The following is a 230,686-nucleotide window of genomic DNA, read 5'->3' on the forward strand; positions in this document are numbered from 1 at the left end:
GGTTCTGGTGGTTGTGAAAACACTTTATGTTCATAGTAATCTGTCAAAATACAAACACCCCAACTTTTCTTATGTACATCTATGCCCACGTAAATACTCTCATTAGAATAATCTACTTTTTTTGTAATTTGTATATCTTTCATATCAGATGGTATTATTTAAGTTAATTTTGCACTAACAAATTAATAATACCTCCTGGTTTTAGAATGACACTTTAAACATACAAACTCGATTTAATTCTTTTTAGAAAAATAATATTAAAGAAATGATTTTCAAGTGTTTGTCATTTCGACAGAGCGAAGTATGAGCGACGAGAAATCTCATAAGGATGGGATTCCCCCTCAATAGCTACGCTATATACGTTCAAGTAAAATATATTTTACCCTCCGTAGCATTCGGAATGACATAGTTTCTTTATTAAAATAATTAAAAAGCTGATTATCAGGTTTTAATATATCGAGCTCACGTTAATTTATACAGTTTTTCAAGGCTACTTATCGCCTTGATCGTCTAGGTTTAAATGCGCCAGAATCATCAGAACGTCTTGGTTTTGAGGCACCTTCAGAGCGACGTCTTTCACTTCTGTTTCCAGAATTAGATTTTCTGTCGTCACGTCTTCCGCCACCACCTTTTCTATCATCACGTCTTCTGCCTCGATTTCTGTCGTTACGTCTTCCACCACCACGGTTTTCAGATACTTCAACATTTACAAAACGACCTTCGTGTTTAAAATCGGTAAAGAAAGCTAATACTTTTTCTTTTAATTCATTTTCAGTATTAAAAAAGGAGAAGCTGTCTTTTACTTCAACTTTAAAAACATCATCTCTACCTAGCTGTAACTGCTCTTTTAAGAAGTCTTTTAACTTCATCCAGTCAAAACCGTCTTTACTACCAACATTAATGAAGTAACGTGTGGAATTTGATTTGCCTCCAAAATCACGTCCGCTGTCTCTATCACGACCACCATCATCAGAAACATTTAAGTTTTTAGATTTTTGATAATAATTATAGAAACGTGTGAATTCAACTGAAAAGAATTTTTTAATCAATTCATCTTTGGTTGAATCTTCAAATAATTCGTTAATATTTGATAAATGCTTATCAATTTCATGATTGACCTCTGTGTTATGTATTTTATTTGCAAGAGACATTAATTGTACTTCACAAATTTCCGCTCCATCTGGAATATCCTTTTTCTCGAATTGACGTTTAATAATACGTTCAATGCTTTTTATTTTACGTACCTCACTTTTAGAAACAATCACCATAGAAACCCCTGTTTTCCCCGCACGACCAGTACGTCCAGAACGGTGGGTATACGTTTCGATTTCGTCAGGTAATTGGTAGTTTATGACATGGGTTATATCGTCAACATCAATACCTCGTGCAGCTACATCTGTAGCTACTAGTGTTTGTATTTGTTTATTTCTAAACGATTTCATTACCAAATCACGTTGGTTTTGACTTAAATCGCCATGTAAAGCGCCAGCACTATATCCATCTTCAATAAGTTGTTCTGCTACTTTTTGGGTATCACGTTTCGTTCTACAAAATACTACCGAGAAAATATCTGGGTTGGCATCCGATAATCGTTTTAAAGCTTGGTAACGATCTCTGGCATTTACTAAATAATATTCGTGTGATACATTGCTTGTACTTTCATTTTTATTTCCAACAGTAATTTCCCGTGGAGCATTCATGAATTTTTTAGCAATAGTCGCTACTTCTCTTGGCATCGTTGCAGAAAATAACCACGTGTTTTTTTCTTCAGGAGTATGTGAAAGTATATCAGTAATATCTTCCTTAAAACCCATATTCAGCATCTCATCGGCTTCATCTAAAACAGAATATTGTATTTTAGAAATGTCAACCATACGTCTGCTAATCATATCCTTCATACGTCCAGGAGTTGCCACAATAATTTGCGCGCCTCTTTTTACGTCTCTAGCTTGATCTGTAATACTAGACCCACCATAAATAGCAACCACGTTAAGACCTTTACAGTACTTACCGTATTGTTTCATTTCGTTGGCAATCTGTAAACAAAGTTCTCTAGTAGGTGATAAAATTAAACCTTGAGTTGTTCTACTATTTACATCAATTTTTTCAAGCATCGGAAACCCAAAAGCAGCTGTTTTACCAGTCCCTGTTTGGGCTAATGCTACTAAATCTGTTTCAGATTCTAATAAAATTGGGATTGCTTTTTCTTGTACCTCACTTGGTTTGATAAAACCTAAATCTGTAATTGCGTGTAATAGGTCGTCATTAAGACCTAATTCTTGGAATGTGCTCATTCTTGTATAAGTATTCGATTATGTTATGTAGTGTTACATAAAGAAGCGAATCGACATACTTAACCTTAAACTTCTAATAACACACCCTCTCTCTGAGGAATTTAACTCACTTTCTGAGTTTCAAGCGGCAAAGATACATTATTTTTATTTGTTATTCTCGCGAAAGGTGGAATCTTATTAATTGAAGTGTTTAAGCTTTTGTTTTGGGCGTTTTAACACGCTTTTAAAATGTCATTGCGAAGGAGGTACGACTGTGGCAATCTGTTTAATTCTAGTTATAGGTGCTATCAAGTTTTAAAAAGGATTTCAAACACGCCGTTCAATCGTTAACGCGGATTTTGGCTAATGTCATTGCTAGGAGATACGACGTGGCAATCTGTAAATTATATATAAATAAGTTATGTCAAAATACGACACGATTCATATATCACATAATCTAGAAAACTTTCATTATTTATGATGTGATTTCTCCTATCGTCGAAATGATTTTAGGATTTAATCTATTTCCTCAAATTACTAATACGCTCCAGTAATGTAGGATGCGAATAATGCATAAAAACATAGGCGGGATGTGGTGTTAAATTACTCAAGCTGTTTTTAGAAAGTTTCTTTAGCGATGTAATTAAAGGTTCTCCTTTATACGTGTTTTTTGCATAGTCATCTGCCTGGTATTCAAATTTTCTGGAAAATACATTCATAATTAAACCTGTAATTTCAGAAATAGGGGAGTATAGTAACCCGAAAGCAATAAGCCCAATATGAAAACTTGGTGTTTCAACTCCTAAAGCGTTCGATAATAACGGATTTGAAATAAAGAGCGACAAAATAAATAATGTTAAACCAGTCAATAAAATAGAGGCAACCAGATTAAAAATAATATGCTTCTTTTTATAATGCCCAACTTCGTGTGCTAATACAGCAACAATTTCATCATCATCTAAATCATTAATTAAAGTATCATATAGCGTTACCCGTTTTTCACTACCAAATCCAGAGAAATAGGCATTTGCTTTTGTGCTACGTTTAGAGCCATCAATTACAAATATTTTATCCAATTTAAAACCAACAGTTTGTGCATATTCAGAGATTTTCTCTCGCAAGCTTCCAGCTTCTAAAGGAGTTTGTTTATTAAACAAGGGCACAATAAGTTTTGAGTAAAACATATTCATAAACAAAGTAAATACGGCCACTAATCCCCAGGCGTAAAGCCAAAAATGATTACCAGTAACTTGATAAAACCAAATAATAAGTGCTAAAATACCGCCACCAACAATAGCCATCATCAACCAGCCTTTTATTTTATCAAGAATAAATGTTTTAACAGTTGTTTTATTAAATCCGAATTTTTCTTCAATAACAAAGGTGCTGTAATAAGAGAAAGGTGTAGACACAATATCACTACCAATCATAATAATTCCAAAGAAAATGAGTGCAATAATAATGGGGTTTTCGCTATAGTCCCTTGCGATATTATCAACAAATTCAAAACCATCAAAAAGTAAAAAACCTAAAGTTAAAAGAATAGAAAATGTTGACGTTAAAATTCCAAATTTATAATTAGTGGCTTTATAATTTTGAGATTTCTTATACTCATCAGCATCATAAACATCCTGTAAATCTTTTGGAAGTGTATCATTATAATGTTTTGCATTTAAAGCATCTAAGATTTTATCAACTAAAAAGTTAATTATAAGTATAGCAATGATGATGTAAAATAAAGTTGTAGATGTCATATATAATTTAAATTTCAATATGTTAAGCTCCAAAACCCAAAAGTATTTAATTGAGTTTTGTTATTCATATTTTGGGGTGTTGTGAGATTTTCAAAGAAAATTCCTCTGTCTTTTCGCTTCAAAAATAAGGATTCCCGCAGCAACAGACACATTCATAGAGTCTATTTCACCTTGCATGGGGATAATAATGTTTTGAGTCGAACTTTCTAGCCATTCATTACTTAATCCAGTTGCTTCTGTTCCAACAACCATAGCAGTTGGTTTGGTGAAATCTTGAGTATGATAATTTACCGATGCTTGTAAAGCTGCACAGTAAATATTAATTTTGTTTTCTTTTAAAAAGTCAATAATTTCAGAAGTGCTACCAGTTGCAATTTGATTTGTAAACACACAGCCCACGCTAGATCGGATAATATTTGGGTTGTATAAATCTGTTTTTGGATTAGCGATTATAACAGCATCAGCATTGGCAGCATCAGCAGTTCTTAAAATAGCGCCAATATTTCCAGGTTTTTCAGGAGCTTCAGCAACTAGAATTAAAGGGTTTTTGGTGTTGAATTTTAAATTAGTTATGCTATGACTTTTACTTTTAGCAACAGCTAGAACACCTTCAGTTGTATCTCGATAGGCTAATTTTTGATACACCTCTTTTGAGATTTCAATAACACTTATTTGTTTGGTAGATAATTCGCTTAGTTTTTCTTCCGAAAATAATTCTGGAAAAAACAAGATAGTTACAATCTCATAATGGCCTTTTATGGCGAGTGAAATTTCACGTTCTCCTTCTATTAAAAACAATTCTGTTTTTCTACGTTCTCGTGACTTATCCTTTAATTGAGTAAGTTGTCGAATAAATTGATTTTGAGTACTAGTTATTAACGTGGTAGGCAATTTATTTAATAGTTTTGTTTTAGCAAATTTACTACAATTATGAAACAAGTATTACTATTCTTTCTTTTCATTTGTTTTTCTTTTTTTGTTAATGCTCAAGTACAAGGGCCACCGCCACCATGTGGAATTACTCCAGTTTATGTGTGTGATGATAACAATGATGGTTTTGAGGAACTTAATTTGAGGGAATTATTTCCATTTTCTTCATTTTGTGCGGCAAATCAAGGAGAAGTTGAAAGTGATTATCATGCCATTTCTTATTATGAGACTCAGGATGATATGATCAATCAAATAAATGCTATTGCAAACCCCGAATCATATACTAATATTTCTAATCCACAAATTATTTATTTTAGAGCAAATGCTATAAACCCTGGAGGTACTTTCGAATTCCTTTCATCATCAGACGATTTTGTAGAAATTAAAAGGGTATTGACTAATAGCCCCGAATTAGTAGTCTACGATGCTGGTTCTGGAGGTTTGTCTACTTTTGATTTAACATCTGCAAATATATTTTGTGGGTCAAATGATAAAAATGATTATACTTTAACTTATCATGTATCAGAAAGTGATGCAGATGCTGGAACTAATTCTATAGTAAATCCTTCAGCCTTTTCAAATACTGGAAATCCGCAAATAATTTATGTAAGAGCAGTGCATAATACATCTGCCTATGTAGTGACTACTTCTTTTAAAATAAGGGTTTGGTTTACTCAGGCTAACAATCCAGGTGATATTTATATTTGTGATGAAGATTATGATGGTTTAATTGAGTATAATTTGACTAGTTTGAATGCTGCTATTTTAGGAAATCAAAGTTCAGATAATTTTTCAGTTTCTTATTATTTATCACAAGCTGATGCGGAAGCCAGTGAAAATCAATTGCCTGAGTTTTATATTATTTCAAACTCTGAAATAATATATGCAAGGGTAGATGAAAGTATTGGAGGGACATATTCAATAACTTCATTTAGTTTTCTCATTTTTATTCCGCCATTAGTAAGCCCTTTAGAGCCTTATGAAATTTGTGACGATGAAAGTGGAGATGGCGTGGAAGTATTTGATTTAAATACGATTATAAATCAAATTAATAGTGGAGGAACTGTGTATGATATCTCTTTTTATACAGAAGAGGGTGATGAATATGGTAGTGGTATAGAAGGGAATTATACTAATATTACTAATCCTCAAACTATATATGTCGATGTTGAAGATATGGAAGGGTTTGGGTGTTTTACTATTTTAGAATTACAATTAACCGTTCAGGATTGTTCAACTAAAGGCGTTATAAAAGTTAATGCATTTTATGATGCTAATGGTGATACCGTTTTTGATAACGAAGAAATAAACTTTTTAAACGGAGCTCTAACCTACGAGAAAAATAATAATGGCGTTCAACATGTTCTATATTCGTCTAATGGTATATTCAATATTATAAGTGATGATGAAAATAATACGTATGATATTAGTTATAATATATTTACAGAATATGATGCTTGCTATGATATTACTACGGTATCGTACGATGATATAAGTGTTTTAAATGGAAGTACAGCTAATTACGACTTTCCTATTACTAAAGTACAAGAATGTGGAGATATAGCTGTTTATTTAGCCTCTTATGCACCTCCAAGACCTGGGTTTGATTATTATAATCGTTTAATAATCAAAAATAAAGGTTTGGAAACAGTGTCTTCGGGTACAATTGAATTTGTACATGATCCATTAGTAACATTTAATGGGGTTACTAATTTTAATTCAGGGTATAGTGTAAACAATACAGCGAGTGGTTTTACTTTAGATTTTGTCGATTTAAAGCCTAATGAACAACAAGCAGTTACAGTCAGTATGAATGTTCCTATACCTACGAGTTTAGGAACTTTATTGACAAACACAGCGACATTTTCAGTTACAGATTTGTCAACTGAAAATAACACGTCTATATTATCAGAAACGGTAATAGGATCGTACGATCCAAACGATATTGCAGAGTCCCATGGCCCAGAGATTCTTTATGACGAGTTTGGGAATAATGATTATTTATATTACACCGTTAGATTTCAAAACGTTGGAACTGCTGATGCTATAAATGTATCTATTGATAATGCATTGAATGCGAAATTAGATAAGTCGACCATTCAAATGCTGAGCGCAAGTCATAATTATGTTTTTACAAGAATAGATAGCCAATTAAATTGGAAATTTGATAATATTCATTTGCCAAGTGAGGATATGGACGAGCCTAATAGTCATGGTTATGTCTATTATAAAATAAAACCCTTAGCTGGTTATCGTGTTGGAGATATTATATCGAATACAGCTGAAATTTATTTTGATTTTAATCCAGCCGTTATAACCAATACATTTAATACAGAATTCACCACTACATTAAGCAATAAAAAGTTTAGCAAGTTTAATGTGTCAATTTCACCTAACCCTGCAACAGATATTGTTGAATTAAAGTTTGATAAAAATATTAGTGATAAAATAAATGTAAGTATTTATAATATTCAGGGAAAATTGATATTAAATTCAATAAAGGCATTACAAGGTAATATTGCACAAATAAATGTATCATCCTTAAAAAGAGGTATGTACTTTTTAAAGATAAATAATAATATTAATGATGTTACACAAAAATTGATTGTTAAATAATATATAGTTTTAACCTTTAGTTATTAAATGAGGCTTCAGATTTAGTCTGAAGCTTTTTTTGTTGTAAAGAAGTACTTTTGTAATCGACAAAAAGAATCAACCAATTCAAAATATAAAAATGAAAAATATACTTTTTTTAGCGATCATAGTTTTATTTGTATCCTGTAAAAAGAATTCAGGTACTAAAGAGACTATAAACTATTCTGAAGAGAATCTGGATGTAACCACAAGTATTTATCCAAAAAATATATCAAAAGTGTTTAAAGCCCACGGTGGATTGGATACATGGAATAAAATGCAGGGTCTGGTATTTGAAATAGAACACCCAGAAGGTAATGAAAAGACAACAACAGCTTTAAAAAGTAGGGAGTCGTTAATTGAAACAGAAACCTTTAAAATTGGTTTTGATGGTGATAATGTATGGCTAAAACAAGAAGACTCATTAGCATATAAAGGGAATGCCAGATTTTATTATAATTTGATGTTTTATTTTTATGCCATGCCTTTTATATTGGCTGATGATGGAATAATTTATGATGAAGTAGAAGCTTTAGTATTTGAAGGTAAATCATATCCAGGAATTAAGGTTTCTTATGAAAGTGGAATAGGGGAGTCTTCAGAAGATGAATATGTTTTGTACTATGATCCTGAGACTAATAAAATGACATGGTTAAGCTATACGGTTACTTATTTTTCAAAAGAAAAAAGTAAGGATTTTAGATATATAAATTATAGTGATTGGCAAACTATTGACGGGTTATTATTACCAAAGACTTTAACCTGGTATAATTATGAAAATAATGTGCCCACAACGAAGAAAAATGATATGAAGTTTACAAACATTAAACTTTCTACCGACAAACCAAATAAAGATCTTTTTAAAGTTCCGGAAGGTGCAACGCTTGTAGAATAATCTACAGGCTTTCAGTTTCAAAATAATTAACTAATAGAGCAACTACATAGCTGTAGCTTTTCATACCCTTATTTTGATTATTTGCTTTTAAAAAATTGCCATAAAATAATTTAAATAAAGGCTCGGTAGGGTTTTCATGGGCATCCCAAAACTCACGAATTTCTCTATAGTTTTTCAAAATACCTTTATTAACATCTGCAACCATGTCTTCATATATGCATGGGTCGCGTCTGTAAATTTCATTCAAGCAAAAGCGTAAACCAAAGGTGTAGCCTGTGTATCTAAAATACACATCATCATGGCTTATAGCAGCCATACACCCTATAAAATTAGCTTCATTTTCGGCAGCATATCCTAACTGATGTGCAATTTCATGAGATGCTGTAGTAGGTACTTTATAGACTGGAATTAACCCATTAACCTGAGCTTCATTGGTAAAAGGGTTTAAGTAGCCACTAAACCCCATATAGGTTAAGGGGTAACTGTATAATGACTTTTTTACACTTTTTGGGACATATTCCAAATAAGGAAATACCTGTTTTAAATTTTCATAACCCACAGGAGTCATCTTTAATACTTCACTTTTGCTATAAGGCAGGTCAACTTTAATCGTATCATTTTTAGCAATTTTTAAATGAAGTACATTTGATTTTTTGATCAATTTTTCAGTCACAAAAATTAATTGCTCAGTAGTATAGTCATTAGCAATATCCAAACTCTTATGTAGTGGTAATCGGTAATAGTTAAACCCCCAAAATAAGTGGAATACAAAGTACATAATTGCTATGGCCGAAAACACGTCAACAAACCATTGTTTCGTGTTTTTTATTAATTGTTTTCTGTTTTTATAAAACCAACGAACGATGTAAATAATGGAAAGCGTATAAATAAAATCTCCAAATGAAAAAGGTAACCAACCTAAAGTATATCTGAAGATTTTCGAAATAAAAGGATAAAATCCATTACTGTAAAATTGCTCTACAAGTTCGGGATACTTAGATACCCATTTTATTAATACATATTGCGGAATTAACGACAACGCTAATAAGGTCTTTTTCTTCTTCAGCATCTACCAAAAGTAATAAAAATTAGTACCCAATAACAGTTGTTTTTTCAATTAAGAGTTTTAGTTAATGTCGAAGCAATTTTGCTACCTTTGCAAAACTTTATAAATAATACTATGAGCACTGAGATAAGACAACTTCAACCACAACAACTTTGGAATAGGTTTGCAGATTTAAACGCTGTACCAAGAGGATCAAAAAAAGAAGAACGCGTTATAGCTTTCATGAAAAATTTTGGTGAAAATCTTGGTTTAGAAACCATTGAGGATGAAGTAGGTAATGTTATTATCAAAAAGCCAGCAACTCCAGGAATGGAAAATAGGATGACTGTAGTCATGCAATCGCATTTAGATATGGTTCACCAGAAAAATGGAGATACTAATTTTGATTTTGACACTCAGGGCATAGACATGTATATTGATGGTGATTGGGTTCGTGCAAAAGGAACAACTTTAGGGGCCGATAATGGTTTAGGAGTTGCTACCATTATGGCTGTTTTAGAAAGTAAAGATATTCCGCATCCAGCTATTGAGGCGTTGTTTACTATTGATGAAGAAACTGGTATGACAGGAGCTATGGGCTTAAAAGGCGGATTACTTTCTGGTGGTATCCTTTTAAATTTAGATACGGAAGAAGACGATGAAATAGGTGTTGGTTGTGCTGGAGGTATTGATGTTACAGCAAAGAGAACCTATAACGAAGAAGAAACACCAGAATTTAAAATAGGATATAAAATTACAGTTAAAGGATTACAAGGAGGACATTCGGGGATGCAAATTCACGAAGGTTTAGGGAATGCCAATAAACTTATGAATCGTGTCTTGTTTGATGGTTTTGAAAACTACGGATTACGAATTTCTGAAATTGATGGAGGTAGTTTGCGTAACGCAATTCCTAGAGAAAGTAATGCCATAGTTGCTATTGATGCAGTGCATGAAGATGCTTTTTTATTAGAAATAGCTTTGATTTCTAATACTATTAAGAAAGAGTTAAAAACGATGGAGCCGGATTTAGAAATTACAATTTCTAAAGCGGAAACACCAGCAAAAATTATGGATTTAGGAGTTCAAGAAGGCTTGACCAGAGCTTTATATGCTGCTTATAATGGTGTTTACAGAATGAGTGCTGATATTCCGGAATTGGTAGAAACATCAAATAATATCGCTAGAGTCGTGGTTAAAGATGGAACTATTCATATAGGTTGTTTAACACGTTCATCTGTTGAAAGTTCTAAAATGGATCTGGCAAATACGTTACGTGCAACTTTTGAACTAACTGGATGTGAAGTTGAATTTTCTGGAGATTATCCTGGATGGACACCAAATATGGATTCTGCCATCTTAAAAGTAATGACGAAATTATATGAAGATTTAAATGGAGAAAAACCACATGTAGCTGCATGCCATGCAGGATTAGAATGTGGTATTCTGGGAACAAACTATCCAGATATGGATATGATTAGTTTTGGTCCGAATATAAAAGGTGCGCACTCACCAGATGAACGTGTCCAAATTTCTTCAGTACAAAAGTATTGGAACTTTGTTTTGGAGATTTTGAAAGAGATACCGGTTAAATAGTATTATCGTATACGTCATTACGAGGAAAGAGGCACGAATGACGAAGTAACCTTTTGAATAACGGTTAATAAATAGACCTGCCACATTGTTCCTCCTCGCAGTGACGAAGCCTATCATGTTTTTTGTATGAAAAAATCATTTGTCTATTTTATGACTAATAAAAATAACACAGTTATTTATGTTGGTGTGACAAGTGATTTGTTAAAAAGAGTATATCAACATAAAACAAAAGCATATAAAGGATTTACTTATAAGTATAATTGTGATAAATTAATATACTTCGAAGAGTTTAACGATATTAATCAAGCCATTGTAAGGGAAAAGCAAATAAAGGGAGGAAATAGAAAAAGAAAGGAATACTTAATACATTCCATAAACCCAGAATGGAATGATTTGTCTGATGGGTGGTTGTTTTATTTTGACTAATGCTGCGTCATTACGAGGAAGAGGTACGAATGACGAAGTGATCTTTTGAATAACAGTTAATAAATAATAAATAGACTGCCACGTCGTTCCTCCTCGCAGTGACTACAAATTGTTTAGTCTTCTTTATCAGGAACAGGGTCGTATCCGCTTCCTCCCCAAGGGTGGCAACTGAAAATACGTTTTATAGCTAACCAGCCACCTTTAAACAAACCATGTTTTTGTAAAGCTTCTTTAGTATAGTGTGAGCAGGTGGGGTGAAATCTACAGGTAGCAGGTGTTAATGGAGATATAAGCGTTTGATACACTTTTATCAATAATAAAAACGGTGCAATGAGTAGTTTTTTTAGCATATTCTATTCCCGCTAAGGCGGGAATCTTATTAATTGAATTTCAAAGCATGAGATTCCTGCTTGCTCAGGAATTTAATTAGTCGAAAAAGTCGTGCCGTCTTTACCATCTTTAAGTTGAATACCAACTTCTGCCAGTTCGTCACGGATTTTATCAGACAAAGCAAAGTCTTTATTTGCTCTAGCTTCTTGTCTTAGTTTTATTAAAATATCTACGGCTCCAGATAGTTTATCAGTTCCAGAATCACTCTTAGCAGCATTTTCAAGACCTAGCACATCGAAAACAAAGCTGTTAATAGTAGCCTTAAACGTGTTTAAATCTTCTGCAGATAAGGTTTCGGAACCTTCTTTTATTTGATTGATATATTTTGCAGCCTCAAATAAATGAGCAATTAAAATAGGTGAATTAAAATCATCATTCATGGCATCATAACATGTCTGTTTCCATGAATTAACATCAATAGATGATGTTTTAGAAGGTTTTAATTCATCTAAAAGGTTAACGGCATCCATCAATCTGTAGAATCCTTTTTCACTAGCTAATAAACCATCATCAGTTAAATCTAAAACACTTCTGTAAGATGATTGTGCATTAAAAAATCTAATAACACTAGGGCTATAAGCCTTACTAAAAAATTTGTTGTTTCCAGATAATAGCTCGTCAGGATTCACTGTATTTCCTGTAGTTTTAGACATTCGTTGTCCGTTAAGCTCTAGCATATTGGCATGCATCCAATAATTAACTGGAGACTTTCCTTTGGCCGCTTCATTTTGAGCAATTTCACATTCATGATGTGGAAATTTTAAATCCATTCCACCACCGTGAATATCAAATTGTTCACCTAAATATTTGGTACTCATGGCTGTACATTCTAAATGCCATCCTGGGAAACCGTCACTCCAGGGAGACGGCCAACGCATGATATGTTGTGGTTCTGCTTTTTTCCAAAGTGCAAAGTCTTGTGGATTCTTTTTATCACTTTGACCATCCAATTCGCGGGTATTATGAATTAAATCTTCAAGTTTACGCTTACTTAATTTCCCGTAATCATTAGTTTCGTTGAATTTGTGAACATCAAAATAAACAGAACCATTTACCTCATATGCAAAACCGTTATCAATAATATTTGATATTAATTCGATTTGTTCAATAATATGACCTGTAGCAGTAGGTTCTATACTGGGCGGTAAAAAATTAAGTGTATTAAGAATGTTATGAAAATCAACGGTATAGCGTTGCACAACTTCCATAGGTTCAATTTGTTCTAAACGTGCTTTTTTGGTGATTTTATCTTCACCTGCATCAGCATCATTTTCTAAATGACCAGCATCGGTAATGTTTCTAACATAACGCACTTTGTAGCCTAAATGTTTTAGATATCTAAAAACCATGTCAAAAGACATAAAAGTTCTAACATTACCTAAATGTACATTGCTGTAAACGGTTGGACCACAGACATACATGCCTACATAACCTTCGTTAATGGGTTTGAATATTTCTTTTTTACCTGTAAGTGAATTGTATAATTTTATTTGTTGATGATTGTAAAGCTGCATTGATTTTTAATGTTAAGATGTTTGTTGTTGAGTTGTTAAGCGTTTAGAAAATGATTTCTTAGTGCGTTAATTTTATTTGTAATTGATTCAACTTCTAATCTAATGCTTTTATAATTTTCTTCAGAAATAAATTGTAATTCTTTTGAAATGATAGCTTGATTTAATAGTTCTAGAGTAGAGCTATATGCTATGGTCATAAAATGTGCTTTATCCTTATTTGTTAATCTTGCAGTTCCTTCTGCTATGTTAGAAGAAACGGATACAGAACTTCTTCTCATCTGGGAAATTAGACCAAATTCCTCTTCTTTAGGAAACGATTTAGTATAGTTATAAGTATTTACAGCAAGCTTAATCGCTTCTTTCCAAACTTCTAATTTTTCAAATGAATAAATATGCATAATTTTTTTTGGTAAAACTTTAACAACTTAACGTCTTAACAACAAACATTAAAACTTTGTATCTAATTTTATGTAATCTAAAAATTCTCTACGAGTTGCTTCTTCTTTAAATTTCCCCCCAAACTCTGAAGTTACTGTACTGCTCTCAATGTCTCTGATACCTCGCGAATTAACGCATAAATGTTTGGCATCTATAACACAGGCAACATCTTGTGTTTTTAAAACTTCCTGAAGTTCTTTAACGACTTGAATAGTAAGACGTTCTTGTACTTGCGGACGTTTGGCAAAATAATCTACAATACGATTCATTTTAGATAAGCCAACAACAGTTCCGTTAGAAATGTAAGCTATATGAGCTTTTCCAACGATAGGTAGTAAGTGGTGTTCACAGGTTGAATAAACAGTGATATTTTTTTCAACCAGCATCTCTCCGTATTTGTATTTGTTTTCAAATGTGGAAGCATTTGGCTTTTTCTTTGGGTTTAGTCCTCCAAAAATTTCTTTAACGAACATTTTAGCGACACGGTTAGGTGTGCCATTTAAGCTGTCGTCTGTTAAGTCAAGACCTAAAGTTTCCATTATATGGCGCACATCATCTTTAATAATGTCTATTTTTTCTTCATTAGAAAGCTTAAAGGCATCATTTCGCAGTGGTGTGTTTGAAGAAGTTCCTATATGATCATCTCCTAAAGATTCAAATTCTTCTATGTTATTTTCAATTTTCATTAGCTAAAAAGTGATGTTTTTAGTCTGCAAATATAAGTAAAACACTTTTGTTATGTTTTGTATTAACAAACAATTATACAAGAGGGTTTGTCTGTAATTTAGGTTATAAATTACATTTAAATTAAAAAAGCCTGAACTTTTTACAGGTCAGACTTTTTAATAATAAATCTTGTTTTATTTTAAATATTGAAACTTAAGGATAACGTTATGTTAGAATTTGTTCGATCTACTTCTGCTGATGCAGGTCTGTCAAATCTTAAATTATAAAAACTGTTTACAGATGAACGTTCAGATTGATCATAAGTAATATCTAATTTTGTGTTACCAAAATTGTAACCAATTCCTAAAGAATATCCTGTTAAATCACCAATAGTAATGCCATCTGCATAAGGACTCTCTTCAAAACGATATCCGCCTCTGAAACTGAATTGTTTATATTTATACTCACCACCAAGTCTATAGGTTGAAGCATCTGTAAGTATGTTACTTATATTATTGTTCAGATCTATATAATCAGATGTTGGTCTAAATTTTGTCTGACTATAATCTTTACGGGAATAATCAAAACTAATTAACCCTTGTTTACCAAAAACATAAGCTAAGCTTCCTGTTAATTTTGAAGGTGTTTGTAGTTTGTATTGCGGATGAACATTTATTACATTGGGGTTTATAACTTGCACCTCTGGACCGCTTCCTTCGTCTCTTACAGTAGACAGATATTGTGTCGATTCTTCTTCAATGGTATACCAGGTAGGTGAATCATAAGTAACACCAACTCTAAATTCATTCGACAACTTTAATATACCCCCTAATTGGAAAGAAAAACCGCTACCAGTCGTTGATAAACCATTTTCAAATTCTACACTGTTTACAATAGATCCAGTATTTGAATTGTCCTCAAATAATAAGGTAGAGCGTTCATAATCAATAAAATGAGAATTTAAATTCAACCCTAAATACAAATTGTCTTCATATTGAGTGGCCATATTAAATGTTACTTTGCCATTATATCCTGTTGATGTATAGATATAATCATGATTAAAATTTCCAGGAGCTATATTGGATATGTAACTTGTATTGTCATCATTGTTATTATCATCAGGCTCTAAAATAAAAGACCAATAACCTAAAAAGGCTTGTTGATGACTAAACCCTAATTGCGGGGCATTACCAATATCGATATATGCGTCTGTGAAGGACTCACCATCTCGAAGTAGAATATCACCTAATCTTACAGCGTTATCAGGGTTGTTTGCATGGTCATAAAAATAACTTGCAATGGAGTTGTTAAAATTAGGGTCATTATCAGTATTTACACCGCTTGCTCTCCAATTATTATCATGATCATTCGTCCTTTCGTAAGCAATCGCAATTGTGAATTTTCGCCAAGGAGAATTAGTATTAGAAGCAAATACAAAAGCGGCACCGCCTTGATTAATATCAAAATTAGATTCGCTAGAATTGTTTACACCATTAAAATATTGAGTGTTGTTTTCTATTTCTTTACTTGATAAGGAAAAAGAAGCATGACTTCTACTAAAAACAGCAGAGCCAGCAGGGTTCAAACTAACAGCACTCATATCGCCACCTAAAGCACCAAAAGCACCACTCAATGCTCTAAAACGAGCAGACCCTTGTATTTCATCTTGAGAAAATCTTATAGCATCACTGATATCTTGAGCATAAATTGTAGACATAGATAGAATACCTATGAATAGTAAATGTAACTTTTTCATATAGTTGTATTTTTTCTTTTTAAAATTTTAACGACGTCTTCCTCCTCCTGAAGATCTAGAGCTTCCACTACCTGAGCTACGACTACTAGATGATGATCTAGATACCGAACCAGAACTGGATCTAGAGCTTCTACTAGGTGAGTATCCCGAATTATTTCTTGAAGGGGAATAAGATCTTCTGGAAACACTATTATCAGATGATCTACTGGTAGTATTAGAAGGTCTATAAACAGTGCTTGAATTTCTTCTTACTGTTGAAGATGATGATCTTCTTACAGAATTTGATGAAGGTGTTCTGGAAGTTACTGTTCTTCTTTGAGAATCACTCGTATATCTGCGGGTTCCGTTAGGATTGTAGTTCCTTGTATTGTTTGATCTAGCTATAGCACTTGTACTGCTTCTTCTTGAAGTATTGTATTTGGAAGTTCTTGAAGTCGTTGCATTTCTATTTAGACTACTAACAGAGCTACGTCTAGATGTAATATTATTTCTACTTAAACCTCTGGAGTTATTGGCATAGTAACTACCTCTTCTACTAGGGTTGTATGAATAATTTCTTCCTCTGTAATATCTGTTATTTCCGTAGTAACCGTAATTTCTATAAGGTCTGTTAAAAGCCCAATAGTTACCGTAAAAGCCACCTCCATAAAAAGGAGGGCACCAGAAAGGATCATAATATCCCCAGTTATTCCATCCGTTCCATCCCCAATTATTCCATCTATTCCAACCCCAGTTGTTCCATCCCCAACCAAATCCTGCATTCCAACCCCAGTTATTCCATCCGTTGTCTACATAATTTATAGTAACATTATTACTGTCTTGTCCCCATCCTGCATACCCTTGATAATTATTAGCTATGGTATCATTCTCAACATAGTTATTTCCTTCATAAGAATCTATATCAGTGAAAATGGCATCATCAGAGAAAATATTTTCTGATTCTAACGATTTGTCTCTAAAATAATTCTTATAGTAATTGTTGTTGGAAGTATTAGGAACTTGGGCAACTGTTTGATTGTTCTGAGAAGGCTTTTCAACAATTACTTGTCTTTGTACGTTACCGTAAATACCATCGTCATCAACACCAACATATTGATAAGAACCGCATGAAACTAAAACGAGTAGCAAACCAAAAATGGCTGTAAATGTCACTTTCCCTTTTAAGTAGTTGTTAAATTGCATATCTCTAGAATTTTATTGTTGAACATAACAAAAATAGTTAGTTTTGCTTAACTATTTTTTTATTTAACAGAGTCACAATATTTGTGCCAAAAAATTGATATGAGTAAAAAACTTACTAGTAGAGCAGAAGATTATTCGAAATGGTATAACGAATTGGTTGTAAAGGCTGATCTAGCTGAGAATTCGGCAGTTAGGGGATGTATGGTTATTAAACCTTATGGGTATGCTATTTGGGAAAAAATGCAGGCAGAATTAGATAAAATGTTTAAAGAAACGGGACATCAAAATGCATATTTTCCATTATTTGTGCCTAAAAGTTTATTTGAAGCTGAAGAAAAAAATGCAGAAGGATTTGCTAAAGAATGTGCAATTGTAACCCATTACAGATTACAAAATGACCCTGATAAGAAAGGGAAATTGCGTGTTGATCCAGAAGCCAAATTAGAAGAAGAATTAATTGTGAGACCTACAAGTGAGGCCATTATTTGGAATACATATAGAGGATGGATTCAATCTTATAGAGATTTACCGCTTTTAATAAATCAATGGGCCAATGTAGTGCGTTGGGAAATGCGAACACGTTTGTTTTTACGTACCGCTGAATTTTTATGGCAGGAAGGGCATACAGCACATGAAACAAAAGCTGAAGCTTTAACAGAAGCTAAATTAATGAATAATGTTTATGCAACGTTTGTCGAAAACTTTATGGCTATCCCTGTAATACAAGGTGTGAAAACTGAGAGTGAACGTTTTGCTGGAGCTGAAGAAACTTACTGTATTGAAGCATTAATGCAAGATGGAAAAGCATTACAAGCAGGTACTTCTCATTTTCTTGGTCAGAATTTCGCAAAAGCTTTTGATGTTAAATATGCTAATAAAGAAGGTAAACAAGATTATGTTTGGGCGACCTCTTGGGGTGTTTCTACTCGATTAATGGGAGCCTTAATTATGACACATAGTGATGATAACGGATTGGTTTTGCCACCTAGCTTAGCGCCAAATCAAGTTGTTGTTGTTCCTATTTATAAGAGTGAAGAAGATTTAAACGCTATTACTGAAGTTGCAAATGGTATTTTGAGTAATTTAAGAGGTAAAAATATATCTGTAAAGTTTGATAATAGAACAACTCACAGACCAGGAGCAAAATTTGCGCAACATGAATTGCAAGGCGTTCCATTACGTATAGCTATCGGACCTAAAGATTTAGCAAATGGTACTGTGGAAATCGCCCGTAGAGATACATTGACCAAGCAAATAGTTAATTTAGAAGATTTAGCAGAAGCAGTTGAAAGCTTATTAAAAGAAATTCAAGAAGCACTATTTAATAAAGCTCTAGATTTTAGAAATGCTCACATTACAGAGGTAGACACTTTTGAAGAGTTTAAAGAAGTTTTAGAGACAAAAACTGGGTTTATTTCTGCACACTGGGATGGTACTAATGAAACAGAAGAAAAAATTAAAGAGATAACAAAGGCGACTATTCGTTGTATTCCACTAGATATGAAAGCTGTAAATGGGGTTTGTGTGTATTCTGGAAATCCTTCTAAAGGTAGAGTATTGTTTGCAAAAGCATATTAGTTTAATTTTTTTTTAAAAAAAATCATCTAGCTATTGCGACATTTAAAAATAGTTGTATTTTTGCATCCGCAATGGAGGCATTGTTTGTTAATTGAAAGGCTTGCAAGTTTAAATTTTATGTTTATATTTGCGCACTCAAAAAACAAATGGCCCGTTCGTCTATCGGCTAGGACGCCAGGTTTTCATCCTGGTAAGAGGGGTTCGATTCCCCTACGGGCTACAATATTTTAATAATAAGAAAGAACAAATGGCAAATCATAAGTCAGCGTTAAAAAGAATTAGAAGTAACGAATCTAAGCGTTTATTAAACAAGTATCAGCACAAGACGACTCGTAATGCTATCAAGAAATTACGTGAGTTAACTGATAAGAAAGAAGCCGAAGCTTTATTTCCTTCAATAGTATCTATGTTAGATAAATTGGCTAAGAAAAATGTTATTCATGCTAATAAAGCTGCAAACCTTAAATCGGGTTTAGCTAAACATGTTGCTGCACTTTAATTACGGTTTAAAGTTTAAAATATTTGAAGCTTCTCAGAAATGAGAGGCTTTTTTTATGATTTTCTTGTGCAGTTTTTATATATGAAATAAATCTTTAAAACTGTTTCAATTTAAAGAAGTAAAATCTAAGAAAAAAAATCGTATTTGATTTCTAAAAATATAAATTTGCAATTGTAACTAGTTAATTAATCAAATAATTAAACCTTTGGAAAATAAAAAAGCAATAGAATTAATCGACAAGATTCTAGGGAACCTAGATAAAACAGGTATCGATACAGAGACGTTAATCGAAGACATAAAAGAATTAAGAACGTATGCTTTAGAAGAGCAAATTCCTTTAGTGGTAAAGGTGCTTAGGCTTACCTATGAACACATAGAAAGCAACAATTCGTTTCTTATACCTATTCTTGACGACGAACCTACAGACGAAGAAGGGGCTATTGAAGAGAAGGAAGAAGCTTCTCCTGTTGAAAGCCTTAAATATTTAATATCTCTTATGAAGAACCTTAATAACAAAATAAATATATCTGACTTAAAGGAATATAGAGATCTTTTAACGAATTATTAATAATAAGATACTTTTCGAAATAATATAAACAAGCCTTGACATATAACTGTTAAGGCTTGTTTATAAATATGTTTCATTAAAGTGATCGCTTAGTAGGGGAAGAACGCTTTTTAAAGTTGTATTTAATTTTCTTCAATAGTTCTAAAGGTTAAATTTATTCTGGGCGTATGTATTAACTTGGTTGGAGGCAATCGATGTAACCAATGGGTCTGGGTGGTATCTTTCATTATCAGCAGACTGCCGTGTTCTAATAATATGCTAATTTTTTCTTTGGTCTCTTTATGTTTAAAAGCAAATTTTCTTTCTGCTCCCAGAGTCAATGATGCGATAGCTCCATTTTTCTTTAAATCTTTTTCACCATCGCTATGCCAAGCCATACCTTCGTTACCATTGTGGTATAGGTTTAACAAACAAGAATTAAACGTTTCACCAGTTTTGTACTCTACTTTCGTTTTTAATTCTAATAGTTCCTTAGTCCAGTTTAATGCTAGTTTAGTGGTTTTGGAATAAGTATACTCAAAAGGTTTTTCTCCATACCAAGCTACTTTTCGTTTGGTAATTATTTTTTTTCCAAAGATGATGGCTTCATCATTTCTCCATTCAATAGTATCTAACAATGTTTTAAAAAAATAATCTGCTTCTTTGTCATTTAGCAACTTTCCAAAATAATTTACAGTCCCATCCTTTGGAAGCAAGTTTTTTGTTGCATCTATTTTTGCTTCAAACAATTTCATTTTTCCACTTTTTATAGTCTTCCTTCATACAATGTCCACAAGGGCGAAAGTTATTTTTTAATGCTTCTTTTACAGTTGAGAAAAATACGCGGTTTTCTTGTTTCATTCTTTTACCAGATTTACAATTTAATTTACCATAAATTTTTAAATTATTATTACCAGCAAAGCGGATTTGTTTCGTTTTTATTTTTGTTTTCAAATCGGTTTTTGAAATGTTGTTATGCATTATCATTAATTAACTAATTGCATCATGAAAAATAATTCCTAAGGTATGCCTTTCTCCACTATGTAATTCGCTTACGCCGTGTTTCATATTTACTCTGTAATAACCTTTTGTACCTTTTACTGGTCTAATACCAATTCTCATTAGAAATAGCCTTAATAAAACACCCTTTTTCGCCTTCTACTTCAATAGAAAAAAAACCGTTATTTCTTTATTTTGGCAGCTTCCCATCCAATTATTGCAGATTTTCGTGTATGCCCCCACATATAGCCTCCAATGTCTCCAGTGGATTTTATGACACGATGACAAGGAATAATAAATGCTACAGGGTTATTCCCAATAGCTGTTCCTATAGCTCTAGAGGCTTTAGGGCTGCCTATTTCTTTTGCAATAGAACCATATGTAGATAAATTACCCATTGGTATTTTTAAAAGAGTTTCCCATACTTTTAATTGAAAAGGTGTGCCATTTAGGTGTAGTTTTATCTGGTTGAGTTTGCTCCAATCATTTTGAAAAATAAACAAAGCATTTTGTTGTGTAATATCAACAACTTGATTGTAACTGGCCTTTGGGAAATCATTCTTTAGTTTTAATAATGCGTCTCTTTTATCTTCAAAAAAAGCCATATAACAAATTCCTTTTTTAGTAGATGCCACAATAATATTTCCAAATGGACTTTCGGCAAAGCTATAGTTTATGGAAAGGTTTTCGCCTCCATTTTTAAATTCACCAGGTGTCATCCCCTCAATATTAATAAACAAATCGTGTAAACGACTAGTTCCTGAAAAACCAGTTTGGTATGCAACATCAAATAATGAGGCTTGCTTGTCTTTTAATAATTGTTTGGCATACTTAATACTAATGAATTGCATAAACTTTTTAGGGCTTACGCCTGCCCAATCCGTAAATAAGCGTTGGAAATGATATGGACTTAAATGTACATTTTCCGCAATATCGTTTAAAGAGGGCTGCTTTTTAAAATTTGATCTGATATAATCAATTGCTTTTGCAATTCGATTATAGTTAATTTGTTCTTGCTCAGTCATTTTTTTGAGTTTTATGATATAAAAGTATCACACCTCTCATACTTGTAAAACCTGATTCTTGCTAACTGTTATCTCTGTAAACAAGCTTATAAATAGTATGTGTGATACATAAAGTTTATAAAAAACCTTTAGGCATAAAAAAAGCCTTAACTAGTAATACGTTAAGGCTTTTTAAATTTAGTTTATTTATAAGTGGGTTTACCCATTCATAGATATTAAAAATTCTTCGTTGTTTCGTGTTTGTTTGAAACGATCATTAATGAATTCCATAGCCTCAACAGGGTTCATGTCTGCTAGGTATTTACGCATTACCCACATACGCTGAATTGTGTTTTCGTCAAGTAATATGTCATCACGACGTGTACTTGATGACGTAAGGTCGATAGCTGGGAAAATTCTACGGTTAGAAATTTTTCTATCTAACTGTAATTCCATGTTACCAGTTCCTTTAAATTCTTCGAAGATTACTTCGTCCATTTTAGAACCGGTTTCAGTTAATGCGGTAGCAATAATAGTTAACGAACCTCCATTTTCGATATTTCTGGCAGCACCAAAGAAACGTTTTGGTTTGTGAAGTGCATTTGCGTCTACACCACCACTTAATATTTTACCAGATGCTGGTTGCACTGTATTGTAAGCTCTTGCTAAACGTGTTATAGAATCTAAAAGAATTACAACATCATGGCCACATTCAACCAATCTTTTAGCTTTTTCTAATACGATGTTCGCAATTTTCACATGCTCGTGAGCTTCTTTATCGAAGGTTGAAGCAATAACTTCACCACGTACATTACGCTGCATATCTGTTACTTCCTCTGGGCGTTCATCAATTAGTAAAATCATTTGATATACTTCAGGATGGTTTGCTGCTATAGCATTTGCAACGTCCTTTAATAACATGGTTTTACCAGTTTTCGGTTGTGATACAATCATACCACGTTGTCCTTTTCCTATTGGAGAGAACAAATCCATTATTCTGGTAGAAATAGTGCTTTGTTTTTCAGCGATATCGAATTTCTCTTGTGGAAATAATGGTGTTAAATGCTCAAAAGAAACTCTATCTCTAACAACATTAGGGTTTTGACCATTAATTTTACTTACCTTAATTAATGGAAAATATTTTTCGCCTTCTTTTGGAGGTCTTACATGACCAAGTACTGTATCTCCGGTTTTTAGACCAAATAATCTAATTTGCGATTGAGAAACATAAATATCGTCAGGTGATGATAGATAATTATAGTCTGAAGAGCGTAAGAAGCCATATCCATCCTGCATAATATCTAAAACACCTTCACTTTCTATAATAGCATCAAATTCAAAATCTGGTTCTCTATAACGATTTCTACCATCTTTATTACCAGAGTCAACATTACCATTCTTTTGGTTTCTATGTTGATTTTTTTGTTGATTGTTATCGCGTCTCTGATGAGGCTTTTGTTGGTTGTCGTTTTGATTTTTTTGTTTAGGCTTGTTGTCCTGTCTTTGCTCTTCCTTATTCTGTTTATTGACAGGGGGGGTAGGAGGAGTGTTAACTTTTTCAGCAGCTTTAGGAGCTTCCTCTTTTTTGTCAACTGGAGCTTTTTCTTCATTCTTGGCAGGTGTACTTTTAGTAGGCTTTTGAACACGCTGTCTAGGTTTTCTTGCTGGTTTGACTGGCTTGCTTTCTGTTTTATTATCTGTTGTTTCGGTTGGAGCAACAACAGCTTTAACTGCTTTTGGATCGGCAGCTTGTTGATCTAATATTTGATAAACCAGATCTAATTTTTTTAAAGAACGATATTTGGGGACGCTCAATTTTTTTGCAATCTCTTGTAAATCAGAGAGTTTTTTTTCTTTTAATTGTGAAATTTCAAACATTTATGCTTAATTGAATATGATATGTGATATTTTTTATTTGAATATAAACTTTGAGTAATTCTGAAAAATGATTTCTTAACCTGAAGAATTAACCACTTGTAATAGCGGTTGTTGAGAATTATTACTGCAATTATACAACTTTATTTTAAGATTTAAAGGGATTTTTATAAAAGAAACTATTATTTTTGCTTTCTAGTTTTGTAAAACAATATGTTACAGCGTATTCAAACCATCTATCTTTTAATAGCAGCAGGCGTTTCTGCGGGTTTAATTTTTGTATTTCATTTATGGATTACAAATGAGAATATTAGTGTGTTTGCTAAAGACGAAACCTTATATTTAGGACTGTTTTTAGGCTCTGCGATATTGTCTTTAATTACTATTTTTATGTACAAAAATAGGAAGTCTCAATTTGTTTTGGGACGACTTAACATCATATTAAACTTTATTTTACTAGGATTTTTTGTATATCAATCTCTAAATATATCTGGAGAGACGGCGGTTTCTGAGAAAGGTATTGGGATGCTTCTTCCTATTGTTTCTATCGTGTTTTTGGCATTAGCCAATAAGGCCATCAAAAAAGATGAAGATCTTGTAAAATCTGTAGATCGATTACGATAAACCTAACATCTTAGTAGTATTAGTGCGTTAAAACCCAAAGTGAAAGCTTTGGGTTTTTTTAATAAGCCTCCCTTAATCCCTCCAAAGGAAGGAAACACTCAACTCTATATAAAAATATGTAAAATATAAGTGAAACATTATATGTCGGAACAGTGGGGTAGTCCTTCCCTTTGGGAAAGATTTAGGAAGGTTTTAACGTTTATTAAACTCGATGACTTCTAAGTTGTCAATTTTGCTACCGTCAATAGTAAAGCGCAGCATGGTACGCGTTTTATGAAACCCATGTTTACCAACAGCACCAGGATTCATGTGTAACAAATGTAGTTTTTTGTCAGGCATCACTTTTAAAATATGTGAATGTCCACAAATAAAAAGTTTAGGAGGATTTTGTTTTATTTCCTCTCGAACTCTCATATTATAGGCATTTGGATATCCACCAATATGGGTTATCCAAACATCAACATCTTCACACATAAAACGATTGTTTTCTGGAAATTCCACTCTCACTTTATTATCATCAATATTACCAAAAACAGCACGTAAGGGTTTTAGTTTTTTAATAGCATCCGTTACTTTTAAATCTCCAATATCGCCTGCATGCCATACTTCATCCGCTTGTTTTACATATTTTAAAATATCGTTATCAATGTAACTGTGTGTATCAGAGAGTAATAGTATTTTTGTCATGGTATTTTGGAGAAAATAATTTGTTTTTCAGTTGTAAAGCTTTTGCAAATATAGTTATAGCTTGGCTTCTAACTTAAATTTAATAATCTTTAACCGAACGACAATCTTTATTAAAAATAAATGGAACAAATCTATTCTCTTATAGTGTAGCATTCTTGCTTCTTCTATTTTTAATATATAATTTAGGTTCCTGTCTTCTCAGGAATAACAAAACTATCTATCTTTGCACAGCATAAATTATTTAACAAAAGTATTAAATCAGATTGAGGTATTTTATAGAACTTTCTTATAATGGTGCTGCGTATCATGGCTGGCAAAATCAGCCTAACGATATATCAGTACAAGAAGCTGTTGAAAAAGCGCTATCCGTTCTTTTAAAAGAAACTATCTCAATTATGGGAGCCGGGCGTACAGATACTGGTGTACACGCATCTCAAATGTTTGCTCATTTTGATACTCATGTTATTTTTAACAAAGTGAATGTAGTTTATAAATTGAATTCCTATTTACCAAAAGATATTGCGATTCGTAATATTTTTAAAGTAAAAAGAGAGGCGCATGCTCGTTTTGATGCAAAAAGCAGAACTTATTTATATAGAATAGCACTAAAAAAGGATGTGTTTTCGTTTGATAATAGTTTTTATGTGAAGCAGGATCTGAATGTTGAAAAAATGAATGAAGCTTCAGAGCTTTTATTTAGGTATAAAGATTTTCAATGCTTTTCAAAAAGTAATACCGATGTAAAAACGTATTATTGCGATATCATGAAAGCAAAATGGACTATAGAAAATAATGAACTTCATTTTGTGATAAAAGCTGATAGATTTTTACGTAACATGGTACGTGCCATTGTCGGAACTATGATTAATATTGGTTTGGGAAAAATTGATATTGAAGATTTACATACCATTATAAAGTCTAAAAATAGAAGTGAAGCTGGATTTTCTGTTCCTGCACACGGATTATATTTAACAGAAGTAGAATATCCTAACGATATAAAGATACATGAGTAAAAAACAAGAGAAAATATTTGACGTTACCTTGTTTAAACGTCTTTTCCAATATATAAAGCCTTATAAATTTGTGTTTTTAGGATTGGTGCTTTTGGTTATTCTATTGGCTGTTTTTAGTGCTGCTACACCTCGCGTTACTCAGTATGCCATTGATGATAGTATTACTGGAAAGAATGATAAAGATTTTCTCTTTTACATTACAATCATGTTTGTCATTTTAATTTTGCAAACCGTATTTCAATTAACCTTTATTTATTTTGCGGCTTGGTTGGGGCAAAGTCTGGTAGTAGATGTACGTATCAAATTATTTGATCACTTACTACGTTTTAAAATGAAGTATTATGATAATTCTTCAGTAGGTGTCCTTATTACGAGAGCTGTAACCGATATGGAACGCATCGCCGATATTTTTGGTCAGGGGTTATTTATGATCTTTAGAGATTTACTTACCATGGTTGCCGTTTTTGGTATTATGGTTTACACCAATTGGCGACTGAGTTTAATTGTGTTTATTATGTTGCCTATATTATTATATGCAACACGTATTTTTCAAAAGTATATGAAAAAAGCTTTTGAAGAAGTGAGAACTGAGGTTTCTAATTTAAATTCTTTTGTACAAGAACGGCTAACAGGAATGAAAATTCTGCAGTTGTTTACCCGTGAAGCTGTTGAATATAGGAATTTTAAAAAAATAAATGAACGACACAAAAAAGGTTGGCTTAAAACCGTTTGGTATAACTCAATTTTCTTTCCTTTAGCAGATTTATCGTCATCAATAACTATTGGTTTGGTAGCTTGGTATGGTGGGCTAAATGTTGTGCTAGAAGGCAAAGTTACCGAAGGCATTTTGGTTGCATTTATCATGTATATTCCTATGCTATTTAGACCGTTGCGTCAAATAGCAGATAAGTTTAATACATTACAAATGGGCATGGTAGCTGCAACCAGAGTGTTTAAAGTTTTAGATACAACTTCTCAAATTGATGATACAGGAACACATATTGCAGAGCATTTTCAAGGTCATATAAAATTTGACAATGTATTTTTTAGTTATGTGGAAGATGAAACCGTTTTAAAGGGAATTTCTTTTGATGTGAATGCAGGTGAAACCGTTGCAATTGTTGGTGCAACTGGAGCAGGGAAATCCACTATTATTAATTTGTTAAATCGTTTTTATGAAATTAATGACGGTGTTATTTATGTTGATGATATAGATATTAAACAAGTTACTTTAGAATCTTTACGTACTCAGATTGCTGTGGTATTACAAGATGTGTTTCTATTTGCCGATACCATTTTAAGTAATATTACATTAAATCATCCCGAAATTACTGAAGCTCAAGTTCAGCAAGCAGCAAAAGATATCGGGATTCACGATTTTATAATGAGTTTACCAAATGGTTATCATTATAATGTAAAAGAGAGAGGTGTTATGCTATCCTCTGGTCAGAGGCAACTTATATCGTTTTTAAGAGCTTATGTAACGAATCCAAGTATTTTGGTGTTGGATGAGGCAACATCATCCGTTGATTCATATTCAGAACAACTTATCCAGAATGCTACAGATAAGATTACCAAGGGTAGAACGTCAATAGTTATTGCTCATCGATTAGCAACCGTTAAAAAAGCTGATAAGATTATAGTAATGGATGCGGGTAATATTGTAGAACAAGGTACCCACGATGAGTTGCTTAAAAAAGAAGGTGGCTATTATAAAAATTTATATGAAGTGCAGTTTTTACAGGAAGAAGTTATTTAGTTTTTGTACTTGTTTGGTTGCTTCTATGGCGGCTTTTTATAGCTTCTATAATCTCATCTTACATGGCATTAAGAGAGGTCATTTTTAATCATTGAGTTAAGTTGGTTTGAGTCTTTGTAAACGACAAACTCACCATCTTTAAAATAAGAAATATGTCCTGTTTCCTCACTTACAACAAGGGCTAAAGCATCCGTTTTTTCAGTAACTCCAATGGCAGCTCTATGACGAAGACCAAAACGTTGTGGAATATTTTTTTCATTATTCAAAGGAAGAATAACTCGTGTTGCTTTTACTATATTGTTACTAACTATAATAGCTCCATCATGTAACGGGCTATTTTTAAAAAAGATACTTTCAATAATAGGTTGGGTCACTTTTATATTCATTTCATCTCCCGAAGAAGATAAAAAATCCAGATTATTGTTTCTCTCAAAAACAATTAAAGCCCCAGTTTTGGTCATAGCCATTTTATTGCAAGCTGAAATGATAGCGTCTATATCAGTTTCATCACTGGTTTCAGTCTTTAAAAACTTAAGTTGTTTTAAAAATTTGCGCCGTCTATTAAAATTGGTAGAACCAACCATCAATAAAAATTTCCGAATTTCTGGTTGGAATACAACTATTAAAGCAATAATACCTACTTTCATAAAACCACCAAAAATACCAGTTAACAGTTGCATATCAAGAAATTCGGTGAGTTTCCAAACCAAATAAATAATAATAATACCTATAAAGATATTAATGGCAACAGTGCCTTTTACAAGTTTATAAACATAATAAAGTAAAAGGGCTACAAGAACAACATCGACATAATCGATGAGGCGTAAGTCTAAAATGTCTTTAAAAATATCCAACGGTAGTGGGTTTTGGTAAATTTAAGAAAATATGGTTAATTAGAAATACCTTCATGATTTGATATTTTGATATACTCATTTTTTATTTCAGATAAAATAGATTTGATTGAAATATAATCCTGAAAAGTTAAATCTTTTTCAAACCTTAGAAAGATTTCGTATGCTTTCGAATTTGAGTTTAATGAATCCTTAATAATATTTAATAAAGAAGATGTATCGGTTTTAAATATACCATGATCCATAGTAATGATATTTATGTCATTTACATCAAAAACTATCAAGTCAACACTATTGGCTTCGGATTTAAGTTTATCATTTTCTTCAATACTATAAACACTAGTGCTATTATGGTAAACTACATCAGTAAACTCAATAAACCCTAAATTCTTTTTGCTAGTATCATTACAAGTAAAATAGTTTTTAACGCCCTTTTTTTTATGACTTGAATTCTGCTTTTTATCTTGAAGGAATTTTATATGAGGAATCACTTGTTTCAGAGTTAAGCGTTTATCAACATTAACCAGCCAGTTTGTCGTACTAATTAAGTTCTTTCTATTTAACTCAACACTATCTTTTTGGGTGGTATCATAAAATAAATATGCAGGGGAGACATCATGTATTTCTGTAATATTTGCATGATTAATTTCTGGCAAAAGAACGACTTTTTCGTTTCCACAAGAAAACATCAAACTAATAACAAATAAGAGAATAATCTTTTTCATAACTTTCAACTAGCTTACAACCGATTCAACTAATTTAATGCACTCCATGGCTTCTTTAACATCATGAACTCTTAAAATTGAAGCTTGTTTTTGTAAAGCTATCGTATTTAAAACACTTGTACCATTAAGAGCCTCTTTAGCCGATGTTTCTAAGGTTTTATAAATCATAGATTTTCTGGAAACACCAACTAATACAGGCTTTTCAATCATTTTAAAAAGCTCAAGTTTATTTAGCAATTTATAATTTTGTTCCAACGTTTTGGCGAATCCAAATCCAGGATCCACAATAATATCAACGATTCCTAATTGTTTAGCCACAGCAATACGTTCGGAAAAATAAAAGAGCATATCCTTGATAATATCGTTGTAATGAGTGTGTTGTTGCATGGTTTGTGGCGTCCCTTTCATATGCATCATAATGTATGGTACACGTAAATCGGCAATAGTTTGCAGCATATTATCATCTAATTTTCCTGCAGAAATATCATTAATCAAAACAGCTCCAGCTTCTATGCATTGCTTTGCAACGTTACTTCTAAAGGTATCTATGGACAGTAGAACCTCGGGAAATTCTTTTAAAACTAAATTAACAATTGGTAAAATTCGTTTTAATTCATTAGCTTCACTAACATGGTCTGCATTTGGTCGCGAACTGTATGCGCCAACATCAATAAAAGTAGCACCTTCACTAAGCATTAATTCTACATGCTTTAAAATATCATGATCATTTTTGTGTTGACCACCATCGTAAAATGAATCGGGTGTTATATTTAAAATTCCCATCACTTTTGGTGATGTTAAATCAATGAGTTTTCCTTTACAGTTTATTGTCATTTATACCGTTTTGTATGGTGTTTGTACTAAGTTTAAAACTTTAATACTGAAACCTTGATGGTTAAACTTTTTTATGCGAAATTTACGCAAAATACATTTTAATTCATGCAAGATACTTCAAAACAATATGATGCCGTAGTTGATACGTGTAAAAGTTTATTTATTAAAAAAATGTCGGATTATGGCAGTGCATGGCGCATTTTGCGTTTACCATCACTTACCGATCAAATTTTTATTAAAGCACAGCGTATTAGAGGGCTTCAACAAAATGATGTTAGAAAAGTAAATGAAGGTGAAGTGAGTGAATTTATTGGTATTATAAATTACTGTATTATGGCATTGATTCAGTTAGAAAAAGGGGTAGTAGAGCAACCAGATTTATCTACAGAAGATGCTACTGAATTATATGAAAAACAAGTAGCCATTACAAAACAACTTATGCAAGATAAAAATCATGATTATGGTGAGGCATGGCGAGATATGCGAGTGAGTAGTTTAACCGATTTAATTTTACAAAAACTATTACGAGTTAAACAAATTGAGGATAATGCAGGAAAAACTTTGGTGAGTGAAGGTATTGATGCTAATTATCAGGACATGATTAATTATGCGATTTTTGCGTTAATTCATTTAAATGAAAAATAATTGTTATTCCTGCGCATGTGCTGAATTTGTTTTAGTAAGCAGGAGTTCATAAATAAGGTTCAATTAAAAAGATTCCCCCGTCTTCGCGGGAATGACAAAAAATTATGAAATATTTAGTAGGCATATCAAGAGTATTTGTTGGTGTTTTATTTATCATTTCTGGATTGATAAAACTAAACGACCCACTGGGGTTTTCATATAAATTAGAGGAATATTTTAGTGCAGATGTTTTAAATATTGCGTTTTTAGAACCATATGCATTAATGGTGTCCGTTTTGGTAGTGGTTTTTGAGGTTGTTTTGGGTGTGTTTTTGCTTATAGGGTATAAACCAAAATTTACTATTTGGAGTCTGTTAGGAATGATTATATTTTTTACATTTTTAACATTCTATTCTGCATATTTCGATAAAGTAAAAGATTGTGGTTGCTTTGGTGATGTTTTAAAGTTAACACCGTGGGAAAGCTTTATAAAAGATTTGATTTTACTGTTTTTTATATTGATTTTATTTTTTGGAATGAAACACATAAAACCATTGTTTAGTAAATTATTAACAACAGTGATTGCTTTATTAGGTTTTGTATTTAGTCTTTGGTTTGGGTATCATGTTTTAGAGCATTTACCAGCTAAAGATTTTAGAGCATATAAAATTGGAGCCAATATTCAAGAAGGTATGAGTATTCCTGAAGATGCAGCTAAGCCTATTGTAGAATACAGTTGGAAGTTTAATGTAGGAGGAGAGGAGAAGATTGTTAAGACTAACGGATCTTATCCTTCAGTTGAAGGTGATTTTGTTGGTGTTGATACAAAAGTGATTCAAGAAGGCTATCAACCACCTATTTACGATTTCTCAATAGAAAGCGAAGATGGAGACTTAACAGAGCAGTTTTTAGAAGAAGAGAACCTTATAGTCATAGTGTCTTATAGTTTGGAGAAAATAGAAAGAGCAGGAGCGATGAAATTAAAGAGTTTATCTGAAGAAGCTATTAAAAATGGTTATAAAGTTATTGGTTTAACAGCGTCTGGAGAAGAAGCTAAACAACGTATTAAAGAAGCTTATAATATTGATTTTGAATTTTATTTATGTGATGAAAAAGCCTTAAAGACTGTAGTTCGTTCTAATCCTGGTGTTTTGGAAATGGATAAAGGCACTATCAAGCAAAAAGTACATTGGAATGATATTGATGATTTAGAGTTGCCAAAAGTTGAAAGAAACCCAGAACCAAAAATAATTGAAGATGTTATTGCTTATTTTATTGAGGGAGAATCATCAACAAAAGAAGAGATAGAGGCTTTAGACTCTACAAAAATTAAAAGTATCAATGTTGTAAAAGATTCTTTACAGCTAATAGAATTAAATGCTAAGGATAGCACCAGTACGTTTTATACAGGTATTATTGAAGTTGAACTTAAAGACGAATAATTTTTATATATTCTTTTTTGTTTAAACAAATAAACACATCAACTAATAAACTTATTTGATAAGCTACTTACTAAATAAAATTACATACGCTTTACTCACATTATTTGGAGTAGTTACTGTTATTTTCTTTTTATTTAATGTACTTCCTGGCGATCCGGCGCAAATGATGCTTGGGCAAAATGAAGATAGTGAGCAACTAGCAATCGTCAAACAAAAATACGGATTCGATAAGCCTATAAGTACTCAGTATTTCTATTATTTAAATGACTTGTCACCAATCTCATTTCATTCAAAGAAACAAAAGGATTATACTTTTTTAAGCGCAGAAAAATACAGTGCAACCAAGTTATTTTCAATAGGGAATACGACCACTGTTTTTAAATTTCCTTATTTGCGAGAATCTTTTACAAAACAAGGAAAAAAAGTAAGTAATGTGTTAGCAGAAACATTACCTAATACCTTTGTCTTAGCTGTTACAGCGATTATTATTGCTATGATTTTAGGTGTTTTATTTGGAATCGTTTCTGCGTTATATAAAGATAAATGGTTAGATAAAACCATTCAAATCTTTAGTACTTTAGGGATGAGTATTCCATCGTTTTTCAGCGCTATTTTGTTTGCCTGGTTTTTTGGATATATACTGCATGAATATACCAATTTGGAAATGACAGGAAGTCTGTATGAATTAGACGATTTTGGAGAAGCCATGCATATTAAATGGAAGAATTTAATACTTCCTGCAGTTGTATTAGGAATTAGACCATTAGCCGTAGTCATACAACTTATGCGAAATTCGTTATTGGAAGTTTTTAATCAGGATTATATCCGTACAGCAAGAGCTAAAGGGTTAAGTGAATTTCAAATTATAAAAAAGCATGCTGTGAAAAATGCTCTAAATCCTGTTGTTACAGCTATATCAGGTTGGTTCGCCTCAATGTTGGCAGGAGCCGTTTTTGTAGAGTATATTTTTGGGTGGAACGGTCTCGGAAAAGAGATCGTAAATGCGTTAAATACATTAGATTTACCAGTCATTATGGGTTCGGTATTAATTATAGCTTTACTCTTTATAATTATTAATATTTTTGTAGACTTAATTTATGTATGGTTAGATCCGAAAGTGAAGCTGCAATAATTGATATATGAAAAAAATAAGCTATATACTTATACTATTAATCACCATTTTTAGTTGTAAAAAGTCTCCAACACAATTTTCTGAAGCAGCTTTAAACGATATATTTATTACTCTGGAAGGTAATCCTATAGCTTTTAGAGAGATTTTAGAGACTCATAAAGGAAAAACATTAGTGATTGATGTATGGGCATCGTGGTGTAGCGATTGTATAAAAGGAATGCCGAAGGTTAAAGACCTACAAGCCAAATATAAAGATGTTACCTATATCTTTTTGTCTTTAGATAAAACCCAAAAAGCATGGAAAAAAGGCATTGAAAAATATGATGTAGAAGGCATACATTATTTTATAAAGTCCGGTTGGGATGGAGTGTTTAGCGATTTTATAGACCTCGATTGGATACCGCGTTATATGGTTGTAGATGTAAAAGGAAATATTAAATTATTTGAAGCTGTTAAAGCAGACGATATAAGAATTAAAGAAAATTTATAATAATTAACAAAGCCCTTTATTTTTAAAGGTTTACATTAAAATGAGAAAACAAATTGTAGCAGGTAATTGGAAAATGAATAATGATTTATCGCAAACAGAATCATTAATCAATGAGTTGAAAAGTAAAACTAAAACCTCAAATGCAGAGGTTATGGTAGCACCGACATTTACTAATTTATATCATGCATACGGCGTATTAAAAAACACTAATATAGAAGTTATTGCTCAAAATATGCATTTTGCAGAAAATGGTGCCTATACAGGTGAAATAAGCGCCAGTATGCTTAAAAGTATTGGAATAGAAACAGTTATTTTAGGTCATAGCGAACGTCGTGAGTATTTTAATGAAACAGATGAATTACTAGCTAAAAAAGTAGATGCAGCGTTAGCAAAAGGCATGCGTGTAATTTTCTGTTTTGGAGAAGAGCTAGCCGATAGAAAATCCGGAAACGAAGAAGCTGTTGTTGGAAATCAAATTAAAAACGCCTTATTTCATTTAGATACAGCTTCTTACCAAAATATAGTACTAGCTTATGAGCCTGTTTGGGCAATTGGTACAGGTGAAACAGCTAGTCCAGAGCAAGCACAAGATATGCATGCTTTTATAAGAAAGACATTAGCTGATAAATACGGAAATGATGTAGCTGATGAAGTTTCAATTCTTTACGGTGGAAGTGTTAAGCCTGCAAATGCAGAAGAAATTTTTTCTAAACCAGATGTAGACGGTGGTTTAATTGGAGGTGCTGCACTTAAGGCAGACGACTTTTTTGATATTGTAAACGCCTTTTAATCTAAAGAACTCCTCGACGCTCTGCGTCGGGGTTTCCTGTTTACCTCTCCTTTGGAGAGGTCAGAACTGTCTTTTTTTGACAGTTCTGGGTGAGGTAAAACACAAAATTTCGGTTTTTGACTCAAAGGTCAAAGCCTGTGCTCAACTTGATTGGGTATGAAACGAGCAAAATATCTCTATGGCTCTGCCTTGAGGATAGTTCGTTTCAAGAAATTCTTTATTTGTTAAGAGGCGTGATGCAAAATGAGTATCCATTAGAGGGTTTCGTTTCTTTCAATCGATTATAAAAAATAACCTGATGGATTTATAGAGTTCATCAGGTTTTAAATAAAAACGATGTCAAACATTATTTATATAGGTTACGAGTTTAAAGTAAACCCATTACAGCCTGGAATAGAAATACTTATTGCAGAATTAGGGTATTCTGGTTTTGAAAGCTTTGTTGAAAATGAAACAGGGGTTACAGCATATATTCAAAAAGAAGAATGGAATGAATCTATACTTGAAGATGTTCAAATTTTAAATTCAGATGAATTTGAAATCAGTTTTACATTTAAAGAGATTGAGCAAACCAATTGGAATCAAGAATGGGAAAAGAATTTTAACCCTATAGTAGTTGATGATATGTGTTCAGTTCGGGCACCATTTCATGATAAGCCAAATACAAAGTTTAATATTATTATTGAACCAAAAATGAGTTTTGGTACTGGACATCATGAAACTACCCATATGATGATTCAGCATATTTTAAAAAATGATATGGCTGATAAGTCTGTTTTAGATATGGGATGTGGTACCGGTGTATTAGCTATTTTGGCAGAAATGAAAGGCGCAAAACCCATTGATGCAGTAGATTACGATAATTGGTGTTATTTAAACAGTATGGAGAATGTTGCTCGTAATAACTGCCAGTATATTACCGTTATAGAAGGAGATGCCACAGTTTTAAAAAACAAAAAGTATGATATTATTATTGCGAATATTAACCGTAATATTTTGCTGAATGATATGGAAACTTATGTGTCTTGTTTAAATGAAAATGGAAGCTTGCTTTTAAGCGGATTTTATAATGATGATATTCCTATGATTACCGATGAATGTGAAAAGCATTTGTTAAAATTTGAAGAAAAATTAGAAAGAAACAATTGGGTTTCCTTAAAATTTATAAATTGAACAAAATTTCTAAAGCTTGCTTTAGAGTATCAAAATAAAAATGTCATTCTTACGAAAGTGGGAATCTAATAAAAATTGAGAAATGAGTACCAGAGAAAAAACATCAGAAGAATTACTACTTGAAGAAGAAGTATTAACTCAAAACGAAATTGTTTTGTTTAATGACGATGTTAATACATTCGATCATGTTATAGAAACACTTATTTATGCATGCGATCATACTGCAGAACAAGCAGAGCAATGCTCGCTTATAGTACATTATAAAGGAAAGTGTACAGTTAAAACAGGAGTGTACGACGATTTAAAACCACGCTGCTCAATGCTACTTGAAGCAGGGTTAAACGCAGAAATAGTCTAATTTTTTAGCTATTCATTCTACCAATAGCACAACTAACAAAAGATTTTGCTTTTGTAGTTAACGCATTTTTTTCTCCAACAATAGGGTAGCCAATTTTATGTAATAATTGTTTAGCTTTCAATAATGCTTTTTCGTTTTCATAGGAAAAAGAAACGGTATGATCTTCATTACTAGTGGTTACATCACCAATATTTTCTATATTAGATAACTTATTGGTAATTGTATTCGAGCAACCACCACATTTAAGGTTTTGTATTTCTAAAGTTATATTCATTTTTATAAAGTTGATGGGCAAATAAAAGCAGTAGTTGGTAAATCCGAGTTTTTAATCGCTCCAAAACCACCAGCAATGTCTATAACGTCAAATCCTCTGGCTTTTAAAATAGATGCTGCAATAACCGAACGATATCCACCTGCACAATGTAGATGGTAGGTTTTAGATTTATCAATAACATTCATATTATCATTTATATAATCTAATGCAAAATGTTGCACAGAATCACTATCTAGATGCTCCGATTTATATTCGCCATCTTTTCTAACGTCAAGTATATTAATTGGACCGTTTTTAAAACGATTAGAAAATTCATCAACAGAAATAGACTCAATAGTTTCAATATCTTTACCAGCATCTTTCCATGCATTAATACCACCTTTTAGGTATCCTAAGGTATTATCATAGCCCACTCGAGATAATCGAGTTACAGTTTCTTTTTCTTTGCCTTTTGGAGCAACAAGTAGAATAGGTTGTTTTAAATCTGTAATTAAAGCACCAACCCATGGTGCAAATCCACCATGTATTCCAATAAAAATGGAATTTGGGATATGAGCTTCTACAAATTCTTTTTCGGTTCTAACATCAAGGACTAAAGCATCCTCTTGGTTTGCCATAGCTTCAAATGCTTCCGGAGTTAGTTCTGTATCTCCTTTTTGCAGAACAGTTTCAAAATTATCATAGCCAGATTTATTCATCATCGCATTTTTAGCAAAATACTGTGGAGGCGGAGCTATACCGTCTAAAACTTCTTCAACAAACTCTTCTTTTGTCATATCTGTTCTTAAAGCATAGTTGGTTTTTTTCTGATCTCCTAAAATTCCAACGGTTTCTTTACTTAAATTTTTTCCGCAAGCAGAACCAGCACCATGAGCAGGATACACAATAATGTTATCTGCTAGTGGCATGATTTTATTTCGTAGAGATTCATATAACATGCCTGCTAAATCTTCTTTTGTCAAGTCCGATTTTATTGCTAAATCTGGGCGTCCTACATCTCCTAAAAACAAGGTGTCTCCACTAAAAATAGCATGATCGTTTCCTTTTTCATCAATTAAAAGAAATGTTGAAGACTCCAGAGTATGCCCAGGAGTGTGTAATACCTTAATAGTAATATTTCCAATTTTAAACTCTTCGTTATCTGTCGCAACATAAGCAACATAAGCAGTTTCGGCTCCAGGACCAAAAACAATAGTAGCTCCTGTTTTTTTTGCTAAATCGACATGTCCAGAAACAAAATCAGCATGAAAATGAGTCTCGAAAATATATTTAATTTCTGCATTTTCTTTCTTAGCTTTATCAACATACTGTTGTGTTTCACGTAATGGATCAATAATAGCAACTTCACCATTAGATTCTATATAATAAGCTCCCTGAGCTAAACATCCTGTATAAATTTGTTCTATTTTCATAATCTATTTTTAATTATAGAGTGAGCAGAAATTCTTTTAATTTAAACATTTCAAAATTACGAATCTTTAACGATTCACTTTGTGACTAAAGTCACATTACAACTATTTAAGCTCTTTATAAATAATATAAACAGCCATTATTAAAACAAAAAAACCAAAGCTTTTTTTGAGTTTCTTCCCACTTATAAATTTTGATATAAATACGCCCAAAATAATCCCTATTACAGAAATTAAAGTAAAAGAAAGAAGAAATACCCATTCAATCTCTAAAGTTTGAACATCTCCTATAAAACCAATAAGAGAATTGATAGTTACAATAATTAATGAAGTGCCTACTGCTTTTTTCATTGGGATATTAGCCCAAACAACCAAAGCAGGGACGTATAGAAAACCACCACCAGCACCAATAAACCCGGTTACAGTTCCAATAATTAAACCTTGTACGAATGTTTTGTAATACGGTTGGGCATATGAAACTGTATTATTGTTTTTTCTTTTTTTTATCATAGAATATGAAGCAAGTAACATGATAATAGCAAAAAATATCATAATACTCATTTCTTTAGTGAGAGCATAATTACCGAAACTAAAAAGCGTATCGGGAATACCTGGAACTAAATAACGTCTGGATAAATAAACAGCAATAAACGATGGGAATGAAAAAGCTAATCCGGTTTTGATGTCGACTAATCCTTCTTTATATTTTTGATACGTACCTACCATAGAAGAAGTACCTACCACAAAAAGGGAATAGGCAGTGGCAATAACAGGGTTATAGCCTAAGAGGTATACTAGTAATGGTACGGTAAGTATAGAACCACCACCACCAATTAAACCTAAAACCAATCCAACAATTAAAGCGCCAATATATCCTAATAGTTGTGTGGAGTCCATTTAATGAGGGAGTTTGTCTTTTAAGGCTCCGTATATATATGTGCCTAAAATAGCTGCGGCAATTACAATGATCATACTATATACACCTGTACCTAATAGGATATACATAGGCCCTGGACATGCACCTATAAGAGCCCATCCAAGTCCAAAGATAATACCGCCAACTATATATTTTGTGATTCCTTTTTCTTTTTTTGGAACAAAAATATCGGCTCCTTTAATACTCTTTATAATCCCTCTTTTCGAAATTTGAAGAAATAAGATTCCAGAAGCAATCGCGGTACCTATAATGCCATACATATGAAATGATTGAAATCTAAACATCTCATATATTCTATACCATGAAACAGCTTCAGATTTCACTAAAACAATTCCGAAGAAAATACCAACTAATAAAAATTTTAAATATTTCATGTTTTTAAAAAATTAGGGGTAAAATAAAATTGGTCATTATTAAGCCACCAATAAAAAAACCTATAACAGCTATTAAAGACGGTTTTTGTAAACTGCTAAGTCCTGTTATAGCATGCCCTGAAGTACAACCACCAGCATAGCGAGTACCAAAACCAACCAATAAACCACCTAAAACTAGAAGAAGTAATCCTTTAGGGGTTATTAAGGCTTCAATGCTGTACACCTCGTTAGGAACTAATGTGGCTCCTGAATTTTCAAACCCCATATTTTGAAGTTCAACAACAGTTGCTGGATTTAGGTCAGTTAGACTATCGTTGGATAAATATTGAGTTGCAATAAAACCACCAATAACGGCACCAAGTACAACAATTAAGTTCCATATTTGCTCTTTCCAATTAAACTTAAAAAAAGATGCTGCTTTTCCAGCTCCCATGATCGAACACATGGTTCTAAGATTAGAAGACATACCAAATGTCTTACCAAAATAGAGTAATAATGCCATGACTACGGCAATTAATGGACCAGATACATACCATGGCCAAGGATTTAAAATGTATTCCATTTTACTGAGATTTATTACAAATGTAGAGTTAAACTAAAGGAAGTTTTGTAATAAATGTTACTTATTTATGGTATGCTTAATAATGTTTTTGAGTTTGTGATAGTAGTTTTTTGACTCTGTTTAAGGTAACCTGGAGAAACCTTATAATTATGAGGCTCTCCTTGTAGCTGTTCATGATGACATGTATATTCTTAATATTAACAAATTTATATACAAGTGCTAAATAGCTGAGTTGTGTAGAACACACGTTTATTATAAAACTTCAATTTTATTTCTGCTAAGCTTTATCTTATTTTCGTTTTCAAATTGTTTTAAAAGTCTGGAAATAACAACACGCGATGTATGTAAATCCTCGGCGATATCTTGATGTTTTGCAATGATGGTTTTAGATGTGTGAAGTTTAACTTTATTAATTAGGTACTTATAAAGGCGCTCATCCATTTTCATGAAAGCCAGATTATCTATTGCCTCTAGCATTTCATCAAAACGTGTTTGATAGCTTTCTAATATAAAATTTCGCCAACTTTCGTTATTATGAAACCATGCTTGCATATTTTGAACGGGGATCATAATGAGGCTTGAGTCTTTTTCAGCAACGGCTCTAATTTTACTTTTAGAAGTTCCCATACAACAAGTAAGTGACATGGTACAAGTTTCGCCCGCTTCTAAAAAATAAATGAGTAATTCGTTTCCATCATTATCTTCTCGAAGTATTTTAATATTTCCACTTAATAAAAGCGGTATATACTGTAATGGTTGATTAATATCTATAATAATATCATCTTTTAAAAACGTACTTATTGTACCCACTTTTTCAATTTCATTTATAAGTGTGTCATCTAAAATATGATTAAACTTTTGATATAATAATTCCTTTCCCATATTCAAAAGTAATGAATTACAAATTTGGAATAAAAATTTGGTGATGTTTTAATAAAAATACTATATTTGCACCCACAAAAATGGCCATGTGGCGCAACTGAATAGCGCACTTGATTACGGCTCAAGAGGTTGCAGGTTTGAATCCTGCCATGGTCACGCCACTAAAACCCCGCTAATACTGGGGTTTTTTTATTCTCTAAATCTTTTATTTCCAATTCAAAAACATAAAAATAACCTCGTTTTATACCTTCTTTTGTTTATTTTTATTGCAAATCCATTGCAAATTTATGTTTGGGATTATATTGGAAATTTTCCAGCGAATTTATTTGTTTGGACAAGTATATTGGCATCTGTCGGTTTTATTTTTATAGGCTTGTTAAAAACCTATGTTACACAAACCAGTAAAATAAAGGGCATATTTGAAACGCTTAGTTTAGGAATTCTTGCGGCATTAGTTTCATATTTTGTTGGGGATATTCTTGAAAGTATTATTACAGGATAAAACTGAATTACTTTTTGGGTATAATTTTTTCTTTTTCTAAAGTTTTAATAAGTTTTTTAATATGTGAATCAATAGCTTCAGAACTGTTTGTTGGATCAATCAAATCAAAAGAACCTCTCCAAACTAATGATTTATCTGATTCTTTTTTTAAATTATAAATAGATGTTTCAATATTAAAAACTTTATATCTGTTATAATAATCTTGATTAAAATAGGCATCTTGATATAATAAATAATAACCGATAAATTTTCTTAAGTGATAATCGGTTTTTGGAGAATCACTTGCATAAGATTGATTGTCATCAATACCTTTAACTAAAGAGACTAAAACAGTATCATAACCATTTAAAAGTAATTTGTCTATTTCAACTTCAATATCCTTTTCAGTTTGTTTGGAATCTTGAAATGATTTCTCAAAAACCACAGCACTTTGTAAAGCATTTATTTTTCTGGCATTTAATTCAGTGATAAGCTGAAACTCGTATGCCTTACGTGCTTCATAATTTGGGGTAGCACCAACAACCAATATTTTTTTAGGATTGAATCTATAGTAATCTGGGTTTTTCCAGCTTTTAATTAGTTTTGTTGACGAGCAACTAAGCATCATTAAAATCAAAACCAGGCTAATAATCTTGTTTATTTTTAAATTAATATTATTTAATGGCTTCTTCATCTACATTGTCTTCCAAAAGTATAGGGCTTATAAGTTGCTGTTCTTCCAAAACAACAATTACCAGTCTTACATAATCGTTTACAGTCTCATGGATTGATTGTGGATCCATGACATCTATGTAACCTTTCCAAATAAGTTCTCTGTCCTTCGTTGGACAAATGCAATACATGGATGTTTCGGTGTGGTAAACAGTATATTCCTCATAATAATCCGGGTTATAAAAAGCATCTTGATATTTTAAATAATCGTCACTAAATTTCCTGTAAGTACTATCGTAATCATCATAATTTTTCTTGTATGCAATTTTATCTTCAACACCAATTACTTTTGTGAACAATACTGTATCAAAACCATCATTGATGAGTTTGATTTCTAGCGTTTTTAATTCTTCTTCAGTCTTTTTTTCGGTGGTAAATGATGGTTCAAAAAGTTCTAAACTCATCACAGACTCGATACCTCTATATGCATATTCATCCTGTAATTGTTTTTCAAATTGTTGTCTTGCTTCAATATTAGAAGTCATGCCAACCAATAAAACTTTATTGGGACTGTATGAGTCTATATCTGGGTTTTTCCAGTTTTCAATCAATTCTGTCGTAGAACAGCAAATAACGAGTAAACAAAGTAATATGGTGTTTATAAATTTCATCTTAATTTTCTTATTGTAGCAATCGTTTTTGCTTTTTATCCTTTAAAATACCTTTAACAAGGGCAAATAATTGTGTTTTTAGTTTTCTATAGATATCTAAAAAATCGGCTATTGTAATAATAAGTTTTCCGTGTTCATCTTTATAAGCATTTTCTAACTCTATTTGGTCTATACCATCAACCATAATTTTAAGTTCTCTTTCGTGCTTTTTAATAGTTTCAATCAACTTATCTGTTTCCTTTTGAAGTTTACTCAATTGGGTAACTATGCTTTTGCTCTCGTTAAAATGTTTTGAGTCAATAAGTTGAAGTGTATATGATTTTACTAAATCGTCAAAAAACAATTGCTCGTCTTTAGCAAATTCTAATTCAGATAACCATTTTTTAGACGCATTATGCATTGTTTCAGTACTTAACCATGCTACATACTTTGGTTTATTGCTTTTTGTTTTCATGATTTTGAAATTTTAGAATTTAAAAAGCAGAAAGTAACACGCTTAAAACATAGATCCTTTCTGCTTGATAGAAATTAATTAACCTCAATAACTTTTTTAGCAGGTTCTTGTTGAGCTGCCTCTTCTTTTTTTAGTAGTTTCACTTTTAAAATGCCATTTTTGTACGCTGCTTTTACATCTTGGTCTAAATCTACCGAAGGTGGAAGCATCATAGATCTTTTAAAAGATTTATAACTAAATTCTTTGCGAGAGTACTCATCTTCTTTCTCTTCTTCTTCTAATTCTTTTTCACCACATACATAAAGTACATCTTCCTCAATGGTTACTTCAAAATCTTTTTTGTTAAATCCTGGAGCTGCTAATTCAATTTCAAAATCTTCTTCATGTTCTTTTACATTTACAGCAGGCATTAAACTATCATCTTCAAAGAAATCATTGTTGAAAAGATCATCAAATCTTACAATGTTGTTTAAATTAGAAGGGAATAATCTACTCCCCCAAGGTCTTAAAAGACTATTACTCCAAGGGGTTAATAATTGGCTTTCAAATGGAGATAATCCATTTCTCTTTCTTCTACGTTTCATTAATGTTGTCATAATAAATATATTTAGGTTAAACTTATTTTTCAACACTAATATATTTACAGAAACAGGCTTTCACAATGATATATATCAGTCAGTTAAGGAAGTATAAAGTGTTTTAATAAAACTTTTTAGTTGATAATAATACTTTCTAAATATTGGAATAACCTAAATTTGAAGTTGAAAATTTTAGTCTTTAAATTGAAAACTTTAAGCTCTATGTCATCATGTTTTTTTACGAAGAAATTATCGCAAGTCATATCATCACATTCAATTTTGTTTCTAATTTGATGTGCAAGTGAGTTTAGTTCATTTAAAAGGCTAATACTATTTTTATTTAAGGCATTTATCTCATTTTTTAACTTGGTAAGCTTTTCATATAAATTCATTACATGAGGTTTGAAAATAGGTTTGCTTAATAAAGATTTATAAAATTGAAGTTCGAATTTTAAATTTTCCAAGCTATTTTCATCTCGCAATATGTTGTATTGTAACTCTCCAATAGATTTATCGCTATTGAAGCTTTGATATGTATGTAGTGCTTCCATTTTTTTATAGATTATATAAATACTTTTTCAATATCAGCAAGTTTTGGTATGGTTACATGCCAATTATAGGTGTCTTTTATTTTTACGCGGAAAGCATCTAAGGCCATAGGCTCGCCGTGAATTAAAAATACTTTTTCTGGAATATTTTTAATGTTGCTCATCCAATCCAATAAATCGTTTTGATCTGCATGTGCCGATAAACTTTCTATATGCTTAATGGTAGCTTTTACAGGATAATATTTGCCAAAAAAACGTATTTCGTGAGCGCCGTCTTGTAACTGTCTCCCTCTAGTACCTTCGGCTTGATAGCCTACTAATAAAACTGTAGTCGATGCTTCATCTATAAGTTGTTGCAAATATGTAAGTACGCGCCCTCCCGTTACCATACCACTACCTGCAATAATTATTTTAGACCGTTTATCGTCAATGGTTTCCCAGGTTTCTTTATAAGATTGAATAATGTTTATGTGGTTGCACATAGTATTATATTCTGATATAGATAGCTTATGCCATTTTGGAAAACGCTGAAATACCTCTAAAACGTTATTTCCCATTGGACTATCTATAAAAATGGGAATGTTGGGTATTTTATTTTTTTTGTAAAGTTTCCAAAGTAAATACATGAGCGTTTGTAAGCGTTCTACGGCAAAACTTGGGATGATTAAATTTCCTTTTTTATGAATGGTTTCATTGACAAGTTGAGAGAGAATATCTTCAATATTTTCTTTTGGATGTAGTTTATTGCCATAGGTGCTTTCAATGAATAAATAATCTGCCCACTCTGGTTTTTTAGGGTCTTCTAATAAATAATCATTCGGTCTACCAATGTCTCCAGAAAACACAAATCGTTTTCCGTTTATATTTAATTCAATAAATGTGGCACCGATGATATGACCGTTATACTGAAAGCGATATGATATATTTTCTGAAAACGCTATCCATTTATCTGGCAGTTCTACTTGAAACTGTGCTATGGTTTTTTCTGCTTCAAACTTGGTATAAAATGGCAATGCAGGATTATGTTTGGTGTATTTTTCCTTGTTTGCCTTTTTCGCTTCTTCTTCGTGAATTTTGGCACTATCTTTTAAAATGATTTTTGCAATGGCCAAAGTAGGTGCTGTACCTATAATTTTACCCTTAAACCCTTGTTTTAATAATCTGGGTAAATAGCCAACATGGTCTAAATGACCGTGTGTTAGCAAAACAACATCAATGGTTTTAACATCTACTGGTAAATTACTCCAGTTGAGTTCCCTTAACGCTTTTAAACCTTGAAACATTCCGCAGTCTATCAATATTTTTTTTTCTGAAGTTTCAATAAGAAATTTAGAGCCTGTAACGACACCTGAGGCTCCCAAAAAATTGATTCTCGCAAAATTTTCCATTTATGCTATTTTTAAGCGTTACACAACATTTTTATTTCATTCAATATTTTTTCCTTTCTGGTTTCCGAAATTCCTAAATGATCTAAATAAAAAGTATCGCCAATTAATGTCCTGCATAGCACTAGATCTCTACTTAATAAAAATTGTTTTTCTCTATTAGTTAATAGCGTAGATACTGTAATTGGATACAATCCTAAACGGTCTATACGGTCTTTTAATCCATCGTTTTTAGGATAATCCCAACTTAGCAAATAAAGATTTATACATTTACCATATTGAAGTGCATCTTCTGTAAAGCGGGTATTTGTTACCACCCAACCTTTTGTTAGCTTAGATTTTATTTTTGTATTTGTATTCCAATGGGCTTTCACATCATTATAACGGGCATTTATATAGAGTGGGATTTTTACATTGCAATTAAGCCCTTGTTCGTTATGAAATTTACATTCTATTATGGTAGTTTCATTATTTTTATGTGCTATGACATCAATTTCGTGAGTAACACATTGTCCTTGTACAATTTTACCGATTTCGATTTCAAATCCTGAATACTGTAATATATTGCCAATAAAGCGTTCAAAAGGAAAACCTGTTGGTCCTAACTCATAAATAGCTTTTTTTAGTTTGTATTTTGACGCTAAATAACTTTTCCTCTTTTTAAGTAAGGCAAATGCCCTGTTATAGATTTCTTTTGTTGAAATACCTTGATACAGTTCGTCTCTAACCTTATCTATAATCCCCTTTACTGTTTGTTGGTCTGCACCAGTACGTTTTAAAGATGTCTTTAATTTATCTAGTGAAAACTTTACTTTTTTTCCTGAAGATTTGATGATTTCGATTGTGCCTGTTTCCATCTTTTGTGTTATAAAATTTAAGTTTATAAATAAGAATTACAATCTATTTTCTTTAAAAAAAGCTATTACCCAGGCTTTTACTTGTCGTTTGGTCATACTATCCATTTTTACAACATCTTTAACCTTTTTGCTTAAATCTAGGTAATGACTTTTTAAATGTTTATCCAATTTAACACAGGTTTCTGCTGGACCAAAAAGTACTATGGCATTAACTTCTTCAATTTCTGAAATAATATCATCAAAGTATTTTTTAAATTGATGTTTTTCACGTTCTAAATATTTGCTGTCTTGAACAACATCTTGAGGACCGCCTTTTAATCGTGTTCCAGAGCCACCATGAACATGAAAATGTTCTATGTTGGACAATATGGTATTTACACCAACTTCACCGTTGTATAGCGTAACTACAATTGCCTTTGTTTTATCTAACCATATACCTACTTTCATTTGTAATAAGTTGTTAAGTTTTTACATTAATTTTTAGTTTCTTAAATCATGCATTACCAAAAGCGGTACTTTAGAATCGTAACCAATTTCTTTTACCAAAGGATGTGTTAACATACTTCCAAAAAATAGATGCTTTTTATTAATAAAAGCAACCATATCACTTTCTCTACTTTCAACAAAACAATTAATAGCCGTAGGTATATCCATATGGCTAAGGGTATGGAAAGAATAACTTATAGCTTCAAAATACTCTTCAAGCAATTTTTTGTTATTGAGTTGTTTTTCGCTTAGTTTTTTCTCAGTAGATATGTGCAAAACTCTAATCGAGGCATCACACTTTTTAGCCAAACCTACTAAGTAAGTTAACTCTCTTCTTTTAAAATGGGTTTTATAGCTTGTGGGAAAAACGATCTCTTTAGGCAACTCTAGTTTTGCTATTTCTGGAACTACAATTATTGGACAATTTCTTATCTTTTCCATAACATCTATGGCTACAGTACCAAACATCTTTTTTCTAGAGCCTGTTTTGCCTTTTGTCCCCATGACAATCATTTCAATATCCTTATCTTCAACTATATTTTTGATGGCTTCGACAACACTATTAAATGTAGAAATGGTTTTAAATTGATGTTTTGGATTGTTATGGTCTTTAAAAGCAAGCATATCTAAAACTTTGGCTAGCCCATTTTCAGAATCTAATTTTGCTGATTCATACATATCACTCCCAGGTTCCATGTTTATTAATGAGTCTACAATATTGCTGGTAGCCGAAAACACGTTGAGAATATAAAAATCGCATTGGTCTTTTTTATATAATTCCAAGGCAAAGGTTATGGCATGCCGTGCATTTTTAGAAAAATCTATTGGCAATAATATTTTGCGTTTCATGAGGTTTATGCTTTAATTTATTACCTAAATTTAATCCTGCAGAGTATGGGTAGCAATGATATATATCAGCTCATTCTGGTACAACTAAAAATGGAACAATAGGTTGAAATCCTATTTTTTTTATGATGGGTTCGTGTATTATTTTTTCAATAAAACTGTGTTTGTAATTTACCATAGCGAGTATATCTATCTCTAATTCTTCAATAAAATCATTAATTTCAACTGCTTTTTTATCATATTTGGGCATCCAATGGAGACTGTGCTCATAATCGCTTAAGTAGTTTTGTAACATTGTTATGTTATACTCTTGTATATCATTAAGTTCTTCCTCTTCATTAATATGTACGATTCTAATTTTAGAATTATATAAATCTGCCAATTGTTTTATAGGGTGCAATTCTTTATTATCATAAAACCGATTGAAATCTGTTGGAAAAGCTATTTGTGTTGGGGTCACAAAATTGTAGTCTTCTGGCACAATTAACACGGGACAATCTCTAATGCCTTTTATAACATGCACCGTGTTGCTACCAAAGAAAATTTCTTTTGCGCCTGTGGCACCTTTTGTACCCATAATTATTAAATCTATATTCCATTCTTTAATGGCTGTTTTAATAGCTTTTTTTAAATCTTTAGTACTTAGAATTATTTGAAAGTCATGGTTTGCATTGGCGTTATTGTGTTCCACTATATTTTTCATTTCTAACAACTCTTTTAGGGCATTATCTTTCATTGTTTCTAATAGTTTGTTTGAAAGATTAGATAAAGTAGATGTTTTTATTATTGTAGAGTTCAAAAAATAAAATGAACACTCTATATCTTTAAAGAGTTTTAAAGCGTATCCTATGGATCCCCATGAATTGGCAGAAAAATCGGTAGGAATCAAAATATTTCGTTTCATGGTTTAAGTTTTATAGGTTGTAGATGGAATTACCAAGAAAGGGACATTTAAATGAAATCCTATCTGATTTATTGTTGATTTAAAAAACAAGTTTTCAAAAAATGAATGTTTGTTATTAATCATAATCAACAAGTTGATTTTAGCCTTAATCTGAAAATTTGTAATTGCTTCCGGAACATTTTGGTTACTTACACTATGAAATAAATGTGTTGTGTTTTTAAAATACGTCTCTAATATGCTTTTGTGTGCTTTTTGAGATTCAGACAAATCATACCCGTAGGACACATTTAATATATTTACTCTGGTATTGTAAAGCGAAACAATATCAATTATAGGTTTTAAGTGGTGGTCTTTATAGTCAATCTCATAGTCTGTTGGAAACAAAACCTCATGTGGTTTTTCAAAACTAAAATCATCAGGTATCGCTATTACAGGGCATTTTACATTTTTAAAAATATGCACGGTATTCGATCCAAATAACACCTCTTTTACGCCAGTAGCCCCTTTTGTTCCCGTTACTACATAATCAATCGCTTTTTTGTCAACAACTTCCTTTATTTCTGAAACCAAAGTATTAAATACTGCCATGGTTTTTAAGGTATGTTTTGGATTGCTAAATTCCTTTTCTATTCTGGTTTTAAAGTCTTCCAACTGTTTTAGGGCATTTTCCCTAACAGCATCGCCCAAACCATATTGTGCTGGACTTACCAAAACATATTCTACATGGTAAATTACTGGCGTGTATGCATTTAACAAATAAAACTTACAGGTTTCATTTTTAAATAGTTGTAATGCATAAGATATCGCGTTCCATGAATTATTGGAAAAATCGGTAGGAAGAAGTATTTTTTTCATGATATTAAATTTTACTTAACTGCGTTTCATATTCTGTAATGACAAAAGAGGAATATCGAGATTTAAACTCAACTCATCCAAAGGAGATTGAAACAGGATGTTTTCAAAAAATGAATGTTTTGTGTTTACCATTACAAGCATATCAATATGTTTCTCTTTAATGTGTTTATATATTGAATTAATAAGATGATTACTGCTTTCTATTTTGAAGTTGATTGTATTTTTACACAACTCATTTTTGATGAAATCTTTGTTTTCTTGCTGTCTACGCGATAGCTTTATACTTTTAGAAATGTAGAGCATATCTATTTTAGCTCTATAAGGTGCTGCTATTTCACAGAGTAATTTTAGCTCCCGTCTTTTGTAGGGTATCATGTAATTTGTTGGGAAAAGAATATGTTTGGGTTGTGTGTATTTATAGTTTTCTGGTATTGCCAATACTGGGCATTGTACATATTTTAGAACCTGTAATGTGTTGCTTCCAAAGGTTAATTTTTTGTCATTGGTTTTTCCTTTAGTTCCCATCACTATAATATCAATATTTTGTTCGTTCACAATTATATCGGCTTCATCCAAAAGCAAATTATTGGCAGAAATTGTATTAAAAGTATGTCTGGGGTTTGGTGAGGTATTGATAATGGCTTTTTTTATATTTTGTAGTTGCTTATCAGATTTTTTACTGATTATTGAGGTAACCTTATCCAATGTTTCTCTGGTTAATAAAACTTCATCAGAATAAATATCATCTTGGTAGGCATGCATGATATGAAATTCGCTAAGGTCATACTTAAATAAGTCTGTAGCATATCTTAAAGCATTTATGGCATTCTCAGAAAAATCGGTAGGAATCAGTATTTTTCTCATGGTTACAGTATTTCTCTAAAATTAAATACTAAACCATTAGGATACAATGATATATATCAGAATTAGAGATTGAGAACCTTAAGTATACTTTATAAGTGTTATTGCCTAGCCTAAATAATCTGTATCGACTATTTAGGGCTAGAAAATTAGCATGTGAATTGATTAATAGCCGCTCTATAAATAAGAAACAGGAAGTGTATACTTCCTGTTTCCTTTTCAAAAATATTTAATTTTATTAATTAACCTTTTCTAATCATTAATATCCCTAATGAAAGCTATATTAAATCTTCAGTTAACTAATAGCTTCAAATATTTTTAAAACAGTGTTAACATTTTGCAATGAAAAACGCTGTATTTTTTAGAAACAGGAAGCCGAAACTTCCTGTTTCTCCAAAGTACCTAATGTCATCATCCAACTTTCGGTTTTCTACAACATATTCTTTGTTTCCAAAGACAGCATTGCGGTTTTCCTGCCAAATAATAGCTTTAAACACTTTGTTTCGGTATTGTTATTTTGCAACAACAGTACCTATATTTTTATAACTATGTAAAAGAACTTTATATAATGGTGCTAATATAAATGACTATTTTTCAATAGGAAATGATATCCATCAGTTTTGAAAAAGATATCTTTTTAACACGCAAATTTCTTTAATAAAACAGGAAGCCTGAGCTCCCTGTTTCGTTTAGGAATTCAATTTTATTATTTAATTTTTAACCTTAAACCAACCTATTGCCAAAACAATAAATAAAAATTAATTAACTAAATAATACCTTTAAACTCCAAGATTTTTAAACTGCTAATATGCAAAGATCATATTAATTATGATGCTAATGTACAGAGCTAAATGCTATAAGGAAATGATATCCATCAGTTTTAAAATTATATTGGTATAATTCCATAAACTATATTAAGTAAAAATAATCCCGTAAGAAACAACAAGGTATATATAAGTTGTACCAATTTTATATTAACAAATTTTAGTACAGCAACCGTGCGTTTTGGAAAAATAAACAAGGACAAACCTATATATAAGGACATCCAACCAATGAGTGTTATAAGGAGCTTCCAGTTAGATTCCCAGATATTATGAAATAAAATATTTAGCAAGCCTATAATAATAGCCATAAAGGATGAAATAATTAGAAATTTCTCATCATTTAGATCATTAAAAATTTGCTTGATCCGCTTGGGGTTAAAAGTTAATATCACGAAGAATATGATAAGGTACCAACCCCAAAACTTTGCCAAAAATATTGAATTGTCCATAATGCATTAATTTTTTTCATGTAACACTAAAAAAGGTATTTCAGTATGATAGCTTATTTCTTCAACTTTTGAATGAAATAAAATATGCTGAAAATAATTTAAGTTTTTCGCAACCATACATATCATATTTATATTTCTACTCTCTACAAAACACTGTATGGCATCTTCCACTTTTTTATTTGTTAAATAATAAAAGCTATGATCTAAATCACTAAAATAGTCATCCAGTAATTCTCTATTTTTAGTTTGGTCACCGTTTAAATGCATTTTCTTTTTACTAATATGAAGAATTCTCAATGCTGATTTACTGGTTTCTAAAATTTCTAAAAGCGGTTGTAGAATCTGTATGTCATAGGTTAATGAAAAATCTGTTGGAAACGCCATTTCTTCCAATTTAACAAATTGTGCACTTTCTGGGACTGCTAAAGTGGTGCATTTTACTTTGGTTATAACATCTCCTGTATTGCTTCCTATTATTATTTTTTTTAAACCAGAAGCACCTTTGGTACCCATTACTATGCAATCTATATTTTTGTCTTCAACATGCTTCCTAATAGATTCTATAAAAAACCCAAAATCAGAAACGGTATAAAACTTATGTTTTTTATTCGGTGAAAACTGTTGAGTGATGCGCTTTAAAATTTTACGCAGTTGTAATTTGGCTGGTTTGGTATAAACGTCTTCTATGGTCTCTTCTGGAGCTATATATGGAGCGTCATTAATCATGACGTTATCAAATCTATTTACATGTAGCAAATAAAAATTACAGATCTCTTTTTCAAAAAAATTAATTGCGTATTGAATGGCATTCCATGAATTCTCTGAAAAATCGCTGGGTAGTAATATATTTTTCATCTATCAGCATATTTACAACCACTAATTTAAGCTGTAGTTACTTTATATAAAATGATATTGGTCATTTAACGATGATAGAAATTCTAGCTAATTCATACTTTTTAATTTTTCAATATCAATCACTTTTATATTTCTTCCATCGGCTTTTATAATGCCTTGTTTTTTAAACTCTGTTAAAGTTCTAATTAGAGTTTCTGTCGCTATACCGGCAACACTAGCCAAATCGTTTCTTGAAATCTTTATGGGGTCTTCTGGTCTACGGTTCATCTTTTCGGCAAATTTTAAAATAGTAGATGCAGTTTTTTGGGTAACGGTACCATAAGCCATTTGTAAAAGTTGTTTCTTAACATCAGATAAATCATCGGTTAAAAGCTCAATGAGTTCCATCACAACTTTATGGTTTTTATTAAGAATATCATTAAAATCAATAATCGAGACTCCTACAAGCTTAGTGTTGTCAATAGCAGTCGCTGTTTCTTGGTGGGGTATATTTTGTGTAAACGATGTATAGCCAAATAAATCATCTTCTTTATACAGTGCTGTTACCAATTCTTTTCCTTGTTCATCTATTCTATAACATTTTACTGCACCTTGGCTAATTAAGTAAATGTAGTTGGAATGATCTTCTTCACGGTAAATAACCTCTTCATTTTTAAATGAAAATTCTTCACCATAATCATCAAAAAAGTTTTTTAAATCGTTTAAGTTTTTTAGCTCGTCATTAGGCTCAATAATTTCGACGTTTTGATTACGATTTAATTCTTGTAAGATAGATACTTTTGCTAAACGGCTTTCAATAGCGCTTATAAGATCGTCTTCTGTAAAAGGTTTGGTAATATAATCATCGGCACCTAAATTCATACCTTTTCTAACATCACTACGCTCTGTTTTTGCAGATAAAAATATAAAAGGAATATACTTTGTTAATTTATTTTTAGAAAGGGTTTTAAGTGCGCTATACCCATCAAGTTCGGGCATCATAATATCACATATAATAATATCTGGATGTTGTTTTTTAGCTTTTGATACACCAGTTTTTCCATTTGAAGCTGTTAAAACCTTATAGCCTGATAGTTCTAAAAGTTCAGCTATATTCTCTCTTAAAACAGCATCGTCTTCTATGAGTAATACAGTTGTCATTGTTCTGCTATATTTGGAAATGTTATTGTAAAAGTACTGCCTACATGTTCTTCACTTTCAAAGTAAATAGTACCTCCCAAGTTTTCTAAATGGTTTTTAGCAATATTTAAACCAATACCCGTGCCTTGAGTGTTGATGACGTTTTCTGCTCTAAAATACCGCTCAAAAATACTTTTTTGGTTTTTTTCAGGTATGCCTATACCTTTATCTTTTACCTTGAGTGTTGTAAAAGTGCTGTCTTGTTTAATATGTAAATCTATAACCGTTCTTTCTGGAGAATATTTGATGGCGTTGTGCAATAAATTTGAGAATATAAGTTGAATAATTTTTTCATCTTGATAAAGTGACATTTCATCAATGTTTTTGGGATACTTTATTTGTTGCCCTTCTTTTAAAAGCATGTTGGCATTATAGACCACCTCGTTAACCACTTTGCTTAGTTTAAAATGGCTAAACTTATAGTTTACTTTTCCTGTTTCCAGTTTTTCAACTGATAAAAAGTCGTTTAGTATGTTGTTTAAAAAGTGAACCTTATCGGTTATCGTTTTTATATGTTTATCGCGCTTTTCTTGGTGTTTGGTTAATTGATATTTACTCAGTAATTGACTGGAGGTTAAAATACCACTTAAAGGGGTTTTAAATTCGTGAGAAACCAGAGATAAAAAATTTGTTTTTAACTCATTAAGTTCTTTTTCTTTACTAAGGGCAATTTTAAGCCGTTGGGTTCTTTCTTCTACTTTATTTTCGAGTTTGGTAGTGTAGTTTTTTCGCTCGGTAATATCTAATATTATTGCAACAAAAACTTCTTTTTCGCCTAAATTAGATAATTGCAAATGTACTTCTACAGGGTATTCTGTTCCATCTTTACGTTGGTGTACTGTTTCAAACTCTACTTTTTCAACATTTTTGTTTAATAAAACATCAATAGTTTTTCTAAATTTAGCTCTATTATCATTAGGTTTTATGTCCAAAGGCGTCATGTTTTTTAATTCCTCAAGACTGTAACCAATATTCTTTTGCGCGCCGTAGTTTACGTTGATAAATTTTAATGTGTCAACATCAAAAACATAGATTTCATTTAACGATTCATTAAAAATGGTTGCAAGGTGGTTGCGTTCTTCCTCTGAGTTTTTTCTTAATGTAACATCATTTTGTATACCAATAAAATTGGTAACCATCCCACTGGTATTAGTTATTGGAAAAACGTATAAATCGTTCCAAAACATAGTGCCGTCTTTTTTATAATTGCGTAGCGTGGCTTGACAGCTCTCACCATTTTTTATAGCCTCCCTTAGTTTTTTAAGAGGGGCTTGGTCTCTGTCTTTTCCTTGTAAAAACCGGCAGTTATGGTCTAGTATTTCGGCCTCAGAATATCCTGTAAGGTTTTGAAATGCTGAATTGAAATAGATAATAGGGTTGTCGTGTTTTTGTGCATCTGTAATAATAACACCATTCTTAGCAGATTGTAATGCTTGTGTTCTAAGCATCAAGTTTTTTTCAATCGCTTTTTTTTCTGAAACATCCCTGACCAAAGCCATAACATAAACCTTATGATAAATGGTAAATGGGTTTAATTCAACTTCCATTGGGAAAATGGTACCATTCTTTTTTAAACCATAGAGATCTTTTGCTTCTCCCATTTTTCGGCGTTTTCCTTTTTTGATAAATTTTTCAAAATGTGCAGAATGGCTTGTATGATAATTGGAAGGGAGAAGTAAATTCAATTCTCTGTTAACAAGCTCACTTTTAGGGTATCCAAAAATATATTCAGCAGATGTATTGATTTCCATTATTTTTTGATGATTATCAACAATAATCACGCCTTCCGAAACGGTTTCTAAAAGAATATTGAATATTTCTTGGTCTTGTCGAAACATAAAAACATTATGCTTTTGGATAGTACATTAAAAGTACGAAATATTTGTCTTTATTATGACTGATTTATATCATAAATAATTAATAAATAAGTGTTTACATTTAGATATAAATTTTAGTCAAATGAAAACTAAAAGGGAAATAACACCCAAATTTTACCAAAACCTTGGTAAATTGTTTTATGCCGTTGCAGCATCAGATAAACAAGTGCGTGATGAAGAATTTAATAAACTTAAAGCATTGGTAAAAAAACAATGGTTAAATGCTGATATAGTTAAAGATGATTTTAATTCTAATGCCGTTCGCCAAATAGAGTATGTTTTTGAATGGTTACATAAAAATGAAAAATTAAACGCTCAAATGTACTTTGATGATTTTATAAATTATAAAAATGAACACCCACATTTATTTACAAAAAATATCAGAAAGCTTATTATGAAAACTGCAGGAGCGATAGCTTCTTCTTTCTCTGGGTTAAACAAATCAGAATTGATAATGCTTGCCAAATTAGATATGGAATTAAAAAAGTAGTCCAACATAAAATATACCGTAATAATTAGGTATATATCATTCAAAATATGAGACGATTTATAAGATTAACCCTTAGCGGACAATAAATATTAGCAGATGAAAAATAATTTTAATGCCATTATAAATTCCGATACACCAGTTTTAATAGATTTTTATGCCAATTGGTGCGGTCCATGTAAAATGCTTGCTCCAATTTTAAAAGAGGTAAAAAAAGACCTTAAAGATTCTATAAAAATTGTAAAAATTGATGTCGATAAAAATCAATCCATAGCTGCCAAATATCAAGTTCGTGGTGTGCCAACCATGATACTTTTTAAAAATGGAAAACAACTTTGGAGACAATCTGGTGTACTTGAAAAAAACGATATAGTTGCTATTATAAATCAGCATTTTTAAATGAGTTCATAATAATGTATCATGATGAATATCATTTTGTAATAGGGTTAAACGGGCTATTTTAGAATACTTATTATAAAATAGCTTGTCATGAAAAAAATACTAATTATACTGATACTAATTCCTGTTTTTGCTTTTGCGCAAACAACTGAAGAACTAGATTTTGTTGCACCATTAAATGATGGTATAGCGGCCGTTAAAAAAGATAATAAATGGGGTTTTATAAATAATAAAGGAACTATTATTATACCTTTTAGAGGTGATTTGGTTTTAACAGAAACAGATAGTTATAACTACCCCATTTTTAAAAATAACAGATGTTTAATTTCTGAAAACAGAAAAGGCATAGAATACTTTGGGTATATAGATAAAACAGGCAAAACAATTATAGAAACCAAATTCTTAAATGCCTCAAATTTTAATAATAATCATGCTTTAGTTTTAGAATTAACAACAAAAATTGTTGGTGAAAATGAGATCCTAAAAAAGAGAATGGTTTACTATAAATATTTTGAAGTGGTTATTAATACTCAAGGCGATATAAAAGACTACCTATCAGACCCCATTAATGTTGTTTTAGATAAAAAATTTCTTAAAAAACCTCCAAGAATAACCTCCAAATTTGTTTCAAATACCTTGGTTGCTACTTTAAATAAAAATAAAAAATGGATTATTAAATCTATAAACCTTTAATATGAAATGAGCCTTAACAATTTTTAATACCAACCGATATACTTAATGGTGAAATCGAAGATTCATGAACTCTTTTGAAAAACAATTATTAGTGATGTGAATAATTACATATGACAGACAAAAAACAATAAATATAAACAGATGAAAGCAAATCTAAACTTAGGCAGTGTTTCAGGTATTAAAATTATAGTACACTGGACATTCTTTTTTTTAATTGCGTGGATCGTTTTTAGCGAATTAAAACATGGCGGCACAACCCATAGTATTTTATTTAATATTGCATTGGTTTTAGCTGCTTTTACATGTGTGGTATTGCATGAGTTAGGGCATGCATTAACCGCTAAGCGTTTTGGCATAGAGACTAAAAAAATAACCTTACTTCCAATAGGAGGTATGGCAAGTTTAGAACGTATTCCAGAATCGCCTAAACAAGAACTTTTAGTAACAATAGCAGGTCCTTTAGTAAATATTATTATAGCCATATTCCTCTATTTTATAGTTCCTGTTAATGAATTTATGCATTTAAATTTCACCGAAACATTTGAAACTTTGAGCAGTTTTACATTACAAAACTTTCTGTTTTTTTTATTTATAGTAAATGTTGGACTGGTAGTTTTTAACATTATACCAGCTTTTCCTATGGATGGAGGGCGTATTTTAAGGGCTTTACTAGCAATGAAAATGGATCGTGTAAAAGCTACTCAAATAGCATCAAGCATTGGGCAGGTTATTGCAGTTTTCTTTTTATTAATAGGCTTACTATACAACCCTTTTCTTGTATTTATTGCACTATTTATTTTTTTAGGCGCTTATGGCGAAAATAAAATGGTACAGCATTTAGTATTGCTTAAAGGGCACAATGTTGAAGATGCTATGCTACTAAACATTACAACGTTTAAACCTGATGATACTTTAGATATAGTAGTAAATAAACTAATATCTAGCACCGAAAACAGTTTTGTTGTAGTTGAAAATAGTATTGTAAAAGGGGTGCTGTATCATCAGGATATTATAGATAATTCCAATAAAAACATATTTGTTAAAGATGTTATGAGTACTGACTTTAAAACAGTTAATAGTAATGATAACCTTGAAGAAATATATAAATTAACACATAGTGAAAAATATCCGTTTTTTCCTGTTTTAGAAAATCAAAAACTTGTTGGCGTTATTGACAATATTAATTTGAATGAATATATACTGCTACAAATAAAACTAGCATATTAAATATGAAATTAATTAGATTGATTTGCATACTATTAACTATCGTGTCTTGTTCTGAAAATAAAGACAAAATACTTCCTACGGAAAGAAATTTAACTGAATCTGTGTATTCTTCAGTTACCATTCAACCAGATAGCCTGTATCAAGTTTACGCTATTGTTGCAGGTATATTAGATGAAAATTTAGTAGAAGAAGGCGATGTGGTTTCGAAGGATACTATTTTAATGCAAATAATAAATAATACGCCTAAACTAAATACTCAAAATGCAAAGTTAGCTTTAGATTTAGCTAAGGAAAACTATAGTGGAAGTGCGGCTGTTTTAGATGGTATTAAAGATGAAATCGTTGCGGCAAGACTAAAACATATCAATGACTCTATCAACTATTACAGACAAAAAAAACTTTGGAAACAACAAATTGGCTCAAAACTACAGTATGACACTAAAAAGCTTAATTACGAATTGGCTTCAAACAATCTAAAGCTTATACAAAGTAGATACAACAGAACAAAAAACGAACTTCAAACCCAAGTTAGGCAAGCCGAAAACAACTATAAAAAATCATTAATTACTACTAAAGATTTTGCTGTAAAAAGTAAGATTAATGGAAAGGTTTATGCGCTTTACAAAGAACCTGGAGAAATTATAACAACTACAGAGCCATTAGCATCTATTGGAAGTGCTACACGTTTTATTATTGAAATGTTGATTGATGAAGTTGATATTGTTCGTATATCTGAAAACCAAGAAGTTATTATTCATTTAGATGCCTATAATGGCGATGTTTTTACTGGAAAAGTGTCGAAGATTTATCCTAAAAAAGATGAGCGCAATCAAACCTTTAAGGTAGAAGCTGTTTTTAAAAATCTACCAAATGTATTATACCCTGGGCTTTCTGGAGAAGCTAATATTATAATAGCAAAAAAGGATAGCGTATTAACCATACCGAAAGCTTATTTAGTAGATGATGATAAAGTAAAAACTGATGACGGATTAATACCAATAAAAACCGGTTTACAAAACTTGGAATACATTGAAGTTTTATCTGGAATAACTAAAGATACACCTATTTACAAACCAGAATAATGACAAATTGGAACGTTATATTAAACATTGCCAAAACACATTTGCTCACTAAAATAAAGCAAACAGCAACGGCTTCACTTGGTGTAACGTTCGGAATCGGGTCTTATATCACATTGGTTTGCTTCATGACTGGATTAAATGCCATGTTAGATAATTTAATATTAAACCAAACACCTCATATTCATATTTATAATGAAATTGAACCATCAAAAAAGCAACCTATTTCTTTATATGATAATGTGGGTGAAAGTTTTAACGTAGTACATTCCATCAAACCAAAAATAAGTCAGAAAAAAATTCACAATGCCTTACCTATTATTGATCATTTAGAGAAAAATAAGGATGTACGCGGTGCACTTCCGCAGGTAAAAACACAAATATTTTATATCGCGGGGTCTATTGAGTTAGGTGGTAATCTTACGGGTATCAATCCCATTGATGAAGCACGATTATTCAATATGGGCGATTATATTGTTGAAGGTTCTACCGAAGCTTTACAAAATACAGATAATGGTATTTTGTTGGGTATTGGTATTGCTAAAAAAATGTCTTTAAAAGTGGGCGATCGTGTACAGGTTAGTCCTATTAATGGAGGGGTTTTTCCTCTAAAAATAGTTGGCTTCTATCAAAGTGGTATTGCAGATTTAGATGCCATTCAAAGTTTTACAAATATAAAAACCATACAGCGTATTTTAGGTAAAGCCAACAATTATATCACAGATATTAATGTAAAACTTTATGACATTGAGCAGGCTTTTCCTTTATCAAAAAAGATAGAACAACAATTCAAGCTTACTGCCATTGATATTAAAACTGCCAATGCACAATTTGAGACGGGAACTACTATTAGAAACCTTATTACCTATGCCGTTTCAATAACACTTCTTATTGTAGCGGGGTTTGGTATTTATAACATATTGAACATGCTTATTTATGAAAAAATGAATGATATAGCCATACTAAAAGCTACAGGGTTTTCTGGTAAAGACGTACAACTTATTTTTATGAGTCAAGCCATGATTATTGGATTTGTAGGCGGTGTATTGGGCTTGCTTATCGGTTTTGGATTAACAAGTTTAATTGATACCATACCGTTTAAAACAGAAGCTTTACCAACGGTTGAAACCTATCCTATAAATTTAAATCCAATGTTTTTTGTTATCGGTTTTTCCTTTGCGATGCTTTCCACTTTTTTGGCAGGTTATTTACCATCAAAAAAAGCAAAAAAAATAGACCCAGTTCGAATTATAAGAGGTCAATAAAATGAGTATTGTATTAGAGGCAAAACATATCAATAAATATTTTAAAAAACCTGTGTTATTCCATGTTTTAAAGGATATTAATTTCCAAGTTAAAAAAGGAGAATTTGCTTCAATCATGGGGAAATCAGGTTGTGGGAAATCGACATTGCTCTATATTTTATCAACTATGGATACCGATTATGAAGGTGAACTTCTTTTAAATAATAAACTCATTACAAATCAAAGTAGAGACCATTTTTCATATATAAGAAATAAACATATCGGGTTTGTCTTTCAATTTCATTACTTATTATCTGAATTTTCAGTTTTAGAAAACGTCATGCTTCCCGCTAAAAAACTGGCCGAAAAATCACATGAGGAAATTGAACACGATGCTTTTGAAAAATTAAAAATGCTAAACATAGCCCATTTGGCTAAAAAACGAGCGTCAAGAGTTTCTGGAGGTGAAAAACAACGTATTGCTATTGCCAGGGCTTTAATAAATAATCCATCAATTATAATGGGCGATGAACCTACTGGAAATTTAGACAGTCATAATGCTGAAAATGTCTTCAATATTTTCAAAAAATTGAGTGATGAACAAAGGCTATCTCTTTTAATTGTAACCCATGATGAGGATTTTGCCAATAAAACCGATCGTATTATTCAAATGGCAGATGGCAAGATTATCTCTTAATCCATAAACAATCTACTTAATATTTAACAGTTTCTCGCGGTGCGGAACTGATATATATCATTTCTATTGAGGGTTTTAAAAATTATTTTTAACCTAAAATATATTCATAAATAATTTAAGAAACTAAACTAGAAGGGATTACATAAAAGAAACTAATTGGTAGGTACTTTTCTTTTAATTAAAAACTGGAAAAGTACTTGGAATTTTATTTGCTTGTTAGCATACGTTTGCACAAAACATCCATAAAAGTATAGAATATGAAACACATTTTTATAATAGTTTGTGGCATAATTACAATTATAAGTTGCAACCAACCAACGAAACACGATATAAAAATCAATAAATATGTTGATTTTTTAGAAAATAACAATAATACAGCAAAAGACTATATTCTTGATTTATTCGTAAACAATGACTTGGTAATTCTTTGTGAAAGAGACCATAGAGAAAATACTCAATATGATTTTTTAAAAGAATTAATATCAGATTCAAGATTTATTAAAAATGTTGGAAATATTTTCTTTGAAACCGGTATGAGAAATCTTAATCCCGAGCTTAATGATTTTGTTCATTCAGAAAATTTATCTGAAAAAGAAGTGGAGGAAAAATTAATTGAACTTCAAAGAAAATCGGATTGTTTTCCTCTTTGGGAAATGTACAATTTCTATTACCAGAATAAAGAAATCTACACTATAAATCAATCCTTACCAAATCACGAAAAGATTAATATTTATCCAGTAGATGTAGCTGTGAACCTAGATTCCTTAAGTGTTGACTATTTAGAAGATTTTTGGAACGGCGATAGTGATAATAGGGACAAATTGATGGCCGAATATATTATCGAAAAATTTGAAAAAATTAAAAATTCCAATGCTAAAAGAAAAAAAGCCCTGGTGATAATGAATTATCGACATGCGTACAACAAAAATTTTCAAATGTCAAATAAAGAAATGATCTATAATGTTGGAGCTTTTCTTTTTGAAAAGTACCCCAATAAAACAGCCAACGTTCTAATAAATTCCGTGATTATTCAAGGTGGTAAATGGGATGCTTCATTTAAAGTGGCAAATAATGAAGATTCCGGATTTGACTTCAAAAACTCGCCTTTTGGAGAAGATCATTTTGATATGTGGTCGTTCACAAAGCATGACGACAAGTATCAAGATATGTTTACAGGGTTTATTTATTACAAAAAACCGGAAGATTTTAAATTGATTACAGGAGTAGAAGGCCTCATTGATACAACCTTTATCCAAACTTATAAGAATAGGGTTAAGCTATGGCAACAAGTTAGTGAAAGAGAGCACCTATTAGATGATGATGAAATTTATAAAGAGTATGGTACAAAAAACATACGACCACTCGAAAATATTGATTCTATATCATCTTTGATTAATAGGTGGATAATAAAATAAAAAAAACATTTTAAATATACTCATGAATAATTTAAAAAATAGACCCAAAGGGAATTATATACAGGAAGCCAGTTGGGAGGCACTTTATCTTTTAATTGAAAACTGGAAAAAGGACTTAGAATTTTATTTTTTTGATATAAAGTTTTTAGAAAATCTAATTGAAAGTCATTTTTCAGAACTTTTAGTTTGTCAAAATTTAGATGAATTAAGAGAGTTGAAAATTGAGGTTTTTGAATTGCAAAACCAATGCGAGTATATCCTAAAATGTGTTCAAAATAACTTAGATAGTATTGTAGATATTGTCAATAACAAGTTTATTCATGATACCGCTCAATTTAGAATAGAAAGCAAACATCTTGAAGATAATATTCAAGTATTCATTACCAATGAACGAGAACTTAGAAGAACCATTTTTAGTATGATTAAAGATGTATTTGAAGGCAAAAAATCAAAAAATGTTTGGATGTTTAATTAAACTATTATTTAGGTTCAATTAAGTTGCTTTACAGTTAAATAACTTTAAAATTCAGTATATGTCGTTTATAGATTACTATAAAATACTTGGCATTACAAAAACGGCATCCGAAGCGGATATCAAAAAAGCGTATAGAAAATTAGCGCGTAAATATCATCCAGATTTAAATCCGAATGATAAAGTAGCCGAAAAGAAATTCAAAGAAATAAACGAAGCCAATGAGGTATTAAGCAATCCCGAAAATCGTAAAAAATACGACCAATATGGAGCGCATTGGCAACATGCTGAAGAATACGAAAAAGCTAAACAGCAGGAACAATATCAGAGACGCTATCAAGGAACATCAGGTCCTTATGCAGAAGAAGACTTTTCAGATTTTTTTGAGAGTATGTTTGGTGGTAGATCTTCTTCAGGAGCTAGAGGCAGACAAGTAAAATTTAGAGGACAGGATTTTAATGCCGAACTTCAACTTGATTTAAAGGACGTTTACACAACCCACAAACGCGCCTTAACCGTAAATAATAAAAATATTAGAATTACCATTCCGGCAGGGGTAGAGAATGGACAAATTATTAAAATAAAAGGGCATGGTGGTAAAGGTGTTAATGGTGGTCCTAATGGGGATTTGTACATTCAGTTTTCAATTATAAACCATTCAAAATTTAAAAGAGACAAAGATAACCTTCATGTAACCGTAGATTTAGATTTGTATAAGGCTTTACTAGGTGGAGAAATCACGATTGACACCTTTAACGGAAAAGTAAAACTTAATATAAAACCAGAAACTCAAAACAGAGCTAAGGTAAAACTCAAAAGCAAAGGGTTTCCTGTGTATAAAAAGGAAGGTGTTTTTGGGGATTTATATATTACATACCAAATAAAAATGCCTGTAAACCTTACTAATAAGGAAAAGGAACTATTTTCAGAATTAGCCAAATTAAGATGATTATGAAAACTGAAAACTTTATTTCGATACAGCATATTTGCACCTATTATAATGTTCCAGAGTCATTTATAATCACTTTACATGATTATGAATTAATAGAAATATTTTCTGTTCAAAACGCACCATGTGTTGATAAAACTCAAATTAGAAACATTGAAAAAATGATCCGCTTGCATTATGAACTAGATATAAATTTTGAAGGGATGGATGTTATTTTTAATCTTCTTAAAAAAGTGGAATTAATGAATGAGGATATTATAGAATTACATAATAGATTAAGGCGGTTTGAACTTGATTAATACATTCTAAAAAAACAAGAAGAGTTCTTTGTTTAAGCTTTAAAATCTGTCTTTTAACTAGGTTTAAAATTAACTTTTTAAAAACAAGAATATTATGAGTACAGTACAAACACAAAAAAATGAGGAATGTTGCCCTGAATTTCATCCAGAAAAATGGGATAACAAGACATTAAATTGGAATCAGAAGCCATTTATTAAAGAAACTATCCCAACATTTTTTCATATGCCTTTGCCAAAAATGATTGGAAAGAAAGTAACAAAAATGATGAAGTTGGCGGAAAACACCAATAATATATCAACAGATAAGTTAGATGTACTATTGTTGTTTAATGACCCTAGTGCCTTTAAATCCAACATGTATTTATCTGTAATTGGTAATGTGCCAAATGCTAACAACACCACAATTACAGGAACATTTATTGGAAAAGTATTTGATGGTACATACAATCAAATCCCAAAGTTTATAAAACAAATGAATTCATATTTAAAAGATCATGATAAAAAAACAAAGGATTATTATACCCACTATGCTTACTGTCCGAAATGTGCAAGGAAATTTGGACATAATTATATGATTCTCTTTGCAGAAATCACACAATAATGTATTTAAGCTTGCCAACAGAATTCTAATAGTCTAAAAAAATGGACATAACAAAAATAATAGAAGTAACCCTTGAGAATGTTCAAGAAGGAACACTCTTTTGTTTTAAAGACTTATAAAAATTCCTCTTAATAGAATAATGGTTTGTTTAATGGTACCTGAAAAAAATCATATGTGAAGACTGATTATAATTTCCCTTATGCTAATATTTAGAAATATCTTTAATAAACAACTTTGATTCATTATTGACTAAAATATGTCTGATGGATATCATTGTGGCAGTAATTCTCTGAGATTATCTTTATTCTTATTAATCAAAAAGAAAAAAATGAAATGTTTAACACTTAAAACGCTATTGATATCAATATTAATAGTGTTTACTGCAAATACAGATGTTTTTGCACAACAACGAAACTCAGGTTGGGGTAGAAACTCTAACTATGGAAGATTGTTCAACCCAAAAACGGTTGAAACTTTTACTGGTACAGTTCTTTCAGTAGAGCGTACTTTATTGGAGAAAAACATGTCTTATGGTGTTCATTTAAAAGTAAAAACAAAATCTGAAACCATTTCTGTACACCTAGGGCCAGCGTGGTTTATAGATAATCAAGAAATTCAGTTTGCGAAAAACGATAAAGTTACCGTAACAGGCTCAAGAATTACCTATAAAAATGCCCCTGCAATTATTGTAATGCATGCTTTAAAAGGCAATTTAGAACTCAAATTAAGAGATAAAAACGGATATCCTGTATGGAGTGGTTGGAGAAGAAAAGGCATGGTAAATAAAAGAAATATTTAATAAAAAGGGGGAGTTATTCTATTTAAAGGGTGATACATGTTAACATTCAAAAATTTTAATATTGCTGATTGATTTTCTTTCTATCGTATAATGGCTGCCCCTGTTTTATTAGTTTTAATTTGGCAGGATATTTAGATTGGTATTTGCGGCTTCTATTGATCAATTATTCTACGGATGCTATTGATGGTTATTTACAAGAGGTATTCTAAGGCTAAAACGTTGGAAAAAATAAAATTATGAAAATAATAAATGTAACACCGGAAAATGTTCAAGAAGAAACCTTTTTCTGCATTAAGGATATAAAAAATCTAGGTTTTGATAGTAAAAGAAAGTGGTTTGAAAAGAGGTATAAAGAAGGAATAAATTTGAGAATCCTGAAAAATGAGGATAATAAAATGATTGGCTTTATAGAGTTTATTCCTGCATCAAAAGCTTGGAGGCCCATAAATGCTGGTAATTTTATGTTTATTCATTGTATGTATATATACTCGAAAAAAGATAGAAGTAGAGGTTATGGTAAAATGTTAATTAATGAAGCAGAGAAAGAAGCCAAAAAACATAAAATGGCTGGTTTATGTATAATGACCAGTAAAGGTTCTTGGATGGCTAACAAAACTATTTTTGAAAAACATGGCTTTACAGAGATAGGCAAAAAAGGCAGATTTGAATTATTATCAAAAAAATGGGATAAGAATGTTTCTAATCCAAAACTGATTGATTGGACAAAACAACAATATAAGTATAAAGGATGGCATTTATTATATGCAGATCAATGCCCTTGGCATGAAAAATCAGTATTCAATCTTTTAAATACAGCGATGGATTATGATGTTGATATAAAAGTGACCAAAATAAATACAGCACAAGAAGCAAAAAATGGACCCTCAGGCTTTGGTGTATTTGGTCTTTTACATAATGGTAAACTTTTAGAAGATCATTATATAAGTGCAACACGTTTTAGAAACATTCTTAAAAAAGAACTTCAAAACTAATACCTTAGTTGTCTTAAATTAATAGCGAAACAAATCATGAATTGATTGTAAGAATTTGGTATAGTCACAAACCACCAAACAATTTATATACTTAAAAAACATTAACATTCTTCAAAATCGAATCTGATATATATCATTGTTAGAGTCTTTAAAATGAGATAGTTTTAGCAATACTCAATTTAAAAACAGCATCGTTTTTTAATTGAATTATGGTTCAATAATTCAGAATAAGATAAAACTATAGCAAATGAAAGGGTTAGAGAAATATGGTATTCTTTTAAGTCCATCAGAAAATGAGTTTGAAAATGATGGAACTTTCAATCCAGGAATTTATCAAGAAGGTGATACAGTACATATATTATATAGGGCAGTGCAGCACGGTAATTTTTCTACCATAGGGTATGCTAAAACCAATGGCCCATGTAATATAAAAGAGCGATATAACTATCCTATTATAACTCGTGAACTAGAGTGTGAAAAGCATGGTGTTGAAGATGCCAGAGTTGTAAAGATAGGTGACACTTATTATTTAGTATATACCGCTTATGATGGTATTAATACATTAGGAGCGTTAGCTACATCTAAAGATTTAATTCATTTTGAAAAGCATGGTATTATAACCCCTCAGCTCAATTATCAAGAATATGAAAAATTGGTAAAGTGTTGTGATAAAAAAGGACTTAACCCTAAATACCATCATTATTTCAGATTATTTGCTGAAATAGGCTTGGTAAATGAGGAGTTTAGGCTTTTACGAGATAAGGATATTGTTCTTTTTCCTAGAAAGTTCAATGGTAAATTTGCCATGCTACACCGAATTTGGCCAGGTATTCAAATTGTCTATTTTGATGATTGGAAAGATCTAACCAAATCTTTTTGGGAAGATTATATACGGAATCTTACTGATTATATAGTTCTTGACCCCAAAGGTATTTTTGAAGTGAATTATATTGGAGCTGGTGGCTCACCAATTGAAACTGAAGATGGCTGGTTATTAATCTATCATGGAGTACAAGAAACTGCAAGAGGTAGAACGTATCATGCTAAAGCGGCACTATTGCATAGAGATAAGCCTGAAATTGAGATTTCAAGACTTCCTTATCCTTTATTTTCCCCTACAAAAAAATGGGAAAAACATGGCATTGTAGATAATGTCGTTTTCCCTACAGGGCATGCTTTATTTGGAGATGATCTTTATGTTTATTACGGTGCTGCCGATATGTATACAGGTGTAGTTAAAATGAGTTTGAAAAGACTTTTGATGGAATTAAGAAAACAACCTTAAAAAAGCGCTGTTATGAAATTTTTAGAAAGAGGTATGAAGATGCTAATTGTTGGATCGTATCCACCAAGAAAATGTGGAATAGCGACTTTTTCTAATGATACGTTTAATGCAATTCGTAGTATGTTTGGAAGCACATTACCTATAGAAGTATGTGCATTACAAAATGAAAAAACACCACTATCCTATAATCAAGAAGTATCCTACGTGTTGGTTACTTCAGTTTTAGAAAATTATCGTTTAATTGCTGAAAAAATAAATGAAAGAAACGATATTGGTTTAGTATGTATTCAGCATGAATTTGGGCTATTTGGTGGGGTACTAGGAGATTATTTATTGGCGTTTTTATTGGCATTAAATAAGCCGGTTATAACGATTTTTCATACGGTATTACCAAATCCTGGTAAAGAGAGGAAAAAAGTTATTCAAACCATCGATTCTCTTTCAGATAAACTTATTGCGCTTACCAAAAAATCTAAAGACATTCTTGTTAACGATTATAATTGCTCAAAATATAAAGTTAGAGTAATACCACATGGCACTCATGTTGTTCTTTGGGAAGATAAAAGTTTATTAAAACATAAATATAGATATGATGATAAAATTGTATTATCAACATTTGGTCTGCTTAGTAAAAATAAGCATATAGAAACAGCTTTGTTTGCTTTAAAAGATATCGTAAAAAAACACCCTAATGTGGTTTATTTAGTTATTGGCAAAACACATCCTGAAATCATAAAAAGAGAAGGAGAAGCTTACCGTAATGGACTTATGGAAATAACTAAAAACCTTAAGTTAGAAGATAATGTCATATTCATTAATAAATATTTGAAATTAAAACAATTGCTTGAATATTTAACATTATCCGATATCTATTTATTTACGTCTAAAGACCCCAACCAAGCAGTTAGTGGTACACTTGTATATGCGTTAAGTTGTGGTTGTGCTGTAATTTCAAACCCAATACCTCATGCATTAGAAATTTTAAGGGGTGGTAATGGCATATTATTAGAAAACTTTGGTGATAATGAAGAACTCAAACAGCATATATTGGATCTGGTAGAAAATGAAAGTAAACGGGCTAATATGGCTAAAAATGCCTTTGCAAATATTCGATTTTCAACTTGGGAAAATGTAGCTATAAAATATGGATTGCTTTTTGGAGAACTCACAGAACGTATTGAGGATTTAAGGTTTAATTTACCTCCAATTAAATTAGATCATATTAAAAAATTAACCACTAATTATGGCATACTGCAATTTTCCAATTTTAGTCAACCAGACATAAACTCAGGTTATACTTTAGATGACAATGCCAGAGCCTTAATTAATATAATAATGCATTACAATTTATATGGAGGTAAAAGTGTGCTAAACTATGCAAATATCTATTTAGGATTTATAGAAAATATACAAAGAGAAAGTGGTTGGTTTGATAATTATTTAAATTATGAACTCGAGTTAACAAAACAAAATTCAGAAACTAATCTTGAAGATGCTAATGGTAGGGCAATTTGGAGTTTAGGCTATGTTATTGGCCATAAGGAAATATTGCCTTCTGGTTTTGTTAAACGTGCTAAAAATTGTTGGCACAAAATTATGCATAGAATTGATGATATTAATTCCCCTAGGGCAATAGCATATAGCATTAAGGGGTTGAGTCATTATTATGCACAATGCCCAGATGAATTTATAAAGAATAAAGTAGAAAGGTTTGCCAACAAGCTTTTACAGCATTACAAAGTAAACTATGAGGAAGGATGGCATTGGTATGAAGACTATATGACTTACGCCAATAATATATTACCAGAAGCCATGATGTACAGCTATTTAATTACGAAAAATGAAGATCATAAGAATATAGCAGAAATTACTTTTGATTTCTTATTGTCACAATATTTTATGAAACGTCAAATTAAAGTAATATCAAACAGAGGATGGTTTAAGAAAAAAAATGAACGTGTATTTTATGGAGAGCAACCTATAGAAATAGTTACTACAATTATTGCATTGGATTTATTTTACAGGATAACAAGTAAAGCTAGATATAAAAATCAACTGGAAATTGCATATAGCTGGTTTTTGGGTAATAATCACCTTAATCAAGTGATGTATAATTCAAAAAATGGAGCCTCTTATGATGGTTTAGAAGATACACACGTAAATATTAATCAAGGAGCAGAATCTACCTTGTGTTTTCTTAAGGCTCAAATGATAATTGATAAATATAGCAGAAAAATCAAAACATTTAGGCATTATAAAATTGGAAAAAAAAGGAACCTCAATATTATCTTTTCTAATGAATCATAACCAATGATGTCAAATAAAAAGCGGTTTAGAAAACGAAAATAGTTAACCAGTTAGTTGTATTATATAAGTTATTTATAGACTGATGGTAATCATTTTGGAGTTTGATTAATATATATAGATTTATTTCATATTAATTATAAAAGCTCGAATCATGAAAAAATTAATGTTCAATTTATTTCTATTGGGATTAACCACCCAAGTTTATGCTCAAAATCCTGAAACGTTTTCTGCAGTTTATATTGTCCATAACTACAAATATTTGAGCGATGTAAACTCTAAAGAAGTAGCTATGCCTGTAGAAGAACTACACTTAAAAGTAAGTGATTTTAATGTAAAAGAATTAGATATCTATGCCGATGAATATGATTTATATGATGTTTATTTCGTAATTCCTGAAGGAAAAATATTGGCTTCTTATGATAAGGATAGTAATTTACTAAGAACAATAGAAAGATATAAAAACATCAATTTACCATCATCTGTTTTTGAATCTGTGGCTAAAAAATTTCCAAATTGGTCGATATCGAAAAATGCATATCTGGTTAATTATCACAATTCTGGCAAAATAAAAAAGCTTTATAAGCTCACTCTAGAGAACGGCAACAAACGTATTAAGATTAAAGTTAATGACAATGGAGATTTTCAATAAGAAAATGATTTTAATGAATAATAGTGATGAAAGATTTAAAAAAATATGAAGTAGTTTACATTTTAAAAAACAATTACGTTGGCAATTTGTCCTATTTATGGAAAAGCAAACCTTATGTCGTACCAATAACTTATTATTATGATGAAGCAGAACATTGTATTTTAAGTTATACAGGAGAAGGTCATAAAATAGAGGCTATGCGATTAAATAATTTGGTTTCAATAGGAGTAGCTCAAATAAAATCCGTTAATAATTGGCAATCAATTTTAATACATGGCAAGTTCGAAGAACTTAGTGGTACGCATGCAAAGCAAGAATTGCATAAGTTTGCCAATGGTGTGAAAAAAGTAATGTTTATTAAGGATAATAAATATCCAGATTTAATAAGTGATTTTTCTAGTAAAACAACTTCTGGCAGGGCACCAATTGTTTATCGAATAAAAGTATCTGAAATGATGGGGAAATGTAGAACTTGCTAGTTTAATGTTAGTACTTATGAGGTTAGCTTTTTTGATCTTATTATTAATACATGGTACAATTCATCTAGTAGGTTTTGTAATAGCTTTTTATTCAACCAAAATACCAATGCAGGCATTGGGTATTTCAAAACCTATCGGAACACTTTGGCTCATTGCTTTTGTAATGTTTGTGGTTACAGCCTCTCAATTCTTCACTAATAAAAAGTGGTTTTACATAGCGTTTATTGCTGTTTGTATTTCTCAAATTCTAATTATAATGGTTTGGAAAGATGCCAAATATGGCACTATTGCCAATACTATTATTTTACTAGTAAATATTTCTGCTTTTGAAAATTTTCGATTTAATAAAATGGTACAAAAAGAATCTGCTACATTATTTGATAAAATTGAAATAAATACTGCATCTGTAATTTTAGAAAAAGATATTCAACACTTACCCGAAATTGTTCAAAAATGGATGAAAAATTCTGGCGTAATTGATAAGAATAATATAGCTTCGGTTAGATTAAAACAAAAAGGGCTGCTAAAAATAAAACCCAATGGTAAGTGGATGCCTTTTAGGGCAAAACAATATTTTAATTTAAATACACCTGCTTTTATTTGGTCGGCTAAAATTAATAATAACTCTACGGTTTATGCCCTTGGTCGTGATAAATTCAACAATGGAAAGGCTGAGATGCTTATTAAATTTTTAGGTGTCATTCCTGTAGTTGATGAAGTTGAAAATTATAAGATTGATTCTGGAACTATGCAACGTTTTTTAAGTGAAATGTGCTGGTTTCCATCTGCTGCTATAAATAATTATTTACAGTGGGAACATGTGAACAACACTTCAGCAAAAGCAACATTTATGTATAAGGCACAATCGGTTTCTGCAATTTTTAAATTTAATAATGAAGGGGAAATTATCTGCTTTGAAACCAGCCGCTTTTTTGGAGGAGAACCAGATTCTAAAAAAGAAAAATGGGTTGTTGATATAGTAGATTACAAAACCTTCAATAATTACAAAATCCCTTATAAATGCAAAGTAACTTGGCAATTAAAAGATGGCAATTTTAATTGGCTAAATCTTGAAATTACAGACATTGAGTATAATATTTCAGAGCCTTACAAATGATTATTCAACTAATATACAGCCAGTATTAAAATTCGATATCCTGATAAATATCATTTCAAAAAACGTAGTAGCACATTAAATTTATTAAGTTAAAAATTTTCATTATGGAAACAATACTATATGCCACAGATTGTACTAATAATGATGCTTCTTCACTAAAGTATGCCTATCGTTTTAGTTGTATTATGAATGCTGATTTACATATTTTACATGTATATGATTTTCCACCTATTGCATTTTCAACCATTCAACCCTTAGAATCACTTAAAAAACGAATGCATGGAGAACAAATAGAACTTGTAGATAAGTATTGTAAAACACACCTTAAGAATGAATTTAATCAAAAGCCTGTCATTACCCATGTTATTGATAATAATTCTGTTTCTGAGAGTATTCTGCGTTTGTCCAAAATTCTAACTCCGGATTTAATTATTATAGGTATGAAAGATAGCTATAGTGCTAGAGGTTATTTTTCTGGTAATATTGTAAATACACTATTGGATACTATAGAAATACCTTTGTTGATTATCCCCAATAACTTGATTTATAATACAATCTCTACGATAGTATATGCTACAGATTTTGAGGAAGCTGATATTTTATCCATTCAAAAACTTATAGAAATTGTAAATGTTTATAAAACAGATGAATACCCAGCGAAAAAGTATATGGGCCAATTTAAAGATACACTTTTTCAAGAGGTGTCTTATCCAGAAATAGTATTTAAAACTATTGCTTCAACCAATATTAAATCAGGATTATTAAGTGTTTTAAATAATGAAAAAGCAAGTATGTTGGCCATGTTAGAGCGTAAACATGATTGGAGTTTTTCTAATATTTTTCACAAAGATTTAGTGAAAGACATGGAAGTATCGTTAAAAATTCCTTTACTCGCCTTTAATAAAGACAGTACAAAACTTCAAAACGCAAATGCTGAGTGCAATAATGATAAAGAAATATTAAGTTTTGGTTAAGTAAATCTTTAAATTAAAGATTAGGCTGATTAAAATCACTTTTTTAATCAGCCTTATTTTTTTTGTTTAAAAACCTGTTTTTTTTAGATGCTTAACACTAAAATTTAAGATTCCTAACAGTTATACGCTCATAATACCAAAACATACTTTAGCAGTGACGCGATACTCTGAAATTTCATTGTTATTCACAGTGACTTGCATATCTTGAACATACACAGATTTAATATCTTTTATAGTTTTAGAGGCTTCAGAAACTACGTTTTTAATAGCGTCTTCAAAACTAACGGGAGAGTTTCCCAGAATTTCCACAACTTTTAATACAGACATAATATTTATTTTTTTACGATTAATAATGGAACGAAACTAAGCGTAATCTGTTGATTATGAAATGATATAAATCAATAGTAGTGAAATAATTAAGTTTACTTTATAGTATCTGGTGCTTCATTTTTTTTCTGTCGCTTCAATTTTCTAAAATAGCGTCGGGTTAAAAAATTATGTTTTAAAGCTTCCATGTTTAAGTTAAATTTTTCTGTACCTTCATTAATATTTTTAATGGATTGCTCAAGGTTTTTTACAAACTCTTCATCATTAGACAAATAATTAAGAGCACCTTTGCCATCTTTTATATTTAATAATACTTCATCTAAATTTTTGATAACCTTTTTTATGTCTTTACTACTTTCGTCCAAGCTTGTAATAATACTTTTTACTTTTTGTGCCTCAATAGAATCGTTTAATAATACACCTGCTACACTTTTATTTAAATCAATAGATTTAACAAGATTGTGAATTTCGCTCATGGTTTTATTGGTTTCAATGCTAGCTGATTTTAAATTGAAAATAGTTTGCTTTACATTTTTCGCAGTAGTCGAATCATTAATAAGCATACTCACAGTACCATCTCCATTGGTTATAGTATTTGCAATATCCAACAGTTTTGCGGTTAATAGTGCTGCATTTTCATTGGTTACGTTTAAGGTGTTTAACATATCGTCAGTTCCTATTTTCGTATAAGATTTGATGATATCACCTTGAGAGATTATAGCTGTATTACCATTTCCTGGTATGATATTTACAATCATATTTCCTACTAAACCATCAGTACCAATAGTAGCAATAGCATCCTTTTTAATATGCTGTACCATTTTTTCTTCAATAACCATCTTAACGTTAATAGTAGAATCGTTTAACATAGAAATTGTTTTTACAGTACCTACATTTATACCTGAGTACCTCACATTATTTCCTTGTAAAAGGCCATTAACATTGTTAAAGTTAGCACTAATTGTAAATGTGTTGGTAAACATATTTTGGCGTTCGCCTATTAAATAAATGGCTACAACAAAAAGTAGCAATCCTGTAATAATAAAAACACCTAGTTTTAATTTTTCGTTGGTTGTTTTTTGCATGATTACTAAATTTTAAATTATTTAAAAAACGCTTTTACTTTTTCATCTTTTGAAGCTTTTAATTCTTCAAAGGTCCCTTCGGCATAATTAATGCCATCAACTAATAAAATCATCCGTTCAGATACAACACGTGCACAATCTACATCATGTGTAATAATCAACGATGATGTTTTATATTGCTTTTGTATGTTGCGCATAAGCTCTATAATTTCTTTAGAGGTTATGGGGTCTAAACCACTTGTGGGTTCATCGTATAAAATTATTTTAGGTTTTAATATGAGTGTTCTGGCTAAAGCTATACGACGTTTCATACCTCCAGAAAGTTCGGCAGGCATTAAATCTATAGCATGAACCAATCCAACACTTTCAAGCGCTTCCTCTACTAGTTGAGTAGTATCAGTAATATTCCCAAATTTGTGTGTGTGTCTACGTAAAGGGAACTCTAAATTCTCTCTCACAGTCATAGAATCGTATAAGGCACTCCCTTGAAATAGGAAGCCTATTTCTGTTCGTAATTCATCAAGTTCTACTTGATTAAGCGCTAAAAGATTTCTATCCATAATTTTTATACTCCCAGAATCTGGTTCCATCAACCCCACTAAACATTTTATCATCACTGACTTTCCAGACCCTGATTTACCCATTATAACAAGGTTTTCGCCTTCATAAAGTATTAAGTTAAACCCGTTCAACACATGATTATCGCCAAAAGCTTTTTTCAAATCCTTAATTTCTAGCATGCGTTTTTTTGAAATTAAAGTTTCTAATGTGTTCTGTATGTGTTTTGCTTCATGCATCGTTTAGGTTTCAAAAAATATATCTGTCACAAAAACAGCTATAAAGTCAATTACAAAAAGTAGCATTGATGAAAAAACTACAGCTGAATTTGCAGCTAAACCAACACCAACAGTTCCTTTTTTACAATAATAACCTTTAAAACAGCCAACTAATCCAATCGCAAATCCAAAGAAATACGTCTTAATAGTTGCTGGAATAATATCTCCAAATGTTAGTGAATTAAACACTTTGTTGAAGTAAAGCAGAAATGATACATCGCCTTTGGAATTTTCAATTAAATAAGACCCGTAAAGCGCAATGGTGTCTCCCAAAATAACTAGAATGGGTAGCATAAGTGTTGCTGCTAGCACTCTTGTAACCACTAAATATTTAAAAGGATTTGTGCCAGAGACTTCCATAGCATCAATTTGCTCTGTAACCCTCATAGAACCCAATTCTGCACCAATACCAGAAGCAATTCGCCCTGCAAAAGTTAAGGCGATAATTACAGGACCAATTTCTCGGATTATAGATATACTAACCATAGAAGGCATCCACGATTCTGCACCAAATTCTTCCAATGTTGGTCTGGTTTGCAGAGTTATAACTAAACCAATAATAAACCCTGTTACACCAACTAATAAAAGCGATTTATTGCCTATATAATAACATTGCCTTAAAAGTTCTTTAAACTCAAAAGGTTTAGAAAAAAGTTCCTTTAAGAACCGACGTGTAAAATAGGTAAGTTCGCCAATTTCTATAAAGAATGCCCTTATTTTAATTAATCTTATCATAAAGTATCAATACTTCTTTAAAGTTATACCATTGGCTATATATATGAAATGATTAAAATCATTTTGCTTGTTGATATATATCATTGCAAAACCAACAGATTACTGCTATTTTCAATATTATTTATAAGCAAATGAATTTAGGTTTGGTTTTATCTGGTGGCGGTATGCGCGGAGCCGCACATATTGGAGCTATAAAGGCTTTAGAAGAGTACAATCTATACCCAACACATATAGCAGGAACTAGTGCTGGAGCTATTGTTGGTGCCCTGTATGCATACGGTTATAGTTGGAAAGATATTTTCAAATTTTTTAAAAATATTCAAATATTAGATATTAAAAAATATGCACTCAACAAACCTGGTTTTATAGATACTGAAAAGTTTTATCCAGATTTTAAAAATTATATTAAAAATGATAATTTTTCTTTTCTTAAAAAGGAATTGAGTTTAACCGCAACTAATATTTTAAACGGAGATTTAGAGATTTTTAATAAAGGAGAATTGATTAAACCCATTTTAGCTTCGGCAGCGATTCCTGGAATATTTGCTCCCATAAAAATTGGAGATTCATATTATATTGATGGTGGTTCGCTTAATAATTTTCCAGTAGAATTATTAAAAACAACATGTGATAAAATTATTGGTATTTATGTGAATGGTTTTGATGTGATACAGATTAACGATTTAAAACATTCTCATAACGTTGTTGAACGCGCATTTAGATTAAAATCGGTTAAAGAGGACCAACAAAAATTTAATGATTGCAATTTGGTTATTTCTCCAAAAGAATTAAATAAATATGGAATTTTTGATAAAAAGCACCTAAATGAGATTTTTAAGATAGGCTATGATGCTACTTTAAAAGCATTAGCGGAATACAAGGAGCAGCCTGCAATGGTTCTTTAAAACTGATGCATATCATTTCTACTTTTACTCTGCAAGTGTATCTTTATTAGTATAGAAAGGCTTTACTATGAAAACCACATTATACATACAAAATTTAAAGTGTGCTGGCTGTGAATCAACAATTATAAATAAGCTTTCTGAACTAAAAAATATTTATAACATAACAATTAAGCTTCAATATGCGACGGTAACCTTTGAACATGAAACAAAAGAAGATATTACAACAGTAAAAAACACACTTTCTAAAATAGGTTATCCTCCATTTGGAGAAAAAAACACTTTAGCTAAGAAAGCAAAATCTTTTGCCAGTTGCGCTTCAGGTAAAATTAAAAAATAAAAAAATGGAAACAATACAAGAGCAAGTAATTACACTTCCTAGAATTGGAGATAAAGCCCCCATATTTAAAGCTGTAACAACACAAGGAGACATTAATTTTCCAGAAGATTATAAAGGTGAATGGGTAATTCTATTTAGTCATCCAGCAGATTTTACACCAGTTTGCACATCAGAATTTATAACTTTTGCACATCTAGAAAGCAAATTTGAAAAAGCTAATTGTAAATTGATTGGCTTGTCTATAGATGGACTCTACAGTCATATAGCTTGGTTAAGAACCATTAAGGAGAAAATAGAATTTAAGGGCATGAAAAATGAAGAGATAAAATTCCCTTTAATTGAGGATATTACCATGAGTATTGCTAAGAAATATGGTATGATTCAACCAGGAGAAAGTAAAACACAAGCGGTTCGAGCCGTATTTTTTATTGACCCTAAAGGCATTATTAGAGCACTAATTTACTACCCTTTAAGTTTAGGTAGAAATTTTGATGAAATATACAGGGCTTTAATAGCTATGCAAACTTCAGATAAGTTTTCGGTGGCCACTCCTGCCGATTGGAACCCTGGAGATGATGTTATTTTCCCACCTGCAGGTTCGTGTGGAGTTGCTGAAGAGCGTATGACAAATAATGATGAATTGACTTGTGAAGATTGGTTTTTCTGCACTAAAAAATTAGATAAAGACACTATTCTAAGAGATATTCTAAAAAACTAACAAAATTACAACCAGTGAGATGAAGCCTAAATTATATTTCTCAATCTTTTTGGTAATCATCTTATTGGTTGTTCTTAAATTTTGTTGCCCTAAAGATGATGACCATCTTATGGTCTCTTTTACTCTCAATAATAAATCCTTAATTCAAGAAAATAAAAAGATTGTAATTAAAAAGCCGATTACAATTGAAAACTATTTTCAGTTTTTAGATTCTATTGTTCAAAAATATGATTCTTTAACATCGTACAAATTAAACGAACATCTATTAGTAAGAGCTAATTCGTGGATTATTGATACGCTTAAAAATACAGATCATTATATTATGAAGGAGCGAGACTCCTTTGTGTATAATCAAAAGGAAATGATTGTAATTCCCAAAGGAACTCAAATTGTTTTGCCTGATTCAGTGGCAATAAAAAAACTATTTCAATCATTTCAAAATACAATTATAGATATTAATATTCCAGAGTTTAAGCTATGTATTTATGGAGATTCTTTAAAGCTTTTCGAATTTCCCATTCGTGTAGGACGCAATGAACAAAAGTATCTTAAAATGGCAGATAGAGTTGTAGATTTGAAAACGAAAATAGGTAGTGGTTTTATTGTAAAACATGTTCGCAATCCGGATTATTACAATCCAGTAAATGGTCATAAATACTTTGTTACCAAAAGGGATGATGGAAAAGAGTAATATAATCATTTAGCAAGGAGTATGAAGAGCAGTGAACTTTCTTCTCATTTCTTAATCAAGTTTTTATATCAAAAGAATTGGCTACAATATAAAACCCATTTTCTTCGTTCAGAAAGTATTATTAACCAACTCCACTGAAAGAAAATGAATAAGCCACTTTTAGCAATACTTTTTTTATTGACCATATCATGTCAGGAGAAAAGCAGCAAAATTGAACCTGTAAACACCACTGAAATAATAAATCCTTTAGCCGATTCAGATGAATTTATCGGACAGCATAGTTCAAAGGTTGTGATATTGGGGGTTTATCATTTTAACAACCCTGGATTAGATGACTATAAACAAAAGTACAGAGTAGATATTCTCTCAGATGAAAGACAACAGGAATTAAATGAGTTATTAGAAAAACTTGAAAAATATAAGCCTACCAAAATTTTGATAGAAGCTTCCAGAGTTAAATGGGATAGCATTTTCAATATTGATTACTCCAATTATATAAATGATAATTTTGATATTAAGAATAAAAGAAATGAGTTTTATCAAATTGGGTTTAAGCTTGCCAAAAAACTTGACCATGAAAAAATTTACTGTGTAGACGAAAAGTCAAAATGGTTTGGCGCTGACATTGATTGGGAAAATTATAATAGTGATGAATATCAGAAATCACTTGGACAATTTGAAAAAGCAAACAGATATAATTACGAAAACATTTATTCAACGGCAGATTCTTTAAAAGTAAAACAGTCCTTAATTGAACACTTTTTAATGATAAATAACCCCAAGAACCGTTTAAAAGACCATCAGGCTTATTTAACCAATACAGTTCTGACAGGAGCGGGAGATTTATATATTGGAGCCGATAATTTAACAAGATGGTACCAAAGAAATATCAAAATTTTTGCTAATGCATATGACATAGTCGATTTTTCCAAAGAAGACAGGCTGTTATTAATTTATGGTGCTGGACATGTATGGCAACTAAGACAATTTTTTAAAGACTCCCCAGACTTTGAATATGTAGAGGTTAATGATTATCTAGCTGATTAATAGTCTAACGTCAGATAGAGTTATCTACCTACATAAATGCTATAACCTTACGGTAGAGGTTTTTAATTTTCGTTTTTTAATAATTTTTGTACCTTTATCATATCGAAGAAGAGCAAATTATATCTTCGAAGTTCTTTTTATGGTTTAAGTGTGCAAATAGGTGTACATATTTTAAACAAAACGTGATAAAAAACTGATTAACAGTTCGGTATAAAGTGGGTAGGTAAGTCTGCCACACCGACTAAAAAAAGCTTAGCATACACAAGGCTTTTTTATTATTATAACTTTTCTGAGTTTAAAATATACTCAATAAACTCCCTTTCTGGTTTACTTTTCCATTTATTGGGAATCCAAAGGTTTTCATAAGCTTTATTGTAGTTTTTATTGGTATTGGGTAATTGTGCATTTACCTGTTTTCTCCAATTTATAAGGTCTTTATGAAGTTCCTTTGCTTTATCAGGGTGCGAATGTAAAAGGTTTTTACTTTCAGAAATATCATCTTTTAAATTATAAAGTTCTAGTGTGTCTTGTTCAAAAATTTCAATAAGTTTCCAATCGCCCTTTCTAATTGCACTGTAGGGTTTAGCGCCTTGCCTGTGATAATGCGGATAATGCCAATAAAGTGCTTCGCGTTTTATAAGTTTATCTTTCAACAAAAGAGGACTTAAATCTATACCATCAGTATCGTTTTTAATTAACTTGTTTTCTTTTACTAAACCAAGTAAAGTGGGTAATATATCGTTTGAAATAATGGGCATTTCAATAATTTTTTCTTTCGCTATTTTATGAGGCCATTTTATAATAAAAGGTACTCTAACGCCTCCTTCGTACATGCCACCTTTGCCTTCTCTTAAAGGTTTGTTTGAAGTAATTTGTCTTTCACTTACTAAGCCACCATTATCACTAGTGAAAATTATTATTGTGTTTTTGTCTATATCTAATTCTTTTAAAATTGTTGTTATTTTTCCAACAGCATCATCCATATGTTCTATCATAGCAGCGTATGTTGCATTTTTATGATTTCCATCTTGAACTACTAAATTTTTGTATTTATCTATTTTTTCTTGTTTTGCTTGAAGCGGTACATGTACATTGTAAAACCATAGATTTATAAAAAAAGGACTGTCACTGTCTTTATTATTTTTAATATACTTAACAGCTTCATCAGATAGTCTTTCTGTTAAGTATTCATCTTTAATACCATCACTTAATCTTGGGTTTGCATAAGGTGAAAAATACCCATTGCTATTGTTTCCTTTTTGTGGCATGCCAACAGACCAACCCCCAATATTTTTGTCAAATCCTTGGTGTTCTGGCCAATATTTTTGGTCTTCACCTAAATGCCATTTGCCAATGTGAATTGTATTGTAGCCAGCCGATTTTAGATGTTCTGGGAGTGTAATTTCGTTAGGATCCAAAAACTCTGTCCAGTTAGGAATATTCATTTTAGCAAAAGGTTTCTTGTGTCCACTTATCCAGTCTGTGCAATGTAATGTTGCAGGATATTTACCGGTCATAATAGAAGCACGAGTAGGAGAGCATACTGTACAGCTTGCATAGGCGTTTGTGAAGTATGTGCCTTCTTTTGCTAACTTGTCTACACTTGGTGTTTGGTATAAATTACTTCCTGTGAAGCTTAAATCAGTCCAACCTAAATCGTCAACTACAATTAAAATAATATTTGGTTTTTGGAGTGAGCTACAATTAAAAAGAATAAAAAAAAGACTGTATAACAAAAAGTGTTGTTTCATTTAAGTATTTGGTTGTAAAGTTATTATTCCATGTATATAAATTTATACCATCTACAATATATGAAAAAAGAAAAGAGGCTGTCTAAAAAGCAATTAATTATTGTCAAACTGAGCGCAGTCGAAGTTATAATGTTTTGAAAACTAAAGCATTTCGACTGCGCTCAATGTGACATTTAAACTAAAAACTTACTTTTTAGACAGCCTCTTTATTATGTGTTATTTAGATAAAATTATTTTTATATATTAGTTAACCGCGAACTTTTTATTTAAACCCTGTCTAATTTGGTGTGTGGCATGTCAGGCATAATTACTTGAATTGTGTCTCCTATCTCAATAATTCCATTTTCAAGAACAATTCCCATGATTCCAGCTTTTCTTATTAAAGCTCCATTTTCATCTTTATCCAAAACAGCATTCATTAGTCCTTTTTTGAAAAGGTTTAATTGATTACAAGGATTTCTCAGCCCCGTTATTTTTATTCGGGCAGTTTTTCCAATGTTTAAAATGGTATCTTTTGGTAAGGATAAAAGGTCTATTCCTTTAGTCGTTATATTTTCTCCCATTTCTCCCGCTTTAATTTTAAATCCCAGGGATTCGAGTTCGTCATGTAACTCAGAATGTATTAGGTGTACTTGACGTAAATTTGGCTGAGAAGGGTCTTTGGCTACTCTAGACCTGTGTTTAACTGTCTTCCCCATATGCGCATCGCCTTCTACCCCTAATCCCTTAATTAGATTTATACTTCTTTGATTAACTTTTTTAAAAGTGTGTGTGTCACTTTTACTTAAGGATAAGACTATTCCTTTTTCCATATTAGTCAATTTAAAGAATAATTTATTTTAGGTTATATGTTTTTTGCTTGCTAATAATACAAAGATAAAATTCCGTTTCAATAAATTCTATTGGTTGTTATACGAAGGGAAGGTAGCTGAAAATTTTCAAAAAAGTAGGGAGGAAGGTATACTTTTAGTAAAATAGCCCTTAAGTAATAGAGGTGTTTATTGTTTTATATACTGACCTCAAAAGACACCCATAGAATATTTAATATTCTATGGGTGTCTAAAAAATTTAAAAGATACTCTTCTTGAAAGAAAAGAGTAATACTGATTTATTTTACAATCAATTTAGATGTAGCATTTCCTATTTTAATGATATACATTCCTGAAGATTTGAAAACACTATAATCAATAGAATTAGAGCTTGTCTCATGTACAAGATTTCCTAGTAATGAATAAACCTGAATTTTGTTGTTTTCTAAATTCTTAATAGTTAAGGCTTCTCCTGGTTGTATAGGGTTAGGGCTAATTGCTAATTTTTTAGCATTCACTTCTACGGTTGATAAAGTTGCATCCCGACCAGCTAAACGTAGTTCATAAAATTCTGTAAAATCTGCATCATTTTTATCAAATTTAAGATCCGTTGCATTATGTAACATTACTTCTGAAAAACCTAAAGCCACGAGATCAATTCTGAGAAGAGTTCCAGCAGCGGAGTCATCCCAAACGTCATCTGGAATACCACCTACCCAAGTTTGAGTTTCGGATTGCAATGTACCATTATCATATGATAAAGTAATATCAAAGTCACCTTGTGCTCTTGCAACAGGAGCATCAGTTGCTCTTGCATAAGGGTCAAAATATTTTAATGCTTTTCCTGTAGGAATTGTAAAGTTGATAGTATAATAGTTTTGAGCATTGTCTTTTTGAGGAAAATAATAGTCTGTATTTGAAGCAGAATTGGCTGAAGGGTAGGCACTTGTAGGGGCATTAGGGTCATAAATAAAGGTGTCATTAATGCTATACTCTGGAAGATGTCTTATGTCAAGTGGACTTGGTCTATTTGGATAATGAGGGAGCCCTCCACCTGCACTATTAATAGTTATCTCAACTAATTGTGCAAAAGATATTTCTGTAGCTAACAAAGCAAGAGCTACTAAAGTTAATTTAAGTAATTTTTTCTTCATGATTATAAAGTGTTAAGATTAATTTATTTTCATCTGTAAATTTATTTGAATTAATATGTCTTTAGGGAGGTAAATTGTTCTTTTGATTCTTTTTTTTGTTCATAACTAAGTATATGCTATTGAGAGTAGGTAGTTACTTACAAATGAATCAATAATATTTTCCTCGGTAGGCTGGAATTGGTAGTCGTCTTAATTCTTTTGGTAGCTAATTTATTGGTCTCAAATGTATTTAAAACTATGTACTTTAGTGCATTTTGCTTTCAGCTTCTAAAAACTATTGACACGAATTACAAGGATTCACACTAATTCAGTTTTTCAATGTTCATTATTTTATATTTTGGTATTTTTACGAAGCAGACTTTTAGTCCATAGTGGTTTAGTTATCTACAAAGAATTACTTAATAAAAAAACCACCTTGCTTTAGCAAAGTGGTTTTGGTATCTATATTAATATTTAAGATAGCTTCATGAGATTCCCTCCTTCGAGGGAATTTACTTAATCATCTCGTAACTACGCTTAATGAAGTTTGTTAACTCTTCACCTTTTAACAAACCTTGAGAAAGCCTTGCTAAATCCAGACTTTGTGTAATTAGGCGCTCTTGTTTCTTTTTAGTTTTAGTACCAAGAATTTCTCCAACTAATTCGGAATTTGTGTTAACTATTAGGTTATACATTTCTGGCATGTTACCCATACCAAACATACCACCGCCACCTCCGGTAGCTTGCATTTCTTTCATTCTACGCATAAATTCTGGTTGCGTTATAATAAATGGTGATGCATCGCTATCCATAGCTTCAAGTTGTACCATGAATTTCTCAGAAGGAATCACTTCTTTTAATAATTCGTCCAACGTTTTTTTCTGATCGTCATCTAATTTAGAAATGGTTGTGTCCTCTTTCTTAATTAAATTATCAATATGATCACCGTCAACACGTGCAAATGTTACATTTTCTTTAGTAGATTCCAGTTTTTGTATTAAATGCGATACAATAGGAGAATCTAATAACAACACTTCATAACCTTTTGCTTTAGCAGATTCAATATAGCTATGTTGTGCATCTTTATCTGAAGCATAAAGAATAACTAACTTATCGTTTTTATCGGTTTGTTTTGCTTTAATTTTGTTGAATAACTCTTCGTAAGTGTAATACGTACCATCTACGGTTGGATATAATGCAAAAGCATCTGCTTTTTCGAAGAATTTCTCTTCAGAAAGCATCCCGTATTCAATCACGATTTTAATATCGTTCCATTTCGCTTCAAAATCTTCGCGACTGTTGTTAAATAACGATTTTAATTTATCTGCTACTTTTCTGGTAATGTAAGATGAAATCTTTTTTACAGCACCGTCTGCTTGTAAATAAGAACGAGATACATTTAAAGGAATATCTGGAGAATCAATAACACCACGAAGCATGGTTAAAAATTCTGGAACGATACCCTCAACATTATCAGTTACGAAAACTTGATTTTGATACAGTTGAATTTTATCCTTCTGAATTTGCATGTCGTTAGACATTTTCGGGAAGTATAATATCCCCGTTAGATTAAAAGGATAATCAACATTTAAGTGAATATTAAATAAAGGCTCTTCAAATTGCATTGGGTACAATTCGCGATAAAAGTCTTTATAATTTTGATCTTCTAATTCTGATGGTTGTTTAGTCCACGCAGGGTTAGAGTTGTTAATAATATTATCGACAGTAATTTGTTTGTGAGGTTCTGTTGTTTCTTTACCGTCTTTATCTTTTGTTGTTTTTGGTGTAAAATCTGGATCGTTTATTTCTTTAGTTCCAAATTTAATTGGAATGGGCATAAACTTATTATATTTCTCAAGTAAGCTGGTGATACGTCCTTCTTCTAAAAATTCTGTAGAATCCTCGGCAATATGAAGAATAATTTCTGTGCCTCTTTCTGTTTTATCTGAAGCTTCTAATGTAAATTCCGGGCTTCCATCGCAAGTCCAATGTGCTGCAGGCTCGTCTTTATAAGATTTTGTGATAATCTCAACTTTTTCAGCCACCATAAAGGCAGAATAAAAACCAAGACCAAAATGACCTATAATCCCAGAATCTTTTGCAGAATCTTTGTATTTATCTAAAAACTCTTCAGCTCCAGAAAAAGCAACTTGGTTAATGTATTTTTCAACTTCATTAGCCGTCATACCTAATCCCTGATCTATAATATGAAGTTTTTTTCCATCCTTATCAATCTTAACTTCAATTTGCGGATTACCATATTCAACTTTAGCATCACCAACATTTGTTAAATGCTTTAGTTTTAAAGTCGCATCTGTAGCATTACTAATTAACTCACGTAAAAATATTTCGTGGTCACTGTATAAGAATTTTTTAATGAGAGGAAAGATATTCTCTACCGAAACATTAATATTTCCTTTTGTCATAATAAATAGTTTATTTGTCATTCCTACGACTTGTAGGAACCAGGTTAATTTTGTTTTACTTTACTTTGAAGAGTTAGTCAAAAAAAGTACCAAGAGTAAAAATGTGACAAACTGGCACAATTTTTTTTCGGAATAAAAAGTAATTTTAGTTCTAAAAATCAAACGTTTATTGGGTTAGCTTTTTAGAATTTGATTTTTTAGAATTGGAATTTAATAACGCTTGTTGTACTTTGTATTACTTTAAGAAAAGATATTATGTATAATTCGAAAATAATAGGTTTAGGAAAATACCTTCCAGATAATGTTGTGACGAATGATGACTTGTCTAAATTGATGGATACTAATGATGAATGGATTCAAGAGCGCACGGGAATAAAAGAGCGTAGATGGATTAAGGAAGGCACTGATGATACTTCTGCAATAATGGGAGCCAAGGCAGCAAGAATAGCCATTGATCGTTCTGGATTAACAAAGGATGATATTGATTTTATTGTATTTGCTACTTTAAGCCCCGATTACTATTTTCCAGGTTGTGGTGTGCAAATACAAGACATGTTGGAGATGCCCACCATTGGAGCTTTAGATGTTAGAAATCAATGTTCTGGATTTGTATACGCTATATCTGTAGCCGATCAATTTATTAAAACAGGTATGTATAAAAACATTCTTGTTATTGGGGCTGAATACCATAGTAACGGATTAGATAAAACAACGAGAGGGCGCGGAGTGTCGGTTATTTTTGGTGATGGGGCAGGGGCTTGTGTGTTATCGAGAGAAGAAGATAATACTAAAGGTATTTTGTCTACGCATTTGCATAGCGAGGGGAAATATGCCGATAAATTAACGGTAACATCTCCAAGCATTGCACATTGGGTGCCTGAAATTTTAGCATCTGAAGAAGAAGACACATCATATTTTCCTTATATGGATGGCACTTTTGTTTTTAAACATGCTGTAGTACGATTTAGTGAAGTGATTATGGAAGGTTTATTGAAGAATGGTTTACAAAAAGAAGACATAGATATGTTGATTCCGCATCAAGCCAATTTACGAATAGCTCAATTTATTCAGAAGAAGTTTGCTTTAAGAGATGATCAAGTATTCAATAATATAATGACATATGGCAATACCACTGCTGCATCTGTTATTATTGCCTTAACAGAAGCTTGGGAAGAGGGTAAAATAAAAGAAGGTGATCATGTTGTATTAGCTGCTTTTGGAAGTGGATTTACTTGGGGTAGCGCTATTATTAAATGGTAGATGAATAGGCTGTAATGTTATCAAGGACAACGACTAAAAGTCGTTAAGTATATTTTTATTTTAGCAGCCAATAACTATACTTTTTAAGGGTTTTCGGGGACATAACTACTAACTTCTAAATTTTTTTTCCTTCCTTCGTTAGATAACATTTGCTAGTTATTAATAGTTAATTAAATATCATTTTCCAGTTTTAATCTAGTTGCAATAGTATCTAAACTATTTGCATTTTCTTACTTTTGAGCATTATAATTTTTTATCATTAAAAGAAAATCAATGAAATCAATACTACAACTATTTGTTATACTATTATTTATTTCTTCATGCCAAAGTAATCAAGAAAATCAACCTAAAAATGATTTTTCCACGGACTCTGCAGAAAAATATTCGGAAGCCGATTACGATTTTTTAGCAATTACAAATCCTGAAAAACTAAGCGAAGCCTCTAAAAGAGCACTTGAAAGGGGGTATCATAAAAATGCTGAATGGTTTGGGACTTTTGAAAAATATGATTTAAAAGGAAACATTGGTTACGAAAAAGGCGTAACTAGACGAGACCCTACAATGGTTATTAGAGTTGATAGTATTTATTATACGTATTACACTAAGGCAACAGGGAAGACTTACGGGTTTGGTACAGGAGATCCAGAAAAAAAAGTTTTTCCTTGGGATAAATCTGAAATATGGTATGCGACCTCTAAAGATGGTTGGGAGTGGATAGAACAGGGTGTAGCTATTACTTATGGACCTAAAGGAACTTATGACGATCGTTCCGTTTTTACACCAGAAGTACTTGCTCATAATGGTAAATACTATTTGGTATATCAATGTATAAAGTATCCTTATTTAAACCGTTCAAAAAACACGGTTGGAATGTCTGTTGCTGACAATCCAAGGGGCCCATGGAAAAGATTAGAAGCTCCTATTCTTGAACCTTCTAATGATGGTATATGGCTGGGAGATGAAGATAATAGATTTAAAACAAAAAAGCAAGGTAGTTTCGATAGTCAAAAAGTGCATGACCCTACCCTTTTATTTTATAAAAATAAATTTTATTTATATTATAAAGGAGAACGCATGGGAGAACGCTTAACAGCAGGAGGTAGAGAAATAAGATGGGGCGTTGCTATTTCAGAGCATCCTGAAGGACCTTATATAAAATCTGAATACAACCCAATAACTCAAAGTGGACATGAGATTTGTATTTGGCCATATAAAGGAGGCATGGCCATTGTACATTCTGATGATGGTCCCGAGCAAAGAACCTTACAATACGCTCCAGATGGTATCAATTTTAAAATTAAGGCGTACATTAAAGAAGCTCCTTCCGCAATGGGTTTGGTAACAACTCTTGACAATGAAAAAAGCCCAACTGAAGCACTAAAATGGGGCTTATGTCTTTCTACTAAATTTTACGAAGGAAGGCCTTGGCAAGAAGGAGATGATTACATCCAAAGGTTTAGCTATATTACAAAACACAATACGGCTGGTGAGTTTGTTGAAAAATAATAGAAGTGGATTATATTTTGAACCAAATATAATTCTTTATTGGCAATACAAATAGACGTAACACTGACCACCTGATAATCATTTTCTGATGAGAATATTATAAATGGAAATAATACAAAAGTGTTATTTAATGGAAAAGATAAGTACGGAACTGGCTTGTGATTCTCTCTTTCTATTTTACAATGAACCAATATAATCCTCAAGATTTACTTTTCTTGATAAATTCATTTTTTTTCGCAATATATATCTATTTGAGTGAACAGATTCGACAGTGATTCCTAGAAGTTTTGATATATCTTTACTGGAAAAATTTAATTTTATTAATGCACATAGTTTTAATTCATTTTGACTTAAATTGGAATATTTATCTGTTAATTGTTTATAAAAACTTTCATTAATAGAAGTAAATCTAAGTTTGAAGTCTTCCCAATTATTATTATTATTAATAGACATTGATCGAAGAGTCTTTTTTATTTCTAAAACTTGAGCATTACCACTAATATTTTTCATTTTCATTTTTAAATCTTTTAAAAAGATATCTTTTTCAATCAATTGCAATGCAGATGTGGCTAATTCTTTATTTTTTACATCTAAGAGCTCTTTAGCCATTTTTATTTCTAATTCTTTATTTCGCTTTATAAGCTCTTTTTCAGCTAGATGTCTAGTACGAAGTTGTTTAAAGTAAATTATGCCAATAACTATTAGAAAAAGAATTGTTATTGATAAGATAACACGTTGTAATAATAAAATTTTGTCTTCCTGTTCTAATTGTTCTAAACGTTGTTTTTGAATCAAATTTTTGTGCTGTTCTTTTTGTAATAAAAACTCATCCTTTATCTCTAGTAAAGGCCTATTGTTTTCACTTCTACTATCAAAATATTTGATATCTAGGTTATTTGCAGTTTCTTGATATTGAAAAGCTTTTGCATAATGACCTAGTTTTAAGTGGATTTTTGATAATTTGTAGTAAAGAATAGGTTCAAAATCTATATGGCTAAAATAGGTTTTTGAAATTTTTAAAGCTTTCAAATAGTAATTTAGACTTTCATCAATATTACCTTGTTTGTGATAAATATCTCCCCAATAGTCATAAACAGGCACCAAAAATGATGGAGACTCTTGGAGGTATTTTGGCTCAATCTCTTTCAATAATTCTAAAGCTTCTTTATTTTGATTGTTTTCTCCTAAAACATATGCCTTTACAAAGGAAAGAGCTATTTCATCTATTTGATTTGGTATTTTTGCATAATGGGAATAACAACTGTCTAGATATTTTTCAACTATTTTTGGTCTATTAAATTCTCTGTAAGTACAACATAAGGCATAATAATTATGGACAAGGTTTGCCTTGTCCATAATTCTTTCTTTTACTAATTTTTTATTTATTTCTAAAGAATTTTTAAGATGCTTTATTGCTTCACTTTTTCTTCTGTAAAAGCCATATAAACGTCCAATTTTTAAATAGATAACAGCATCAACAGCGTCATCATTAATATCATCTGCTAAAAATAGAGACTGCCATAAAATTTCATATGATTTAGCATATTTTGCCTGATGACTATAAATATCAGCTATGTCCAACAATACTTTTATTGCTTGAGTAGTATCTTTTATTTTAATAAATTCGCCATGGACTTCTTCCAATAAAACTATTGAGCTATCTGGATTTTGATATCTAATTTTCTTTGCAATATCAAAACGTTTCATAAGAGATAATCTTATGGAGTCCTGCTTGATTTCTGAAGCAAATAAGGCAAAAGAATAAAACAATAAAATGATACTCAAATTCAATTTATAAGCATGAAGTTTATTACTAATCATAATTAAATATGCATTTTTTAACTTAAAACAGTATATATAAAAAACACCTTAAATAGAATATTAAGAAAGCACCAAGCCACTATATGCAATGGGACTTGAATGATATAAGTAGATTTTTATGAAGATAAATAAAAATTATTTAAACTGAGTTGAATTTTAATAAAAAAGTATACACCTTTTGATAAAAAAACGACAATAGTTTTAAGTATTGTCGTTTTTAAAACTAAAACAAAAGATTAAACTAATTTAATTATCTAAATTTGGATTAAGTATAATTTCTCTTGTTGGAATAGGCGCGAAGTAATTATCTGTTCCCAATGAGCCTATTATTTCATTTTGAACTTGAACTAATTCTCCTGCGGCATTTCTTGAAACTCTTGGGACTCTGTCTGACAATGCTTCTTCTACTCGTTCCATCCGCACCAAATCATTCCACCTAATAAACTCTCCTGCAAACTCCCATTTTCTTTCGGCAAAGGCAAGTTCAGCAATATCACCAGAAGTGACATCAACAATCGCGTTAGGTTCATCAAAAGGTAACCCCTCAGCTCTTCTTCTTATTTTATTTAAACTTTCCCATGCTTCCGTTGTTACATTTCCAGATCTTCCAGAGGCTTCTGCATAGATTAGTAATACCTCTGCATACCTCATATAGAAATCATTTCTATTGGTATCAAAATCATCTAAGGATATTTCATCACCTGGTCCAACGATTTTCTTAAAGACTGGAGTCACTTGATCCGAGAAATTTTCCCAATCATAGTCAGTTCTATAAGTAGCTTCTTTTCTTGGACCTTCTGGAAAGTCTTCAAAAAATTTAATTTCGGCAAATGTTTCTTGCCAGCCCAATAAATCACCAGGGTGTCCTAGTTTTCCATATTTTCTGTTTGGCGTACCACATGTAACACAATATGATATGCTCCAAACGGACTCTTTATTAAATCTATTGTTTAAAGACCATAAATCTTCCAAATCATCTAGCAAGCCAAATCCATGAGATCCAGCATTATCGATTACTTGTTTGGCACTTGACGCGGCCAAATTATATCTTGTGTTATCCTTTAGAGGAAATCCTGCCCAATCCATATATAGCCTTGCTAAAATAGCTCTGGCGCTTCCACTATTTGGTCTAGGAGCTCCGGCATTAACATCTGGATATATACTCGGAAGTAATTTTTCAGCTAAAAGCAAATCGGATTCTATCTGTTCATATACTTCTAATTGACTTGATAGGGCAATCTCGAAATCTGGTTCAGAAGTTAAGGGCAATGGTATTCTTCCATGAGTTCTAGCTAAATGGAAAAATAAAGTGCCTCTTAAAAAATAAACCTCACCAAGCAATCTGTCTTTTACAGAAGCATCAGATAAAACCAAGTCTTCTGCACTCTCAAGAACTAAGTTTGCTGTTCTAATCATGGCATATACATCTTTCCAAACACCAACTGTTTTTGAATTCGCACCATTAACACTTCTTATGTCAAATGCTCTAAAGTCTATTTTGTTACTCACTTTATGAGTTGTAATATCGTCACCTCCAAAGCCCGTAACATAAAATGATGTCCACTGAGAAGCATCCCTTAGTTTTCCATAGATTCCTGTGACTCCTAATTCCAATTCTTCTTGAGATGAGTATGCTCCTGGAGCTAAGTTTGAAATAGATGGATCCTCATCTAAGTCAGCACAACTAATTAGAGCAAACGTCATACAAATACATGCTATAATGTTATTTTTAAATATTTTAATTTTATTCATAATTTTATCTTTTTTAATTGTATGTTTAAAAGTCTATTTTAACACCTAATGTTACAGTTCTAGGATTCGGATAACTTCCAGTATCAATTCCAGCAGCTACGTCTACATTTGCACCATCATCTGATGGGTTTCCACTATTATCAAATGAATTTCCGGTACTATCAGATGGTCTGGATGTGTGCTCAGGATCATATCCAGAATAATCGGTTATTAAAAATAGATTTTGCCCACCTGCATAAACTTTCAAAGAATTTAAGCCTAAAATATCCTTAAAGTTATACCCTATGGTTAAGTTACTTAAACGAATAAAACTTCCATCCTCAACATATCTACTTGAACCATATTCATTTTGTCCACCAGCTGGAATTTCTGTTTCATTAGTTGGAGTCCATTGATTTAATTGTTCTACTGCCAAGAAGCTTCTATGGTTTCCAGTACCTCCAACAATAGCGCCCTTAACAGTGTTGTAAACATCAAAACCATGTACGCCCTGCAAAAACACATTTAAATCCCAGTTCTTATAAGTTACAGTATTGTTAAATCCCCATAAAAATGTAGGCGTTCCATTACCAATAGCAGATACTACATAATCACCATTAGAATCTCTTAAATACTTTGCATTCCCAGGAATTTGACCTAATACTGCTGCTTCTGCTGCTTCAGATGTTTTCCATGTACCTAAAAAAGTATAACCCTGAAATTGACCTAAAGGTTTTCCTATTTCTACGACATTCCATATTCTGCTTTGTCCATCGGTACTATTAAAACCGCCTTCAATGCTTTGTTCTCCCCCTAAATCAAGAACTTTGTTTTTAACATGAGAAATACTTAAAGTAGAATTCCAATTAAAATTATCATTTTCTATGATTGATCCAGATAAAGCGATGTCTAAACCTTTATTTTCTACTTCACCTATATTTTTTAAAATAGTTCCTCCTCCATTTGTATCTGGTACTGGAACTTTTAAGAGTAAATCAGTTGTGTTCTTGTTAAAATAATCTACACTTAGATTTGCTCTTCCACTAAAAAATGCAAGATCAACACCTATGTTTTTTTGGGTTGTTGTTTCCCATGTTAATTCAGGATTACCATATCCAATAGGTGAAGAACCTGGCGTGGGACTTGATCCATCAAATGAATATTGACTACCAGCACCATTTGTTGGAAAAGTTGTATAAGGATTAACACTCTGATTTCCTACCTGACCCCAACCAACTCTTATTTTTAATTCATTAAAAGCCTTAACATTTTCTATTAGATCATTTAAACTATATGCCAAAGCAACTGAAGGAAATGTTCCTGTTCTTTTTCCAGGTCTAAAGACCGAAGATTCATCAATACGAACGGTAGCAGTCAAAAATAATTTTTGGTCAAAAATATATTCTCCTCTACCCATGTAGGATTGTATGGCTCCTTCACTAAAAAAGTTAAGTATTGATGGTGTTCCTAAATTAGCTTGATAAAACCCATTTGACAGTGTAAGATCTTTTGATCCAAAAGAATTATATCTGTTTTTAGTCCCAGAGAATTCATAAACTCCAGTTAATTTTATGTTATGTTTATTGAATATTTTGTTCCATGTTAAAATATTGCTTATTTGATGCGTTGTTACCTTATTTGCACTGAAGTTTGCATCTGAAAGAGGTGGTTCAGTAGTGTATTTTTCAGTTTGACTGTTTATAATGCTTACACCAGCTACTAAAGTGTAACTTAAATTGTCAGTAAAATTATAATTCAAATTAAAATTTGTATCTAACCTATCGTTTATAAATAATATCTTACTTCTATTTAAATTGGCAATGGGATTATAGTTTAGAGATGCTAAACCTTTATTTGAATAATTATTGTACTCACCGTTTTCATCAAATAAGGGAGTTGTTGGATCCCAAGTTAGTGCTTTAATTATTTCACTTCCCTGAAATCTACCAAAAATATCGATGTCATTTTTAGTTTCGGCTCTACTTGCAAATAAATTAAGTCCAATTTTTAATTTATCATTAATTTTAGCATTTGTATTTGCTCTAATGGAGTATTTTTCATACCCTGTATTAATAACAATTCCTTCCTGATTTACATAATTACCAGAGAGAAAATATCTAATTTTTCCTTCGGACCCATTAGCCGACAATTGCAGATTATTTGTAATTCCGGTTTGAAATAATAGGTCTTGATAATTAGTACCTCCTGTATTTTCAAATCCAGAAATTTCAGAATCTGTAAATATCTCATTGCCCCCACTACGAATTCTTCTCAGGTTTTCAATTTTTGCAAAATCGGCAGCGTTTAAAGTAGGAATCAAATTAGGAACCGTTGAAATACCCGTAAAAAAGTCTAAGCTAATTTTAGATTCGCCAGAACCTTTCTTTGTGGTTACTAAAATGACACCGTTGGAACCTCTAGAACCGTATATAGCAGTAGCAGATGCATCTTTTAATACATCCATTGACGCAATGTCATTGGGGTTTAAGGAACTAAGATCCCCTCCAATAATGCCGTCTACAACAACTAAAGGTGCATTATTTCCGGTAATTGAGTTAGAACCACGCACACGAACTTTAATCGCTGCACCTGGAGCTCCACTCGATTTAGCAACCGTAACGCCAGCTGCTCTACCCTGTAAGGCTTCTTCTACTCTGGATAAGGGTTGGTCTTCATAAGATTTAGCTGTTATTTGAGAAACAGCTCCCGTAACGTCACTCTTTTTTGCTGTACCGTAACCAATAACAACAATTTCATCAAGTTGAGCGGTGTCTTGTACTAGAGTTACTTTAATTGAAGTTTGATTTCCTACAGTTATCGATTGAGTTATATAACCCAAATAAGAAATGACCAACACATCTGTTGGAGAAGCAGAAATACTAAAGTTACCATCAAAATCTGTTACCGAACCTGTTGTGGTACCTTTTACTATTACATTAGCTCCTGGAATCCCAACATCATTTTCGTCAACTACTTCACCGCTAATATTTTGTTGAGCATGAACTTGAAATACTGTAAATGCTAAAAATAGTATTGAAAAAAAACATTTCTGCTTTAACTTAAAAAATAATTGTTTTACCATAATTGCCTTGATTTAGTTAGATATTAATAAAATTTTGTCGAATTTATTGTCAAATTCTCAATTCCAAAATTAATTAAATCCAACTCGCATTCATATATTTAAAAACTAGAATAAAACTAGAATTTTTGCGCAAAATGCCTAATTACACAAGAAAGTAGAGGTTGCGAAGTTATATTCAATTAAAAAAAGATAGTTTTACAAACTCAAAATGAATACACAATAAAATATAGGATTTCAACTATATCTGGTTCAATATTAAATAAATAGAAACACTTAAAATATGAAAACCTTCAAAAACCTTCAAAGCATCAGAAAGATATTAATTCTATTTAGTTTTCTTTTAGTAGTTATATTGTCTTGTAAAGAAGAGAAGAAAACCGACATTCAAATTGAAGAGAATAATATAAAAGAAAAATTATTTACTTCTCTATCATCTAATAAAACAGGCATTGATTTTATAAACAAATTAGAAGAAACAATTGATGCTAATTATTTTCAATATAATTATATGTATATAGGAAGTGGTGTAGCAAGTGGAGATATTAATAATGATGGATTAGTTGACCTATTTTTCACTTCAAATTCAAATGAAAATAAATTATACTTAAACAAAGGTGATTTTAAATTTGAAGACATTAGTAAAAAGGCAGGGATTATAAATAAACCTGGATTTGATACTGGTGTTACTTTTGTAGATGTTAATAACGATCGTTTGCTAGATATTTATGTGTCAAGAGGTGGCTGGATTGATGAAAATAATAGATTTGCAAACTTGCTATATATTAACAATGGTGATTTAACCTTTACTGAGAAGGCTGAAGAATTGGGATTAGCAGATAAAAATAGAACAATTCAAGCCATATTTTTTGATTATGATAATGATAATGATTTAGACGTTTATGTCTCTAATGCTGCGGATATTATAAATAGGGGCCAAACAGCAGTTTTTGATTTAAAAAAATTACAAGTTCACCCAAAAACAATACAATTAAAAGGAAGTGATAGGTTGTATAATAATGATGGTACAGGCCATTTTACAGATGTTTCGTTAAAAGCAGGAATAATGCCAGAATCTGCATTTGGTTTAAACCCAGAAGTTATTGATTTTAATAATGATGGTTGGCTAGATATTTATGTAAATAACGATTTTAATATGCCAGATTTTGCGTATTTGAACAATGGTGATGGTACGTTTACAGAGAGTAGAGATAATGTTGTTAAGCACATGTCATTTAATAGTATGGGCGGAGATGTGGCCGATATTAACAATGATGGTTTATTAGATATAATGACCCTTGATATGAACCCTAAGGATTATATTAGGTCTAAAACCACTATGGGAATGACCTCTATTAGTCAGTTTGAAAAAATGACTGCTAATGGATATCATTATCAATATATGCACAATATGTTACAACTCAATAATGGCAATGGCACATTCGGTGAAATCTCTAAGATGGCAGATATTGGTGATACAGATTGGAGTTGGGCACTATTATCAGCAGATTTTGATTTAGATGGATTTAACGATATTTATGTTACTAATGGCGTTTATAGGGATGTGATTGATAGGGATAAGAATAATGAAATTCTTGATGAATTAAGAAAAAATAATAGAAAACCTACAAAAGAAGATTTTCTAAAATTTGCTCAAATGTTACCACAGCAAAAATTGACTAATTATTTTTTCAAAAATAATGGAGATTTAACCTTTGAGGATACTTCAGATAAATGGATTAATTCAAAACCTACCTTTTCAAATGGTGCTACATATGCAGATTTAGATAACGATGGCGATTTAGATATTGTGGTAAATAATATTAATGATGAGGCAACAGTTTTACAGAATAATGCTAGAAATTTAAATAAAGGTAATTTTTTAGAGATTTCATTTTCTGGACCTGAAAAAAATAAATTTGGAATAGGAGCCAAGGTAAATGTTTATTTAGAAAATGGAGTAAAAATGGTTCGTCAGTTAATGAATACAAGAGGTTTTTTATCTTCTACATCAAATAATTTGCATTTTGGAATCGGTGAATACAAAACTATCAAAAAAGTACAAATAATTTGGCAAGATGGAAAAAAAGAAGAATTAACTAATGTTAGCGCTAATCAAATATTAAGTGTAGACTATCTTAATGGAAATGTTTCCAATAAAGAAGAAAAATCAACTGTAGTTAAAAACAAATTGTTCAATAAAATAGCTTCAAATTATAAGCATATCGATCCTTATTTTAATGATTATAGCCGTCAAGTATTATTGCCTCACAAATTATCTCAAACAGGACCAGCTTTAGCCAAGGCAGATATTAATGAAGATGGTATTGAAGATGTTTTTATTGGAGGAGGGCATGGTCAACCAGGGCAATTGTTGTTTGGCCAAAAAGCGGGGACATTTAAAGTAATGAACAGTCAAATTTTTACAATGGATAAACAACAAGAAGATACTGGTGCTTGTTTTTTTGATGCTGATAATGACGGAGATCAAGATTTATATGTTGTAAGTGGAAGTTATGAATTTGATAGAAATCCAAGATTGTTGCAAGATCGGCTATATCTTAACAATGGAAAAGGAAAATTTTTAAAAGCAAATAACTTACCCGAAATATATTCTGCAGGATCTGTGGTTATTTCATGCGATTATGATAATGATGGTGATATAGATTTGTTTGTGGGTGGCCGTGTAATACCTGCTAAATACCCTTATGCGCCAAACAGTTATTTATTGATTAACAATGAGGGCACTTTTTTTAATGAGACCAAAAATCTGTCTCCTAAATTAGAAAATATTGGAATGGTAACAGATGCCCATTGGTTTGATATTGATAATGACAAAGATTTAGATTTAATAGTCACGGGTGAATGGATGAGTATTGAAGTGTTTTTAAACACAAACGGTAAATTAGAGAAAACAGATTATTATGAGGTATTAAACACTACTAAAGGATGGTGGAACAAGCTGTTAATTGTTGATGTTGATAATGATGGTGATCAAGATATTATAGCAGGTAATTTAGGATTGAATTATAAGTTTCATGCTTCTAAAGAAAAGCCCTTTCATATATATACATCGGATTTTGATTATAATGGTTCTGAAGATGTTTTTTTAGCTAAATATTACAATGATAAGCAAGTGCCTGTAAGAGGAAAAGGTTGTACGGCACAACAAATGCCCCATTTAAAGACAAAAATAAAAACCTATCAAGATTTTGCCAATAGAGATTTAGAGGGCATTGTTGGTCCCGGAATAAAAAGTGCATTACATTATGAGGCTAATGAATTTAGATCGGGAATATTTATTAATGAAGGAGGTAATATATTTAACTTTGAACCTTTTTCCAATGAAATTCAAAAATCTCCAATAAATAGTATGTTGTTTGATGATTTTGATGGAGATGGTCATAAAGATTTATTATTAGCTGGTAATAATTATCAATCAGAGGTAGAGACCACTAGAGCCGATGCTGGTATTGGAGCATTTTTAAAAGGAAATAGTCAAGGCATATTTAATTATGTTTCAAATTTTGAATCTGGACTTTTTGTTGATAAAGATGTTCGCAATATGCTATCTGTGGATTTAGATAAACAGAAATTACTTTTCATTATCAATAATAACGATTTCCATGACATTTATAAGGTTTCCAAATAATCAAAAGAAACATTGATGTCTAAAAAATATCTAGATAGTTGTCTAATGTACTATTCAAAAATACCGAATCAAATTCATAAGGCTTTTTTTATTAGGATAGGCATATTTTGGGAACTTACCTTCAACACTCGCATTATTTATCTAGCTCTCTATTATTAGTCTGTTCTGCCTTATTATTATGTATTGTTAAGGAAATATAGCCTTCTTTTTCATCAGGTACAAAATCGGGTTGATAGCGTTTGTTTAATTCTTCTGTCTTGGTTCGTATTTCAAACCAACCTTTAGTACCAGCGTGATATAAAATGAAAAACCCGAAACTAATTAGTTTCGGGTTTTTCTAGCTATCAATCAACTTCAACAAACACTAATGTGAAGAATCTTAGTATAATAGACGAATAAAGTTTTACAATATTGCGTGACCTTATAATATTTAACTTTTTTTAACATTTATAAAGAAAAAACTCGAAATAAAAATTACGAGTTTTTAATTATACAAATCTCTTTGTTACGAATTTTTTGTGTATGTAGACGACTAACTCTAAATAATTATTCTTTCGTTTAGTGGTTGGACTGTATACCATGTTAAACGTAAGAATATTTTATTTATTGTATAAAAAATATTTTTTTAGAATTTGCTTATATAATTATAAAAGAAGACTTTTTTATGCATCATTTTACCTCTGTGAATTAGTGAAAAACACAAAAAAATGAGAAAAAACATAGGTTTTATGTTAATAAAAATAACCCCCAAAATAAACATTTTGGGGGCTCATTTAATGGTCTTGCATTATACTAACCATCAACTATCGTGCAAGACATTAAATACCTTTACATGAAGCCTCCTCCTCCGGATTTTTCATTATTATCACGACGTTTACGGGATTTAGCACGGTATTTTCCACCGCCAAATCGATAAGATAAACCAGTAGATACAGTATGACTTTCCCAGTTAAAGAAAATGTCCTGTTTATAAGGTTTGACACCTTCTCCAGAAAAATGCATGGTATTAAATATGTCGTTAAAATTTAAATTGAAAGAACCTCTTCCTTGAGCAAAACTTACTCGAGCTCCAAGGTTAATAAAAAACATTGGGTCTATATCAAATTGTATATTTTGGTTTTGTCCTCTATAAAAAGCAAAAGCTGTTAAGCTTATTTTTTTACTGATTTTAAAATTATTGAACATCTTCAAATTCCAGGCTACATTATCAACTTCATCAATATCAGTCACAATATTGTTAACTGTTGCTGTTTCAATAGGTGCATTTAGGCTTTCTGCGATACCTTTTTGAGTTTGAGAATAAAAATCAAAACTACCATTTATGCTCCACCATTTTGTAGGGCGATAGTTAGTAGATACTTCAACTCCATAAGCAGAAGTATCATCAAAATTGTCATGTGTTAAAATAACTCTACCAGAAGTAACATCGCTTTTATCAATAAATAATGCTCTATTGATTTCATTAGAAATAGAACGATAAAATACGCCTGCTGTAACACTTCCTTTTCGATCTTTTAAATTTCTTGTATAATTTAATTCTAAAGAATTTGTAAACTGAGGTTCTAAAGATTGATTACCAAAAGAGGAAACAAGAGGTGTGCTCCATTCTTTTATAGGGTTCACCTGGCCTATACCGGGGCGATCAACACGTCTACTATAACTTAATTGATAAGAATTCTTTTCTGAAGGCTTGTAAGTAAAGAAAGCCGAAGGGTATACTTCAAAATAATCATTATTAAACTCAATAGGTGTTGTTATATTAGAAATAACATCGGTTTGTAGGGCTAATGCATCTACGTTAACACTTTCTGCACGTAAACCTATTTGGTAAGTCCATTTATCAAATTTCTTGCTGAAAGTAGCATAGGCTGAGTAAATATCTCTTGTGTAATCGAATACAGTACTAGGTGTTGGTACTAAAATACCAGAATTATTAAATGTTTCTCCAGTAGAAGCAAAATCAATATCCGTGTTAAATAATCTGGCTTGAAGCCCAAGTTCTAATTTAGAAGTATCAGATAATGGGTTTACATAATCTAAATTAACAGTTGTTCTTACTCTATCTGTATCGTTAAAATCTTGATAGTCGTTTTGATTCCCTAAAAAAATCATATAATCAACCGGATTATCTTCATCGAAGATATTGTGATCAACCTCTAACTCAATATTATGACCATCTTTTTTAAAATCCAGTTTATAATCTAAATTATATTGGGATGAGTTATTCTCTCCATCGGCAAAAAGTCTCTGGCTTTGATTAAAAGCATTATTATTGTTAAAAATAGCTCGGGTACTACTTATAATACCATTCTCAGCAATATTTTGATTGGTGAATAAAGACATAGTGTTTTTATCATTAATATAAATATCTACACCAACTTTAAATAAGTGCGATTTTCTGTTTGTTAAAAACTCAAAAAATTGCTCAGAGTTATTTTCTGGTCTAAATACATGACCGTTATTAACTTTTTTAGCAATATTATTACTATAATTAGTATATACATTAAACTTACCAGTACGATAATTTAAATTGATTGCGCTATTAAATTTTGCTTCTTTTTCGTGAGATAACGTCGTGCTTATGTCACCATTAAAGCCAACCATAGTATTTTTATGTAAAACGATATTAATAATACCGCTCATGCCTTCAGGGTTATATTTTGCAGAGGGGTTTGTAATCAGTTCCACAGACTTTATGGCAGTAGAAGGGATTTGTTTTAGTAACTGAGCTGTTGGGATGTTAGATAATTTACCATCTACCATAACTCTTACATTTTGGTTTCCTCTAAGGCTAATATCTCCAGTTTGAGCATCGACACTTACAGATGGGATACCTACCATTAATTCTGAAGCAGTTCCAGTGGCAGCCAAATCCTTCCCAATAGTTATTACTTTCCTGTCCACCTTTTGCTGTATAGAAGAGGTTTCTGCTATTACGGTAATGGCGTCTAAGCCTTCAGCTTCCTCTTCTAATAAAATGGTACCTAAATTAACTCTGTAGTTACCTTTACCAATAGTGATGTTTTTGTTAAATGTTTTGTATCCTATGTATTGAATACTTACAATGATATCGCCTTCTAAAACTTTTTCAATCTTAAAAGAACCGTCATCTAAAGAGATGCCTCCGGTTAAGATTACTCCTTTGGTGTTTTTAATAATAATGTTTACGTAAGGTAAGGGTTGATTTAGTTTTGCGTCTAATACTTTTCCCAATATAGTACCCGTTTTATCGGCAATTTTTTCGGGATTTGTTGTGTATGCATTTGTAGATATTGAAAACAATAGGATGCATACTAAAAATAGTTTGTACATTGTTGATTGATTTTTTTGATTGATGATGTAATTAATAAGTAGACGCTTTGGTATTATTTATGTTACTATATTTTTTTGCCTTAACATTTTTTTAACATATGAATAAAAACACACTGGTGCTAGGTGCATCTTTAAAACCAAATAGATATTCTAATTACGCTATACAAAGGTTAATAGCAAACAAATTTAAGGTGGTAGCCTTTGGTTTAAAAAAGGGAGACGTTTCGGGCGTACAAATTGATGACACGTTACTACCCTATAAAGATTTACATACGGTAACATTATATTTAAACCCTAAAAGACAGTCAGCTTATTACGATTATATAGTATCATTAAAACCTGAGCGTGTTATTTTCAACCCAGGAACAGAAAACCCAGAATTTTATAAGATTTTAAAAGAAAATAATATCCCTTTTGAAGCAGCTTGTACTTTAGTTTTACTTTCTACGAATCAATATTAGCCCCAGAAAAGTTATCAATCCATTAAGTATTAGAAGCTCGTAGCCAATAACATAGCCTCCAATTTGTTCGGCCGGTATTTTTCCAACCAAATAGGAAAGTAATACAGATATCAATGTAACAATCCAAACGTATTTATCGATAACTTTAAATTTGGTAAAAATTCCAAAAGCAAATAATCCAAGTAATGGTCCGTAGGTATAACCAGCAACTTTTAAGAGGTTGTCAATAACATTACTATCCAAAATATATTTAAAAGCTACAATAACAAAAATTAGAACGATACTCATTAAAACGTGAATTCGTTTTCGTAACCCTTTTTGTTTAGATTCATCAATTTTTTCGATGCCTAAAAAGTCTACGCAAAAAGAAGTAGTTAGTGATGTTAAAGCACTATCGGCACTACTGTATGCAGCGGCGATTAGGCCTAGTAAAAATACTACGGCTAATGATGTACTCAAGCCCCCATTTAAAGCTATTTCAGGAAATAGTAAGTCCGTTTTTAACTTTCCGTCCAGCATAGGGGTTGCAATATTAAATTTATTAGCATAAATAAATAGAAGCGCTCCTAGCAACAAGAAAATAAAATTAACAACAACTAAAACCAAACTAAAAGAAACCATGTTTTTTTGCGCATCCTTAAGCGTCTTACAGGTTAGGTTTTTCTGCATCATATCCTGATCCAACCCAGTCATACAAATAGCGATAAACATACCGCCAAGAAAGGATTTTATAAGATGGTTTTTTGCTAAAAAGGATTCGGTGAAAAAAGTTTTATTATATGTTGCCAATTCATCAGAAGCTAAAAACTCTGAAAAACTCCAACCTAATTTATCGTTTATTAAAATAATGGCTATAATAACAGCAACAAGCATAAATAAGGTTTGTAAAGTGTCTGTCCACACAATTGTTTTAATCCCTCCTTTATAAGTGTATAACCAAATTAATAAAATTGAAATGGTTACAGTTCCCCAAAAAGGAAACCCATAAGCATCAAAAACGAATTTTTGCAAAACAATAGCAACCAAGTACAACCTAAAGGAAGCACCTAAAACTCTAGATATAAAAAAGAAAAATGCACCTGTTTTGTAGCTAACAACGCCAAAACGGTTTTCTAAGTATTGATATATTGAAATAACATTAAGCTTATAGTATATAGGAAGTAATACATATGCTATAACAAAATATCCAGCTAAATACCCAAAAACAACCTGCATGTAGCTAAATTGAGAAGCTTCAACCCAGCCTGGGACAGAAATAAACGTGACTCCAGAAAGTGAAGCACCTATCATTCCAAAAGCTACAACAAACCAAGGAGATTGCCTTTTAGCTTTAAAAAAAGCGTCATTAGAATCTTCTTTACCAGTTAAATAAGATATAAGAATTAGTACTCCAAAATAAGCTGCTATGAGTAGCATGATTTGTGTTGCAGACATTGAAAAGATTTTAAATGTTGAAATTACAAATATTAAATATCAAATTCCAAATGAAGTATGCGAATTTAAAAGAGTTGATGAAAATTAGTGAATTTCATGTCTAAATAGTACTTTCGCAGAATATGGAGTTTTCTTCTAAATTGTTAGAACGTGCAGTAAATGAGATGTCTCAGTTACCTGGTATAGGTAAGCGAACAGCTCTGCGTTTAGTATTACACATGCTTAGGCAGCCTAAAGAGCAAACAGTAATACTATCTGAGGCTTTGCAAGCTATGCGTAATGATGTTAAGTTTTGCAAATCCTGTTATAATATTAGTGATCAGGATCTTTGCGAAATATGTGCCAGTCCTAATAGAAATGAAACCATTGTTTGTATTGTCGAGGATATTAAAGATGTCATGGCGATAGAAAATACGAGTTCATTTAAAGGATTGTATCATGTTTTAGGAGGTAAAATTTCACCTATGGATGGTATTGGTCCGCATGATTTAAATATTGAATCTTTAGTAAGTAAGGTAAAAGAAGGTAAAATAAATGAACTTATTTTTGCGCTAAGTTCAACTATGGAAGGAGATACCACCAATTTTTATATTTATAAACAAATTCAAGAATATCAAATTTTCACATCTACCATTGCCAGAGGGATCTCTGTTGGAGATGAATTGGAATATGCCGATGAAATTACTTTGGGAAGAAGTATTGTAAATAGAATTCCATTTGAAAGTTCTTTAAAGCTATAATAGTTATTTGAAGCTCTCAGTTATTATATTAAATTATAATGTTCGCTACTTTTTAGAACTCTGTTTAAAAAGTGTTCAAACAGCTACCTCAAACATTGATGCAGAAATCATTGTTGTGGATAATAATTCTGAGGATGATAGCTGCCAAATGATTAGGGAATTGTTTCCAGATATTAATCTTATAGAAAATAAGACGAATTTTGGTTTTTCTAAAGGCAATAATATTGGAGTTTCACAGGCTAAAGGTGAATATATTTGTATTCTAAATCCAGATACAGTAGTTGCCGAAGATACATTTTTTAAACTTTTAAAGTTTTCAGAAGAAAAAGAAAAAGTAGGTATTGTTGGCTGCAAATTAATTAATGGGGCAGGTATGTTTTTGCCCGAAAGTAAACGTAATATTCCTTATGTGAAGGCTGCATTTAAAAAAATTTTAGGAAACCCTAAAGATTATTATGCAAATCATTTGCAAGAGAATGAAGTTGGAGGAGTTGATGTTTTAGTTGGTGCATTTATGCTTTTAAAACGGGATGTTTATAATGTTGTTGGAGGGTTTGATGAAGATTATTTCATGTATGGAGAAGATATCGATCTGTCTTATAGAGTTTATAAGGCTGGTTACAATAACTATTATTATGGAAAGTCTAGTATTATCCATTTTAAGGGAGAAAGTACATTAAAGGATAAGTCTTATGCGCGACGTTTTTATGGTGCTATGCAAATATTCTACAAAAAACATTTTAAAAAGAATATATTGTTTGATATGCTGGTTTGGCTAGGAATCGGATTAGTCTATATCTTTCGAAGAATACCAGTTTATAATCAGAAAAGAGTTAGTCAATATGTTTTTATTTCTGATGTAGTAAACGAAAAACTGAATAGAGCCTTATCTAAGAAAGTCATTTTGAAAAAAGATTTAGAAGTTGTTGAAAAACAAGCTGAAGTTATTTTTAATGGTAATAGTTACAGTTATAAAAGTATCGTTAAAATGATAGAAGATAATAAAGACAAGCAAATTACTTTTAAAATATTGCCCAAAAATTCTAATTTTGCACTAGGAAGTGATGATGCAATCTCGAGAGGAGAGATTATTATTTTAAAGTAGTTTTATTGTAAATAATTTAAAAAAAACAATGTTTTTTTATTAATTTTGCAATCGAAATAAAAAAAACAAGAGTTACGTTATTAATATGGCAAAGTTTGAAGTTAAATTACCGAAAATGGGTGAAAGTGTTGCAGAAGCAACAATAACATCTTGGTTAAAGGAGGTTGGAGATACTATCGAAATGGATGAGCCTGTTTTAGAAATAGCAACGGATAAAGTAGATAGTGAAGTGCCTAGTGAGGTAGATGGTGTTTTAGTTGAGAAGTTTTTTAATGTAGATGATATTGTTAAAGTAGGTCAGGTTATTGCAGTTATTGAAATAGAAGGGGATAATGATTCAGAAAATAATGTTGTTACAAGTGAAGATGCAGAGAAGCCTCAAGAAGAAGCTATTGAGCAAGTAGAAGAAACCATTGCTATAGCCAAAGAAATAGTTGCACCTATAACTTCAAATGATGAGCGTTTTTATTCACCACTTGTTAAAAATATAGCAAAACAAGAAAATATTAGCCAAGGAGAATTAGACGCTATTTCTGGTAGCGGAAAGGATGGACGTGTTACTAAAAATGATATTCTCGGTTATATAGAAAATAGAGGAAGTACCAATCAAGAACCAGTTGTTCAAAATAATGGAACACCTGCTATTCAATCTAAATCTGTAGAAAAACCAAAAGCACCTACGGTTCCAGTGGTTTCTAGTGGAGAGGATGAAATTATAGAAATGACCAGAATGGGCAAAATTATTGCGCATCATATGGTTGAGTCTGTGCAAACATCGGCACACGTACAAAGTTTTATTGAAGCAGATGTTACCAAAATATGGAACTGGAGAAAGAAAGTTAAGGCTGGATTTATGAAACGTGAAGGCGAGAATTTAACCTTTACACCAATTTTTATGGAGGCCATTGCTAAAGCACTTCGTGATTTCCCGATGATGAATATCTCACTTCAGGGCGATACCATTGTTAAAAAGAAAAATATTAATTTGGGCATGGCAGCGGCACTGCCAGACGGTAATTTAATAGTACCAGTTATAAAAAATGCAGATCAGCTTAATTTAGTTGGTATGACTAAGCAGGTTAATGACTTGGCAAATAGAGCACGATTAAATAAATTAAAACCGGACGATATACAAGAAGGCACCTATACTGTAACTAATGTAGGGACATTTGGTAGTATTATGGGAACTCCAATAATAAATCAACCTCAAGTAGGGATATTAGCACTCGGAGCTATTAGAAAAGTTCCTGCCGTAATCGAAACTCCAGAAGGCGATTTTATAGGAATTCGTTATAGAATGTTTTTATCACACTCTTATGATCATCGTGTAATTAATGGAGCGTTAGGTGGGCAGTTTGTAAAAGCAGTAAAAGACTATCTAGAAGCTTGGGATAGTGATAGAGAAATATAATATTCGAAAATAAATGTAAAAAAAACCAACTTTAAACAGCTGGTTTTTTTGTTTCTAGACTTTGCAATTCACTATCTTTACATCTTATCTATTAATAATTACTTAAATGCAGTTAAGCCTCACTAAACCCATTTGTTTCTTCGATTTAGAAACAACAGGAGTAAACATATCAAAAGATCGGATTGTTGAAATTTCTATTCTTAAAGTATTCCCTAATGGAACAGAAGAAAGCAAGACATGGTTGGTAAATCCAGAGATGACCATACCCAAAGAGGTTATAGAGATTCATGGTATTACCAATGAGAAAGTTGCTAACGAACCAACATTTAAAGAACTTGCCAAAGAAATTCATAACATGATTAAAGATTCAGATTTAGGAGGATTTAATTCTAATAGGTTTGATATTCCTTTATTGGCAGAAGAGATGTTGCGAGCAGATATTGATTTTGATATGAAAAACTGTTTAGCTATAGATGTACAAACTATTTTTCATAAAATGGAACAACGTACTTTAAGTGCAGCGTATAAATTTTACTGTGGCGAAAATCTGGATGGTGCGCACAGTGCAGAAGCAGACACTAAAGCCACTTACGAAGTCTTAAAAGCACAAATTGCTAAATATGAAGAGGTAGAAAATAATACGAAGTTTTTAGCTGAGTTTAGTTCAAGAAAAAAGTTTGCAGATTTTGCAGGCTTTATAGCTTACAATAAAGAAGGTGTAGAATGTTTTTCTTTTGGAAAGCACAAAGGTAAGTTAGTTACAGAAGTATTGGAAAAAGAACCAGGATACTTTGGGTGGTTACTAAATGCTGATTTTCCTTTATACACAAAAAAAGTACTAACAAGTATTAAATTAAGAAGCTTTAATAATAAGTTATAGAGAAGAAAAGAAGAAAGAACCAAGAATAAGGACAAAAGGCTCTTTTTGAAAGTCTTGTTTCTGAAAATGAAATGGTCTTTATTCTTTTATCTAAAAGAAAATGAAGCTTATTTGCATCGGTAGAAATTACACCGAACACATTAAAGAATTAGAAAATGAAAAACCTATAGATCCTGTAGTTTTTTTGAAGCCTGATACAGCGATTCTATTAAAAAAACAGTCTTTTTTCATTCCAGATTTTTCGAATGATGTACATCATGAAGTTGAAGTTTTGGTAAAAATTAATAGGGTAGGAAAGTATATTGATAGAAAATTTGCACATAAATATTATAAGGAAATTGGTTTAGGAATCGATTTTACAGCGCGAGATTTGCAAAGTAAATTAAAAGCTAAAGGCCTACCATGGGAAAAAGCTAAAGCTTTTGATGGAGCCGCAGTAGTTGGTAATTGGATGGAGGTAAGTGAGTTTAAGGATGTTGATGACATTAATTTCTCATTACAAAAAAATAACGAGATCGTTCAAAAAGGTAATACAAGTCTGATGTTATGGAAAATTAACGAATTGATAGAATATGTGTCAAAATATTTTACTTTAAAGATCGGAGATATTATCTTTACAGGCACACCGGCAGGTGTTGGCAAAGTAATTGCTAATGATAAATTAAAAGGTTTTATGGAAGATAAAGAAATGTTTTCAATAACAGTAAAATAAATGGAGCAACATTATAAATTAATAAGAGTACGCGAGTTGGCCGATAATGATGAGGATTTTATAAAAACCTTAGCTGAAACTTTTTTGGAAGAAGTGCCAGAAGATGCAGAACGACTAAAAAAAGCAGTAGCAGAGGGAGATTATTTTAATGCCTATCAAGCAGCTCATAAAATGAAACCTACAGTCGATTTATTCGAGTTAGGGATACTTGATACACTAATTGAAGTACAGGATTGGGGTAAATTCGAAAAACAAGATTTAGATATCACGTCACAGTTAAAAGTTGTAATAGATGCGGTAGATCTTGCTATTGCAGAAATAAGATCAGACTTTAACCTATAATGTTTGCTGAAATAATTACTATTGGTGATGAGCTTCTCATTGGTCAGGTTATAGATACCAATTCAGGGTTTATAGCAAAACAGCTTAATAAAATTGGCGTATCTGTTTATCAAATAACATCTATCCAAGATGATAAATCACATATTATAAAAGCTTTAAAAGAAGCAGAAAGCAATGCGGATATTGTTATTCTTACTGGAGGTTTAGGACCAACAAAAGATGATATTACCAAAAAAACAATTGCAGAATATTTTAATGATACTTTAGTTAAAGATACAGCTGTTTTAAAAAATATAGAACACCTCTGGAAACATTATGTAGGCGGAACGCTTTTGCAAGTAAATAAGGATCAAGCCTTGGTGCCATCAAAAGCACAAGTACTAATGAATAAACTAGGTACAGCGCCTGGAATGTGGCTAGAAAAAGGAGATAAAGTTTTTGTCTCACTTCCAGGTGTCCCTTATGAGATGAATGCTTTAATGGATCATCATGTCATTCCTAAATTAAAAGATAAGTATAACTGCCCTTTTATTTTACATAAAACATTATTAGTATATGGTTTGGGTGAAAGTGCCTTAGCAGATAGAATTGAATCATGGGAAGATGCCTTGCCAGAACATATTAAATTAGCGTATCTGCCAAGTTTAGGTAAAATGAGATTACGTTTGTCTGCAAAAGGATTTGATGAACAACAAGTTAAAGAGGAGGTCCAAAATGAGATTGATAAAGTACTACCATTAATTAAAAATGAATTTTTTGGTTTTGAAGATGAAGAAGGCTCAGTTGAAATAATCATTGCAAAACACCTAACTAAGATAGGAAAAACATTAGCAATTGCAGAAAGCTGCACGGGTGGAACAGTTGCAGAGCGTTTCACTGTAAATTCTGGAGCTTCAGCTTATTTTAATGGCGGTATTGTAACATATTCTACAGAATCTAAGATTAATGTTTTAGGTGTTTCAAAAAATGACATTGAAACACATTCCGTGGTTAGTTCTCAGGTAGTAGAGTCTATGGCACAAAATGCTTTGCGATTATTTCAATCAGATTTTGCCCTAGCAACAACAGGAAATGCAGGGCCTACTAAAGGAGATTCCGATGCAGAAGTAGGAACCGTTTTTATTGGAATTGCTACAAAAAATGGTGTGTATTCAGAAGGGTTTAACTTTGGGAATCACCGCGTAAAAGTTATAAATAAGGCGGTAAATAAAGCATTGGAAATGATGCTAAAAGAAATTTTTAAAAATTGATCAGATTTAGGTTGCTGTAAATTAAAGAATTTGTATATTTGCACCTCGATTTTAAGCAACAAAAAAATTAAAGTTATATATCATGTCAAGAGTTTGTGAACTTACAGGAAAGAAGGCAATGGTTGGAAACAATGTTTCTCATGCATTAAACAGAACAAAACGTAAATTTAATGCGAATTTGTTAAAGAAACGTTTTTACATTCCAGAAGAAGACAGCTGGATAACTTTAAAAGTTTCTGCATCTGCTTTAAAAACTATTAATAAAATAGGTATATCTGCAGCAATTAAAGAAGCAAAATCTAAAGGGTTTTTAAAATAATAGCTGTATTTAATAAGTAAAGAAATGGCAAAGAAAGGTAACAGAATACAAGTGATTTTAGAGTGTACAGAGCATAAAGAGTCTGGTCAACCAGGAACTTCAAGATACATTACTACTAAGAATAAAAAGAATACGCCAGATAGAATGGAGATTAAAAAATTTAATCCTATTCTTAAACGTATGACAGTTCACAAAGAGATAAAATAATAAGTCATGGCAAAGAAATCAGTAGCATCATTACAAACTGGATCTAAAAGATTAACAAAAGCTATCAAGATGGTGAAGTCACCAAAAACTGGAGCTTACATGTTTGTTGAATCCATTATGAATCCAGATCAAGTTAACGACTTTTTTAAGAAAAACTAAAACAGTACGTTTCACAATATAGTAAGCTGCTTTCTTTTTAGGAAGCAGCTTTTTATGTTTATATTTGGAAGGTTTTTCTGCCATAATAGCAGTAAAAATTTATGGTGCGAAAATTGCCATTAATAATTTTAGTGTAACTACTTGGACAATGTCATTATGTTAAGAGTTAAATGTCTGTTTGAGCGCAGTCGAAAACATTATTAAACCTTGGTTTTTAATAGCATTTCGTTAAGCTTCGCTAGGTATCTTCAATATAAAATACATTTTATATTTTGATAATGCTCCATGTGGTAAAACGGAATAAATTTTATTGATTCAATGGCATCGGCCATACGGAGATGAGGCTCTTGCAATAATTAAAATAAACAACAATCAAATAAACTTAAAATATGAGTTTTTTTAAAAAAATATTCTCTTCAGAAAAAAAAGAAACCTTAGATAAAGGTTTAGAAAAATCTAAATCCACTTTTTTTGGAAAGTTAAGTAAGGCCGTAGCTGGAAAATCTAAGGTAGATGATGCCGTTTTAGATGATCTTGAAGAAATATTAGTGTCTAGTGATGTTGGTGTAAATACAACACTTAAAATTATTGAACGCATAGAAGAGCGCGTTTCTAAAGATAAATACCTAGGGACAGACGAGCTTAATGCTATTCTTCGTGAAGAAATTGCAGGTTTATTAAGTGAAACAAATTTAGGCGAAGAAACAGAATTTGTTGTTCCGAGGGACAAAAAACCATACGTAATAATGGTTGTTGGGGTTAATGGAGTAGGTAAAACAACTACCATTGGTAAGTTAGCCTATCAATTCAAAAAACAAGGTTTAAAGGTCGTATTAGGTGCTGCAGATACGTTTAGAGCTGCTGCCATAGATCAATTACAAGTTTGGGCAGATAGAGTAGATATACCTATTGTTAAACAATCTATGGGTAGTGACCCTGCATCCGTTGCATTCGATACCTTAGAGAGTGCTGTAACACAAGATGCCGATGTGGTTATTATTGATACCGCTGGACGTTTACATAATAAAGTAAATTTAATGAATGAGCTTACAAAAGTAAAACGTGTTATGCAAAAAGTGGTAGACAATACGCCTAACGATGTATTATTAGTTTTAGATGGTTCTACAGGGCAGAACGCATTTGAGCAGGCAAAACAATTTACAGCAGCAACAGAAGTAACATCATTGGCAGTTACAAAGCTAGACGGAACCGCAAAAGGGGGTGTGGTAATTGGTATATCAGATCAATTTAAAATTCCTGTAAAATACATAGGAGTAGGAGAAGGTATTGAGGATTTACAAGTTTTCAATAAATTTGAGTTTGTAGATTCGTTTTTTAAATAATCTTAGTTTAATTTATTTATAAATATGAAAAAGCTATGTTTTGTTAGCCTTTTATTTATAGCCCTTTCCGTTAATGCCCAAATATCTAATTTAGCAAATCTAGCTTCAGGCACTATGGAAATCTTCACGCCAATTTATGAAGAAAACAAAAATATTTATGGGTATTTTACTCTTTTTAAACTTGATAAGTTAAGTCAGAATGAAGAGAAATACGAATATGTAATTCTCGACAAGAATTTGAATAAGGTTGCTAACGGTGAATTCATTGATACTACTTATAAAGGTATTTATTCAAGGTATTATAGTCCAGATAAAGTGGGGGATAATTTGATTTTGACTAAACATTATGGAAATATGAATGGCTCCATAGCATTTACATCTTCTAGAATGTTAGAAATGAATAGTAATGATATTCATGAACCATTTTATTTTAAAGATCAAAATTTATTTAAAGGGTCGAGAGAAGTTGATAATTTAAAAAAAGAACAACGCGCTATAAAATTTTTAAATGTTCCAATTGGTATGAATAATGGGTTTTTAGTCATTAAAGCAAAGAAAAAAATGACAAAAGAGAATCCTACTAACATTTATTTTTATAATCTGAATCATGAAAAGGTTTGGGAATATGATTTTGGAGATAATAAACGAGAATCTGCGTACAGGCTTATTTCATTTGATGATGATGCACTATATTTTTCTTATAATACCAAGTATCACAAAGATACCAATGCTAAATTTTTACAGATAAATTTAAATACAGGCAGATTAAATTTTAGCTACTTATTGGAAGATGTTAACTCCAAGTACAATTATAACTATACAGTGAAGAAAATTAATGACCGAACTATTTTAACAGGAAAAATAAGCCCATATAAAGTATCGGGCTATGACTATAACACTGTAGTTGGATTTTTTAAAATTGTTTTAGATAGCAAGGGGAATGAATTATTTAAAAAGCATTTTTTATGGGAAGAAGCCAACGAGTTTATAGAGATGAACAAACGCGGAAAGCTTGAGTCTGGCTATAAGTTATTTGTACAATCGTACTTCATTTTTAAGGATGAACGTATTGTTGTGTTATCAGAAAAATTTAAAGTAGGTAGTAACCTCTTGGTAGGTGGTATTGTTAAAACAACAGATTTTGTACTCTTGGAGTTTGATAATGATTTTAATCTCAAGTCTGTAGAAACTATAAAAAAAGATTTGAGTAAATTTTCATCGTCTGATTTTTTATTTGCTCAATATTTAAATGATGAAAAGGATGCCGTTTTCTTTTACCAAGATTATCAAAAAGATTCAGAGACAAAAGAGAAAAATTGGGTTTTAGGAATTGTATCTATTGTAAACGGTGAAATAAATCATGAAAAAATTCCAATGTCATCTGATGACTTTTACATTAACCCCTATATAGCTCGAGAAGGCTATATTTTATTACGAGAATTTAATAAGAATTCCGATTTTGATAAAATTAGGTTAGAACGTCTTAATTTAAACTAAGACTTATTATAATAATCGGCAATAGTTTTTATTTCATTTAAATTTAAATTCCAAATAAAGTTTAGAAACCTCTGGTAGCTTAAACTTTGTTCATTAGGAGCTAATCTATCAACATATCTATTAAGTTGGTATCTTTTCTTAGCTTCATGAATTGCTTCAAAATTAATACCTAGCCATTTTTTGTAGTAAGCATGGTTAGCACCATTAAAATTTGTCTCTAATCTATTTAAAATTAAATAAATACTTAAGCCATATTCGTTAAGGTAATAAAGATTTTCTGGGGATGACTGTTTAGCAATTTGGTTAAGATTATTAAAAGAATTGTTAAGTGGTAATTGAGTCGATTTTGTATCACTGTTTAATTCTAAAAATGATGCTTTAAGTTTTGTAATACGCTCTTCAATTTCTGGATGATCTTTTAATGAATCTAAGTCCATTTTAGATTTATAGAATTCGTAATTATAATCTTTGAAATCTTCATTTTTTAACCAATGACTTTCAAAAGGCTGTTTTGGAATATCAAATAGCTTAGTATAAATCGTTGAATCTACCATAATAGCAGGTACAGAATCATATTTTTTTAATAAAAGCAAGGCGTTTGTAAATTCGGTTTTTGGTAAATTCATATTTCTGTATAGGATATACCCAAGAGAATCAGCCTCAATTTCATGTTGTCTTCTATCTTCACCATCAGCATATAATAAATCTTTAAGTAGATTAAAAGAACGCGTTCCTCTTTTATATTTCCCAGTTTTTATTGACCTAGAAGTATTGGAACTACTTGATAAAACGGATGTATTTATGTGTGCTCTTTTTTCTATACTTTTCTTAGAATGTTCTAAAACTTGATGAGCTACTTCATGTGAAATGACCGATAACAATTGGTATTCATTTTGGAAAAAGGAAAATAAGCCAATGTTTAATATTATGGTACCATCTCCAATATTAAAAGCATTTGGAGAAGGATTTTTTGCTAAATATAAGCTAATATTCTCATTTTTTAATTTAGGATTTTTTTGTTTTAGCTTTAAGCATAAACTATCAATATAATTTTGAAAACCTTTTTCAAACAGCAACTTTTTGTTTTCAATAATTTCTAAAAACTGGGAGTTAGATTCTTTATAAAAATTTAAAACTTCTTTACGTATTTTTCCTTTATAGGATGTTTTTAATTGTTTGTTAAAGAGTTCATGTTTGGCTTTAAATTGTTTAATTAATGCTTCACGTTTTTTATAATCTGTAGTATCTATTAGTTGGTGGTTTTGGCTATGAGAACAAAATAATATAAAATAACAGGCTAAAACGGAAATATATTTCATGGACTTGGATTGTAATATCAAAAATAGCAAATCTTAAGTTATTACTAGCGTGTAGTAATTATAAGTATAAAACATTAAATTTAAAAACTGTGAGCTATGTTTCCATAATATTCTAATAAAAGCCTCTCCAAAAGCAGTTTTTAATGCCGTTACACTACCAGAGTATCTAAATAATTGGTGGACATTAAAAGGCTCAGGAATTCCTGAGTTAGATTTAGAATACAATTTGAATTTTACTGATGCTTATAATTAGTTTGGTAAAGTTTCTGAAGTAAAAAATAATGGAATCCTCCATTTAAAAATTGCAGACTCAGAATTCAATCAATCAAAGCATTAATTTTCTCCCATAGATCATTATCAAAAGATGATAAGGCAAAATTGATATTATCAGCAGCATTTCCCATTCTAATAACTACTAGTTTTTTACTGGGAACGATATAAATTTTTTGATCATTTTTTCCCAAGGCAGCATACATGTCAGATGGAGCATTTGGGACTAATTCACCATTAAACTCTAATTGACTAGCTGGTAAATGATAAGATGATTTTCCATTTAACCACCATAAATAGCCATATGATTGATTAATATTTTGTGAAGTATTAGTCGCTTCATTTAAAAAGTTTTCAGGAATTATTGAAGTGCTTTCCCATGTACCATTAGCATAAATTAACAAACCAAAACGAGCCATACTACGTGTATTACTCCAATAAACACTAAAATCATTTGAATCTATCCATGCGCCAGTCATACCAATTTTGTTTCTCAATTTTGTGTTAAAATAATCAGACCAACTTTGGTTACTGGTTTGAGAAACCACATCCTGCATTTTTACATAAACATTATGATATGCCCATCTTGTACCAGCATCAGCTATGTATTTAAGGTTTATAGGGGAAACACTATCTCCTAAACCATCATCCAGACCAGAATTCATAGATAATAAGTTTTTACAAGTAATTAAATTTTCTTTTTCTAAAGTAGCACTAGTCCAACCTGTTCCTAAATAATCGGAAACCTTGTTATTTATATTTATTAACCCTTCTTTTTGGGCAATTCCAGAAATAGCTGTGGTTAATGTTTTACCAGCACTTGCCCAATACCATGGTGATGTTACTGTATGATTACCGAAGTACTGCTCAACCACGATTCTACCTTCATGCAGGATCATAAAACTTTTTGTGTTTTTATTTTCTAAATAATCTAATAAAGGTTGTAGGGCAGAGGTATTCCATTCTAAATCTACAAGAGGTTTGGTTTCCCAAACTTCAGTATTTATAGGAGGGAAATATAGAGCATTATTAACAGCCTTTGGGAGTACTGACGAATCATCTTTGGAGCAGCTAAATAAAAAAGCCAGTATTAATAGTGAGAGGCAAACTAAATTTTTCATAGTTGTAGGTTTAGTAATTAAGATCTCCAAATATATAAAAGGTTTAATTAAGGTTGTATCTTTGCGCCCTGAATTGATTACCGTTATTAATTAAAAAGATTTCCACATGCGTGGAAAAATAGTATGCGTACAAAAACTCTTAAGAAAAACAAGATAAATGTTGTAACTCTTGGCTGTAGTAAAAATGTTTACGACAGTGAAGTGTTAATGGGGCAGCTTAAAGCTAGTGGTAAAAATGTTGTTCATGAGGAAGAAGGAAATATTGTGGTTATTAATACTTGTGGGTTTATTAATAATGCAAAAGAAGAAAGTGTGAATACCATCTTAGAATTCATGCAAAAAAAGGAAGCGGGAGATGTTGATAAGGTATTCGTTACAGGGTGTTTAAGTGAGCGTTATAAACCAGATTTACAAAAAGAAATTCCAAATGTGGATGAGTACTTTGGAACGACAGAACTGCCAGGATTGTTAAAAGCTTTGGGAGCTGATTATAAACATGAATTAATAGGAGAGCGCTTAACAACAACACCTAAAAATTATGCTTATTTGAAAATTGCCGAAGGTTGTGACAGGCCCTGTAGCTTTTGCGCCATCCCAATTATGCGAGGTAAGCATAGAAGCACGCCTATAGAAGATATTGTTGTTGAAGCTGAAAAATTAGCAGCAAATGGTGTTAAAGAACTCATTTTAATAGCTCAGGACTTAACTTATTATGGTTTAGATTTATACAAAAAGAGAAACTTAGCGGAATTATTAGAGGCTTTAGTAAAAGTAGAGGGAGTTGAATGGATTCGTTTACATTATGCATTTCCTACAGGATTTCCAATGGATGTTTTGGATGTTATGAATCGAGAGCCTAAAGTTTGTAATTATATAGATATTCCGTTGCAACATATTTCAGATGCTATTTTAAAAAGCATGCGTCGTGGTACTACTAAAGAGAAAACTACCAAGTTACTTAAACAATTTAGAGCAGCTGTTCCGAATATGACCATTAGAACAACACTTATTGTAGGGTATCCTGGGGAAACGGAAGAAGACTTTCAAACATTGAAACAATGGGTTACCGATATGCGTTTTGAGCGTTTGGGTTGTTTTACATATTCTCATGAAGAAAACACACATGCTTATAATTTAGAAGATGACGTTCCTGAAGAGGTAAAGATTGAACGCGCTAATGAAATCATGGAAATACAATCGCAGATTTCATGGGAACTCAATCAAGAAAAAATAGGGAAGACCTTTAAAGTGGTTATTGATAGGAAAGAAGGGAATTATTTTATTGGACGTACCGAATATGATTCACCAGATGTTGATAACGAAGTGTTGATTGATGCTACTAAAACCTATTTAAAAACAGGAGAGTTTACTGCCGTAAAAATTATTGAAGCAGAAGACTTTGATCTTTATGGAGAAGTAATTGTTTAAATTTGTGATAGGAACTATAATTAAAAAACGCTTCAAAGTTGAAACAAACAAACTCTGAAATGTTTTATAGTATCAAAACTTAAGATATGATTTTAAATGACTTTTCATATTTTCTTTCTTCCATTAGTAAAAATCCACTTCGGGTATTGGATGCATCTATTCCAAATACCAAATACATATCTTTAGATTTATCAGAATCCAATAAAGCGCTAAATAATATTGATGTATCATCATCTTCAAGATTGGGGGCGTATATTAATAATCATATTAAAAAGCATAATGCCTTGGTGGCGTATGGAGGGTATTTAGAAGTTCGAAATATATATAAACGCAGTTTACATTTTAATAAGCAAGCTGAAGACGGACGTAATATTCATCTAGGCATTGATTTATGGTGTCCTGCCAATACGCCAATTGATACACCTCTTGATGCTACCGTTCATAGTTTTAAAAATAATATAAATTATGGCGATTATGGCCCAACCATTATTTTAAAACATACGATCAACAAAGTCGTATTTCATACACTTTATGGGCATTTGAGTTTAGCTTCTATTAAAGATTTAAAAGTAGATCAAACTTTTAAACAGGGAGAGCAGATCGCGACTCTTGGAGACTTTGCCGTAAATGGTGATTATCCACCACATTTACACTTTCAAATTATAAAAGATATACAAAACCATATGGGGGATTACCCTGGTGTTTGTAGTAAAAAAGATTTAGAATTCTATATTGAAAATTGTCCAGACCCTAATATTCTAATGAAGCATGTATAGAATATAAACTCACACTATTTAAGTAAATAACATCAGTTTAATTTTTTTTATAAAAAATAATATTAAAGAAATGATTTTCAGGTTTTAATATATCGAGTTCGTGTTATATTAAAGTGTCTCATATTTTATATAAAGATTTGCTATTAAGCTAGTAAATATTATATAATGGCTTCTTTACCTCGGGTTCTTGTTCTAATTCTTATAGCATCTTGTACATCGTAAATAAATATTTTTCCGTCACCAACTTGTCCTTCAGAGCTATTATCCAGTATCGTATCAATACACTTATCTAGATTAGAATCACTGACTATGCACATAATCATTATACGAGTATGCAAAATCATAGATTGCTCTGTACCTCGATAGCGCTCGGAATAACTCTTTTGCAGTCCAGAACCTTTTACAGGAATTACTGTAAGGCAAGGAATGTCCGCGTCTTTTAATCCTTTTTGTACTGCTTTTAATTTTGATGGTCTTATTATGGCTTCTACTTTTTTCATGAGACTATGATTTAATGTTTTTATTTATGTTAGGTTATTCAAATGTTGTATAAGATTCAACACCAAATGATACAGCATCTATACCCGCAGTTTCTTCTATTCGTGATACACGAATACCAACTGTTTTTTTCATAATTACCATGATTATAAAAGTAATTAAAAAAGAAAAAGAACCAATAACTAATACACCTAATACTTGTGTTATTAGTAGACTACTTCCGCCTCCAAAAAACAGACCACCTTCTGAAGCGAAAAGCCCAACAGCAAAGGTTCCGAATAATCCATTAATGCCATGTACCGCAATAGCCCCTACAGGGTCATCAATCTTAATTTTATCAAAGAATATGACAGCTACATCAACTAAAACACCAGCTATGAATCCAATAATTATAGCTGAGTTAGAGTCCACTACATTACAACCAGCAGTAATGGCAACAAGTCCTGCTAATACACCATTAATAACCATGGTTATATCTATTTGACCGTATCTGAAATATGTGTAAGCCATTGTAGAAATACCTCCAGCAGCAGATGCTAAAAAGGTGTTGGTTACAACGGTACCTATGAGCTCCCAATTACCAACTGCAGATAAAGTTGAACCAGGGTTAAAACCAAACCATCCAAACCATAGAATAAAACCTCCTATAGCCGCTAAAGGTAAACTGTGTCCTGGTATAGGATTTGGTTTTCCATTGGCTTGGTATTTACCAATACGAGGTCCCAATACAATAGCAGCAGCCAAAGCAGCGAAACCACCCATGGCATGTACTGCTGAAGACCCAGCAAAATCATTAAACCCTCTTACAGCTAACCACCCATTTGGATTCCATACCCAATTTGCTACTAAAGGATACATGATTGCACAGAAGATGAATACAAACAAAGCATAACTCCAAACTTTCATACGTTCTGCAACAGCTCCAGAAACAATAGATATAGCTGCAATAGCGAATCCTAGTTGGATAAACCAGAATAATTTGTTTGAAACAGTAAGACCTAACCCTAAATCATTGTTTGTTATACCAGTATCAAAAGCAAACCAACCATTTGAACTTCCGTAAGCAATACCAAATCCAACTAAATAAAAAGCAATACCACCAAAAGTAATATCAATAATTACTTTTGCGATAATACTCATGGCATTTTTTGCTCTTACAAATCCAGCTTCTAATAACGCAAAACCGCCTTCCATTAAAAATATAATAGCGGCACAAATGGCGACCCAAACCGTATCTATTGCATTAATAATTTCTGTTTGCTCAAGAGCTACTGTTGCTACTTCTTCCATTACTTATTTGTTTAGTTGATTTTAAAGTTTTTAGTGTTTTTCTTTATTTTTTTTAACAAAAAAGCTGAAATATAATAAATTAAGGTGGTTGTTAATTTGGGATATGATAAAATATATTGCTTTTTGAAAAGCATTCATGTTTTTGACTAAATCGCAATATTTTTTGTTGAATAAGTTCAGTTTTACTGAAATTATTGCATTGAACTCATTTAGACTTTTTCAATTTGCTAAAAAATTGCTGTTTTCAGCTCTGTTTTTGTATTTTTTTCCTTCCGTAGCTCTGCTATGCAACTCAAAAAAGTCTTCAACAGAGGCAAAAACTTCTAATTTTCGCTTAAATCCAAAAAGTCTAAATGAGTTCATTAAAAAAAGACTGCCTTTTTTAGGCAGCCTCTTTTAAATTATAATAAAGTTAAACAAGGATTATTCTTCAACCAACACCCATTCACCTTTAGCGATTAATGGTTCGGCTTGTTTATACTTAACAGTTTTGTTTTCGCCATTCATAACATGTTTAATGGTAACGCGATCGTTACGACCAATTTTGGGCTTGTCTCGAACTATCGTTTCTACAACTTCTTGACGACGTTGTGTATTTCCAGCAGCTCTATTTTGTGCGGAGCGTTCATCTAGATTAGGAATTTCGTCTTTTTGAGTATTTAATTTTTCCTGCTTACGAACACGTGCTTCTTGAATAGTATTTTGAGTTTCCTGTGGTAATTCACCTTTAAATAAGAATGAAATAACATCTTTATTTACTTGGTCTATCATTTCCTTAAACAATTCAAAAGACTCAAATTTGTAGATAAGTAATGGGTCTTTTTGTTCGTGTACTGCTAATTGAACGGATTGTTTTAACTCATCCATTTTACGTAAATGCGTTTTCCAGGCATCATCTATAATGGCAAGTGTGATATTCTTTTCAAAATCGGTTATTAATTGTTTGCCGTTGGTTTTGTATGCTTTTTCAAGATCGGTAACAACGTTTAAACTTTTAATACCATCAGTAAAAGGAACAACAATACGTTTGAATTTATCGCGCTGTGTTTCATATACATTTTTAATTACTGGGAATGCAATGTCTGCATTACGAGTCATTTTTTCCTTGTAGTGCTCGAAAGCCGCTTTATATATTTTTGATGTGATTTCTTGAGCAGAAAGGTTTCCAAATTCTTCTTGAGAAACTGGAGAATTCATTGAAAAATAACGAATTAATTCAAACTCGAAATTTTTATAATCGTTAGCTCCTTTGTTTGTTTCAGAGATTCCTTCTGAAGTATCAAAAATCATATTTGCTAAATCTACACGAAGACGTTCTCCAAATAATGCATGGTGACGACGTTTATAGACAACTTCACGTTGTGCATTCATAACATCATCGTACTCTAATAAACGCTTACGCACACCGAAGTTGTTTTCTTCAACTTTTTTCTGAGCACGTTCGATAGATTTCGAGATCATAGAGTGTTGAATAACTTCACCTTCTTTCAGTCCCATTTTATCCATCATTTTTGCGATACGTTCACTACCAAATAAACGCATTAGGTTATCTTCTAACGACACGTAGAATTGCGAACTTCCTGGGTCTCCCTGACGACCTGCACGACCACGTAACTGTCTGTCTACACGACGTGAATCATGACGTTCTGTGCCTACTATGGCTAATCCACCAGCAGCTTTAACTTCATCAGATAGCTTAATATCGGTACCACGACCTGCCATGTTTGTGGCAATAGTTACTTGTCCTGATTTACCTGCCTGATCAACAATGTCTGCCTCTTTTTTATGTTGTTTTGCATTTAATACGTTATGTGGTATTTTACGAATGCTTAACATTTTACCTAGTAATTCACTAATCTCTACAGAGGTTGTACCGATTAGAACTGGTCGGCCTGCTTGAGATAGTTTGGTAACATCATCAATAACCGCATTATACTTTTCACGTTTTGTTTTGTAAACTAAATCTTCTCTATCATCTCTGGCAACTGGTCTGTTAGTTGGAATTTCAACAACATCTAGCTTATAAATTTCCCAAAATTCACCAGCTTCAGTAACAGCAGTACCTGTCATACCAGATAGTTTGCGATACATTCTGAAGTAATTTTGAAGCGTTACAGTTGCAAAAGTTTGAGTGGCATCTTCAATTTTTACATTTTCTTTAGCTTCAATCGCTTGGTGCAATCCATCACTATAACGACGACCGTCCATAATACGACCTGTTTGCTCATCAACGATCATTACTTTATTGTCCATGACCACATATTGTGTGTCTTTTTCGAATAAAGCGTATGCTTTTAAAAGTTGATTAAGTGTATGGATACGTTCAGATTTCACACCAAAATCCTTAAATAAGTCTTCTTTTAAATTGGCTTCTTCTTCCGCAGAAAGGTTTTGTTTTTCAATTTTAGCAATTTCAAGCCCTATTTCCGGTAAGATAAAAAAGTCTGGATTATCTTTTCCTGAGAGGTAATCAATCCCTTTATCGGTCAATTCAATTTGATTGTTTTTTTCTTCAATAACATAGTACAATTCAGCATCAACCTTTGGCATTTCTCGGTTGTTGTCCTGCATGTAGAAATTCTCCGTTTTTTGAAGCAGCATCTTTACACCTTCTTCACTTAAAAACTTAATAAGTGCTTTATTTTTAGGGATACCACGGTATACTCTAAGGAGTTGGAAGCCTCCCTCTTTTGTGTCGCCTGCCTTAATTAATTTCTTTGCTTCAGCTAAAACACCAGTTAAATATTTACGTTGTACATTTACAATATCATCTACTTTAGGTTTTAACTCCGTAAATTCATGACGTTCTCCTTGAGGGATTGGTCCAGAAATGATTAATGGTGTACGAGCATCATCAACTAAAACGGAATCCACCTCATCTACAATTGCATAATTATGTGGGCGTTGTACTAAGTCGTCAGGTGAATGCGCCATATTATCACGTAAATAATCGAACCCAAATTCGTTATTAGTTCCATAAGTAATATCTGCGTTATAGGCTTTTCTACGTTCGTCTGAATTTGGTTGATGGTAATCAATACAATCCACGCTTAAACCATGAAACTCAAAAATTGGTGCCATCCAAGCGCTATCACGTTTTGCTAAGTAATCATTCACCGTAACTAGATGAACACCTTTTCCAGCAAGGGCATTTAAATATACAGGAAGGGTTGCTACAAGAGTTTTACCTTCTCCAGTTTGCATTTCTGCAATTTTACCTTGATGCATGGCAATACCACCAATAAGTTGTACATCATAATGAATCATATCCCAAGTGATGGGTTTTCCAGCAGCATCCCAAGAGTTTGCCCAAACCGCTTTATCGTCTTCTAAAACAATATACTCTTTGGTTCCAGATAATTCTCTATCAAAAGTGTTTGCTGTAACAGTAATACTTGTATTGTTTGTAAAACGCTTTGCAGTTTCTTTAACGACAGCGAAAGCTTCAGGTAAAATATCGTTTAAAACAGCTTCAGATGCATTGTAAGCATCATCTTTTAACTTATCAATATCTTGATAGATATCTTCTCGTCTGTCTATATCTTCTGTGTTTTCAGCTTCTTCAAGAAGATTTGATATTTGCTCGTTAATACTTTTAGTAGCTTCGGCTATTTTTCCTTTAAACTCAGCTGTTTTGCCACGTAATTCATCATGAGATAATGCTTCTATTGAGGCTTCAAAGGTTTTAACTTGATTTACTATAGGATAGATGGCTTTTACATCTTGTTTGGACTTGTCTCCAACAAATACTTTAAGTACAGAATTTAAAAAACTCATGTGTTTATATTTTAATTTTTACTCTAAGATTACTCAAAAAGTAACTTTTGTTATATTTTATTTTCTTGTGCTTTTGTAAAGCATTCAAAGATACATTTTGTTATGCTGTTTTTATAAATATTAAGACAAAAAAAAAGCCTCAAATCGAGACTTTTTAACTATTCTTTATGCTTATTATTAATATTCATCTTCATTCCAGAGGTAATCTTCATCAGTTGGGTAATCAGACCAGATTTCTTCAATGGAATCATATGAATCTCCTTCATCTTCGATTGATTGTAAATTTTCAACAACTTCTAACGGTGCACCCGTTCTAATAGCGTAATCTATCAACTCGTCTTTTGTTGCTGGCCAAGGCGCATCACTTAAATAAGATGCTAATTCTAATGTCCAATACATTTTCTATTGTGTTTAATTTTTTGCAAAAATAATTTTTTAGTTTAAACAGACAAGAAAAAAATGAATTATTTAATCGTTAATTTTAAAGAACATATCTTTTTTTAATCTAAACAGGCGAAATTATTGTTGCTTTATTACTTTTTTGCAAGCTATTTTTATGTTAAGATTCTTTTTCAGGAATCCACTTAATTTCATTTGCTTGTAAATCGTAAGACAATTTTCGTGCCAATACAAAAAGATAGTCAGAAAGGCGGTTTAAGTACATTAATGCGCTAGGATCAATTTTCTCAATATCGTTAAGAGCTGTAGCTAAGCGTTCGGCTCTACGGCATACACAGCGTGCTATGTGACAGAATGACACGGTTTGATGTCCGCCCGGAAGTACAAAATGTGTCATAGGTGGAAGTTCGGCATTCATAGCATCCATTTCTTTTTCTAAACGCTCAATATTCTCAGTAGAAATTTTAGGGATATTTAAGCGCTCTTTTCCATTTTTTAAAATGGCTTTTTCAGGATCGGTAGCCAAAATTGCTCCAACGGTAAAAAGTCTATCTTGAATATGAATTAATAAATCTTTGTATTGCTGATTAATTTCCTGATCGCGAATTAAACCTAAGTGTGAATTTAGCTCGTCAATGGTTCCGTAGCTTTCAATACGAATATGATGTTTTGGTACACGTGTGCCTCCAAATAGTGCCGTGGTGCCTTTATCTCCTGTTTTGGTGTAGATTTTCATCTGATAGTTATTATTTCTTTAGAGGTCAGATGTAATTCGCTAAGTATATTTTTAGTTTAGCGAGATAAATCTAGTTTACTCATTTCATGATTCAAAGTTAAATCATTTCTCATAAAGGCGCAAAGACACAAAATTTTATGTGTTCTCTCTTAAATTTTTGTTACTAATTTACGAGTGTTTTTCTTTCCTGATTTCTTTTTTGCTGATGTAATTTTCTTTGAAATACCTGTCTTTTCTATTACGAAGTTTACGTTCATTTCTTTTATTATGAGATAAAGAAGCATGATGCTATTTTAGTAGCAAGTTAAAAGTTTTGTATAGTTTAAAAAGCTTCTTGATATAATTTTTCGTGTCTCATTTCGGACATGACAAACATTTGATTTTTTAGTATTCCGAGTTATTTAGACGTTAGGAGAAATGCCATAATTATATTTTACAGTTTGTCTAGCGAAAGAGAGACGTTAAAAAGAATTTCAACATTTTCTTTTTAACTTGGATATATGAAAATTTAGTATTTTTTTAATTCAAAAGCAATATAACCCATTTCAAAGCGATGTGGTTTTCCATTTTTCAATGGCGGTTTTGAATATTTTGGCATCTGCTCAATAATGGATTTAATCTGACTAAGTATAGGGGCTTTGGTGTTTGTAGTGCTTATTTTTTCAGTTTTAACCATATTATTAATTCGGAATGTGCCCTTTTGAGAAATATATGCCTGTAGATTTATAAACGGTGGTTTTGGTAAACCACTGCTTTTTGTTAATTTATATGAATTGTTTTTAGAATTGAATTTATTTACTATATAATTTTGAATTTGATTAATATTGAATTCTTTTATATTATCTATATTCTTACATTTATAACACTGTTTAAAGTTACCTACGGATATCCATTGGAACTCATTATCACATAAAACTTGTTTTTTATCCGTTACATTTCTTATAATGCTAAGTGAATAGGTTCTATCAATAGACTTATCTAAATTAATTAAATCTAAAGGGTATTTCTTAAAAGCTTTTATAATGCTTTTACTTAGTTTTTCATTCCTTGTATTTGTCTCAATATTAGATAAATTGCCTTTTTTATTAAAACTAAAAAGCAGTTTGATTATAGGCTTTCTTGGGGTTAAGTTGGCTGAATTAATATCTTTAGTTGATAATTCTTGTCTGAAATGTTTCGTAAAAACATTATTTTCAAGATTAGATATTTTTTCTTTAGTAAGATCTTCACCAATATAAAGTGAAACTATCCTGTTTACAGAAGATTCAAAAGGTATTCCATTTCTTCTTGCAGGTTTTATAATTTTTGCTGCAAAAAGTTTAAGTATTCTTATGATTTCTTTTTCAATAGTTTCGTTATATGAATAACATTTTAGATCTTTTAACTGACCTTTTTTGTCAATTTTAAAATGAATGTTCGTTTTTAATTCACCAATTATTTTTTCTTTTTTTAATAAGTCATTATTTAAATTATTAATAATGAAGTTCTCAAGATAAGTTTTAAAACAACCATATGCGTCACCAAATACAATGTTTTGACAATCACCAGATATAGGAAAACGTTCAAATACATCAGATATACTAGAATCAGCATTTAGTTTTTTTTTGTTAGCTTCTTTTTGAGTTGATAGCGTACTGTTGTTTTGATAATTATCAAATACAGGAGGGTAGTCACTAACTATAACAGAACTAGCATTGATAATACTTTTATCACCTTCTTTTGATAATAATTGTATTCTATTTTTAGCTTGATGTAAATCTGAAAGATTAGGTACTTCTTCTAATAAAAATTCTTTTAAAAGTTTTTCTAATTTTTTATTAAGTTCTCTTTTTCCAGTATAAATTCTAAAATTCCAAGGTCTTCCCATCTGATCAACTTCAAATTGAGCTCGTATGCTATTGTCTAAATTGGGACTAGTAGAATAATCCAATGAAATTAGTTCATCAGGATGGATACGTTGTTTTAAAAAATCAGAAAGTTTATTTTCTGTAGATGGCCTGTTTAAACGTTGAAATGATTTTTCTTCTAGTTTTTCATCCATCAATTTAAATTGAGAAAAAGCATTTAAACTAAAAAGTAAAAACAGGATTAATAATTTGTTCATTTTTTTAAGCTAATGATTTGTAAAATGATTTAATTTTAAAAGTTATGAATTTACTAAACTCTAATAACAAAATGCTCTTTAACTTGCTCTTTTCTAAAAAATACAAACCCCCAGAAAAATGTATCAATCGTTACTGTGACTTTAGGATGTTGTTTTATGCTTTCCCATGCTTCGGTCATTCCTTTTGACCAATAAATATCATCAAAAATAAATATGGAGCCATTATTTGTAGTCTGTAAAAGTGTTTCAAAATACTCTAAGGTCGCTTCCTTTTGGTGATTACCATCAAAAAAAACAAGATCATAGTTATTGGGTAATAATTGATTTATAACATTATTAAAGTCACCAGTTTTAATATCTATATTACTTAAATTAGATTTTTTGAAATTTGCTTTTGAAAATTCTGAAATATTAGGACAGCCTTCAATAGTAGTAATTTTAGTTTCTTGATCTGCTAAACTCATAACATGTGTTGAAATCCCAAGGGATGTGCCTAACTCTAAAATAGTTTTTGGATTGAAATAATTTACTAATCGGTATAAGAGTTTTGCTCTTTTATTTGTTGAACCTGCATTTTTTGCCATTGATGAAATACTACGCTCTTTTTGTTTCATCACTTGCGAACCTGCACCTAAATCACTTACAGTAATACTTGTTCTATTTTTTAGAAGATCTTTTATGTAGTTTAAAATGTGCTTATAAGCATCGTAATTCGTTTTGTCATAAAAACACTTAGTAACCAAATTAAAAACAAAAGGCGAGTGTACACCATGTTGATTGGTAGATTTTACTAAGAATTTTATGTATTGAATGATTTGATACATTTTAATGTTCAGTTGGCAGTCGCAGTATTCAGTCTAAGTGAAACAGTTGCAGCGATCAGTTGTTTGTATTTAAATTAAAAAACTCAGATTCTTTTCGCCTTAGTGGCTTTGTGAGCCAAACTATTCCTCAAGTTTCGACGACAACTCAAACCAACGTTCTTCTTTAGCTTCAATAGTATCTATGATTTTTTGTAATTCATCAGATAGCTTATTAATACCATCTTGAGAAAGTTCAGGGTTATTAAATTTATTTTCTAATTCTTTTTTATCAAATGCTAAAGAATTCAATTTACTTTCAATGTTTTTAAGTTCCTTTTCTTCGTTATAGGATAGTTTGTTAGAATCGTTTTTTTTCCAAGCATTTTTGTCTTTTTTATCTTCCTGAGTATTTGAAATTACGGGTTGACTATCTTCATAAACTCGATAGTCTGTATAATTTCCTGGAAAATCTTCTATAACACCTTCACCTCTAAATACAAACAGGTGATCAATAACCTTATCCATAAAATAGCGGTCGTGAGATACAACAATGACACACCCAGGAAAATCTAATAAGAAACTTTCAAGCACATTAAGTGTTACGATATCTAGATCGTTTGTTGGTTCATCAAGAATTAAGAAGTTAGGGTTCTGAATTAAAACTGTACATAAGTACAAACGCTTACGTTCACCACCGCTTAGCTTTTCAACAAAGTCATATTGCTTTTTTCTACTAAATAAAAAGCGTTCCAGAAGCTGTTGTGCACTTATTTGTCTGCCTTTCTTTAAAGGAATATAATCTCCAAATTCCCGAATCACATCAATAACTTTTTGTTCAGGTTTTATAGTGATACCATTTTGTGTATAATATCCAAATTTAACCGTATCTCCCTTAACCACTTTACCTGAGTCTGGTTGAGCAGTTTGGGTTAATATGTTTAAAAATGTCGTTTTACCTGTACCATTTTTACCTATAATACCAGCGCGTTCCCCTTTTTGAAAGGTATACTCAAACTTGTCAAGTATCGTCTTGTCTTTAAATGCTTTAGATACTTTATGAAATTCTAAAATTTTGCTACCAAGACGCTCCATATTTAGTTCGAGCTGAACTTCATGGTCGTTTCTTCGTTGATGTGCGCGATGTTTTATATCTTGAAAGTCATCAATTCGCGACTTCGATTTAGTTGTCCTGGCTTTGGGTTGGCGACGCATCCAAGCCAATTCTTTTTTAAATAACTGTTTTGCTTTACCTACTTCAACAGATTCTTGCTCGATTCTGGCTTCTCGTTTTTCTAAATAATAAGAGTAGTTACCTTTATAATTGTATAGCTTTCCTTCGTCTAATTCAATAATTTCATTACAGACACGCTCTAAAAAATAGCGGTCGTGTGTTACCATAAACAGGGTGATGTTCTCCTTTGCAAAAAAAGCTTCTAACCACTCGATCATTTCTAAATCTAAATGATTAGTTGGCTCATCAAGAATTAATAGATCAGGTTTATTTATTAAAGCATTAGCTAAAGCGAGTCTTTTCTTTTGTCCTCCAGAAAGCACACTCACTTTTTGGCTTAAATCGTCTAGTTTTAATTTGAAAAGTATCTGTTTGTAAAGTGTTTCAAAATCCCAGGCTTGATGTTGTTCCATTTGTTCGAAAGCTTCTTGATATGCTTCTGAATCTTCAGGGTTTAAAAGTGTTTTTTCATAATTGGCAATGACTTTTAAAATAGGGTTATCACTTGCGAAAATAGTTTCTTCAACAGTTAAATTATTGTCAAATTTTGGATCTTGCGATAAAAATGATACGGCGATACCTTTTCTATAGGTTACAGAGCCGGAATCGGCTTCATCATCCCCCGAAATAATATTTAGAATGGAGGTTTTGCCTGTTCCATTTTTTGCTACAAAAGCAATTTTTTGATCTTTATGTACACTAAAAGAAATACCTTCAAAAAGCGTCAGCTCTCCGTAGGATTTAGATATGTTTTCAACTGTTAGATAATTCAATAGATATTTTTTTTACAAATAACGGATAAAAAACCAAAAAATAGGGTATAAGTTTTATTGTTCAAGACGAAAACTTATATTTGTCGTAAATCATATCCCCACTTATAATATAATGAAGCGACTTTTTTGGTGTTGTATTTTAGTCTTTGGCGTTTTATGTACTTCTTGTATAACCAATAAAGATGTTGTTTATTTACAAGATAAAGGAACTAAAACTACTGATTCTTTAATGGTTCGGCAATTATCAAAACCATACAGAGTCCAAGTAAATGATATTTTGAGCATTAATGTAAAGGCGCTAGATGAAGAACTTGTAGGTATCTTTAACCCCATTGAAAATTCTAATAGTTCTGCACAAAGTCAGTCAGGACTCTACTTTAATGGTTTTACTGTAGATTTACATGGAAATATTGAATTTCCTGTTTTAGGAGAGATTAATGTACTGGGCTTTACAATCGCTGAAATAAAAGATAAAGTTGAAGAAGAGCTTTTAAAGCAATATTTTAAAGAAACCGCAGAAATATTTGTTACTGTAAAATTAGCAGGATTACGTTATACCGTTACAGGTGAAGTTGGAGGTACAGGGGTATATACCTTATTTCAAGATCGTGTCAATATTATTGAAGCCTTGGCAAACGCAGGTGATATTGCCCAGACAGGAGATAGAAAAGATGTTTTAGTGATCAGGCAATACCCATATGGGCAAAAAATACATCATATAGATTTAACTGATATTACAGCTATGGAATCGCCGTTTTATTTCATACAACCTAATGATATTATTTTAGTGAAGCCTTTAAAAAGAAAAGCTTTGGGAGCTGGACAAACAGCCATACAAAACATAACAACGATTTCTTCCATTTTGGCTGTTTTAGTGTCTACTTATTTTTTAACAAGAAATCTTTAAAGTTTATACTATGGAAGAAGAATTCGATGTTTCAGAATCGCAATCACAACCATCTTTTGATATTAAGGCTTTTTTTATTAGAGTTCTAAGTTATTGGAAATTGTTTGTTTTGTTTATCGGGATTGGAGTTTTTATAGTCTATCAACAAAACATTAGGACTCAGCAATCTTATAGGTTAAGCACTCAGATTTCTGTAGAAGAGGAATCTAATCCATTATTTACTTCAACTACGAGTTTAACCTTTAATTGGGGAGGGGTTTCTGGCAAGGTACAAACGATGATTACTTCACTAAGATCACGTTCTATTCATGAGAAAGTGGTTGATAATCTTGAATTCTATATAACCTATTTGAAACAATCAAGATTTAGAAAAGATGATATTTATACAGAAGCTCCATTTAGAATCAATTTAACTCCTAGCACAAGTCAATTACTGGATGTGCCTATTAAAGTCACCTTTCTTGAAAATGGTAAGTATGAGCTTTCTATTAATTTTGAATCTAATTCAGCGAGAACCCAAAATTTTACCAATAAAAAAAGAGCTAACATAGATGTTCCTCTTGGAGAATTCAAAAAGCAATATAGTTTGGGAGATACTATAAGTCTTCCCTATGTAAACGGCATGATATATTTGGCGGAAGGAAGAACCGTTATACCAAACGAAGACTATTTTATTCAATTTAGTGATTTTGACGCTGTTGTTATTAAATATAGGTATAAACTGGCTATAGATAATCCCAGAAATTCTGCCATTTTAAATTTAAGTATGGTAGATGTTAATAAGCCCAAGATTGTTGACTATTTAAATGAAACGGTTAAAGTTTTAAGTGAAGATCAATTAAATAGAAAGAATCAGTTTGTTACAAATACTATTAAATTTATTGATGAACAATTAGATAGAGTAAAATCACAACTTACTTTAAATGCAGACTCTTTAAACAGTTATAGACAAAAAAATAAGATATTCAATATTGATGAAGAAAGTGTTTCCATAAATAGTAAACTCTCGTCATTAGAGGCTGATAAGGATGGTATAAATAAAAAGTTAGCTTATTATGCTAGCCTAAAAACATACCTACAGACCAGTAATACATTTACAGAAGTCCCAGCTCCATCTGTTGCAGGAATAGAAGATTCCAATATAGTTGCTAACATTGGAAAAATAAATGAACTATCTGTACAAAAATCTAAATATGGTTCTACTGTTAGAAAAGACGCTACTATTTTTGCAGACTTAAATAGGCAAATAGAAGGGTTAAAAAAGGTTCTTTTAGAAAATATTAATTCTGCTAGCAATGAATTAAAAAGAGAATTACGGCTAGCTAATATAAAGATTGCGATTGAAGATGCCAAAATAAGAAAATTGCCAAAGGCTCAACAAAAGTTGTTTGATATACAACGTCAATTTAAACTTAGTGAACAAACTTATAATGTCTTTTTAGCAAAAAGAGGTGAAGCAGATATTATAAAATCAGCAAGTGTATCTGATGTTTTGATCATTGACCCAGCAAAAGATACAGGGGCAACACCTATAGATTTGAAATTGAGTTCACGCTATTTATTCGCTATAATAGGCGGTTTGTTGCCCCCATTGTTACTGGCTTTTTTATTAACTTTTTTTGATAATAAGTTACATAACCCTCAATTGCTGGAAAAGATTTCAAGTATTCCGTTGCTTGGTGTGGTAGGGAAAAATGATTTAGTTAATAACTTGGTTGTTCACTTAAAGCCAAAATCAACCATAGCAGAGGCTTTCAGGTCCATACGCTCTAGTTTACAGTATTTTTATAAAAAGCATAATCTAGAAGGCGCTAAAACAGTTATGGTAACATCTTCTGTTAGTGGAGAAGGAAAAACGTTTTGTTCTATTAATATTGCGACCGTTTTTGCTATGAGTGAAAAAAAGACAGTTTTAGTTGGTTTGGATTTAAGAAAGCCTAAAATATTTGGAGATTTTGATATTAAAAATGATATAGGTGTTGTTAATTATTTAATTGGACAAAAGGATATTAGTGAAGTTGTGCAACAGACAAAAGTACCTAATCTAGATGTTATCACTTCTGGACCAATACCTCCAAATCCTTCAGAATTATTAATGGGAGAAAGAATGGGGACTTTAATTGAAGAATTAAAAGAAACTTATGATTATATTATTTTAGACACACCACCAATTGGACTTGTAGCTGATGCTTTAGAACTTTTAGAATATGTAGATGCTTCCATTTATGTAGTGAGGCAAGACTATACAAAAAAGGGGATGATAAACCTTATAAATTCCAAGTATAATAAAGGTGAAATACAAAATTTAAGTTTTGTATATAACGGTTATAATCAAAAGGGTAAATATGGTTACGGATATGGTTACGGATATGGCTATGGCTACGGTTATGGTAATTATGCTAATGGTTATAATGATGATAAACCAATTAAAAAATCATACTTCTCTAGGATTAAATCTTTCTTTAAATAAGTGCATAAAAAAAATATAGAAATACAATAAATAAACCATATACACTATTGAGTACTAAAAACGAAAATTGGCTTTATACTATTTCAGCAAAGCAAGCATTAATTAGTTTTAACTTTAAAGAGGTTTGGAATTATCGCGATTTACTTTTTTTATTTGTAAAGCGTAATATTATTACTGTATATAAACAAACAGTTTTAGGACCGTTGTGGTATTTTATACAGCCACTTTTTACTTCTATAATTTTTACTTTAATATTCAATAATATGGCCAGTATACCAACGGGAGAAGGTGTACCGTCATTTTTATTTAATCTTGCAGGTATAACCTCTTGGAATTATTTTAAAGAGTGTTTAACAGGTACAAGTGATACGTTTGCACAAAACCAAGGTATCTTTGGGAAGGTGTATTTTCCAAGGGTCATTGTACCTTTATCAACAGTTGTTACTAACTTATTTAAGTTCGGAATACAATTGTTGGTCTTTATAGGTTTTTATATTTATTATGCATTTTTTTCAGATCCAGTATCAAATGTAGCTCCAACAAAAGCGATCATCTTTTTACCGATTTTAGTGATTTTAATGGGGCTTCTAGGTTTAGGTTTAGGCATGATTATTTCTTCTATGACAACTAAATATAGAGATTTAAAAGTTTTAGTTGTTTTTGGAGTTCAGTTATTAATGTATGGTTCTGCGGTTATGTATCCTCTATCATATTTTAAACAAAAACTTCCAGATATATCATGGATCGTAGAATACAACCCAATGACAATAATAATAGAAGCGTTTAGATACATGACTTTAGGTGTTGGTGATTATTCTTTATTAAAAATAATGTATGCTATTGTAATAACTATTATTTTGTTTTTATTGGGACTTGTTATATTTAACAAAACGGAAAAAAGTTTTATAGATACTATCTAATGGGCAAAGAAATAATACTAAAAACAGAAAATATCTCTAAACAATATCGTTTAGGTGTGGTTGGTACAGGTACTATTGGTCATGATTTAAATAGGTGGTGGTATAAAATTCGTGGTAAAGAAGACCCATATTTAAAAGTTGGAGATAGTAATGATCGTAGTACTAAAGGGTATTCAGATTATGTTTGGGCTTTACAAGATGTCAGTTTTGATGTAGAACAAGGGGAAGTTTTAGGAATCATTGGAAAAAATGGAGCAGGAAAATCTACACTTTTAAAAATATTATCTAAAGTAACAACACCAACAACAGGTGAAATAAAAACTAAAGGAAGGATAGCTTCGTTGTTAGAAGTCGGTACAGGGTTTCATCCTGAGATGACAGGAAAAGAAAATATATTTCTTAATGGTACTATTTTAGGAATGACTAAAAAAGAGATCCAATCTAAACTAGATGAAATTATAGACTTTTCAGGATGTCGACGTTATATTGATACACCAGTTAAGAGGTATTCTTCTGGAATGACAGTGCGTTTGGCATTTGCTGTGGCGGCACATTTAGACCCAGATATTTTAGTTATAGATGAGGTTTTAGCAGTTGGTGATGCAGAGTTTCAAAACAAAGCTATTGGCAAAATGCAAGAAATAAGTGGCAGCAATGGTAGAACCGTTTTATTTGTTAGCCATAATATGGCAGCAATAAAAACATTGTGTACAAAAGCGATAGTATTGGAACATGGAAAAGTAAAGTTTAAGGGAAGTGCAGATGAAGCTGTCGATTTCTATTTAAAAAATGAGATTACTAGCAGTGGAGAGCACTATGCACATGAGACCTCAGAAAAAAGTTCAGATATTTTAAGTGTTTCTGTTTTAGATAGTCAAAATGAATTATGTAGTGTATTTGCATTCAATCATAAAGCTCATTTGAAAATTAAAGTTAAAGTTTCAGAAAAACATTTACCAGTTTCAGTTTTAAGTGTTAGGGTTATTGACCAATATGAAAGACCCATTTTCACATCAGAAATATACTTAAAGGATTTTATTAATTCTGCAGGGATACATAGTTTTAATATAGAGTTTCCAAATAAGACACTTACTCCAAACGATTATAGGGCTCATGTAATATTTCATATTCCTAATCAGGAGCTTATAAGAAATTTGGAAAGTGTAGTGAGTTTTAATATTGAAGAGACTGGTTCAGAACTTCATAAATATGCAGGTTTAGATTATGGCTGTGTAGTTTTAGATTGTAAATGGAACAAGATATAATGATTTAAATAATGAGGTTAATCAAAAAAGTAATAAGAAAATTTTCTACTCTTTTTTTTACTAAAAAACCTATTGTTAAAGAACGATTAGATCAGTTTAGAGAGCTAGGACTAATTCATATAGGAAATAATTCAGATACTAAAAATATTCATGTTGAAATAAGAAAAAGAATAGACAATAAACAATTTTTGTCTATAGGAGAAGAAAGTGTTATTAGTGGTAGTTTCTTTTTCGAAAATGAAAACGGAGTTATTAGTATTGGTGATAGAACATTTATTGGTGGTGGTGGGAAATTTATTTCAATCAATAATATATCAATAGGGAATGATGTTTTAATTTCATGGGGATGCACTTTTATGGATAATAATGGACATTCTCTAGTTTGGAATGAGAGAAAAGATGATGTTAAAGAATGGAAAAAAGGTTTAGATGAAAATAAAGAAGGTCATTATAAAGATTGGAGTAATGTTCAGAGTTTACCAATAATTATTGAAGATAAAGTTTGGATTGGTTTTGAAGTTGTAATTTTAAAAGGAGTTAGAATTGGTGAAGGAGCAGTTATAGGTTCTAGAAGCGTTGTAACCAAGGATGTTCCCAAATGGACAATCATGGTAGGAAATCCAGCACAAGCTATTCGAGAAATCCCCGAAAATGAAAGATAGTATGACTTGGGAGGAAACTATAATAAAGATAAGAAAAGAAGATGCTTTTAAAGAATTAGTAGAGAAAGCTTATTTTGATGAAAACCTAGAACTCAACGTAAAGCGTTTTGGTTATAGTGACGAGTTTAAAGAAACTTTGAAAGTTATTACATCTTATTCGCCAGAAGCATCATCTATTTTAGATATTGGTTGTGGAAATGGTATTAGTTCAGTCAATTTTGCATTACAAAAATATCATGTAACTGCTGTTGAGCCTGATCCAAGTTTTACTGTTGGAGCTGGCGCTATTAAGAAACTGAAAAAATCTTATGAACTAGATAATTTAGATATATATGAAGCCTTTGCCGAAGACATTAATTTTAAGAGTAATTCTTTTGATATTGTTTATGTTAGGCAAGCCATGCACCACGCTAACAATTTAGAAAAATTTATAAAAGAGTGTGTTAGGGTTTTAAAACCAAATGGATTGCTATTAACAATTAGAGATCATGTAATCTATAATGAAGTTGATAAAGAATGTTTTTTGAAAGCGCATCCTTTGCATAAATTTTATGGTGGAGAAAATGCTTTTACTGCTAACGAATACAAGAATGCAATAACGAATGCAGGAGCAGAAATTTTAAAGGAATTACGATATTATGATAGTATAATAAATTATTTTCCAAGTACAGATAATGAAGTCAATAATTTAAAAGAAACAAACAAGTTAAACCAGAAGAAAAGATTGGTGAAAAAGATTGGTAAAATAGCTAATAGTTCGTTTGTCTGGAATTTGTATTGTTTTATATATAAGTATAAACCCCTAAATGAAGCTTCTATTCCTGGTAGAATGTATTCCTATATAGCTATAAAAAAATGAAGATACTTATAATAGGCTCAAAAGGATTTATTGGTTCGCATGCTGTGAAATATTTTTCAAGATCTCATAAGGTTTGGGAATGCGATGTGGTTGCCGATTATGTAAATGAGAACTATTTTATAGTTGATGCGACCAATGCCGATTATAGTGATATTTTTCAACAACAACAGTTTGATGTTTGCATAAATTGTTCTGGAGCTAGCAGTGTACCAAACTCTTTAGTGAAACCACAAAGAGATTTTATATTGAATACCTTCAATGTGCACAAACAACTCGATGCTATACGTCGTTATAATGCAGATTGTAAATATATAAATTTATCTAGTGCGGCTGTTTATGGTAATCCAGAACAATTACCTATTAATGAAAACCAAACTACAAACCCTATATCTCCCTATGGAGTGCATAAAAAAATGGCTGAAGATGTTTGTAAACTGTTTTATAAACAGTACAAGATAAAATGTTGTTCCTTGCGTGTTTTTTCTGCCTATGGAGAAGGTTTAAAAAAACAACTATTTTGGGATCTATACCAAAAAGGAAAAGAAAATCCGAATGTCGTTTTGTATGGTACAGGTAATGAGTCAAGGGACTTTATACATGTTTCGGATATAATAAATGCCATTGAATGTGTTATAGGCAAAGGTGCTTTTAAAAGCGATATAATAAACATAGCTAATGGTAATGAAGTTAAAATTAAAGATGTTGTGCAATTGTTTTTTGAAATATTTAATGAAACAAATATTACCTATGCTTTTGGAGGAGAAGAACGACAAGGAGATCCTATAAATTGGTGTGCCGAAACAAGTTTATTGAAAAAATTAAATTATACTCAAAAAGTTAATTTAAAAGAAGGTTTAGAATATTATATAAAATGGTTAAAAGAAGAAAACGCATAGGATTGCTTTATTTTTATGATGAAAACTGGGTTGCTGGTTCATATTATATTTTAAATATCATTCACGCATTAAATACCTTAAAAGATGCTCTTAAACCTAAGATTATTATTTTAACTTATTCAAATGAAAATTTTGATAAAGCTAGGAATGAAACAAAATACCCTTATTTAGAGTTTTGTGCTGTACCTTTTGTACCTCATTATAATATTTTTGAACGTGTTGTAAATAAAGTGTCTAGAATATTATTAAATAAAAAAATCATAAAAAAACAACCAAAACCACCTAAGTTAGATTTTGTATACCCACAGCAAATAGAAGGATTACCTAATGATTTAAAAAAAGTAAATTGGATCCCAGATTTTCAAGAAGATCATTTGCCTCAATTTTTTTCTCAAGAAGAAATAGATAAGAGAAAACAACATCAACAAAATGTTCTAGCGAATAGTGATATAGTTGTGTTTAGTAGTTTAGATGCTCAAAATGATTTTGAAAGATTATACCCTAAATCAAAAGCAGATAAATTTGTACTTAGATTTGCAGTAACACATCCAGATTTTTCCAATGAAAAAATTGAAAAGTTACTAGATAAATATAAACTTCCCAATGATTATTTTTTTGTTCCTAATCAATTTTGGGCTCATAAAAATCATATAGTTATCTTAAAGGCTGTTAATTTATTAAAACAAAAAGGAATAAATTTAGTAGTGGCTTTTTCTGGTAAAGAAAGTGATTATAGAAATTTAGATAATTTCAGTATCTTAAAACAATATATCAGTGATAATAGATTAGATAATAATATTAGATTTCTTGGTTTCTTAGCAAGAAATGAGCAATTAGCCCTGTTGAAGAATTCTATAGCTATTATTCAACCTTCTTTATTTGAGGGATGGAGTACCGTTGTAGAAGATGTAAAAGCATTAAACAAGTATGTTATACTTTCTAACTTGAACGTGCATAAAGAACAAATTAAAGAAAATGTACACTTTTTTAATCCTTATGATGAAAAGGAACTAGCAAAAATTATTGAGAAATATTCTAAAGAAAAACCAGGAGTAGTTGATTCACATTATAAAAATGATATAGATAAATTTGCTCTTAATTTTATAGATTTAATTAAACGAGCTACAAAAGTTTAAAAAAAACTTGAACACTTATAAGAATAACTAATCAATAAGACCTAGTTGGAAATTAATTACCCTAAAATAACTATAGTTACACCTGTTTTTAATCAAGTTCAATTCCTTGAGAAAACAATTCAATCAGTTATTGGTCAGAAGTACCCTAATTTAGAGTATGTAATTATTGATGGAGGAAGTACAGACGGTACTTTAAATATATTAGAAAAGTATTCAGATAAAATAACAAAATGGGTAAGTGAGCCAGATTCTGGGATGTACCATGCTTTAAATAAAGGTTTTGATTTTTCTACTGGAGAGATTATGGGCTGGGTAAATAGTGATGATATTCTTTTAGCTGATGCTCTTTATAATGTGGCACGACTATTTAATGACTTACCTAAAGTAAATTGGATTCAGGGTCTTAATAGTTTTATAGATTTAAACGGGAAATTAATAGAGGTTTGCATCCCAAGAAAATTTAGTTTCATAAAATTTTTAAATCATGATTTCAAGTGGATACAACAAGAATCTACCTTTTGGAGGAGAAGTCTATGGGAAAAAGCAGGAGGTAAAATAAATACCGATTTTAAATTAGCAGGTGATTTTGAGTTGTGGTTTCGTTTTTTTCAACATGAAAAACTTTATAATGCAACTTTGCCTGTAGGGGCTTGGCGTAATAGAGAAGGTCAATTATCTGGAATACAAATGGATAAATATTTACAAGAAGTCCATAGTATTATAAATGCTTATGATTTATCTAAAGAAGAACAAGAAGTATTGAGGTCAATAAAACATTATAATACTTTAGTAGGTATTTTGCTTAAAGTAAAAATACTCAAGGCATCATTTTTTATCAATAAACGAAACGCTTTATATAATTTAAATAAAATAGATATAAAATATTCATACATAGAAAAACGATTTATTGTTGTCTAATTTAATTTTTGATTGCAGCTTATAGAAAAGCTATATTTAAACACAGAAATATAGATGAAAAGTATTTTAGATAATATATGGGTAAAGTAGATTGAATTGTTTTAAGTTTAATTTGAAAATCTAAAGCTTGAATCTAAATTTCAATAAAATAAAAATATGTGGAAATTTGAAAAATAATGATTTATAAAAATAAAATAGCACTAATTACGGGAGTAACAGGTCAAGATGGAGCCTACTTATCAGAACTATTATTGTCCAAAGGTTATATAGTACATGGTATAAAACGTCGAGCGTCTTTGTTGAATACAGATAGAGTAGATCACCTGTATCAAGACCCGCATGAAAGTAACGTACGCTTTAAGTTGCATTATGGTGATTTAAGTGATTCTATGAATATAACTAGAATTATTCAAGAAGTACAGCCAGATGAAATTTATAATTTGGGCGCAATGTCTCATGTAAAAGTAAGTTTTGATACACCAGAATATACAGCTAATATAGACGGTTTAGGTACATTACGTATTTTAGAAGCTGTTCGGTTATTAGGTTTAACTGAAAAAACGCGTATATATCAAGCTTCAACTTCAGAACTATATGGCTTAGTACAGGAAGTACCTCAAAAAGAAACAACGCCTTTTTACCCACGAAGCCCATATGGTGTAGCTAAGTTATATGGCTATTGGATAACTGTTAATTATCGTGAAGCTTACAATATGTATGCATGCAATGGTATTTTATTTAATCATGAATCTCCTTTAAGAGGAGAAACGTTTGTAACTCGTAAAATTACCAGAGCGACTTCAAAAATTATTTTAGGGATACAGGATGTACTTTACATAGGGAATTTAGATGCTAAACGAGATTGGGGGCATGCTAAAGATTATGTAGAGGCTATGTGGTTAATGTTACAACAAGATAAACCAGAAGACTATGTTATAGCAACAGGAATTACAACAACTGTAAGAGATTTTATAAAAATGGCATTTAGTAATGTTGGTATTACTTTGGCTTTTGAAGGTGAAGCGGAAGCCGAAATTGGAAAAATAGTAAGTTGTGCTCATTTAGATTACCAATTCCCAATTGGAAAAGTTGTGGTTAAAGTAGATGCGCAATATTATAGACCAACAGAAGTAGATTTACTAATTGGAGATGCAACGAAATGCAAACAGAAATTACAATGGGAGCCTAAATTCACCCTTGAAGATTTAGTGAAAGATATGATGACCTCAGATTTAAAATTATTTAAAAAAGAACAATATTTAAAAGCTGGAGGTCACGATATAGTTAATTCTAGTGAAGAATAATATGAATTTTTCAGATAAAATATACATTGCTGGGCATAAAGGCATGGTAGGCTCTGCTATTTATAGAAGTTTAAAACAAAAAGGCTATACTAATTTTGTAATGCGAGATTCTTCAGAATTAGATTTAACTAATCAAGAACAGGTAACTAGTTTTTTTAAAGAAGAAAAGCCAGATTATGTGTTTTTGGCTGCAGCAAAAGTTGGAGGAATTGAAGCAAATAATACATTTAGAGGACAGTTTTTGTATGAGAATTTAATGATACAAAATAATGTGATACACCTAAGTTATGTATGCAATGTAAAAAAGCTATTGTTTTTTGCATCTTCGTGTATTTATCCTAAGTTTTCCGAACAACCTATAAGGGAAGATTATTTATTAACAGATAAATTAGAGCCTACAAACGAGCCATACGCTATAGCGAAAATAGCTGGTATAAAATTGTGTGAAAATTATAATCGTCAATACGGTTGTAATTTTATCTCAGTTATGCCAACCAATTTATATGGTCCTAATGATAATTACGATTTAAAACACTCACATGTACTGCCTGCATTATTACGAAAATTCCATGATGCCAAGATAAATGACTTGCGTACTGTTGAAGTTTGGGGGACAGGTAAACCAAAACGAGAATTCTTGCATGTTGATGATCTGGCTAATGCGAGTATTCATTTAATGCAAACATATTCAGGTAATGTTTCAGTAAATATAGGAACAGGAATTGATATGTCTATTAAAGAGCTTGCGGAATTAATTAAAGACATTGTAGGTTATAAAGGAGCTATAGTTTGGAATAAAAGTAAACCAGACGGAACGCCACGTAAATTATTAGACGTTTCTTTAATACATAGTTTGGGTTGGCAACATACTATAGACATAAATGAAGGAATAAAAAAGGTTTACTTTAACAAGTTTTTAAATGAAGATAAAAAGGGCTTTTAGCTAATTATAACCCAAAAGGCTATATTGGGAAGTTATTAAACTAGTTTATGAAAGAGATTCAAAATTAAAATTTATCAATCTATTACCAATAATGCTAAATAATCTTTTAATTTCAATAATTACTGTCAATTATAATAATAAAGATGGTCTTGAAAAAACGATTAAAAGTGTTCAAAATCAATCTTTTACTGATTTTGAGCATATAGTAATTGATGGCAATTCCACAGATGGTAGTAAAGAATTAATAGAAGCTAATAAAGCTGGTTTTAGTTATTGGGTTAGCGAATCCGATAATGGCATTTACCATGCTATGAATAAAGGTATTAAAGAGGCAAAAGGAGACTACCTGTTTTTTTTAAATAGCGGTGATGACTTTACAGATTCTCAAGCACTCACTAAAGTAAAAGTTCATTTAAATAAGCATGATGTCGTTTATTTTAATATTAATGTAGTAGGATTGGGCGAAACAATCGTGAAAAAAAGCCCTGAAGTACTTACATTTAGTTTCCTGCATGCAGATTTACCAGCACATCAATCCACTTTTATAAAAAAAAGATTGTTTGAAAGAATAGGCTATTATGATGAGAACTTAAAAATAGTATCAGATTGGAAATTTCTTATTTTAGCATTATGTAAGTATAATGCAACATATAAGTATGTAGACGATGTATTTTCAAATTTTTATAAAGGAGGAATAAGTTCTTTAGAAGAAAATTTTAAAATAGTGAAAGCAGAAAGGGCATCGGTATTGAATTCCGAGTTTTCAATTCAGATGAATGATTTAAAGTATAAATTTAAATTAGAACGAATTTTGAGAAACTTAAGGAAATCAAAAAAAATACAAATTTTAATCAAATTAGGGTTGATAAATAAGTTTTAAATACTCAGTCCTAGCATAAATTATGCAATTTTCAGTATCAGTAATTATTCCAGTTTATAATGATGAACGCTTTATAGAAAAAGCAATCAATTCAGCTATTCAACAACCTGAAGTATCCGAAATAGTTGTAGTAAATGATGGGAGTACAGATAAAACAGAACATATACTTGAAAACCTGCAAAAACAAAATTCAAAGATTAAAGTTTACTACCACGAAGGCAAGCTAAATAAAGGACGTTCCGCAAGTAGAAATTTAGGAATAAAGAAAGCTATAGGGAACTATATAGCGTTTTTAGATGCAGACGATTTTTATTTGCCTAATAGGTTTACTAATGATAAGAAAATATTTAATGAGCGCAAAAGTATAGAAGGTGTTTACAATGCTATTAGTGCACATTTTTATAGAGAAGGAAGTAAAGCTGAAAAAGAGCAGCTAAGTTTAACTACTATAAAAAAAAGAATTGCTGCAGAAGTCCTTTTTGAAGCACTTTTATTAGGTAGTGAGGGGCATTTTTCAATAGATGGATTAACACTAAAAAAATCTGCCTTTAATAAAGTAGGTTACTTTAACCAAACGATGTTAGTGTCTGAGGATACAGAACTCATTTTTAAGCTATCTTTAAAATGTAAATTACAGTCCGGAATAATCGATAAGCCAGTAGCCATGCGAGGAGTCCATGGGAGTAATGTCTTTAATAGAGAAGATTTGTATGCAGAGCATAGAATAAAAATGTACCAATCACTATTATTTTGGGCAAATAAAAATCAAGTAGCATTGCATAGAATTGATAAATTGTTAAACACTTTGTGGGTCTTAAAATATAAACAGAAAAAAAGTTTAATAAGTTATATAGGCTATTGGGGCCATTTGTTTTTTAACGCTCCTAGAAGTATATTTTCAATGTTAGGCATAAAATATTTTCCAATTATTAGGCTTAGACAAAAACTTTTTCCATTTTTATACAAACATTCATAATACGTTAATATTCATATCATGAAATTGGCACCTATAGTTTTATTTACTTACAATCGCCCGATGCATACGCAAAAGGCCTTGGATGCACTGGCCGCAAATCCAGAAGCAGAGGATAGTGAATTATATGTGTTTTGTGATGGAGCGAAAACAAATGCAAATATTACAGAATTAAACAACATTAAAAACGTTGTTAAAATTGCGAAAAGCGAAAATAGATTTAAAAAAGTACATGTACATGTAAATTCGGAAAATAAAGGTTTAGCAAACTCTATTATTGGAGGAGTAACAGAAATAGTAAATAAACATGGAAGAATAATTGTACTGGAAGATGATTTGGAAACATCATCAGGGTTTTTAAAATATATGAATAATGCTTTGGAAACCTATAAGGACGAAGATGAAGTCATGCATGTTTCTGGTTACATGTATCCTCACGATAAAACTTTACCAGAAACATTCTTTTTTAATGTACCTCTTTGTTGGGGTTGGGCTACTTGGAGTTCGGCATGGAAACATTTTAATGCAGACGCATTTGACCTTTGGGAAATAATTAAAAACAAAAATTTATATACACATTTGGATAAATTTGGATACGATTATCTAAGTAGCCAACTAGCTCATAATATTTCAGGAAGATTAAATACGTGGTTTATTAAATGGCACGCATCTGTACTTATACAAAATGGATTTACTCTATATCCAAATAAATCATTAGTAGAAAACATAGGGTTTGATAATTCGGGAGTTCATAATGGTATCCATACAGAGTTTAAAAACAATACTTTGTCTACTCATATTGAAGTAGAAAAAAGACCAATTTCCGAGAATAAAGATGCGGAAAACATTATCAGGTCATTTTATAAAAAACTAAAAGAAAAACCTGTAAAACAAAGTTTAAAAAAACAGCTAAAAAATAAATTAAAAGACTTTGTGTTTTTAGTTTTTCCAAACTTGAGAAAAGTAATACGACTTAATCATGAGGTTTTAAATGTCAGAAGTTATTTAGGTCATTTCACAAAAGTGTACCCGCCTTCAAGGCTATCAGACACTATTATTGGAAATTATACTTACATATCAGAAAAGTCTATAATTAATAACGTAATAATTGGTAAATTTTGCTCTATAGGAACCAACTTTATGGCTGGTCGTGGCATGCATCCTACTAAAAGTATATCAACTCATCCCATGTTTTATTCTACAGGAAAACAAAACGGAATGACTTTAAGTAAGGATGATAAAATTAGAGAATTTCTAACCATATCTATTGGTAATGATGTTTTTATAGGTATGAATGTTACCGTTTTAGATGGTGTAAAAATAGAAGATGGTGCTATAATAGGAGCAGGAGCTGTTGTTTCAAGAGATATCCCAGCATATGCTATTGCCGTTGGTAATCCAGCAAAAGTTGTAAAGTATAGATTTGAAGATAAAACCATAAATAAATTATTAGATATTAAATGGTGGGATTTTAAAGATGAAAATTTATTTCTAATAGAGAAGTATTTTTTTGAAATAGAAACTTTTATTAAAAAAGTTGAAGAAGAAGGTTTGACTAAAAAAGAAACAAAAAAGGAATATTGAAGCCAAAAATATCCATAATAACGATTAATTATAACAATTATGAGGGTTTAAAAAAGACTTTTGAAAGTATTGAAGCTCAAACATGGAATGGCTATGAATATATTGTCATTGATGGAGATTCAAATGACGATAGTACCGTATATTTAGAGAGTATAGCAGATAAAGTTGATTACTGGGTTAGCGAACCCGATAAAGGGGTATATGATGCCATGAATAAAGGGATTAAAAAAGCCAATGGAGATTATTTAATTTTTTTAAATAGTGGAGATCATTTTTATAATGATAGCGTTTTAGAAAAGAATGTTAAACATATAGAAGCTTCAGACATAACTTATTTTAATTTAAGAGTTATTGGTGAAACTGAAAATTTTATAAAAGAATATCCCGATACATTATCTTTTGCATACTTTGTAAAAGATACCTTGCCGCACCCAGCTACATTTATTAAAAAGGAAGTATTCGATAAAGTAGGCTTATATGATGAGAATTTAAAAATTGTATCAGATTGGAAGTTTTTTATGGACAGCATTTGTAAAAATAATATAAGCTATAAAAAGATTAATGCGCCATTATCAACATTTTATTTAGATGGGATGAGTTCAAATTCTAATAATAAAAGAGTTATTGTTAATGAAAGACAACAAGTGTTAAATACAGAATATGGTGCTTTTGTTCGAGACTTAGAAGATGTTCTAAAATACAGAACAATAATTTCAGGCTTGAGACAATCCAGAATTATAAATTTACTCGTCAAACTCGGTTTTTTGCACAAGATTTAAAATGAATATTGAAGTTTCAATCATTGTACCTTGTTATAATCAAGCACACTATTTAGGTGAAGCTTTACAATCTGTTTTAAATCAAACGTTTTCAAATTGGGAATGTATTATTGTTAATGATGGGAGCCCTGATGATACTGAAAAAATAGCCAATGAATGGTGTGAAAAAGATGATAGATTCAAATATTTATATAAAGATAATGGTGGATTATCCAATGCAAGAAATGCTGGAATAAAAATTAGTAAGGGGACATTTATATTGCCTTTAGACGCTGATGATATGATTGATGAGGTATTTGTAGAAACATTATTACCTCAATTGCACACCGATAAATCGCTTGCAATAGTATCTTGCTTCAGCAAGTTTTTTATTGATAATAAAAACAATATTGTTAATGAGTTAAAGCCAAAAGGAGATACTTACCATTATTTACTTCATGTTAATCAATTAGTAGCTACGTCACTATATCGAAAATCATGTTGGGAAGAAGTTGGTGGTTATGATGAACAAATGAAAACTGGTTTCGAGGATTGGGAATTTTGGCTTGCTATTACTAAGCAAGGGTGGAAGTATAAAGTAGTAGAATCATATTTGTTTTATTATAGAAAAGCAAAAAAATCTATGTTAGTAGACACTATAAATAACCATTTTGAAACTAATAAAGAATATATTATTAAAAAGCATAATGAAATTTATGTAAAAGATTTTGATAATTTGATGACCGTTTTATTCCACCAGCTAAAAACATATCATGCAAGTGAGGTTAAAGTTAAAACGTCATTAGAATACAAAATAGGTAAGGCAGTAACTAAACCCTTTAGAGTTTTAAAAGCTTTTTTTAATTAAGTTTTAAATGATTTCAGTAGTCATAAGAAGTAAAAATCAGGCATCTGCATTAGCCTTTTCGTTAAAAAACCTAACGGAAAGGTATATTAATGACATAGATGAAATCATTGTTTTAGATAACTTATCCAAGGATAATAGTGAAGCCGTAACCAAACAATATGGTGCAAGATTTGTATCCATTAAAAATTTTAGTTTTGGTGGGAGTGCCAATATTTGTGCAAGTGAGGCTAAAAATAATATCATAGTTATCTTTAGTGCGCATTCCTTTGCAGTAAGTCATGACTTTTTTAGGTTAATCAAAAAGAAGTTTCAGGAAAATTCAAATTTAGCAGGTCTAAGATGTTTACATGCTTCTAATGATTACAGAAATTTTATTAATAAAATACCTGCAACTATAGATCCTAATAAATCGGGACTCATTTTTTCAGGTTCAGCTTTTAGTAAAAAAGTATGGGAAAAACACCCATTTAAAGAAGATGTGCCAACTTTTGAAGATAAAGAATGGACAAAACGTGTTTTAAATGCAGGGTATGATATTGAATTTGTAGAGTCTATATTTAGTTATGAAATACAGAGAACTCGTAAACAACTCTTTTTCAGGTTTAAAAATGATGTGTTAGGAAACTATCAAATTTGGCATGAAGATGTGAGTTTTTTACAAGCAAGTAAAGGATTTGTAATGTCTACATTCAAATTGATTAAATATTTTTTTACAGACTTAAAATATATCGTTTTGAAGTATATCTATCTAATCAAGTTTATTTTTAATAAGCCTAAAAAATTCTAAATACCAATGCTGGAGACATTATAATTTGAAAATACATAAACAAAATAATTTTGATTTTTTAAGGTTTATGTTTGCCTTATTTGTGGTTATATCACACGCTTATCCATTATCTGGAAGTAGTGAAGAAGCTCAATGGATTTATAAAATTACTAATGGTCAAATAGTATTAGCTAGTATTGGTTTAAACGGTTTCTTTGTAATAAGTGGATTTTTTATTTTTCAAAGCCTTCAAAGAAGCAAAACGCTTAAAAGTTATTTTAAAAAAAGATTTCTAAGACTATTTCCAGGTTTATTTATATTGCTAATATTGTCTATACTAATGGTTCCTTTTCTTTATCAAGGTAGCATACCGTTACTTAGTAATAAACAGTTTTATACATATTTACCTAATAATTTGAATTTATATAATTTTCAATCTGGTATAAAGGGTGTATTTGATAGTAATAATTATCATGCTATAAATGGCTCTTTATGGACACTCCGCTACGAGTTTTCTCTCTATATAGCATTGGCGTTTTTATTTTATCTAAAAGGGCGTTTATCACTTGTAAAAGGATTGCTTTTAATATCGTTTTTTATGTTCTTTATACTTTTTAACTTTTGTTTAGATAGGTTTTCGGGAGCTTCTGTTTTTGGTATGCAAGGCTATCATATTTTAAATTTTAGTGCCTTCTTTATGGGAGGTAGCTTTTTGGCTTCTGTAGGTTTTGATGCTATAAAAAAGGAAAGTAGTTTATTTTTTGTTGTAGCTATTGCTGTTTCATTAATAATATTATTAGCCTCGATTTACTTTAATTTTTATAGCAACATAAAACATCTTATGTTTACGTTGCTTATATTATTGATTGGTTATATGAATATTCCAATACTTCAAAGTTTTGGTAAAATAGGAGATATGTCTTATGGGATCTATATTTATAGTTTTTTCATTCAGCAAATATTTATGGTTGTTTTTAAATTCGATCTTTATGAATTAATGATATACTCGGTTATAGCATCAATTATATTAGGATATTTATCATGGCATTTAGTTGAAAAAAAGGCGCTGTTTTATAAGAATAAACCAATTTTAAGTTTAAAACGATTTACTTTTAAAACGTGAATATTTAATAATGGATTTAAAAAAGAAAATACTTATTGTTGGCCCTATTAGTGATTTTGGAGGTAGAGAAATTGAAGTAAAAAATATAATTGATGCTTTAATAAATTATTTTAAAGTGAGTTTATTGTCAACGATACCAATGACAAAAAAATCTGCTGCTATTCTTGATGAAAAGCATCATCATTGGAGTAGTGTTGAAAAGAAGATCTTTAACTCAAATTTATTTATAAAAATAACGAGTATTGCCTGTAAATTTATATATAGACGCAAAGCCCCAGCATATAGGTTCATTGGTAATAAACTAAACTATAAGTTCTTTTCATTCAATCAGAAATATTTTGACGTTTTAAAAAAAGAAACTGATAAGCACGACATTGTAATATTCTCTGGAGAATTAACCACCAAGTGGTTAATAGAAATAATTACATTTTGTAAAGATTTGAATAAACCGTTGATTATAAGAACAACAGGAACAATAACAAATATTCCAGAGTTAACCAGTAGTCTGTTAAAGTATGTAGAAACTATTTTGGTACATTCAAACTCTAATTATCAAAAGATATTAAAAGTAGTTCAGGATAATATTGTTATTATAGATCAAACAACATTATTCGAAAAGGAATTAGTTCGCATAGAAACAAAAAAAACTACTGATCATTTAACTTATGGATATTTAGGTAGGTTTTCTAAAGAAAAAGGTATTGTAGAAGTACTTAAAGTATTTAAAAATCTAAATAAAAAATTAATTATAGCAGGAAATGGTCCTTTGTTAGATGAAGTAAAAGAGGCTACAGAAAACAATACATCTATAGAATACATAGGAGAATTGTCAGGACAAGAAATAGTTGCGTTTTTCAAGCTTATAGATATTTTAATAATTCCTTCATTGGAAGAGTCAGGGCCTTTGGTAGGTATTGAAGCTATGGTTGCGGGGAAAATTATTCTATCGACAAGAGTTGGAGCTATGATGGATCGTTTAGAAAAAACTGATAATCAATTTTGGTTTGATATTAAAAATGAGAATAGCCTTGTAACTGAAATAAAAAGAATTGAAAGTATTGATACTGAGTCTTTAGAAAATATTAGGCATAAAACAAGAAAGGTTTATAATCTAAGATATTCAAGAGATATTATTGCTGAAAAGTATTTAGAAGTAATTAATAATACCCAAGAAAAAAATAGTTAATATGAAAATCCTCATGGTGGCCATACCAAATCATCATTTTTTTCAATGGGTTAATCAATTGAAAGATTCAGGTCATGATATATTCTGGTTTGATATTACTGATGGCGGACCACAAGTTGAGAGAATAAATTGGGTTACTCAAATTAAGGGATGGAAATTAAAACAAGATTACCCCTTTAGGTCAACAATTAAAAAACAAGGCCCCAGATTATATAAATTTCTTCAAAAATTTAATGAAAGAGACGTTACTCAAGTTTTTAAGAAAACAGTAAATGAGATAAAACCAGATATTGTACATTGTTTTGAAATGGAATTATCTGGATTACCAATAATAGATGTGATGGATAAAAATGATATCCCATTTGTATATTCATCTTGGGGAAGTGATATGTTTTTTTTTGAAGAACTTGGTTTAAATAAAATAAAAGTACAGCAATTTTTAAATAGAGTAAATTATTTAATTACAGATTGCAAACGTGATTACGAACTAGCAAAAGTCAACGGCTTCAACTCAGAATTTTTAGGTGTCTTTCCTGGAAATGGTGGACTTACAATAGATGTTTCTAAAATAAAATCTGTTTCAGATAGAAATATCATTTTAGTTAAAGGCTATGAAGATGGTGTAGGCAAAGCAATCAAGATATTAGAGGCCTTAGAGTTACTTTCTGATGAAATAATAAATAATTACCAAATTATAATTTATAGTGCAGATCAATCGGTTTCAAACTATATTAAAAAATCGAGAAAATTAAATGAATTACATATTACTATATATCCTAGGAATGGATTTATAGATAATCAATTAATTTTAGAACTGATGGGGAAAAGTGTCTTGCATATAGCTAGTAGTATTTCCGATGGTATGCCTAATGCATTGTTGGAAGCTATGTCCATGGGAAGCTTTCCTATTCAATCTAATCCCGGGAGAGTTTCAGAAGAAATTATTACTCATAATAAAAATGGGTTTTTAATCAATAATCCTTCAGATCATCAAGAAATTGCATCACACATAGAAAAGGCTTTAGGAAACAAAGTTCTAAGGGAAGAAGCACAAAAAATTAATGTGAATTTTATAAATAAACATTACAATAGAGCCGTTTTAAAATTTGAATTAATTGATCTTTACAAGAAAATTAATAAAGCAATAAAAAATTAATGGAGCTGTCATTTCTTATCGTAACAAAAAATAGGCCTGAGGAATTAAGTTTTACTTTACGTAAATTAAAAAGCTTGATTGACTTAACCGTACATGAAGTTTTAGTTTTAATAGATAATTGTAAAGAAACAGAAGCCATAGTTCAAGAATATGATTGGGTGAATTGGGAAATTTCTAATAAGAGTATTAGTGCATCTCCAGCTAGAAATATTTTATACAAAAAGGCAAAAGGTAATATTTTTATTGGTTTAGATGATGATGCACATCCAATTAGCCAAAATTTTATTTCAAGTATAGAAAACGAATTTCAAAATAATGAAAACCTTGGTATTATAGCTTTTCAGGAGGTTAGAGGTTTATTCGATTCAGATGAAATAGCATTAAAACATATAAAACAAGAAGAGCCTTTTTTTACCAACGATTTTGTAGGATGTGGTTTCGCTATAAAAAAAGACGTCTATAATGCTACAAATGGTTTTCCTAAATGGATGGATATTTATGGAGAAGAGCCAGCATTAGCTATTGAAGTATTAGATTTAGAATATCAAATATTATATAAAGGTAGTATTATCGTTAACCATAGAGTAGATGTCGAAAAGAGAAAAATACAAGGAAGAAACTATTTTAGATTTGAACACCAACTTAAAAATTCGATTAGATATTTTTTGGTGTATTATCCAAACCCTATTATAAAAATAATAAAGTTACTAATACATAATTTTAGGAAGTACGCACTTTCAGATTTTAAGTATTTTAGATTGTTTTTAAAAGTGTGTGTATCTAATTTATTTCAAATATTTAATATTTTGAAGTTTAGATCACCAGTTAAAAAAGAAACACTATATAAAAAAAGAACTTTAACAAGTTTAAAATATTGATAGTTAGTTGCCTTAATTTTAATAAGAACTAACTTAGTTGTCTTCCTTTTATACTAAAAATAAATATTTTCAGTCGAAAAGTGTATTTTAGCGACTGTTAAAGACATGTTTACTATGAGAAAAATTGGATTTATACCGCTTAGAAAAGGGTCTAAAGGCATTCTTAATAAAAATAAGCGAAAAATGGTTGGTAGGCCTTTATTTACATGGGTTTTAGGTGAGGCTATTTTTTCTGAACTTGATGAAGTGTTTGTTTATACTGATGATGAGACTATTATAGAATTTATTAATAAAGAATACTACTGGACAAACAAAATTAAAGCCTTATTAAGAAGTAAGGAAAGTGCTAACGATACAGCTTCGACCGAGTCAGCTATTTTAGAATTTTGCGAAACTACCAACTACAATTTTGATGTATTCTGTTTACTTCAAGCTACATCACCTTTTACTAAAAAGGATGACATAAATAATTGTTTAAAAGAAATTGGGAATGATTTTGACTCAGCATTGACTGTGGTTAAAACACACCGTTTTTTGTGGGATGAATCAGGAAACCCAATAAATTATAATCCTCTTGAAAGGCCAAGACGTCAAGATTTTGAAGGTTTGCTAATAGAAAATGGTGCTGTTTATGTCGTAACGAAAAACGCTTTAAAAAAACATAAAAATCGACTGGGAGAAAATACAGCTATAGTGAAAATGCCCGAAGATTCTTTGTTAGAGATTGATACTGAATCCGATTGGGTTGCCGTTGAAAGTTTGTTAATTGAAAGGCAAAAACGTTATAAGGAATCTCAAAAAATCACACACGTTGTTTTTGATGTAGATGGTGTTTTTACAGATGGTACAATTTCATATACAAAAGAAGGTGAGCATACGAAGGTTTTCGATATGCGAGATGGTATGGGAATTGAAATCTTAAAACAATTTGATATTGAGGTTATGGTGATGACCTCTGAAAACTCCGAACTTGTTGCAAAACGCATGAAAAAGTTGAAACTTAAACATGTATTTCTAGGTGTAAAAGATAAGTACACCTTACTCAATCAGGTTATGCAAGAAAAAGGCAAAACATTAAACAATGTGGCTTATGTTGGAGATGATGTAAACGACTTAACCAATATTTGTAGTGTAGGCTGGTCCTTAGCACCCAATAATGCTACGGATATAGTAAAACAGCATGCAGATATAGTACTTTCTAAAAACTCGGGAGCAGGAGCTATTCGTGAAGCATGTCAATTTATAATGAATTATAATAAAAGGTTTTAAAAAAGCCCTTAAATTTTATGGACACATATAAAAAGCCCTATATAATAGCAGAGATAGGATGTAATCACAAAGGAGATATAGAGATAGCCAAAGAACTTATAAAAGTGGCTAAAATATTCTGTAATGTTGATGCAATTAAATTCCAAAAGAGAAATAATATAGAACTACTAACCGAAGAACAATACAATCAACCACATCCAAACCCTGTTAACTCTTATGGTGATACTTATGGTGCTCATCGAGAGTATTTAGAGTTTGATCTTAGTCAGCATAAAGAGTTAAAGTCGTATTGTAAAGATATAGGAATTACTTATTCTACATCTGTATGGGATCTAACTTCAGCTAAGGAAATAGCATCTTTAAACCCTGAGTTTATTAAAATTCCATCAGCATGTAATAATAATATAGAAATGTTAGAATGGTTATGTCATAATTATCAAGGTGAATTGCATATTTCTACAGGAATGACAACTAAAGATGAAATAGAAGATTTAGTTTCCTTTTTTAAAAAAAATCATAGAAATAAAGACTTGGTACTTTATAATTGTACATCTGGCTACCCAGTGCCTTTTGAAGATGTATGTCTGTTAGATATCAATTTATTAATAGAAAAGTATAAAGATGACGTGAAACACATTGGTTTTTCAGGACATCATTTAGGAATTGCTGTAGATGTTGCTGCTTACACTCTAGGAGCTAATATTATTGAAAGACATTATACTATTGATCGAACATGGAAAGGTACAGATCACGCTGCTTCACTAGAGCCTATGGGGTTACGTAAACTATCCAGAGATGTTAATGCCGTTTATAAAGCGTTGCAGTTTAAAAAGCAAGATGTCTTACCTATAGAGCAAGAACAACGAAATAAGTTAAAAAATCAGAAAATTTAATTTATAAGATTAAAAATGAAGAAAAAAGTATTCGTTTTTTTTCCTGATGGGGTTGGTTTAAGAAATTTTGCATTCACAGAATTTAAAAATATAGGAGAGCAAAAAGGCTTCAATATTACATATTGGAATAATACAGTATTCTCACTTAAAGATAATCTTGATTATAACGAAGTTAAGATTGAAGACCACACAAGTCATCCATTATTATCAATTTATTCAAGAGCAAGGAAGCGAGCTGAATTAAATGTATCAAGAGATAAATTTAATGATGATGTGTACCCAACATATAAATTCCCTTTCAATTATAAAGGCATTAAAAATAGTCTTAAAAGTTTATATACAAAATATTTAATAGGACTGTATTCCTCGGAAAAAGGTATTGTTAAACTTAGACAAAAAATAAATAAATTAGAACGTTCAACCACAAAGTATTCGTATTGTAAAGCACAATTAGAAAAACATAAACCAAATTTAGTGTTTTGTACTACGCAACGAGCAACACAATCTATTAGTGCTTTATTGGCGGCTAAAGATTTAGGAATTCCAACTGTAGCCTTTGTATATTCTTGGGATAATGTACCAAAAGCTATGCAAGTAGTTGAGACCGATTATTATTGTGTGTGGAGCGATTTAATGAAAGAACAGGTATTACAATATTATCCATTTATAAAAGAGAAACAGGTTTTTGTTACAGGAACACCACAGTTTGAACCACATTACGATATAGCATTAAAGCAAACAAAAGAAGCGTTTTTTAATGATTATAATTTAGACATTAATAAAAAATATATTTGTTATTCTGGAGATGATGAAACAACATCGCCCCTAGACCAGTATTATTTAGAAGACCTAGCAAATGCTGTTAGAAGTTTAAATGTCGAAGGTAGAAATCTAGGCATTATTTACAGAAAATGTCCTGTAGATTTTACACCTAGATATAATGCTATTATTGAAGCAAACAAAGATATCATTGAAGTTTTGGATCCTATTTGGAAACAAGTAGGAAAGCAATGGAATCAGGTTTTGCCAACAAAAGAAGATTTTAAAATGCTATATAACGTATGTGAGCATAGCGAATTTGTAACCAATGTATGTTCATCTACAGTATTTGATTTTGTAGCACATAATAAACCTTGTATTTATTATAATTACGAACAACCGCAATTAAAAAAAGGTATTCGAGATATAGGGCAAAACTATAAATATGTCCATTTTAGAAGCATGCCAAGTAAAAATGCAGCAGTATTTTGTGAAGATAAAAACCATTTAAAAGTTTTAGTGAGGCAAATCTTAGACGGAGAATTATCAAACGTGAAAGATTGTGAAAAATGGTATGAGATTGTGGCGGGCAAGACACCAACTAAATCATCAGAAAACATTTGGAACGTTATTAAGTCTTTAGTATAGTATGTTATTTAACTCGTTTGCTTTTCTACTCTTTTTAATTATTGTATTCTTACTTTATTGGTCTGTATTTAGTAAAAAAAATACATATAGAAATTTATTTTTACTAATTGTAAGTTATGTGTTTTATGGTTGGTGGGACTATCGGTTTTTAGGCTTAATTTTATTGAGTACTGTAGTCGATTATTTTATAGGAAGGCAACTAGAGAGAACAGGAATTAAAAAAAAGCGAAAACTACTTTTTATTCTAAGTTTATCAGTTAATTTAGGAACACTAGCTTTTTTTAAGTATTACAATTTTTTTATAGAGAGTTGGGTAGATGCATGGTCAATTTTAGGGTATCATATTGAGAGTTATACATTACATATTATTTTACCTGTTGGAATTTCTTTTTACACATTTCAAACGTTAAGTTATACAATCGATATTTATAGAAAACAGTTAAAACCAACCAACAGCTTTATAGATTTTGCAGCTTTTGTATCATTTTTTCCTCAGTTAGTAGCAGGTCCAATTGAAAGAGCCTCTCACTTATTACCCCAATTCGAAAAGAAGTTTAAGTTTGACTTTAAATTGGCGAAATCAGGATTGCATTTAATAATATGGGGATTATTAAAAAAAGTTGTTATAGCTGATTCTTGTGCCATTTATGTGAACGAAATATTTAAAAATTATGACACATTAAATACGGTGTCTTTAATTTTGGGAAGTGTTTATTTTGCTTTTCAAATTTATGGTGATTTTTCTGGATATTCAGATATGGCTATAGGTATAGCTCGGTTATTTGGTTTTAATTTAAAAAGAAACTTTAATTATCCTTATTTTTCAAGAGATATAGCAGAGTTTTGGCGTAATTGGCATATCTCTTTAACAACTTGGTTTAGAGATTATTTATATATTCCCATGGGAGGGAGCCGCGTTAGCACGATAAAAAAAGTTAGAAACACATTTGTGGTTTTTTTGGTAAGCGGCTTTTGGCATGGCGCTAATTGGACATTTATAGTTTGGGGATTTTTAAATGCATTGTATTTTTTACCATTGTTATTAGCAAAAAAGAATAGAATAAATATTTCTACAATTAAAATGTTAGGAATAAAACAAACCCTTAGTGTTGTTCCCAGAATATTAATAACGTTTTTCTTAACATGTTTTGCTTGGATTTTTTTTAGAGCAGACAGTGTAGAGGTGGCTTTTAAGTATATTAGCAATATGGTTAATTTTAATTTTGGAATTGAGTTTCTTGGCCATGAACGCTATTCAGTAGAATTATTATTATTGTTAGTGCCGTTTGTTTTGGTTGAATGGTTTAATAAACTATATGAAGAGCCTATTTCTAGAAATTACGAATTTATAAAACTGAGTTTATGTATTTTGGTGATTTTCATGTTTGGTAGTTATTCTAATCCTCAAGATTTTATATATTTTCAATTTTAAATGACACAATTTTTTAAATATATAATCGGAGTCATTCTTATCGTTTTAGCGTCTTTGTATGTAGCAGATAAAGTATATACTCATATTAACTCAGTGTATTATTCTGATACAAAATTTCAATTCATAAGAAGCTTTCAAGATAAAAAAGTAGATTACATTTTTTTAGGATCTTCAAGAGTCGAAAACGGTATAAACCCTTTAGTCATAGATTCTATTACAGGAGGACATGCGGTGAATTTTGCTGTTCAAAGTTCTAAGATTAGTGATATGCTACTTATTTTAAAACTTTTAGACGAATATAATGTTTCTTATCAAAAAGTTTTTATTCAAATAGATTATATATATAATTTCCAAAATCAATATTCAAACGTATTAGATTACGAATTAATACCTTTTTATAATTCAAATAAAGTAATACAAAACCATTTAGATAAATCGAACAAGTTTAACAGTTTTGAATTTTCTTTTCCGTTTATGCGTTATGCTCTTTATGACCAGAAAAATGGTTTCAGAAGGCTAGTTTCAAATTTTAAAAAATCACCTTCAGCATTTAGTTATAATAATGGGTTTAAGGAGTTACATGGTACTAGTTCTAAAAATACACATGATTTACCAAGTTATATAATTGAAAATAATTCGGATTTTGAAAATTTAAAAGCTTACATTTTCAAAAATAAAATTAACGCGTCATATTTTTGTTCTCCGATAAGAAGAGATACAAAAAACCTTGATTTTATTGATAAATTAACTCAGAAAATACCAGATTTAATTAATTATACTGGGATTATTAAAAACGAAGCATATTTTATAGATAATATTCATTTAAACGAAAAAGGCGCATACAAGTTTTCTGAAATTTTTGCTAACTATATATTAAATCAATCATATTAATCTCAATGAAAGTAGGTTATATAACATCAGAATATCCACATCCTAAAGTTAAACAAGCTGCAGGAATAGCCACTAGTATTAAAAATCTTAGTATCGCTTTGGTTAAGAAAGGCGTTGAGGTCGTGGTATTTGTATATGGTCAAAATAACTCTGAAATAATTTATGATGAAGGGGTTGAAATACATCTTATCAAGAAAGAAACTTATAGAGTGTTTGCTTGGTATTACTACAGGAAGCACATTCAAAACTATGTAAACAAAATAGCAGAAAAAAAGAATATAGATATTTTAGAAGCTGCGGATTGGACAGGGATATCAGCTTTTATGAACCTTAGAGTACCTTTGGTTATTCGCTTTCATGGAAGTGATGCTTACTTCTGTAAATTAGAAAATAGAAAGCAAAAGTTTAAAAATTTCATGTTTGAGAAGATGGCTTTGCATAAAGCTAAAGCTTATATAGCTCCCACGACTTATGCAGGAATTGAAACCGCAAAGATATTTGGGTTAAATAAAAATAAAATTAAAACCATTCATTATGGTCTACAATTAGAAAATTTTGAAAATAATACACCAAAAGTTTATTATAGGAATACCATATTGTACATAGGTACTATTATAAGAAAAAAAGGTGTTTTAGAATTAGCAGAAATATTTAACAAGGTATTAAAACAAAACTCCGAAGCACGATTAATCCTTATAGGGAATGATGCTTCCGATATAAAAACAGGTGAAAAATCCACTTATAAATTAATGGAGCAGATTCTTTCAAAAGAAGCCAAAAAACGTGTTGATTATTTAGGCAAAATACCTTACTCAAAAGTAAAGCAATATATTAAAAATGCGCATGTTTGTACTTTTCCATCTTTTGCAGAAACTTTGGGTATGGTAACAATAGAATCTATGGCCATGCAAAAACCAGTAGTTAATACCAGTATTGGCTGGGGACAAGAACTTATTGATGATAGTGTTAATGGCTATCTGGTACATCCAACAGAAATAGACGAATATGCAAATCGATTACTTGAACTACTCAATGATGAAGATTTATGTTTAAAAATAGGTAACGCTGCGAGAGAAAAAGTAGAAATACTTTTTGATATTGAAAAAAATGCAAATATAAATATTGAATATTATAAATCTATTATATCATGATGTATCTAATTCATCAAAATAATAGGTTGTTGAGGATTCTTGATAATGAATTCAAAGCAATTAGTTTTAATAAAAAACGAAGCATCACTGAAGCTTTATATGAATTGGCACAATGCTTTCCTACTGAAATTATTGTTTGGTGCCATAAAGCTTATATGGACTTTATTAATAAAAAGCATATTAACAATATTTTTCACCACAAACGTATTTTAGCTTCATATACTGTAAGTGATAAAAACTATATATCAAAACAAATAGGTTTTGTTGATCAATCAGTATTTATTAAAGTAAATAAAGAAGTTACTTACCCAACATGGCTTATGAGTAGTGATATTGGGGGAATACATGCAGAAATTTTAATTACAGTTTTAAAAGATTTTAAGAAGCATAACAATTTTGATTATTTTCTTAATTCGCTAGCAAAATCGGCGATGTCTCAAGGATTATTTTGTTATTCCGAACCTCATTTTTTTATTAGTAAACCAAAAGCAATTAGTCATAATCAAATATCAACGTTAGAATTGTTCAAGTTTGTAAAATCCCATTATAAATGGGTTTGGGTATATTTATTAATGTTGTGCTATCTAATCTATTTAAAAAAACTACCAATAATACCATTTGTTAAAAGCTTATTTTCAAATCGAAAATCATATGATTTGGACTTTAATACAATAACTTTAAACTCTTCAAGGAAAGTTATTGATAAAAAAGAGATAGACGTTATAATACCAACTATAGGTAGAAAAGTGTATTTATATGATGTACTAAAAGATTTATCGAAACAAACCATTTTACCAAAAAATGTTATCATAATTGAACAAAATCCAGATAAAAATTCAAATACAGAATTAAACTTTTTAACAGACGAAAGCTGGCCATTCAAGATAAACCATAAGTTTACTCACCAAACAGGTGTATGCAATGCCAGAAATATAGGTATTAACTTAGTACAAAGCGAATGGTTGTTTTTAGGTGATGATGACAATAGATTTGAACCCAATTTAATAGAGAACATTTTTGAAGAAATAGAAAAAACAGGTTCTAAAGTTGGATCAACAGTTTATTTAAAATCGGATGAGAAGCAGACTTATACTAAAACAGCACAAACCCCGGTTTTTGGAGGAGGAAATAGTTTTGTTAAATCTAGTGTAATAAATAATGTGAAATTTAATTTACAATATGAATATAATTATGGCGAAGATTCCGATTTTGGAATGCAGATACGTAATTTAGGTGAAGATATTATATACTTTTCTAATATAAGAATAACACATTTAAAAGCTCCTGTGGGAGGTTATAGAATAAAAGTTGAACATCCGTGGGAAAACGAAAAGCATATGCCCAAACCTTCCCCAACAATCATGTTATTTAATTTAAAATATCTAACAAAACAACAAAATCAGCTGTACAAATTATTACTTTTTATTAAATTTTATAAGAGCCAGTCAATTAAAAACCCATTTAAGTATATTGCTAGTATGAAAAGAAAATGGCAAACAAGTTTAAAATGGGCAGACACTTTAAAAAAAAGGAATGCTTAAGCTTTTTACAGATATAGATTTATTAACAGAAGAAAATCGTGGTTTAGTTTTTCCACTATTATTTGATTTGCATTATGGGTATAATGAATATTTAAGAGATTATTACACTATTGTTAAAGATATAAATGATTCTGATGTAGCAATTTTTCCTTTAGAGTATTCTTATGGATTGAAACATCATAAATCTCTGGTAAACGACTTTTTAACTAAAGCAAAAACTTTAAACAAAACGATTTGGGTTTATTCAGGAGGTGATTTTGGGTTTACAATAAACGATGAAAGTATTTTCACTTTTAGATTGAGCGGATTTAAAAGTAAGCTAAATAGCCAAACAGTTATTATGCCCTCTTTTATCAATGATCCTTATGACGCGTATTTAAAACAAAAATTTGCAACTATTAATAAAGAAAAACTTCCTAGATTGGGTTTTGTTGGTCATGCCAAAGGAGGACTTAAAAAGTACGTTAAAGAACTTTTAAGCTTTCTTAAAGTGAATATAAAACGTATTCTTTTAAGCGAAAATAAGGATTATCAGTCATTTTATCCATCAAGTATTAAACGTGCTAAGTATCTAAAAAAACTTTTTGAATCAGATTACATAATAACAAATTTTATTTTACGAAGTGATTATAGAGCGGGTTTTAAGAATAAGGAACAAAAAGAAAATACTACAGCAGAATTTTATCAAAATATATACAATAATCCATATACCTTTTGTCTAAGAGGAGCTGGTAACTTTTCGGTTAGATTTTATGAAACCTTAGCTGTTGGTAGAATACCTGTTTTAATAGATACAGATTGTGAATTACCTTTGTCACATAAAATAAAATGGAGTAAGCACTGTGTAATAATTAAAGAAGAAAACGATAAATCGATGGTTGAAAAAATTCAAGATTTTCATAGTAGATTTAGTGAAGAAAGTTTTATTGAGTTTCAAAATAGCAATAGGTTTTTATGGAAAAACCTTTTAAGAAGAGAACATTTTTTTAAAGAGGTACATGATGATTTCTTATTAAAAAACACAAATAATAGCTTATGAAGTTTTCATTAATAATATGTACATATATGAGGTGTGAAGCTTTGTCGAAGCTTTTAATGTCAATTCAAAACCAAATAGTTTATCCAAATGAAATACTGATTGTAGATGGATCAATTAATGATGAAACAAAGCAGTTTTTGGAAAAGAACTTCTTTGAAAATTTAAAGTATTATAAAGTAGAAGAAGCACAAAGAGGTTTAACAAAACAAAGAAACTATGGGATTAATTTAATCTCAAGTGAATCTGAGATCGTTTGCTTTTTGGATGATGATGTTATTTTAGAAAAAGAATATTTCAAAAATTTAATAAATACCTACAAAGACAAAAAAGATGCCCTGGCTGTTGGTGGTTATATTACAAATGAAGTTGTTTGGGAAAAGTCAGATGAGAAAGGACAAAAGAATAAATATTATTATGATGGATGGATGCGAAATGAGTCATCTAGATTTAAAATAAGAAGTCTTTTAGGTTTACAACCAGATGCAAAACCTGGGTTTTTGCCTACCTTTGCCCATGGGCGTTCTATAGGCTACTTACCTCCTTCAAATAAAATATATAATGTTGAATTTTTTATGGGAGGCGTGTCATCTTACAAAAAATTACTCTTCGATAAAATTAAATTTTCTAATTACTTTCATGGGTATGGTTTATATGAAGACTTAGATTTTTGTCTAAGAGCCTCTAAGTTAGGAAAGCTATACCTCAATACAGCCGCAAAATTAGAACATCATCATGAAGAATCTGGACGTCCAAATAAATTTATTTTTGGAAAAATGATTGTTAGAAATAGTTGGTATGTTTGGAAAGTAAAATATAAAAACCCGACATTTAAAGCCGTTTTTAAATATCATTCTACCGTATTATTGCTTATATTAATTCGCTTTGCAAATAGTTTTTATGGTAATAATAAAAAACAAGCGTTTACAGAAACCTTAGGAAGATTAAAAGGATGGTTCTCTTTATTTTATAACAAACCAAAACTTTCATGACAAAAATAGAATTTTTAAAAGAAAACTTAATTAACCCATCTACAGGAAAAGGATGTAAATCTTTTGAAGAGAATGAAGTGATTTTTGAATGCGGAGGAAAGTCAGACGTGTTAAATAATATACCTATCATCATTGATGAATCAACGAGCATATTTAAATCAAAAGACATATTAGAGAAGGCTCCAACAACTCAAAATTCAAATTACAGAAAAGATAATTTTAAAAATACGTTTCGTAAAAAAATACTACCATCCTTATCTAAAGACTTTTCTTTTAAAAAACGATATACAGAATTAGCTAAACAATTTGAAAACAAGCGAATTTTAGTTATTGGAGCTGGAGACAAGATAGATTTTTACAATGAAATTTTTAAAAATGCTTTAGTTATAACTTCAGACGTTCATTTACAATTTTCTCCAGATTTAGTTTTTGATGCACATCAAATTCCATTTCAAAATGCTAGCTTTGATTTAATTATAGCTTCTCAAGTTTTAGAGCATACTTTCAAACCGTGGATAGTCGCTAATGAGCTGCAACGTGTGGTTAAAATTAATGGGTTTTTATTAGTAGAAGTTCCTTTTAACTTTCCTTATCACAGCCCTCCTTACGATTTTTTTAGATTCACATTCACAGGTTTAAGAAGTTTATTCCATAAATGTAGTTTGCATAATTATGAAGCTTCAGAAGGCAGTGCCAGTGCAGTAGCAACATTTAATTCTCAATTTTTAATAGATTTATTTAAAAACAGATATTTAAGAATGATTGTATTGTTTATCTCCAGACTATTATTTGGTTGGTTAAAATATATTGATTTACTAAAATCTAGAAAAAATTATTTTAGTATGATTTCCCCTATGGGATTTAATATGGTATTTACAAGAGATGAAAAAGAAAGAACTAATGAAGAGCTACTTAATGAGTTTTATAAATTGAAGGTTTAAGGATGAAATTCACGATTATCACACATGTTGAACATAAATCAAAAGAGGATGTATTCTACGCTTACGCTCCATATGTGAGAGAAATGAATTTATGGTTAAAACATATTGATGAACTTGAAATAGTAGCTCCATTATCATCCAACCCTATATCAAAAATAGACATTTCTTATAAACACCAGCATATTATCTTTAGATCAATACCTTCTATTGAGTTTACTTCCGTTAAAACTATTTTAACATCGATAATTAAAATTCCAGTTATTCTTTTTCAACTTATTAAGGCATTTCAGAAAACGGATCATATTCACTTACGTTGTCCGGGAAATATAGGGCTATTAGGGTGCATTATTCAGTTTTTCTTTCCAAAGAAAACAAAGACGGCTAAATATGCTGGAAATTGGGATCCCAAGTCAAAACAATCTTTTAGTTATAGATTGCAAAAATGGTTGTTATCTAATACATTTCTGACTAGAAATATAACAGTTTTAGTATATGGTCAATGGAAAAATCAAACTAAAAATATAAAATCATTTTTTACAGCAACATATTCAGAAAATGAAATTAGTGTTCCAAAATCAAGAAATTATTCTAAAGCTTTAAAATTTATTTTCCTTGGAAGTTTGGTTGAGGGCAAAAGACCTTTATTAGTGATAAAAATTATTGAAGCTCTTTATAAAAAAGGTAAAGAAGTTTCTTTGGAGGTTTATGGAGAAGGTGTTTTAAGTAAAGAACTTGAAGATTACATTGTGAATAATAACTTAGAAAAAAGAATTAATTTGCATGGAAACAGAGAGAAAAACGTTATCAAGAATGCATTAAAAGAAGCTCATTTTTTAATATTACCATCAAAATCTGAAGGTTGGCCAAAAGCGGTTGCAGAAGCTATGTTTTTTGGAGTTATTCCAATTTCAACATTAATATCATGTGTCCCATACATGTTAGATCATGGAAGTAGAGGCATATTAATAGAAAGCAGTTTAGACAAAGCAGTTAAAACTATTGAAGAAACATTAAATAATGGAGAAAAATATTTGGAAAAGATGTCTTTAGAGGCTTCAATATGGTCTCAAAATTATACATTAGAGGCTTTTGAAACGGAAATTAAAGAATTGTTGTTTTAATTAATTATATGAGAGTACTACAATTAATAGATTCTTTACAAATTGGTGGAGCTGAGCGCGTTGCAGTGAATATTGCAAATGCCTTAATAAATGAAAAAGTAACATCGTTTCTTTGCGCAACAAGAGAAGAAGGGTTACTAAAAAAAAGTCTTTCAGAAAATGTTGAATATAAATTTTTAAATAAAAAGAAAACGATTGATTTTAGTGCAATTATTCGATTAAATAAATTTATTAAGAATAATAATATAGATATAATTCATGCACATTCTACTTCATTTTTTTTGGCAACAATTATAAAATTATTTAACAGAAAAATCACTGTTATTTGGCATGACCATTATGGTAATAGTGAGTTTTTAAAGGACCGAAAGTTTAGAGTTTTAAAGTTTTGTTCAGTATATTTTTCTCATGTTTTCAGTGTTAATAGATCTTTAGAAGCATGGGCCAAAGAAAACCTAAAAGCTAAAAGTGTTTCTTACCTTTCAAATTTTGCAATAATAAATAAAACTTTAAAAAATACTAAGTTAAAGGGGCGTGATGGAAACCGTATAATTTGTTTAGCTAATTTAAGACCCCAAAAGGATCATTTTACACTTTTGGAAGCCTTTAAAAAAGTAATTGACTTATATCCCAATTGGACTCTGCATTGTGTTGGTAAAGACTTTAACGATGAATATTCTAGGTTAATTCATCATAAAATTGATGATATGGGGTTGAAGGATAATGTTTTTTTATATGGCAGCAAACCTGATGTTTTTAATATTTTAAATCAATGTGAAATAGGCATTCTGTCTTCAAAATCCGAAGGTTTACCATTAGCTCTTTTAGAATATGGTTTATCAAAACTAGCCGTTATATCAACAAAAGTTGGTGAATGTAAAATGCTAATAAAAAATAATGTTACGGGATTATTGATATCACCATCAAAGCCAAAAAAAATGTTTGATGTTATATCTTTGTATATTGAAAATATACAATTGAGAATCAAGCATGCAGAAGGTTACAATAAACATATTTTAGATAATTATTCCGAAAAAGCCCAGATAGAGACCATATTGAAAACTTATAATACTTATAACTAAGCTATATTGAAAAACTTTGATTATATAAAAATAATTTTTTTACATATTCTTATAGGATTTGCGATATATAGTTTTGAAATATTATCCAAGGTATATTTATTAGGGATATTTATTTATTTTACTCGTACCATATTCAGAACTAAACCATCTCAAAGGGCATTAAAAGTTTTAATAGCATGCGCTTATGTTATTGGTTCTGAGGTATTCCTTAGAATGACAGGAGGTAGTCCTTTATATGAGACTTCAAAATACATGGTAATTTTATTCTGTTTAATTGGGATTGTTACAGTTAAACAGAAAGAACAGCCTTTAGCATACATATTATATCTTTTTTTTCTTATACCAGGAATATTAGTAGCAGGATTTAATGTAACAGAACAAACGACGCTAAGAACAGCTATTGCATTTAATTTAAGTGGGCCTGTTTGTTTAGGCATTGCTGCAATTTTTTGTTTCAAATTAAAAATAGCATATCAGGATATTCATAAAGTGCTATTTTTTATGGCTTTACCTTTGGTATCAACAGTTGTTTATTTATTTTTTTATACACCAGATATTAGAGAAACTGTTACTGGTACTGGATCTAATTTTGCAGCTTCAGGAGGCTTTGGACCAAATCAGGTAGCAACGGTTTTAGGTATAGGTATGTTTGTATTTAGTATTCGTTTCTTTATGCTATCTCCGTCATTATTTCTCAAAATAATAAATGGTGTTCTTCTTGCAGTTATAAGCTATAGAGGGATTGTAACATTTAGTAGGGGGGGCATTATAACAGCGCTTTTTATGATTGCAGCCTTCCTTTATATTTATTTTAATAAAGTAAATATTAAGGCTAAATTTAGAATCAGTAGAACCGTATTTGTATTTATAGGAATTGGATTAATGATTTGGCTATATTCTTCAATGCAAACAAGTGGTTTTATAGATAAAAGATATGCAAATCAAGATGCTTCAGGAAGAGAAAAAGCAGATATATCGACAGGAAGGGTTGAGTTAATTTCTTTTGAGATAGATGAGTTTTTAAAAAATCCAGTTTTAGGAGTTGGTGTTGGTAAGGTTAAAGAGTTGAGACAGCAAAAAGAAGGCGTTGTAGTGGCTTCTCATAATGAAATGAGCCGTATTCTTTCAGAACATGGTTTATTTGGTTTAATAGCTTTATTGATTTTATTATTAACGCCATTGATATTTCGGTTTAAAAATAGATCCAATGTATTCTTTTACTCATGTTATATTTTCTGGTTTTTAACTATTAATCACTCCTCGATGCGTATTGCTGCTCCAGCGTTTATATATGGTCTTAGTTTGATTGATCTACAATTCAAAACAAGTATTAAAAAAAAACAAATTAAAAAGCTAAAAATAGCCAACATAAAATAAAAAATACCTAGTTGAAGACTATTGTTTACATAGGGAATAAAATGAATGATGATAAAAAAAGTAATTTATCTTCAATTGATTTATTATCAACGTTATTTACAAAAAACGGATTTCAAGTTTATTCAGCATCACATAAGAGTAATATTTTTATTAGACTTATACATATGCTATGGACTTGTTTTAAATTTAGAAATAAAGCTGATTATGTTTTAATTGATACATATAGTACTTTAAATTTCTATTATGCCTATTTTGTAAGCTCGCTATGTCGTATTTTTAAAATGAAATACATCCCCATTCTCCATGGAGGAAATTTACCATACAGATTGATAACGACTCCTTCGTTATCTAGAGCTATATTTAATAATGCTTATATTAATATAGCTCCTAATTTATATATTGAATCAAAATTTGAAGCTTCTGGTTATACAAATATTAATTGCATTCCAAACTCAATAGAGCTAAATAATTACGTTTTTAAAGAAAGAACTTTTGATAAAGTAAAACTGTTATGGGTACGTTCGTTTTCAAAAATATATAACCCTTTGTTAGCAATTAAGGTTTTAAAAGGCTTAAAGGATATTAATATAGATGCAGAACTTTGCATGGTTGGTCCAGATAATGATGGAAGCATGCAAGAAGCAATGAATTATGCAAAAGAATTAAAGGTAGAAGTCATTTTTACAGGAAAATTATCAAAACAAGAATGGATAGAGAAGTCTAAAGATTATAATATTTTTATTAATACCACTCATTTTGATAATATGCCTGTTAGTGTTATAGAGGCAATGGCCTTAGGATTACCTGTTATTTCTACTAATGTTGGAGGTATACCTTACCTAATAGAAGATAGCCTTACAGGTATTTTAGTAGAGCCAAATTCAGAAAAAGTATTTATTAAAGCGATTCAAGGATTGTTAAATTCACCAAAAGAATCAAATGTAATGGCTATAAATGCCAGAAAAAAAGTAGAGCAATTAGATTGGAATATTATTAAAAATCAATGGAATAAAGTGTTAAAATAAATTTTCGCTTAATAATATGAATATAGTTATCTTTATCATCTCTCATTTTATTTGTAAAAATGTCCAACCGCAGTATTCATTTTAATATTTCAGAACGTAAAGTTTTACTGCGCATTTTCGATATTGTTTCAATATTGGTTGTGTTATATTTTGTTGGCAATACATTTGATTTTGATTATTTTACTATAACAAAAGAAAACTGGACATGGACTCTTATACTTGTTTTATATATATCAGTATTTGGAACTATTTTTGAGCTTTATGACCTACAGAAATCTAGTAAAATTGAAAAAACTTTTGCTAGTATAGTTGTCACGGTCTCAATTACTGCACTATTTTATTTTTTGACACCATTTTTTACGCCTGTATTACCAGATAATCGCTTGCAAATACTTTATTTTTATTTCGCAATCTTCGCAGCGCTATTTTTATGGAGATTTGCATATGTATCTTTCATTGTTTCTCCTAGGTTTTATAAGAAAGTATTGATTATTGGAGAAACCTCAAATATTGAAACTATTGTTGAAGCTTTTAATAACTCGGATCCTAATTATAAAATTAAGGGCTTTATTAATTGTGATTTAAATAGTTTTAGTTTTGAGTCTGTTAAGTTTAATGCTATTGCAGAGTATAAACCAAGTCAAATACGCCAAGTAATTAAGGACGAAAATATATCAGAAATTGTTGTAGCAAGTTATAATTCAGAATCTATTACTTCAGAAATTTATTACTCACTTATTTCGCTTTTAGAAGAAGGGTTTTCAATAAAAGAATATACACAGGTATATGAAGATTTGGCACAGCGTATACCAGTACAATTTGTAGGAAAAGATTTTTATAAGTATTTTCCATTTAGTAGAAGTAATCAAAATAAATTGTACCTGTTTTTTCGTCGGTTTTTCGATATTATTATTTCTATAATTGGAATTTTAACAGGAGCTATGTTTTTACCACTTATTTTAGTTGGGAATGTTATAGCTAATCGAGGTCCGCTTTTTTATACCCAAGATAGGATAGGGAAAAATGGAAAACCTTTTAAGATTTTAAAATATAGAACTATGATTAAAAATGCTGAAAAAACAGGAGCCGTTTGGGCTCAAAAAGGAGATGCAAGGATTACATTCTTTGGCAAGTTTTTAAGATATTCTAGATTAGATGAGATCCCTCAATTTTTTAATATATTAAAGGGCGATATGAGTTTGATTGGCCCCAGACCAGAACGTCCATTTTTCGTTAAAGAATTATCACAATTATTGCCTTTTTACGAAACGCGACATATTATTAAACCTGGTCTTACAGGTTGGGCGCAGGTTAAAACCAGATATGGATCTTCGGTTGACGATAGTTTACTAAAATTACAATACGATTTATACTATATCAAGCACAAAAGCTTTTTTCTTGATGTAAATATTTTGGTTAAAACCATTAGCACTATGATTTTCTTTAGAGGGCAATAATTTTGTTGTCAGTCTTCATTTGCAGTCGTAGTATTCAACTTTTTTATCTTATTGTAATAATAAATTAAATAAAGATATCTAATAAATAAGGCAATTAGTAAAGGAATTAGCCCAATAGCAAATACTTGCACACCAATAATCCAATGCAAGGTTAATAGGCATAATAGGATTATTAAAAACTTCAAATATTTAATAAACCAACCACTTATTTTTTTTCTAAATAATTGTCGAATAACAAAAATGTTAAGAGTACATGCCCAAAGCAAATTATAATTTTGATGCGTACCTTTATGATCGGTTGCAAACCAAAGTAATAGCAATAGTATCCCTATGATTCCTGTGATGCTAAAAAGGGTAATATCTAACCAAATACTTTGTTTCTTTTTTTTGTAATCCTTATAAGTTATAAAAAGAATGAATCCACCTATAATACCTAAAATGAATAGAGGACTTGTAAAAAAGGTATTTGGTTTTGGGCTTTCTTTTTTAGAATATAAAACGCGGCTTTCTTTTACTAAGGGTGCATCGCTATTTTTTATTAATGCAGAATCAAAAAACTTGTAAATGTTCTCAGGTAAGAACATATGTTCTTCTGCTGTTGCTTTTTTGTCTATAACTGATCCAAGGGCTACATCTATACCTAAACTTCCCCAAGAATTTCTATTGAGATTATTTTGAATTAAAGTCCTAAAAGTAGCTTCTTTATAATCGCTTGGTGTATTGAAAATAATGGTATTATTTAAGCTAACATTTGCAACATCTTTAATTTTTGTAGCACAATTGTCAAAAAAGAAATCGTATAAATACCTTTTATTTTCGGGCTTGTAATTATTTATTAAAAAGTCGTAAAGCTTTTGTTTTTCTTCTTGTGAAAGATTTAGAACTTGTTCTTTAATGCTTCTGTTTTGAGATGTATAACTATAAAAAAAATCTTGATAGCGATCTGCACCTATTAGATAGCTTAATTTTCCCTGAGCAAATTTTAATATAAAATAAGGAGCTTCAAAATCATAAACACCATAGTTAAATACTAAATCAATACCATTTAATCTGTCAGTAATTCTAAAGGCACTATGACCAAAAGAGTCATTTAAAGAAGCACCTGGACCAATAGTTAATACACTAATGCTTGCTTCTTGAGATAACGTGTTTTTTTGAGCTGAGCCAATTGCAGCAAATAAAAAAATAAATAAGAAGAGTAATGTTTTATGCATCTAAACAAATATTGAAGTGGTTTGAACTTTTTTGATTGAAGCGAAAAATAGTAATTTTATTCCCAAATGAAGACTTTTTTGAGTTGCATAGCTTCGCTACGGAGTAATAAAAAGACAAAATGTGAGGATAAAAGAACATTTTGCAGCCAATTATAAAAAGTTTAAACCACTTCATTATCTAAAAATACTAAAATCCAATTTTAAAGAAAATACATTTGAATATAAAGCAACACTTTGGTCTCCAATATCGGTAAAAGCATAATCTATTTGAACACCATTGTATTTGAAGCCTACACCAAAGCTAGGTTGAAAGCTTAGTTGTTCAGAATTGTCAATTTGTAATTCGTTTTGAAAATTTCCCATACCAGCACGCAAATAAACCATGTCTATATATCCAAATTCGAAACCAAGCGCGGGATTTACACTGGCAAAAGATGATGAAATAATATCATTGTTTTCTTCAAAACGAACATTTAAATTTAATGCTGTTAGTAATGTGTAATCATAGTTAAAATCGATTAGTTTTGAAATACCAATCTGTAATTTTGGAATGGTAATTTCGGTAGTTTCTGGTAACTCTTGATTTTGACCTGCTACTGCATTTTGGATCTTAGCAAATTCGTCTTCATCAATAGCCCAGGCATTAAAAGTTGTGGTAATATCACGAGCCATCACACCAAATTTCCAGTTGTTATTAGTCTCAAACTGTACCCCCAAATCTAAACCGAAACCCCAGGAAGAAGCGAAATCACCAATAACCCTCCGTATTACTTTGGCATTTACACCATATTTTAAACCTTGTACAGGAAGATGCCTTGCATACGAAAATGTTAATCCATAGTCTGCTGTAGAAAATAAACTAATTCTATCATAATTAATATTTCCCTGTTCATCAATAAGTTGAGTCGTGTTTAAAATATCATCAACAGCAAAACGAATTAATGATATGCCTACAGCACTTTGTTTATCTATAGGCATGGCATAAGCAACATAGTCATAATTAGCAATATTTGCAAAATAACTAGAGTGCATTAAAGCTAATTGATTGTCTTCAATTTTTAATAAACCAGCAGGATTCCAATAACCAGAATTAACATCGGCAGAATGAGACGTTACAGCACTGCTCATACCCAAAGCAGCAGCATCCACACCAATGTTCATAAACTCATTAGAATATTTTCTAACAGTTTGACTAAATATTGATACAGATAGTGCACAAAACAATGCAGTTATGTAAGTTTTCAATCGCAATTTTTTTACAAAGATGCACATAATACCTATTTAATCATAAAATATCAGATTTAAACTTGCTCATTTTTCATTTTATTTATCTACCCGTTAATTTCCATAACATATCGTATGTTAATTAATTATAGTATGTAAAAATGGAAAGCAGTAATTATTCTGTATGTTATTTCATAGTTAAATTAGCTTAATTTGTCAATCTATTAAACTTGAAATTATAATAGATATTGTTTAATTCTTGTTTTACACAATAATTGTTTGTTATTTTTACCGAAAGAATTCCTAAATATTAATAGCAATAAGAATCTACATATGAAAAAACATATTCCTAATGCATTAACACTTTTAAACTTATTATGCGGAAGTATTGCGGTTATTTTTGTGATTGATAATAATTTTATTGCTGCCTCTTTATTTGTTTTCCTAGGTATATTTTTTGATTTTTTAGATGGTTTTGCAGCCAGAAAACTAAATGTTCAAAGTGAATTGGGTTTACAGTTGGATTCACTTGCAGATATGGTAACTAGTGGCTTAGTTCCAGGACTTATAATGTATAAATTACTATCGTTAACTATAAACACTTCAGATAAGATAAATAATGATTGGTCTTCGAATACGGATTGGTTGGATTTTAATTTACCAATACTTCCGCTTTTAGGATTATTTATAACATTAGCTTCAGCATATCGTTTAGCAAATTTTAATTTGGATACCGAACAACAAAGTTATTTTAAAGGTTTACCAACGCCAGCAAATACCTTGTTAATAGTGTCGTTACCATTAATAATGGAGTTTCAGAATAATGATTTTATTAATGCCATTATCCTTAATAAATGGTTTTTAATTGGGTTAACGCTTTTAAGTTGTTACATATTAAATGCTAATATTAAATTATTCGCTTTAAAGTTTAAAGATAGGAGCTTTAAAACAAATGCAACAAGATACATTTTTATAATACTTTGTATCGTGTTACTAATTGTATTGCAGTTTGCTGCGATACCAGTTATTATTTTACTTTATATAATCATGTCGCTTATAGGCAATTTAACCTCCAAATAATTACGAATGGCATCAGGATTTTTTGCACTACTAGATGATATAGCAGCTTTAATGGATGACGTTGTGGTAATGAGTAAGATTACTACAAAAAAGACAGCTGGTATTTTAGGTGATGATTTAGCGGTGAATGCTGAAAAAGCTACAGGATTTGTTTCTTCCAGAGAGTTGCCTGTTTTGTGGGCAATTACTAAGGGGTCAGCGCTCAACAAATTAATTATTTTACCGATAGCTTTTTTATTAAGTGCTTTTGCGCCTTGGGCTGTTACCTTATCATTAGTATTAGGAGGGGTTTATTTGGCTTTTGAGGGAGCGGAAAAAATATATGAATTTTTTGTGCCTCATAAACATGCTAAAGAGACTATTGATAATTCAGACTTATCGAAGGAAGACCAATTAACTCTCGAAAAAAAGAAAATAAAATCAGCCATTTTTACTGATTTTATTTTATCAGTTGAGATCGTAATCATTGCTTTAGGGACCGTTTTAGGTAAGCCAATTTTGTTTCAGGTATTGGTTGTAACAATTGTAGCTTTAATTGCAACTATAGGTGTTTATGGGATCGTTGCGCTTATTGTTAGGATGGATGATTTAGGATATAAACTTGTTAGTTATAGTGGTAAGGAAAAAAGTATTTCAAAGGCTATTGGAAACTTTTTAATTAGAGCACTTCCAGTTATTATTAAAAGCTTATCTGTAATTGGTACCATTGCCTTAATTTTGGTAGCAGGAGGCATATTTGTTCATAATATTGAATTCTTCCATCACTTTTTGGAAGTGTTGCCTACTTATATAAAAGATTTTATAGTTGGATTATTGGTTGGTTTAGCTGCTCTTCTAGTAGTTAAATTATTTAAAGCAGTTAAAAAGAAATTATTGAAAGATAAAGGAACAGAAGTATAATAAACTAAAGGAATTAAAGAGTTTAATTGTTTTCTCCAGAGTCTTTATTTTTAGGACTACGTTTAGCCTTTTTTAAGCTTTCGTTTAACATCCACTCAATTTGGCCATTTGTGCTGCGGAATTCATCCGCAGCCCATTTTTCTATAGCTTTAAGCATATCTTCATTTATTCGTAATGCAAACGCCTTTTTCTTAGCCATTTGAGTTATTAATTATTTTGATAAATTTAAAATACAAAAATGTAAATGTATTGTTTATTGATTTAAAGTGCCAGTATTTAAAACAGGAGAAGCATCTTTATCACCGCAGAGTATAACCATAAGATTACTAACCATAGCTGCTTTTCGCTCTTCATCTAAATCTACAATACTTTTCTTTCCTAATTCTTCAAGAGCCATTTCAACCATACTCACAGCCCCTTCTACAATTTTATGTCTGGCAGCTACTATCGCTGTCGCTTGTTGACGTTTTAACATCGCATTTGCAATTTCTTGAGCATACGCTAAATAACCAATTCTAGCTTCTAATACTTCAATACCTGCAATAGATAGACGCTCATGTATTTCTTTTTCTAAAGCTTCACTAACTTCGTTAACACTGGATCGTAGTGTAATATCTTCAGTATGCCCATCATCTGCAAAATTATCGTAAGGATACATGCTTGCCAATTTACGAACAGCCGCATCTGTTTGCACACGAACGAAGTTTTCATAATTGTCTACATCAAAGGCCGCTTTATAAGTGTCTTGGACTTTCCAAACTAAAATCGTACTAATCATAATAGGGTTACCAAGCTTATCATTCACTTTTAAACGCTCACTATCAAAATTACTAGCACGCAGAGAAATTTTCTTTTTTGTGAAGAGAGGATTTACCCAATAGAAGCCATTTTTATTAATAGTACCTACATATTTTCCAAAAAGCAATAATACCCTCGAGTTATTTGGCTGTACCATTACAAAACCAGGTTTAATAGATATCGCAATGATTATAAATAAAATAAAAATGAAATTTTTAGTTATAATTAAGGTAATGATACTTCCAAAAAACATAATTAAAACAACGGATAGCATGAGATATCCGTTAGCGGGTGTAATGATTTTTTCTTCTTTCATGATTTGTGTTTTAATTTAAAATGATATTATTTTGATATCATAAAGATATAAATAAATTTTTGATATTTTGAAATATTTAATGTTGTTTTTTATAAAATTGTTTTTGATTCATAATAGCTATGAGTCAAAAAGTGAGTAAAATATGTGTGTAAAGTAAAAAGAAGAAAAAGATAATCTTAATAGGAGAGACTTGTCTAAAGATTGGACTTATCTACCTGAATAAAAATACAGAAGTGATATAATATTTATAATACTCAAGTGGATTCCTGCCTTCGCAGGAATGACAAAGAGCACAAGAAAAGTGAGAAATAATCAAAAGGCACTTAACTTGCTTGTCTAATCTCGGATTTTCTTCTTGCGAAGTTCAAAATTCTGACCTAAATATACCTTACGTACCATTTCATCGTTGGCTAGCTCTTCTGGCTTACCAGCTTTAAGAATACTACCTTCAAACATTAAATATGTTCTATCGGTAATAGCTAGTGTTTCTTGTACATTGTGATCGGTAATTAAAATACCAATATTTTTTTTGGTAAGCTGTGCCACAATACGTTGTATATCTTCAACAGCCACTGGGTCTACACCAGCAAATGGTTCATCTAATAAAATAAAACTTGGATCTGTTGCTAGGGCACGTGCAATCTCTGTACGTCGACGTTCACCACCCGATAATAAATCCCCTCGACTTTTTCGAATATGACCTAAACCAAATTCTTCAATAAGAGACTCCATTTTATGATGTTGTTCCTGCTTACTTAGTTTTGTAAGTTGTAAAACACTTAGAATATTATCTTCAATACTTAATTTTCTAAAAACAGAAGCTTCTTGTGCCAAATAGCCAATACCATTCTGTGCACGTTTGTACATTGGGTATTTAGTAATTTCTGTATTGTCTAAGAAAATATGACCACCATTGGGTTTTATCAAGCCAACAATCATATAAAAAGATGTCGTTTTCCCTGCTCCATTAGGTCCTAAAAGACCAACAATTTCACCTTGATTAACTTCAAGAGAAACATCTTTAACTACTTTTCGTCCACTATAGGACTTCATCAAATTTTGGGCTTTTAAAATCATAAGTTATATACTGAACGCTAAAAATAGTAAAATCATATACACTATTATAGCAGATGTTCTAATTTTATCTTGTTTGTTATTTTTAAAGGTAGTTAGTGGGGCAAATCTATTTAATTCTGAGCTTCCAAGGCATCCCAAAATTCGTAAGCACGACGTAAATGAGGAATAACTATGGTGCCGCCAACTAAAGTAGCAATGCTTAAAGCTTCAACAACTTCCTCCTTTTTTAAACCAATTTTATAACTGGTTTCCATATGGTATTTTATACAATCATCACAACGTAAAACTGTCGAGGCTACTAAACCTAAAAGCTCTTTCGTTTTAACATTTAAAGCGCCTTCAGCATAAGCATTAGTATCTAAATTGAAGATGCGTTTAATAACCTTGTTATTATCTGCTAAAATTTTATCGTTCATTCTAGAACGATATTCGTTGAATTCGTTAAAAATATCAGACATGTTGTTTTTCTTTTCTTTTTTGATTTCTAATAACAATCTTAGAAATATAAATACTCACTTGGTATAAAATTATAATTGGAATGGCTACAATAACTTGACTGGCAATGTCTGGTGGTGTAATAATAGCAGAAAGTATTAATACAACTACCAAGGCATATTTTCTGTATTTTCTCAATATTTCGGGAGTTACCAAACCTATTTTTGTTAAAAAATAGATGATAATGGGTAGCTCAAAAATTAAACCTGAAGCCAATGCAGAAGAGCGTACCAAGGCAATATAAGAACTAATATCAATTTGATTGTCTACTAAGTCTGCTATACTATAATTAGCCAAAAAGTTAAGTGATAGAGGTGTTACAATATAATAACCAAACAATACGCCTATGAAAAATAAAATTGATGATATAATTATAAAACCACGAGAGTGTTTACGCTCGTTATTATGTAAACCTGGACTAATAAATTTCCAAAGCTGATAAATAACGTACGGAAAAGAAATAATAAAACCTGCTAAAATAGCTGTCCAAATATCTGCTGAAAATTGTCCTGCCATAGTACGATTTTGTATTATCATTGGCATTTCTTCAGCACAAAAGGTGGTGTTAATACCTATAAAATTTGCCGTATTACATAGAAAATGATAGGTTGGGAAAGTCATGTCTAAAGGTGCGAAAATGATTTCCTTAAAAATAAACCTACTAAAAATAAAAGCTAAAGTAGCAACTATTACAACTGCTAAACAAATTCTAATTAAATGCCACCTTAAATCTTCAAGATGATCTAAAAAAGACATCTCATTTATCTCTTTTTTTGCCATTATATAATGCCTTCTTTTATTAAATCGTGTAAATGAATCACGCCTGCATACTTTCCATTTTCTTCAACAAGCAACTGAGATATGCCATTTGCCTCCATAACCTCTAAAGCTTCAACAGCCATAGCGTCAGCGTTAATGCGTTTTGGATTAACACCCATAATATCATTTGCAGTAAGCGATGAAAAATCATCAACTTTACTTAACATTCTACGCAAATCGCCATCAGTAATAATACCTGTAATTTCATCATTTTCTACAACAGCAGTAACGCCTAACATTTTTTCAGTAATCTCTATGATGATGTCTTTTATGTTTGTAGATGGAATTACTTTAGGCTTTTCGTTTACAGATGATATATCTTGAACACGTAAATATAATTTTTTTCCTAAGGCACCTCCAGGATGATATTTTGCAAAATCATTACTAGAAAAACCTCGTAGTTCTAATAAGCAAACTGCTAGAGCATCACCAATAACTAACTGAGCGGTTGTACTCGTAGTTGGTGCTAAATTATTTGGACAAGCTTCTTTTTCAACATAAGCATTTAGAATATAATCTGCTTGTTGTCCTAAAAAGGAATCTTCATTTCCCGTTATAGCAATCATTTTATTGTTAGCACTTTTAATAAGAGGAACTAAAACTTTAATTTCTGGCGTATTTCCACTTTTAGAAATACAAATAACGACATCATCTTTAAGAATAAGCCCTAGATCACCATGAATGGCGTCTGCCGCGTGCATAAAAATGGACGGTGTTCCAGTTGAGTTTAATGTGGCTACAATTTTATTAGCAATAATGGCACTTTTTCCAATTCCTGTAATAATTACTCGACCTTTGGAATTATAAATGAGTTGCACCGCATCGGCAAAATCATCAGTTATTAAATTAGCTAGGTTTGAAATAGCTTGACTTTCTGTATTTATTGTTAGTTTTGCGGTTTGTTTAATAGAATTTTTACTATTCAAAATTTATATTTTTTTTAGTTGATGCTTTTAAAGATTTTATTATCTTTAATGGTAATCAAATTAAATTTTGTTGTACTTTGGATTTTCGTTACAAAACTAACGAAAAAAAAATGAGGGGATCTCTAAACGCGCTATTAAATTAATCATTGAAGTTTTAATATTTTAGTGTATGATAATAAGTAAATAAATTTTTATACAGTTCATGTTATTAACCAAAAGTGATCTGCATTCTGCTCTTAAAAAATATTTTGGATTCAACCAATTCAAGGGCTTGCAGGAAGATGTTGTCGAAAGTGTTTTATCAAAAAATCATACGTTTGTAATTATGCCAACTGGTGGCGGGAAGTCACTATGTTATCAGTTACCTGCATTAATGCAAGAAGGAACAGCTATAGTTGTGTCACCATTAATCGCGTTAATGAAAAATCAGGTAGATGCCATTCGTGGAATCTCTAATGAGGAGGGCGTTGCACATGTACTGAATTCTTCATTGAATAAAACAGAAGTAAAGCGTGTTAAGGAAGATATTGTAAATGGAGTTACCAAATTACTATATGTTGCGCCAGAATCTTTAACTAAGGAGGAAAATGTTGAGTTTTTGCGTTCAGTAAAAATATCTTTCATGGCGATTGATGAGGCACACTGTATTAGTGAATGGGGTCATGATTTTAGACCAGAGTATAGAAATTTACGACATATTATTGCTAGAATAGGAGAAAGTATTCCTATTATTGGGTTAACAGCTACTGCAACGCCTAAAGTTCAAGAAGATATTATAAAGAATTTGGGTATAAGTAATGCGAAAACCTTTAAAGCATCTTTCAACAGACCTAACTTATATTACGAGGTAAGACCCAAAACAAAAAATGTAGATGCCGACATTATTAGATTCATAAAACAAAATGAAGGAAAGTCTGGTATTGTATATTGTTTAAGTAGAAAACGAGTGGAAGAACTAGCTCAAGTACTACAAGTAAATGGTATAAAGGCAGTACCATATCATGCTGGATTAGATGCGAAATCAAGATCTAGCTATCAAGATAAGTTCTTAATGGAAGATGTCGATGTGGTTGTGGCTACTATTGCTTTTGGTATGGGAATAGATAAACCAGATGTACGTTTCGTAATTCATCATGATATTCCTAAAAGTATAGAAAGTTATTATCAAGAAACTGGTAGGGCAGGGCGTGATGGAGGTGAAGGACATTGTTTAGCATATTATGCATATAAAGACATTGAAAAATTAGAGAAATTCATGTCTGGTAAGCCTGTTGCAGAACAAGAAATTGGACATGCATTATTGCAAGAAGTGGTTGCTTTTGCAGAAACATCTATCTCTAGAAGAAAATTTATTTTACATTATTTTGGAGAAGAGTTTGATAATGAGACTGGAGAAGGTGGCGATATGGATGATAATGTTAGACACCCCAAAAAGAAACATGAAGCAAAAGAAGATGCCGTAGTATTATTAGAGACGATAGAAAAAACGAACGAAAAATATAAATCTAAAGACTTGGTAAACGTTATAGTTGGAAAAGAGAATGCCTTAATTAATTCTCATAAAACCAATGAACAGCCATTTTTTGGAAAAGGTAAAGACAAAGATAACAAATATTGGATGGCACTGTTAAGGCAGATATTGGTTGCTGGGTATCTTAGAAAGGATATTGAAACTTATGGTGTTATTAAATTAAGTGACCCTGGTAGATCTTTTATAAAGAAACCATCATCGTTTATGATGACTGAAGATCATATCTTTGAAGGAGAACAGGAAGATGGTACTATTATTACAGCTGCAAAAAGTGGAGGAGCCGTAGCTGATGAATTATTAATGGGTATGCTTAAAGATTTGCGTAAAAAGAATGCAAAAAAGCTAGAAGTACCACCATTTGTTATTTTCCAAGACCCTTCGCTTGAAGATATGGCATTAAAATACCCAATTAACTTATCAGAATTAGCAAATGTGCATGGTGTTGGTGAAGGAAAAGCTAAAAAATACGGTAAAGATTTTGTAGAATTAATCTCCAGATATGTTGAAGAAAATGATATAGTTCGCCCAGATGATTTGGTCGTAAAATCAACAGGAATTAACTCAGCTAATAAACTATATATCATTCAAAATATAGATAGGAAATTGCCTTTAGATGATATTGCTTCATCAAAAGGGATGTCTATGGACGAATTCGTTAAAGAAATGGAAGCTATTGTTTATTCTGGAACTAAATTGAATATCAATTATTGGATTGATGATATTTTAGATGAAGATCAGCAAGAAGAAATACATGATTATTTTATGGAATCTGAATCTGATAATATTGATAATGCTATTGAAGAATTTGATGGCGATTATGACGATGAAGAATTACGTCTATATCGTATAAAGTTTATTAGTGAAGTAGCTAATTAATAATTTCAATCTACAGTCTACAGTCTTCGGTCTTCGGTCTTCGGTCTTCGGACTAATAAAACTTCGTACTTCAAACTTCATTCCTTATCTTTGCGGCTTTAAATAAAATAAAGAACAATGCAAGACGGTTTATACGCAAAATTTAATACAACAAAAGGAGAGATACTTGTTGCTTTAGAATATCAAAAAACACCAGGAACAGTAGGTAATTTTGTTGCTTTGGCAGAAGGTAATCTTGAAAATAAAGTAAAACCTCAGGGGACACCTTATTATGATGGTTTAAAATTCCATAGAGTTATTCCAGATTTTATGATTCAAGGTGGATGCCCACAAGGTTCAGGTTCTGGAAACCCAGGGTATCAATTTGATGATGAATTTCATCCAGATTTAAAGCATGACACACCTGGAGTTTTGTCTATGGCGAATGCAGGGCCAGGTACTAACGGAAGTCAGTTTTTTATCACTCATGTTGAAACACCGTGGTTAGATAACAATCATACTGTTTTTGGTAAAGTAACAGAAGGTCAAGATATTGTTGATGCTATAGCTCAAGGAGATTCTATCGATAGCCTAGAAATAATTCGTGTAGGTAGTGATGCAGAAGCTTATAATGCTGTTGAGTCTTTTAGAACCTTTGAAGGCTCTAGAGAAAAAAGATTGGCAGAAGCAAAACAAGCGGTAGAAGCTGAATTAGATAAAATTGCAACAGGTTTTAATAAAACGGAGAGTGGTTTACGTTATCAAATAATTCAAGAAGGAAGTGGCATAAATGCAGAAACAGGTAAAACAGTATCTGTTCATTATAAAGGGCAATTGCCTGATGGCACTGTTTTCGATTCTTCGTACAAGCGTAACCAACCAATTGATTTTCCTTTAGGTGTAGGTCAAGTAATTCCAGGTTGGGATGAAGGGATTGGTTTGTTAAAAGTAGGAGACAAGGCACGTTTTGTAATACCAAGTCATTTGGGGTATGGAAGTAGAGGTGCTGGAGGTGTAATACCACCAGATGCTACTCTTATTTTTGATGTTGAATTGATGGATGTGAAATAATTTATATTAACATATGGACTTTAAAAACACCTATTTGTAGGTGTTTTTTTATGCAATAATTTGACTTTAATCTATGTAATTATTGATTTCAACTTATGGAGTATGTATTTATTTTGTTCATCGATTATTTTCATTTTTAAAGATTTATAAAGATATTTTTGCACTATGGTTAGCGTTAAGGATACAAGTTTATATTCAGAAGTCATTAAGGAATTTAATTATTCTTTTGGTACTATGTTTGTCTTTAAAGAATACGTAGTTTCTGAAATCAATGAGGGTGTAGTTCTTAATTGGGAAGATCATGCCAAAATTTTCACTAATGATATAGCAAATTTTTTAGGAACCAAAGGCGTTAATACGATTCTTATTTCTAATAGAATTAACTCTTATTCGACTATTGCATCCGACTGGTTGAAATTTTTTAAAAATAACTATAGTTTAAAAGCTTATTTAATTGTTTCGGATGAAAAAACGGCAAGGTTGGGTATCATGACTGAAAATTTATTTTTTAATAAAAAAATAAAAAAATTCAATTCGTTGTATGAGGCTGTAAATTATGTAAAGAGTGGTTTAATTGAAATTAAATAACAATTTATACATTTGCTCTTATGACAGAGCAACAATTAGAAAAACTTAAATACCCGATAGGGAAGTTTAAATGTCCAACACATATTACTAAACAAGATATTGAAAGTTGGATTTCCATATTAGAACACTTTCCAAATCGCTTAGAAAATCTTGTTAAAGACTTAACAGACGATCAACTAGATACGATATACAGACCTGGTGGTTGGACTGTAAGACAGGTGGTGCACCATGTATCTGATAGTCATCATCATGCTTATACCAGATTTAAATGGGCATTAACAGAAGATAAACCGCTTATAAAAGCTTATTTTGAAGACCGTTGGGCAGAACTAATAGATTCTAAAACAGCCCCAATAGAGATGTCAATAAATCATATTAAAGCAATACATTTTAAACTTGTTTATCTTTTAAAAACGTTATCTCTTGATGATTTAAATACTAGTTTTATTCATCCAGAAACAAACTCAGAAATACTTTTAAGTTATAATATAGGTAATTATGCGTGGCACAGCAATCATCATTATGCGCATATAGCGAATTTATTGATGAAAAAAAGTTGAATTTAAAATAGGTAATTATGAAGTTAATAATATTCGTTCTTTTTATTAGTATAAATATAACCTGGTCTCAGACTTCTTATAAGGAGTATTATGATGATGGTTCAATAAAGTTAGAAAGTAGTAAAAAAGATGGCAAATTATATGGGGCTACCAAATACTATTTTCCTTCGGGAAAACTTCAACGGATTGTTTATTATTATGGAGGGAAGGTAAATGGCATTGGGAAGGAATATTATGAGAGTGGACAATTATCGACATTAGTTAATATTAAAGACGATTTATACCATGGAGAAGCTAAGACGTATTCAAAAGAAGGAAAAATATTGACTATTGGTACATATAATAATAATAATAATATACAAATAGGAGAACATAAAGCTTACTACCCCAACGGTGTTTTAAAAACTATTGGATCTTATAATGAAAATGGCAAACCAAATAAATTATTTAAAGATTATTATGAAAACTCGAAACTTAAATTAAAGACTAATTATATGGATGGAATAGTCATTGGAGAAAGAAAGGAATATTTTGAAAATGGACAACTAAAAAATATTAGTACTTATAAAAATGGGAAAGTTAATGGTGATTATTATTCATATTTTGAAGACGGCAAGTTAAATACAAAAACACATTTTACAGATGGTGCATTGAATGGTAAATTCATATCTTATAATGCGGAAGGTAATATTAATAATGAAAAAGAATTTATTCTAGGCAAAAAGACAGGATTGCACATAGAGTATTATAAAAATGGAGAAATAGGAACGAAATCTTTTTATAAAGACGATAAGCTGGAAGGTGATTATTTTTATTATTATAGTACAGGAGAAATATGGGTGAAAGCAGAAATGAGTTATGGATATATTGTTACTAAAAGGGTCTATTTTAAAAATGGTAGTGTAAAATCTGAAGAAATAAAAAATAAAGAATCTGGTGATTATGATTATAAGAAATATCATGAAAATGGTGAATTACATTCAATAGGAGTTAAGGCAAGCTGGCCTCAGGATGCCAAAACGGGCGAATGGGTATATTACCATACCAATGGGAAATTATATAAAACAGAATTGTATAGCGACTATGGAGGGCTTATGGATATTATTAACTGCTTTGATGGTGTAGGTAGCCCATTAAATAAAGGCTCAATAGTTAATGGAAATGGTAGTTTAAATCATTATGATCTAGAAGGAAATCTTTTAAAAACGGAAAACTATAAAGACGGAGTATTGAAAAATGATTAGGCATTTAAATTTAAATGACACAGAAGAACTTTTAGATATTTACAATTATTATGTATTAAACTCTATAGTTACTTTTGATGATGTAGCTTTGTCTTTAGAGACCTTTAAAGATAAAATTACACGTATAAACAAGGATTATCCATTCATTGTTTTTGAAGAAAATAATGAAATTCTAGGTTATGCATATGGAAGCAAATGGCGTCCAAAACCTGCATATAAACATACAGTAGAATCTACAGTATATGTAAAGCACAGTGTGTTAGGAAAACAAATAGGAACTAAACTATATACAGCGCTATTATCCCAATTAAAAGAACAAAACTATCATATTGTTTTGGGAGGTTTAACATTACCAAATGATGCAAGTGTCAAACTGCATGAGAAATTTGGGTTTAATCAAGTAGCACATTTTAAAGAGGTAGGATTAAAATTTGGAAAGTGGTTAGATGTCGGTTTTTGGCAACTACGCTTTTAATCAAAAAGAATTCTTCGAGGATCTGCCGAGCATAGTTAGGTTCAAGAAATTCTTTATTTATTTTTCCACTTAATATTACAGCCAATACTTGGTTTTTGTAGGGTAACATTATCTTTATTTTCGATTAAGCAATCTATAGCATGCCTTAAATCTTTACCAGTAACAGGTATCCCATTTCCTGGGCGAGAATCATCCAACTGTCCTCTATACGTTAGTTTAAGGTCAGTATCAAACACATAAAAATCGGGAGTACATGCTGCGTCATAAGCCTTTGCGATATCTTGTGTTTCATCATATAAATATGGAAACGGGTAGTTCTCATTTTTAGCATGAATAGTCATGTTTTCAGGACTGTCTTGTGGGTAATTAATAACATCGTTACTGGAAATAGCAATAAAGCTAATCCCCTTTTTAGAGTATGAATTTGCAATGGAAACCATTTCTGGATTTACATGAATAACAAAAGGACAATGATTACATATAAACATAATTACAGTAGCCTGATTTCCTCTTAACTGATTAAGAGATAAATTGTTTCCAGATACAGTGTCAAATAGATTGAAATCTGGAGCTTGAGTTCCTAAAGGAATCATATTAGATGGAGTTCTGGCCATGAAATTTAAGTTTTCTCAAAGTTCGTTATTTTTTTCTATTTCATTCACCTAAAGAAAAATATTATTCCAAATTTGTTATCGGCCATTTTAAAGTTCATTTGGTAATTTGTATTTTTAAAAAATGAATGACATTATAACTTTTGAAGATTTTACTAAAGTAGATTTACGCATAGGGACTATTATTGAAGTTAATGATTTTCCTGAAGCAAGAAACCCCGCATATCAACTTACCATAGACTTTGGAGATTTAGGAATTAAAAAATCATCTGCACAAATTACAACACTTTATAAAAAAGAAGACTTGTTACAAAGACAGATAGTGGCCGTTGTAAATTTCCCTAAAAAACAAATCGCTAAATTTATGAGTGAATGTTTAGTATTAGGGGCAGTAAATGGAAAAGATGTTATACTCCTAAATCCAGAAAGTCAAGTAAAAAATGGAACACAAGTAGCTTAATTAACTTGTTATGTCCTTCAGAAGGAAGAACGACTGAAGAATCTTTTAATGGTATGGCTAAGAGTATGAGATTCTTCGTTTAACTTTGATGTCAAGATGATATACATAACCTGAATATTGTGATTACAGATAACTTATAATTGGTATGTTAAATAATTAACATCAGTTCGATTTAGTGTAAATTGATAATCAGTATTTTAAAATATTTCAAAGAAGAAACCTAGTCATTCCGAACGCTATCGAAAACAAAATATATTTTGTTTGAAGATATGAAGCGGAGCTTACGAGGAGGAATCTCGTCATGATGAGATGTCTCGTCACTCATGCCTCGCTCTGTCCTTTGACAAACACTTATATTTCAAATAATTAACTTGGTTCTTTTGAGTATTATTTACGTCGAACTGGCATTAATTAGGTATGTTAAGGTCTATACTTGTTATTTAAAAATCAAACAAAAACCGCTACAAAAATTATCGTAGCGGTCTTTTTAAAAATAGTTAGTTTAGTTTAAATGTCATCAAAATCTACATCAGTAAAGCTTTCAGTAGATTTTTGTGATGAATTTTCGTTTGTTGATGTTTCTTCTGTATTTTCAACCTCATAATTCTTTTTAAAGTCTTTTTGATGACGTTCACTAATAACTTCATCACCTTTCTTTTCTATAATATAATCAGTCATTTCAGCTAATATATCCTTAAATTCAGAAAAATCTTCTTTATAAATATATATTTTGTGCTTTTTGTAATGAAACGACCCATCATCGTTTGTGAACTTTTTACTCTCAGTAATAGTTAGGTAGTAATCATCTGCCTTAGTGGCTCTTACGTCAAAGAAGTAGGTGCGTCTTCCTGCTCTTAATACTTTCGAAAAAATCTCTTCTCTCTCCATCATATCATTATTGTTCATAGTGTATAGAAATTTATTTAAATTATCGTTAAATTGGTTATCAAAAATCTAAAAAAAACCGATACGAACCAACAAATTATGAAGTTTCTTTTTTAAATCTTGTCTTTTATTGCATTAAATTGAAAAATAGTGACGCGTTATTTGACTGGATTTAAGTAGATTTAAAATTAATTTGAAGTCGTTTCACTCAATTGTTTTAAATATAGATGTTTATAGTATCCATCTACATTTATAAGTGTTTCATGTGTGCCTTCCTGTACAATTTTACCATCATCCAATACAATAATTTTATCAGCATTTTTAGCAGAAGACACTCTATGACTTACAATAATCGTTGTTTTTCCTTTTGATATTTTATTGAGGTTTTTTAATATTTTTTCTTCTGTTTCGGTATCTACAGCAGATAGGCAATCATCAAAAAGTAATATTTTAGGTGATTTTATAATAGCTCTGGCAATGGATACACGTTGCTTTTGTCCACCAGAAAGTGTGATGCCTCGTTCTCCTAGTACGGTATCGTAACCATTATTAAACTTAACAATATTTTTATGTACTTGAGCATTTTTTGCAGCCTTAATAACATCATTGTCAGTCGCATCTTCTTTTCCAAACTTAATATTATTCTTTATAGAATCGGAAAACAAGAAGGCATCCTGTGGTACATAGCCAATATGATCCCTTAAATTATTTAAATTAAGATTTTCAATTTTTGTTTTATTTATAATAATGTCACCTTCATCTATATCATAAAGCCTACCTATTAAATCTAAAATTGTGGACTTTCCAGACCCTGTTTTGCCTATAATGGCTAAGGTTTCACCAGGTTTTATATTAAAACTAATACCTTTTAACGCTTGAATATTTGTATCATCATAAGTAAAAGATACCTTATTAAAACTAATATCACCAGTAATTTCTGTATTGGTATTTACGGTGTTTTTAATTTCTGGTTCAATCTTTAAAAACTCATTAATTCGTTTTTGCGATGCAGCAGCTTGTTGTACAATAGAAGTAACCCAGCCAACTGTTGCTACAGGCCACGTAAGCATATTTACATAAATAATAAATTCTGCTATGGTTCCTATACTTTCAATTTCACCATCAATATATTGCATCCCACCAATATAAATTACAAGTAAATTACTTGTACCAATAAGTAAAATCATCATTGGGAAAAACCAAGCCTGTACTTTTGCTAAACTGATTTGTTTTTCTCTACTTTCAAAAGCAAGCGATTTAAAATTTGTGGATGTTTGTGGCTCAATACCATAGGCTTTAATCACAGAGATACCACTAAAAGACTCCTGAGTAAATGTAGAAAGTTTAGATAGATATTCTTGAACTATGGTACTACGTTTGTGTATTTCTTTGCTTAACTTATATATAATAACAGAAAGAATAGGTAATGGCAGAACGGTGTATAATGTTAATTTTGGTGATGCATTAATCATATATATAATCACAACAACAAACAGGGCAAACGTATTGATACTATACATAATAGCTGGACCAGCATACATACGAACTCTACCAACATCTTCGGTAATACGGTTCATTAAATCTCCAGTTCTATTCTTTTTATAAAAATTTAAAGAGAGTTTTTGATATTGATCATAAATCTCATTCTTTAAATCAAACTCTATATAACGCGATACATTAATAATGGTTTGGCGCATAAAAAAGGTAAGAATACCACCTATTATAGCAGCCCCAACAATATATAGGATAGCTTCTAATAACTCTGCTTTAAACACCTCTTCAGTTATTAAGCCATTTAAAGCTTTTTCAACCACAATAAAAATCTGTTTTACATAACGTGGCGTGAAGAGTAGAAAAATTCTAGCTACAACAGTAATTACCATACCTATTAAAAGGTGTGCTTTGTATTTTAAGAAGTATTTATTTAGATGTTGTAATTCTTTCATTTAGCTTGAAGCAATGGGAGAGCAAATATAATGTATTAATGATAATAAAAGAGATGTATTTGCAACAGGTAATTGTTAAATATAGTTTAAAATATTATTCTAATAATTAAAACAAAATATATAATTACTTTTCAAAATAGTATTACTTTTGCAGCGGAAAAAACGGTGAAACACTTTCATATTTTTTAATTTAAGTTCTTTGTAATTATGCTAAATAGAAGACATATTCGTGTAAAAGTAATGCAAACCCTTTATGCCTTTAAAGGAGGTGAAAGTGATGATTTTTCAAAAGATCAGAAATTCTTGCTGTTTAGTATAGATAATATGTACAACTTGTACCTCTTATTAATCTCGTTATTGCTAGAAGTTCAAAAAAGAGCAGAAGACGATTTACAAAAAAAACAAAAAAAACATTTAGCAACCCAAGAAGATAAAGACCCTAACAAGAAGTTTGTAAATAATCAATTGCTTAATCTTTTAATTGATAATTTACAGTTAAATGATCAATTAGATGCTCACAAAATAACTAATTGGGAATTAGATGGAGAGTATGTAGATGTTATTTTTAAAGCAATTATTAAAAGTGACTTGTATAAAGATTATATGAAAACAAGGGTATCTGACTTCAGAGAGGATAAAGATTTTATTGTTGATGCGTTTAAAGATATCATTGCTCCTAACGAGAAACTTTATGAATATTTAGAAGATAAAAACTTAACTTGGTTAGATGATCTTCCAACGGTAAATACTACCATTTTAAAACTATTACGAAAAGTTAAAATAACTTCACCAGAAAATTATTTTACTCCCAAATTATATAAAGATTCTGATGATCAGAAGTTTGCAGTCGATTTATTTAAGAAAACACTTTTAAATAGATCGTTATTAAATAAAGAGATTGAAGCAAAAACTAAAAATTGGGATTCGGACCGTATTGCTAGTGTAGATTATGTATTGCTACAAATGGCTATTAGTGAATTGAATAACTTTCCATCAATCCCTGTCAAAGTAACTATTAATGAATACTTAGAAATTGCTAAGGAATATTCAACACCAAAAAGTAGCATATTTATAAACGGTATTTTAGACAAATTGGTTAAAGAATACGATGCAGCAGGGAAATTAAATAAGATAGGTAGAGGATTACTTTAATTCTGTTAAGAAGAAGTTAATAAAAGTTTTTAATAGATTAAATAATTACTATTTTTACGTCAAGAATGACAAAAAATTTAACAATGAAAAAAATAATATTAGGATTAAGCACATTATGCTTAATTGCGTTTACTTCTTGTAAAGAAAATGCTGCTAAGAAAATTGATGAGAAAAATGTAGCAGAAGCTGCAGTAAGAGATGCAAGTGCATCTAAATTTCCAGTAATTGAGTTTGAAGAAAAAGAACATGATTTTGGAGAAATAGAAGCTAAAACAGCAGTTTCAACAGTTTTTAAATATAAAAACTCGGGTGATGCTCCTTTGGTTATTACAGATATTAAGAGTACTTGTGGTTGTACAGTACCTCAAGATTGGAGTAGAGAGCCTTTGCAACCAGGAGAATCAGGTCAGTTTACTGTTAAATTTAATGGAAGCGGATCTAACAAGGTTTCTAAAACAATAACGGTTACAGCAAACACAGAAAAGGGATCAGAAACTGTAAAAATAACAGCTTTTGTAAAACCAGACCCTAATGCAGCAGCTAAAAAGCCTGCAACACCAACAATTCAAGCAAAATAAGATGGGAGAAGGAATCGGGCAATTTATGCCATTTATATTAATGTTTGTAGTCGTATATTTCTTTATGATTGCACCACAAATGAAACGTGCAAAAAAAGAGAAGAAATTCGCTGCAGAATTAAAAAAAGGAGATAAGGTAATTACCAAAAGTGGATTGCATGGTAAGATTTTAGAGCTAAACGACAAAGATGGCAGTTGCATTATAGAAACAATGTCTGGAAAAGTTAAGTATGAGCGTTCTGCCATTTCTATGGAAATGAGCATGAAATTAAATGCGCCAGTATCAGCAAAAAAATAAATACATTTAATGTATATAAAAAGAGCTTCCGTTATTTTGGAAGCTCTTTTTAGTTTATCATTTTTAAAGAAATTGCTATTTAGGTATAGGTAATGGACTAATAATGTTTACATTTTGAAATGCAATAGCGCCTCTAATTACGCCGGATATTACATCTTGCAATGCTTCAATAATCTGCATTTTTAATTCACTTTTATGATAAATAATACTTACCTCCCTAGCAGGAGAAGGTTCATTAAAATGATGTAGATTTTCTTTTTCTTTATCGTTAATATCTAAAGTATGTAAGTATGGTAAGAGTGTCATACCTAATCCTTCATTAGAAAGTTTTATAAGTGTTTCAATACTACCACTTTCTAATTGAAATTGATCGTCTGTTTGATTTTTGAAAGCTTTACAAAGATTAATAACCCCATCCCTAAAGCAATGCCCGTCTTCAAGTAAAAGCATGTCATCAATATCTAATTCAGAAACATCTATTTTTTTGTGATCATGTAGTCTGTGATTGCCGGGAATATACCCAACGAATGGTTCAAAATAAAGAACTCGCTCTTTTATGTTTTCATCCTCAAGTGGTGTAGCTGCTATAGCGGCATCTAAATGTCCATCGTTAATTCTCGAAATTATTTCCTCTGTTGTTAACTCTTCAATTTTTAGTTTAACTTTTGGATGTTTTTTTATAAAATTATTTAAAAACATAGGAAGTAGTGTTGGCATTATGGTTGGTATAATACCAAGTTTAAACTCGCCACCAATGAACCCTTTTTGTTGGTCTACAATATCCTGAATTCTATAAGATTCATTTACAATGTTTCTTGCTTGAGTTACAATTTTTTTACCGACATCAGTTAATTCAATAGGCTTTTTAGTACGGTCGAAAATCTGTACATCTAATTGGTCTTCAAGTTTTTGAATCTGCATACTTAGCGTTGGTTGTGTGACAAAACATTTTTCTGCAGCTTTTGTGAAATTCTGGTTTTCTGCGACAGCTAGAACATAATATAATTGGGTAATAGTCATAATAATTAATTTAGGCTATAAAAATATAAAAACTATCAATAAAACTTATAGAAATGACTGTTAATTATAAATTAAATTTGTAGTAAATATAAAAATAGAGGTCAATATGACATTAAATAGTTTAGGATTAAACTCCAAAAAGACCAAAGATTTAGCAGGTGATTTGAATCATTTACTGGCTAATTTTCAAATATATTATCAGAATTTAAGAGGTATTCACTGGAATATAAGGGGGAAACGTTTTTTCGATTTGCATGTAAAGTTTGAAGAATTGTATACAGATGCAAATACTAAAGTTGATCTAATTGCAGAAAGAATCTTGACACTGGGAGTAACGCCTTTACATACATTCGAAGCGTATATAGAAAATACTAAAGTACCAGTTGGTAAAAATATTTCTCAAGATGACAAGGCTGTACGTTTAATTGTAGAGTCATTAACAGAACTTTTAAAAATTGAAAGACTAATTTTAGATAAATCTGATGAAGCAAATGATGAAGGGACCAATTCTATGATGAGTGATTTCATTACAGAGCAGGAAAAAACAGTTTGGATGATGAAGGCTTGGTTAAATGAAGCAGTCTAGAGTTTCGTAATTTTAAAAAGCGATCATTTAGTAGTTACCGTGTTCATACAAAATATCGATACATATATTAAACAATAGTAGTAGAAACGAATTACACAAATTTATACGAATATATTGTCTTGAGTTTAAAATGTACATAGGCAATATAAACATGAATTATACCTTACAAGTCTAAATCCATCGTTAGCCAGTTAATTCGTGTAAATTTGTGTAATTCGTGTCTTTTATAAAGTACACACGACAACTACTAAATGGTCATATTTTAAAGTAGCCCTCGAGCTTTTATTTCCAGATATTTATTAATGGTATCTATGGTAAGATTTTCAGGTGTTGTTAAAATAGAATGGATGCCATACTTTTTTAATTCATTTACAATAAGACGTTTTTCAAACGCGAATTTTTCAGCAATTACTTTATCGTAAACTTGTTGTATGGTTTCGGCATTTTCATTGATCAAATTAGTAAGTTCGGTATTTTTAAAGAAAATAACCACTAAAAAATGACTTTTAGAAATGGCTTTTAAATAAGGTAACTGTCTGTTTAAGCCATCAAGAGTCTCAAAATTTGTGTACATTAAAATAAGGCTTCTATGAGTAATATGGCGTTTAATACTACCATATAGCCTGCTAAAATCGCTTTCAAAAAAATCAGTCTTAATATTATAAAGTGATTCTAAAATAAGTTGCATTTGCGAGCTTCTTCTTTCTGCAACAACAACATTATCTATGTGTTTGGAAAATGAAAACATACCAGCCTTGTCGTGTTTTTTTAAAACAACATTGCTAATTACAAGGGCAGCATTAATAGCATAATCTAAAAGGCTTAAATTATTAAAAGGCATTTTCATGATACGGCCTTTGTCAATAATAGAGTAGACAGGTTGCGATTTTTCGTCTTGAAACTGATTGACCATCAATTGGTTTTTCTTAGCTGTTGCTTTCCAATTTATAGTACGTAAATCATCACCTAAAACGTAATCTTTAATTTGTTCAAATTCCATAGAATGCCCAAGACGCCTTACTTTTTTAAGCCCATATTCGAGTGAATTTTTATTAATATTCAAAAGCTCAAACTTTTTTAATTGTTTAAAACTCGGATAGGTTGGTACCATAGTGCCTTCACTGAAAGTAAAGCGTTTCGCTACTAAGTTTATAATAGAGGATGCATATATATTTAAAGAGCCAAAATGATATTCCCCACGCTCAGTTGGTTTTAAATCATATTGAATTAATCTCGTTTTACGAGAAGGAATAGGTTCCTTAATTTTGAAATCTCTAACTTGAAATTGTTCAGGAATTTCATCAATAATTTCTAGATAAATCGAAATAGAGTAGTTGTTCCTTATGTCTAATGTTATCTGATTATTATCACCATTTGAAAATTTATCAGGAACAATTCTAGTTGCTTCAAGTTTGTTTTTTCCGACAAAGACGATTAAGAAATCTAAAAAGAATAAGAGAACGAGTACTAATATTGAAAGTTGAGCAATGTTAAATAATAGAGGGATGAAATAACTTAAAGCAAACAATACCACAATGCCAATACCCGCGTAAAAGAAGCGGGGTTGTATATAGAATGGTTTAAATAATTTCAAGATTTGTTAAAAGTTAAAAGTTAAAAGTTAAAAGTTAAAAGTTAAAAGTTAAAAGTTAAAAGTTAAAAGTTAAAATGAGATTCTTCTTTAGCTTCGCTATGTATCTTCAAACAAAATATATTTTGTTTTCGATAATGTTCTAGAATGACATTGTTTTTTATTTTGACTACTGACTACTGACTACTGACTACTGACTACTGACTACTGACTACTGACTACTGACTACTGACTACTGACTACTGACTACTGACTACTGACTACTGACTACTGACTACTGACTACTGACTACTGACTACTGACTACTGACTACTGACTACTGCGACTAAACACTGTCAACTAATCAACGCGGTATCTCAACAGTTTCAATAATTTGTTTTATAATTTGTTTACTTGAAACACCTTCCATTTCGCGTTCTGGTGTTACAATAACTCTATGTTGCAATACCGGAATAGCAGTACGTTTTATATCCTCAGGAGTCACAAAGTCACGTCCAGACATAGCTGCAAATGCCTTACTGGATTTTAATATCGCAATGGATGCCCTTGGTGATGCCCCTAAATATAAAAATTGATTATTACGTGTTGCAACAATAAGTTCTGCAATGTATTTTAGTAAATGTTTTTCCACTACAATCTGACTTACCAAATTCTGATATTTTACAATTTGATCTCCAGTTAGGAATGATGTTAGTGAATCAGTTTTAGACTTATCTTTTAATTCATGCTCTCTGGAAAGTATTTCTATTTCCTCATCTAAATTAGGGTAGTTAACATCAATTTTAAACAAAAATCGGTCTAGTTGTGCTTCTGGCAGTCTATATGTTCCTTCTTGCTCTACGGGGTTTTGAGTTGCAAGAACAATAAAAGGGGCATCTAGTTTAAACTTATTACCATCAATGGTAATTTGCTGTTCTTCCATAACCTCGAATAAAGCAGCTTGTGTTTTTGCAGGAGCTCTATTGATCTCGTCAATAAGAATCATATTCGAAAAAATGGGACCTTTTTTAAATTCGAATTCCGATTTTTTCAAATTAAAAACTGAAGTACCTAAAATATCACTGGGCATTAAATCTGGAGTAAACTGTATACGACTAAAACCAACGCTTAAAGATTTTGCCAAGAGTTTGGCTGTAACCGTTTTTGCAACGCCAGGAACTCCTTCTATAAGGGAATGACCTTTAGCTAAAAGCGATGCAATAAGCATATCTACCATATCTTTTTGACCGACAATGATTTTACCAACTTCTTGTTTTATTTTATTGACACTTTGTTGGAGTTCTGATAAATCTAAACGATTTTGAAATTGTAAATTATTGGTGTCATCCAAGGTACTGCTATCAATTGATGATATGGTGTCTGATTTTGGTAAAAAATCTTGGTGGTCTTGAGATTCTCTATTTTCGTCCATAATTATGTAGTATAAAAAGCTTCAATGAGCTTATTTAATTTGATTAGGTTGTCTTCAAAAAGATCATCTTTTGATCTTAGTGAATTAATGTAGTTGATTAATTTTTTAACATCATCTTTTTTCTTACCAGTTTTTGCAGCCAGCTTTACTATAAATTCATCATTTAAAGTAGATGTGTCTAAATTATAATCTATTCTTATTTTTTCTAAAAAATACGTTATTTTTTTATCAATTAAGTTTTTATGATCTTGAGTATCAAAATATAAATTAGATACGGTTTTAACAAAAGCTATGGTGGTATTTTGTAGTGGTTTTATAATTTTTATAATACGCTGCCTACGTTTGGCATTAAATATCATAAATAAAATACCAAAAATTAAGGCAGTATACCAAGCCCATCTAAACGATAGTTGTTCTAAAAACCAGCTTAGGTTAGATTCTTTTTCAACCTCACCATCATAGCCTGTTTGTATTTTTGTATACGAATCAAAATACACGTTATTTTCAGGTAAATAAGAGATTAAGCCCTCAACATATTTATACCTATCCTCCTTTAAAATGTTATAATTTGTAAAAGCTTTTGGTTCCAGGTGTAAATATATATTCCCATCTCCAAAAGGAACCTGAATAAAATTGGCATGTTTGTAATCAATTTTAGAATATCCAAGTACATTGAAATTTATGGAATCGAAGCGAGAAAAGTAGTAATCACCTCCGTTTTTATCTATAATGGTACTTTCAATGCCTATATATTTTAGAGATTGATGTGAAATACTATCTTCCTTTTCATTTGGAATATAATTAACATCAATATCTAAAGTGTCATGGATTTTTTGAGAAAAATAATAATCGGATATAAATAATGTGTTACCAGCGTCTACAAAATTTAATAATTCATCAATAGAATCATTTTCTAAATAATCAGAGTTCCCAATAATTATATAACTTCCCTCTGCCACATGCTTGCCATAACCGCCTTCAGAATTAGCACTTAAATAACTACTTGGTTGATGAAAAACCGTTCTAATTTTAAAATCTTTAAAAAGATTAGATAACTCTTTATAGAATATGCTAAGACCGTAAGGTTCATTACTTTTTTCGTTAAAAGACTCTTCCCAATTAACGGTTTTAGTTCTCTTAACGCCAATTACTACAGCCGCTGTAATTACCAAAGCAACAATTATAATGAGTATAGGTAAAATTTTCTTCATTATTTTACCAGATTTAAGAGGGTTAAAAAATTATTTTTAGCCTTGTTGTACTGCTCTATATTTAATGAGAACTTACCATACCAGATATAGTTATATAAATAAGACGTATAGGCGAATTTGTCACTAAAAGGCTTTTCGCTTATTTCGTTTAAATACTCACTATTAGTTTTATCGTCTTCAAATTTTATATGATTTTTTAAACTAAGTGTTTTTAAAACTAACAGATAATAATACCTAATAGCTAGTCTGTAATTGTTATCGTTTTCAGCATTTTTTATGAGTGCATGTATGTCTGCATGTTCAATATTTTCTGCCGTTATCTCGTCATAATTGTTAAGAGATTTATTTTTTCTTGAAGAAAATAAACCTGAACCACCTTCATTTAGTAATATGTAAACCAAATATACAACTGCTATGCCTATGGCTAGATAAAATAACCAACCAAAAGGTCCAAGGTTTATAGTTATATCCTCTTCACTATTCTTTTCTCGTTGCCTTACTTTTCCGTTTTTGTAATCTTCATATTTACCAGAACCAGCTTCAGTTTCACGTATTATCTTTCTTCCGTCATAATTGTATTTATTACTAGAATACCTGTCTTTAAAATCTTCGTCAAAATGTCTTATTTGTTCAGGCTCTTGTAATGTATTAGAGCTAAAAGTAGTTTGATAGCAACAAACCATAATAGACAAAAAAAAGATTATATGTAATCTATTGGATTTCAATTAAGAATAGAACTTATGGTTTGGGGTTGAGTAATTTCCTTCTGAATTTTAAAAGGGTAAATTAAATAGTAATAACTAATAATACTTAGTGTTATTAAAATGATACCAGTAGATAACCAATTAGGCATAATATTAGAATATCGTGTAATGAAACCTTCGAGAAACCCAGCAGAAAAGGTAAATGGGAAGGTGCTTATTAAAATTTTAATACCAGTTTTCGCACCTTGTTTAAATGATGTGTATCTGGAATGCGTTGCAGGAAATAAAATACTGGCTCCTAGAATAAGACCAGCAGCAGCTTCAATAACTATAGCGAAAATTTCCATAGCACCATGTATCCATATACCACGAACACTTTCCCATAAAACGCCTTTTTCGTAAAAGAAATATTGAAACGATCCCAGCATAATACAATTTTTAAACATGATGTACAGTGTGCCTATTCCTAGAAAAACACCTAAAACAAAAGCAATAATACCAACCCGAAGATTGTTTATGGTAATGCCTATAAAGCTTCCCCAATTGCTACCACTTTTATAAACGGCTACGGGATCTCCAGCTTCAATATTTTCTATGGACATGTTTACATAGTTATCTCCTAATACCGAACGTACAAATTCTCCATCATTGGCAGCAGAAATAACACCAATAAAGGTAAAGGCAAAAAAGATGATAAATGCGATGTAAATAAACTTTCGGTATTGATAACAAATGAGAGGGACTTCGGTTTTCCAAAACCCAATAATTCTGTTTGTGTCTTCTCGTTTGGTTTTATAAATTTTTTGAAACGCTTTAGCAGCCAACTGATTAAGGTAAATAATAACCTTACTCTTAGGGTAATAAGTTTGTGCGTAGGCTAAATCATTTATTAAATGAATGTACTGCGATGCAAGCTCGTCGGGATTTTCAAAGTCATTATTAAAGACAGCCCTTTCAAAACTTAACCATTTTTCCTTATTTTGCTTAATAAATGAAACTTCCCTCATATATTTGATAAATTAAAATATAAAATGTCAGAGTTACAAATTAACACGACCCAAAATGTAAAAATAACGTTTAATGCTGCAGGTGGAGGAGAAAGATTGCTAGCATTCGTACTTGATATGGTCATTAAAATTGGATATTTACTAATTTTAAATAAAATATTTGGCGTCTTTGAGGGCATGGATGAATGGTCTCAAATTGGTATTAATACGATTTTGAGTTTTCCTGTGATGTTTTATACCTTAGCTTTAGAGTCTTTTTTTCAAGGACAAACCATAGGCAAACGGGCTCTTAAAATTAGGGTTGTTAAAATTGATGGTTACCAAGCATCATTGTCTGATTATGTAGTACGTTGGTTTTTTAGAATTGTAGATGTTTATATTTTTGGACTGGGTTTTTTCGTGATGTTGTCTAATAAAAAGACGCAAAGGTTAGGGGATATGGCTGCAGGAACCGCAGTAATAGCATTAAAAGATAGTGTGAATATTAGTCATACCATTTTAGAAAATTTAAAACAAGATTATAAACCAACGTATCCTAATGTTATTAGATTGTCTGATAATGATGCACGTATTATAAAAGATACATTTATTACGGCAAAAGCAGCAAATGATTATCAAACATTAATAAAGCTAAGAACGAAAATAGTCGAAGTAGTAGGGATAAAGGATGTGAAACAAAAAACAAATACCCAATTTATTGATGTTATTTTAAAAGATTATAATTTTTATACTCAAGACATGTAAGCAGAGAACCAATTTTTCTTTTTAGAAAAATTGTGTGAATCGCTTACCCTGAGCGCAGACGAAGGGTCTCAAGCAAAGAGTGGGTTTATGTTGGGAACCAATTTTTCTTTTTAGAAAAATTGTGTGAATCGCTTGCCCTGAGCGCAGACGAAGGGTCTCAAGCAAAGAGCGGGTTTATGTTGAGAACCAATTTTTCTTTTTAGAAAAATTGTGTGAATCGCTTACCCTGAGCGCAGACGAAGGGTCTCAAGCAAAGAGTGGGTTTATGTTGGGAACCAATTTTTCTTTTTAGAAAAATTGTGTGAATCGCTTGCCCTGAGCGCAGACGAAGGGTCTCAAGCAAAGAGCGGGTTTATGTTGAGAACCAATTTTTCTTTTTAGAAAAATTGTGTGAATCGCTTACCCTGAGCGCAGACGAAGGGTCTCAAGCAAAGAGCGGGTTTATGTTGGAACCAATTTTTCTTTTTAGGCGTTACCTGAAGGTCGGGCTTTACACTATATCTTTTTTTGTGCCTTAAAAAAAGGATGCCGCTTCAATCCCTAACGCTCCATGTATAACTATTAATAATATGGAGAACGATTAACAACTTTTAAAACCGAATTAAAAATATGTTTTATACCATAGATATTTTAGGAACCATTGCTTTTGCCATTTCTGGCGTATTGGTGGCAATCAATAAAAAAATGGATTTATTCGGAATTCTGATTATTGGATTTGTTACAGCAGTTGGAGGCGGTACGCTTCGGGATTTACTTATAGGTAACACACCTGTAAGTTGGATGAAAGACATTACATTTACCTATGTTATTATTGCATCTGCAGTTTTTGCAATACTTTTTAGAAGTAAAATCAACTATTTAAGAACCTCACTGTTTTTATTTGATACAATTGGTATAGGCCTATACACTTTAGTAGGAATAGAAAAAGGATTGAATGCAGGGCTACACCCAATTATTTGTATTGCTTTAGGAACTATGACTGCTAGTTTTGGAGGCGTTATACGGGATATTTTATGTAATGAAATCCCTGTTATTTTTAGAAAAGAAATTTATGCTACCGCTTGTATACTTGGAGGAATTACCTATTTTTTACTAAGTAAGTTACCAATAGATAACAATATCGTTTTTATAATAGCAGGAATAGTTGTAATTGTAGTTAGGTTATTAGCAGTAAAGTTTAAAATTGCACTACCAACAGTTTATAAAGATTAATATACTAAGTTCTGGTATTTAATTTTTGAAAGTAATCAATGGAGGTGAATTATCAAGTAAAAAGTTAAATTAAAAAATGGTACGTTCCCAAAAAACATAATCCATTAAAGCTTAAATTGTATCAGATTAAAAGATTTATATATCAACTTTGTTCTTCTCTTTGAAACTTTTATAATCTCTTATGTAGCAATATGTAAAGTGAATAATAAAGGCAAAAGCTATAAATGCTATGTAAATAATGAACATCATGACAAGTAAAGTAGATAGTTTTTGAAAAGATGTAGGTATAATTTCCATTGGTCAGTTTTTAATTAATAAAATTTTGATAAAACTATTTTAAAAAAGTGAATGGATCTATTTCAATTATATGAACGGTCTGTATAATTTTGCAAGCGGGCTATTAACCCAATGAACGTTAATAATTATTATAAAAATAAGTAAAACCTTTATTAAAAAATGTAACTATTATATAAGGTTAGAGAGATATATGGCTTGTATCTAAGACGATTCTATTAAATTTATCAAGTAATATGGTTAACACTGTATTTTGAGGGTATTTGGTCTATTTATTTAATTTTTTGGACACATCACAATATTTATGACCAAGCTAAAAGTTTATCTTAGCAATAAATAATACCATTTCTAATCAGAAACGGTATAAATCTATACAATCACCTTTTAAACGGACTGCTTTGAATAATGAAACTTCCCTTTTTTATATATTATTTAATTTTCAGCACTTTATTTTATGGGCAGGAATATACGATAAGAGATATTAGTATTAATACCAATGGAGAAACCCCCAAAATTAGAAATAAAATGGGGATAGACCATCATGGATTTCTGTGGTATTCTACCAATAATGGTTTGATAAAGGATTTTGAAACCCACGCCATCCTTTCTTCTTTTTTAGAGAAAAATAAAAAAAATCCACCCAAAATAATACATGTAATTTTTTTTGACAGCTGGAGTAGGGTATGGGTGTGTACCGATACTGGGGTTTTTGTATCGAATGAAAGCTTAGATAAAAGTTTTGATAAGATAAACTTCAAACAGCTTTTAAAGGGAGAGGAATTTTCGGTAAATAACTTTATTGAGGATTGCAATGGAAATGTATGGATGGCTACTGTTGACAACCAGATTTTGAAAGCGGATCGTTCTTTCTCAATTGAAAAATATCAAATTCCTGAAATAGCCCCAAAATATATAGATACTGCCTATTTTATGAGGAATTTTTTGATTTTTGAAAGTGTGATCGACTGCAATAAAATCTTGAGCAGGCAAGGTCGTAAACTATTTATCCTTGAAAATGGAAAAATCAATTTAATCGCAGATTTTACCGCTACAATAAATTATAAGAAGCAAGAGTATTTTAATCCCGAATGGGAATTTAATGGTGGTGATGGTTTACTCATTACAAATGATGGTGCCATTTTTCCTAAATCTAAAGAAACACATTATACATATAAAGGAGACGTTTATGGAGTTAATTTTATAAAAGATTTAGATATACAGATAATCAATCTCCCTTTACAAGAGATGATTACCATTACCAAAGACAAAAATCCCATATTAAAGAGCTATGCCGATTTAATAGGTATTGATGACTTTGGGAAAAAATTATGCTTCTATAAAATGGAGGAAATAAACAAGAGTTTTCACCTAAAAAAAACACATGAAATTCCATTTTCTTATGCGATCGACGATGTTGTAATTGATAAAAATGATATTATCTATGTAAGTAGTTATAATCGAATTAGTAAAATAAGGTTTAGAAAGAGTGGTTTCCATAAAATTCTTTATAATTTTAAGAAACGAAATGTAAGTACAAGAGGGTTTTTGGAATTACCAAATGAAGATATCCTCATAGCTAGTTATTCAGGAATATTTAAACTTTCTAATAATAATAATAATAATGGTGACGTCGATGTACCAAAGAATGTTTTTCCGTCGTTAAATTACATCAGATCGTTTTTAAAAACCAGCGATTCTACAACATGGTGTATAGGCGAGAATAAAAAGCTTACAAAAATAAATTTTCTTGAAGATAAGATTCTTGAACACCATGTTTTTGATACGCATTGGAAATTAGGTAATTTACAATACTATGATATCCTAAAACATACAGACTCTACCTTTTTAATTGCCAGTAATTTTGGCCTTCAAGAGTTTAATACTAAGCAAAAAAAATTCAAAGAATTATCGATACTTCCAGTTAACAATAATCAGGAAGTTTTTGTAAGAGACCTTCATAAAACAGAAGATAAACTCTACATTTCTACAGACAGGAACGGACTATTTATAAAGGATCTAAAAACAGGAACGTTTTTAACTCTTAAAAAAGATGATGGGAACAGTACATTAGATTTCCCTACCAATAAAGTTTATATGATTTTTCTGGATCAACAAGAAAACTTATGGTTGGCTACAGATGTGGGAGCAATTTGTGTAGACAAAGATTTTAAAAAAATGCTGACTATAGATAGAACATTTGGTCTTACTAATTCGAATGTGGTTGGGATTCTGGAGGATGCTAGTGGAAATATGTGGTTTAGTACCTATGGAGGTCTTTTCAAATATGATAAAAAGACTAACAAGGTTGTTTCGTTTTTTGTGGAAGATGGGCTAACCTTTAATGATTTTAACCAAAGCTCATACTTCAGGTCATCAAAAAATAAAATGTATTTTGGAGGGATTAATGGCATCATAGCATTTGATAGCATAAATGGCGGCTCTGTGCCCGAAGAAATTAAAATATTCCCTACTAAGTTTGAATACTATGACCATGATAAAGAAAAAGAGGTAAGAATAGATGTGTTGAATGAAGCGGGGTATAGTTTCAATTTACCTTACAATAGAAATTCGCTTTCAATTTCATATACTATTAACGATTGTTTTAATACAGAAAACAATCGGTATTTATATAGGTTAGATGGATTTACAGATGATTGGATAAACCTGGGTAATCAAACTACGTTAAAATTGTTGTCAATACCCCCTGGGAATTATGTTTTGAGAGTTAAAGGGTTGAATTCGGCAGGATTAGAATCATTCAATGAGTTGCTTTACAAGGTGCATGTATCGAAGGTTTTTTATAAACGACCTTGGGTTCAAGCTATTGTAGTGCTATTATTTCTTGGATTATTTAGTTATGGTATATTAAACCGTACGCTTAAACAACGAAAAAAATATCGATTACACTTGGCCATGGTTGAGTTGGAGCGAAAATCATTAAGAACTCAAATGCATCCACATTTTATGTTTAACATGTTAAATATGGTAAGGAGAAAGGTAAGAGATAAGAAATTGTCCGAATTGGAAAATCATATATCTGCTTTTTCAAGCCTTATGCGGCTTACTTTAGATATAACAAGAAATGATAATATTCTTCTCTCAAAAGAAATACAATATATTAAGAATTATATAATACTAATTAATGCTGAAGGGGGAAATAAAATTGTTTTTGCCATTCAATGTGAACCAAAAATTAATATTAATAAGATTTTTATTCCTTCCATGATTTTGCAACCTATAATAGAGAATTGCATTTTACATGCTTTTCCGATAGAGCAAAAAGATAAACTCATCATTTTGAAAATTGAAAAGTCTATTCGAACAAAGCAATTGATCTTGACAATAAAGGATAATGGTTTAGGAATTTCCAATATTGAAAATAGGGGAGAAACGAATCAAGAACATCAACCCTACGCAACACAAATATTGTATGAAAGGTTAAAACTTATGAACCAAACAACTAAAAGAAAATTTGGCTATGAAATTATAACCGAAGATTTAAAGAATGAAGGAAAAAGGGGCACACGAGTTACTATTAAAATTCCTTATTAGTTGCCTTTTAATCTAATTTAACGTAAGGGTTTTGACTTTGCTTATCAAAAATTTCCAATAAAAGTTTTCTCCTTCTCCTTGCTACAGGAATATGTTCGTCGTTATCTAGTACTAATGTGCCATCGGGAAAGAACTTTTTAATTTTTTTAAGATTCACCAAGTGAGATTTATGCGTTCTAAAAAATAAAGGCATCGTTAAAAAGTTTTCAAAATACTTAATACCATAAGAACTTAAATAAATAGTTCCATCTACTAAATATATTTTTGCATAGCCATCCAGGCTTTCTAGCCGAACAATATCTATTGTTTTTGAAAAATAGATACATCCCAACGTAGGAATGGCAATTTTTTTATTCTCTAAAGCAAGGCTATCAATAAGTAGCTTATTATTTATACTATCTATTTTATTGTTGGGCAATCGTTGTAAAGCTTTAGTAATTGTGCTAATAAACTTAGCTTCATTAAAAGGTTTTAATAAAAATCCGATGGCAAAATGACGATAAGCTTCAATAGCAAACTTATCATGTGCTGTACAAAAGACAACCTCAGTATTTGGAGACTTCAAGTGCGTAAGTAAATCTAGACCATTTAAATCGGGCATTTCAACATCTACAATTAACAAATCTGGTTTATGCTTGTTGAGATATTGTAACCCCTCAATAGGCTTTGTGAAACATATAACGGTCTCAAAACAGGTAAAGTTTTTCGCTAATAATTCCTTACAATATTCTATGTCGTGTATGTCGTCGTCTATTATTACAATAGTCATTTTAAAGTGCCTGTAAAGTTGAATTAAGTAAAAGTAAACAAATTATAAAACTTCTTTATATCTAAAAAAGAAATAGACTATTTATGTCGCTATAAGTAATATAGCAGTATTATCTAATGCATTTTGTTTATCATATATTATTACATTTTTTGGAATACTTCTTTCTAAAGCTTACAAATAACATGTTTTGCATTATGAAACTACCAGAAGTTTGCGTATAAGTACCCATTAGCAAATGAAACCTGCCGTTCCCTTAATCGCCAATATTTAAGTAAGCTTCCCTTACTAATTTTACATGAAATTATAATGCTTGAATAAGGCAACACTTATATAAAAAGTTGCTCTAAAAAGCTTACTCCCTCACATTTTTCAATTTTTAAAGTCTAGTTATAAAGTATATAATAAAACTTTAAGAAATGAGCCATAATAAATAAGGTGATACCAACCGAAATGATTATTGGCGAATTACATCTGACTTATAAAAACAATAGAAATTTAAACAGATGAAAAGCTGTTAATACTGTTTTGATAGCTGTTCAAAAAATAAAAAAGCACCAATAAAACCTACAAAAAATGAATCAAATTACACTCCATTTCTTTTTAAATGCTACCATGAAGTATTCAATAACAAATCTTTATAGATCAATCCAAAAGAGAACAAAAAATCTAACGACGGATAATTCAGTTTTCGAGAGGCTTATTTGAACTTAGATAGTTCAAGCACAGATGTTAAATTCATTTTTAATGCATATAACACGGTACAATTCATAATAAGTACTCTAAAAAGCAATTAGATATTCATGTTAACTTTTCTAACATGGGTTGAATATTATTAAACAAAACAAACAAACCCGATTCAGCATGACTCAATTATTATCAACACACCAGTATACAGTTTTAATTTTTTTGACTTTAACAGTTATTATATTAGCAATAGTATTTTTACTATGTGTTAATGAATTCAGAAAAAACAAGACGACACTTAGCAAGCAGCTAAGACAGCAAAGCCTACAGATAAGTTCTCAGGAAAAAGCACTAAACTTTGTTAAGGAAATTTTCATTCCAATAATATCTCATGACTATAGATTGCCCTTGGTAAGTATTAAAAATACTTTATCGCGGGTTCAGTTGGATGAAAACTACAAGGAACAAGATTTTAAAAAAGCTTTAAAAGAGTTAGATCTGCAAATAACCAATACTCTCAGTTTTATAGACAATATTTTGCTTTGTGCAAAAAACAAGCTAATTCATGGGGATGATGATTTGCATCTAATATCAATAGAATGTTTGATTAATAGAAATATAGATTTAATGAAACAACCTATTTCTGAAAAGCATTTAAAATTTTTTGTCAGTTTATCCGATGCATTGTGCGAAAAACAAGTTTTACCAGTTTCTATTGTAGATACAGCAATTCGTAACTTATTATCTAATGCTATAAAAGCAGCTCCCAAATTTAGTGTTATAGATATAAACGGTTCTAAGCAAGCTAATAATTTAATAATATCTGTAACAGATAAAGGCAAGGGGCTAACCAAATATGAAATAGAAAACCTGTTTGAAATTTCATTGAGAACAAAAGCGCCATTAAATAATAAACTTCAATTAATATCCAGTTGGGGTATTGGTTTACAGTTGGTTAAAAATCTTTTGGAAAGCTGTCAAGGCAAGATATGGGTAGAACCTCATAGAGGGATGTCCCAAGGGACTACATTTGGATTTACGGTTCCAATACATGAATGATAAACCTTATAGGCGAATGTGTATCACCTCATTGTACTTATGGCATTTTATTACTTACTGATAATTGTGTAAAAACATGTAAATCAATTGATTAATTTTTTTTGAGTGCTGTGCAAAAAAGGCATCTTTTTGACTTTTGAAGCCTTTAAACGCGTAGTAAGTAATTTTTGTTTTCCGTTTGTTTCTTATTTCGGTCACTCGTTGCGTGAAAACACCTACTGGTGGGTTTATTCTTTGCATAGAATGTTATTAGGATAACCTTTGACAAATGTATTAAGGGGTGTGAGCACATCTAAATATAAATTAAGGACTAGGTAAAATAATACTTGGTTCAATATAAAAATAAATAACCATAAAATATTAAAGTAAATTTTTCTGCTTATGAAAACAATTAAACTTTTAGGATTATTAGTATGCCTATCTTTTTCTGCATTAACCAATGCTCAGGTTGGTATTGGGAACACGCTTCCAGATAACTCTGCCCAATTAGATATTACGGCATCAGATAAGGGGTTGCTTATCCCAAGAGTTGCATTACAAAGTACAACAGACACTACAACAATTACTAACGGTAATGTTAATAGTCTTATTGTATACGCAACAAATACTATGGGAGATATCATTCCAGGATATTATTACTGGCAGGATTCTGATGCTGCTTGGAAAAGAATTGTTAATGGTGATGATGTCGCAACATTTGAGACACTTACAACATTTACACTTAATGCAGATGGTTTTACACTAGAGTATATGGATGAAGACAATGTACTTAGTACTGTAAACCTTTCTACAGTGGTTGATAATACAGAAACATTAACCGCATTAGTAGATAATGGAGATGGTACTGTAACCTATACAGATGAAGATAATGTCGCTAATATCGTTGTTATATCTGTTAATTCAGAGAATGTAAACATTATAGATAATAGTATCGATATAGATAACGATGGCAATACCGATGTTGATGTCACCTTGCAGGATGTTATAGATAATATGACCAATATTATAGATGCTAATGAGACCTTAACAACCATCGGATTAAATGCAGACGGCATCAATTTAGATTACATGGATGAAGATGGTAACGTTACTCAGATAGATTTATCGGCAATTATTGATAATCTGGAAACGCTAACGTCTTTAACGAGTGATCCGGTAGCAGGAACATTAATCTATACAGACGAAGCTGGTGTTGCAAACACCATTACAGTTTACGCAAATTCAGATAACATCAATATTACCGATAATACGATCGATATAGATAACGATGGTAATACCGATGTTAATGTGACCCTTCAAGATGTTATAAATAATATCACCAATATAATAAATGCCAATGAAACACTAACTACGATAGGCTTAAATGCAGACGGTATTAATTTAGATTATATGGATGAGGATGGTGTGGTTACTCAGATAGATTTATCGGCAATTATTGCCAATCTGGAAACGCTAACCACCTTAACGAGCGATCAGGCAACAGGAACATTAACCTATACAGACGAAAATGGTGTTGCAAATACGATTACAATTTATGCAAATTCAGATAACATCAATATTACCGATAATACGATCGATATAGATAACGATGGTAATACAGATGTTAATGTGACCCTTCAAGATGTAATAAACAACATTACCAATATTGTCAATGCCAACGAAACCTTGACTACTATAGGTTTAAATGCAGATGGAAGAAATTTGGATTATATGGATGAGGATGGTGTGGTTATGCAAATAGATTTAGCTCCAATTATTGATAATTTAGAAACTGTAACATCAATCAGTATAAATCAAGTACTGGGAACTATAACTTATAATGATGAGGATGGAGGGGCTACAGTACTAAATGTAGGTGCATTAGTTACAGCTAATGAAACGGCTACTAATTTAGCACAGAATAATGTTAATGGTGTTATTACTTATATTAATGAGTTAGGGGTCAATCAAACTGCAGATGTTACAAGTATAGATGCAGGTAACCTTATTACTACGGGAACGGATGGCGGTTCATATATTGACAATGCTTTAATAACTGCGGGTGCAGCAGATGGAACATTAACATCTACAGGAAATACAGTAACTATTTCTGGAACACCAACCAATTCAATGTTCGAAGATGTTAACGTTGAGGTAAATGTGGCAGGCTTAACAGGAGATGGGAATATTACTTCACCTGGTAACTCAATTATAGTAGGTGGGGACGCTAATGCTTTATTAGGAGATGTTACTCTTGAAGCCCGAGATAATCAAAATATTATAGATTTCACTGTAGTTGGAAATAATTTAGAGCTTGAGTTAGAAAGAGGTAATAGAAGAATAGTTCCCTTGACAAATATAGATACGGACGACCAAACCGTTACTGACTTCAGTATAGTAGGCACCGATTTAAGTATCACCTTAGAAGATGGCAATACCGCAACAGTAGCCTTAGCAGATATTGCAGCTGGTGTAGATACCAATACCACGAATACGGCTTTTGCTATAGTAGGCAGTGATTTGGTAATTACAGATTCCGACGGCAATACGGTAAGTGCAGCTTTGGCGGACATAGCCGCAGGCGTAGATACCGATGATCAAACGGTTACAGATTTCAGTATAGTGGGGAATGATTTAAGCATTACGCTAGAAGATGGCAATACCGCAACAGTAGCCTTAGCAGATATTGCAGTGGGAGTAGATACCAACACAACAAATACAGCTTTTGCCATAGTAGGCAGTGATTTGGTCATTACAGATTCCGACGGCAATACGGTAAGTGCAGCTTTGGCGGACATAGCCGCAGGCGTAGATACGGATGATCAAACGGTTACAGATTTCAGTATAGTGGGGAATGATTTAAGCATTACGCTAGAAGATGGCAATACCGCCACAGTAGCCTTAGCAGATATTGCAGCGGGAGTAGATACGAATACCACGAATACTGCTTTTGCCATAGTAGGCAACGATTTAGTGATAACCGATTCCGACGGCAATACGGTAAGTGCAGCTTTGGCGGACATAGCCGCAGGGGTAGATACCGATGATCAAACGGTTACAGATTTCAGTATAGTGGGGAATGATTTAAGCATTACGCTAGAAGATGGCAATACCGCAACAGTAGCCTTAGCAGATATCGCAGCAGGAGTAGATACCAATACCACGAATACGGCTTTTGCTATCGTAGGCAACGATTTAGTGATAACCGATTCCGACGGCAACACGGTAAGTGCAGCTTTGGCGGACATAGCCGCAGGGGTAGATACCGATGATCAAACGGTTACAGACTTCAGTATAGTAGGGAATGATTTAAGCATTACGCTAGAAGATGGCAATACCGCCACAGTAGCCTTAGCAGATATTGCAGCTGGTGTAGATACTAATACCACGAATACAGCTTTTGCTATCGTAGGCAGTGATTTGGTCATTACAGATTCAGATGGCAATACGGTAAGTGCAGCTTTGGCAGACATAGCCGCAGGGGTAGATACCGATGATCAAACGGTTACAGATTTCAGTATAGTGGGGAATGATTTAAGCATTACGCTAGAAGATGGCAATACCGCAACAGTAGCCTTGGCAGATATCGCAGCAGGAGTAGATACGAATACCACCAATACGGCTTTTGCCATAGTAGGCAGTGATTTGGTCATTACAGATTCCGACGGCAATACGGTAAGTGCAGCTTTGGCAGACATAGCCGCAGGCGTAGATACCGATGATCAAACGGTTACAGATTTCAGTATAGTAGGGAATGATTTAAGCATCACCTTAGAAGATGGCAATACTGCCACAGTAGCTTTAGCAACTATAGCGGCAGGTGTAGATACCAACACAACCAATACGGCTTTTGCAATAGTAGGCAGTGATTTGGTAATTACAGATTCAGACGGCAATACGGTAAGTGCAGCTTTGGCAGACATAGCCGCAGGCGTAGATACCGATGATCAAACGGTTACAGATTTCAGTATAGTGGGGAATGATTTAAGTATCACTTTAGAAGATGGCAATACCGCAACAGTAGCCTTAGCAGATATTGCAGCGGGAGTAGATACGAATACCACGAATACTGCTTTTGCCATAGTAGGAACAGATTTAGTACTTACAGATTCAGATGGGAATAACGTAAGTGCCCCATTATCAAGTTTAGCAACAGGTATTGATACCAATACCACCAATACAGCTTTTGCCATAGTAGGCAGTGATTTGGTCATTACAGATTCAGACGGCAATACGGTAAGTGCAGCTTTGGCAGATATAGCCGCAGGCGTAGATACCGATGACCAGACCATTACAGATTTTAGCATTGTCGGTAACGATTTAAGCATTACCCTGGAAGATGGTAATACCGCCACAGTGGCACTAGCAACCATAGCAGCAAGTATTGATACCAATACGACCAATACGGCTTTTGCTATCGTAGGAAGTGATTTGGTAATTATAGATTCCGACGGTAACACAGTAAGTACAACTTTAGCAAGTATTGCAGCAGGCGTAGATACCGATGACCAAACCATTACAGATTTTAGTATCGTCGGCAACGATTTAAGCATTACCCTGGAAGATGGTAATACCGCCACAGTGGCACTAGCAACCATAGCAGCAAGCATTGATACCAATACGACCAATACGGCTTTTGCAATAGTAGGCAGTGATTTAGTAATTACAGATTCAGATGGCAATACGGTAAGTGCAGCTTTGGCAGACATAGCTGCAGGTGTAGATACCGATGACCAGACCATTACAGATTTTAGTATTGTCGGCAACGATTTAAGCATTACCCTGGAAGATGGTAATACCGCCACAGTGGCACTAGCAACCATAGCAGCAAGTATTGATACCAACACAACCAATACAGCTTTTGCCATAGTAGGAACAGATTTAGTACTTACAGATTCAGATGCTAACACAGTAAGTGTAGCCTTAGCAGATATAACTACAGCTGCTGAAACAGCATTAGCAGTAACTACAGATGGTAATGCTACTGGAGTAGCCTTGTCTGGAGTAAGCAATCATACAGCAGATATTATCTTGTTAAGTACAGACGCTAATAATGTGTTATCTACAGGAACAGATGGTGGATTATATGTAAATGCCAATGAAATTGTAGCAAACAAAATGGTTTTAAGTGCAGAATATGCTGGTGGAGTACTTAGTGCAGACGGATCTAACAATAGTATTACCATAACCAGTGACAATTTTGGGGCACCAACATTTATGAATTACTATGAGGCAAGCAATTTTGAAACAGATGGAGGTACTAATGATTATGATGTGGTATTACGTCTAACAGTCCCTAACGATTTTAATAGTTGGTCTAGCACAACACCAGCAATGGTTATTGATTTTCAAGGGACAGCAAATGCCTCTTTTGAAGCAGATGTCTTTGAAGAAGGAAGTGGTGTCGCGTTACAAAATAATGGACCAGTAGCTGGCTCAGGAGCTTTTACAGAAAGTGCGATAGCGCTTAATGCAGCTTTAGCGTCAGCAGTAGCTGGAGATACACTTATTATAGTTGTTAAACTAACAGTATCAGATGTTGCGATTCAAGGAGCAAGTTTTATACGTATAGGAGACATTACATTAAACTATAATAAAAGCAGGTATTAGGTTGGATTAATAGCAAGCCTTGTTAGCTCTATTTATTTAGAGTTACAAGGCTTATCCCTACTTATTTTAACAATAGTTATTATTATAAGTGTATAAATGTGTAAAAAATAAATGAATAAAATTATGATGCACCTATTACAAAAAAAGTTACAGATGCTAACCATAGTGTTCTTGTCTTCTATGGGGGCTATGGCACAAGCGGAGTACATTACCACTTGGAATACAACCAATGCAGGAGTTTCTAATAGCAACTCCATAATTATACCTGCAATAGGGGGGCGCTATGATGTAGATATAGGTAACGATGGCAGTTATGAGCTTTTAAACCAAACAGGTAGAATTACTATAGATGTAACCGCTCATGGTTACGCTGCAGGTGTTATACAAATAGCTTTACGTAATGCCATTTCTGGAGCAGGAAATTTAGAACAAATTCAGTTTGAACCTAGTGGTACTAACACAGATAACGGTAAAATAGTGTCTATAGATCAATGGGGAAATAGCATTGTATGGCTGTCTATGCATAGTGCTTATCACAGTTGTATCAACCTAGACGTTGTAGCTTTTGATGCTCCAAATTTAAGTCAAGTATTCAATATGATACTCATGTTTGCGAATTGTACTTCTATGGTAGGTACACCGGCATTTAATACTTGGGATGTCTCTAATGTTACTACTACGGGAGGAATGTTTGGAGATACACCTTTTAACCAGCCCCTAAATAATTGGGATGTCTCTAATGTAACTAACATGGGTTTTATGTTTAGTAATTGCCCGTTTAACCAGCCTATAGGCAATTGGGTAACGTCTTCTGTAACCAATTTAACAGGCATGTTTTTCAATAATACAGTATTTAATCAACCCATAGGCAACTGGGATGTGTCTTTGGTTACCAATATGCAAGGAGTTTTTAATGGAGCTACAAGTTTTAACCAGCCTTTAAACAATTGGAATGTGTCTTCAGTTATTGTCATGGATGATATGTTTCGTAGAGCTACAAGTTTTAATCAGCCTTTAAATAATTGGGATGTGTCTAATGTAGTAGATATGAATTTAATGTTTCTTTCTTCAGCATTTAATCAACCTATAGGTAATTGGGATGTGTCTAGTGTTACTAATATGGGGGGGATGTTTTTCAATAATACAGTATTTAATCAGCCTATCGGTAGTTGGGATGTATCTAGTGTTATTGATATGAATTCTATGTTTAATAATGCAACTACCTTTAATCAATCTTTAGGAGCGTGGAATATAGGTAATCTTACTAGTGGTGTTGGTTTTTTAGATAATAGTGGTCTTTCACTAGCTAATTGGGATGCCACATTAACAGGCTGGGATGCACAAGGGTTTGGTAATCCTAATGTTACCATAGGCGCTAATGGTTTGCAGTATTGTAGTGCGCAAACCCAGCGTGATGCTATGCAAACAGCAGGTATATTTACGTTTGTAGGAGACGTTTTAGGGTGTACACCAATTATAACGTGTGGAGATGCCTTTAATGCATCATCTATTTCTAAATTCTCAAACAGATTTGAAGTAACGCTACATCTTGACGCTCCAACAGGTTTAGCATTTAACACAGATGGTACCAAAATGTTTGCTATAGCAGAAGGTCTTGGTGGTAATGATGATATTATAGCGGAATATAATTTAAGTATTGGTTTTGATACCACTACAGCAGTTTATGCAGGAGCGGCAGAACAATTCTTTGTAGGAGGTCAAGAAAGTGATCCTCATGGGTTAACTTTTAATGCAGAAGGTACTAAAATGTTTGTTATAGGACTAAACGGAGATGCTGTAGTAGAATATAATTTAGGCGTTGCTTTTGATGTCTCTACTGCCATTCACGCAGGGGCAGCGGAAGAATTTTTTGTGGGAGGTCAAGAGACATCACCTACAGGTTTAGCTTTTAATACAGACGGTACTAAAATGTTTGCTGTAGGAGTTGATGATGGTGCCGTAGTAGAATATAATTTAAGTACAGGTTTCGATGTTTCTACAGCTGTTTATGCTGGAGCTTCAGAAGAATTCTTTGTAGGAGGACAAGAAAGTAGTCCAACAGGTTTAACATTTAATACAGATGGAACCAAAATGTTTGTTATAGGGCTAAATGGTGATGCTGTAGTAGAATATAATTTAAGTGCAGGTTTTGATGTCTCTACAGCAGTTTACGCAGGAACTTCAGAAGAATTTTCTCTTTTAGGTTATTCAGCAAGTCCTGTTGATTTGGTTTTTAATACAAATGGAACAAAATTATATGTTTTGGATGGATTATTTGGAGGTAATTATGTATTAGAATTTGTACAAGATGTAGATAATTATCATGAAGCTACAGCTACTAATGGAAATATAATGGCAAACACCAAGCCATTAGTATATACAATAATTAATGATACCTTTTCAGATACTAATAATGATGATGTATTAGATGGCGGTTTTACCATAAGTAATTTACCATCAGGTCTTACAGCAGAATTTGTTTTAAGTCATGGAGATACTAGAGCGACCTTAGTATTAAGTGGTAATGCCGCTAATAATAATAGTAGCAATAGTATAGCCACTTTAAACATTGTATTTAATGCAACAGCTGTAACAAGTAATACAGCACCCACTCTAAATTGTAGCAGTACAACGGGTATAGATTTTATAGATTCAGCTATCGTATGTGCCAACATTTTTGATGTGTCTACTTCTGAATTCTCAAACCAGTTTTCTGTAAATGCACAAGAAAATCAGCTAAGAGGCGTCGAATTTAATACAGATGGCACCAAAATGTTTGTTATAGGCGATAGCGATGATGCCATAGTAGAATATAATTTAAGTACAGGTTTTGATGTCTCAACAGCGGTTTACGCCGGTGCTTCACAGGAATTCTTTTTTGGAGGGCAGGTTCCAAATCCTCTCAATTTTGCTTTTAGTACAGACGGCACTAAACTATTTATTATTAATGGAATAGGTCCTGGCGGTTCTTCTGGATTATATCAATACAATCTAGGTACAGGTTTTGATGTCTCTACGGCAGTTTTTGCTGGTGGTTTTCATCGACGTTTTATCTCTCAAGAGAGCTTTCCAACAGATTTGGCCTTTAATACAGATGGTAGTAAAATGTTTATTATAGGAGTATCTGATGATGCTGTAATAGAGTATATTTTACGAGCTAATTTTGATATTTCTACAATGGTTTACGCTGGAGCGGCTGAAGAATTTTCTGTAGTAGCTCAAGAGAGTGAACCAACAGGGTTAGCTTTTAATACAGACGGTACTAAAATGTTTGTTATAGGAAACAGCGGAGATGCCGTAGTAGAATATAATTTAAGTACAGGTTTTGATGTCTCCACGGCGGTTTACTCTGGAGCCTCAGAAGAATTTTCGGTAACAACTTTTGAAGCCATACCTCGTGGTTTAGCCTTTAATGCTAATGGATCAAAACTATATGTAAGTGGATTGGTTAGAGATAGTATCATAGAATTTGCAGTAGGTGAAGCAGATAATTACGAAGAAGCATCAATTAATAATGGTAGTATAGCTACTAACACCAGCCCATTCATATATAATGTCTCCAATGATACGTTCGCAGATGTTAATAATGATGATATTTTAGATGGCGGTTTTACCATCGGGAATTTATCACCAGGTCTTACACCACAGTTTGTTTTAAGTAACGGAGATACTACGGCAACACTCGTACTAAGTGGTAATGCTACAAATAACAGTAGTAGTGATAATATAGCCGATTTAAACATCTCTTTTAATACAACAGCAATAACAAGTACTACTGTACCAATTTTGGATTGTAATACCATAGTAGGCATAGATTTTCTGGATAATATCAATTTAAACGGGCGTTTACGCCATGGTAAGTTTTTCTTAAATGGTAGCGAACAACCTATGGTTACTGGTAGAAATGCTAATTAAATCAAGTGAATAAATTTAATAAAGGGTGGTATAGTTAGTTAGGGATTAGGAGGTTGCCTTACTTATGAAAGGGTAGGTTGAATAAGTAAGATCAATCTATGGTTAAGGTAGGGGCTTTAATAGTGAGCAATCCAATGCCACCCTTATATTACGATAATGAATAATTAAGTAGTACAACATACTAATACGTAAAATATTATGAATACAAAAGTGCAAATAAAGCCATTACCAATATTAGTAATGCTATTACTAATATTACAAACACAGGCACAAACTATCAATACGGGAGAAATGGTCATATTGCCAAATACTCAAGTAAGTATTATTAATGATTTTAATAATACCACAAGTGGGAATATGCTTAATGACGGTGAGCTATTTATTTATGCAAATTTTAATAACGATGGCACGATAGATTTTATTAACGAAGGCCTTACAAGCTTTCAAGGTAATGTGGTACAACAAATTACAGGTATTCAAGAAAGCTTTTTTTATAATGTTTTATTCTCTAATACAAGTACAGCAGTACCATTTCAACTATCTGGTAGCATCAATATAGATAACGAAAGTGAGTTTGATGAAGGTATTGTCGATAATAGTAATTTTGGTGGAACCTTCACTTTTCTTAGAGATGCAGATCATGTTGCTACCAGTGATATTAGCTATATAGATGGCGAAGTAGTAAAAGTAGGAGATACCAGTTTTGAATTTCCTGTAGGCAATGGCGGGTTTTACAACCCAGTGGCTATGAATGCACCTAACTTACCAACAGATACTTATACTGCGCAATATTTTTTAGAGAATAGTAATGCAACCAATCCACATAATTTGGCGGCTGGTATTATAGAGCAAATTGATGATACAGAATATTGGGTAATAGATAGAACCAGTGGAAGTTCTGATGCAATAATAACTCTAAGATGGGATGCTGATACATCACCCACATTTATTAATAATGCAGATCCAGATGCTATACATATAGTACGATGGGACGATGCTTTAGGGTTTTGGATAGACGAAGGTGGTATTCCAGATGCCGCTAACCAAACCATTACAACCATAGCACCAGTTACGGGTTATGGTGTGTTTACACTGGCGACAGTAAAAACAGATTTAGTCTTACCAGATGATTTGGTTATTTACACAGCTGTATCTCCTAATAGTAATAGCAAAAATGATTTTTTCTTTATAGATGGCATTGACCGTTACCCTAATAATACGGTTAAAATTTTTAATCGTTGGGGTGTGGAAGTATATAAAACAACAGGATACAATGAAACAGATAATGTATTTAAAGGGTATTCTGATGGGCGTTTAACTGTTAGCAATTCAGAATTGCTTCCAACAGGCACTTACTATTATGTTTTAGAATATGAATTTCCAGGAAATGCATCTATACCTGCACAGCGTGTAAAAAAGGCAGGATTTCTATATATAGCATCAAATTAGACTTAAAAATATAAAATACAATCAATGTTAAATAGAGAATTTATGATCATCTATAAGAATAAAAATATAAAATGGCTAGTATTTATGATGCTACTTTCATTACCCGTACTGGCACAACAAAATCCACAGTTTACTCAGTATATGTATAATACAGCTACAATTAATCCTGCTTATGCTGGTAGTAGAGGTTTACTTAGTATTACTGGTATTTACAGAAGTCAGTGGGTAGGGCTAGAAGGTGCACCAAAAGTAGCACAGTTTTCTTTAAATACGCCTATTGGAGTAAATGGAGTTGGTCTGGGATTTTCAGTTTATAATGAAGAGATAGGCCCTTCTATTGAAAATAATATAGCTATAGACTATTCATATACCATACCATTTTCTGATAAAGACACTAAATTTAGTTTTGGTTTAAAAACAGGCTTTCAGCTATTAGATGTAGATTATAATAAATTATTAATTTATAATCCTACCGAGCCCGTTTTTCAAACGAATATAGAAGATAGGTTTCAACCCATCATTGGGGTTGGTACCATGCTACATACAGATAAATGGTATGTAGGTTTATCAGTTCCTAATGTTTTAAATACAGAGCATTATGATAATAGCACTATATCTACAGCTTCAGAGCGTATACATGTATTTGTAACAGGAGGGTATGTTTTCGATTTAAACGATATGTGGAAGTTTAAACCAGCATTCTTAACAAGTATAGTGTCTGGTTCACCTCTGGGTGTTGATGTGTCAGCAAATTTTTGGTATAACCAAAAACTCACACTGGGAGCAGCTTATAGGGTAGATGCTGCAATTAGTGCTTTGGCTGGTTTTCAAGTAACAGATCAGTTAATGGTGGGATATGCGTACGATACAGATACTACAGATTTAGGACGATATAATGACGGATCTCATGAAGTTTTTCTGAGATGGGAGCTGTTTACCAGAACTCGTAATAAAATATCACCAAGATTCTTTTAGTGATTCTGCGTTTTAAACTAATTATTAATAAGTAGTAATAAAAAAGTATAAAAATATGAAAATTAATACGTTAAAATTTAAACAAGTTTTAGTATTGTTTATGGTATTTCAATATAGTTTTGCTCAGCCTAAAAATGCTAAATTGGTTCGTGCAGATAAAAAGTATAATGAGCATGAATATATAAATGCAACCGATATATATTTAAGCGTAATAAAATCTGGCTATGAATCAGAAGAAGTATTCCAAAAGCTTGGAAACACTTATTATTTTAATGCAAACTATGAGGAAGCACAAAAGTGGTATGAAGCATTGATGCAGTTAAATGCCACACCAGAAGATCCCATTTATTTATTGCGTTATTCGCAAACACTTAAATCATTAGGTAAGAATAAAGAATCTGAAGCCATATATAACACGTTTTTAAAACGATTAGAAGATGAAGATTTAAAATTTTCTACAGCAAAGAGCTATTTGGAGATTATCCAAGAAAATTCTAACCGTTACAAAATAGCACCAGCAAGTATAAATACAGAAGCAAGCGAATACGGAGGAACTGTTATAAATAACAAATTTGTATATGCTACAGCGCAACGTTCTGGAGGATTTTCAAAAACCATAGATAATTGGACAGGAAAGCATTTTTTAGACTTTTGGGAGGCTAATTTTAATGAAGATGGTACCTTAGGAAAAGGTCGTAAGATGAAAAATGGATTAAACTCAAGATTTCATGAATCATCAGTAGTGTATACTAAAGATGGCAATACGGTGTATTTCACTAGAAGTAGCAATACTTCTAAAACAGAAAAAGGGAAAAGTCAAAATAAAAACCTAAAGATTTACAGAGCTACAAAACAAGATGATGGTGATTGGGGGAATATTGAAGACTTATCTATAAACGGGGATACATACTCTACAGCTCACCCTGCATTAAGTCCAGATGAAAATATACTGTATTATACATCAAATCAACCAGGAGGTTTAGGAGAAACAGATATTTATATGGTAACAATAAATAGTAATGGATCATTTAATAAGCCAAAAAATATGGGATCGGCTGTAAATACTAAAGGTAGAGAGTCTTTTCCATTTATTAGTAAAGACTATGAATTGTATTTTTCTTCGGATGGGCATTACGGATTAGGAGGTTATGATGTTTTCTATATAGATCTTAAACAAAAAGTACCACAAATGATAAATGTTGGAACACCAATTAATAGCACTGTAGACGATTTTGCTTTTTTTATCAATAATGAAACAAAAAAAGGAGGATTTAGCTCCAATCGATTAAGCGGTCAAGGATCAGACGATATTTATATGTTTGATGAACTTAAAAGTATTAAAGAAGCCACCAGAGCTATTTTAACAGGAACCGTTGAAGATGAAGATACCCAAGAGCTAATTGCTAACGCAACTGTAATTCTTAAAGATGATCAAGGTAATATTATAGATGAAGTTTTTACCAATACCAAAGGAGATTATAGTTTGGAGTATAACCGTTACTATAGCCATATTGTTGAAGCTAATAAAGAGAGTTATGTAGGCAATAATGAATTTATAAAAGCTAATATCGAAGCAAAAAAAGTAGTTAGAAATTTAAAGTTAAAACGAAATATAACGCCAATTAAAAATAATACAGACGTTACTGATGCTATTGATTTACAGCCTATATATTTCGATTTTAACAAGGAGACAATAAAAGAAGCATCAAAAATAGAATTAATGAAGGTTGTAGCCTTTATGAAGCAAAACCCAAATGTGAAAATTAAAGTGGGTTCTCATACCGATAGCCGCGGAAATGATGCATATAATTTAATCTTATCCGAGCGTAGAGCCGCAGCAACAACAAAGTTTATTATAAAACAGGGCATTGCAAAAAATAGAATAACAGGAGAAGGGTATGGAGAAAATCAATTAAAAAATAATTGTGGCAATGGTGTAAAATGTAGTAAAGAAGAGCACCTTTTAAATAGAAGAAGCGAGTTTATAATTATAAAGAAATAATTTCTATAAAAGTTATAATAAATACATAAACGATTCAAATATGTATTAAGCTAAAAAGTGGTTTATATTTTATGAAAATGAATAAAGCTTTTAAACATTTCTATATTATGTGTTAACCAATCCCACTGTTATATTTTCGATTTTTTAAAAAAGAAATCAAATGGCCATGGATGATAGATCAAGAGAATCTATAATTAGAAATAAAAAATCTCATTTGTCTAATATTTCTAATGGATCTGAATCGAAAGAGCATCATAACCTAGTTCTGGTAGATGATATGTATCTTTTAAATGTCCCGATAGAATGGGAAGAATATGAAAGTGATAGATTTAGAATGAGAAATTCAGAAGAAACACTATTGTTTTCTGCAATCCATTACAAAAAAAGAATACCAAAAGGTAATGATTTTATGGTTGATGATTTGAAAGCTGAAGTACAAACAGTTTTTAAGAAGCTTAAAGAAGAAGGTTGTTATATACCAGTACCAGATCTAATTATGGAAAATAATTATGTATACCAGGCATTTAAAATTGGAGAAGAGGTACAATATTTTTTCTACACGTTCTGTAAATCGTCGGAAGAGCTTATTCAGATAAGATTGAACATAAGAGAGATAGGAGCTTATAAGACGGTAATTAGAGATACTTTGCTTGAGATAGGGAGTAGTATAAGAATGGTTAGATAAACAATATTTATGCTATTATTTTAAGCCGAAGTTTGGTACGCCGTAGCAATCGTATAGTTAAAATTGGAGTTTTTAAAGGTAACTACATGACAAATGAATTTTATTAATTTTTTAAAAAATATAAGTATGAATATATTAAAAATCATAAAAACACAAATAGCAAATTTTTAAAAATTTAGCTTAAAGCTACTTGCTTATTTTAACGTTCTTTTTTAAACACAATGTATTATTAGACTTCCTAATATAAATCTAAATTTCGCTAATGAGTCTACATACTGCAATAGTTATTGATGATCATGAGGATACAGTCGAGCTTTTAAAACTTTGTTTGAAAAAATATTGTCATAGTATAAAAGAGGTCTATGGGTCTACAGATGTACAAGATGGTTTTCATAAAATACAGGAGTACGAACCAGATATTATTTTTTTAGATGTTATGATAGGTGAAGACACGGCTTTTAATCTTTTAGATAATTTAGGAAAGATTGATAGCGAAATTATTTTTATAAGCTCGTTTAAAGAGTTCGCTCTAAAAGCTATAGATTATGAAGTGTCTAATTATTTATTAAAACCAATAGATATTAAAAAATTGGTAATAGCGGTAAGAAAAGTCTCTGAAAAACTTAAAACTAAAGTTTATATGAAAGAGTTATTACAGAATGAAATTGAATTAAAAGATTTCAACAATTTAAAAGATTATAGCAATAAAAGTGTTATTGCCATAGCATCTACAGCAAAGATAGAGCTAATAAAAGTTGAAGATATTATTTTTTGTGAGGCAGAACGTAGTTATACAATTTTGTATCTCAAAGACGGTACATCTAAAGTTTCCAGTAAAAACCTATTAGAGTACGAAAATTTGCTTGTACCAAAAGGTGCTTTTTTTAGAATTCACAGAAAATACCTGGTTAACTTACATATGATAGAAAATATTAACAAATCAGCAGGGAATTATTGCGAAATGATCAATAAAAAGTCATTACCGATTTCAAAACGAAAACGAGAAAAATTATTCAAATTTTTAGGAATAGCATAATAGTAATAATATAGAAAACAATTAGCACTTCTATACTGTTTAAACGGGGGTATTAAATTAGGGTTGAAAGTCTCTTTTGGCTGGAGAAATTTTCGTGAAAAATGATTAATTATATTCATGTATATAGAAATTATAATAATTTAAAAAGCATATGGAAAAAATAAGACTGACAAATGAAGAAACATATTACCTGAGGTTATTGGTCCATAATTTTGATGATGATCATATTTTAAATTTTCTTAAAATAGATAAAGAAAGATTAAACTACATTAAAAGACGGTTAAGGTTTAAATTCGAAACAAAAAACTGGGTTACTATAATTGAAAAAGCTTTTGAACTTGAAATTTTAAATAAACAGGATTTTGTTGACCCAGTAATAAAGAAAATAGCATTACGCTATACATCAAAAATTGTAAATGATTTTAAAAATAGCTCTAATAAATATAACTTAGATAAAAGGCTTCTATTAGATTTTGATGAGTCTTGCAATGCCCTTTTATCTGAAGCAACTAAAATTAATTTAAAATAATGGAATATTATATACTAAAATTGTTTAGCAATAAAGAACTAGAGTATTTGCGCTTGAAATATCAAGGTGCAAATGAAGAAGAAATAGCTAAAGAATTACAGTTTAAATACAAAAGAGAACATTCAAATATGGAGACTATAATTTTGAACAAACTTTCTGTTAATAATTGGTACAATGCCTTTAGAAAAGCTTTTAACTTACAATTGCTTAATAGAAAAGACTTTCTTTCTATAGATATAAAAGAAGAGGTCTCTGTTTTTTCTACAAAAATCAAAGATGCATTATTGTCTAAAGAACTAAATGAAAAAGAAAAAGAGCTTAAAGTTTATTTAATGCTACTGTCTTTTTACAGTAAGATAGAGTATAATTGTTTGTTAAAAAACTAGAATAAATAGTTTTGGTGTATTTTTGAAGGCGGCTCTAAAAAGTTTAAAAACTGTATCATTTTGAGTCTTTTGGCTTCGCTCAAGATAGGCTAAAGTCGAAAAATTTCATGATGCTGATAAACAGATGTTTAATTTTAAGAAATGTTTCACTTTCATTCAGAATGATATTTTTTTAAACCCAAAAAAATTAGTTAATAATTTCAACATTTCTTATATAAACATTTTTGTCAGGCCAGTCACCATCATCCGTTTCAACCGCAGCAATTTTATCTACAACATCCATTCCTTTTATAACTTTACCAAAAATGGTATAGTCACCATCTAAAAAATGAGCACCACCTTTTTGCTGCACTATAAAAAACTCAAAAGGAGATGCTAACTTATAAGGATTGTTAATTTCGCTGCTAGGCATCGATACAACACCTCTATCATGTTTAAAGCCACGTTTGGTATCTGGGGGTAATAAATATCTTCCAATATGTGAACGTTTTTTAGCGGTCTTTTTATCGTCACTATTACCAGCTTGTACTATATAATTATTAATAACCCTGTAAAATTGTGTGTCATTAAAATATTTTTGTTTCGTTAAAAAAATAAAGTTAGAACGATGAAATTTTGTTTCATTAAATAATAAAATATCAATAGTCCCGAAATCTGTAGTGATGCGTACTTTATTTTCTTTGTGATGCTTATCATATTCCAGAAAAAAAGCCATAGCACTTTTAGAATTCAACTTAGGGAACTCTCTCTCTGGTTCTATAATAGTATCCTTTTTTATTTCTTTTTTCTCCTTTTTTGTAACCGTAGTTTTAGGAATAACTTTCTTTTTAGTTTGTTTATCTTCACAATTCAGAAATAAAAAAAATAGACATAAAATAAAAACAAGTCTCATAGATATGAATTTTGATGAATTTTTAAAATTGACTTCAAAAGTAAAGAATATACAGCTTCCAGCCGAATCGTCTCACTTTAAAATGGTTCCACCTTTCCGAAGAGCGCTTATGAAAAAACAAAAAGAAGCCATAAAAAAAGCTAAAAGAGCAGGTGTATTGGCACTGTTTTATCCAGATAAAAATAAACAGACAAAATTTGTTCTTATTCTAAGAAAAACATACAAAGGAGTTCATTCTGCACAAGTTGCATTTCCCGGTGGGAAGCTAGAAAAGCAAGATGTATCGTTAGAAGCAGCTGCGTTAAGAGAAGCTTTTGAAGAAGTGGGAGTGCCTATAGAAACCATTGAAGTTATTCGAGAATTATCTCAAGTTTATATTCCGCCAAGCAATTTTTATGTGCAACCTTTTTTGGGAATTACTAAAACAACACCAAGCTTTATTAAGCAAGATGATGAAGTTGAGGCTATTATTGAAATAGATTTGCAGCATTTTTTAGATGACAGTGTGTTGATAAATAAGCAAGTGTCGACTTCTTATAGTGTTGAGGTAGAAGTTCCTGCATTTAAATTGAACGAACATGTAGTTTGGGGAGCTACTGCCATGATGCTAAGTGAAATTAAAGACTTGTTAAAACAATACACGTAATTTAATAGTTTTGTTACTTTTGCATCTACCAACCAATTTTGACGCGTGATTTATGGGATTGTTTAAAAGAAATCCATTCGGACATATATTAATTATAAAAAAATGGCTCATAAGAATTCTGGGTGCAATGACACATAGGCGCTTTAGAGGATTTAATGAACTACAAATAGAAGGTTCTGAAATTATTAAAAGCTTACCAGATACGAATGTATTATTTATTTCAAATCATCAAACATACTTTGCAGATGTTGTATCCATGTTTCACGTCTTTAATGCTAGTTTAAGTGGCCGTGAAGATTCTATTAAAAATGTTGGATACCTGTGGAATCCTAAGTTGAATATTTATTATGTAGCAGCCAAAGAAACCATGAAAGCTGGACTGCTGCCAAAAATATTAGCTTATGTTGGTTCTATTAGTATTGAACGTACTTGGAGGTCTGAAGGACAAGACGTGAATAGACAAGTTAAGATGAGCGATATTTCTAATATAGGTAAAGCATTAGATGATGGTTGGGTTATAACCTTTCCACAGGGTACTACAACCCCATTTAAACCTATTAGAAAAGGAACAGCTCATATTATTAAGCGATATAAACCCATTGTAGTGCCTATTGTTATTGACGGATTTAGGCGTTCTTTCGATAAAAAAGGATTGCGTATTAAAAAGAAAAATATTTTGCAGTCTTTTGAGATTAAAGCGCCTTTGGATATTGATTACGATAATGAATCTACTGACGATATTGTTAAAAAAATTGAATATGCTATCGAACAACATCCATCTTTCTTAAAAGTGATCCCTCAAAAAGAATTAGAAGCGCTCGAAGAACTTAACAAAAAGCGTGAGTGGTAACCCTTCTGAAGAAACATACCATAAAGAAATTTACGCAGAAATAATTGAAAAAATGCAAGATATTTCCAGTGTGCATAGATATTGAACCTTATTATGTTATTAGGTAGAAGAGATACCGCTAGCTTGTAAAAATAGATCTAAAGAAGATTTAGCTAATATGATTAGAGGTGTTGAAAATGGTCATTTGTGCATTCGTTTAGAGATAGGCATATATAAAAAATTTAGTATTACAGAATATTTTATTGAGGGGCTAAAACATATGCTCAAACTCCAGCATTTTTTACAGGATGTATCGTATGCCTCATTATTTAATTCAACAATTCAGAATTACCGAGGATCAATTCTATTTTTTTCAGAATTACAGTGATCTGATTCATTTGTGTTTCTATATTTCTAAAATAGATGCTAATATCTCTGTTAACCCAACTTTCGGAAATAACCCTTGCGCCCAAACTAATTCTTAACACAGCACTTTGAAAATCATTACCATATTTTACATTAACTGCTTGCCCTATATGACATTTTTGAGCAGCAAGCCTAATGATTTCTAAAGAAGATCCTTCGAATTGATCGGATATATCTGAATTCAATAATGTATAGAGTTTCTTTACATCATTAAGAGGTAATACGTTATTATTTTTGAGGATAAAAAAAGGGAAAATGGTTCGAATATTTCTAAGTCCAAATTCTTCACTGTTATAAGTATTAATTTTTGTTTCATTTCCAAAAAGTGGTTCTAAAAAAGTAGAATCTTTAATAGAGTCTTCAACAAAATTGCAAAACATCTCAATTCCTAAATTTCTATATAAAACAGGTGTTTTATAATACCTGTCTATTTCAGTTATAGCAGCATTCCAGCGCATATATGAGCCATAATTAAATCCATCGGATAAATTTTTAGAACAGAACCATGATGTTGGCCAATCTGAATGATTGTAATAATTGGTTAAACCTTTTGGTAAAGTGTTTTTTACAGAATTAATTGATTTACTAACATTTTCAGGTACAATTAATGCACCCGAATAAGGAGGGCCTGTAAAGTATTTACTTCCGGTTATAGTAACAATATATCCTTTATTCAAATAATTTTGTATGTCTTTTGGATCTAACCTAAGTTGTGATCCGTCTACAATAATTTGTATTGATAAATTGTTAAGTGTATTCAACTTTTGAATCATTTCTTCACTAGGTGATTGATAGCCTAATTTTGATTGATCCATAGTATGCAATACGATATGTCTTCCTAATTCATTAGTTTCTGAAATGGCATTAAAAACCTCTGTATCTAATTGAAATGTGGGTTTTAATTCACCATTTTCACCCCTTAGAGGAATTTTAATCAAGTCAACGTCTCTAAACCCTTCAATTTTATCTCCTTTTTTAATCGGATAATTCAAAGCGGTGGTATTTTCAAAATGTTGCCCTTTTAATGCTGCAGGAACACCACTACCTGTTTCATCAGAAGCCACTAAAACATGCGTAATTTCTTTATCGGAAACAATTTGATTAATAGCTGCTATTTGAAGAGCAGAATCCGTACCCGATGGAGAAAAAATTATTTGACATCCATCATTTATGTTAAAGATTTTTCTAAGATTGTTTTTTAACGATTCTGAAAATTCGATGGTTGTGTTTTTAAAACCCCTTTTTAAGCTGTTCTGAATTAATATCGATCTAATTTTGTCTGTTTTATCAAAAGCAAAATTTGATACACTAGTTGCTGTTGATGAGGCAAAAGTAAATGCTTCTGGTCTTGGAAATGGTCGGCAACCATATTTATTCAACAATTCAAATTCGTCTATATTCAGTCTAAGATCACCACCAGACATTAATAAATATTCTGTTGGTTTTGCCAGGTTTTCAAGAATTGGTTTCCAGGATTCTTTAAATATGTTGTTTGAATTATTTAATCCATGAAAAGATTGTAGTTCTTTATATTTTGATAAAGATTCTGTGTTTAAATCTTCATTTTTTTTAATCAGATCAATTAAAAAATAATCAAGATTTTTTAATTTTTCTTTATCTTTTTTGGGTAATAAGTCATAAAATATTTGAGTAACTTTAAGAGCAGCCAGATCGCATAAAAGAGTATCGGATTTTTCTTTACCTAAAGCTTTATGCCAAAGTTGCCATTCAATACCATATCTTAAATAAATTAAAGCTAAAACAGGTTTTTCTAAAAATAGTGAACCAATTTTAATTGCTTTGTTAGGAACAATTATAAATAAATCTGGCTCAGTGTTAGAAGTGATAATATTTATGCTGTTTATCTTTGGTGCAGTATTAAATCTTTTTAAAACTCTAACCAGATAATTCACGTTTTCTTTTTCAAATAAACTGGTTCTATAGTATTGATTTTCAATAAGAATATTACTTGTCTTCATAAATATTTTAATTATAATTAATCATAGCTTCCTCTTTTATAAAAGCTGAATAAGCTTTATTTTTTCTTTTGGCATTAGATTTTCTACAAACATGTAAACCTACTAATTCTGTTTCATTAAAAACATGATTTATTTCATGATTTGTATATCCGCTTCCTCCATGTTCTTTAAAGCTTTTATTGTCAATAGGTATGTATTTAATATCATCAAAAAAGTGTGTGAATCATTCTAGTTGTTTTTGCCTCATAATCATTTAGTCTGGGTATTTGTCCCATCAAAATAATATTGTCTGAAATATAATAAGGTTCTTTTTTGAGAATTAACTTAAACTTTTGTTCAAAGTCATTTTTGCTTAGTTTTAGTTTGCTATTTGAATTATCATTCTTTATGAACCGTTTAATAAAAGCACCTAGATGGGTAATTAAAGTTTTATTATCAATATACTGTAGCCATTTCCATGATCCCAATGAACATATCTAAGAATAACCGTGTTAATTTCTTTCTAGAGATCAATACCAAGTGTCTTGGCGTTTTTAATATTTAACAAAACGATGGTAAACTTATCGTTAATAACTCCTGATAACTCCACTTCAAAAATCAGGTCAAAATTCCTATTTTGCACGTTACAATTATAAAGTAAAAAAGAGAATAAGGTGAAAGTCTGTATAGCAGAAAAACCAAGTGTGGCAAGAGAGATAGCTTCGGTTTTAGGAGCTAATTCCAAACGTGATGGTTATTACGAAGGCAATGGCTATGCAGTGACTTATACTTTTGGGCATTTATGTACACTAAAAGAGCCCAATGATTATAAACCATATTGGAAAAGCTGGGATTTAAATAACCTCCCCATGTTGCCCGAAAAATTTGAAACGAAAGTTGTTTCTAATTCAGGGATACAAAA

211 protein-coding genes, 2 tRNA genes and 1 pseudogene (1 of these 214 cut by a window edge) are annotated in these 230,686 nt (G+C 31.1%); 128 read left to right on the forward strand and 86 right to left on the reverse strand.

Annotated features, from left to right (window positions below):
• Nucleotides 1-494 precede the first annotated feature (494 nt).
• The 3 genes from EM932_RS01825 to EM932_RS01835 all read right to left on the reverse strand — a co-directional run bounded on the left by EM932_RS01825 (nt 495) and on the right by EM932_RS01835 (nt 4,918).
• The gene (locus EM932_RS01825; RefSeq protein ID WP_135874898.1) at nt 495-2,294 is read right to left on the reverse strand and encodes a DEAD/DEAH box helicase; all 1,800 of its coding nucleotides are present in this window, start codon (nt 2,292-2,294) and stop codon (nt 495-497) included.
• Between the two features lie 500 nt (nt 2,295-2,794).
• The gene (locus tag EM932_RS01830; RefSeq protein WP_135874900.1) at nt 2,795-4,027 is read right to left on the reverse strand and encodes a M48 family metallopeptidase; all 1,233 of its coding nucleotides are present in this window, start codon (nt 4,025-4,027) and stop codon (nt 2,795-2,797) included.
• A gap of 90 nt (nt 4,028-4,117) precedes the next feature.
• On the reverse strand, nt 4,118-4,918 hold the full coding sequence (locus tag EM932_RS01835) for a TrmH family RNA methyltransferase (protein WP_135874902.1): 801 nt from the start codon (nt 4,916-4,918) through the stop codon (nt 4,118-4,120).
• A 39-nt stretch (nt 4,919-4,957) separates the two neighbouring features.
• On the opposite strand from EM932_RS01835, the gene EM932_RS01840 reads away from it, so the two are divergent.
• Nucleotides 4,958-7,573, forward strand: coding sequence for a T9SS type A sorting domain-containing protein (locus EM932_RS01840; protein ID WP_135874904.1), 2,616 nt, complete (start codon nt 4,958-4,960; stop codon nt 7,571-7,573).
• A gap of 118 nt (nt 7,574-7,691) precedes the next feature.
• Nucleotides 7,692-8,486 carry a DUF6503 family protein gene (locus tag EM932_RS01845; RefSeq protein ID WP_135874906.1) on the forward strand — a complete coding sequence of 265 codons (795 nt, stop codon included), beginning with the start codon at nt 7,692-7,694 and terminating at the stop codon, nt 8,484-8,486.
• 1 nt (nt 8,487) lies between these two features.
• On the opposite strand, the gene EM932_RS01850 is transcribed toward EM932_RS01845, so the two are convergent.
• On the reverse strand, nt 8,488-9,555 hold the full coding sequence (locus tag EM932_RS01850; RefSeq protein WP_135874908.1) for a DUF3810 domain-containing protein: 1,068 nt from the start codon (nt 9,553-9,555) through the stop codon (nt 8,488-8,490).
• Nucleotides 9,556-9,666: 111 nt separating this feature from the next.
• Here EM932_RS01850 and EM932_RS01855 point away from each other — a divergent pair, with 111 nt between their 5' ends.
• Together EM932_RS01855 and EM932_RS01860 are read left to right on the forward strand one after the other, a co-directional pair.
• Nucleotides 9,667-11,127, forward strand: a complete 1,461-nt coding sequence (locus tag EM932_RS01855) for an aminoacyl-histidine dipeptidase (protein ID WP_135874910.1) — start codon at nt 9,667-9,669, stop codon at nt 11,125-11,127.
• 126 nt (nt 11,128-11,253) lie between these two features.
• Nucleotides 11,254-11,553, forward strand: coding sequence for a GIY-YIG nuclease family protein (locus tag EM932_RS01860; protein ID WP_135874912.1), 300 nt, complete (start codon nt 11,254-11,256; stop codon nt 11,551-11,553).
• Nucleotides 11,554-11,666: 113 nt separating this feature from the next.
• Here the strand turns inward: EM932_RS01860 and yidD are convergent, their stop codons facing one another.
• The 6 genes from yidD to EM932_RS01890 all read right to left on the reverse strand — a co-directional run bounded on the left by yidD (nt 11,667) and on the right by EM932_RS01890 (nt 17,499).
• Complete coding sequence (gene yidD / locus EM932_RS01865) at nt 11,667-11,903, reverse strand: membrane protein insertion efficiency factor YidD (RefSeq protein WP_135874914.1); 237 nt, start codon at nt 11,901-11,903, stop codon at nt 11,667-11,669.
• 72 nt (nt 11,904-11,975) lie between these two features.
• A complete protein-coding gene (gene cysS / locus EM932_RS01870) occupies nt 11,976-13,457 on the reverse strand; it encodes a cysteine--tRNA ligase (RefSeq protein ID WP_135874916.1) in 1,482 nt (493 codons plus the stop codon).
• A gap of 35 nt (nt 13,458-13,492) precedes the next feature.
• Nucleotides 13,493-13,855, reverse strand: a complete 363-nt coding sequence (locus EM932_RS01875) for a four helix bundle protein (protein ID WP_135874918.1) — start codon at nt 13,853-13,855, stop codon at nt 13,493-13,495.
• Nucleotides 13,856-13,903: 48 nt separating this feature from the next.
• On the reverse strand, nt 13,904-14,581 hold the full coding sequence (gene folE / locus EM932_RS01880) for a GTP cyclohydrolase I FolE (protein WP_135874920.1): 678 nt from the start codon (nt 14,579-14,581) through the stop codon (nt 13,904-13,906).
• Between the two features lie 179 nt (nt 14,582-14,760).
• On the reverse strand, nt 14,761-16,317 hold the full coding sequence (locus tag EM932_RS01885) for an OmpP1/FadL family transporter (RefSeq protein WP_170179694.1): 1,557 nt from the start codon (nt 16,315-16,317) through the stop codon (nt 14,761-14,763).
• A gap of 27 nt (nt 16,318-16,344) precedes the next feature.
• The gene (locus EM932_RS01890) at nt 16,345-17,499 is read right to left on the reverse strand and encodes a hypothetical protein (protein ID WP_135874922.1); all 1,155 of its coding nucleotides are present in this window, start codon (nt 17,497-17,499) and stop codon (nt 16,345-16,347) included.
• A 99-nt stretch (nt 17,500-17,598) separates the two neighbouring features.
• Here EM932_RS01890 and proS point away from each other — a divergent pair, with 99 nt between their 5' ends.
• The 4 genes from proS to EM932_RS01910 all read left to right on the forward strand — a co-directional run bounded on the left by proS (nt 17,599) and on the right by EM932_RS01910 (nt 20,144).
• A complete protein-coding gene (gene proS / locus EM932_RS01895) occupies nt 17,599-19,077 on the forward strand; it encodes a proline--tRNA ligase (protein WP_135874923.1) in 1,479 nt (492 codons plus the stop codon).
• A gap of 148 nt (nt 19,078-19,225) precedes the next feature.
• A tRNA-Glu gene (locus EM932_RS01900) sits at nt 19,226-19,297 on the forward strand.
• A 27-nt stretch (nt 19,298-19,324) separates the two neighbouring features.
• Nucleotides 19,325-19,576: a 30S ribosomal protein S20 gene (rpsT, locus tag EM932_RS01905; protein WP_135874926.1), complete on the forward strand. Its 252-nt coding sequence runs from the start codon at nt 19,325-19,327 to the stop codon at nt 19,574-19,576.
• 205 nt (nt 19,577-19,781) lie between these two features.
• Complete coding sequence (locus EM932_RS01910) at nt 19,782-20,144, forward strand: hypothetical protein (RefSeq protein WP_135874928.1); 363 nt, start codon at nt 19,782-19,784, stop codon at nt 20,142-20,144.
• 122 nt (nt 20,145-20,266) lie between these two features.
• Here EM932_RS01910 and EM932_RS01915 read toward each other — a convergent pair whose 3' ends face one another.
• The 5 genes and pseudogenes from EM932_RS01915 to rho form a co-directional block, all read right to left on the reverse strand.
• Complete coding sequence (locus EM932_RS01915; RefSeq protein WP_135874930.1) at nt 20,267-20,878, reverse strand: alpha-ketoglutarate-dependent dioxygenase AlkB family protein; 612 nt, start codon at nt 20,876-20,878, stop codon at nt 20,267-20,269.
• Nucleotides 20,865-21,110, reverse strand: a complete 246-nt coding sequence (locus tag EM932_RS01920) for an Ada metal-binding domain-containing protein (protein WP_135874931.1) — start codon at nt 21,108-21,110, stop codon at nt 20,865-20,867. Before EM932_RS01920 ends, EM932_RS01915 begins: the two co-directional genes overlap by 14 nt.
• Before the next feature lie 3 nt (nt 21,111-21,113).
• Nucleotides 21,114-21,281 (reverse strand): annotated as a pseudogene (locus EM932_RS01925) (2OG-Fe(II) oxygenase); the annotation flags it as partial.
• A 23-nt stretch (nt 21,282-21,304) separates the two neighbouring features.
• Nucleotides 21,305-22,147 (reverse strand): bifunctional helix-turn-helix domain-containing protein/methylated-DNA--[protein]-cysteine S-methyltransferase, encoded by an 843-nt coding sequence (locus tag EM932_RS01930; protein WP_135874933.1) that lies wholly within the window; start codon nt 22,145-22,147, stop codon nt 21,305-21,307.
• A gap of 198 nt (nt 22,148-22,345) precedes the next feature.
• On the reverse strand, nt 22,346-24,004 hold the full coding sequence (gene rho / locus EM932_RS01935) for a transcription termination factor Rho (protein WP_135874935.1): 1,659 nt from the start codon (nt 24,002-24,004) through the stop codon (nt 22,346-22,348).
• 210 nt (nt 24,005-24,214) lie between these two features.
• On the opposite strand from rho, the gene EM932_RS01940 reads away from it, so the two are divergent.
• Nucleotides 24,215-24,625, forward strand: a complete 411-nt coding sequence (locus tag EM932_RS01940; RefSeq protein ID WP_135874938.1) for a DUF4293 domain-containing protein — start codon at nt 24,215-24,217, stop codon at nt 24,623-24,625.
• Nucleotides 24,626-24,817: 192 nt separating this feature from the next.
• Here EM932_RS01940 and EM932_RS01945 read toward each other — a convergent pair whose 3' ends face one another.
• Nucleotides 24,818-25,312: a metallophosphoesterase family protein gene (locus EM932_RS01945; protein ID WP_135874940.1), complete on the reverse strand. Its 495-nt coding sequence runs from the start codon at nt 25,310-25,312 to the stop codon at nt 24,818-24,820.
• A gap of 263 nt (nt 25,313-25,575) precedes the next feature.
• Between EM932_RS01945 and truA the strand changes: the two genes are divergently transcribed.
• Complete coding sequence (gene truA / locus EM932_RS01950; protein WP_135874942.1) at nt 25,576-26,325, forward strand: tRNA pseudouridine(38-40) synthase TruA; 750 nt, start codon at nt 25,576-25,578, stop codon at nt 26,323-26,325.
• Nucleotides 26,318-28,084 carry an ABC transporter ATP-binding protein gene (locus EM932_RS01955; RefSeq protein ID WP_135874944.1) on the forward strand — a complete coding sequence of 589 codons (1,767 nt, stop codon included), beginning with the start codon at nt 26,318-26,320 and terminating at the stop codon, nt 28,082-28,084. Before truA ends, EM932_RS01955 begins: the two co-directional genes overlap by 8 nt.
• A gap of 68 nt (nt 28,085-28,152) precedes the next feature.
• Here EM932_RS01955 and EM932_RS01960 read toward each other — a convergent pair whose 3' ends face one another.
• The 3 genes from EM932_RS01960 to folP are packed head-to-tail and all read right to left on the reverse strand — an operon-like array spanning nt 28,153 to nt 30,494.
• Nucleotides 28,153-28,938 carry a diadenylate cyclase gene (locus EM932_RS01960; RefSeq protein ID WP_135874947.1) on the reverse strand — a complete coding sequence of 262 codons (786 nt, stop codon included), beginning with the start codon at nt 28,936-28,938 and terminating at the stop codon, nt 28,153-28,155.
• Between the two features lie 35 nt (nt 28,939-28,973).
• On the reverse strand, nt 28,974-29,660 hold the full coding sequence (locus tag EM932_RS01965; protein ID WP_135874948.1) for a hypothetical protein: 687 nt from the start codon (nt 29,658-29,660) through the stop codon (nt 28,974-28,976).
• A 9-nt stretch (nt 29,661-29,669) separates the two neighbouring features.
• Nucleotides 29,670-30,494: a dihydropteroate synthase gene (gene folP / locus EM932_RS01970; RefSeq protein WP_135874950.1), complete on the reverse strand. Its 825-nt coding sequence runs from the start codon at nt 30,492-30,494 to the stop codon at nt 29,670-29,672.
• A gap of 105 nt (nt 30,495-30,599) precedes the next feature.
• Between folP and EM932_RS01975 the strand changes: the two genes are divergently transcribed.
• The 7 genes from EM932_RS01975 to EM932_RS02005 all read left to right on the forward strand — a co-directional run bounded on the left by EM932_RS01975 (nt 30,600) and on the right by EM932_RS02005 (nt 36,503).
• Complete coding sequence (locus tag EM932_RS01975; RefSeq protein ID WP_135874952.1) at nt 30,600-31,139, forward strand: DUF1599 domain-containing protein; 540 nt, start codon at nt 30,600-30,602, stop codon at nt 31,137-31,139.
• Nucleotides 31,140-31,243: 104 nt separating this feature from the next.
• Nucleotides 31,244-32,560, forward strand: coding sequence for a BT_3928 family protein (locus tag EM932_RS01980; protein WP_135874954.1), 1,317 nt, complete (start codon nt 31,244-31,246; stop codon nt 32,558-32,560).
• A 55-nt stretch (nt 32,561-32,615) separates the two neighbouring features.
• On the forward strand, nt 32,616-33,692 hold the full coding sequence (locus EM932_RS01985) for an ABC transporter permease (protein ID WP_135874956.1): 1,077 nt from the start codon (nt 32,616-32,618) through the stop codon (nt 33,690-33,692).
• A 7-nt stretch (nt 33,693-33,699) separates the two neighbouring features.
• Nucleotides 33,700-34,182, forward strand: a complete 483-nt coding sequence (locus EM932_RS01990; protein WP_135874958.1) for a TlpA family protein disulfide reductase — start codon at nt 33,700-33,702, stop codon at nt 34,180-34,182.
• A gap of 40 nt (nt 34,183-34,222) precedes the next feature.
• Complete coding sequence (tpiA, locus tag EM932_RS01995; protein WP_135874960.1) at nt 34,223-34,972, forward strand: triose-phosphate isomerase; 750 nt, start codon at nt 34,223-34,225, stop codon at nt 34,970-34,972.
• Nucleotides 34,973-35,308: 336 nt separating this feature from the next.
• On the forward strand, nt 35,309-36,145 hold the full coding sequence (prmA, locus tag EM932_RS02000) for a 50S ribosomal protein L11 methyltransferase (protein ID WP_135874962.1): 837 nt from the start codon (nt 35,309-35,311) through the stop codon (nt 36,143-36,145).
• 82 nt (nt 36,146-36,227) lie between these two features.
• Nucleotides 36,228-36,503 (forward strand): ATP-dependent Clp protease adaptor ClpS, encoded by a 276-nt coding sequence (locus tag EM932_RS02005; RefSeq protein WP_135874964.1) that lies wholly within the window; start codon nt 36,228-36,230, stop codon nt 36,501-36,503.
• A gap of 4 nt (nt 36,504-36,507) precedes the next feature.
• Here the strand turns inward: EM932_RS02005 and EM932_RS02010 are convergent, their stop codons facing one another.
• The 6 genes from EM932_RS02010 to EM932_RS02035 all read right to left on the reverse strand — a co-directional run bounded on the left by EM932_RS02010 (nt 36,508) and on the right by EM932_RS02035 (nt 40,941).
• Entirely contained in the window at nt 36,508-36,777 is a 270-nt protein-coding gene (locus tag EM932_RS02010) for a heavy-metal-associated domain-containing protein (protein ID WP_135874966.1), read from the reverse strand.
• A gap of 2 nt (nt 36,778-36,779) precedes the next feature.
• Nucleotides 36,780-38,189 (reverse strand): MBL fold metallo-hydrolase, encoded by a 1,410-nt coding sequence (locus tag EM932_RS02015; RefSeq protein ID WP_135874968.1) that lies wholly within the window; start codon nt 38,187-38,189, stop codon nt 36,780-36,782.
• A gap of 102 nt (nt 38,190-38,291) precedes the next feature.
• The gene (locus EM932_RS02020; RefSeq protein WP_135874970.1) at nt 38,292-39,083 is read right to left on the reverse strand and encodes a sulfite exporter TauE/SafE family protein; all 792 of its coding nucleotides are present in this window, start codon (nt 39,081-39,083) and stop codon (nt 38,292-38,294) included.
• Nucleotides 39,084-39,497 (reverse strand): DUF6691 family protein, encoded by a 414-nt coding sequence (locus EM932_RS02025; protein WP_135874972.1) that lies wholly within the window; start codon nt 39,495-39,497, stop codon nt 39,084-39,086.
• A 4-nt stretch (nt 39,498-39,501) separates the two neighbouring features.
• Nucleotides 39,502-40,059 (reverse strand): YeeE/YedE family protein, encoded by a 558-nt coding sequence (locus EM932_RS02030; RefSeq protein WP_135874974.1) that lies wholly within the window; start codon nt 40,057-40,059, stop codon nt 39,502-39,504.
• Nucleotides 40,060-40,311: 252 nt separating this feature from the next.
• Nucleotides 40,312-40,941, reverse strand: a complete 630-nt coding sequence (locus tag EM932_RS02035) for a Crp/Fnr family transcriptional regulator (protein WP_135874976.1) — start codon at nt 40,939-40,941, stop codon at nt 40,312-40,314.
• A gap of 82 nt (nt 40,942-41,023) precedes the next feature.
• On the opposite strand from EM932_RS02035, the gene EM932_RS02040 reads away from it, so the two are divergent.
• Both EM932_RS02040 and EM932_RS02045 read left to right on the forward strand, forming a co-directional pair.
• Nucleotides 41,024-41,097 (forward strand) — tRNA-Arg (locus tag EM932_RS02040).
• Nucleotides 41,098-41,155: 58 nt separating this feature from the next.
• A complete protein-coding gene (locus EM932_RS02045; RefSeq protein ID WP_262709935.1) occupies nt 41,156-41,443 on the forward strand; it encodes a VIT1/CCC1 transporter family protein in 288 nt (95 codons plus the stop codon).
• A gap of 7 nt (nt 41,444-41,450) precedes the next feature.
• Here the strand turns inward: EM932_RS02045 and EM932_RS02050 are convergent, their stop codons facing one another.
• The 16 genes from EM932_RS02050 to EM932_RS21150 all read right to left on the reverse strand — a co-directional run bounded on the left by EM932_RS02050 (nt 41,451) and on the right by EM932_RS21150 (nt 55,684).
• Entirely contained in the window at nt 41,451-42,116 is a 666-nt protein-coding gene (locus EM932_RS02050) for a hypothetical protein (RefSeq protein WP_135874980.1), read from the reverse strand.
• Complete coding sequence (locus EM932_RS02055; protein ID WP_135874982.1) at nt 42,097-42,765, reverse strand: hypothetical protein; 669 nt, start codon at nt 42,763-42,765, stop codon at nt 42,097-42,099. Before EM932_RS02055 ends, EM932_RS02050 begins: the two co-directional genes overlap by 20 nt.
• 10 nt (nt 42,766-42,775) lie before the next feature.
• Nucleotides 42,776-43,219 carry a hypothetical protein gene (locus EM932_RS02060; protein WP_135874984.1) on the reverse strand — a complete coding sequence of 148 codons (444 nt, stop codon included), beginning with the start codon at nt 43,217-43,219 and terminating at the stop codon, nt 42,776-42,778.
• 74 nt (nt 43,220-43,293) lie between these two features.
• Nucleotides 43,294-43,815: an Hsp20/alpha crystallin family protein gene (locus EM932_RS02065; RefSeq protein ID WP_246040846.1), complete on the reverse strand. Its 522-nt coding sequence runs from the start codon at nt 43,813-43,815 to the stop codon at nt 43,294-43,296.
• 116 nt (nt 43,816-43,931) lie between these two features.
• Nucleotides 43,932-44,348, reverse strand: a complete 417-nt coding sequence (locus tag EM932_RS02070) for a hypothetical protein (protein WP_135874986.1) — start codon at nt 44,346-44,348, stop codon at nt 43,932-43,934.
• Between the two features lie 11 nt (nt 44,349-44,359).
• Nucleotides 44,360-45,733: an MBL fold metallo-hydrolase RNA specificity domain-containing protein gene (locus EM932_RS02075; RefSeq protein WP_135874988.1), complete on the reverse strand. Its 1,374-nt coding sequence runs from the start codon at nt 45,731-45,733 to the stop codon at nt 44,360-44,362.
• A gap of 11 nt (nt 45,734-45,744) precedes the next feature.
• Nucleotides 45,745-46,587 carry a restriction endonuclease gene (locus EM932_RS02080; protein ID WP_135874990.1) on the reverse strand — a complete coding sequence of 281 codons (843 nt, stop codon included), beginning with the start codon at nt 46,585-46,587 and terminating at the stop codon, nt 45,745-45,747.
• Nucleotides 46,588-46,623: 36 nt separating this feature from the next.
• On the reverse strand, nt 46,624-47,034 hold the full coding sequence (locus tag EM932_RS02085) for a hypothetical protein (protein WP_135874992.1): 411 nt from the start codon (nt 47,032-47,034) through the stop codon (nt 46,624-46,626).
• Nucleotides 47,035-47,067: 33 nt separating this feature from the next.
• Nucleotides 47,068-47,922 (reverse strand): universal stress protein, encoded by an 855-nt coding sequence (locus tag EM932_RS02090; RefSeq protein ID WP_135874994.1) that lies wholly within the window; start codon nt 47,920-47,922, stop codon nt 47,068-47,070.
• A 70-nt stretch (nt 47,923-47,992) separates the two neighbouring features.
• Nucleotides 47,993-48,823 carry a universal stress protein gene (locus EM932_RS02095; protein ID WP_135874996.1) on the reverse strand — a complete coding sequence of 277 codons (831 nt, stop codon included), beginning with the start codon at nt 48,821-48,823 and terminating at the stop codon, nt 47,993-47,995.
• 3 nt (nt 48,824-48,826) lie between these two features.
• Nucleotides 48,827-49,678 (reverse strand): universal stress protein, encoded by an 852-nt coding sequence (locus EM932_RS02100; RefSeq protein ID WP_135874998.1) that lies wholly within the window; start codon nt 49,676-49,678, stop codon nt 48,827-48,829.
• 15 nt (nt 49,679-49,693) lie between these two features.
• Entirely contained in the window at nt 49,694-50,542 is an 849-nt protein-coding gene (locus EM932_RS02105; RefSeq protein WP_135875000.1) for a universal stress protein, read from the reverse strand.
• A gap of 883 nt (nt 50,543-51,425) precedes the next feature.
• Nucleotides 51,426-51,812: a hypothetical protein gene (locus tag EM932_RS02110; protein ID WP_135875002.1), complete on the reverse strand. Its 387-nt coding sequence runs from the start codon at nt 51,810-51,812 to the stop codon at nt 51,426-51,428.
• Nucleotides 51,813-51,818: 6 nt separating this feature from the next.
• A complete protein-coding gene (locus EM932_RS02115) occupies nt 51,819-52,667 on the reverse strand; it encodes a universal stress protein (protein WP_135875004.1) in 849 nt (282 codons plus the stop codon).
• 87 nt (nt 52,668-52,754) lie between these two features.
• Nucleotides 52,755-53,807, reverse strand: a complete 1,053-nt coding sequence (locus EM932_RS02120; RefSeq protein ID WP_135875006.1) for a response regulator — start codon at nt 53,805-53,807, stop codon at nt 52,755-52,757.
• Nucleotides 53,804-55,684 (reverse strand): PAS domain-containing sensor histidine kinase, encoded by a 1,881-nt coding sequence (locus EM932_RS21150; protein ID WP_135875009.1) that lies wholly within the window; start codon nt 55,682-55,684, stop codon nt 53,804-53,806. The genes EM932_RS02120 and EM932_RS21150 overlap by 4 nt, the downstream gene beginning before the upstream one ends.
• A gap of 121 nt (nt 55,685-55,805) precedes the next feature.
• Between EM932_RS21150 and EM932_RS02130 the strand changes: the two genes are divergently transcribed.
• The 20 genes from EM932_RS02130 (at nt 55,806) to EM932_RS02225 (ending at nt 73,887) form a co-directional block, all read left to right on the forward strand.
• Nucleotides 55,806-56,213: a hypothetical protein gene (locus tag EM932_RS02130; RefSeq protein WP_135875011.1), complete on the forward strand. Its 408-nt coding sequence runs from the start codon at nt 55,806-55,808 to the stop codon at nt 56,211-56,213.
• Nucleotides 56,214-56,309: 96 nt separating this feature from the next.
• Complete coding sequence (gene trxA, locus EM932_RS02135) at nt 56,310-56,609, forward strand: thioredoxin (RefSeq protein WP_135875013.1); 300 nt, start codon at nt 56,310-56,312, stop codon at nt 56,607-56,609.
• 90 nt (nt 56,610-56,699) lie between these two features.
• Complete coding sequence (locus EM932_RS02140) at nt 56,700-57,302, forward strand: WG repeat-containing protein (protein WP_135875015.1); 603 nt, start codon at nt 56,700-56,702, stop codon at nt 57,300-57,302.
• 141 nt (nt 57,303-57,443) lie between these two features.
• A complete protein-coding gene (locus EM932_RS02145; protein ID WP_135875017.1) occupies nt 57,444-58,529 on the forward strand; it encodes a site-2 protease family protein in 1,086 nt (361 codons plus the stop codon).
• Between the two features lie 2 nt (nt 58,530-58,531).
• Complete coding sequence (locus EM932_RS02150) at nt 58,532-59,611, forward strand: efflux RND transporter periplasmic adaptor subunit (protein ID WP_135875019.1); 1,080 nt, start codon at nt 58,532-58,534, stop codon at nt 59,609-59,611.
• Nucleotides 59,611-60,873 (forward strand): ABC transporter permease, encoded by a 1,263-nt coding sequence (locus EM932_RS02155; protein ID WP_135875021.1) that lies wholly within the window; start codon nt 59,611-59,613, stop codon nt 60,871-60,873. Before EM932_RS02150 ends, EM932_RS02155 begins: the two co-directional genes overlap by 1 nt.
• A gap of 1 nt (nt 60,874) precedes the next feature.
• The gene (locus EM932_RS02160; protein ID WP_135875023.1) at nt 60,875-61,549 is read left to right on the forward strand and encodes an ABC transporter ATP-binding protein; all 675 of its coding nucleotides are present in this window, start codon (nt 60,875-60,877) and stop codon (nt 61,547-61,549) included.
• A gap of 257 nt (nt 61,550-61,806) precedes the next feature.
• The gene (locus EM932_RS02165; protein ID WP_135875024.1) at nt 61,807-62,964 is read left to right on the forward strand and encodes a hypothetical protein; all 1,158 of its coding nucleotides are present in this window, start codon (nt 61,807-61,809) and stop codon (nt 62,962-62,964) included.
• Nucleotides 62,965-62,986: 22 nt separating this feature from the next.
• Entirely contained in the window at nt 62,987-63,439 is a 453-nt protein-coding gene (locus tag EM932_RS02170; RefSeq protein ID WP_135875026.1) for a hypothetical protein, read from the forward strand.
• Nucleotides 63,440-63,497: 58 nt separating this feature from the next.
• Entirely contained in the window at nt 63,498-64,385 is an 888-nt protein-coding gene (locus tag EM932_RS02175; protein WP_135875028.1) for a DnaJ C-terminal domain-containing protein, read from the forward strand.
• 2 nt (nt 64,386-64,387) lie between these two features.
• Nucleotides 64,388-64,684, forward strand: a complete 297-nt coding sequence (locus tag EM932_RS02180) for a chaperone modulator CbpM (protein WP_135875031.1) — start codon at nt 64,388-64,390, stop codon at nt 64,682-64,684.
• Nucleotides 64,685-64,778: 94 nt separating this feature from the next.
• Complete coding sequence (locus tag EM932_RS02185) at nt 64,779-65,285, forward strand: hydrolase (RefSeq protein ID WP_135875033.1); 507 nt, start codon at nt 64,779-64,781, stop codon at nt 65,283-65,285.
• Between the two features lie 328 nt (nt 65,286-65,613).
• Complete coding sequence (locus EM932_RS02190; RefSeq protein ID WP_135875035.1) at nt 65,614-66,084, forward strand: DNA-binding protein; 471 nt, start codon at nt 65,614-65,616, stop codon at nt 66,082-66,084.
• A 236-nt stretch (nt 66,085-66,320) separates the two neighbouring features.
• A complete protein-coding gene (locus tag EM932_RS02195; protein WP_135875037.1) occupies nt 66,321-67,076 on the forward strand; it encodes a GNAT family N-acetyltransferase in 756 nt (251 codons plus the stop codon).
• A 247-nt stretch (nt 67,077-67,323) separates the two neighbouring features.
• The gene (locus tag EM932_RS02200) at nt 67,324-68,361 is read left to right on the forward strand and encodes a glycoside hydrolase family 130 protein (protein ID WP_135875039.1); all 1,038 of its coding nucleotides are present in this window, start codon (nt 67,324-67,326) and stop codon (nt 68,359-68,361) included.
• A gap of 12 nt (nt 68,362-68,373) precedes the next feature.
• The gene (locus tag EM932_RS02205) at nt 68,374-70,668 is read left to right on the forward strand and encodes a glycosyltransferase (protein WP_135875041.1); all 2,295 of its coding nucleotides are present in this window, start codon (nt 68,374-68,376) and stop codon (nt 70,666-70,668) included.
• Between the two features lie 151 nt (nt 70,669-70,819).
• Nucleotides 70,820-71,317, forward strand: coding sequence for a nicotinate-nucleotide adenylyltransferase (locus EM932_RS02210; protein WP_135875043.1), 498 nt, complete (start codon nt 70,820-70,822; stop codon nt 71,315-71,317).
• A 26-nt stretch (nt 71,318-71,343) separates the two neighbouring features.
• Nucleotides 71,344-71,796 carry a pyridoxamine 5'-phosphate oxidase family protein gene (locus EM932_RS02215; RefSeq protein ID WP_135875045.1) on the forward strand — a complete coding sequence of 151 codons (453 nt, stop codon included), beginning with the start codon at nt 71,344-71,346 and terminating at the stop codon, nt 71,794-71,796.
• A gap of 16 nt (nt 71,797-71,812) precedes the next feature.
• A complete protein-coding gene (locus EM932_RS02220; RefSeq protein WP_135875047.1) occupies nt 71,813-72,913 on the forward strand; it encodes a DUF6920 family protein in 1,101 nt (366 codons plus the stop codon).
• A 104-nt stretch (nt 72,914-73,017) separates the two neighbouring features.
• Nucleotides 73,018-73,887 carry a universal stress protein gene (locus tag EM932_RS02225; RefSeq protein ID WP_135875049.1) on the forward strand — a complete coding sequence of 290 codons (870 nt, stop codon included), beginning with the start codon at nt 73,018-73,020 and terminating at the stop codon, nt 73,885-73,887.
• Between the two features lie 120 nt (nt 73,888-74,007).
• Here the strand turns inward: EM932_RS02225 and EM932_RS02230 are convergent, their stop codons facing one another.
• The 4 genes from EM932_RS02230 to EM932_RS02245 all read right to left on the reverse strand — a co-directional run bounded on the left by EM932_RS02230 (nt 74,008) and on the right by EM932_RS02245 (nt 76,870).
• Nucleotides 74,008-74,214: a dodecin family protein gene (locus tag EM932_RS02230; RefSeq protein ID WP_135875051.1), complete on the reverse strand. Its 207-nt coding sequence runs from the start codon at nt 74,212-74,214 to the stop codon at nt 74,008-74,010.
• Nucleotides 74,215-74,309: 95 nt separating this feature from the next.
• Complete coding sequence (locus tag EM932_RS02235) at nt 74,310-75,299, reverse strand: MlaD family protein (protein WP_135875053.1); 990 nt, start codon at nt 75,297-75,299, stop codon at nt 74,310-74,312.
• Between the two features lie 17 nt (nt 75,300-75,316).
• Entirely contained in the window at nt 75,317-76,039 is a 723-nt protein-coding gene (locus EM932_RS02240; protein WP_407925209.1) for an ABC transporter ATP-binding protein, read from the reverse strand.
• Nucleotides 76,040-76,099: 60 nt separating this feature from the next.
• The gene (locus EM932_RS02245) at nt 76,100-76,870 is read right to left on the reverse strand and encodes an MlaE family ABC transporter permease (RefSeq protein ID WP_135875057.1); all 771 of its coding nucleotides are present in this window, start codon (nt 76,868-76,870) and stop codon (nt 76,100-76,102) included.
• A gap of 131 nt (nt 76,871-77,001) precedes the next feature.
• On the opposite strand from EM932_RS02245, the gene EM932_RS02250 reads away from it, so the two are divergent.
• The 5 genes from EM932_RS02250 (at nt 77,002) to EM932_RS02270 (ending at nt 80,568) form a co-directional block, all read left to right on the forward strand.
• Complete coding sequence (locus EM932_RS02250; protein WP_135875059.1) at nt 77,002-77,775, forward strand: patatin-like phospholipase family protein; 774 nt, start codon at nt 77,002-77,004, stop codon at nt 77,773-77,775.
• A 67-nt stretch (nt 77,776-77,842) separates the two neighbouring features.
• A complete protein-coding gene (locus EM932_RS02255; protein ID WP_135875061.1) occupies nt 77,843-78,112 on the forward strand; it encodes a heavy-metal-associated domain-containing protein in 270 nt (89 codons plus the stop codon).
• Nucleotides 78,113-78,116: 4 nt separating this feature from the next.
• Nucleotides 78,117-78,830 (forward strand): peroxiredoxin, encoded by a 714-nt coding sequence (locus EM932_RS02260; RefSeq protein WP_135875063.1) that lies wholly within the window; start codon nt 78,117-78,119, stop codon nt 78,828-78,830.
• 19 nt (nt 78,831-78,849) lie between these two features.
• The gene (locus EM932_RS02265) at nt 78,850-79,521 is read left to right on the forward strand and encodes a L,D-transpeptidase (protein WP_135875067.1); all 672 of its coding nucleotides are present in this window, start codon (nt 78,850-78,852) and stop codon (nt 79,519-79,521) included.
• A gap of 144 nt (nt 79,522-79,665) precedes the next feature.
• Nucleotides 79,666-80,568 (forward strand): DUF5694 domain-containing protein, encoded by a 903-nt coding sequence (locus EM932_RS02270; RefSeq protein ID WP_135875069.1) that lies wholly within the window; start codon nt 79,666-79,668, stop codon nt 80,566-80,568.
• A gap of 278 nt (nt 80,569-80,846) precedes the next feature.
• Here EM932_RS02270 and EM932_RS02275 read toward each other — a convergent pair whose 3' ends face one another.
• From EM932_RS02275 to htpG, 4 genes are all read right to left on the reverse strand, one after another.
• Complete coding sequence (locus tag EM932_RS02275; protein ID WP_135875071.1) at nt 80,847-82,319, reverse strand: sulfatase; 1,473 nt, start codon at nt 82,317-82,319, stop codon at nt 80,847-80,849.
• A 266-nt stretch (nt 82,320-82,585) separates the two neighbouring features.
• Complete coding sequence (locus EM932_RS02280; RefSeq protein ID WP_135875072.1) at nt 82,586-83,131, reverse strand: MOSC domain-containing protein; 546 nt, start codon at nt 83,129-83,131, stop codon at nt 82,586-82,588.
• 296 nt (nt 83,132-83,427) lie between these two features.
• Nucleotides 83,428-84,282, reverse strand: coding sequence for a T9SS type A sorting domain-containing protein (locus EM932_RS02285; RefSeq protein ID WP_135875074.1), 855 nt, complete (start codon nt 84,280-84,282; stop codon nt 83,428-83,430).
• A gap of 491 nt (nt 84,283-84,773) precedes the next feature.
• Entirely contained in the window at nt 84,774-86,687 is a 1,914-nt protein-coding gene (htpG, locus tag EM932_RS02290) for a molecular chaperone HtpG (protein ID WP_135875307.1), read from the reverse strand.
• A 255-nt stretch (nt 86,688-86,942) separates the two neighbouring features.
• On the opposite strand from htpG, the gene EM932_RS02295 reads away from it, so the two are divergent.
• Nucleotides 86,943-87,947 carry a 3-oxoacyl-ACP synthase III family protein gene (locus tag EM932_RS02295; protein ID WP_135875076.1) on the forward strand — a complete coding sequence of 335 codons (1,005 nt, stop codon included), beginning with the start codon at nt 86,943-86,945 and terminating at the stop codon, nt 87,945-87,947.
• A 273-nt stretch (nt 87,948-88,220) separates the two neighbouring features.
• Nucleotides 88,221-89,453 (forward strand): glycoside hydrolase family 117 protein, encoded by a 1,233-nt coding sequence (locus tag EM932_RS02300; RefSeq protein WP_135875079.1) that lies wholly within the window; start codon nt 88,221-88,223, stop codon nt 89,451-89,453.
• Nucleotides 89,454-89,630: 177 nt separating this feature from the next.
• Here the strand turns inward: EM932_RS02300 and EM932_RS02305 are convergent, their stop codons facing one another.
• The 3 genes from EM932_RS02305 to EM932_RS02315 all read right to left on the reverse strand — a co-directional run bounded on the left by EM932_RS02305 (nt 89,631) and on the right by EM932_RS02315 (nt 96,087).
• The gene (locus EM932_RS02305; RefSeq protein WP_135875081.1) at nt 89,631-91,274 is read right to left on the reverse strand and encodes a tetratricopeptide repeat protein; all 1,644 of its coding nucleotides are present in this window, start codon (nt 91,272-91,274) and stop codon (nt 89,631-89,633) included.
• 246 nt (nt 91,275-91,520) lie between these two features.
• Entirely contained in the window at nt 91,521-93,026 is a 1,506-nt protein-coding gene (locus EM932_RS02310) for a RagB/SusD family nutrient uptake outer membrane protein (RefSeq protein ID WP_135875083.1), read from the reverse strand.
• Between the two features lie 25 nt (nt 93,027-93,051).
• On the reverse strand, nt 93,052-96,087 hold the full coding sequence (locus tag EM932_RS02315; protein WP_135875084.1) for a SusC/RagA family TonB-linked outer membrane protein: 3,036 nt from the start codon (nt 96,085-96,087) through the stop codon (nt 93,052-93,054).
• 280 nt (nt 96,088-96,367) lie between these two features.
• Here EM932_RS02315 and EM932_RS02320 point away from each other — a divergent pair, with 280 nt between their 5' ends.
• A complete protein-coding gene (locus EM932_RS02320; RefSeq protein WP_135875086.1) occupies nt 96,368-99,736 on the forward strand; it encodes a VCBS repeat-containing protein in 3,369 nt (1,122 codons plus the stop codon).
• 828 nt (nt 99,737-100,564) lie between these two features.
• Here the strand turns inward: EM932_RS02320 and EM932_RS02325 are convergent.
• Entirely contained in the window at nt 100,565-103,048 is a 2,484-nt protein-coding gene (locus EM932_RS02325; protein WP_135875088.1) for an outer membrane beta-barrel family protein, read from the reverse strand.
• A gap of 98 nt (nt 103,049-103,146) precedes the next feature.
• Between EM932_RS02325 and EM932_RS02330 the strand changes: the two genes are divergently transcribed.
• Entirely contained in the window at nt 103,147-103,509 is a 363-nt protein-coding gene (locus EM932_RS02330) for a CoA-binding protein (RefSeq protein ID WP_135875090.1), read from the forward strand.
• On the opposite strand, the gene EM932_RS02335 is transcribed toward EM932_RS02330, so the two are convergent.
• Nucleotides 103,486-104,943 carry a sodium:solute symporter gene (locus tag EM932_RS02335; RefSeq protein ID WP_135875092.1) on the reverse strand — a complete coding sequence of 486 codons (1,458 nt, stop codon included), beginning with the start codon at nt 104,941-104,943 and terminating at the stop codon, nt 103,486-103,488. The two genes, EM932_RS02330 and EM932_RS02335, sit on opposite strands and share 24 nt — an antisense overlap.
• A 122-nt stretch (nt 104,944-105,065) precedes the next feature.
• Here EM932_RS02335 and recR point away from each other — a divergent pair, with 122 nt between their 5' ends.
• The 12 genes from recR to EM932_RS02395 all read left to right on the forward strand — a co-directional run bounded on the left by recR (nt 105,066) and on the right by EM932_RS02395 (nt 114,908).
• A complete protein-coding gene (recR, locus tag EM932_RS02340) occupies nt 105,066-105,683 on the forward strand; it encodes a recombination mediator RecR (RefSeq protein ID WP_135875094.1) in 618 nt (205 codons plus the stop codon).
• Nucleotides 105,684-105,690: 7 nt separating this feature from the next.
• The gene (locus EM932_RS02345; protein WP_135875096.1) at nt 105,691-106,788 is read left to right on the forward strand and encodes a glycosyltransferase family 2 protein; all 1,098 of its coding nucleotides are present in this window, start codon (nt 105,691-105,693) and stop codon (nt 106,786-106,788) included.
• 85 nt (nt 106,789-106,873) lie between these two features.
• Nucleotides 106,874-108,199 (forward strand): dihydrolipoamide acetyltransferase family protein, encoded by a 1,326-nt coding sequence (locus EM932_RS02350; protein ID WP_135875098.1) that lies wholly within the window; start codon nt 106,874-106,876, stop codon nt 108,197-108,199.
• A 106-nt stretch (nt 108,200-108,305) separates the two neighbouring features.
• Entirely contained in the window at nt 108,306-109,079 is a 774-nt protein-coding gene (locus EM932_RS02355; protein WP_135875099.1) for a 3'-5' exonuclease, read from the forward strand.
• A 100-nt stretch (nt 109,080-109,179) separates the two neighbouring features.
• Nucleotides 109,180-109,791, forward strand: coding sequence for a fumarylacetoacetate hydrolase family protein (locus tag EM932_RS02360; RefSeq protein ID WP_135875101.1), 612 nt, complete (start codon nt 109,180-109,182; stop codon nt 109,789-109,791).
• Nucleotides 109,792-110,133, forward strand: coding sequence for an Hpt domain-containing protein (locus EM932_RS02365; protein ID WP_135875103.1), 342 nt, complete (start codon nt 109,792-109,794; stop codon nt 110,131-110,133).
• Complete coding sequence (locus tag EM932_RS02370; protein WP_135875105.1) at nt 110,133-111,383, forward strand: competence/damage-inducible protein A; 1,251 nt, start codon at nt 110,133-110,135, stop codon at nt 111,381-111,383. The genes EM932_RS02365 and EM932_RS02370 overlap by 1 nt, the downstream gene beginning before the upstream one ends.
• Before the next feature lie 82 nt (nt 111,384-111,465).
• Complete coding sequence (gene rpmB, locus EM932_RS02375) at nt 111,466-111,702, forward strand: 50S ribosomal protein L28 (RefSeq protein ID WP_135875107.1); 237 nt, start codon at nt 111,466-111,468, stop codon at nt 111,700-111,702.
• A 24-nt stretch (nt 111,703-111,726) separates the two neighbouring features.
• Entirely contained in the window at nt 111,727-111,909 is a 183-nt protein-coding gene (gene rpmG / locus EM932_RS02380) for a 50S ribosomal protein L33 (RefSeq protein WP_007648529.1), read from the forward strand.
• A gap of 6 nt (nt 111,910-111,915) precedes the next feature.
• Nucleotides 111,916-112,068 (forward strand): DUF4295 domain-containing protein, encoded by a 153-nt coding sequence (locus tag EM932_RS02385; protein ID WP_135875109.1) that lies wholly within the window; start codon nt 111,916-111,918, stop codon nt 112,066-112,068.
• A gap of 389 nt (nt 112,069-112,457) precedes the next feature.
• Nucleotides 112,458-113,411, forward strand: a complete 954-nt coding sequence (ftsY, locus tag EM932_RS02390) for a signal recognition particle-docking protein FtsY (protein WP_135875111.1) — start codon at nt 112,458-112,460, stop codon at nt 113,409-113,411.
• Nucleotides 113,412-113,435: 24 nt separating this feature from the next.
• Nucleotides 113,436-114,908, forward strand: coding sequence for a DUF6770 family protein (locus tag EM932_RS02395; protein WP_135875113.1), 1,473 nt, complete (start codon nt 113,436-113,438; stop codon nt 114,906-114,908).
• On the opposite strand, the gene EM932_RS02400 is transcribed toward EM932_RS02395, so the two are convergent.
• The 3 genes from EM932_RS02400 to EM932_RS02405 all read right to left on the reverse strand — a co-directional run bounded on the left by EM932_RS02400 (nt 114,905) and on the right by EM932_RS02405 (nt 117,618).
• Entirely contained in the window at nt 114,905-116,227 is a 1,323-nt protein-coding gene (locus EM932_RS02400) for a M48 family metalloprotease (protein ID WP_135875115.1), read from the reverse strand. The genes EM932_RS02395 and EM932_RS02400 overlap by 4 nt on opposite strands.
• 33 nt (nt 116,228-116,260) lie before the next feature.
• Nucleotides 116,261-116,452, reverse strand: a complete 192-nt coding sequence (locus tag EM932_RS21040; protein ID WP_145988291.1) for a hypothetical protein — start codon at nt 116,450-116,452, stop codon at nt 116,261-116,263.
• A gap of 92 nt (nt 116,453-116,544) precedes the next feature.
• Nucleotides 116,545-117,618, reverse strand: a complete 1,074-nt coding sequence (locus EM932_RS02405; protein WP_135875117.1) for a serine hydrolase domain-containing protein — start codon at nt 117,616-117,618, stop codon at nt 116,545-116,547.
• A gap of 123 nt (nt 117,619-117,741) precedes the next feature.
• Here EM932_RS02405 and rimO point away from each other — a divergent pair, with 123 nt between their 5' ends.
• Together rimO and EM932_RS02415 are read left to right on the forward strand one after the other, a co-directional pair.
• Nucleotides 117,742-119,046, forward strand: a complete 1,305-nt coding sequence (gene rimO / locus EM932_RS02410) for a 30S ribosomal protein S12 methylthiotransferase RimO (protein ID WP_135875119.1) — start codon at nt 117,742-117,744, stop codon at nt 119,044-119,046.
• Nucleotides 119,047-119,132: 86 nt separating this feature from the next.
• On the forward strand, nt 119,133-119,822 hold the full coding sequence (locus tag EM932_RS02415; RefSeq protein ID WP_135875121.1) for a peptidoglycan DD-metalloendopeptidase family protein: 690 nt from the start codon (nt 119,133-119,135) through the stop codon (nt 119,820-119,822).
• A gap of 158 nt (nt 119,823-119,980) precedes the next feature.
• Here EM932_RS02415 and EM932_RS02420 read toward each other — a convergent pair whose 3' ends face one another.
• The 9 genes from EM932_RS02420 to EM932_RS02455 all read right to left on the reverse strand — a co-directional run bounded on the left by EM932_RS02420 (nt 119,981) and on the right by EM932_RS02455 (nt 131,433).
• A complete protein-coding gene (locus EM932_RS02420) occupies nt 119,981-120,322 on the reverse strand; it encodes a P-II family nitrogen regulator (RefSeq protein WP_135875123.1) in 342 nt (113 codons plus the stop codon).
• 34 nt (nt 120,323-120,356) lie between these two features.
• Nucleotides 120,357-121,610, reverse strand: a complete 1,254-nt coding sequence (locus EM932_RS02425; protein WP_135875125.1) for an ammonium transporter — start codon at nt 121,608-121,610, stop codon at nt 120,357-120,359.
• 219 nt (nt 121,611-121,829) lie between these two features.
• Nucleotides 121,830-121,973: a hypothetical protein gene (locus EM932_RS21045; RefSeq protein ID WP_211344247.1), complete on the reverse strand. Its 144-nt coding sequence runs from the start codon at nt 121,971-121,973 to the stop codon at nt 121,830-121,832.
• Nucleotides 121,974-122,033: 60 nt separating this feature from the next.
• The gene (gene secA / locus EM932_RS02430; protein ID WP_135875127.1) at nt 122,034-125,387 is read right to left on the reverse strand and encodes a preprotein translocase subunit SecA; all 3,354 of its coding nucleotides are present in this window, start codon (nt 125,385-125,387) and stop codon (nt 122,034-122,036) included.
• Nucleotides 125,388-125,564: 177 nt separating this feature from the next.
• The gene (locus EM932_RS02435) at nt 125,565-125,786 is read right to left on the reverse strand and encodes a DUF2795 domain-containing protein (RefSeq protein ID WP_019387375.1); all 222 of its coding nucleotides are present in this window, start codon (nt 125,784-125,786) and stop codon (nt 125,565-125,567) included.
• 160 nt (nt 125,787-125,946) lie between these two features.
• A complete protein-coding gene (locus EM932_RS02440; RefSeq protein WP_135875129.1) occupies nt 125,947-126,522 on the reverse strand; it encodes a cob(I)yrinic acid a,c-diamide adenosyltransferase in 576 nt (191 codons plus the stop codon).
• A gap of 508 nt (nt 126,523-127,030) precedes the next feature.
• Nucleotides 127,031-128,626: a hypothetical protein gene (locus EM932_RS02445; RefSeq protein ID WP_135875131.1), complete on the reverse strand. Its 1,596-nt coding sequence runs from the start codon at nt 128,624-128,626 to the stop codon at nt 127,031-127,033.
• Between the two features lie 53 nt (nt 128,627-128,679).
• Nucleotides 128,680-129,450, reverse strand: a complete 771-nt coding sequence (locus EM932_RS02450; RefSeq protein ID WP_135875133.1) for an O-methyltransferase — start codon at nt 129,448-129,450, stop codon at nt 128,680-128,682.
• Between the two features lie 120 nt (nt 129,451-129,570).
• A complete protein-coding gene (locus tag EM932_RS02455; RefSeq protein ID WP_135875135.1) occupies nt 129,571-131,433 on the reverse strand; it encodes an ABC-F family ATP-binding cassette domain-containing protein in 1,863 nt (620 codons plus the stop codon).
• A gap of 112 nt (nt 131,434-131,545) precedes the next feature.
• Between EM932_RS02455 and EM932_RS02460 the strand changes: the two genes are divergently transcribed.
• The 36 genes from EM932_RS02460 to EM932_RS02635 all read left to right on the forward strand — a co-directional run bounded on the left by EM932_RS02460 (nt 131,546) and on the right by EM932_RS02635 (nt 171,500).
• Entirely contained in the window at nt 131,546-132,340 is a 795-nt protein-coding gene (locus EM932_RS02460; RefSeq protein ID WP_135875137.1) for a polysaccharide biosynthesis/export family protein, read from the forward strand.
• Between the two features lie 10 nt (nt 132,341-132,350).
• Nucleotides 132,351-134,810, forward strand: a complete 2,460-nt coding sequence (locus tag EM932_RS02465; protein WP_135875139.1) for an exopolysaccharide transport family protein — start codon at nt 132,351-132,353, stop codon at nt 134,808-134,810.
• A 47-nt stretch (nt 134,811-134,857) separates the two neighbouring features.
• Nucleotides 134,858-135,730: an ABC transporter permease gene (locus EM932_RS02470; RefSeq protein WP_135875141.1), complete on the forward strand. Its 873-nt coding sequence runs from the start codon at nt 134,858-134,860 to the stop codon at nt 135,728-135,730.
• Nucleotides 135,730-136,995, forward strand: a complete 1,266-nt coding sequence (locus EM932_RS02475; protein ID WP_135875143.1) for an ABC transporter ATP-binding protein — start codon at nt 135,730-135,732, stop codon at nt 136,993-136,995. The genes EM932_RS02470 and EM932_RS02475 overlap by 1 nt, the downstream gene beginning before the upstream one ends.
• A gap of 11 nt (nt 136,996-137,006) precedes the next feature.
• Nucleotides 137,007-137,657: an acyltransferase gene (locus EM932_RS02480; RefSeq protein WP_135875145.1), complete on the forward strand. Its 651-nt coding sequence runs from the start codon at nt 137,007-137,009 to the stop codon at nt 137,655-137,657.
• Entirely contained in the window at nt 137,647-138,516 is an 870-nt protein-coding gene (locus EM932_RS02485) for a class I SAM-dependent methyltransferase (RefSeq protein ID WP_135875147.1), read from the forward strand. The genes EM932_RS02480 and EM932_RS02485 overlap by 11 nt, the downstream gene beginning before the upstream one ends.
• Nucleotides 138,513-139,412 (forward strand): NAD-dependent epimerase/dehydratase family protein, encoded by a 900-nt coding sequence (locus tag EM932_RS02490; protein WP_135875148.1) that lies wholly within the window; start codon nt 138,513-138,515, stop codon nt 139,410-139,412. The genes EM932_RS02485 and EM932_RS02490 overlap by 4 nt, the downstream gene beginning before the upstream one ends.
• Nucleotides 139,388-140,548: a glycosyltransferase gene (locus EM932_RS02495; RefSeq protein ID WP_135875151.1), complete on the forward strand. Its 1,161-nt coding sequence runs from the start codon at nt 139,388-139,390 to the stop codon at nt 140,546-140,548. Before EM932_RS02490 ends, EM932_RS02495 begins: the two co-directional genes overlap by 25 nt.
• Nucleotides 140,549-140,593: 45 nt before the next feature.
• Complete coding sequence (locus tag EM932_RS02500; protein ID WP_135875153.1) at nt 140,594-141,466, forward strand: glycosyltransferase family 2 protein; 873 nt, start codon at nt 140,594-140,596, stop codon at nt 141,464-141,466.
• A 176-nt stretch (nt 141,467-141,642) separates the two neighbouring features.
• On the forward strand, nt 141,643-142,770 hold the full coding sequence (gene gmd, locus EM932_RS02505) for a GDP-mannose 4,6-dehydratase (RefSeq protein WP_135875155.1): 1,128 nt from the start codon (nt 141,643-141,645) through the stop codon (nt 142,768-142,770).
• A gap of 1 nt (nt 142,771) precedes the next feature.
• A complete protein-coding gene (locus EM932_RS02510; RefSeq protein ID WP_135875157.1) occupies nt 142,772-143,713 on the forward strand; it encodes a GDP-L-fucose synthase family protein in 942 nt (313 codons plus the stop codon).
• Nucleotides 143,714-143,804: 91 nt separating this feature from the next.
• Nucleotides 143,805-144,593 (forward strand): glycosyltransferase family 2 protein, encoded by a 789-nt coding sequence (locus EM932_RS02515; RefSeq protein WP_135875159.1) that lies wholly within the window; start codon nt 143,805-143,807, stop codon nt 144,591-144,593.
• Nucleotides 144,594-144,615: 22 nt separating this feature from the next.
• The gene (locus EM932_RS02520) at nt 144,616-145,569 is read left to right on the forward strand and encodes a glycosyltransferase family 2 protein (RefSeq protein ID WP_135875161.1); all 954 of its coding nucleotides are present in this window, start codon (nt 144,616-144,618) and stop codon (nt 145,567-145,569) included.
• An 18-nt stretch (nt 145,570-145,587) separates the two neighbouring features.
• On the forward strand, nt 145,588-147,150 hold the full coding sequence (locus tag EM932_RS02525) for a CatB-related O-acetyltransferase (protein WP_135875163.1): 1,563 nt from the start codon (nt 145,588-145,590) through the stop codon (nt 147,148-147,150).
• Nucleotides 147,147-147,929 (forward strand): glycosyltransferase family 2 protein, encoded by a 783-nt coding sequence (locus EM932_RS02530; RefSeq protein ID WP_170179696.1) that lies wholly within the window; start codon nt 147,147-147,149, stop codon nt 147,927-147,929. The genes EM932_RS02525 and EM932_RS02530 overlap by 4 nt, the downstream gene beginning before the upstream one ends.
• Before the next feature lies 1 nt (nt 147,930).
• On the forward strand, nt 147,931-148,776 hold the full coding sequence (locus tag EM932_RS02535) for a glycosyltransferase family 2 protein (RefSeq protein ID WP_135875167.1): 846 nt from the start codon (nt 147,931-147,933) through the stop codon (nt 148,774-148,776).
• Between the two features lie 7 nt (nt 148,777-148,783).
• Nucleotides 148,784-149,563: a glycosyltransferase gene (locus tag EM932_RS02540; protein ID WP_135875169.1), complete on the forward strand. Its 780-nt coding sequence runs from the start codon at nt 148,784-148,786 to the stop codon at nt 149,561-149,563.
• Between the two features lie 25 nt (nt 149,564-149,588).
• Complete coding sequence (locus EM932_RS02545) at nt 149,589-150,665, forward strand: acyltransferase family protein (protein ID WP_135875171.1); 1,077 nt, start codon at nt 149,589-149,591, stop codon at nt 150,663-150,665.
• 10 nt (nt 150,666-150,675) lie between these two features.
• Nucleotides 150,676-151,851 carry a glycosyltransferase family 4 protein gene (locus EM932_RS02550; RefSeq protein ID WP_135875173.1) on the forward strand — a complete coding sequence of 392 codons (1,176 nt, stop codon included), beginning with the start codon at nt 150,676-150,678 and terminating at the stop codon, nt 151,849-151,851.
• A 1-nt stretch (nt 151,852) separates the two neighbouring features.
• Nucleotides 151,853-153,007, forward strand: a complete 1,155-nt coding sequence (locus EM932_RS02555; protein WP_135875175.1) for a glycosyltransferase — start codon at nt 151,853-151,855, stop codon at nt 153,005-153,007.
• Entirely contained in the window at nt 153,007-153,885 is an 879-nt protein-coding gene (locus EM932_RS02560) for a glycosyltransferase family 2 protein (protein WP_135875177.1), read from the forward strand. Before EM932_RS02555 ends, EM932_RS02560 begins: the two co-directional genes overlap by 1 nt.
• A 114-nt stretch (nt 153,886-153,999) precedes the next feature.
• Nucleotides 154,000-155,154: an acylneuraminate cytidylyltransferase gene (locus EM932_RS02565; RefSeq protein ID WP_135875179.1), complete on the forward strand. Its 1,155-nt coding sequence runs from the start codon at nt 154,000-154,002 to the stop codon at nt 155,152-155,154.
• A 17-nt stretch (nt 155,155-155,171) separates the two neighbouring features.
• Entirely contained in the window at nt 155,172-156,047 is an 876-nt protein-coding gene (locus EM932_RS02570; protein ID WP_135875181.1) for an N-acetylneuraminate synthase family protein, read from the forward strand.
• Between the two features lie 15 nt (nt 156,048-156,062).
• Nucleotides 156,063-157,454: a glycosyltransferase family protein gene (locus EM932_RS02575; protein ID WP_135875183.1), complete on the forward strand. Its 1,392-nt coding sequence runs from the start codon at nt 156,063-156,065 to the stop codon at nt 157,452-157,454.
• Between the two features lies 1 nt (nt 157,455).
• Nucleotides 157,456-158,886, forward strand: a complete 1,431-nt coding sequence (locus EM932_RS02580; protein ID WP_135875185.1) for an MBOAT family O-acyltransferase — start codon at nt 157,456-157,458, stop codon at nt 158,884-158,886.
• Complete coding sequence (locus tag EM932_RS02585) at nt 158,887-159,777, forward strand: hypothetical protein (protein ID WP_135875187.1); 891 nt, start codon at nt 158,887-158,889, stop codon at nt 159,775-159,777.
• Nucleotides 159,778-159,782: 5 nt separating this feature from the next.
• The gene (locus EM932_RS02590; RefSeq protein ID WP_135875188.1) at nt 159,783-160,928 is read left to right on the forward strand and encodes a glycosyltransferase family 4 protein; all 1,146 of its coding nucleotides are present in this window, start codon (nt 159,783-159,785) and stop codon (nt 160,926-160,928) included.
• Complete coding sequence (locus EM932_RS02595; protein ID WP_135875190.1) at nt 160,925-162,469, forward strand: glycosyltransferase family 2 protein; 1,545 nt, start codon at nt 160,925-160,927, stop codon at nt 162,467-162,469. The genes EM932_RS02590 and EM932_RS02595 overlap by 4 nt, the downstream gene beginning before the upstream one ends.
• Entirely contained in the window at nt 162,462-163,508 is a 1,047-nt protein-coding gene (locus tag EM932_RS02600) for an exostosin domain-containing protein (protein WP_135875192.1), read from the forward strand. The genes EM932_RS02595 and EM932_RS02600 overlap by 8 nt, the downstream gene beginning before the upstream one ends.
• On the forward strand, nt 163,505-164,497 hold the full coding sequence (locus tag EM932_RS02605; RefSeq protein WP_135875194.1) for a glycosyltransferase family 2 protein: 993 nt from the start codon (nt 163,505-163,507) through the stop codon (nt 164,495-164,497). The genes EM932_RS02600 and EM932_RS02605 overlap by 4 nt, the downstream gene beginning before the upstream one ends.
• Complete coding sequence (locus EM932_RS02610) at nt 164,494-165,438, forward strand: methyltransferase domain-containing protein (RefSeq protein ID WP_135875196.1); 945 nt, start codon at nt 164,494-164,496, stop codon at nt 165,436-165,438. The genes EM932_RS02605 and EM932_RS02610 overlap by 4 nt, the downstream gene beginning before the upstream one ends.
• A gap of 2 nt (nt 165,439-165,440) precedes the next feature.
• Entirely contained in the window at nt 165,441-166,559 is a 1,119-nt protein-coding gene (locus EM932_RS02615; RefSeq protein ID WP_135875198.1) for a glycosyltransferase family 4 protein, read from the forward strand.
• A gap of 8 nt (nt 166,560-166,567) precedes the next feature.
• Complete coding sequence (locus tag EM932_RS02620; protein ID WP_135875199.1) at nt 166,568-167,641, forward strand: glycosyltransferase; 1,074 nt, start codon at nt 166,568-166,570, stop codon at nt 167,639-167,641.
• Between the two features lie 6 nt (nt 167,642-167,647).
• Complete coding sequence (locus EM932_RS02625) at nt 167,648-169,018, forward strand: O-antigen ligase family protein (RefSeq protein ID WP_246040847.1); 1,371 nt, start codon at nt 167,648-167,650, stop codon at nt 169,016-169,018.
• A gap of 11 nt (nt 169,019-169,029) precedes the next feature.
• Nucleotides 169,030-170,043 carry a glycosyltransferase family 4 protein gene (locus tag EM932_RS02630; protein WP_135875201.1) on the forward strand — a complete coding sequence of 338 codons (1,014 nt, stop codon included), beginning with the start codon at nt 169,030-169,032 and terminating at the stop codon, nt 170,041-170,043.
• Nucleotides 170,044-170,102: 59 nt separating this feature from the next.
• On the forward strand, nt 170,103-171,500 hold the full coding sequence (locus tag EM932_RS02635; RefSeq protein WP_135875203.1) for a sugar transferase: 1,398 nt from the start codon (nt 170,103-170,105) through the stop codon (nt 171,498-171,500).
• Nucleotides 171,501-171,508: 8 nt separating this feature from the next.
• Here EM932_RS02635 and EM932_RS02640 read toward each other — a convergent pair whose 3' ends face one another.
• Together EM932_RS02640 and EM932_RS02645 are read right to left on the reverse strand one after the other, a co-directional pair.
• Nucleotides 171,509-172,714, reverse strand: a complete 1,206-nt coding sequence (locus tag EM932_RS02640; RefSeq protein WP_135875205.1) for a lipoprotein N-acyltransferase Lnb domain-containing protein — start codon at nt 172,712-172,714, stop codon at nt 171,509-171,511.
• Between the two features lie 174 nt (nt 172,715-172,888).
• The gene (locus tag EM932_RS02645) at nt 172,889-173,986 is read right to left on the reverse strand and encodes a putative type IX sorting system protein PorV2 (protein WP_135875207.1); all 1,098 of its coding nucleotides are present in this window, start codon (nt 173,984-173,986) and stop codon (nt 172,889-172,891) included.
• A 285-nt stretch (nt 173,987-174,271) separates the two neighbouring features.
• Here EM932_RS02645 and EM932_RS02650 point away from each other — a divergent pair, with 285 nt between their 5' ends.
• Both EM932_RS02650 and EM932_RS02655 read left to right on the forward strand, forming a co-directional pair.
• Entirely contained in the window at nt 174,272-175,018 is a 747-nt protein-coding gene (locus EM932_RS02650; RefSeq protein WP_135875209.1) for a CDP-alcohol phosphatidyltransferase family protein, read from the forward strand.
• A 6-nt stretch (nt 175,019-175,024) separates the two neighbouring features.
• The gene (locus EM932_RS02655; RefSeq protein WP_135875211.1) at nt 175,025-175,918 is read left to right on the forward strand and encodes a DUF808 domain-containing protein; all 894 of its coding nucleotides are present in this window, start codon (nt 175,025-175,027) and stop codon (nt 175,916-175,918) included.
• A 22-nt stretch (nt 175,919-175,940) separates the two neighbouring features.
• Here the strand turns inward: EM932_RS02655 and EM932_RS02660 are convergent, their stop codons facing one another.
• The 6 genes from EM932_RS02660 to EM932_RS02685 form a co-directional block, all read right to left on the reverse strand.
• Nucleotides 175,941-176,117, reverse strand: coding sequence for an Arc family DNA-binding protein (locus EM932_RS02660; protein ID WP_135875213.1), 177 nt, complete (start codon nt 176,115-176,117; stop codon nt 175,941-175,943).
• A 54-nt stretch (nt 176,118-176,171) separates the two neighbouring features.
• On the reverse strand, nt 176,172-177,032 hold the full coding sequence (locus EM932_RS02665) for an SPFH domain-containing protein (protein ID WP_135875215.1): 861 nt from the start codon (nt 177,030-177,032) through the stop codon (nt 176,172-176,174).
• A gap of 336 nt (nt 177,033-177,368) precedes the next feature.
• Nucleotides 177,369-178,109 carry an LPS export ABC transporter ATP-binding protein gene (lptB, locus tag EM932_RS02670; protein WP_135875217.1) on the reverse strand — a complete coding sequence of 247 codons (741 nt, stop codon included), beginning with the start codon at nt 178,107-178,109 and terminating at the stop codon, nt 177,369-177,371.
• Between the two features lie 110 nt (nt 178,110-178,219).
• Nucleotides 178,220-178,567 (reverse strand): carboxymuconolactone decarboxylase family protein, encoded by a 348-nt coding sequence (locus EM932_RS02675; RefSeq protein ID WP_135875219.1) that lies wholly within the window; start codon nt 178,565-178,567, stop codon nt 178,220-178,222.
• A complete protein-coding gene (gene tatC, locus EM932_RS02680) occupies nt 178,560-179,384 on the reverse strand; it encodes a twin-arginine translocase subunit TatC (RefSeq protein ID WP_135875221.1) in 825 nt (274 codons plus the stop codon). The genes EM932_RS02675 and tatC overlap by 8 nt, the downstream gene beginning before the upstream one ends.
• Nucleotides 179,384-180,349, reverse strand: coding sequence for a KpsF/GutQ family sugar-phosphate isomerase (locus EM932_RS02685; protein ID WP_135875223.1), 966 nt, complete (start codon nt 180,347-180,349; stop codon nt 179,384-179,386). Before EM932_RS02685 ends, tatC begins: the two co-directional genes overlap by 1 nt.
• Nucleotides 180,350-180,551: 202 nt before the next feature.
• Between EM932_RS02685 and recQ the strand changes: the two genes are divergently transcribed.
• The 6 genes from recQ to EM932_RS02715 all read left to right on the forward strand — a co-directional run bounded on the left by recQ (nt 180,552) and on the right by EM932_RS02715 (nt 186,673).
• A complete protein-coding gene (recQ, locus tag EM932_RS02690; RefSeq protein ID WP_135875225.1) occupies nt 180,552-182,756 on the forward strand; it encodes a DNA helicase RecQ in 2,205 nt (734 codons plus the stop codon).
• A 117-nt stretch (nt 182,757-182,873) separates the two neighbouring features.
• Nucleotides 182,874-183,806: a peptidylprolyl isomerase gene (locus EM932_RS02695; RefSeq protein ID WP_135875227.1), complete on the forward strand. Its 933-nt coding sequence runs from the start codon at nt 182,874-182,876 to the stop codon at nt 183,804-183,806.
• 165 nt (nt 183,807-183,971) lie between these two features.
• Entirely contained in the window at nt 183,972-184,394 is a 423-nt protein-coding gene (locus EM932_RS02700) for a hypothetical protein (RefSeq protein ID WP_135875229.1), read from the forward strand.
• A gap of 20 nt (nt 184,395-184,414) precedes the next feature.
• Complete coding sequence (locus tag EM932_RS02705) at nt 184,415-184,954, forward strand: YfiT family bacillithiol transferase (RefSeq protein WP_135875231.1); 540 nt, start codon at nt 184,415-184,417, stop codon at nt 184,952-184,954.
• A gap of 17 nt (nt 184,955-184,971) precedes the next feature.
• Nucleotides 184,972-186,198, forward strand: coding sequence for a toxin-antitoxin system YwqK family antitoxin (locus EM932_RS02710; RefSeq protein ID WP_135875233.1), 1,227 nt, complete (start codon nt 184,972-184,974; stop codon nt 186,196-186,198).
• Nucleotides 186,191-186,673, forward strand: coding sequence for a GNAT family N-acetyltransferase (locus EM932_RS02715; protein WP_135875235.1), 483 nt, complete (start codon nt 186,191-186,193; stop codon nt 186,671-186,673). The genes EM932_RS02710 and EM932_RS02715 overlap by 8 nt, the downstream gene beginning before the upstream one ends.
• A 53-nt stretch (nt 186,674-186,726) precedes the next feature.
• Here EM932_RS02715 and EM932_RS02720 read toward each other — a convergent pair whose 3' ends face one another.
• Complete coding sequence (locus EM932_RS02720) at nt 186,727-187,287, reverse strand: thioredoxin family protein (RefSeq protein ID WP_135875237.1); 561 nt, start codon at nt 187,285-187,287, stop codon at nt 186,727-186,729.
• 121 nt (nt 187,288-187,408) lie between these two features.
• Between EM932_RS02720 and EM932_RS02725 the strand changes: the two genes are divergently transcribed.
• Entirely contained in the window at nt 187,409-187,744 is a 336-nt protein-coding gene (locus EM932_RS02725; protein WP_135875239.1) for a tRNA-binding protein, read from the forward strand.
• A gap of 507 nt (nt 187,745-188,251) precedes the next feature.
• On the opposite strand, the gene EM932_RS02730 is transcribed toward EM932_RS02725, so the two are convergent.
• The gene (locus EM932_RS02730; RefSeq protein ID WP_135875241.1) at nt 188,252-188,650 is read right to left on the reverse strand and encodes a PUR family DNA/RNA-binding protein; all 399 of its coding nucleotides are present in this window, start codon (nt 188,648-188,650) and stop codon (nt 188,252-188,254) included.
• 167 nt (nt 188,651-188,817) lie between these two features.
• Nucleotides 188,818-190,575, reverse strand: coding sequence for an ABC transporter ATP-binding protein (locus EM932_RS02735; RefSeq protein WP_135875243.1), 1,758 nt, complete (start codon nt 190,573-190,575; stop codon nt 188,818-188,820).
• 207 nt (nt 190,576-190,782) lie between these two features.
• Here EM932_RS02735 and nusB point away from each other — a divergent pair, with 207 nt between their 5' ends.
• The 3 genes from nusB to yajC all read left to right on the forward strand — a co-directional run bounded on the left by nusB (nt 190,783) and on the right by yajC (nt 192,603).
• Complete coding sequence (nusB, locus tag EM932_RS02740; protein ID WP_246040852.1) at nt 190,783-191,727, forward strand: transcription antitermination factor NusB; 945 nt, start codon at nt 190,783-190,785, stop codon at nt 191,725-191,727.
• 83 nt (nt 191,728-191,810) lie between these two features.
• Complete coding sequence (locus EM932_RS02745; protein WP_135875245.1) at nt 191,811-192,305, forward strand: DUF1573 domain-containing protein; 495 nt, start codon at nt 191,811-191,813, stop codon at nt 192,303-192,305.
• 1 nt (nt 192,306) lies between these two features.
• A complete protein-coding gene (gene yajC, locus EM932_RS02750; protein WP_135875247.1) occupies nt 192,307-192,603 on the forward strand; it encodes a preprotein translocase subunit YajC in 297 nt (98 codons plus the stop codon).
• Between the two features lie 75 nt (nt 192,604-192,678).
• Here yajC and EM932_RS02755 read toward each other — a convergent pair whose 3' ends face one another.
• Nucleotides 192,679-193,623, reverse strand: a complete 945-nt coding sequence (locus EM932_RS02755; protein WP_135875248.1) for a LysR substrate-binding domain-containing protein — start codon at nt 193,621-193,623, stop codon at nt 192,679-192,681.
• Between the two features lie 106 nt (nt 193,624-193,729).
• On the opposite strand from EM932_RS02755, the gene EM932_RS02760 reads away from it, so the two are divergent.
• Nucleotides 193,730-194,209: a Dps family protein gene (locus EM932_RS02760; protein ID WP_135875249.1), complete on the forward strand. Its 480-nt coding sequence runs from the start codon at nt 193,730-193,732 to the stop codon at nt 194,207-194,209.
• Between the two features lie 262 nt (nt 194,210-194,471).
• Here the strand turns inward: EM932_RS02760 and EM932_RS02765 are convergent, their stop codons facing one another.
• The 5 genes from EM932_RS02765 to EM932_RS02785 form a co-directional block, all read right to left on the reverse strand.
• Complete coding sequence (locus EM932_RS02765) at nt 194,472-195,803, reverse strand: DUF58 domain-containing protein (RefSeq protein WP_211344248.1); 1,332 nt, start codon at nt 195,801-195,803, stop codon at nt 194,472-194,474.
• A 340-nt stretch (nt 195,804-196,143) separates the two neighbouring features.
• Nucleotides 196,144-197,211 carry an AAA family ATPase gene (locus EM932_RS02770; protein ID WP_135875253.1) on the reverse strand — a complete coding sequence of 356 codons (1,068 nt, stop codon included), beginning with the start codon at nt 197,209-197,211 and terminating at the stop codon, nt 196,144-196,146.
• Nucleotides 197,212-197,213: 2 nt separating this feature from the next.
• Nucleotides 197,214-198,422, reverse strand: coding sequence for a DUF4350 domain-containing protein (locus EM932_RS02775; protein ID WP_135875256.1), 1,209 nt, complete (start codon nt 198,420-198,422; stop codon nt 197,214-197,216).
• Nucleotides 198,422-199,105 carry a hypothetical protein gene (locus tag EM932_RS02780; RefSeq protein WP_135875258.1) on the reverse strand — a complete coding sequence of 228 codons (684 nt, stop codon included), beginning with the start codon at nt 199,103-199,105 and terminating at the stop codon, nt 198,422-198,424. Before EM932_RS02780 ends, EM932_RS02775 begins: the two co-directional genes overlap by 1 nt.
• 38 nt (nt 199,106-199,143) lie before the next feature.
• Nucleotides 199,144-200,133 (reverse strand): stage II sporulation protein M, encoded by a 990-nt coding sequence (locus EM932_RS02785; protein WP_135875259.1) that lies wholly within the window; start codon nt 200,131-200,133, stop codon nt 199,144-199,146.
• 24 nt (nt 200,134-200,157) lie between these two features.
• Between EM932_RS02785 and EM932_RS02790 the strand changes: the two genes are divergently transcribed.
• From EM932_RS02790 to EM932_RS02800, 3 genes are all read left to right on the forward strand, one after another.
• Entirely contained in the window at nt 200,158-200,877 is a 720-nt protein-coding gene (locus EM932_RS02790; RefSeq protein ID WP_135875261.1) for an RDD family protein, read from the forward strand.
• A gap of 609 nt (nt 200,878-201,486) precedes the next feature.
• The gene (locus EM932_RS02795) at nt 201,487-202,089 is read left to right on the forward strand and encodes a trimeric intracellular cation channel family protein (protein WP_135875263.1); all 603 of its coding nucleotides are present in this window, start codon (nt 201,487-201,489) and stop codon (nt 202,087-202,089) included.
• A 699-nt stretch (nt 202,090-202,788) separates the two neighbouring features.
• Nucleotides 202,789-205,935: a sensor histidine kinase gene (locus tag EM932_RS02800; protein ID WP_135875265.1), complete on the forward strand. Its 3,147-nt coding sequence runs from the start codon at nt 202,789-202,791 to the stop codon at nt 205,933-205,935.
• A gap of 7 nt (nt 205,936-205,942) precedes the next feature.
• On the opposite strand, the gene EM932_RS02805 is transcribed toward EM932_RS02800, so the two are convergent.
• Complete coding sequence (locus tag EM932_RS02805; protein WP_135875267.1) at nt 205,943-206,704, reverse strand: LytR/AlgR family response regulator transcription factor; 762 nt, start codon at nt 206,702-206,704, stop codon at nt 205,943-205,945.
• An 861-nt stretch (nt 206,705-207,565) separates the two neighbouring features.
• On the opposite strand from EM932_RS02805, the gene EM932_RS02810 reads away from it, so the two are divergent.
• From EM932_RS02810 to EM932_RS02855, 10 genes are all read left to right on the forward strand, one after another.
• Complete coding sequence (locus EM932_RS02810) at nt 207,566-208,447, forward strand: sensor histidine kinase (RefSeq protein WP_135875269.1); 882 nt, start codon at nt 207,566-207,568, stop codon at nt 208,445-208,447.
• Between the two features lie 381 nt (nt 208,448-208,828).
• Complete coding sequence (locus EM932_RS02815; protein WP_135875271.1) at nt 208,829-214,036, forward strand: beta strand repeat-containing protein; 5,208 nt, start codon at nt 208,829-208,831, stop codon at nt 214,034-214,036.
• A 123-nt stretch (nt 214,037-214,159) separates the two neighbouring features.
• Nucleotides 214,160-217,951 carry a BspA family leucine-rich repeat surface protein gene (locus tag EM932_RS02820; RefSeq protein WP_211344249.1) on the forward strand — a complete coding sequence of 1,264 codons (3,792 nt, stop codon included), beginning with the start codon at nt 214,160-214,162 and terminating at the stop codon, nt 217,949-217,951.
• Nucleotides 217,952-218,149: 198 nt separating this feature from the next.
• Nucleotides 218,150-219,400, forward strand: coding sequence for a gliding motility-associated C-terminal domain-containing protein (locus EM932_RS02825; protein ID WP_246040854.1), 1,251 nt, complete (start codon nt 218,150-218,152; stop codon nt 219,398-219,400).
• Nucleotides 219,401-219,442: 42 nt separating this feature from the next.
• A complete protein-coding gene (locus EM932_RS02830) occupies nt 219,443-220,375 on the forward strand; it encodes a PorP/SprF family type IX secretion system membrane protein (protein ID WP_135875316.1) in 933 nt (310 codons plus the stop codon).
• Between the two features lie 55 nt (nt 220,376-220,430).
• Complete coding sequence (locus EM932_RS02835; RefSeq protein WP_135875276.1) at nt 220,431-222,377, forward strand: OmpA family protein; 1,947 nt, start codon at nt 220,431-220,433, stop codon at nt 222,375-222,377.
• 166 nt (nt 222,378-222,543) lie between these two features.
• Entirely contained in the window at nt 222,544-223,062 is a 519-nt protein-coding gene (locus EM932_RS02840; RefSeq protein ID WP_135875278.1) for a hypothetical protein, read from the forward strand.
• Between the two features lie 262 nt (nt 223,063-223,324).
• The gene (locus tag EM932_RS02845; RefSeq protein WP_135875280.1) at nt 223,325-224,098 is read left to right on the forward strand and encodes a LytR/AlgR family response regulator transcription factor; all 774 of its coding nucleotides are present in this window, start codon (nt 223,325-223,327) and stop codon (nt 224,096-224,098) included.
• A gap of 151 nt (nt 224,099-224,249) precedes the next feature.
• Complete coding sequence (locus tag EM932_RS02850) at nt 224,250-224,627, forward strand: hypothetical protein (protein WP_135875282.1); 378 nt, start codon at nt 224,250-224,252, stop codon at nt 224,625-224,627.
• The gene (locus EM932_RS02855) at nt 224,627-225,013 is read left to right on the forward strand and encodes a hypothetical protein (RefSeq protein WP_135875284.1); all 387 of its coding nucleotides are present in this window, start codon (nt 224,627-224,629) and stop codon (nt 225,011-225,013) included. The genes EM932_RS02850 and EM932_RS02855 overlap by 1 nt, the downstream gene beginning before the upstream one ends.
• A 187-nt stretch (nt 225,014-225,200) precedes the next feature.
• Here EM932_RS02855 and EM932_RS02860 read toward each other — a convergent pair whose 3' ends face one another.
• On the reverse strand, nt 225,201-225,905 hold the full coding sequence (locus EM932_RS02860) for a peptidylprolyl isomerase (protein ID WP_135875286.1): 705 nt from the start codon (nt 225,903-225,905) through the stop codon (nt 225,201-225,203).
• A gap of 4 nt (nt 225,906-225,909) precedes the next feature.
• Between EM932_RS02860 and EM932_RS02865 the strand changes: the two genes are divergently transcribed.
• A complete protein-coding gene (locus EM932_RS02865; protein WP_135875288.1) occupies nt 225,910-226,551 on the forward strand; it encodes an NUDIX hydrolase in 642 nt (213 codons plus the stop codon).
• A gap of 52 nt (nt 226,552-226,603) precedes the next feature.
• Nucleotides 226,604-227,401 carry a lysophospholipid acyltransferase family protein gene (locus tag EM932_RS02870; RefSeq protein WP_135875290.1) on the forward strand — a complete coding sequence of 266 codons (798 nt, stop codon included), beginning with the start codon at nt 226,604-226,606 and terminating at the stop codon, nt 227,399-227,401.
• Nucleotides 227,402-227,709: 308 nt separating this feature from the next.
• Here EM932_RS02870 and EM932_RS02875 read toward each other — a convergent pair whose 3' ends face one another.
• Nucleotides 227,710-229,785: a hypothetical protein gene (locus EM932_RS02875; RefSeq protein ID WP_135875292.1), complete on the reverse strand. Its 2,076-nt coding sequence runs from the start codon at nt 229,783-229,785 to the stop codon at nt 227,710-227,712.
• Between the two features lie 653 nt (nt 229,786-230,438).
• Between EM932_RS02875 and EM932_RS02880 the strand changes: the two genes are divergently transcribed.
• Nucleotides 230,439-230,686, forward strand: the beginning of a protein-coding gene (locus tag EM932_RS02880) for a type IA DNA topoisomerase (RefSeq protein WP_135875294.1). Its footprint extends 2,050 nt past the window's final position; only the first 248 of its 2,298 coding nucleotides appear in the window; its start codon is at nt 230,439-230,441; its stop codon lies beyond the right edge, outside the window.

It is taken from the genome of Flavivirga rizhaonensis, from assembly GCF_004791695.1.
GTDB lineage: Bacteria > Bacteroidota > Bacteroidia > Flavobacteriales > Flavobacteriaceae > Flavivirga > Flavivirga rizhaonensis.

What these genes read in the sequence shown, in the direction of transcription:
- EM932_RS02150 (WP_135875019.1), top strand. Translation starts at nt 58,532, where the DNA reads ATGAAATTAATTAGATTGATTTGCATACTATTAACTATCGTGTCTTGT.
- EM932_RS02250 (WP_135875059.1), top strand. Translation starts at nt 77,002, where the DNA reads ATGAATTTAGGTTTGGTTTTATCTGGTGGCGGTATGCGCGGAGCCGCA.
- EM932_RS02540 (WP_135875169.1), top strand. Translation starts at nt 148,784, where the DNA reads ATGATTTCAGTAGTCATAAGAAGTAAAAATCAGGCATCTGCATTAGCC.
- EM932_RS02560 (WP_135875177.1), top strand. Translation starts at nt 153,007, where the DNA reads ATGGAGCTGTCATTTCTTATCGTAACAAAAAATAGGCCTGAGGAATTA.
- EM932_RS02760 (WP_135875249.1), top strand. Translation starts at nt 193,730, where the DNA reads ATGACATTAAATAGTTTAGGATTAAACTCCAAAAAGACCAAAGATTTA.
- EM932_RS02320 (WP_135875086.1), top strand. Translation starts at nt 96,368, where the DNA reads ATGAAAACCTTCAAAAACCTTCAAAGCATCAGAAAGATATTAATTCTA.
- EM932_RS01980 (WP_135874954.1), top strand. Translation starts at nt 31,244, where the DNA reads ATGAAATATTTAGTAGGCATATCAAGAGTATTTGTTGGTGTTTTATTT.
- EM932_RS02435 (WP_019387375.1), bottom strand. Translation starts at nt 125,786, where the DNA reads ATGTATTGGACATTAGAATTAGCATCTTATTTAAGTGATGCGCCTTGG.
- trxA (WP_135875013.1), top strand. Translation starts at nt 56,310, where the DNA reads ATGAAAAATAATTTTAATGCCATTATAAATTCCGATACACCAGTTTTA.
- EM932_RS21045 (WP_211344247.1), bottom strand. Translation starts at nt 121,973, where the DNA reads ATGAACTCATTTAGACTTTTTGGATTTAAGCGAAAATTAGAAGTTTTT.
- ftsY (WP_135875111.1), top strand. Translation starts at nt 112,458, where the DNA reads ATGAGTTTTTTTAAAAAAATATTCTCTTCAGAAAAAAAAGAAACCTTA.
- EM932_RS02700 (WP_135875229.1), top strand. Translation starts at nt 183,972, where the DNA reads ATGGTTAGCGTTAAGGATACAAGTTTATATTCAGAAGTCATTAAGGAA.
- EM932_RS02475 (WP_135875143.1), top strand. Translation starts at nt 135,730, where the DNA reads ATGGGCAAAGAAATAATACTAAAAACAGAAAATATCTCTAAACAATAT.
- EM932_RS02330 (WP_135875090.1), top strand. Translation starts at nt 103,147, where the DNA reads ATGAATAAAAACACACTGGTGCTAGGTGCATCTTTAAAACCAAATAGA.
- EM932_RS01830 (WP_135874900.1), bottom strand. Translation starts at nt 4,027, where the DNA reads ATGACATCTACAACTTTATTTTACATCATCATTGCTATACTTATAATT.
- EM932_RS02825 (WP_246040854.1), top strand. Translation starts at nt 218,150, where the DNA reads ATGAATACAAAAGTGCAAATAAAGCCATTACCAATATTAGTAATGCTA.
- EM932_RS02215 (WP_135875045.1), top strand. Translation starts at nt 71,344, where the DNA reads ATGAAAGATTTAAAAAAATATGAAGTAGTTTACATTTTAAAAAACAAT.
- EM932_RS02070 (WP_135874986.1), bottom strand. Translation starts at nt 44,348, where the DNA reads ATGGAAGCACTACATACATATCAAAGCTTCAATAGCGATAAATCTATT.
- EM932_RS02490 (WP_135875148.1), top strand. Translation starts at nt 138,513, where the DNA reads ATGAAGATACTTATAATAGGCTCAAAAGGATTTATTGGTTCGCATGCT.
- EM932_RS02360 (WP_135875101.1), top strand. Translation starts at nt 109,180, where the DNA reads ATGAAGCTTATTTGCATCGGTAGAAATTACACCGAACACATTAAAGAA.
- EM932_RS02230 (WP_135875051.1), bottom strand. Translation starts at nt 74,214, where the DNA reads ATGTCTGTATTAAAAGTTGTGGAAATTCTGGGAAACTCTCCCGTTAGT.
- tpiA (WP_135874960.1), top strand. Translation starts at nt 34,223, where the DNA reads ATGAGAAAACAAATTGTAGCAGGTAATTGGAAAATGAATAATGATTTA.
- EM932_RS02810 (WP_135875269.1), top strand. Translation starts at nt 207,566, where the DNA reads ATGACTCAATTATTATCAACACACCAGTATACAGTTTTAATTTTTTTG.
- EM932_RS02635 (WP_135875203.1), top strand. Translation starts at nt 170,103, where the DNA reads ATGTCCAACCGCAGTATTCATTTTAATATTTCAGAACGTAAAGTTTTA.
- EM932_RS02255 (WP_135875061.1), top strand. Translation starts at nt 77,843, where the DNA reads ATGAAAACCACATTATACATACAAAATTTAAAGTGTGCTGGCTGTGAA.
- EM932_RS02120 (WP_135875006.1), bottom strand. Translation starts at nt 53,807, where the DNA reads ATGACAACTGTATTACTCATAGAAGACGATGCTGTTTTAAGAGAGAAT.
- EM932_RS02615 (WP_135875198.1), top strand. Translation starts at nt 165,441, where the DNA reads ATGAAATTCACGATTATCACACATGTTGAACATAAATCAAAAGAGGAT.
- EM932_RS02035 (WP_135874976.1), bottom strand. Translation starts at nt 40,941, where the DNA reads ATGGGAAAGGAATTATTATATCAAAAGTTTAATCATATTTTAGATGAC.
- EM932_RS02425 (WP_135875125.1), bottom strand. Translation starts at nt 121,610, where the DNA reads ATGGAAGAAGTAGCAACAGTAGCTCTTGAGCAAACAGAAATTATTAAT.
- EM932_RS02605 (WP_135875194.1), top strand. Translation starts at nt 163,505, where the DNA reads ATGAAGTTTTCATTAATAATATGTACATATATGAGGTGTGAAGCTTTG.
- EM932_RS02710 (WP_135875233.1), top strand. Translation starts at nt 184,972, where the DNA reads ATGAAGTTAATAATATTCGTTCTTTTTATTAGTATAAATATAACCTGG.
- EM932_RS02195 (WP_135875037.1), top strand. Translation starts at nt 66,321, where the DNA reads ATGAAAATAATAAATGTAACACCGGAAAATGTTCAAGAAGAAACCTTT.
- EM932_RS01885 (WP_170179694.1), bottom strand. Translation starts at nt 16,317, where the DNA reads ATGAAAAAGTTACATTTACTATTCATAGGTATTCTATCTATGTCTACA.
- EM932_RS02095 (WP_135874996.1), bottom strand. Translation starts at nt 48,823, where the DNA reads ATGAAACGAAATATTTTGATTCCTACCGATTTTTCTGCCAATTCATGG.
- EM932_RS02595 (WP_135875190.1), top strand. Translation starts at nt 160,925, where the DNA reads ATGATGTATCTAATTCATCAAAATAATAGGTTGTTGAGGATTCTTGAT.
- EM932_RS02860 (WP_135875286.1), bottom strand. Translation starts at nt 225,905, where the DNA reads ATGAGACTTGTTTTTATTTTATGTCTATTTTTTTTATTTCTGAATTGT.
- EM932_RS02155 (WP_135875021.1), top strand. Translation starts at nt 59,611, where the DNA reads ATGACAAATTGGAACGTTATATTAAACATTGCCAAAACACATTTGCTC.
- EM932_RS02005 (WP_135874964.1), top strand. Translation starts at nt 36,228, where the DNA reads ATGAGTACCAGAGAAAAAACATCAGAAGAATTACTACTTGAAGAAGAA.
- EM932_RS02220 (WP_135875047.1), top strand. Translation starts at nt 71,813, where the DNA reads ATGAGGTTAGCTTTTTTGATCTTATTATTAATACATGGTACAATTCAT.
- cysS (WP_135874916.1), bottom strand. Translation starts at nt 13,457, where the DNA reads ATGCAGCTTTACAATCATCAACAAATAAAATTATACAATTCACTTACA.
- EM932_RS02180 (WP_135875031.1), top strand. Translation starts at nt 64,388, where the DNA reads ATGAAAACTGAAAACTTTATTTCGATACAGCATATTTGCACCTATTAT.
- EM932_RS02105 (WP_135875000.1), bottom strand. Translation starts at nt 50,542, where the DNA reads ATGAGAAAAATACTGATTCCTACCGATTTTTCTGAGAATGCCATAAAT.
- EM932_RS02780 (WP_135875258.1), bottom strand. Translation starts at nt 199,105, where the DNA reads ATGGTTTGTTGCTATCAAACTACTTTTAGCTCTAATACATTACAAGAG.
- EM932_RS01940 (WP_135874938.1), top strand. Translation starts at nt 24,215, where the DNA reads ATGTTACAGCGTATTCAAACCATCTATCTTTTAATAGCAGCAGGCGTT.
- EM932_RS02730 (WP_135875241.1), bottom strand. Translation starts at nt 188,650, where the DNA reads ATGAACAATAATGATATGATGGAGAGAGAAGAGATTTTTTCGAAAGTA.
- EM932_RS02440 (WP_135875129.1), bottom strand. Translation starts at nt 126,522, where the DNA reads ATGAAAATCTACACCAAAACAGGAGATAAAGGCACCACGGCACTATTT.
- EM932_RS01890 (WP_135874922.1), bottom strand. Translation starts at nt 17,499, where the DNA reads ATGCAATTTAACAACTACTTAAAAGGGAAAGTGACATTTACAGCCATT.
- EM932_RS02205 (WP_135875041.1), top strand. Translation starts at nt 68,374, where the DNA reads ATGAAATTTTTAGAAAGAGGTATGAAGATGCTAATTGTTGGATCGTAT.
- proS (WP_135874923.1), top strand. Translation starts at nt 17,599, where the DNA reads ATGAGTAAAAAACTTACTAGTAGAGCAGAAGATTATTCGAAATGGTAT.
- EM932_RS02800 (WP_135875265.1), top strand. Translation starts at nt 202,789, where the DNA reads ATGAAACTTCCCTTTTTTATATATTATTTAATTTTCAGCACTTTATTT.
- EM932_RS02190 (WP_135875035.1), top strand. Translation starts at nt 65,614, where the DNA reads ATGAAATGTTTAACACTTAAAACGCTATTGATATCAATATTAATAGTG.
- EM932_RS02570 (WP_135875181.1), top strand. Translation starts at nt 155,172, where the DNA reads ATGGACACATATAAAAAGCCCTATATAATAGCAGAGATAGGATGTAAT.
- EM932_RS02315 (WP_135875084.1), bottom strand. Translation starts at nt 96,087, where the DNA reads ATGGTAAAACAATTATTTTTTAAGTTAAAGCAGAAATGTTTTTTTTCA.
- EM932_RS02285 (WP_135875074.1), bottom strand. Translation starts at nt 84,282, where the DNA reads ATGAAGAAAAAATTACTTAAATTAACTTTAGTAGCTCTTGCTTTGTTA.
- yajC (WP_135875247.1), top strand. Translation starts at nt 192,307, where the DNA reads ATGGGAGAAGGAATCGGGCAATTTATGCCATTTATATTAATGTTTGTA.
- EM932_RS02055 (WP_135874982.1), bottom strand. Translation starts at nt 42,765, where the DNA reads ATGAAATTTATAAACACCATATTACTTTGTTTACTCGTTATTTGCTGT.
- EM932_RS01915 (WP_135874930.1), bottom strand. Translation starts at nt 20,878, where the DNA reads ATGAAATTGTTTGAAGCAAAAATAGATGCAACAAAAAACTTGCTTCCA.
- EM932_RS01955 (WP_135874944.1), top strand. Translation starts at nt 26,318, where the DNA reads ATGAGTAAAAAACAAGAGAAAATATTTGACGTTACCTTGTTTAAACGT.
- EM932_RS02610 (WP_135875196.1), top strand. Translation starts at nt 164,494, where the DNA reads ATGACAAAAATAGAATTTTTAAAAGAAAACTTAATTAACCCATCTACA.
- EM932_RS02850 (WP_135875282.1), top strand. Translation starts at nt 224,250, where the DNA reads ATGGAAAAAATAAGACTGACAAATGAAGAAACATATTACCTGAGGTTA.
- EM932_RS02585 (WP_135875187.1), top strand. Translation starts at nt 158,887, where the DNA reads ATGACACAATTTTTTAAATATATAATCGGAGTCATTCTTATCGTTTTA.
- EM932_RS02065 (WP_246040846.1), bottom strand. Translation starts at nt 43,815, where the DNA reads ATGACAACATTAATGAAACGTAGAAGAAAGAGAAATGGATTATCTCCA.
- EM932_RS02735 (WP_135875243.1), bottom strand. Translation starts at nt 190,575, where the DNA reads ATGAAAGAATTACAACATCTAAATAAATACTTCTTAAAATACAAAGCA.
- EM932_RS02415 (WP_135875121.1), top strand. Translation starts at nt 119,133, where the DNA reads ATGATTTTAAATGACTTTTCATATTTTCTTTCTTCCATTAGTAAAAAT.
- EM932_RS02385 (WP_135875109.1), top strand. Translation starts at nt 111,916, where the DNA reads ATGGCAAAGAAATCAGTAGCATCATTACAAACTGGATCTAAAAGATTA.
- htpG (WP_135875307.1), bottom strand. Translation starts at nt 86,687, where the DNA reads ATGACAAAAGGAAATATTAATGTTTCGGTAGAGAATATCTTTCCTCTC.
- folE (WP_135874920.1), bottom strand. Translation starts at nt 14,581, where the DNA reads ATGAAAATTGAAAATAACATAGAAGAATTTGAATCTTTAGGAGATGAT.
- EM932_RS02185 (WP_135875033.1), top strand. Translation starts at nt 64,779, where the DNA reads ATGAGTACAGTACAAACACAAAAAAATGAGGAATGTTGCCCTGAATTT.
- EM932_RS02575 (WP_135875183.1), top strand. Translation starts at nt 156,063, where the DNA reads ATGAAGAAAAAAGTATTCGTTTTTTTTCCTGATGGGGTTGGTTTAAGA.
- EM932_RS01990 (WP_135874958.1), top strand. Translation starts at nt 33,700, where the DNA reads ATGAAAAAAATAAGCTATATACTTATACTATTAATCACCATTTTTAGT.
- EM932_RS02395 (WP_135875113.1), top strand. Translation starts at nt 113,436, where the DNA reads ATGAAAAAGCTATGTTTTGTTAGCCTTTTATTTATAGCCCTTTCCGTT.
- rpmG (WP_007648529.1), top strand. Translation starts at nt 111,727, where the DNA reads ATGGCAAAGAAAGGTAACAGAATACAAGTGATTTTAGAGTGTACAGAG.
- EM932_RS02855 (WP_135875284.1), top strand. Translation starts at nt 224,627, where the DNA reads ATGGAATATTATATACTAAAATTGTTTAGCAATAAAGAACTAGAGTAT.
- nusB (WP_246040852.1), top strand. Translation starts at nt 190,783, where the DNA reads ATGCTAAATAGAAGACATATTCGTGTAAAAGTAATGCAAACCCTTTAT.
- recQ (WP_135875225.1), top strand. Translation starts at nt 180,552, where the DNA reads ATGTTATTAACCAAAAGTGATCTGCATTCTGCTCTTAAAAAATATTTT.
- EM932_RS01965 (WP_135874948.1), bottom strand. Translation starts at nt 29,660, where the DNA reads ATGAAAAAGATTATTCTCTTATTTGTTATTAGTTTGATGTTTTCTTGT.
- EM932_RS02175 (WP_135875028.1), top strand. Translation starts at nt 63,498, where the DNA reads ATGTCGTTTATAGATTACTATAAAATACTTGGCATTACAAAAACGGCA.
- EM932_RS02400 (WP_135875115.1), bottom strand. Translation starts at nt 116,227, where the DNA reads ATGAAATATATTTCCGTTTTAGCCTGTTATTTTATATTATTTTGTTCT.
- EM932_RS02015 (WP_135874968.1), bottom strand. Translation starts at nt 38,189, where the DNA reads ATGAAAATAGAACAAATTTATACAGGATGTTTAGCTCAGGGAGCTTAT.
- EM932_RS02460 (WP_135875137.1), top strand. Translation starts at nt 131,546, where the DNA reads ATGAAGCGACTTTTTTGGTGTTGTATTTTAGTCTTTGGCGTTTTATGT.
- EM932_RS02580 (WP_135875185.1), top strand. Translation starts at nt 157,456, where the DNA reads ATGTTATTTAACTCGTTTGCTTTTCTACTCTTTTTAATTATTGTATTC.
- EM932_RS02280 (WP_135875072.1), bottom strand. Translation starts at nt 83,131, where the DNA reads ATGGAAAAAGGAATAGTCTTATCCTTAAGTAAAAGTGACACACACACT.
- EM932_RS01850 (WP_135874908.1), bottom strand. Translation starts at nt 9,555, where the DNA reads ATGCTGAAGAAGAAAAAGACCTTATTAGCGTTGTCGTTAATTCCGCAA.
- secA (WP_135875127.1), bottom strand. Translation starts at nt 125,387, where the DNA reads ATGAGTTTTTTAAATTCTGTACTTAAAGTATTTGTTGGAGACAAGTCC.
- EM932_RS02485 (WP_135875147.1), top strand. Translation starts at nt 137,647, where the DNA reads ATGAAAGATAGTATGACTTGGGAGGAAACTATAATAAAGATAAGAAAA.
- EM932_RS02640 (WP_135875205.1), bottom strand. Translation starts at nt 172,714, where the DNA reads ATGCATAAAACATTACTCTTCTTATTTATTTTTTTATTTGCTGCAATT.
- EM932_RS02675 (WP_135875219.1), bottom strand. Translation starts at nt 178,567, where the DNA reads ATGTCTGATATTTTTAACGAATTCAACGAATATCGTTCTAGAATGAAC.
- EM932_RS01825 (WP_135874898.1), bottom strand. Translation starts at nt 2,294, where the DNA reads ATGAGCACATTCCAAGAATTAGGTCTTAATGACGACCTATTACACGCA.
- EM932_RS02265 (WP_135875067.1), top strand. Translation starts at nt 78,850, where the DNA reads ATGAAGCCTAAATTATATTTCTCAATCTTTTTGGTAATCATCTTATTG.
- folP (WP_135874950.1), bottom strand. Translation starts at nt 30,494, where the DNA reads ATGACAATAAACTGTAAAGGAAAACTCATTGATTTAACATCACCAAAA.
- EM932_RS02660 (WP_135875213.1), bottom strand. Translation starts at nt 176,117, where the DNA reads ATGGCTAAGAAAAAGGCGTTTGCATTACGAATAAATGAAGATATGCTT.
- prmA (WP_135874962.1), top strand. Translation starts at nt 35,309, where the DNA reads ATGTCAAACATTATTTATATAGGTTACGAGTTTAAAGTAAACCCATTA.
- EM932_RS02665 (WP_135875215.1), bottom strand. Translation starts at nt 177,032, where the DNA reads ATGAAAGAAGAAAAAATCATTACACCCGCTAACGGATATCTCATGCTA.
- EM932_RS02370 (WP_135875105.1), top strand. Translation starts at nt 110,133, where the DNA reads ATGTTTGCTGAAATAATTACTATTGGTGATGAGCTTCTCATTGGTCAG.
- EM932_RS02445 (WP_135875131.1), bottom strand. Translation starts at nt 128,626, where the DNA reads ATGAACAAATTATTAATCCTGTTTTTACTTTTTAGTTTAAATGCTTTT.
- EM932_RS02590 (WP_135875188.1), top strand. Translation starts at nt 159,783, where the DNA reads ATGAAAGTAGGTTATATAACATCAGAATATCCACATCCTAAAGTTAAA.
- EM932_RS01855 (WP_135874910.1), top strand. Translation starts at nt 9,667, where the DNA reads ATGAGCACTGAGATAAGACAACTTCAACCACAACAACTTTGGAATAGG.
- EM932_RS02075 (WP_135874988.1), bottom strand. Translation starts at nt 45,733, where the DNA reads ATGGAAAATTTTGCGAGAATCAATTTTTTGGGAGCCTCAGGTGTCGTT.
- EM932_RS02515 (WP_135875159.1), top strand. Translation starts at nt 143,805, where the DNA reads ATGCTAAATAATCTTTTAATTTCAATAATTACTGTCAATTATAATAAT.
- EM932_RS02335 (WP_135875092.1), bottom strand. Translation starts at nt 104,943, where the DNA reads ATGTCTGCAACACAAATCATGCTACTCATAGCAGCTTATTTTGGAGTA.
- EM932_RS02620 (WP_135875199.1), top strand. Translation starts at nt 166,568, where the DNA reads ATGAGAGTACTACAATTAATAGATTCTTTACAAATTGGTGGAGCTGAG.
- EM932_RS02275 (WP_135875071.1), bottom strand. Translation starts at nt 82,319, where the DNA reads ATGAAACAACACTTTTTGTTATACAGTCTTTTTTTTATTCTTTTTAAT.
- EM932_RS02600 (WP_135875192.1), top strand. Translation starts at nt 162,462, where the DNA reads ATGCTTAAGCTTTTTACAGATATAGATTTATTAACAGAAGAAAATCGT.
- EM932_RS01945 (WP_135874940.1), bottom strand. Translation starts at nt 25,312, where the DNA reads ATGACAAAAATACTATTACTCTCTGATACACACAGTTACATTGATAAC.
- EM932_RS02865 (WP_135875288.1), top strand. Translation starts at nt 225,910, where the DNA reads ATGAATTTTGATGAATTTTTAAAATTGACTTCAAAAGTAAAGAATATA.
- EM932_RS02325 (WP_135875088.1), bottom strand. Translation starts at nt 103,048, where the DNA reads ATGTACAAACTATTTTTAGTATGCATCCTATTGTTTTCAATATCTACA.
- EM932_RS02715 (WP_135875235.1), top strand. Translation starts at nt 186,191, where the DNA reads ATGATTAGGCATTTAAATTTAAATGACACAGAAGAACTTTTAGATATT.
- EM932_RS02030 (WP_135874974.1), bottom strand. Translation starts at nt 40,059, where the DNA reads ATGGAATACATTTTAAATCCTTGGCCATGGTATGTATCTGGTCCATTA.
- EM932_RS01840 (WP_135874904.1), top strand. Translation starts at nt 4,958, where the DNA reads ATGAAACAAGTATTACTATTCTTTCTTTTCATTTGTTTTTCTTTTTTT.
- EM932_RS02080 (WP_135874990.1), bottom strand. Translation starts at nt 46,587, where the DNA reads ATGGAAACAGGCACAATCGAAATCATCAAATCTTCAGGAAAAAAAGTA.
- EM932_RS01875 (WP_135874918.1), bottom strand. Translation starts at nt 13,855, where the DNA reads ATGCATATTTATTCATTTGAAAAATTAGAAGTTTGGAAAGAAGCGATT.
- rimO (WP_135875119.1), top strand. Translation starts at nt 117,742, where the DNA reads ATGCGTACAAAAACTCTTAAGAAAAACAAGATAAATGTTGTAACTCTT.
- EM932_RS02240 (WP_407925209.1), bottom strand. Translation starts at nt 76,039, where the DNA reads ATGCTAGAAATTAAGGATTTGAAAAAAGCTTTTGGCGATAATCATGTG.
- EM932_RS02025 (WP_135874972.1), bottom strand. Translation starts at nt 39,497, where the DNA reads ATGAAATATTTAAAATTTTTATTAGTTGGTATTTTCTTCGGAATTGTT.
- EM932_RS02085 (WP_135874992.1), bottom strand. Translation starts at nt 47,034, where the DNA reads ATGAAAGTAGGTATATGGTTAGATAAAACAAAGGCAATTGTAGTTACG.
- EM932_RS02845 (WP_135875280.1), top strand. Translation starts at nt 223,325, where the DNA reads ATGAGTCTACATACTGCAATAGTTATTGATGATCATGAGGATACAGTC.
- EM932_RS02270 (WP_135875069.1), top strand. Translation starts at nt 79,666, where the DNA reads ATGAATAAGCCACTTTTAGCAATACTTTTTTTATTGACCATATCATGT.
- EM932_RS02090 (WP_135874994.1), bottom strand. Translation starts at nt 47,922, where the DNA reads ATGAAACGCAAAATATTATTGCCAATAGATTTTTCTAAAAATGCACGG.
- EM932_RS02110 (WP_135875002.1), bottom strand. Translation starts at nt 51,812, where the DNA reads ATGGACAATTCAATATTTTTGGCAAAGTTTTGGGGTTGGTACCTTATC.
- EM932_RS02720 (WP_135875237.1), bottom strand. Translation starts at nt 187,287, where the DNA reads ATGGCCAGAACTCCATCTAATATGATTCCTTTAGGAACTCAAGCTCCA.
- EM932_RS01975 (WP_135874952.1), top strand. Translation starts at nt 30,600, where the DNA reads ATGCAAGATACTTCAAAACAATATGATGCCGTAGTTGATACGTGTAAA.
- EM932_RS02225 (WP_135875049.1), top strand. Translation starts at nt 73,018, where the DNA reads ATGGAAACAATACTATATGCCACAGATTGTACTAATAATGATGCTTCT.
- EM932_RS02550 (WP_135875173.1), top strand. Translation starts at nt 150,676, where the DNA reads ATGGATTTAAAAAAGAAAATACTTATTGTTGGCCCTATTAGTGATTTT.
- EM932_RS02145 (WP_135875017.1), top strand. Translation starts at nt 57,444, where the DNA reads ATGAAAGCAAATCTAAACTTAGGCAGTGTTTCAGGTATTAAAATTATA.
- EM932_RS21150 (WP_135875009.1), bottom strand. Translation starts at nt 55,684, where the DNA reads ATGTTTCGACAAGACCAAGAAATATTCAATATTCTTTTAGAAACCGTT.
- EM932_RS02020 (WP_135874970.1), bottom strand. Translation starts at nt 39,083, where the DNA reads ATGGACTCCACACAACTATTAGGATATATTGGCGCTTTAATTGTTGGA.
- EM932_RS02450 (WP_135875133.1), bottom strand. Translation starts at nt 129,450, where the DNA reads ATGTATCAAATCATTCAATACATAAAATTCTTAGTAAAATCTACCAAT.
- EM932_RS02790 (WP_135875261.1), top strand. Translation starts at nt 200,158, where the DNA reads ATGTCAGAGTTACAAATTAACACGACCCAAAATGTAAAAATAACGTTT.
- EM932_RS02835 (WP_135875276.1), top strand. Translation starts at nt 220,431, where the DNA reads ATGAAAATTAATACGTTAAAATTTAAACAAGTTTTAGTATTGTTTATG.
- EM932_RS02555 (WP_135875175.1), top strand. Translation starts at nt 151,853, where the DNA reads ATGAAAATCCTCATGGTGGCCATACCAAATCATCATTTTTTTCAATGG.
- EM932_RS02355 (WP_135875099.1), top strand. Translation starts at nt 108,306, where the DNA reads ATGCAGTTAAGCCTCACTAAACCCATTTGTTTCTTCGATTTAGAAACA.
- EM932_RS02300 (WP_135875079.1), top strand. Translation starts at nt 88,221, where the DNA reads ATGAAATCAATACTACAACTATTTGTTATACTATTATTTATTTCTTCA.
- EM932_RS01845 (WP_135874906.1), top strand. Translation starts at nt 7,692, where the DNA reads ATGAAAAATATACTTTTTTTAGCGATCATAGTTTTATTTGTATCCTGT.
- EM932_RS02705 (WP_135875231.1), top strand. Translation starts at nt 184,415, where the DNA reads ATGACAGAGCAACAATTAGAAAAACTTAAATACCCGATAGGGAAGTTT.
- EM932_RS02060 (WP_135874984.1), bottom strand. Translation starts at nt 43,219, where the DNA reads ATGAAAACAAAAAGCAATAAACCAAAGTATGTAGCATGGTTAAGTACT.
- EM932_RS01920 (WP_135874931.1), bottom strand. Translation starts at nt 21,110, where the DNA reads ATGATAATGCATAACAACATTTCAAAAACCGATTTGAAAACAAAAATA.
- rpsT (WP_135874926.1), top strand. Translation starts at nt 19,325, where the DNA reads ATGGCAAATCATAAGTCAGCGTTAAAAAGAATTAGAAGTAACGAATCT.
- EM932_RS02405 (WP_135875117.1), bottom strand. Translation starts at nt 117,618, where the DNA reads ATGAAAAATTTAGTTTGCCTCTCACTATTAATACTGGCTTTTTTATTT.
- EM932_RS02840 (WP_135875278.1), top strand. Translation starts at nt 222,544, where the DNA reads ATGGATGATAGATCAAGAGAATCTATAATTAGAAATAAAAAATCTCAT.
- EM932_RS02645 (WP_135875207.1), bottom strand. Translation starts at nt 173,986, where the DNA reads ATGTGCATCTTTGTAAAAAAATTGCGATTGAAAACTTACATAACTGCA.
- EM932_RS02115 (WP_135875004.1), bottom strand. Translation starts at nt 52,667, where the DNA reads ATGAAAAATATATTACTACCCAGCGATTTTTCAGAGAATTCATGGAAT.
- recR (WP_135875094.1), top strand. Translation starts at nt 105,066, where the DNA reads ATGGAGTTTTCTTCTAAATTGTTAGAACGTGCAGTAAATGAGATGTCT.
- rpmB (WP_135875107.1), top strand. Translation starts at nt 111,466, where the DNA reads ATGTCAAGAGTTTGTGAACTTACAGGAAAGAAGGCAATGGTTGGAAAC.
- EM932_RS02350 (WP_135875098.1), top strand. Translation starts at nt 106,874, where the DNA reads ATGGCAAAGTTTGAAGTTAAATTACCGAAAATGGGTGAAAGTGTTGCA.
- EM932_RS02725 (WP_135875239.1), top strand. Translation starts at nt 187,409, where the DNA reads ATGAATGACATTATAACTTTTGAAGATTTTACTAAAGTAGATTTACGC.
- EM932_RS02210 (WP_135875043.1), top strand. Translation starts at nt 70,820, where the DNA reads ATGAAAAAATTAATGTTCAATTTATTTCTATTGGGATTAACCACCCAA.
- EM932_RS02755 (WP_135875248.1), bottom strand. Translation starts at nt 193,623, where the DNA reads ATGACTATTACCCAATTATATTATGTTCTAGCTGTCGCAGAAAACCAG.
- EM932_RS02830 (WP_135875316.1), top strand. Translation starts at nt 219,443, where the DNA reads ATGATCATCTATAAGAATAAAAATATAAAATGGCTAGTATTTATGATG.
- EM932_RS02235 (WP_135875053.1), bottom strand. Translation starts at nt 75,299, where the DNA reads ATGCAAAAAACAACCAACGAAAAATTAAAACTAGGTGTTTTTATTATT.
- EM932_RS02420 (WP_135875123.1), bottom strand. Translation starts at nt 120,322, where the DNA reads ATGAAAAAAGTAGAAGCCATAATAAGACCATCAAAATTAAAAGCAGTA.
- EM932_RS02480 (WP_135875145.1), top strand. Translation starts at nt 137,007, where the DNA reads ATGAGGTTAATCAAAAAAGTAATAAGAAAATTTTCTACTCTTTTTTTT.
- EM932_RS02170 (WP_135875026.1), top strand. Translation starts at nt 62,987, where the DNA reads ATGAATAATTTAAAAAATAGACCCAAAGGGAATTATATACAGGAAGCC.
- EM932_RS02245 (WP_135875057.1), bottom strand. Translation starts at nt 76,870, where the DNA reads ATGATAAGATTAATTAAAATAAGGGCATTCTTTATAGAAATTGGCGAA.
- EM932_RS01930 (WP_135874933.1), bottom strand. Translation starts at nt 22,147, where the DNA reads ATGACTGAGCAAGAACAAATTAACTATAATCGAATTGCAAAAGCAATT.
- yidD (WP_135874914.1), bottom strand. Translation starts at nt 11,903, where the DNA reads ATGCTAAAAAAACTACTCATTGCACCGTTTTTATTATTGATAAAAGTG.
- EM932_RS02260 (WP_135875063.1), top strand. Translation starts at nt 78,117, where the DNA reads ATGGAAACAATACAAGAGCAAGTAATTACACTTCCTAGAATTGGAGAT.
- EM932_RS02775 (WP_135875256.1), bottom strand. Translation starts at nt 198,422, where the DNA reads ATGAAGAAAATTTTACCTATACTCATTATAATTGTTGCTTTGGTAATT.
- EM932_RS02520 (WP_135875161.1), top strand. Translation starts at nt 144,616, where the DNA reads ATGCAATTTTCAGTATCAGTAATTATTCCAGTTTATAATGATGAACGC.
- rho (WP_135874935.1), bottom strand. Translation starts at nt 24,004, where the DNA reads ATGTTTGAAATTTCACAATTAAAAGAAAAAAAACTCTCTGATTTACAA.
- EM932_RS02165 (WP_135875024.1), top strand. Translation starts at nt 61,807, where the DNA reads ATGAAACACATTTTTATAATAGTTTGTGGCATAATTACAATTATAAGT.
- EM932_RS02465 (WP_135875139.1), top strand. Translation starts at nt 132,351, where the DNA reads ATGGAAGAAGAATTCGATGTTTCAGAATCGCAATCACAACCATCTTTT.
- EM932_RS02140 (WP_135875015.1), top strand. Translation starts at nt 56,700, where the DNA reads ATGAAAAAAATACTAATTATACTGATACTAATTCCTGTTTTTGCTTTT.
- EM932_RS02130 (WP_135875011.1), top strand. Translation starts at nt 55,806, where the DNA reads ATGAAAACTAAAAGGGAAATAACACCCAAATTTTACCAAAACCTTGGT.
- EM932_RS02495 (WP_135875151.1), top strand. Translation starts at nt 139,388, where the DNA reads ATGGTTAAAAGAAGAAAACGCATAGGATTGCTTTATTTTTATGATGAA.
- EM932_RS02875 (WP_135875292.1), bottom strand. Translation starts at nt 229,785, where the DNA reads ATGAAGACAAGTAATATTCTTATTGAAAATCAATACTATAGAACCAGT.
- EM932_RS01860 (WP_135874912.1), top strand. Translation starts at nt 11,254, where the DNA reads ATGAAAAAATCATTTGTCTATTTTATGACTAATAAAAATAACACAGTT.
- EM932_RS02100 (WP_135874998.1), bottom strand. Translation starts at nt 49,678, where the DNA reads ATGAAAAAAATACTTCTTCCTACCGATTTTTCCAATAATTCATGGAAC.
- EM932_RS02010 (WP_135874966.1), bottom strand. Translation starts at nt 36,777, where the DNA reads ATGAATATAACTTTAGAAATACAAAACCTTAAATGTGGTGGTTGCTCG.
- EM932_RS02510 (WP_135875157.1), top strand. Translation starts at nt 142,772, where the DNA reads ATGAATTTTTCAGATAAAATATACATTGCTGGGCATAAAGGCATGGTA.
- EM932_RS02870 (WP_135875290.1), top strand. Translation starts at nt 226,604, where the DNA reads ATGGGATTGTTTAAAAGAAATCCATTCGGACATATATTAATTATAAAA.
- EM932_RS02050 (WP_135874980.1), bottom strand. Translation starts at nt 42,116, where the DNA reads ATGAAGAAGCCATTAAATAATATTAATTTAAAAATAAACAAGATTATT.
- EM932_RS02305 (WP_135875081.1), bottom strand. Translation starts at nt 91,274, where the DNA reads ATGATTAGTAATAAACTTCATGCTTATAAATTGAATTTGAGTATCATT.
- EM932_RS02795 (WP_135875263.1), top strand. Translation starts at nt 201,487, where the DNA reads ATGTTTTATACCATAGATATTTTAGGAACCATTGCTTTTGCCATTTCT.
- EM932_RS02820 (WP_211344249.1), top strand. Translation starts at nt 214,160, where the DNA reads ATGATGCACCTATTACAAAAAAAGTTACAGATGCTAACCATAGTGTTC.
- EM932_RS02770 (WP_135875253.1), bottom strand. Translation starts at nt 197,211, where the DNA reads ATGGACGAAAATAGAGAATCTCAAGACCACCAAGATTTTTTACCAAAA.
- EM932_RS02695 (WP_135875227.1), top strand. Translation starts at nt 182,874, where the DNA reads ATGCAAGACGGTTTATACGCAAAATTTAATACAACAAAAGGAGAGATA.
- EM932_RS02650 (WP_135875209.1), top strand. Translation starts at nt 174,272, where the DNA reads ATGAAAAAACATATTCCTAATGCATTAACACTTTTAAACTTATTATGC.
- lptB (WP_135875217.1), bottom strand. Translation starts at nt 178,109, where the DNA reads ATGATTTTAAAAGCCCAAAATTTGATGAAGTCCTATAGTGGACGAAAA.
- EM932_RS02815 (WP_135875271.1), top strand. Translation starts at nt 208,829, where the DNA reads ATGAAAACAATTAAACTTTTAGGATTATTAGTATGCCTATCTTTTTCT.
- EM932_RS02295 (WP_135875076.1), top strand. Translation starts at nt 86,943, where the DNA reads ATGTATAATTCGAAAATAATAGGTTTAGGAAAATACCTTCCAGATAAT.
- EM932_RS02805 (WP_135875267.1), bottom strand. Translation starts at nt 206,704, where the DNA reads ATGACTATTGTAATAATAGACGACGACATACACGACATAGAATATTGT.
- EM932_RS02200 (WP_135875039.1), top strand. Translation starts at nt 67,324, where the DNA reads ATGAAAGGGTTAGAGAAATATGGTATTCTTTTAAGTCCATCAGAAAAT.
- tatC (WP_135875221.1), bottom strand. Translation starts at nt 179,384, where the DNA reads ATGGCAAAAAAAGAGATAAATGAGATGTCTTTTTTAGATCATCTTGAA.
- EM932_RS02525 (WP_135875163.1), top strand. Translation starts at nt 145,588, where the DNA reads ATGAAATTGGCACCTATAGTTTTATTTACTTACAATCGCCCGATGCAT.
- EM932_RS02535 (WP_135875167.1), top strand. Translation starts at nt 147,931, where the DNA reads ATGAATATTGAAGTTTCAATCATTGTACCTTGTTATAATCAAGCACAC.
- EM932_RS02565 (WP_135875179.1), top strand. Translation starts at nt 154,000, where the DNA reads ATGAGAAAAATTGGATTTATACCGCTTAGAAAAGGGTCTAAAGGCATT.
- EM932_RS02365 (WP_135875103.1), top strand. Translation starts at nt 109,792, where the DNA reads ATGGAGCAACATTATAAATTAATAAGAGTACGCGAGTTGGCCGATAAT.
- EM932_RS02160 (WP_135875023.1), top strand. Translation starts at nt 60,875, where the DNA reads ATGAGTATTGTATTAGAGGCAAAACATATCAATAAATATTTTAAAAAA.
- gmd (WP_135875155.1), top strand. Translation starts at nt 141,643, where the DNA reads ATGATTTATAAAAATAAAATAGCACTAATTACGGGAGTAACAGGTCAA.
- EM932_RS02310 (WP_135875083.1), bottom strand. Translation starts at nt 93,026, where the DNA reads ATGAATAAAATTAAAATATTTAAAAATAACATTATAGCATGTATTTGT.
- EM932_RS02745 (WP_135875245.1), top strand. Translation starts at nt 191,811, where the DNA reads ATGAAAAAAATAATATTAGGATTAAGCACATTATGCTTAATTGCGTTT.
- EM932_RS02785 (WP_135875259.1), bottom strand. Translation starts at nt 200,133, where the DNA reads ATGAGGGAAGTTTCATTTATTAAGCAAAATAAGGAAAAATGGTTAAGT.
- EM932_RS02655 (WP_135875211.1), top strand. Translation starts at nt 175,025, where the DNA reads ATGGCATCAGGATTTTTTGCACTACTAGATGATATAGCAGCTTTAATG.